The organism is Streptomyces albus subsp. albus (assembly GCF_000725885.1).
Lineage (GTDB): Bacteria > Actinomycetota > Actinomycetes > Streptomycetales > Streptomycetaceae > Streptomyces > Streptomyces albus.
On sequence record NZ_JODR01000009.1, the window covers coordinates 1 to 230,686 of the forward strand.

Genomic DNA, 230,686 nt, shown 5'->3' on the forward strand with positions numbered 1-230,686 from the left:
GAAGGGAGATCGTGCTCAGTAGAAGTTTCCGCCGGAACGGCGAGGTGGCCGCCGCGAAACCCCGAAGGGCTCGCTGGCAACCCGATGAACCTTACGGATGGGTGCCCGGCGTGTCAACCGAGGGTTCGGGGGCCTTCCGCAATGGTCAGCGCCCGCGCTCCTCCATGGGGAGCAGGGCCTTGTGGGTGAGGCGGCCGTCCGTGAAGCAGAGGCGGTACAGGGGCGAGTTGTCGAAGGTGGCCGTGCGGTAGAAGCGGCACCGGTCCACGCCGGGCGGGTCCGGGGGTGCGCCGTCGGGGCGGCCGTCGTCGAACTCGTACGCCGGGAGGCGGGGCAGCACATCCGTGGCGGGGGCGTCGGTGCGCAGTTGCTCGTAGGTGCGCTCGGGCAGGACGGAGCGGTGCGAGGTGTAGAGCTGGAAGCCGTACATCAGGACGGCGAGTACCGCGGTGGCGGCGGCCGGGATCCAGATGGCGTTGGCGATGCCGCGGCGTACCCGGCGTCGGGCGCGGGCCAGGTGTTCCCGGGAGCGGGAGGGGGCCGTGTCCGGTGGTGCGGGTGCCGCGGGGAGCGGGGCGGCGGCGAACGGCAGGTGGGCCGTGACTTCGAAGCCGTCGTCGGTCTTCCGGGCCCGGAAGGTGCCGCCGGCCAGGCGGACGCGTTCGTCGAGGCTGATGAGGCCGGTGCCGGAGCCCGGGCCCGGGGTGCGGTCCGCGGCGGGGTTCGGGCCGGTGTCGCGGACGGTCACGTCCATGGCGTCGCGGTGCCGGTTGAGTTCGACGGTGATGGCCGCGCCCGGGGCGTGCTTCGCGGCGTTGGTGACGGCTTCCTGGACGACGCGGTGGACCGCGTGGGCCACCAGGGGTGGCGGGGGTGCGGTGGGGGCGTCGTCCGCGTCGTGCTGGTGGAGGGTGATGCGGACGCCGGAGGCGGCGGTGCGGGCCACCAGGTCGGGGACGGTCTCGGCGGTGGTGGCGGTCGTCTCCTGGCGGAGCAGTCCGATGATCTGGCGGAGGCGTTCGGTGGCGTCGGCGGCGGCCTGGCGGAGCTCGGCGGCGGAGGCCCGGGCCGCGTCGTCCATGCCGGGGGCGACCTGGAGGGCGGCGGCGCGGACGGCGAGGAGGCTGAGGTCGTGGCCGAGGGAGTCGTGCATGTCGCCGGCGATGCGGGAGCGTTCGCGCAGCCGGGCGCGTTCGGCCACGAGCTGTTGTTCGCGTTCCATGCGGGCGGCCAGTTCCCAGCCGGCACCCTGGAGTTCGTACTGCTGGCGGCGGAAGCGGCCGAGCAGCCACGGGAGGACGGCGGCGAACAGCACGGTCGTGACGAGGGTGAACCAGTTCCACAGGTCGGCGCCCGGCAGGGTGAGGGCGAGGACGAGGCCGACCGCGCACAGCAGTCCGGCGGCGGCCAGGGAGCGCCGCACGTCCTGGGTGCGGCGGCCGAGGAGGAAGCTGAGGGCGGCCAGGGCGGGGGTGAAGGTGCTGGTGAACAGTTCGGGGGTGGCGGCCAGACCGAGCGCGGCGGGGATCGCCGTGGCCGCGAGGGGGGCGCGGCGGCTGAGCCAGGTGGCGAGGGCGAGCAGGGGTACGGCCACCGCGCGCAGCCAGAGCGGGACCTCGTGCAGGGTGGGCAGGGGGTAGCTCATGAACGCCCACAGGGCCAGGTCGGCCAGGGTCTCGCGGCGGCGCAGCCGGCGGCCGAGCCGGCCGAGGGGCCCGGGGCGGCCGAGGCCGGCGGGGAGGGGGTTCTGGGCGGTCACGGGCTCACGGTACGGCGGGCCGGCGGCGGGCACACCTGACGAAAGTGAGGGGTGGGCGATCCCGTTCGTGCACTGACCGGGGTGTGCGGTGCTCCGTACGGTCCCGGAGCATGAACGAGGCGATTGTGCATGCGGTGGAGGGGTTCGTGAGCACGCCGTGGGTGTATGCGGCGCTGTTCGGGATCGCGATGCTGGACGGGTTCTTCCCGGTGGTGCCCAGCGAGACGTTGGTGATCACGCTGGGGGTGTTCGCGGCGGCGGAGGGGGAGCCGTCGCTGGTGGCGGTGATCCTGGTGGCGGCGGCCGGGGCGTTCGCGGGGGATCACATCTCGTACGCGATCGGACGGCGCTCGGGGGTGCGGATCGCGGCCCGGCTGCGCAGGGGGAGCCGCGCCGAGCGGGTCTACGCGCGGGTGGGCCGGATGCTGGCCGAGCGGGGCGGGCTGGTGCTGGTGGCGGCGCGTTACATCCCGGGCGGGCGGACGGCCGCCACGCTCACCACCGGGGCGACGGGATTTCCACGCCGGTCGTTCACACGGTACGACGCCGTCGCGGTGGTGAGCTGGGCGGTCTATTCGGCCGGGCTGGGGTACGCGGGCGGGGCGGCGTTCGAGGAGAGCCCGCTGTACGGGGTGGGGCTCGGGCTGGCGCTGGCCTTCACGATCACGCTGGCGCACGAGGGGCTGCGGGCGTTGCGGGCCCGCTGAGCCGGGGGCGGGTGCGGTGCGGTGCCGCGTCCGGCCGGTGCCGCTGCGGGAGTCGTGAGGCCGGGAGTTGCCCAGGGGTCCGGTCGGCAGTCCGGCCACGGCCGGGAGTCCGACCGGGGGCCGGTCCCGGCACGTGCGGTGCGGTCAGCTGCCGAGTTCGCGGCTGCGGTCGCGGGCGGCCTCGATGGCGTCGATGAAGGCCGCACGCACCCGGTGGTTCTCCAGTTCGCGGATGGCGTTGATCGTCGTACCGCCGGGCGAGGTAACGTTCTCGCGGAGGGTGACGGGGTGTTCGCCGCTGTCGCGGAGCATGGTGGCGGCGCCGACGGCCGCCTGGACGATCAGCTCGTGCGCCTTGTCGCGGGGCAGGCCGAGCTGGATGCCGGCGTCGGTCATGGCCTCGACCAGGAAGAAGAAGTAGGCCGGCCCGGAGCCGGAGAGGGCGGTCGCGGCGTCCTGCTGGCCCTCGGGCAGGCGGAGGGTCTTGCCGACGCCGCCGAAGATCTCGTCGGCGAGGGCCAGATGGGCCTCCGTCGCGTGGGTGCCCGGCGAGATGACGGACATGGCCTCGTCGACGAGGGCGGGGGTGTTGGTCATGACGCGGATGACCGGGGTGCCCTCGGTGAGCTGCTGCTCCAGGTAGCGCGTGGTGATGCCGGCGGCGCCGCTGATGACGAGCCGGCCGGCGGGCACGTGCGGGGCGAGTTCGTCCAGCAGCGCCGCCATGTCCTGCGGCTTGGGGGTGAGGATGAGGGTGTCGGCGGTCTTGGCGGCCTCGGCGTTGGTGACGGACTCGACGCCGTAGCGCTCGCGCAGTTCGGCGGCGCGTTCGGGGCGCCGGGTGGTGACCAGCAGTCGGGAGGGCGACCAGCCGCCCCGGAGCATCCCGGAGAGCAGTGCTTCGCCGATCTTCCCGGTGCCGAGGACCGCGACTTTCTGGGTGGTCATGGGGCCTTTCACCTCGTGCCTCGTTGCGTTGCCGGACGTGACGGGCTGCCCATCCTCGCACCGGTCGCGACGGGGAGGGGCGGGGTGGGACGGGGACGACGGGGACGGGGGACACTGCCGGGGCAGCAGTGGTGCCGGACCGCTCGGTCGAGCCGAGCCGGTCCGGCACCGCCTGCCGGGTGACCGCACCTGTGTTGGTGTCCGCACCGTGTCCGCTCCGTCGGGGAGTGCCCGTACGGACGGAGGGCCGGGTCAGACCTTTTCCGGCTCACGCTCCTTCGCGGGCCGGACGTCCCCCGTCGTGGGCGCCTGCCCCAGCCGGCTGGGCCACCAGACGCGGGCGCCCACATCGAGGGCCAGCGACGGCACCAGCACGGTGCGGACGACGAAGGTGTCCAGCAGGACGCCGATGCCCACCAGCACTCCGAGCTGGGCCATGGAGACCAGCGGCATGGTGGCGATCACCGCGAAGGTGGCGGCCAGCACGATGCCCGCCGAGGTGATGACGCCGCCGGTGGAGGCGAGCCCGCTCAGCACACCCTTGGTGTGGCCGTGCAGTGCGGCCTCCTCGCGGACCCGGGTCATCAGGAAGATGTTGTAGTCGATGCCCAGGGCCACCAGGAAGACGAAGCCCATCAGCGGCAGGGAGTTGTCCATCGCCGGGAAGTCCAGCAACTGGGTGAAGATCAGGTGGGAGGCGCCCAGGGCGCCGAAGAAGGACAGCACCACCGTCGCCAGCAGCAGCAGCGGCGCCACCAGCGAGCGCAGCAGGGCGATCAGGACGAGCAGGACGACGGCGAGGACGACCGGGATGACGGTCCGCAGATCGCTCTGGGCGGCCCGGCGGGTGTCGAGCAGTTCCGCGGTGGTGCCTCCGACCAGTGCGTCCGCGTCCTCGACCTGGTGCACGGCATCGCGCAGCCGGTCGACGGCTTTCTTGGCCGCCTCACTGTCGGGTGCGTCGTCGAGGACGACGGACAGCGTCGTCAGGCGCCCGTCGGCGGTGCGGTCCTCGGGCCGGACGGATTCGACGCCGTCCACCGCGGACGCCGCCTGCCGCACCTCGTCGCGGGCCGCCGTCCTGACGACGACGGTGGCGGGGTCGGAGGAGCCGGAAGGGTAGTGCGCGGAGAGCTTCTCCTGGGCGACGACGGACTCGGGCTTGTCCTGGTACATCTCCTCGTTGGTCAGGCCCATGGTCAGCCCCGTCGCGCTCAGTGCCAGGACCGCCGTCACCCCCACCGTCATCAGCCACGACCAGCGCGGCCGGCGCTGCAGCAGGCCGCCGATCCGGGCCCAGACGGTGCGGGCGGCGCGCGGTTCGGTCCCGTACCGGGGAACGAACGGCCAGAACACCCAGCGGCCCGTGACGGCCAGCAGGGCGGGCAGCACGGTGATCATCGCCAGCAGTGCGCATACGACGCCGACCGCGCCGACCAGTCCGAGTGAGCGCGAGGAGTTGATGTCGGCGAGGGCCAGGCAGGCCAGGCCGATGGCGATGGTGCCGGCGGAGGCGATGACCGCCGGGCCGGAGCGGCGCAGTGCGAGCCGCATGGCCTCGTGCCGGTCCTCGTGGCGGTGCAGCTCCTCGCGGTAGCGGGCGATCAGCAGCAGTGCGTAGTCGGTACCGACGCCGAAGACCAGGACCATGAGGATGCCCGCGCTCTGCGGATCGACGGGCAGGGAGGCGTACTTGGCCAGCAGATAGGTGACCACCTGGGTGAGTACGGCGGCGAAGCCGACCGAGAGGGCCGGGAAGAGCCACAGCACCGGGCTGCGGTAGGTGATCAGCAGCAGTACGGTGACGACGGCGCCGGTGGCCAGCATCAGGGTGGTGTCGAGATCGCCGAAGACCTCGATGCTGTCGATCAGCGATCCGGCCGGGCCGCCGACCGCGACGTCCAGTCCGCTCGGCGCGTCGGCCGCCGCTACGTCGCGCACCTTCTCCAGGTCGGCGGTGAAGTCGTCGCTGCCGGTGGTGAGCGGGACGACGAGCATCAGTGCCTTGCCGTCGTCGGAGGGAAGGGGCCCGGCGATCTTCTGGCCCTCGGGGACGAGCGAGGCCAACGCGGTACGGTCGGCGCCCGCCTTGGCGGCGTCGGCCCGCGTGGTGCGGGCGTCGTCACGGGAGTAGACGGCGACCGCGGGGATGATCTCGTCCTGGCCGCGGAACTTCTCCAGTTCCGTGTTGACCTGTGCCGACTCGGCCTTGCCGGGGAGGAAGGCGTTGGCGCTGCTGTCCTCGACCTCGCCGAGCTTCCCGGCCAGCGGTCCGAGTGCCATGACGATGAGCAGCCAGGCGGCCAGGACCAGCCACTTGCCGCGCCGGCCGCCTGGGACCGTGGCCAGGCTGCGCAGTGCGCGGGGGTGTCGCCCGGCGGGAGGCCGGGGGCGGGCAGACATGGGTAACCTCCATGAGGTGGGTGTGGGACGCGAGGGGTTCGCGAGTGCTCACGCTCATGAGTACGGCCGGGAGTTGCCGCTCCCGGCCGTACGAGCGACGGTGACCTTCAGCAGTGACCTTGGGGTCGGGCGGTGCGGGGCGCGCCGGGCCCTTTCTGCGTGCGCCGGGCAACTTCGGTGTGCGCCAGGCGGTTTTCGCGTGCGCCGGGCGGTTTCCGACGCGCGCCGGCCCTTTCCGGTGTGCGCCGGCCCTTTCCGATGCGCATCGGCCCTTTCCGGTGTGCGGGGCCGCGACGTGAGGGGACAGCCGGTGCCTAGTCGATCTCGCGCATCATCTTCTCCATGGCGGCGATGGACTGCCGGGCCTGCGTCAGCTCCTCCACGCTGCGCCGGTGCAACTCCACGTTGTCCTCCAGGAGTTGCGCGTACTTGACGGCCAGCTCCCGGTACTGCTGGTCGCGGGCGGCCAGCATCCGGGCCCGCCAGGTGGCGGCGATCTGCCAGACGACGACGATGAGCAGGACGAAGGCCCCTCCGGTGCCCAGTGCCGCCGCCCAGACGCCGGCCGCGTCGACCCCCGCCGCCATGGTGAGGTGCTCGTTCACGTCACTTCCTCTTTCTCGTCCTGATCGGTGAGGGACCGTGCCGCCTCGGCGACCGCCTGCGGGGTCAGCGCGTAGGCGAACGGGGTCACCTCGAAGAACTTCATGGCCTTGCCGCTGTCCGACAGCTCCAGCGACCCGGCCACCAGACCGGCCGCCTCCAGCCGCTGAAGGTGCATGTACAGCAGCGGACGGCTCATGCCGATCTCGCGGGCGAGTCCGCTGACGTAGTTCCGGCCCTCGGCGAGCGCCGCGACGATCCGCATCCGGTGGGGATTGCCGAGGGCCGCCAGGATCTTCAGCAGCTCGTCTCCTGTCGGGGTCTCGATCGCGCTCACCGCGACCCCTCTCTCTTGGGTGTAAGGAAAATCTGACACGTGACGGAACGGGGTGTCGATGCAGGAGGACACTTGTCCGGGACGGTTCAGGGTTCCCCCTGAGACGACTGCGGGAGGGCCCTGAGGAGGGCCCTCCCGGAAAGAGAGTGAGAGATGTGACGCGCGGCGCCTCAGCGCCCGCGCTTCTTCTTGCGGACCGCCGGGTTGCCCGTACGGGAGCGGCGCTGCCGCTCGTGGCGGGCCACCGCCGCCTCGTACTCGGTACGGTGCAGCCGCTCCCCCGGCGCCTCCACGCAGGTGCGCAGCGCATAGGCCAGCAGGACGCCGATGAAACCGATGACGCGGATGCTGTGCATCGACGACTCGGCAGCCGCCTCCCGCTCGTCGGGGCGGCGGGTGTAGGAGGTGAGGGTGCGCGCGAACGCCAGCGCGCTGCACACCGCGAACGCGGCCACCAGCAGGATGCTCGCCCAGCTTCCGATGTCGGCCACCACCACGCCCTGGTAGGCGAAGCGCAGCACGAAAGCGCCGGCGACCGCCGCCAGCACCGCGCCTACCCCGAGGGCGACGCGGCGCACCGCGTAGCCGCCCGAGTGGTCGACCCAGGTGGTGCCGTAGAAGCGCAGCGGCTCCGGGGCCGGTGCGCCGGGGGTCTGCGGGCTCTCGTCGCTGGTGTTCTTCGCGCTGTCGGGCACGGTTCGATTATCGCGTGCCCCGGTACGGCGACGGGCCGGGCCCCTCCGAGGGCCCGGCCCGGCCGGTCGGTACCGTCCCGCCGCGGTGCGGCGGGGGTGTGCTCAGCGCTCCAGCAGGCTCACGTCGCGCACCGCGCCGCGGTCGGCGCTGGTGGCCATCGCGGCGTAGGCGCGCAGCGCGGTGGACACCTTGCGGTCGCGCGAGGCGGGGAGGTAACGCCCGCCCAGCGCCTCCCGGCGGGCCGCCAGCGTCTCGTCGGGCACGTCCAGCCGGATCTGCCGGTTGGGGATGTCGATGACGACGGTGTCGCCGTCCTCCACCAGCGCGATGGTGCCGCCGCCCGCCGCCTCCGGCGAGATGTGGCCGATCGACAGGCCGGAGGTGCCGCCGGAGAACCGCCCGTCGGTGATCAGCGCGCAGGCCTTGCCCAGCCCGCGGCCCTTGAGGAACGAGGTCGGGTACAGCATTTCCTGCATACCCGGGCCGCCCTTGGGTCCCTCGTAGCGGATGACGACGACGTCGCCCTCCTTGACCGTCTTGTCGAGGATCTTCTGGACGGCCTCCTCCTGGGACTCGCACACCACGGCCGGCCCGGTGAAGGTCAGGATGGACTCGTCGACGCCGGCGGTCTTCACCACGCAGCCGTTCTCGGCGAGGTTGCCGTAGAGGACGGCCAGCCCGCCCTCGGCGGAGTAGGCGTGCTCCACGTCACGGATGCAGCCGCCCGCCGCGTCGGTGTCCAGCGTCTCCCAGCGCTCGGACTGCGAGAACGCCTCCGCCGAGCGCACGCAGCCGGGCGCCGCGTGGAACATCTCGACCGCCTCCGGGGAGGGGGAGCCGCCGCGGATGTCCCAGGTCTTGAGCCACTCGGCCAGCGAGTCCGCGTGGACGGAGTGCACGTCCTCGTTGAGGAGGCCGCCGCGGTACAGCTCGCCCAGGATGGCGGGGATGCCGCCGGCCCGGTGCACGTCCTCCATGTAGTAGGTGCCGTTCGGCGTCACGTTCGGGGCGACCTTGGCCAGGCACGGCAGCCTGCGGGAGAGCCGGTCGATGTCGGCCATCGTGAAGTCCAGCTCCGCCTCCTGCGCGGCGGCCAGCAGGTGCAGGATCGTGTTGGTGGAGCCGCCCATCGCGATGTCGAGGGCCATGGCGTTCTCGAAGGCGGCGCGGGAGCCGATGCTGCGGGGCAGCACGGTGGCGTCGTCCTGGTCGTAGTACCGCTTGGCGGCCTCCACGACCGTGCGGCCCGCCGTCTCGTACAGCTCCTTGCGGGCGGTGTGGGTGGCCAGCACGGAGCCGTTGCCCGGCAGGGCCAGGCCGATGGCCTCGGTGAGGCAGTTCATCGAGTTCGCGGTGAACATGCCCGAACAGGAGCCGCAGGTGGGGCAGGCGTTCTGCTCGATGCGGAGGATGTCCTCGTCGGAGACGTTCTCGTTCGCCGCCTCCGACATCGCGTCGATCAGGTCGAGCTTGCGGACGGTGCCGTTCACCAGCGTCGCGCGGCCGGCCTCCATGGGACCGCCGGAGACGAAGACGGTGGGGATGTTCAGCCGCATCGCGGCCATCAGCATCCCCGGGGTGATCTTGTCGCAGTTGGAGATGCAGATCAGCGCGTCCGCGCAGTGCGCCTCCACCATGTACTCGACCGAGTCGGCGATCAGGTCGCGGGAGGGCAGCGAGTAGAGCATGCCGCCGTGCCCCATGGCGATGCCGTCGTCCACCGCGATCGAGTTGAACTCGCGCGGGATGCCGCCCGCCGCCTTGACCGCCTCGCTGACGATCCGGCCCACCGGCTGGAGGTGGGTGTGGCCGGGGACGAACTCGGTGAAGCTGTTGGCGACGGCCACGATCGGCTTGCCGAAGTCCTCGCGCGCTACGCCGGACGCCTGCATGAGGGCGCGCGCCCCCGCCATGTTGCGTCCGTGGGTGACCGTGCGGGACCTCAGCTCGGGCATGGCTGCCTCTCCCTTGAAAGTGCCTGGGGAAGAACCCTCGTGAAGATCCGAGGGTACGCCTCCCGCTCAAGATCCGGACAGTGGGTCCGGATCGTGGGCATATCCCGGTACGGGCACGGGCCGGGCCCTCCGTACGGGGGGCCTCCTGCGGGGCCCGCCGTGCGGGCGGCCGGCCGGCCCGGGGTGACGGCGGGGTGCCAGGTGACGGCGGCCCGGAATGACGGCGGTGCCGGGGTGACCGCGGTACCGGGGCCGTCGCTCAGCCGTTCCCGCAGCCCGCGGCGTCCCCGGTGGGCAGGTCCCTCGGAGCCGCGAGGTGCAGACGGGTGAAGGCCAGGGCCTCCGCCAGGTCCTCCTCACGCTCGGCCGCCGACATGGCACGCCGGGTGTTGACCTCCACCACCACATGACCGTCGAACCCGCGCGCCGCCAGCCGCTCCAGGATCTCGGCACACGGCTGCGAGCCGCGCCCCGGCACCAGGTGCTCGTCCTTGGCGGAACCGTTGCCGTCGGCGATGTGCACATGCCCCAGCCGGTCCCCCATGCGCTCCACCATGGCCGTCGCGTCGTTGCGGGCCGTGGCCGTGTGCGACAGGTCGAGGGTGAAGTGCCGGTAGTCGTTCTGGGTCGGGTCCCAGTCGGGTGCGTAGGCGAGCATCTCCCGGTCGCGGTAGCGCCACGGGTACATGTTCTCCACCGCGAACCGCACATCGGTCTCGTCGGCCATGCGCCAGACGCCGCGCTCGAACTCCCGGGCGTAGGCGCGCTGCCAGCGGAACGGCGGATGCACCACCACCGTCGAGGCGCCCAGCGTCTCCGCCGCCGTACGGGCCCGCACCAGCTTCTCCCACGGGTCCTTCGCCCAGACCCGCTGGGTGATCAGCAGGCACGGGGCGTGGACGGCGAGGATGGGGACGCCGTGGAAGTCGGACAGACGGCGCAGCGCCTCCACGTCCTGACTGACCGGATCGGTCCACACCATGACCTCGACCCCGTCGTAGCCGAGCCGTGCGGCGATCTCGAACGCCGCGGCCGTCGACTCCGGATACACCGAGGCCGTCGACAGCGCGACCTTCGCCTGGGGGACCCGTACGCTTTCGATGCCCACCCAGCCACCCTAAGCGCGCGGTCCGCCCCGCGAAGGGGCCGGACGGGAGAAGGGGACCGGGCTCACATCCGCCGCACCGGCGCACCCCCGCTCACTGGCGGGCGACCTGGCCGGCATCCGGTCCGGTGACCCGGGCGGCATCCGGTCCGGTGGCCCCGTCGGCATCCGACCCGGTGGGCCCGTCGGCATCCGACCCGGTCACGTGGCCGGCGTCCCTTCCGGATGACCGTTCAGCTTCCGGTCCGGCCGCCCGGCCGCGCATCCCTCCCGCCGTCCGTCCAGCCTCCAGCCCGATCGCCCGGCCGCGCTTTCCTTCCGGTCACCTAGTCGGCGTGCGGTCCAGTCGGCGTCCGGTCCGGCCGCCCGGCCGCGCGGCCCTTCCCGATGCCCGTTCGGCCTCCGGTCCCGTCACCCCGCCGGCGTCCGGTCCTCATCCCGTGGGCATCCGGTCCAGGCGGCGCAGCAGGACGCCCTCCCGGAGGGCCCAGGGGCAGATCTCGGCCTCCGCCACCCGGAAGAGGTCCATGACGCCTTCCGCCACCAGCGCCCCGGCCGCGAGCTGCCGCGCCCGGCCCTGCGAGACGCCCGGCAGCCCGGCACGCTCCGCCGCCGGCATCGCCACCAGTCCGGGCACCCGCTCCTGGAGCGCCGTACGGCTCAGCACCCGGCCCTCGCCGCCGCGGGCCGGTCCGCCGGCCACCCGTGCCAACTGCTTGAACGTCTTCGACGTGGCCACCACCCGGTCCGGCGGGCCGAGGCGGGTGAAGTCCCCCACAACACGGGCGATCTCCGCCCGCACATGCCGCCGCAGCGCCCCCACGTCCGCCGGGTCCGGCGGGTCGCCGGGCAGCCAGCTCGCGGTGAGCCGGCCGGCCCCCAGCGGCAGCGACACCGCGACGTCGGGCTCCTCGTCCACCCCGTACGCCATCTCCAGCGAGCCGCCGCCGATGTCCAGCACCAGCATCCGCCCGGCCGACCAGCCGAACCAGCGCCGCGCCGCGAGGAACGTCAGCCGTGCCTCGTCGGTGCCCGACAGCACCTCCAGCTTGACGCCCGCCTCCTGCGCGACCCGGCCCAGCACGCGCTCGGCGTTGGGGGCCTCACGCACCGCTGAGGTCGCGAACGGCAGCAGCGCCTCGACGCCCTTCTCCTCCGAGACGCGGAGCGCCTCCGCGACGGCCGCGCTCAGCCGCTCGGCGCCCTCCTCGCTGATCGCCCCGTCGTCCTCCAGTAGTTCGGCGAGCTTCAGCGTCGCCTTGTGCGAGTGCGCGGGCAGGGGGCGGGCGCCGGGGTGCGCGTCCACCACCAGCAGGTGCACCGTGTTCGAACCCACGTCGAGAACACCGAGTCGCATACCGAGCACGCTAGCCCCTCCCGGTGAACCGCCGCCGGGCGACGGCACCCCCGGGCCACGGCGACGGCCCCGTACGCTGGGCGTGTGGGTACGACGAAAGCGGCGAAGCAGCAGAACCGGGACGGCGTGCGCGGGGCGCACGGCACGGCGTCCGCACAGACGCGGCCCGGTGCGGCCCGCGACGAGGAGGTCGGCCTCGACTTCCCGCGCGCATGGGTGGAGTTCCCGGACCCCGCGGACGACGAACAGGTCTTCCGTTGCGACCTGACCTGGCTGACCTCCCGCTGGCAGTGCCTGTTCGGCAACGGCTGCCAGGGCATCACCGCGGGCCGCGCCGAGGACGGCTGCTGCACGCTCGGCGCCCACTTCTCCGACGAGGAGGACGAGCAGCGCGTCGCCGGGCACGTGGCGCGGCTCACCCCCGAGATGTGGCAGTTCCACGGCGTCGGCACCGGCCCTCACGGCTGGGCCGAGGTCAACGAGGAGGGCGAACGGCAGACCCGCCGCTTCCAGGGGGCCTGCATCTTCCACAACCGCGCCGGGTTCGAGGGCGGCGCCGGCTGCGCACTGCACCTGCTCGCGCTGCGCGAGGGCCGCGAACCGCTGGAGACGAAGCCCGACGTGTGCTGGCAGGTGCCGATCCGGCGCAGCTACGAATGGGTGGAGCTGCCCGACGGCGAGGAAGTCCTGTACGTGTCGATCGGCGAGTACGACCGGCGCGGCTGGGGCTCCGGCGGTCATGACCTGCACTGGTGGTGCACCGCCGCGCCGTCCGCACACGGTGCCGGGCAGCCCGTCTACGTCTCGTACCGCGCCGAGCTGATCGAATTGATGGGCAAGGCCGGTTACGACCGCCTCGCCGAGCTGTGCGAGCAGCGCCTGGCCGCCCAGCTCCCCCTGGTGGCCCCCCACCCGGCGGACCCGCCCGCCCCGTCGGCGAGCACGCCGGCGACGGACGCGGCGCAGGAGGACTGAGGCCTCTCCCGGGATCCCGCCGAGCCCGGGCCCAGGGGCGCCGCCCCGGGCCGCCGGAGCACGGCGTCGCGCGGTGGACGGGCTCGACCGGCGGACGGACCGGGACCGACGGACGCACCTCGACCAGCAGACGGACTCGGCCGGCTGACGCGCTCGACCGGTGTGCCGTCAGGACGGGGAGCCCGTCGGGGACGGGGACGAGGGGTGCGGCGTCGTCGATTCCGAGGACGAGGAGGGCGAGTCCGTCGGCGAGGGGTCCTGCTCCGGTGCGGCCGGGGCCTGCGGAACCGCCGGCCGCAGCGCGGGAGCCGCGAACAACGACGATGGACTCCGGACGGCCGACGGGGGCGCCTCGCCCTCCCCGGCGCCCTTTTGCGCACCGGGGCGAGCCCCCTTCCCGGTGCGCTCCCCGGCGCCGGCATGCTCCTCGGCGGCTCGTGAGCCGGACGGGCCGGTACCGCCGTGGGCCGCGGCACCCGGCCCGTCCGGGGCTTTCGGGGCGCCCGGTCCGGCTGCCCGCCACGGGAGCGGCGCGCCGTCCCCGGCGGTGGGGGGACCGTGTCCGGCACGGCCCCGGTCCGGTACGCCGCCGGGAGTGCCGCCGCCGGGCGCGGGGGCACCGCCGTGGGCGTGCGGCTCCTCGGGCGCGGCAGCGGAACGGTCCGCCTGCTCGCCCGCCACCGGCGCCCCGCGGGACGCGGTCCACAGCGCGAACACCGGAGCGGTCAGTACGGCGGCGACGACGGTCGAGGCGAGCGCCCGCCCGCGCAGCCGCTCCCGGCGGGCCGGCCGGTTCGGGTCGCAGACGGGGAATCCGTTCCGGTCGAAGCGGGGCGTGCGCTGGGCCCGCGCCCCCCGGGCCAGCTCGACGGCCGCGTCCACGGCCCGGCGGGGCGCCTCCACCAGCGCGAGGGTGGCGGTCGCCGGCGCGGTGCCCGGCCAGGAGACCCCCGCCATGGCGCGCTCGGCGGCACGGCGGCACTGGGGGCACTCGTCCACGTGCCGTACCAGTTCGCGGCGGAGTGCCGTGCCCAGCAGCAGCCGGTCGTCGCCGGCGAGGCGGGTGACCGCGGGGCAGCCGCCGCTCTCCACGACGCGCAGCGCGGCCCGGGTGCGCTCCACCTCGCAGGCCGCCTTCATCAGCAGGTCCTCGGTTTCGCCGGTGCTCATCGACAGCACCGCGCCGATCTGTGCGGGCGTCAGTCTGTGCCGGACGGACAGTTCCAGTGCCTCGCGCTGTTCGGCCGTGGTGCCGGCGGCCTCGGGCCACGCCAGCGTGGCCAGCTCGCGGCGTCGCCGGGCACGGGTCGCGTCGTCCAGCAGGGTGTGCCCCGCTGCGGGCGAGGCGGGCACGCCGGGTGTCTTTCCGGGGCCCGGGGCGCAGGGTGCGGGGCCGTCGGCCACGCGTCCGGTGCCGAAGGTGGTGCCGGCGCAGGCGGCGGCCCGGTGCGCGAGTCTGCGCAGGCACGCCCAGCGGGCCAGCGCGTACAGCCAGGGACGGGTCGCCGTCGCGTCCTGCGGCGCCCGGCCGCGGGCGTGCTGGCGGTCGGCGAGGATGAGCGTTTCGCCGAGTGCGGCGAGCGCGGCCTCGTGCTCGCACATCACGGACAGGCAGTAGGTGAACAGCCCGTCCAGATGGGGCTCGTAGGCGTGCGGCGTGCCGCTCTCCCGGGTGGCCGGCTCTCCGGGTCCTGTCCTCCCCTTCCGGTGCGCTGGCGGTGCGCCGGTGGGGTCCGTCGGGTGCTCGCGCCTGCTCGTCATCACCCCGGCGACGGTAGGCGGATGATGGCGCTTTGCTGGAGTCGCCGACGGCGGATTACTACCTTCGGGTGACACTCAGCGGCAAAAGAGAACATATGTCGGGGGTTTGGCGGCAACCGCAACAACACCGTCACAAAGGGCGCACGGGGGTCGCACACCCCGGGACCGGCCGACCGCGCGTGACCCGGTGCCGCGCACCCGGCCGTCGCGGAACGCACCGGAGCGCCCGGATGCCGGCGGGCGCCGAGCCCTCGCGGAGCACACCGGAGCGACCGGATACCGGCGAGCGCCGAGCCGTCACGGAACGCACCGGAGCCCGGCTGTCAGTGGGCGCCGATACGGTGACCGTCATGGCTGCCCGTAAGTCGTCCGCCAAGGACCGCCCCACCTACCGCTGCACCGAATGCGGCTGGCAGACCGCCAAATGGCTCGGGCGGTGCCCGGAGTGCCACGCCTGGGGCACCGTCGAGGAGGTGGGCGCCGCCCCGGCCGTCCGCACCACGGCGCCCGGCCGGGTGTCCGCGCCCGCGCTGCCGATCGGCCAGGTCGACGGCGCCCGCGCGACCGCCCGCGGCACGGGCGTGCCCGAACTGGACCGGGTGCTGGGCGGCGGACTGGTGCCCGGCGCCGTCGTGCTGCTGGCCGGCGAACCGGGCGTGGGCAAGTCCACCCTGCTGCTGGACGTGGCGGCCAAGGCCGCCGACGAGGAACACCGCACTCTGTACGTGACCGGCGAGGAGTCCGCGGGGCAGGTACGGCTGCGTGCCGACCGCATCGGCGCCCTGAGCGAGCATCTTTATCTGGCCGCAGAGACGGACCTGTCGGCCGTGCTGGGCCACCTGGACGAGGTCAAGCCCTCGCTGCTGGTGCTGGACTCGGTGCAGACGGTCGCCTCCCCCGAGATCGACGGCGCGCCCGGCGGCATGGCGCAGGTGCGGGAGGTGGCCGGGGCGCTGATCCGCGCCTCGAAGGAGCGCGGCATGTCCACGCTGCTGGTCGGCCACGTCACCAAGGACGGCGCCATCGCCGGGCCGCGCCTGCTGGAACACCTCGTCGACGTCGTCCTGCACTTCGAGGGCGACCGGCACGCGCGGCTGCGTCTGGTGCGCGGTGTCAAGAACCGCTACGGCGCCACGGACGAGGTCGGCTGCTTCGAGCTGCACGACGAGGGCATCACGGGCCTGGCCGACCCCTCCGGCCTCTTCCTGACCCGCCGCGACGAGCCCGTGCCGGGCACCTGTCTGACGGTGACGCTGGAGGGCCGCAGGCCGCTGGTCGCCGAGGTGCAGGCCCTCACCGTGGACAGCCAGATCCCGTCACCCCGCCGCACCACCTCCGGTCTGGAGAACTCCCGCGTCTCGATGATGCTGGCCGTGCTGGAGCAGCGGGGCCGGATCAACGCGCTGGGCAAGCGGGACATCTACAGCGCCACCGTCGGCGGGGTGAAGCTGTCGGAGCCCGCCGCCGACCTGGCCGTCGCCCTCGCCCTGGCCAGCGCGGCCGGTGACACGCCGTTGCCGAAGAATCTGGTGGCGATCGGCGAGGTCGGCCTGGCCGGGGAGGTGCGCCGGGTGACGGGCATCCAGCGGCGGCTGTCGGAGGCGGCCCGGCTGGGCTTCACCCACGCCCTGGTGCCGGGCGACCCGGGCCGCGTCCCCGACGGTATGCGTGTTCTGGAGGTCGCCGACATCGGCGAGGCCCTCCGGGTGCTGCCCGCGCGCCCCGCCCGCACCGGCTGAGCAGCAGCGCCGCGGTCCCTCGCGTGCTCTCTCCCCCGCGCCTGTGCGCGGCGGCCCGGCCCCGGCCGGCGCCCCGCCCACCGGGCGGGCCGGGGAGGCAGCACGCGAGGCGCATCCGGGTGCGCCGGTAGACTTTGCCCCGGTCTCGACCAACCACGAGCACCACGGGGGCTGAGTGCGGCACCGCGACAACGGGGGGACCGCACGGCGTCCGCCCCGGTGCGGTGGGCCGGCGATCGGTGGTCGAGGAAACGCCGACAGGCACCCGCACGACCGAAGGAGTGCAGTGGCAGCCAACGACCGGGCCGCGGCCCCCGGCAGGGCCGAGGGGGCGTCCGGCCTGATGCGCGCCTCACTGAGCGCGGTCGCGCCCGGCACCGCGCTGCGCGACGGCCTGGAGCGCGTCCTGCGCGGCAACACCGGCGGGCTCATCGTCCTCGGCATGGACAAGAGCGTCGAGCAGCTGTGCACCGGCGGCTTCGTACTGGACGTGGACTTCACCGCCACCCGGCTGCGCGAGCTGTGCAAGCTGGACGGGGCGCTCATCCTCGACAAGGACATCACCAAGATCGTGCGAGCGGGTGTGCAGCTCGTCCCCGACGCGTCCATCGAGACGGAGGAGACGGGCACCCGGCACCGCACCGCGCAGCGCGTCTCCATCCAGACCGGTTACCCCGTCATCTCCGTCAGCCAGTCCATGCGGCTGATCGCGCTCTACGTCGACGGCCAGCGCAGGGTGCTGGAGGACTCCGCCGCGATCCTCTCCCGCGCGAACCAGGCCCTCGCCACGCTGGAGCGCTACAAGCTGCGCCTGGACGAGGTCGCCGGCACGCTCTCCGCGCTGGAGATCGAGGATTTGGTGACCGTCCGCGATGTGACGGCCGTGGCCCAGCGGCTGGAGATGGTGCGGCGGATCGCCACGGAGATCGAGCAGTACGTCGTGGAGCTGGGCACCGACGGCCGGCTGCTCTCCCTCCAGCTCGACGAGCTGATCGCCGGCGTCGAACCGGAACGCGAGCTGGTGGTCCGCGACTACGCCCCGCAGACGTCCGGCGCCGGCCGGCGCGTCCGTGCCGTGCCCGACGCCCTCAACGACCTGGACCGGCTCACCCACACCGAACTGCTCGAACTGGCCACCGTGGCACGGGCGCTGGGCTACAGCGGCGCCCCCGAGACCCTCGACTCGGCCGTCTCGCCACGCGGTTTCCGCCTGCTGGCCAAGGTGCCGCGCCTGCCGGGCACCGTCATCGACCGGCTGGTGGACCACTTCGGCGGCCTCCAGAAGCTGCTCGCCGCCAGCGTGGACGATCTCCAGGCGGTGGACGGCGTCGGCGAGGCCCGCGCCCGCTCGGTCCGCGAGGGGCTCTCGCGCCTCGCCGAGTCCTCGATCCTCGAACGGTACGTCTGAGCCTCCGCGGGACGGTGCGCCGCGGGACGGTGCGCACCGGGGCTGGCGGCGTACGCCGGACCAGCGGCGCGGACGTACGCCGGTCACCTGCTGAACGCGCCCCCACGAGGCGCGGACCGCCGGTGCCGTGCGCGGGTGCCGCCTCCTCCTTGCAGGCGCCCGTACGGCGCCCCGCTCCTGGCCGCGCCCCACCCGCCGTCGGCCGCCCGCCTGCTGCGACTGCTCGGGGCCGTGCCGCCGAGCCCGGTTCGCCGTGCCGCCGTGGCCGCTTGGCCCCATGCCGCCGGGCCCGCTTGGTCCCGTTGCCGCCGTGGCCGCTTCACCCTTGCTGCGGCGGCTACTTCACCAGCTCGAACGTCGTGCGGACCGTCTTGAGGCCCTTCACCTTCACCTCGATCTCGTAGGTGCCCGGCTTGGGCGCCTCGAAGGTGGGGGTGCCGCAGTTGGCGGCGCTCGCCTTGCGGAACCAGGTGAGGGTGTGCGTCGACGTGCCGTTGCCCGGCACGAGACGCGGCAGCGGCTTCTTGGTCGGCGGGCAGTCGTCGGAAGCCCAGAACTTCGCCTCGTCCGGGTTGTTGATCGTCACGACGGTGGCGGTGCGACCCAGGTCGATCTTGCAGGGGCTGTTGCGTTCGTTGGTGACCTTCAGCTGGAAGCGGGGCTTCTCGCCCGGCCCGTACTCCTTGCGCAGGCTGCGCAGTTTCAGCTGCACCTCGCCCTGGCGGCAGTCCGCCAGACTCGGCGGGGCCGGTACGCCCGCCGCGCCGCCGCCCGGTCCGCCGGTGCCGGAGCCCGACCCGCCGGTCGAACTCCCGTTGCCCGCGCCCCAACCGGTGCCGCCGGCGGACGACTGGTCCGCGGCGTCGGAGTCCTCCGAGCCCCCGGAACCCCCCGAACCCGAAGCGGAACCGGAACCGGAACCGTCGGAGCCGCCGTCCTCCTCGTCCCGGCCGCCGGGGCGTTCACTGATCGCGGGCCCGGAGTCGGCGGGGCCCGGAGTGATCGTGCCGGCGGGCCCGTTGCCCTTGTCGCCGCTCTTGCCCTCGTTGCGGGAGCTGTCGCCGCCGAGCGAGGTCACTGCCCAGAAGACGACCAGGACCAGTAGCACCAGCACGACGAGGACAACTGCCCTCCGTCGCCAGTAGATGGAGGAGGGAAGCGGCCCGATCGGATTGCGCAGAGATCCCACGCGAAAACCTTACGAGACATCAGGCGCCACACAGGCCTGTACCCGCCGCTCGGACGACCAAATGTTGTGATCAGCTGCCCGACACCCACCCCTTATGGGCATTTCATCCCTCTATGTGGCTCTCGCTCCGGATGCGTCGTGTACGTGGCGTACGTGGCGGACAGGCTTTCGCACCGCGTGTGCGTTTTTCGGATGAGGAGCGCCGTGCCAGGATCGGTCGTGCCATGACTGCGACCACCGAGACCCCCCAAGCCGCTTCGGCCGGCGCCCCGCCAGCGCGCGCCGCGGACACCGAAGCCGTCGACCCTGCCCTGCGCGAGACGGCTCGCGCGCTCCACACCCCCGTCGTCGACTGGTTCGCCACCCACGCCCGCGACCTTCCCTGGCGCCGCCCGGAGGCAGGCGCCTGGGGCGTCATGGTGAGCGAGTTCATGCTCCAGCAGACCCCCGTCAGCCGTGTGCTGCCGGTGTACGAGGAGTGGATGAAGCGCTGGCCGCGCCCCGCCGACCTGGCCGCCGAAGCCCCCGGCGAAGCGGTCCGCGCCTGGGGCCGCCTCGGTTACCCGCGCCGGGCCCTGCGGCTGCACGGTGCGGCCAAGGCCATAGCGGAACGGCACGGCGGCGAGGTCCCCGTCGAGCACGCCCAGTTGCTGGCGCTGCCAGGCGTGGGCGAGTACACCGCAGCCGCCGTGGTCTCCTTCGCCTACGGCAAGCGCCACGCGGTGCTCGACACCAATGTGCGCCGGGTGTTCGCCCGCGCGGTCAACGGCAAGCAGTACCCGCCGAACGCGACCACCGCCGCCGAACGGAAGCTCGCCCGCGCGCTGTTGCCCGAGGACGACGAGACCGCCTCCCGCTGGGCAGCCGCCACCATGGAACTGGGCGCGCTCGTGTGCACCGCGCGCAACCCGCAGTGCGGACAGTGCCCGATCGCCGCCCGCTGCGCCTGGCAGCTCGCGGGGGCACCCGCCCACCAGGGGCCCGCGCGGCGCACCCAGGCGTACGCCGGGACGGACCGGCAGGTACGCGGCCGGCTGCTGGCCGTGCTGCGCGCCGCCAAGGAACCGGTGCCGCAGGCCGACCTGGACCGGGTGTGGCACGAGCCCGTCCAGCGCGCCCGGGCACTGGACGGACTGGTGGCCGACGGACTGGTCGAACCACTGGACGGCAAGCGGTACCGGCTGCCGCTGACCTAGTACGACGGCAGCCCGGCAGGGCGGCACGGCAACGCCACAACCGCCCACCCCGCTCGCCCCGGAGCCTTGCCCCCCCCGGGCCTCGGTACGGCACGGGCTCGGTACAGCGGCTCGCTGCGGGCCGGGCTCGGTACGGGCGGCCTGATCCGGGCCGGGCTCGGTACGGGCGGCCTGATCCGGGCCGGGCTCGGTACGGGTGGCCCTGATGCGGGCCGACCAGACTCGGTACGGGGCGGCCCGATGCGGGCCGGATTCAGCACCGGGCCGCATCAGGCCGCCCCGGTGCGGGCTGGGCCCCGGTGTGGGCGGGTCCAGTACCTGCCGGACTCGGTACGTGCCGGGTTCAGTGCGGGCGTCCAGTACGGGCCGGGCTCAGTACGGCCCGACCGGCACAGGCCGGGCTCGGCACCGTCCGACCCGGCACCGACCAGGCCCGGCACACAGCAGGCCCGGTACGGCCCGACCGGCGCGGGGCCGGGCTCGGCACAGACGGACCCGGCACCAGCCGGATTCACTACGGCCCGCCCCGCCGCGCCGGGCAGCACGCCTCAACGGCTCCAGCCGACAGGCGCCGAGGACCCGCGACGGGCCGGTGCCACCCAGGCGAGGGCCCGGTGCCGCCCCCGGCGACGGGCGCGACACCGCTGTCGCCGGGGGGCGGCGGAGTGCGCCGCAGTGGCGGACTACTCCGCCGGCTTCTGCGCGCCGGCGTCCTTCAGCGGCACCTCCTTGATGAACCAGGCCGCTATGAAGACGAGGACGGCCAGCCCGGCCGAGAGCAGGAAGACGGCGTGCGTGCCGTCGGCGACGGCGTGCTCGTACGCGCTGCGCACCGCTGCCGGCAGCTTGGCGAGGGAGGCCGCATCGAGCTGGGCACCGCCCTCGGTGAGCTTGGCGGCAGCCGCGCCGCCGCTCTCCGGTCCGGCCGCTGCGGCGTCGCGCATGGTGTCCTCGACCTGGCGGGTGAAGACCGTACCCATCAGGGCGACGCCGAAGGAGCCGCCGATGGTGCGGAAGAGGGTGGTCGTCGACGAGGCGACGCCCATGTCCTTGAGCTCCACGCTGTTCTGCGCGATCAGCATCGTCAGCTGCATCAGGAAGCCCATGCCCGCGCCGAGCACCACCATGTAGAGGCCGGAGGTGAGCCTGCTGGTGCCGACCTCCATCTGGGCGAGGAGGAAGAGGCCGATCGGTATCAGCACCCCGCCGATGATCGGGTAGATGCGGTACTTGCCGGTGCTGGTGGTGGCCCGGCCGGTGACGACCGAGACGACCATCATCGGCAGCAGCACGGGCAGCAGCAGAAGGCCGGAGTTGGTGGCCGAGGCGCCCTGGACACTCTGCTGGAAGAGCGGCAGGAACGTCATCGAGCCGAACATCACGAAGCCGAGCAGGAACCCGATGACGGTGACCAGGGAGAAGTTGCCGTTGCGGAAGACGTGGAGCGGCAGGAGCGGTTCGCCGACCTTGCGCTCCACGAAGGGGAAGGCCACCAGCGTGACCACCGCCAGGGCGCTCAGCCCGAGGATGGTGCCCGAGCCCCAGTCGTACTCGGTGCCGCCCCAGCTGGTGACGAGGACGGCCGCGGTGATGCCGATGGTCAGCAGGACGGCGCCCAGATAGTCGATACGTCCTTCGCTGCGCTTCTTCGGCAGGTGCAGCACCGTGCCGACCAGGGCCAGGGCGATGGCTCCCAGCGGCAGGTTGATGTAGAAGGCCCAGCGCCAGCCGAGGTGGTCGGTGAGGGTGCCGCCGACGAGCGGGCCGCCGATCATGGCCAGCGACATCACGCCGGCCATCATGCCCATGTACTTGCCGCGCTCACGGGGCGGCACCAGGTCGCCCATGATCGCCATGGCGCCGACCATCAGTCCGCCGGCGCCCAGCCCCTGGAGCGCCCGGAAGCCGATGAGCTGGCCCATCGTCTGCGCCGCGCCCGAGGTGACCGAGCCGGCGAGGAAGATGACGATCGAGGTGAGGAAGACGCCTTTGCGCCCGAACATGTCGCCGAGCTTGCCCCAGATCGGGGTGGAGGCGGCGGTGGTGAGGGTGTAGGCGGTGACGACCCAGGAGAGGTGTTCCAGGCCGCCGAGCTCACCGACGATGGTGGGCATGGCGGTGCCCACGATCATGTTGTCCAGCATCGCCAGCAGCACGGCGATCATCAGGGAGAAGACGACGAAGCTGACGCTGCGCGGCTTGGCCCCGGCCGATTTGGCCGACTGTGCCGCACCGCTCCCCGCCGCCCCGGCGGCGTCCGCCGCCGGTTCCGCTCCCTTGACTTCCCCTTGACCCTGGCTGGACCCGTTCTTTCCGTCGGCACCCCCCGTTCCCCGTTCCGCCCGTTTTGTCGCGCCACTGGCACTCATGCGCGGCCACTCCCCTTTACTTGCCACTTACTTGCCGCACGGCTAGTTCAGTACGATGGACCAAGCTAGGGGGTACCTAGCCGGGCGTCAAGTAAGTTTTGAAGGGGTCGGCATGAGCAGGGGAAACACCCGTCAGCGCATCCAGGACGTCGCCTTGGAGCTGTTCGCTGAACGCGGTTACGAGAAGACCTCGCTCAGAGAGATCGCGGAGCAGCTTGGCGTCACCAAGGCCGCTCTCTACTACCACTTCAAGACGAAGGAAGACCTGGTCACCAGCCTGTTCGAGGATCTGGTCCTGGGTCCGGCCGACGAGGTCATCGACTGGGCCCGCCAGCACCGGCCCACCACGCTGGAGACGAAGCTGGAGATCCTCAGCCGTTACAGCGCGTGCATCAGCCACGCCACGCCGATGGTGCGCTTCATGCACGAGAACCAGGCCGCGCTGCGCGAGCTGTCCATCGGGGACGAGATGAAGAGGCGCATCTTCACCCTGCTGGAACTCATCAAGGACGAGGACGCCGCCCTCGTCGACCAGGTGCGGTGCACCTCCGCGCTCTTCACCATGCACTCCGCGCTCTTCACCCTCGACTCCTCCGGCGCCGCGCCGGAGGAGAAGCGGAAGGCGGCCCTGGAGGTCGCCCAGGAGCTGGTCTCCGCGGCGCACCACGGCGAGTGAACGCGACAGGCCCCCGGCGCGTGGCGCCGGGGGCCTGTGGGTGAGCCGGGCGGGACGGGCGGGGCGTCCCGCACCCGGGGGCGTCAGAAGGTGACGCCGAAGGAGCGCATGGCGTCCACCGGGTTGACGGCCGTGCCGTAGTCCGGGCCCGTACGGATCTCGAAGTGGAGGTGCGGACCGGAGGAGTTACCGGTGTTGCCGGACTTGGCTATGGTCTGGCCGGTCTTGACCTGCTGGCCGGGCCTGACGTCGACCTCGGACAGGTGGGCGTACTGCGAGTACCTGCCGTTGTCGTGCCGGATCACGATGGCGTTCCCGTAGGCGGGACCGTCACCGGCGCCGTTCGGGCCGGCCTTGACGACGGTGCCCTGATGGACGGCCTGGACCGGGGTGCCGACGTTGACGGCGAAGTCCTGGCCGGAGTGGTTGTGGGCCCAGCGGCCACCAGCCTTGCCGTAGGACGCGCTCAGCTCGTACTTGCCGGAGATCGGCTTGATCCAGGAGATCTGGAGGCGCTTGGCGTCCCGGGCGGCCTTGGCCGCCGCGCGCTCCTTGGCCTTCTTCGCCGCCTCGACCGCCTTGCGCTGGGCGTCCGCCTGCGCGTGGGTCGATTCGGCGAGGTCGCCCGCGGCGCTGATCGCGAAGATGTCGTTACGGGTCGTGTCCGCCTCGGCCTTCGCAGCCGCCAGTGCGGTGCCGGCCCCCAGGGCCATCGACGCGCCGAGCCCGGCGACGAGAGCCGTCGACAGAGCCGAGGCGCGGTGGGTGGTCCTAGACATCGCCATGCGAGTGCTACCTCCGAAAGGGGGTTCGTGGTGTGCGCCCTGATGTGGACGCGCCCCCTTGGTAACCCGCCAGAAATCGGACATCAAGGACCGCTATTACTAAACACCACCGTAGTAGCACGAGAGACCCAGATCACTCGGTGCGCGCAGCCGAGGCCCCACCCCGCCCGGCGCGCCCGCCCGCACCCGCGGATCTCCTAAGCAGCCTCGTAGGCCCCGAAAACCCCGTGGCCCACCTCACGGGGCCGGCCCCGCGATCGTGACCCGGCCCATAGGGCGCCGGTCACACAAGGGGCCCGCAGCCCGTCGTCGACGCCCCGGGGAGGCCCCTCTACGATTGCTCGCCGTGCACGGCCCCGCACTGCGGGGAGCAGCGCCCTCCCCGCGGGGAGCGGCACTGCGGGAAGCAGCCCCGCACCACGGGGAGCGGCGGCTGCGGGGAGCGGGCCAGGCGAGGGGCGGGGAGGAACGGATGGACGCGGGGGTCGTCGGACTGCGGATCGCTTCCAGCGTGATGGTGCCGCTGGTCAAGCGGCTGTTCGTCACCGGGGGCGCGGGGGCGGGGCTGGTGGACGGACCCGTCCGCGTCTCGTCCCTCGTCTCCTTCACCGGGGAGAAGCGGACCCTGGGCGAACGCGAGCTGCGCCGGCTCGCTCAGGAGCTGGTGCGCCGCGCCGTACGCGCCATCGGCCCGCATGAGGCGCCCTCGGATGCGGAAGCCGGACGAACGGTCGAGCGGCTGGTGCGCACCCTGCACGCGCTGGGGGACATCGGGCTCAGCGACGTGGAGGCCGTCAGCCTCGGTCACACCGACTTCGCCCGCGCCCTGCACGCCCAGGCGGCGATGCACGACCCGCATCCGGACACGACCGAAGCCGAGGACGCGCTCTACCAGCGCGTCCTGGAGACCGCCTGTCTGCACATCCTGCACTTCTTCACGCAGCGTTCCGCCTTCGTCGCCCGCACACTCGTCGAGCAGAGCCGCACCCTGGCCGATCTGGTCACCCTCGTCGACGTCCTGATCGAACGCCTCCCCTCCCAGTCCGCACAGGACGCGGAGTTCGAGCAGCAGTACGCGCGCTACATCGCCAACCGGCACCGCACGCTCACCATCTACGGCCTCGATCTGCAACAGGCCAGCGAATGGCCGCTCGACACCGCATATCTGAGTCTCACGGCGACGGCCGACCGGGACAGCAGCCCCGTCCTCCACATGCCCGACGGCACCCAGGTGGCCACCACCCCCACCGCGGACCCCCTCCCCGTCGAACAAGCACTGGCCGGAAAACGGCGGGTGCTGCTGCGCGGGCTGGCCGGTTCGGGGAAGACAACCCTGGTGCAGTGGCTCGCCGTCACCACGGCGCGCCAGTCCGAGCTGACCGGGCGCCTCGCCCATCTGATCGGCCGGGTGCCGTTCGTCCTGCCGCTGCGCACCCTCACCCGGCAGGGCGCCGCCCTGCCGGTGCCCGCCCACTTCCTGGCGGCGGTAGGCTGCCCGCTGGCCGGCGCGCAGCCGCCCGGCTGGCCGGAACGCGTACTGGCGGCCGGACGCGGCGTCCTGCTGGTGGACGGCATCGACGAGGTGCCCGAGGAGGAACGCGCCCGCACCCGCGACTGGCTCCAGGACCTGACATCGGCGTTCCCCGACAACCTCGTCCTGGTCACCTCGCGTCCCTCCGCCGTACGCCGGGACTGGCTGGGCCGCCAGGACTTCACCGAACTCACCCTCTCCCCCATGCGCCCCGCCGACGTCGAGCTCTTCATCGACCGCTGGCACACCGCGGCAGAGGCGGGGCACGAACTGGCCGCATCACTCCGCACAGCCGTACGGGCGAAGGCGGATCTTGCGCGCCTCGCCACCAACCCGCTGATGTGCGGCCTCATCTGCGCCCTGCACCGGGAACGGCACGGCTTCCTCCCGCGCGGGCGCAAGGCCCTGTACGACGCGGCACTGTCGATGCTCCTGGAACGTCGCGACCGGGAGCGCGCCATGTACGCCCGTGAGGGCGCCATCGAACTGGACGAGGAGTCCCAGGTCGAGCTGTTGCAGAAGCTCGCCTACTGGCTCATCCGCAACGGTCGCTCCGAAATGGCGCAGGACGACGCGGTCGGAATGATAGAGCGGGTGCTCCCCTCGATGCCGTACGTCGCCGAACAGGGCTCGGCGGAAGAGATCTTCGACTTCCTGCTGGTGCGGTCCGGGCTGCTGCGCGAGCCCGGCCACGGTGCGGTCGACTTCGTCCACCGCACCTTCCAGGACTATTTGGGCGCCAAGGCCGCCGTGGAGGAGCGCGACTTCGGCGTCCTGGTGCAGCACGCCCACCTCGACCAGTGGGAGGACGTCGTCCGGATGGCCGTCGCCCACGCCCGCCCCGACGAGCGAGCACAGCTGCTGCGGGGGCTCGTGCGCAGGGGCGATGCGGAGCAGGAGTGCCGCAGCCGGCTGCACCTGCTGGCGACGGCCTGCCTGGAGCACGCCACGAAACTGGACCCCGCGGTGCGGACGGAGGTGGAGGAGCGGGCGAGAAAGCTGATTCCGCCGCGGAGCATCGATGAGGCCAAGGCGCTGGTGCCGCTGGGCGGGGTGGTGCTGGAGCTGCTGTCCGATGTGGACGACCTGGACGTGGACGAGGCTGTGGCCGTGGCCCACACGGCGGCCCAGATGGGGACGGACGCGGCGCTGGTGCTGTTGAAGCAGTTCCGGGACCACCCCTCGACAGGCGTCCTCCAGCAACTGGCCGGCCACTGGGACAGGTTCGACACCGACGCCTACGCGAGAGAGATCGTCGCTGTTCTTCCCGACCGGCAGAACGTCCAGGTGACGGCCAGTACACGGGAGCATCTCGCCTGGTTGCGCAGGCTGCCCGGGCGGTCGGCCCTGCGCGTGCGGGGCACGTTCTCCCCCGACGACATCGTCGCGGCCCACAGCTCGGGCGGGACGTTGCGGCTGCTGAATCTGGCACTCAACTCCGCGCTCGACCGGCTCGATTTCGTACGGCATTTCCCGCAGCTGGAGGAGCTCACCATCCGCGAATGCCCGGTCAGGGATCTGACTCCGCTGGGAGAGCTGCCTCTCACAAAGCTGTACCTGTGGAATGTGGACACGCTGCCGCATCTGGAGGGCATCGAAGCACTGAGCGGTCTTCAGTGGCTCGCCCTCCGCGAGGGCACGCGCTGGCCGGGAGTGGCGCGGACAACGGGCCTGAAAGAGCTGACGACGCTGCTTCTTCCCGAAGGCGCCGAAACCTTCAGGGGAATTTCCGCCCTCACCTCCCTCGAAACACTCAACGTTTTCGGCGTCGCGCACGAACTTCCCGCAGACGACTGGGCGGAGCTGGCCGACTCGCCCCGTCTGCGGGAGATCACGTGCGAGCCCCACCATCTCGCGAGCATGACGCTGGCCGGTGTGAGCTTTCCCCATGTGACCCAGCTCGCCGTGGGATTCGGCGGCACCGGGTTCGATGTGAGGCTGCCGCCTTCCTGCTTCCCCGCGCTGGAACACCTGCAGCTCAGCGAAATTCCCGCCTCGCTCCGCCTCGAAGCACTCGCGGATCTGCCACAGCTCCGGTCCCTGGTCCTGCCCCGCCCCCGTGGCCCCGTCGACACCACCCGACTCCCCCCTCACATCGAAGTGACCGTCATCCCCCGCCCCCGCGAGCCACGGGCAACCAACCCTGACGCAAACACAAGGTGACCTGGGCCACACGGAGGCATACGCTGGTGGGCGGCCCGTCGCCCACCGTCCGCCCCCGCCAGGGAGCCCGTATTCATGGACCTCGCCGTCCGGCTCGCCTCCTCCGTCGCCGATCCGCTCGTCAGCCAGCTGCTGCTCCCCGTGGAGGCCACGCCCGACAAGGCGCAGGCCGAAGGGGAGCTGCTCGCACGGCTGGTGTCGTTCCGCGGGGAGACACCGCCGCTGTCGTACGAGTCGTTGCTGTCGCTCGCCGGGGAGCTGGTGGCGCTGGCCGCACCGGCCTCCCGGCTGCCCTCGCGGGACGAGCGCCCGGTCGCGGCCGTGCTCTCCCGCACCCTGTGGATCGCCGGGGAGCTGGACGTCACCGATGTGCAGGCCGTACGGCTGGGCCCGCAGGACTTCGCCCGGCGGCTGCGCTCGGCCGTACCGGGCGCGGACCGCGAACTGAACGCGGACGCGGCCTGGTTCCACGACCGGCTGCTGGTCACCGTGTGTCTGCACCTGCTGCACCATCTGATACGCCGCTCCCCGGTGCTGGCCGAGCACATGCCTGAACGGGCGCACCGGATACGTCAGTTGATCGACCTGAACGACGCGGAGGCCGTCCGGGGCCGCCCGGAGCCGTCGGCGGCGGACGCGGAGTTCGAGGCGCGGTACGCGCGTACCGTCTGCGAGGAGTACGACCGCGTCACCATCTACGGCATCGACCTGCCGAACCCCAACATTCCGGACAGCTGGTCGCTGGACGCCACCTATCTCAGTCTCAGCGCCGAGTTCGACAGCCCTGAGCGGCGGGCCCGGCTCGGCGAGGACGACAGCGGTGAGCCGGTGCTGCCCGCGGACCGCGCGCTGGGCGGCCACGAACGGGTGCTGCTGCGCGGCGCGGCGGGCTCCGGGAAGACCACGCTGGTGCAGTGGCTGGCCGTCTCCACCGCGCGGGACGCGCTGCCGCCCGAGCTGGCCTCGCTGCGTGGCCGGATACCGCTGGTGCTGCCCGTCCGCCGCTTCGCCCGCGAGGGCTTCCCGCCCCCAGACGCGTTCTTGCACGCGATACGCCACCCGCTCGCCGACGAGGCACCGGACGGCTGGGTGGCCCGCGTACTGGCCGAGGAACGCGGGCTGCTGCTGGTGGACGGCATCGACGAGGCGCCCGAGTCCGAACGCGCCGCCCTGCGCGACCGGCTGCGCCGCCTCATGCGCATCTACGCCGGCAACGTCTGCCTGGTCACGGCCCGCCCCTCCGCCGTCGAGCCGGGCTGGCTGGCCGACGAGGGTTTCGACGAGCTGTCGCTGGCGCCGATGAGCCGCGACCAGGTCGCCGCGTTCATCACGGCCTGGCACGCGGCGGCAGCCGACGACGAGGGCAAGGACCACCACCGGCTGGAGGAGTACCGCGACCGGCTGCTGGCGTCCATCCCCCTCTACCGCGAACTGCGCGGGCTGGCCACCAACCCGCTGATGTGCGGGCTGATCTGCGCCCTCAACCGGGACCGGTCCGGTTCCCTGCCGCACGGCCGCAAGGAGCTGTACGAGGCGGCCATGGAGATGCTGCTCCAGCGCCGGGACCCGGAGCGGCGCGTTCTGTACGCGGACGCCGTCAAGCTGCGGCGCGGTGCCCGGGAGCGGCTGCTGCGGAAACTCGCCTTCCGCATGCTGCTGAGCAGGCGAGCCGAGCTGACCATGGAGCAGGCGCTGGCGGAGATCTCCCGTCATCTGCCCGCCATCCCCGCCGCGGCAGGGCAGGGCGGGCCCGAGGACATCTTCAACCATCTGCTGCTGCGCACCGGGCTGCTGCGGGAACAGGCGGACCGCTCCGTCGAGTTCGTCCACCGCACCGTGCAGGACTATCTCGCCGCCAAGGAAGCCGTCGAGCAGGGCGCCTTCGATCTGCTGCTGGCCCACGCCCACGAGGCCGAGTGGGAAGAGGTGATCCGCATGGCCGTGGCGCACGCGCGGCCCGCGGAGTGCGCCCGTCTCCTTTCCGGGCTGCTGGCGCCGGGCCGCAAGGGCATGCAGCGCAACCGCTGCCGGCTGCTGGCCGCCGCCTGCCTGGAGCACGTCACCGAGCTGGACCCCGAGACTCATGCGCGGATCCGCCGCGAGACCCGCAACATGGTGCGGCCCACGACGATCGAGGGCGCCCGGAGCCTGGGCTGGGTGGGGCCGATCGTGCTGGAGATGCTGCCCGATCCCACGCACGTCACGGACAAGGAGGCCCACCGGCTGGCGGTCACCGCCACCCGCGTCAACGATGACGCCGCCATCCACTATCTGGCGCAGCTGCGCAACCGCGCCTCCCTGGCCCTGCGCGCGGAGCTGGCTCGGGGGTGGCGCAACTTCGACACCGACCGGTACGCGGACGAGATCATCGGGCACCTCGATCCCGAGGGCCTCTACTTCCCGGTGTCCGACCGGGTCGAGCTGGCGGCGCTGCGGAAGCTGGGCGGCAGGGCGCGGGTCCAGATCGTCGGACCGTTCACCCCGGACGAGCTGCTGGAGGGGCTCGTACGGGAAGCGCTGACCCATCTGTGGCTCGCCTACGACCTCGGCGTGCCGATGGGGTGGCTGGCGGCGTTCCCCAATCTGACGACGCTGCGGGTCAATCCGCGGCTGCCGAGGGTGAGCGGCGTCCCGGACGGCATCCGCATCCTGGCGTAGAAAGCACCTCGCACACACGCGAGCGGGGCCGGCCCGGAAGGGCCGGCCCCGCTCATGCGGTGCGCTGTGCGACGGCCGTCAGGCCTCCTTGCTCAGGTTCGGTCCGCCGCCGGCGGCGGACTCGACCGGCGGGGCGTCCGGAAGCGCGGACTTCTCCTCACCGCGGAAGGTGAAGCCCTTGCTCTCGCCCTCACCCTCGGTGTCGACGACCACGATGTGACCGGGCCGCAGCTCGCCGAAGAGGATCTTCTCCGACAGCACGTCCTCGATCTCCCGCTGGATGGTCCGGCGCAGCGGCCGGGCACCCATCACCGGGTCGTAGCCCTTCTTCGCCAGCAGCTCCTTGGCGTCCTGGCTCAGCTCGATGCCCATGTCGCGGTCCTTCAGCCGCTCGTCGACCTGGGCGATCATCAGGTCGACGATCTGGATGATGTTCTCCTGCGTGAGCTGGTGGAACACCACGGTGTCGTCGACACGGTTGAGGAACTCGGGCCGGAAGTGCTGCTTGAGCTCGTCGTTGACCTTGGCCTTCATCCGCTCGTAGCCGGCCTTGGTGTCACCCTGTGCGGTGAAGCCGAGGTTGAAGCCCTTGGAGATGTCCCGGGTGCCGAGGTTGGTCGTCATGATGATGACCGTGTTCTTGAAGTCCACGACCCGGCCCTGGGAGTCGGTCAGCCGGCCGTCCTCCAGAATCTGCAACAGCGAGTTGAAGATGTCCGGGTGGGCCTTCTCGACCTCGTCGAACAGGACGACGGAGAACGGCTTGCGGCGCACCTTCTCGGTGAGCTGGCCGCCCTCCTCGTAGCCGACGTAACCGGGCGGGGAGCCGAACAGCCGGGAGACGGTGTGCTTCTCGCCGAACTCCGACATGTCGAGGGAGATCAGCGCTTCCTCGTCGCCGAAGAGGAACTCCGCCAGCGTCTTGGACAGCTCCGTCTTACCGACACCGGACGGGCCGGCGAAGATGAACGAGCCACCGGGGCGCTTGGGGTCCTTGAGGCCCGCACGGGTGCGCCGGATCGCCTGGGAGAGCGCCTTGATGGCGTCCTCCTGGCCGATGACGCGCTTGTGCAGCTCGTCCTCCATGCGCAGGAGCCGGCTGGACTCCTCCTCGGTGAGCTTGAAGACCGGGATGCCGGTGGCGGTGGCCAGGACCTCGGCGATGAGCTCCTCGTCCACCTCGGCGACGACGTCCATGTCGCCGGCCTTCCACTCCTTCTCCCGCTTGGCCTTCTCGGCCAGCAGCTGCTTCTCCGTGTCCCGCAGGGAGGCGGCCTTCTCGAAGTCCTGCGAGTCGATCGCGGACTCCTTGTCCCGGCGCACGTTCGCGATCTTCTCGTCGAACTCGCGCAGGTCCGGCGGAGCGGTCATCCGGCGGATGCGCATCCGGGAGCCGGCCTCGTCGATCAGGTCGATGGCCTTGTCGGGCAGGTAGCGGTCCGAGATGTAGCGGTCGGCGAGGGTGGCCGCACCGACCAGGGCGGCGTCCGTGATGGAGACGCGGTGGTGCGCCTCGTACCGGTCGCGCAGGCCCTTGAGGATCTCGATGGTGTGCGGCAGCGACGGCTCCGCGACCTGGATGGGCTGGAAGCGGCGCTCCAGGGCGGCGTCCTTCTCCAGGTACTTGCGGTACTCGTCCAGCGTCGTGGCACCGATGGTCTGCAGCTCACCGCGGGCCAGCATCGGCTTGAGGATGCTGGCGGCGTCGATGGCGCCCTCGGCGGCGCCCGCACCGACCAGGGTGTGCAGCTCGTCGATGAACAGGATGATGTCGCCGCGCGTACGGATCTCCTTGAGCACCTTCTTCAGGCGCTCCTCGAAGTCACCGCGGTAGCGGGAGCCGGCGACCAGCGCGCCCAGGTCCAGGGTGTAGAGGTGCTTGTCCTTGAGGGTCTCGGGCACCTCGCCCTTGACGATGGCCTGCGCCAGGCCCTCGACGACGGCGGTCTTGCCGACGCCGGGCTCGCCGATGAGCACCGGGTTGTTCTTCGTACGGCGGGACAGGACCTGCATGACCCGCTCGATCTCCTTCTCGCGCCCGATGACCGGGTCGAGCTTGGACTCGCGGGCGGCCTGCGTCAGGTTGCGGCCGAACTGGTCCAGGACGAGCGAGGTGGACGGCGTGCCCTCGGCGGGTCCGCCGGCCGTGGCGGCCTCCTTGCCCCCGGAGTAACCGGACAGGAGCTGGATGACCTGCTGGCGGACCCGGTTGAGGTCGGCGCCCAGCTTCACGAGGACCTGGGCGGCGACGCCCTCGCCCTCGCGGATCAGGCCCAGCAGGATGTGCTCCGTGCCGATGTAGTTGTGGCCGAGCTGAAGGGCCTCGCGGAGCGACAGCTCCAGCACCTTCTTGGCACGGGGGGTGAAGGGGATGTGGCCGGACGGGGCCTGCTGGCCCTGGCCGATGATCTCCTCCACCTGCTGGCGGACAGCCTCAAGCGAGATCCCGAGGCTCTCCAGTGCCTTAGCGGCGACACCCTCACCTTCGTGGATCAGGCCCAGAAGGATGTGCTCGGTGCCGATGTAGTTGTGGTTGAGCATCCGGGCTTCTTCCTGAGCCAGGACGACAACCCGCCGCGCGCGGTCGGTGAACCTCTCGAACATCGTTAATCGCTCCTCAGAGCGGTCAGGCAGTGAGGGGACGCTCCCCTCGCTGTCCTTCCGCAGCTTAGTCCCGCAACGGGGGACCGCTCATTCCAACTGCCGACGCCAGCCCAGTCGATCATGCGCCTCCTGCCCCGGACAGCCGACAACAGTTCCAACCCGATGGTGCGAGACGATGTTCCCGCAGGCCAGGCGTATTCACCTGGATCCACTACGCCCACGGCGAACGCCCCCGCACCGACGCGCTCGCTCACGGCGGCGCCCAGTGCTTCAGCACCCCCGCTCCGCCCTTCCCCACCTGGGGTTCCGGGCTGTTAGAGCCTTCTTACCCGTTCGATGTGACAATCCATGCGGCATCGACCGGTTACGGTCCACCGCATCCGCTGAGGGCGAACAAGCCGGAACGGTCCCGGGGAGTGCACCACGGCCGGGAACACGACAGTGAATACCGTACGTAATGCGTGATACCGCTGAGTGACCGACTGTGGCCGCGGGCGGAGGGTACCGACCGGGTCACATGGTCCCGCCGGGCCCGCCGCACGCCCCCTCGGGGCGCACCGGGCCGGTCACGGACGCGTCGGCCGCGCAGCGCAGGGCAGCACCCTCGGAAGCCACCGGGGAGCCTCCGAAAGCCGCTGGTGAGTCCCTGGGGAGGCCGCCGCGCGGGGGCCTCCCGAACCGGGGGACGGCCATCGGGTCACGGGCCGGCCGGCGGTCGCGTGGCGGCCGGACGGACAGCCGGTGGACCGGCGGGCCGGTCGGCCGGCCGGTGGGCCGTAATGATTCAGCCGTTGGCCTTCTCGTACGCCTCGCGAATGCTGGCGGGAACCCGACCGCGGTCGTTGACCTCGTAACCCTGCTCCTTGGCCCACGCACGGATCTTCGCCGTGTCCTGGCCGGACCCGGAACCCGAGCTGGAACGGCCGCCCTTTCCGCGCGCGGAACGGCCACCGGTGCGCCGGCCGTTCTTCAGATAGGGCTCCAGAGCGGAACGCAGCTTGTCCGCATTAGCGGCGGTGAGGTCGATCTCGTAGGACTTACCGTCCAGTGCGAACGTCACCGTCTCGTCCGCCTCGCCGCCGTCGAGGTCGTCGACAAGAAGAACCTGAACCTTCTGTGCCACCTGCTACTCCCATTCGTGCTGGATAACTGATTACAGATACCGACGTGGAAAGCAAACCGCTTTTCCGGGAGAAACACAAACCCTGTGCTGAGTTTGCCCGCCCGTCCACGGGGATTGGCGGGACCTTTCGGACATAGTGGTGAAGTGCCCCCGCGCGGTTCACAGATGCAGCAGCATGCGACTGTTGCCCAAGGTGTTGGGCTTCACCCGTTCGAGACCCAGGAACTCGGCCACGCCCTCGTCATAGGAACGCAGCAGCTCGCTGTACACATCGCCGTCCACCGGCGTCTCGCCGATCTCCCGGAAGCCGTGCTTGGCGAAGAAGTCCACTTCGAAGGTGAGGCAGAAAATACGCCGCACGCCCAGCCAGCGGGCCGTGCGCAGCAGCTTCTCCAGCAGCAGGTGACCCACCCCCGTGCCGCGCTGGGAAGGATCCACCGCGAGCGTCCTGACTTCGGCGAGGTCTTCCCACATGACGTGCAGCGCACCGCAGCCGACGACTTCCGCGTCACCATCCCGCTCCGCGACCCAGAACTCCTGGATGTCCTCGTAAAGGGTCACCGTCGCTTTGTCGAGCAGGATGCGGTCGCGCGAGTAGGTGTCGATCAGGCGGCGCACCGCCGGGACATCAGCCGTTCGTGCCCTGCGGATGGTGACCTGCGATAGCGGAGCGCGTTCTGTCATGAACGGACGCTATCGGTCCCCGGAGGGTGCCTCCCCATCGGGGGGATCCAGGTGGACACCGTTCAGATGTACGACCCGCAAGGCCGTCCGCAGGACTTCCACCTGCTCCGGCGACATCATGCCGAAGAAGTCCACCAGAGCGGCTGCCGGGTTGTCACTGGTCGTCCACGCTTCGTGCATGAGAGCGGCGGAGTAGGCGGCCCTGGTGGAGACGGCCGCATATCGATAGGCGCGGCCTTCCTGCTCCCGCCTCAGCCAGCCCTTCTGGCGCAGGTTGTCCATTACAGTCATCACCGTCGTGTAGGCGACGGTGCGTTCCTTCTGGAGATCTTCGAGGACTTCCCGCACGGTGACCGGGCGGTTCCAGCGCCATACCCGGGTCATCACGGCGTCTTCCAGCTCTCCCAGTGGCCTCGGCACAGAAGAATAATAGTGGAAAATGTCCGAATCGAGGGAATTACCCGGAAGACGCCGCGAGTATGCGGTGCGGGGCGGCGGAATCCGCCGCCGCGTCACTCCCCCGTCCGGGGCGGTTCAGCGCTCGCCGGACTGCTTCGTGGCCTCGGCGCGGGCGAGGGCGGCATCGACGATGCCGTCTTCCTTCGCCTTGTTCGCGCCGCCCTGGCTCTTGACGATGGTGACGATCAGGGCCGTGAATCCGATCGCCATCACGAGCGGCGGGGTGAGTGCGGCGACGTAGTCCATGGCAGAGCCTCCTCGACGAACCTGGCGACCAGCGTAACGCCGGGCGCCCGGCCCGCAGAAAGCGCCCCGCGCGCCACACCGCGCCACGCAGCGCCCGACCGTCCCGCCTGCGCCGGGCGCCTCCGAGGCCCTGTGGGCGTCCCATGCGGGCCCGGGGCGCCCCCGGGCAGGCCCGGGACGTCTCAGGCGGGCAGCGGCAGCGTGAAGGGGGCGCCGTCGGGCTCCTGGCCGCGGGCCTCCGTCTCGTCGGGCCCGTCGCGGTCGGGGGCCGGCTCGGGCGGACCCGACGGCTTGCGGCGGGGCGGGAAGACCTCCGCCGGCGTCGGCACCGGACGGGAGGGCCGCACCGGCTCCGGCGAGCCCGGCCGCTCGGCCGGTCCCGGCTTGGCCGGACCGGGGGACGGCTGCGCCTCCCGTTCCGGCTCGGCCCCGGACCCCGTCTCCTGCTCGCTGCGCGGCCCCGGCATCGCGGACCGCCCGGCGGCCGGCTCCGGTGCGTCGTCGGCCGGGCGGCGTACGGCGGGCAGGCACGGCCGGACGGCGGCTTCGACGCGGTGCAGGAGGGCCCGGCGGCGGGCCGTCTCCCTCTCACCGGCCGGGCGGGCGCACAGGGCGCGCACGGCCGCCACGTCCTCGGCCCCAGGGAGGTGACCGGCGGCGAGGGCGGCGGCCAGGAGGTCCAGGTAACCGGCGGCGGCACCCGGCAGGGCCGCGCGGTGGCGGGCCAGGTCCGCCCGGACGAACGCACGCAGCCTGCGGGCCTCACTGACGGCCTCGTCCACGGCCTGCGCGAGCCGCAGGATGGCGCGGGTCTCCTCGGGCGCGGGGTCGGACTGGAGGGCGATGGCGAGAGCACCGCCGAGCACGCGCAGCTCGTCGGCGCTGAACGCCATGCCGCCTCGGGAACCGTAGGGCGTGGGCATGAGGTGACGATAGGCGCCTCATGCCCTAAATGTGCTTATCGCCCGATTCCCGGCGTGGCGTCCGCCCTCCTTTCGGGTGACCCCGTCCCGGAGCGGATGACGGGACCGCCCCTGCCGGCAGGCGGGGAGCCGGTCAGAGGCGGTTGACGTTGCGCTCGTAGACGAGGCGGAGGCCGATCAGGGTCAGCCAGGGCTCGTGCTCGTCGATGACGGTGGACTCGCCGAGGACCATCGGGGCGAGTCCGCCCGTCGCGATGACGGTCACCTCGTCCAGGCTCTCCGGGCTGTCGGGGTCGTCGGCGAGTTCGGCCACCATGCGGTTGACGACGCCGTCCACCTGGCCGGCGAAGCCGTAGACGATGCCGGACTGCATGGCCTCGACCGTGTTCTTGCCGATGACGCTGCGCGGCCGGGCGATCTCGATCTTGCGGAGCTGTGCGCCGCGCACGCCGAGTGCGTCCACGGAGATCTCGATGCCGGGTGCGATCACCCCGCCGACGTATTCGCCGCGTGCGGAGACCGCGTCGAACGTGGTGGCCGTACCGAAGTCCACGACCACGCACGGGCCGCCGTACAGCTCGACCGCGGCGAGGGCGTTGATGATGCGGTCGGCGCCGACCTCCTTCGGGTTGTCCATGAGGATCGGCACGCCCGTCTTGACGCCCGGCTCGACCAGGACGGCCGGGATGTCGCCGTAGTAGCGCCGGGTCACCTCGCGCAGTTCGTGGAGCACGGAGGGGACGGTGGAGCAGATGGCGATGCCCTCGATGTTGTCGCCGAGGTCGTCACCGAGCAGCGGGTGCATGCCCATCAGCCCCTGGAGCAGCACGGCGAGTTCGTCGGCCGTGCGGCGGGCCTCGGTGGAGATCCGCCAGTGCTCGACGATCTCCTCCCCGTCGAAGAGGCCGAGCACGGTGTGGGTGTTGCCCACGTCGATGGTGAGCAGCATCAGGCGTGCTCCTCTCGCAGGTCGAGGCCGATGTCCATGATCGGCGAGGAGTGGGTCAGTGCCCCGACGGCGAGGTAGTCCACCCCGGTGGCGGCGTACTCGGCGGCGTTGGCCAGGGTCAGCCGCCCGGACGACTCCAGCCGGGCCCGGCCGGCGACCAGCGTGACCGCCTCGGCGGTCATCCCGGGGGTGAAGTTGTCCAGCAGGATCAGCTCGGCGCCCTGGTCCAGCACGGGCGGGATCTGGTCGAGGCTGTCCACCTCGACCTCGATGGGCACGTCGGGGAACTCCGCGCGCACCCGCGCGAACGCCTCCGCGACCCCGCCCGCCGCGACGACGTGGTTGTCCTTGATCAGTGCCGCGTCGGACAACGACATGCGGTGGTTGACGCCGCCGCCGCACCGCACGGCGTACTTCTCCAGGGCGCGCAGGCCGGGTGTCGTCTTGCGGGTGTCGCGCACCCGGGCGCCGGTGCCCTCAAGGGCGTCCGCCCACGCGCGGGTGGCCGTCGCGATGCCGGACAGCCGGCACAGCAGGTTCAGCGCGCTGCGTTCGGCCGTCAGCAGGTCCCGGGTGCGGGTGCGGACGGTCAGCAGTTTCTGTCCCGCCTCCACATGGTCGCCGTCCTCCACGTGTCGTTCGACTTCGAACTCGTCCGTGCAGACGACGGACAGCACCGCCTCGGCGACGCGCAGGCCGGCGACGGTACCCGCCTCCCGGGCCGTGAAGTCGCCGGTGGCCACCGCGTCCTCCGGAACGGTCGCCACGCTGGTGACGTCCACGCCGCGGTCCAGGTCCTCCTCGACCGCCAGGTGCGCGATGTCCTCGACCTGCACCGGGTCGAGCCCCGCGTCCATCAGGAGCTGCGCCAGGTCCGGGTCCAGACCGCACTCCAGCGGGTCGAGGCCCGTCTCGTACGCGGCGTCGGCCGAGCAGCCGCAGGCGTCGCCGCAGCCGCCTGCCTCCGCACCGCCCTGCGGCGCGGGGCCCCTGCCGATCTGGAGGAGGGGGAGGTCGTCGGTCACTGGTGCTCCTTGGGCGTGTCTGCTGTGGTGAGGACCGGGGGAAAGGCGGTCGAGGGCGTGGTGCGGACCGACAGCGGTGCGCCGGGCGCCGCACTGACGATCAGATGGCGGCGCCAGGCGGTGTCGTCCCGGTCGGGATGGTCCTCACGCCAGTGGCAGCCCCGCGTCTCCTCGCGGCGGAGGGCCGCTTCGACCAGGACCCGGGCGACCAGGTGGAGATTGGTGGTCTCCCAGGACTCGACGCCCGGCTCGGGGCGTTCGCCGCCCTCCGTGAGGGCGGCCAGTCCCGCGGCGGCCTCGGTGAGGGAGCGGCGGCTGCGCAGGACGCCGGCGCCGCGTGTCATCAGCTGCTGGATCCGGGGACGGGCCGTCGCCGGGAGCAGGGCCGTCGCCGCAGGGGCGGCACTCTCCGGCGTCCCCGGGCCGCCGTGGGGACTTCGCGGCGACGGCACCGCCTCGGGGCGCTCCGGGGCGCGCGCGATGTGCTCGGCGATGCGTTCGGCGAAGACGAGCCCCTCCAGCAGGCTGTTGGAGGCCAGCCGGTTGGCGCCGTGCACGCCGGTGCAGGCCGCCTCGCCGCAGGCGTAGAGGCCGGGGACAGTGGTGCGGCCGTCCAGGTCCGTACGGATGCCGCCGCTGGCGTAGTGCGCGGCGGGGGCGACCGGTACGGGCTCGGTCACCGGGTCGATGCCGTGTGCGCGGCAGGCGGCCAGGATGGTGGGGAAGCGGCGCTCCCACATGGCGGCGCCGAAGTGCCGGGCGTCCAGATACATGTGGTCGGTGCCCTGGGCGGCGGCGCGGCGCATGATGCCCTTGGCGACGATGTCGCGGGGGGCCAGCTCGGCCAGCGGGTGGGCGCCCCGCATGAAGCGCTCCCCGGCGGCGTCGACCAGGTGCGCGCCCTCGCCGCGTACGGCCTCCGAGATGAGCGGCTGCTGGCCCTGCGCATCCGGCCCCAGATAGAGCACCGTGGGGTGGAACTGGACGAACTCCAGGTCGGAGACCTCGGCGCCGGCGCGCAGGGCCAGGGCGACGCCGTCCCCGGTGGAGACGGCCGGGTTCGTGGTGGCGGCGTACACCTGGCCCATGCCGCCGGTGGCCAGCACGACGGCGGGTGCGTGGACGGCGCCGACCCCGTCGTGCCGGCCCTCCCCCATGACGTGCAGGGTGACGCCGGCGGTGCGGCCGTCGGCGTCGGTGAGGAGGTCGAGGACGAGGGCGTTCTCGACCGTGCGGATGCCCTGTGCGCGTACGGCCTCGGCCAGGGCGCGGGAGATCTCGGCTCCGGTGGCGTCGCCGCCCGCGTGGACGATGCGGTCACGGTGGTGGCCGCCCTCACGGGTGAGGGCGAGGCCGCCGGTCGCGGGCGAGGTGTCGAACCGGGCACCCGCCGCGATGAGCCGGCGGACGGCCGCGGGCCCCGTCGTGACGAGGGTGCGTACGGCCTCCTCGTCGCACAGTCCCGCGCCGGCCTCCAGGGTGTCGGCCAGATGCTCGGCGGGGCTGTCGCCGTCCCCGAGCGCCGCCGCCACGCCGCCCTGCGCCCAGCGGGTCGAGCCGGCCTCCAGGCGGGCCTTGGTGACGACGACGGTGCGGGCGCCCCGTGCGGCGCAGCGCAGGGCGACGGTCAGCCCGGCGACGCCGGAGCCGACGACGACCACGTCCGCGTCGAGGGCCCAGCCCGGCGGGGGTGCGGTCAGCGGCCCGGTGCCTATGCCGGGGGTGGGCGCGGGCGGCCTGCCAGGGGTCATCGTGCGTCTCCGAACCGCAGCGGGACGTTGTCGATCAGCCGGGTGGTGCCGGCGCGGGCGGCCACCGCGAGGACGGCCTCGCCCCGCCAGGTGTCGCCGGTGACCGGGGTGAAGCTCGCCGGGTCGACGAGCGCCACGTAGTCGACGTCGAGTCCGGTGGCCCGCTCCAGCACCTCGCGGGCCGCCCGTTCGGCCGCCGCGGGCCCCCGGGAGGCGGCCTCCTCGCCGGCGCGCAGGGCCCGGGAGAGGGCCAGGGCGTCGGCGCGTTCGCCGGTGTCCAGGTAGCGGTTGCGGCTGGAGAGGGCGAGGCCGTCGGGCTCGCGGACGGTGGGGACGGCGACGATCTCGACGGGGAAGTTGAGGTCCCGCGCCATGCGGCGGACGAGGGCGAGCTGCTGGGCGTCCTTCTGCCCGAAGAACGCCGCGTCGGGGGCCGTCAGGTGGAGGAGCTTGGCGACGACGGTGAGCATCCCGTCGAAGTGCCCGGGCCGGCTGGCGCCCTCCAGCACGGTGCCCATGGGCCCGGCGGTGATGCGCACCTGGGGTTCGCCGCCCGGGTAGACCTCCTCGACGGACGGCGCGAACACCACGTCGGCGCCCTCCTTGCCGGCGACCTCCACATCGGCGTCCAGGGTGCGCGGGTAGCGGTCCAGATCCTCGCCGGCGCCGAACTGGAGGGGGTTGACGAAGACGGTGACGACGACCTGCCCGTGCGGCCCCACACGGTCGCGGGCGGCGCGCACCAGTGCGGCGTGACCCTCGTGCAGGGCTCCCATGGTCATGACGACGGCGCGTTCGCCGTCCCGGGGCAGCGCACGCAGTTCGCCGGCCGTGGTGACGATGCGCGGCCTCATGCGCCCGCCTCCCCGTCGCCGTCCGCTTCCCCGCCGCCCGGGGGGCCCTGCGTCCCGTCCGGTCCCCGCCCGGCCGCGCCGTCACGCGGGGCGTCGTTGAGGACGTCGAGCAGGGGTTCGGCCAACTCGGGCTTGAGGAGGCCGTGGTCGAGGGCCCGGTCCGCGGTGGCCCTGGCCATCGCGAGGTAGCCGGGCACCGTCTGCGGCGCGTGGCGGCGCAGTTCCTCGACGTGCGCGGCGACGGTTCCGGCGTCCCCGCGGGCGACCGGGCCGGTCAGTGCGGCGTCGCCGGAGCGCAGCGCGTTGTCGAGGGCGGCGCCCAGCAGCGGGCCGAGCATCCGGTCGGGTGCCTGCACACCGGTGCTGCGCAGCAGTTCCATCGACTGGTTGACGAGGGTGACCAGGTGGTTCGCGCCGATGGCGAGGGCCGCGTGGTAGAGCGGGCGGGACTCCTCGGGGATCCACTCGGGTTCCCCGCCCATCTCGATGACCAGTGCCTGGGCCGCCAGTCGCAGCTCCTCGGGCGCGGTGACCCCGAACGAGCAGCCCGCGAGCCGCTGCACGTCCACGGCGGTCCCGGTGAAGGTCATCACCGGGTGCAGCGCCAGGGGGAGCGCCCCGGCGCGCAGGGCGGGCTCCAGCACGGAGAGGCCGAACCGGCCGGAGGTGTGCACGACCAGTTGCCCGGGGCGTACGGCCCCGGTGCGGGCCAGCCCGGCCACCAGGCCGGGCAGCGCGTCGTCGGGGACGGTCAGCAGGACGAGTTCGCTGCGGGCGAGAACCTCGTCGGGGTCCACCACGGGCACGCCGGGCAGCAGCTCGGCGGCGCGGCGGCGGGAGGCGTCCGAGACACCGGAGACGGCGACCGGGCGGTGCCCGGCCAGTTGCAGGGCCGCCGCCAGCGCGGGGCCGACCCGGCCCGCGCCGACGACACCGACGGACAGCCGCGCCGGGCGGTCCTGGGCCCGCGCGGCTGCCGGGCCCGGCCCTCCCGCGGGCTCTTCCCGGCCGTCCGCGCCCGGGGTTCGAGGGTGTTGTGGGTTCACGAAAGTGACCTTCCGTATGCGTTCCGGTCCGCTCAGTGGCCGGTACCGGACGAGACCCCGCCATGCTAAGCCCTCCGGGCGCGGCGTTTCAGGGGCCGGGGGGCGACGGCCGGGACCCCCGCGCCACGCCCCGCCGGCGCCTCGTCGCCCCATGCGCGCCGTGCCTCCCTGCGGGCCACCCACCACGCCCGCAGCAGCTTCGCCTCGTGGCTGCCGGGGGCGGGCGGCGGCGCCTGCCCGTCGGAGCTGAGCCGCCAACTGTCCAGTGCGTACTGCTCATACATGCTCATGCCGACGACACTGCGGCCCCGGCCGGGCCACCGGCACGCGGATTGACGGGGGCCGTCAATCAACAGGGCACCGATTGACGAGTCCCGTCAATCGGGGAAGGAACAGCGCCCGGAAGAGGGGGAGTGCAACGTGGCGCACCACACTTGACCAGGGCGGGAGGATGGAAGCATGAGCGTCACCATCCACATCGCCGGACTGCCGGACGAGCGCATCGTCTTCGCGCCGTCCCCGCTGGCCGAACTGGGCACCGCGCTGCACACCCTGGCGGAGCCCGGCCACCACCCCGGCGTACGCGGCTGGGCCACCGCGGTCAACGCCGGACTCCCCCAGGACCTGGCGGACCGGCTCAGCGAGGCGGACTTCCTGTGGCGCACCACCTTCTCGGACATCATGATGGGCTTCGCCGGTGTGCGGGACTCCTCCGGCCGGCCGGGGGCGACGCTCGCCGAGGACCTGGACCTGCTCGACAAGCTGGAGGACGAGGACTTCGTCTCGGCGGCGCTGGAGTTCACGTGCAGCGCGCTGTACGGCGCCGACGCGCTGACGTCACCGCTGACCGATCCGGTGCTGCGCGACCGCGCGGTCGAGCTGGCGTCCGCGCGCGGGCCGCAGCAACGGCAGTTCACCGAGTGGCTGCTGGCCGACCCGCCGGCCGTCCGCGCCTGGGTGAGGCGCCTGTTCGAGGACTGTGAGCAGGCGTTCTTCGCGGACACCTGGAACCGGGTACGGCAGCAACTGGCCGCCGACGCCCGGCAGAAGACCGAACTGCTGCGCCGGCGGGGACTGGCCGCGACCCTGGAGGCCGTCTCACCGGCCCTCTCGACCGACGAGCACCGCACCGTCATCGACGCCGACAAGCTCTCCAGCGCCCGCACCACCGCCGTGGACCCCGAGGTCGGCCCCGGCGTCACGTTCGTACCGTCCGTCCACCAGTGGCCGCACCTGCTGGTGCTGCACCGGCACGGCTGGCGGCCCGTCGTGCACTACCCGATCGCCGCGCCCGAGATGCAGGCGCCGCTCTCGGTCGAACAGTTCAAACTCCGCATGGAAGCCCTCGCCCACCCCATGCGGATGCAGCTGTGCCGCAACCTGGCGCGAGCCCCCTACACCACGGGCGAGCTGGCGGACCACTACTCGCTCTCCGCCCCGGAGGTCTCCCGGCACCTGGCCGTGCTCAAGCGCGCCGGACTGATCACCGCCCGGCGGCGCGGCCGGTACGTGCAGTACCAGCTGGACCTGAAGGTCGTGGGACGGCTGGGCAGCGACTTTTTGGAGACGGTGCTGCGGTGACCGGCGGGGCACGGCGCCCTGCCGTCAGCCCCGCGCCCGCACCAGGCCCGTCTCGTAGGCGAGGACGACCGCCTGCACGCGGTCCCGCAGCCCCAGCTTGGCCAGGATGCGGCCCACATGGGTCTTGACCGTGGCCTCGGACAGCACGAGACGCGCGGCGATCTCCCCGTTGGACAGCCCCTGGGCGATCAGGGTGAGCACCTCCCGCTCGCGCTCGGTGAGCCGCTCCAGCTCCTTGGCGACCGGCTCGGCGGTGGTCGCGGGCAGCACGGAGGAGAACCGGTCGATCAGCCGCCGCGTGGTGCTGGGCGCCACCACCGCGTCGCCGCTGTGCACCGCGCGGATGGCCTCCAGCAGATCGCCGGGCGGCACGTCCTTGAGCATGAAGCCGCTGGCGCCCGCCTTGAGCGCGGAGAAGGCGTACTCGTCCAGGTCGAAGGTGGTCAGGATCAGCACCTTGGGGTCACCGGGCCCGCCCTCGCCGTCCTCGCAGATGCGGCGGGTCGCCTCCACCCCGTCCACGTTCGGCATGCGCACATCCATCAGCACGACGTCCACCGGCGTGCGGCTCAGGATCTCCAGCGCCTCCGCGCCGTCACCCGCCTCCGCCGCGACCTCCATGTCCTGCTGGGCGGTGAGCACCATGCGGAAGCCGGTGCGCAGCAGCGCCTGGTCGTCGACGAGCATCACACGGATGGTCATTCTTCGGTCCTTCGGGTAGCGGGGCCGGTCGGGCCCTGGAGGTGGGATCGGGCGGGAGGGAGGGGTCCGGGAGGGCGGGGCGTCAGTCGGGTCTCGGGGCGGCGGGGTCGGTCGGGTCGGGGGCACGGGCGTGGCGGCGCGGGCTCCACAGGACGGGCCCGGTGTCAGTCGGCGCCCTTGAGGGGCAGAGCCGCACAGATCCGGAAGCCGCCGCCCGACCGGGGCCCGGCCTCCAGCGCGCCGCCGACCATACCGACCCGCTCCCGCATGCCGATCAGCCCGTGACCGAGACCGTCGGCGCCGCCCTCCTCGTACAGCTCCCGCTGTGCACCGCGGCCGTCGTCCTCGGCGACGACGGAGAGCGCGTCGTCGGTGTAGCGCAGCCGCACCGTCGCCCCGACGTCCGGCCCGCCGTGCTTGCGGGTGTTCGTCAGCGCCTCCTGGACGATCCGGTAGGCGGTCAGCTCCACACTGCTGGGCAGCGGATGCGGAGTGCCCTCCACGGCGAAATCGACCGTCAGCCCGGCACCGCGCACCTGCTCCACGAGTTCCGCGATCTGCTCCACACCGGGCTGCGGCACATATTCGCCCCCGTCCCGCTTGCCGCCGTCCTCGCTGCGCAGCACCCCCAGCAGGCGGCGCATCTCCGCGAGCGCCTGGCGGCCCGTGCCGGAGATGGTCTGCAGCGCCATGCGGGCCTGCTCGGGCGCACTGTCCAGCACGTAGGCGCCGCCGTCCGCCTGGACGACCATCACCGACACGTTGTGCGCCACCACGTCGTGCAGCTCCCGCGCGATACGGGCCCGCTCGGCCGCGACGGCCACCTTGGCCCGCGCCTCGCGCTCCTTCTCCAGCCTCCTGGCCCGCTCCTCCAGCTGGGAGTAGTAGGCGCGGCGGGTGCGCAGCGAATCGCCCAGCACCCACGCCATCACGAACACCAGCGTCAGGAAGAGGGTGCCGAAGATCTTGCCCGTCACATCGGCGTGCTCGTTCGGCCAGCGGAGCTGGCTGATGGTGGGCGACAGCAGCGCGCCCGCCAGGGCGAAACGGGACGCCCAGCGGGTGTGCCGGGAGGCGACGGTGAAGATGATGACCAGGAACGCGAAATCGCCCGGGAACGGGCTCAGATCCGTGACCACCTGCGCCAGGCCCGTACCGGTGGCCAGCAGCAGCATCTTCTCCGGGGCCCGGCGCCGCAACGCCACCACCACCGACAGCGCCAGCGACACCGGGACGATCGCGATCTTCTCCCAGCGCCCCTGCGCGAGCCCCTCCGACGCCTCTGGCGGCGCCGTCAGACTGGCCAGGATCCACACCGACGACAGCATCAGCAGGAACGCAGCCCAGAGGCTGTCCACCGAAGTGGGATGCCTGCGGATGAAATCGTAGAGGCGGTTCACGTAACCCAGCGTATGCAGGCCGAGCACGTCCCGGGGTCAGCCGGACGGCCGATCCGGTCCGCCCGGCCTACTCCCCAAGGTGGAGGATGTCCGTCCGCACATACGGTGAGGCCCATGCTCCCCGAGTTGTCCCGATGGCGCGCCGCCACGGAAGAAGCGCTCTACGGACCGCGCGGCTTCTACACCCGGCACGCCCCCCAAGCCCACTTCCGCACCTCCGTGCACGCCTCCCCCCTGTTCGCCGAGGCCGTCACCCGGCTCCTGCTGCGGTTGGACGAGGCCCTGGGCCGACCCCGGCGGCTCGACCTGGTGGACGTGGGCGCGGGCGGCGGCGAACTCCTCGCCGGGGTGCTGGCCGCGCTGGGCGACCGGGAGGCGGCGGGCGCCGACGTACGGGCCCGGCTGCGCCCCCTCGCCGTCGAACGCCGGGCACGGCCCGCCGGGCTCGACCCCGCCGTCGGCTGGCAGGACCGGCTCCCCGCACCGGGCACCGTCACCGGGCTGCTCTTCGCCAACGAGTGGCTCGACAACGTGCCCCTCGACATCGCCGAGAACGACGAGCACGGCACCCCCCGCATCCTGCTGGTCGCCCCGGACGGCACCGAGCACCCCGGCCCCGTCCCCACCGGGAGCGACGCCGCGTGGCTGGACCGCTGGTGGCCGCTGACCGGCGCCGGGCCGGGCGCCCGCGCCGAGATCGGCCACCCCCGCGACACCGCCTGGGCGCAAGCCGCCGCCGCACTGCACCGCGGAGTGGCCGTCGCCGTGGACTACGCCCACACCCGTGACACCCGCCCGCCCTTCGGCACCCTGGCCGGACACCGCGCGGGCCGCCCGTGCGCCCCCGTACCCGACGGCTCCTGCGACGTGACCGCACACGTCGCCCTCGACTCCGTCGCCGACGCGGCGCCCGGCACCACCAGACTGCTCACCCAGCGCGCCGCCCTCCAGGCGCTCGGCATCACCGGCCGCCGCCCCGCCCTCTCCCTGGCCGGCAGCGACCCCGCGGCCTACGTACGGGGCCTGAGCGCCGCCGGTGAGGCCGCCGAACTGCTGGACGCCGGCGGACTGGGCGGCTTCGGCTGGCTGGTGACCGAACGGGACTGCCCGGCGCCCTTCCCGGGCTGATCCCCGTCCGGTTCTCAGGTGCCCCGCGCCGGTGGGAGCACCGGCAGGCCCGCCGCGCGCCACGCCTGGAAGCCGCCGGCCAGGTCGGTCGCCCGGCGCAGGCCCAGCCGGTGCAGGGAACGCGCCGCGAACGAGGACGCGTACCCCTCGTCGCAGACGACGACCACGAACAGCGCGCTCCCGGTGGCCTGCGGCGCCCGGTGGGGGCAGGTCGGGTCGAGCCGCCACTCCAGTTCGTTGCGCTCCACCACCAGGGCGCCGGGGAGGGTACCGTCCCGGTCCCGCAGCGCCGCGTACCGGATGTCCACCAGCAGCGCCCCGTCGCGCTGCGCGGCAGCCGCCTGGTGGGGCGTCAGCCGGGCCAGTCCGCTGCGGGCCTCCGCCAGCAGGGCGTCCACCCGGCTCGCCGCGCCGGCACTCACTCCCACTCCCCGGGGCGCTCGACCTCTTCGAGACGCAGCACATCACCCGTACGGCTGTAACGGCGCATCAGGGGGAGGGGCGGGTAGTAGGCGTGCACGGAGACGGCGTGTTCGTCCGGCGTCCCGTTGAGCACTTCGTGCACATGGTGCGGTCCGAACGCCCGGCCACGGCCCTCGCCCAGCCGCCGGCTGCGGTCGATGCCGTCGGCCAGCTGGAGCGTCTTCCAGCCCTCGGTGGGCAGCCGGGCGGCCAGGGCGTGCTCGGTGAGGGTGCCGCGGGCGGTGGCGAAGGCGCCCCGGGAGCCGCCGTGGTCGTGCCATCCGGTGCCGGTGCCCGGCGGCCAGCCGATGAGCCACGCCTCACTGCCCTCGGGCCCGGCCAGCCGCAGCCAGGTGCGGCCTTCGGGGTCGAGCGGCAGCGAGGAGACGAGGGCGTCGTCGGCGGCGACACGGCGGACGAACGCGAGGAGCGCGGCCTCGGTGGGGCCGGCCGGTGCGGGGGCCGTCGCCGGCGCGGCGGGCACGGCAGGCCGGGAGACAGGGGTGAGGGACACGGGAACCGTCCTGGAGGTGATCGTGGAGGTGCGCGGCCACGGCACGGCGGCCCACGCGGAGGAAGCCCCGAAAGGGGCGCGGAATGCGATCAGCAGGACGGCAGACACACGCAGCCCGCGTAGCGGAGCAGGTCCAGGTGGACCCTCCGCCACAGGTGGCCGCGCGTTCCGATCATGCGGGCGAGTGCAGCACAGCGCCGCGGACGGTGTCAATGCTCACCGGGCGGAGCGGGGTTGCGCCCAGGGGGCTGGTTTCCGTCCGGGGCCGGTTCACGTCCGGGGGCGCGGTTTCACGTCCAGAGCCAGTTCGTACAGGGGCGCGGTTTCAGGTCCAGGGCGTGCTTCACGTCCAGGGCGTGCTTCACGTGCAGGGCATGCTTCACGTCCAGGGCGAGCGCGCCTCCGAGGCGAAATCAGCGTCTGGGGCGCCTCCGCGTCCAGGAGCGGACCTCGCGTACGGGAACGGACCTCGCGTCCGGGCGAAGGCTTCTCGTCCAGGAGCGGGCTCCGCACCCGGACGCGGGCTGCGCATCCGAAGTCGGGCTTCGCGTCCAGGGGCCGGTCCGCCTCACGGGCGTGCCTCCCGGGGCGAGGCGCGCCTCCGAGGCGGAATCCGCCTCCAGGCGCCAGCCCCCTCCGGGACTGAAATTCCCCTCCAGGTGCCAGCCCCCTCCGGGACTGAAGTCCCCCTCCAGGCGGCGGCCCTCCCTCCGGGACGAAACCCGCTCCAAGGGCACGGTTCTCAGGAGTCCTCGATGGACTCCAGTGCCACCTGCTCCCGGTCCAGATCGCGTGCGTCCGCGCCGACGGAGCGGCGCAGTGCCGCGTGCAGCCGGGCCGGGGTGAGGACGCCGACGAAGCGGTCGGCGCTGTCGAGGACCGCGATCCAGCCCGCGTCGTGCTGGAGCATCGTGCTGAACGCCTGCTTGAGGGAGGAGCCCAGCGGCAGCCATGCCTCCATGCGGCGGGCGTGGTCGCCCACCGTGCCGCTCTCCTGCCCGGCACCGGCCACCACCCCGGCCGACACCCAGCCGTGCAGTTCGTCGGCGTCGTCCAGCACCACGGCCCAGCGGGCGCCGCTGCTCGCCATCCGTTCGGCGGCCTTGTCGAGCCGGTCGCTGAGGTGGACGGTCGGCGGTTCCTCCAGGTCGCCGTGTTCGATCGGGGTGACCGAGAGCCGCTTGAGGCCGCGGTCGGCACCGACGAAGTCCGCCACGTACGGGGACGCCGGGGCGCCCAGTACGCTCGCCGGGCGGTCGAACTGTTCGATGCGGCCCTCCCCGTAGACGGCGATGCGGTCGCCGAGACGGACGGCCTCCTCGATGTCGTGCGTGACGAACAGCACCGTCTTGTGCAGCCGCGACTGCAGTCGCAGGAACTCGTTCTGCAGGTGCTCGCGCACCACGGGGTCGACGGCGCCGAAGGGCTCGTCCATCAGGAGCACCGGCGGGTCGGCCGCCAGCGCCCGTGCCACGCCCACCCGCTGCCGCTGACCGCCGCTGAGCTGGTCGGGGTAGCGGTCGCCGTAGACGGACGGGTCCAGGCCCACCAGGTCGAGCAGTTCGCGGGCGCGCTCGCGCCGCCGTGCCTTGGGCCAGCCCAGCAGGTGCGGGACGGTCGCCGTGTTGTCCAGCACGGTGCGGTGCGGGAAGAGCCCCGTCTGCTGGATGACGTAACCCATCCGGCGCCGCAGCTCGACGGGTTCGACACCGGCGATGTCCGCGCCGTCGACCAGGATGCGGCCTTCGGTGGGTTCGATGAGCCGGTTGACCATCTTCATCGTGGTGGTCTTCCCGCAGCCCGAGGGCCCGACGAGGGTGACCAGCTCTCCTTCGGCCACCTCGAAGGAGAGCCCCTCGACCGCGACGGTGCCGTCGGCGTACCGCTTGGTCACGTTCTCGAAGCGAATCATGTCCCCATCCTCGCCTTCCGTCGCTCCCCATGGGATGAACAGCGCGTTACACGGGTACGCCACTGCGGACCGATTGTCAGTCTGTCGCGTTAGGGTCGCCGACACTGACGAGGACCGCACGGCACGGGGAGGTGACGGACGTGAGCGGCATGGCAGCGGGCAGCCCCGGAGGCTGCCTGGCACGGAACGACTGGCTGTGCGGGGAGTACCTGCGCACCCGGCAGAGTGAACTGCTCGACGCCACCGTCGAACACGTCTGGATCACGGCGGCGGCCATCGTCATCGCCCTGCTGCTGGCACTGCCGGTGGCCGTCGCCGCCCGGCGCTGGCGGCAGGCGCGCGCGCCCGCGCTCGCCGTGACGACGGTGCTCTACACGATCCCGTCCCTGGCCATGTTCGCGCTGCTGCTGCCCGTCTTCGGCCTGTCGGCCGCCGTGGTGGTGACCGGCCTGGTGCTGTACTCGCTCACCGTGCTGGTGCGCAACATCCTGGCCGGTCTGGAGGCGGTGCCCGACGAGATCCGGGAAGCCGCACGCGGCATGGGCTACGGGCCCGGCAGGCTGCTGATCGAGGTGGAGCTCCCGCTGGCACTGCCCGCCCTGCTGGCGGGTGTGCGGATCGCCACCGTCACCGCGGTGTCGCTGACCACGATCGGCGCCATCGTCGGCTACGGCGGACTGGGCAACCTCGTCTACGACGGCATGGAGAGCTACTTCAAGGCGCAGGTGCTGACCGCCTCGCTGATCTGCGTCCTCCTCGCCGTCGCGGCGGATCTCCTGCTGCTGGGCCTCCAGCGCGCCCTCACCCCCTGGACCAGGACGGGCACCCGGCGGCGCGGCGGCCGGCCCGCACGACGGAAGGGCCCGGCGGCCCCCGCGACCGCCGGAGGGGCCACTCCGAAGAAGGACCTCGTGGGGAAGGCGGGCTGAGCGGCCATGGGCGTGATCACCGACGTGGTGGCGTGGCTGACCACCGCATCCCACTGGACCGGCAACGGCGGAGTGCTCCAACGGCTGGGCGAACACCTGTATCTGACGGGCGTGTGCCTGCTGCTCGCCTGCGCCCTCGCGCTGCCGCCCGCACTGTGGCTCGGCCATGTGGGACGCGGCGGCGCCCTGGCGGTGAACCTGTCCAACGCGGGCCGCGCCGTGCCCACCTTCGCCGTCCTGGTGCTCCTGTCGATAGGCCCGCTGGGCCGGTACGGGGACTGGGCGACGATCGTGGCACTGGTGCTGTTCGCACTGCCGCCGCTGCTCACCAACGCCTACACCGGCATCCGGCAGGCCGACCGCGAGGTCGTCGAAGCGGCACGCGGAATGGGCATGACGGGCCGGCAGCTGCTGTGCCAGGTCGAACTGCCGCTCGCCCTGCCGCTGATCATGACGGGCATCCAGACCGCCGCCGTCCAGCTGGTGGCCACCGCCACCCTCGCCGCGCTGCCGGGCGGCGGCGGCCTCGGGCGGCTGATCACCGCCGGTTTCGGCAACTACGACACGCCGCAGGTGGTCGCCGGGGCGCTCCTGGTGGCCGTCCTGGCCCTGCTGGTGGAGCGCCTGCTGACCCTGGCCGAACGACTGCTGGACCCGATGCGGCGGCGGCAGCGCGGCGCGGCTCCCGCACCGGACAGCAACCCCGAGGACGGCACCCGGCACGGCAGCGGCGGCGCCGGCCCCGACAAGACGGCGGCGGCCCCCGCCCGCTCCACGGCCTGACCTGGCGGGCCGGCCCCACACGACACCCGGACGAATGGACGCACCATGACCCTCACCCGCACCGCACCCCCTCGGCGACCGCAGCGGCCGGGCGCCCGCCGCGCCCTGGCAGCGGGCGGCACCCTCGCCGCACTGACGCTCGTGGTCACCGCCTGCTCCGGCAGCGACCTGGAGGAGAAGAGCGCGTCAGGCACCGGCAAGGGCGGCCTCGTCATCGGCTCGGCGGGCTTCACCGAGTCCGAGATCCTCGCCGAGCTGTACTCCGGCGTCCTGACGAAGGCCGGCTACAAGACCAGCGTCAAGAAGGTCAAGAACCGCGAGCTGTACGAGCCGGAGCTGGAGAAGGGCCGTATCGACGTCGTACCGGAGTACGCGGCGACCATGGCCGAGTTCCTCAACGCGAAGAAGAACGGCCCCAAGGCCGAGCCCGTCGCCTCGCCCGACACCGGCAAGACCGTCGCGGCGCTGCGCAAGCTGGCCGCCCCACGCGGTCTGAAGGTGCTCGACCCGGGCAAAGCGGTCGACCAGAACGCGTTCGCGGTGGCCGGAAAGTACGCCGAGAAGCACAAGCTCAAGACGCTCAGCGACCTGGGCGCCTCGAAGCAGAGCGTCACCATCGCGGCGGGCGACGAGTGCGAGACCCGCCCCTTCTGCCGGCCCGGGCTGGAGAAGACGTACGGCATCGAGGTGGAGGGCATCGACCCCAAGGGCGTCGGCACCAGCCAGTCCAAGCAGGCCGTCAAGGACGGCAAGGACCAGCTGGTGCTGACCACCACCACCGACGCCACCCTCGGCCAGTTCGGTCTGGTCCTGCTCAAGGACGACAAGAAGCTCCAGAACGCCGACAACGTACTGCCCGTCGTCAACGCGAAGGACGCCGGCGGCAAGAAGGTCGCCGACGCCCTCGGCAAGCTCACCCGGACCCTGACGACGAAGGACCTCACCGAGCTCAACCGCAAGGTTGACCAGGAACGCCTCAAGCCCGCCGACGTCGCCGACGCGTACCTCAAGGACAAGGGGCTGGCATGACGGCCCGCCTCATACCCTTCGTCCGGTGTCGTCCCCACAGGGGCACACGGTAAATTCCCAGCCATGCCACGTGGACGTCATCGCCATTCCCCGCCGCTGCACCGCCTCCTCCCCCCGGCGGCGGTAGCGGTGGCCGCGCTGGCCTGCGCCGGGGGTGCCTGGCTGATCGGTGAGCCGGGCGTCACAGATCTGGACACCGTTCTGCTGCGGGCGCTGACCGCCGCCGCGGCAGCCGCCGCCGTCACCGGAGGCGTGCTGCTGCGCCGCTGGGACCGGGCAGCCGGCAAGCAGGTCGGCGACCTCAAGGCGCGGATGGCCAGCACGGCGTGGCGGGCCGAGGAGAAGCAGGCCGAGCTGGAGGGCGAGGCGGAGGAGCTGCGCGAGATGCGCGCCAAGCTGAACGGCAAGCTCCGCGCGAAGCGCGCCGAACTGGCCAGGCTACGCTCCGAGCACGCCGATCTGCTGCGCCGCTACGCGCAGGCCCAGACGCAACGGGCCAGCGCCCTGGAGGGCCGGCGGCGGCTGGAACTGGGCGGCGGCGCCGGACCCACCGGTCTGGCACTGACCACCGGCGCCACCGACCACCGCGACAGCGCCGGCGCACCCACGCCGCTGACCTACCGGCAGGCCAACGAGGCGCTGAACGGTCTGGCCCGTAACGCCGCACGCCAGTCGGAGGCGCGGCGCTCGGCCCCGTCCGGCGGGTCCGAGCCGACGACGGATCCGGCCCCGGCGTCCGCGGCCTCGCTCCGCCCCGCCCAGGGCGTCCCCGCTCTGGGCCGTCCGGTCCCGCGCCCGGCCGCCCCCGCCTCGCCGGTGCCGCCGTCGGCCCGCAAGCACGCCGCGCCGGGCAAGGGTCCGGGCCCCGACGCCCCGGCCTCGTCGCCGAGCGCTTCGCAGGCACCGGCGACCGGGCCCGCGACGGCGGAAGGGGCCGCGGCCACAGGGCGGGCGCCCGCAGGACCGACGGCCGAGGGCACAGCACCCGAAGGGGCCGAGCCCGAAGGGGCGGCAACACTCTCGGAGCCGTCCGCGCAGGAGCCCCCGCAGGCTCCGGCCGGGCAGTGGTCCTCCACGCAGGCACCAGCCGCTCAGACACCGACGGAGCAGACGTCAGCCGCTCGGACACCGGCCGGGCAGACAACAGCCGAGCAGTCGACAACCGAGCAGGAGCAGACCCCGCTGGGGCAGCCCGCGCAGGGGCAGCCCACCCCGGCACCGACCGCTCAGCCGGCGGCAGCCGCACAGGAACGAGCCGCACGGGCACAGACCACCCAGCACGAGGCCGAACAGCAGCAGAGCCCGCAGGCACAGCCCCCGCAGGAGCGGGCCGGGCAGCAGTCGGCGGCCGAGGCACCCGGCACCCGTGAGTTCCCCGCACAACAGCCGACGGCCCGGCGGCCCGCACCACAGGCCCCCGCACAACCGGCCGGGCAGCCGACGGCGCAGCACCCCGCAGCGGGACAGCGCCCCGCAACCGGACAGCAGCCCACCTGGGCGCGCCCGACAGGAGCACACCCCGCGGAGACGCACCGGGCAGGGATGCCCCCCGCGGAGGCGCACCCCACCGCTTCGCCGGCCCCCGGGCCCCAGGCGCCCGGCCCCCGGCCCGAGGGAAGCCACCCCGGCGGAACACCGGCCCCGGGTACCCAGCCCGACGGCGCGCAGCCCCAGAGCACCCAGCCCGACGGCGCCGAGCGCCAGAGCACCCACCCCCAAGGAACCCAGCCCCAAGAAACCCGGCCCGAGGGCGCCCAGCCCGGCGAGTCGCAGTCCGGCGAGTCGCGGTCCGCGGAGGCCCGGCCGGGCGGCGGCCGTCCCGCCCCCGGCACCCGGCCCGGTGGTGCCTTCGCGGCGCTGCGGGGCCCCGCCGCAGGCCGTACCGCACCGGCGTCCCCCGTCGCACCGCCGCGCCCGGGTGCTCCCGCCTCGCCCGTCCCCCCGCAGCAGAAGCCGTCGGACGCGACCGCGTCCGGCGACCAGCGGGAGGGCGAGGCGGCCGATCCGGACGGCTCCGCGGGGGACACCGGCGCCTTCGACTTCTTCGGCCGCGGCAAGGGCTCGACCGGCTCCCGTTCCTGAGCCGGGGGGCGGGCCGGGCCCGGCACAGCCCACGGGCACCGGCGCCCGGGGGCGAGTCCCGGGGCCGCCCGCCGGCCTACTTGTCGATGTCGCCGACCACGAAGAAGAACGAGCCGAGGATCGCCACCATGTCGGCGACCAGGGTGCCCGGCAGCAGCTCGGTGAGGGCCTGGATGTTGTTGAACGAGGCCGAGCGCAGCTTCAGCCGGTAGGGGGTCTTCTCCCCCTTGGAGACCAGGTAGTAGCCGTTGAGCCCGAGCGGGTTCTCCGTCCAGGCGTAGGTGGCGCCCTCGGGGGCCTTGAGCACCTTGGGCAGCCGCTGGTTGACGGGCCCGGGCGGCAGCTCGGCCAGCCGGTCGAGGCAGGCGTCGGCGAGGTCGAGGGAGTTGTGCACCTGGTCGAGCAGCACCTCGAACCGGGCGAGGCAGTCGCCCTCGGTGCGGGTGACGACGCGCAGTACGTCGCCGAGTTCGCCGTAGGCCAGATACGGCTCGTCGCGCCGCAGGTCGAAGTCGACGCCGGAGGCGCGGGCGAGGGGGCCGCTGACCCCGTAGGCGTGCACGAGTTCGGGGCTGAGGACGCCCACGCCGCGGGTGCGACCGCGGAAGATCTCGTTGCCGAGCACGAGGTCGTCGAAGGTGTGCATCCGGCCGCGTACGGCGGCGACGGCCTGCCGGGCGCGGTCGCGCCAGCCCGCCGGCAGATCGTCCTTGAGGCCGCCGACCCGGTTGAACATGTAGTGCATCCGGCCGCCGGAGACCTCTTCCATGACGTTCTGGAGCTCCTCGCGCTCCCGGAACGCGTAGAAGACCGGGGTGATCCCGCCCAGTTCGAGCGGGTAGGAGCCGAGGAACATCAGATGGTTGAGCACCCGGTTCAGTTCGGCCAGCAGGGTGCGCGTCCACACGGCACGCTCCGGCACCTCCATGCCGAGCATCCGTTCGACGGCGAGGACCACGCCCAACTCGTTGGAGAACGCCGACAGCCAGTCGTGACGGTTGGCCAGCACGATGATCTGCCGGTAGTCGCGCGCCTCGAAGAGCTTCTCCGCGCCCCGGTGCATGTAGCCGACGACCGGCTCGGCCCGCTCGATGCGCTCCCCGTCCAGCACCAGCCGCAGCCGCAGTACACCGTGCGTGGACGGGTGCTGCGGACCGATGTTGAGCACCATGTCGGTGCTCTCGGCAGCCCCGCCGATACCAACGGTCGTCTCCGTCTGAGTCATGACGCTCATCCTGTCAGCTTCCTCCTTCAGACGGACACGGCCTCCCGCCGCCCGCTCCTACGCTGAACGTATGACCGACCCCACACTCCGACCGTCCGCCGAGGACGCGGCCACCGCAGCGCCCGTCGCGGGCGGGGGCGCCGACGACGGCACCGAGTGGCGCGGCGTCGAGCGGGCGCTGCTGCCGCTGCGCCGGTTCGTGCTGCTGGCCTGCCTGCTGCCGCTGGCCGTGGCCACCGCCGTCGCGACGGCCCTGCTGCTCGCCCCCGTGTGGGCGCTGTGCGCGCTGCTGCCGCTGGCAGCCGCCGCCTGGGGCTGGGGGGCGTTGGCCCGCAACTGGCGCTCGTGGCGGTACGCGGAACGCGCCGACGACCTGCTGGTCTCGCGGGGCGTGCTGTGGCGGGAGACGACGGTGGTCCCGTACGGGCGGATGCAGCTGGTCGAGGTGACCTCCGGCCCGCTGGAGCGGCGTTACGGTCTGGCCCGGCTCCAGCTCCACACGGCCGCGGCGACGACCGACGCCACCATCCCCGGACTGGCACCCGCGGAGGCCGAACGGCTGCGCGACCGGCTCACCGAGCTGGGCGAGGCCCGGTCGGCGGGCCTGTGAGCGCCCGGGACGACGCCCCCGCGCGGGGGCCGCGCTTCCTTCCCCGTCGCCCCGAGGGCAACCGGCTGCACCCGGTCACCCCCTGGCGGCGGGCCTGGGCACCACTGGCCGCGCTGTTGGCGTTCGTCGTCCACGACGCGGAGCAGGCCCGCGAGTGGTCCGGTCAGCTGACCGCCGGCTGGCTGGTGCTGGGGCTGCTGGCCCTGCTGGCGGCGGGCGCCGCGTACGGCTTCCTGACCTGGTGGTGCACCAGCTATCTGGTCACCGACACCGAGTTGCGCATCCACACCGGGCTGCTCTTCCGCCGCACCGCCCACATCAGGCTGGACCGTATCCAGGCCATCGACATCGCCCGGCCGCTGCTCGCCCGGGTGGCGGGCGTCGCCAAGCTGAAGCTCGACGCGGTGGGCACCGAGGCCAAGGACGAGCTGGCCTACCTGGGCGAGCGGGAGGCCGTCGCCCTCCGCGCCGAGCTGCTGGCCCGCGCCGCCGGGATCGCCCCCGACGCGGCCCCGCAGGCCGGTGAGGCGCCGGCCCGCGAGCTGCTGCGCGTCCCGCTGCGCACCCTCGTGCTGAGCGTGCTGCTGCGGGGCACCGCGTGGGGGATGCTGGCCGCGCTGCTGATCGTGCCGGCGGCGCTCTGGCTGGCCACGGACAGTGTGTGGCCCGCGCTGGCCTCGGCCCTCCCGCTGGCCGGCGGTTTCTGGACGGGCGGCGCCGGGCGGGTGCTGCGCGAGTTCGACTGGACCGTCGCCGAGTCCCCCGACGGCCTCCGCCTCGACTCGGGCCTGCTCGACCGGCAGCACGCGACGGTGCCGCCCGGCCGGGTCCAGGCCGTACGCATAGTGGAGCCGCTGCTGTGGCGGCGGCGCCGCTGGGTGCGGGTCGAGCTGGAGGTGGCCGGTGCCGGCGGCTCGGACGACGATGACGAGCGCGGCGGTGTGCTGATCCCCGTCGCCCCCTGGCAGGACGCGGCCGGGGTGCTCGCGCGGGTGCTGCCCGGCGTCGACCTGGACGCCGCCGTGGCGGCGACCCGCGCCGTGCCCCGGCGGGCCCGCTGGTGCGCCCCGCTGGTCCGGCGCGGCTACGGCCACGGCGTCACCCCGAGCGTCTTCGTCGCCCGGCACGGGCTGCTCACCCGCCGCACCGGGCTGGTCCCGCACGGCAAGGTGCAGAGTGTCCGGCTCGCCCAGGGGCCGTGGGAGCGGCGCCACCGGCTGGCGGACATCTGGGTGGACCACGGCGCGAACGGCCAGGTGTGCGCCCGCCTCCGCGACGAGGACGAGGCCCGCGCCCTGCTGGCCGCACAGGCGGAGCGTTCCCGCACCGGACGGCGCACGGCGCCCCCCGAGCGCTGGCTGACGGCACACGGCCGGCCTACGGCGCACAACCGGCCGACCGCCCCCGCCCCGGAGCCGAGCGGGACGAGCCCGGAGCAGGCCGGAACGGACCCGGAGGACAGCCGTACGGCCCCCGAGCCGAGCGGTACGGCCCCAAAGGGCAGCGGTACGGACCCCGAGCGCAGCGGCACGACCGGCGAACACAGCGTCACCGGGAAGCGGGTTCCGCTCCACAAGCCGGAGCCGGACCACCCGGACGGACCCGTCGGGCAGGACGGGCCCGCCGCGGTACGGGGCGGCCCCGCGGGGCGCGGCGGACCGGCCGGAGGCGACGGGTCCGCCGGCTAATGGGCGAGCGGGCGGGACGCGGTGGCGGTCCCGGGCTCCGGGGGGCGTGCGCCTACCCTGGGCACATGGGTGCGAGAGTGCGGGGCCGCGTGGACGGCCTCCCCGAGTGGGACCGCTGCGCTGTGATGGGTGTGGTCAATGTGACCCCCGACTCGTTCTCCGACGGGGGGCGCTGGTTCGACACCGAGACCGCGGTCAAACACGGCCTCGACCTGGTGGCCCAGGGCGCGGACCTGGTCGACGTGGGCGGCGAGTCCACCCGGCCCGGCGCCGCGCGGGTGAGCGAGGAGGAGGAGCTGCGCCGGGTGCTCCCGGTGGTGCGCGGACTGGCCGGTGAGGGCGTCGTCGTCAGCGTGGACACCATGCGCTCCTCGGTCGCGGCCCGCGCCGTGGAGGCGGGCGCGGTACTCGTCAACGACGTCAGCGGCGGCCTGGCCGACCCCGGCATGGTGCCGGTCGTCGCCGAGGCGCGGGTGCCCTTCGTGGTGATGCACTGGCGCGGCCAGAGCATCGACATGAACAACCGTGCCGTCTACACCGACGTGGTCGGGGAAGTGATCGGCGAACTGACCGACTCGGTGCGCCGCGCGGTGGACGGCGGCATCGCCCCCGAGCACATCGTGGTGGACCCCGGCCTGGGCTTCGCCAAACGCGCCGAGCACGACCTGGCACTGGTGGCGGCGCTCTCCCGGCTCCGCGCCGAGCTGGCCCGGCCGCTGCTGGTGGCGGCCTCGCGCAAACGGTTCCTCGGCCGGGTGCTGGCCGACGCGGCGGACGCAGCCCCGCCGCCCGCCCGGGAGCGGGACGCGGCCACGGCGGCCGTCTCCGCGCTCGCGGCCCGCGAGGGCGCCTGGGCGGTACGGGTCCACGAGGTGCGGGCCAGCGCCGACGCGGTACGGGTCGCCCGCGCCGTCGAGTCGGCCGCCGAGGCGCTGCCGGGCATCCGCCCGGTCGGGGAGGCACCCCGGTGAGCGACGCCCGTGCCGACATCGAGGCGGTGGAGGCCGCCAACACCGCCCTGTACGACGCGGTGGAGCGGGGGGACATCGAGGCCCTCTCCCGGATGTGGCTGGGCGGCGGCGCCGAGACGGCGACGGGTGAGGCGGAGACCGGGACGACGGTCACCTTCGGCGGCCTGACGGACGCCGAGGAGGAGGACGTGCCCGGGGTGCGGGTCGTCCACCCCGGCTGGCCGGTCCTCACCGGCCGCGGCGAGGTGCTGCGCTCGTACGCGCTGATCATGGCGAACACCGACTACGTCCAGTTCTTCCTCACGGACGTGGAGGTCTCCGTACTGGGTGACACCGCGGTGGTCAGCTGCACCGAGAACATCCTCAGCGGCGGGCCCGCGGAGGCCGACGGCTCGGCCGGGCCGCTGGTGGGCGGGCTGGTCGTGGCCACCAACGTCTTCCACCGCACCGAGAGCGGCGAGTGGAAACTGTGGGCCCACCACGGCTCGCCCGTCCTCGTCGAACAGGACGAGGACGACGACGGCGAGGACGAATCGGATCTGGGCCAGGGCGACATCGAGCTGTGAACGGCGACGCGCGCCGGTGGACGGCGACACCCACCGACAACCGGCGACACCCACCGGTGCCCGGCGACACGCGCCGCTGACCAGGCCGGGCACTTCCGAGCAGCAACACCCGCCGACGGACGGCAACACCCACCGGAGACCGGCAACACCCGCCCACCACCGGCGACACCCACCGGTGGACGGCAACACCCGCCCACCACCGGCGAACCCACCGGTGGACGGCGACGCCCGCCCGCGGCCCTCGGCGCCCGCCGGTGGACGGTGACGCGCGCCGGTGAGCAGGTCGTGCGCTTCCGTGCGGCGGCGCCGGCGGTGCGCACACAGCGGTGGCGCACGGCGCATCCACAGCGGCCGGGCACGGCGGTGCGACTCCCCCGCCCGTAACCCCCGCTCCCCCGCCACCCGTTCGACGTGCGGCACGAGACAGCCCGGGAATGTCCGCGTGGCCCCGGGCGCTGTGGGGTAGGCGGCGCCGCGAGCCGCCGAGCACGCAGGTAGATTCGACCACGTGCCGCGCCCGGCGGCATGTACTCGTACGACCGACGGGAGTGATGCGCGTGGATCGCGTCGCACTGCGCGGCCTCACGGCGCGTGGGCATCATGGCGTCTTCGCCAGGGAACGCGAGGAAGGACAGACCTTCGTCGTGGACCTCGACATGGGCCTCGACACGCGTCCCGCCGCCGCGGGCGACGACCTGTCCCGTACGGTCCACTACGGCGTCGTCGCCGAGGAGGTCGTCGCGGTCGTCGAAGGCGAGCCGGTCGACCTCATCGAGACGCTCGCCCAGCGGATCGCCGACACCTGTCTGCGGCACGAGGCCGTGCAGGAGGTCGAGGTGGTCGTCCACAAGCCGGACGCCCCGATCACCGTCCCCTTCGAAGACGTGACCATCACTATCAAGCGGAGCCGCGCATGACGCCGAACAGTGACCCGACCGTACAGCCGGTACCCGCCTCGGTGGTGCAGCAGGTGGACGCGGCGGACACCACGCTCCACGACCCGAAGACCGCCGTCCTCTCCCTGGGCAGCAACCTCGGCAACCGGCTGGAGAGCCTCCAGAGCGCTGTGGACGCTCTCGCCGACACCCCCGGGCTCAAGGTCAAAGCCGTCTCCCCGGTCTACGAGACCGAGCCGTGGGGCGTCGACCCGGACAGCCAGCCCAGCTATTTCAACGCGGTCATCGTCATCAGGACGACCCTGCCGCCGGCCTCCCTCCTGGAGCGCGGCCACGCCATCGAGGAGGCCCTGGAGCGCAAGCGCGAGGAGCGCTGGGGACCGCGCCCCATCGATGTGGACATCGTCGCCTACCAGGGCGTCGTCTCCGACGATCCCGAGCTGACCCTCCCCCATCCGCGGGCCCACGAGCGGGCCTTCGTCCTCGTGCCGTGGCACGACGTGGACCCCGCCGCCGAACTGCCCGGCCGCGGCAGCGTCGAGGAGCTGCTGGCCGCACTCGGCACCGAGGGCGTCACCGCCCGCGCCGATCTGGAACTCGTCCTGCCCGCCTGAGCGCCGCAGCCCGTGCATCCGCCCGTCGCAGCAGCAGCCAAGGACCGCACCCGCGAGGTGGAAACGCCATGAACCAACTCCGTGTCCGCACCCTGGCGGCGCTCTTCGTCGTCGCCGGGGTGCTCTCGTGGGGCGGCGCACGGCTCTGGGACTCGCTGGGCACCCTGCCGGGCGTCCCCGTCGCGGCGCCCATCGTGCTCGGCGCCATCGCCGCCGTCCTGCTGGCGACCGCGCTGTCACTGCGCTCCCGGCTCAAGGCCCAGCGCGAGAGGGTGCCCGACGCCAAGGGTGTCGATCCGATGATGGCGGCCCGCGCGGTGCTCTTCGGACAGGCCAGCGCCCTGGTGGCCGCGCTCGTCGCGGGTATGTACGGCGGCGTCGGCGTGTTTCTGGGCCTGGAGCGCGCCGACGTCCCGGCCCGCGCCGGCCAGGCGCTCTACGCGGGTCTCGCCGCCGTCGCCGGTATCGCCGTGATAGCAGCCGCTCTCTTCCTGGAGCGTGTCTGCCGCCTTCCCGACGACGAGGACGACGGCCGTCCCCCGCGCGCCGGGGCCTGAGCCTTCCACGGCCCCGGCGCGGGGAGGACCCGCGTCGGGCCAGGATCAGGATCGGGTCAGCGCAGGATGAGGCTCATCGCCTCGGAGCGCGTCGCCGCGTCCCGCAGCTGTCCGCGCACCGCCGAGGTGACGGTCTTGGCACCGGGCTTCCGGATGCCGCGCATCGACATGCACATGTGCTCGCACTCGACGACGACGATGACCCCGCGCGGCTCCAGTATCCGCATCAGCGAGTCCGCGATCTGGGTGGTCAGCCGCTCCTGCACCTGGGGACGCCGGGCGTAGACGTCCACCAGCCGGGCCAGCTTCGACAGCCCCGTGATCTTGCCGGAGGCGGCGGGGATGTAGCCGACGTGCGCCACCCCCTGGAACGGGACCAGGTGGTGCTCACAGGTCGAGTAGACCTCGATGTCCTTGACCAGCACCATCTCGTCGTGGCCGATGTCGAAGGTGGTGGTCAGCACGTCCTCGGGCTTCTGGCGCAGCCCGGCGAAGATCTCCTTGTACGCCCTCGCCACCCGGGCCGGGGTCTCCAGGAGCCCCTCGCGGTCCGGGTCCTCGCCGACAGCGATGAGCAGTTCACGCACCGCGTTCTCGGCGCGCTTCTCGTCGAAGTCGCCTATCGGCCTCTCCCCGTCCAGGGTCACCGGGTCGGTCATCTGGTCCCTCGTTCCTCGACTCGCGCAGCGGGCCGCCCTGCGTGCCGGCACTGCCCGGTTGCGTACACAGCGGAAAGCCGCGCCCCTCGACACTAACGCGAGGGGCGCGGCCTGCATTCCAGCGGGCGGGGTCACCCCCGCCGACCTGGGATCATCCGTTGTCGGGATCGGCGGGCTCGACGATGGCGTCGGAGTCCCGGGGGCCGATCTCCTTGCCGGTGTGGTTCGAGTTGCCGTTGGCCAGGGCGGACGGCGGCACCGAGACCGGCGGCCGGGTGGAGGGGGTGCGCCGCGAGGAACCGGTCCAGGCGGGGCGGGCGGGACGCTTGACGACCGGGCGGAAGATCTCGGCGATCTCCTCCTTGTTCAGCGTCTCCTTCTCCAGCAGGGCCAGCACGAGGTTGTCGAGGACGTCGCGGTTCTCCACCAGGATTTCCCAGGCTTCGTTGTGCGCCGTCTCGATCAGCTTCTTGACCTCCTCGTCCACCAGCCCGGCGACCTCCTCGGAGTAGTCGCGCTGGTGGGCCATCTCCTTGCCCAGGAAGGGCTCGGACTGGTCGGAGCCGAACTTGATGGCACCGAGCCGCTCGGTCATGCCGTACTGGGTGACCATCGCCCGGGCCGTGGCCGTGGCCTTCTCGATGTCGTTGGCCGCGCCCGTGGTCGGGTCGTGGAAGACGAGCTCCTCGGCCGCCCGGCCGCCCATCATGTAGGCGAGCTGGTCGAGCATCTCGTTCCGCGTCGTGGAGTACTTGTCCTCGTCGGGGAGCACCATCGTGTAGCCGAGGGCACGGCCCCGCGACAGGATGGTGATCTTGTGGACGGGGTCGGAGTTGGGAGAGGCCGCCGCGACCAGGGCGTGTCCGCCCTCGTGGTACGCGGTGATCTTCTTCTCCTTGTCGCTCATGATCCGGGTCCGCTTCTGCGGGCCGGCCACGACGCGGTCGATCGCCTCGTCCAGGAACTTGTTGTCGATCAGCTTCTGGTCACTGCGGGCGGTGAGCAGGGCGGCCTCGTTGAGGACGTTGCTCAGGTCGGCGCCGGTGAAACCGGGGGTACGGCGGGCGACCGCGCTCAGGTCCACGTCGGGCGCCATGGGCTTGCCCTTCTGGTGGACCTGGAGGATCTCCAGCCGGCCCTGCATGTCGGGGCGGTCGACGGCGATCTGCCGGTCGAAGCGGCCGGGACGCAGCAGGGCGGGGTCCAGGATGTCGGGCCGGTTGGTGGCGGCGATCAGGATGACGCCGCCCTTGACGTCGAAGCCGTCCATCTCGACCAGCAGCTGGTTGAGCGTCTGCTCGCGCTCGTCGTGACCGCCGCCCATGCCGGCGCCGCGGTGACGGCCGACGGCGTCGATCTCGTCGACGAAGACGATGGCCGGCGCGTTGGCCTTGGCCTGCTCGAACAGGTCGCGGACGCGGGAGGCGCCCACACCGACGAACATCTCGACGAAGTCGGAGCCGGAGATCGAGTAGAACGGCACCCCGGCCTCGCCGGCGACCGCGCGGGCCAGCAGCGTCTTACCGGTGCCGGGCGGGCCGTAGAGCAGCACACCCTTGGGGATCTTGGCGCCGACGGCCTGGAACTTTGCGGGCTCCTGGAGGAACTCCTTGATCTCCTGGAGTTCCTCGACGGCCTCGTCGGAGCCGGCCACGTCGGAGAACGTCGTCTTCGGGGTGTCCTTGGTGATGAGCTTGGCCTTCGACTTGCCGAAGTTCATCACCCGGGAGCCGCCACCCTGCATCTGATTCATCAGGAACAGGAAGATGACGATGATCAGCACGAACGGCAGCAGGGAGATCAGCATCCCGACGAACGGGTTCTGCTTCTGCGGCGCGACCGTGTACCCCTTCGGGATCTCCTTCTGGTCGTACTTTTGCTGGAGCTCCTTGGCGATGTCGACGCCCTGGTCGTCGATGTAGCTCGCCTTGATCTTGTCGCTGTCCTCGACCTTGGCGCCGTCCTTGAGCTCCAGCTTGACGATCTGCTCGTCGCCGGTGGTGAGCTCGGCGGATTTCACCTTGTCCTGTCGGATCGCCTGTACGACCTGGCCGGTGTCCACCGTCTTGAAGCCGCCGGACGAGCCGACGACCTGCATCAACACGACCACGGCAAGGACGGCCAGCACGATCCACATGACCGGCCCGCGGAAGTATCGCTTCACGTCCATCCATACGGAGCGCGCGCGCCCCGTCCCTCCTGCCACAGTGAGTTGAAAAGCCTGACCTTCGGACGGTACCCCAGCATTGTCACCCGGCGCCGCCGAGGACGGTCAACCACACCGTCCTCCGAAGCTCCAACGAGGGGAACCGTCCCTGTGTTCCCGTTCCGAACGCAGGGCACCCCGGAACCCCGTCAGCCGCCGTAGACGTGCGGGGCGAGGGTGCCGACGAAGGGGAGATTGCGGTACTTCTCCGCATAGTCGAGCCCGTAGCCGACGACGAACTCGTTGGGGATGTCGAAACCCACCCACTTCACGTCGATCGCCACCTTGGCCGCGTCGGGCTTGCGCAGCAGCGTGCACACGTTCAAGGACGCGGGCTCGCGGGAGCCCAGGTTCGACAGCAGCCAGGAGAGTGTCAGGCCGGAGTCGATGATGTCCTCGACGATCAGGACGTGCTTGCCCTTGATGTCGGTGTCCAGGTCCTTGAGGATGCGGACCACGCCGGAGGACTGGGTCCCGGCCCCGTAGGAGGACACCGCCATCCAGTCCATCGTCGCCGGGGTGGACAGTGCGCGCGCCAGGTCGGCCATGACCATGACGGCGCCCTTGAGCACCCCGACGAGCAGCAGATCCTTGCCCGCGTACTCCGCGTCGATCTTCGCGGCCAGCTCGGCCAGCTTCGCGTCGATCTCTTCCTTGCTGACCAGCACCGACTCCAGATCGGCGCCCATGTCTTTCTCGTCCACCCGTGCTGCTCTCGCTCGTCGAGTCCGCCACAGTCCTGACCCGCCGGGAGACCGGGTGGCCGACCCGGGTCGGTGCCGGGCCGCGCCGGTCAGCTCGGTGAGCCGTGCCGGACGACCAGTCTGCCACCCTGCCTGGCGACCTCGACACGCCCGGGCAGGTTCAGGGCCCGCTGACCCCGCCAGGCGGTCAGCAGCCGGTCCATCTCCTCGATGTGCCGCGCGAAGAGGGAACCGGCCGGTGAGCCCGCGTCGACGGCGGCCCGCCGCAGCACCCGGCGGCGCACGGCGGGGGGCAGCGCGTACAGCCGGGCGACGTCCAGCTCGATGCGGATGTCCATCCCGGTGGCCTGCTCGCCCGGCCGTCCGGCGGCGGAGTCGCCCGGGCCGTGCACCACGGTGCGCTGGGCCTCGTCGGTCCAGGCGTCCAGCGCGTCGGCGTCGTCGCGGGAGAGCTGCGCCGTCCGGGCGAGCGCCTCGATCACGCCCTTGCCGAGGGCCTTCTCCAGCGCGGGCAGCGCCTCGTGGCGGACCCGGGAGCGGGTGAAGGCGGGGTCGGTGTTGTGGGGGTCGTCCCAGACGGGCAGCGACTGGACCATGCACGCCTTGCGGGTCGTCTGGCGGTCCACGGCCAGGAACGGGCGGCGGTACCGTCCGCCGGGGCCGGAGACGGCCGCCATGCCGGACAGGGAGCGGGTGCCGGAGCCGCGGGCGAGGCCCAGCAGCACCGTCTCGGCCTGGTCGTCACGGGTGTGGCCGAGCAGGACGGCGGCGGCCCGGTGCCGCTCGGCGACCTCGTCCAGGGCGGCGTAGCGGGCCTCACGGGCGGCGGCCTCGGGTCCGGTGTGGGTGCGGCCCACATGGACGGCGACCGACTCGACGGGGGCCAGGCCGAGGGCGGTGAGGCGGTCGGCGACGTCCTGGGCCCGCTCGGCGGAGCCGGGCTGGAGGCCGTGGTCGATGGTGACGCCTCCGGCGCGCAGGCCGAGGCGGGGGGCTTCGAAGGCGAGTGCCGAGGCCAGCGCCATGGAATCGGCGCCGCCGGAGCAGGCCACCAGGACGAGCGGCCCTTCCTCGGCGGGGTGGGGGGCGGTGGGGGGCGGTGGGGCCGGCGCCCCGGAGCTCACGGGGGCTGCCGCCGGCTGCGCGCTGAGCGCACCGAGCACGTCGTGGAGCGTGCGGCGGACCGCCAGGCGTATCGCGGCGACCGCGGGGTGGGGACCCATGTCCGATTCACTTCCTCGTCAAGGATCTGCGCCGATACCGCGGGAGGGGGTTCCGCGGGGTCTGCGGGGCGCTTGGGGAGGTTGAGGCCGACTCTTATCACGCTGAGTATGTAGATGGTGACAGAGAAGGACCGCGTTACCCGAGCATCGCACGCGTACCCTGCCCGCACGGTCCCTCGGAAGAGTGATTGGGAGGGTGTACGGAACTGCCGTCCGCCTCAGTCGGCCTTACGGTGCACCCGCGCGATCCACTCGGCGGGCGCGGCGATCTCCGCCTTCGTCGGAAGGGTGTTCGGGGACGTCCACACACGGTTGAAACCCTCCATGCCGACCTCGTCCACGACGGCCCGCACGAACCGCTCCCCGTCCCGGTACTGGCGCAGCTTCGCGTCCAGCCCCAGCAGCTTGCGCAGCGCCAGATCGAGGCGCCCGGCACCACTGGCGCGGCGCTTTTGGAACTTCTCCCTGATCTCCGTGACCGTCGGGACGACCTGCGGGCCCACCCCGTCCATCACGTAGTCGGCGTGCCCCTCCAGCAGCGACATCACGGCCGTCAGCCGCCCCAGGACCTCCCGCTGGGCGGGCGTCTGCACCAGCTCCACCAGGCTGGGCCGCTCCTCCTCGGCGGCGGCCTCCCCCTCCCCCGGCTTGCCGCCGGCCAGCGCCTGGGCGGCCTCCCGCAGCCGCTCCAGCAGCGTGGACGGGTCGATGTCGGTCTGCTCCAGGAAGGACTGGATCTCCATCCGCAGGTGGTCGCGGAGCCAGGGCACGGCCGTGAACTGGGTGCGGTGCGTCTCCTCGTGCAGGCACACCCACAGCCGGAAGTCGTGCGGGTCCACCTGGAGCTCCCGCTCCACATGGACGATGTTCGGCGCCACCAGCAGCAGCCGGCCGCCGCCGTCGGCACCGCCCGGCAGATCCCGGCTGGCCGGCGCGAACGTCTCGTACTGCCCCAGCACCCGCGAGGAGAGGAACGACAGCAGCATCCCGACCTCGACGCCGGTCACCTTGCCGCCGACCGCGCCGAGCACCGCCCCGCCGGGCAGGTTCGCGCGCCGCTCCCGCATCTTGTCCAGCAGCGGCGTAAGCAGTTCGCGGAAGCCCGCCACGTTGGCCTTCACCCAGCCGGGCCGGTCCACCACGAGCACCGGCGTGTCCGCCTGCTCCCGGTCGGCGGGGGCCAGCCGCGTGAAGCCGCGCACGTGCTCCTCGGACGCCTTGGCGTGCCGCCGCAGCTCGGCGACGATGCCGCGTGCCTCCTCCCGGCCCACCTCCGGCCCCGGCCGCCCGAGCCGGGTCGCGGTCGAGACCGCGAGATTCCAGTCGACCATCTCCACACCACCGAGGCTCGTCATTCCTTCACCGTACGTGGAGCACGCCCCGTGCGGCAGCCGACCGCGGGACCGCACGTCCCGCGCGGGCGGTACGGGAGATCACCGTCCGGTTCCGGCCGAGCCCGTCAGCCGGTGGAGGGCGAGTCGCGGCAGCCGCAGTTCGCCAAGGCCGAGGCGAGCCTGTCCAGCGAGGTCTGCGCCGGGTCCCGGCCCGGGGCGCCCGTCGTCATGAAGGCGAAGGCCAGCATCCGCCCGTCCGCGTCCACCACCGTGCCCGCCAGCGTGTTCACCCCCGTCAGGGTGCCCGTCTTGGCCCGTACCAGACCCGCGCCCGGCTCGCCGCGCTCCCCGCCGTACCGGTCGCCGAGGGTGCCGCTGAACCCGGCGACGGGCAGCCCCGTCAGGACGGACCGCAGCCCGGGCCGGTCCGGGTCGGCCGCCAGAGTGAGCAGCCGGGTCAGCAGGGCCGGCGAGAGCCGGTCGGTGCGGTCCAGACCGCTGCCGTCGTGGAACCTGGCGCCCCGCACCGGCACGTGCAGCCGCCGCAGCACCCGCTCGACCGCGCGGCCGGCGCCCCGGAAACCGGCCGGCTCGCCCTCGGCCAGTGCGGTCTGCCGGGCCAGCGCCTCCGCGATGTCGTTGTCGCTGTGGGTGAGCATCCGCTCGACCAGTGCGCCCAGTGTCGCCGACCGGTGGACGGCGAGCTTCCGCGCACCCTTGGGCGCCTTCGCCTCGCGGGGGCCGCCCCGCACCTCGATGCCGGCCTCGCGCAGCCGGCCGGCGAACCGCCGCGCCGCGTCCCCGGCCGGATCGGCGCTGCGCGGCGCCGGTCCGTGGTCGCTCTTGTCGGTCCTGCCCTCGTTGATCATCAGCGGGGTGACCGGGGCGATGTTCTCGTTGGGGCTGATGGGGTGCAGCTCGGGCCCGGCGTAGCGCGAGGTGTCGTACGTCAGCCGCACCGTGCGCACGTGCCGCCGTCCCAGGGCGCGCGCCGTGTCGTCCGCCAGCGCGTCCACGTCCTTCGCCGTCAGCGTGGGATCGCCCCCGCCCACCAGCGTGACGCCGTCGCCCTTGCCCACCGCGCGGGTGGCGATGCGGTACGTCTCGCCGCGCACCGTCAAAGCGGCGACGGCCGTGGCCAGCTTGATCGTGGAAGCCGGGGCCGACACCTCGCCGGCGCCCTCGGAGAACAGCTGCCGCCCGGTGACGGCGTCCACCACCGAGGCGTGGCGCACGCGCCCGAGGGACCCGTCCTCCAGCAGCGGCTCCAAGGCGTCCGCCAGCGCCGACGCGGTGGGCGGCGGCACCTGCGGGGACCGGCCGGGCGGACCGCCGGCCGTCCCGCCGCGCCGCGAGACGGGCCCCGCCGCCGCGAGCACCTGCGGGGCCGTCGGCGCCGTGGGATCCACGCCCGGCGTGTGGCCCCCGCCACTTCCCGTGACCTGCCGGGCCGCCCACGCCCGCTCCGCCGTACGCTGACCCGAGTCCCACGGTCCCGCGGCGGCCACCGTCACACCGGCGACGAGAACTCCCAGTGCGGTGGACGCGGCGGTCAGCCGTACGGTCTGCCGCTGCTGCGGTGCGGCGGCCCGCCAGCGACGCCGGGCCCTGCGTGCCGCGAGACGGGCTGCGCGGTATGCCCGGTTCGTGGTGGCACGCACCTTCGAAGCGGCGTCATGCACCTCGACCAGCCCCTTTCGCGAGCACACATGTGCGTGGGGGACACTTAATCACCAGACTGGAGTTCTTCTGGGGGACGGCCCCCAGGGCACACGAGTGCTGATCTCATCATGATCTATACGGAGGAGCCTCCCTTGGAGTTCGACGTCACCATCGAGATCCCGAAGGGCTCGCGGAACAAGTACGAGGTGGACCACGAGACGGGCCGCATCCGCCTCGACCGTCACCTGTTCACCTCCACCGTGTACCCGGCGGACTACGGCTTCGTCGACGGCACCCTGGGCGAGGACGGCGACCCGCTCGACGCCCTGGTGCTGCTGGAGGAGCCCACCTTCCCCGGGTGCATCATCAAGTGCCGCGCCATCGGCATGTTCCGGATGACCGACGAGGCCGGCGGCGACGACAAGCTGCTGTGCGTCCCGGCGTCCGACCCTCGGATGGAGCACCTGCGGGACATCCACCACGTCAGCGAGTTCGACCGCCTGGAGATCCAGCACTTCTTCGAGGTCTACAAGGACCTGGAGCCCGGCAAGTCCGTCGAGGGCGCGAACTGGGTCGGCCGCGCCGAGGCGGAGTCCGAGGTGGAAGCCTCCATCAAGCGCCTCGCCGCAGAGGGCCACTGACCGGACAGCCCCTGGCACCCCCTCCAAGTGCTGGGGGCTCCACCCCTCACCAACCCTGGTACCTACCGCTTGGTACCCCAAGGCCCACCGAAGCGGACAGCAACGGAGTCACAACCCCTCCAAGGGCTCCCGCCGCAAGGCGGGTCTCATTCACGGCCACGGGCTCAGGCTCTTTCGGCCGGGGGTCCTAGGGGGCGAAGCCCCCTAGCGGGGGGCAGTTGGGGGGCGGAGCCGCCCCAACGCCCGTCCGGCGAGGACCGGGGGTTTGGGGGCGGAGCCCCCAACAAATGGGGCAGCCAGGGGCCGGAGGCCCCAGCCACCGGGATAAGGGCCCAGCCCACAGAGGGCGCCAGAGGGCTGCCCCCTCACCCACAGAGCCGCCCCCAGCCAAGGGGCACCAGGGGCGAGGCCCCAGGGGGTACCAGGGGCGAAGGCCCCAAGGGGCACCAGGGGAGAAACCCCGGGGGTACCAGGGGCGAAGGCCTCAGGGGTCAGAAGCCGCGAGTGCGCTTGGCGGCTCGCCGGCCCGGCAAGGGCGTCTCCCTCCCCGGCGCCTTGATGAACAACCGCGCCAGCTCCCCCCCAAGGTTCACCCCGATGGCGATCGCCAACGCCAGCGCCCCCGCGGTGGCCAAATGCTCGAACCCCTTGTTCACATCCTCCTGCGCGATGTTCAGCAGCCCGAAGTAGGTGTTGCTACCCGGCAGCAGCGGCCCGATCGCCGCGGTGATGTACGGCAGCGACGACGCGAACTGGTACCGGGACAGCAGCTGTCCGAACAGTCCGACGAGCCCGGCCGCGATCACGGTCGCGGGCACCGGCTTGACGTCGGCGGTGGTCAGCGCCCCGAAGATCAGCCAGGCGACTCCGCCGTTGAGGGTGGCGGGGAGGATGGTGTGGCGTTCCTGCTGGAGCAGGATGCAGAAGGCGAGCGCCAGCAGCATGGAGGCGAACAGCTGGATGACGGGCCGGCCGCCCCCGTGGTGGACGATGTCGGGGGTGAGCCTGGCGTGCAGCCGGTCGCCGACGTACAGCACGAGCAGGACGCCGCAGACGATGCCGACGATGAGGTAGACGACCTCCAGCAGGCGGGCCGCGGCGGTGATGTAGAAGCCGGTGAGTCCGTCCTGGACGGCGGCGACGAGGGCGCGTCCGGGGATGAGCGCGAAGAGGCCACCGGTGATCACGGCGGACGCCTGGATGTGGGTGTCGGTGTGCTGGGAGAGCAGCGCGACGCTGACCCCTATCGCCGCGGGCGGCATCGCGGCGGCGGCGAACTGGTAGAACTCGGGCAGCCCGCGTGCGGCGCACAGCCAGGCGAGGCGGTCGCCGAGGACGGCGCCGAGCGCGGCGAGGAAGAAGACGAGCGCGTCACCGCCCACGAGGAGGGACGCGGCGCCGGACAGTGCGCCGCTGGCCGCGCTGAGGGCCCATTTGGAGTAGGGGTGCCGGTTGCGGCGCATCTCGGCGAGGCGCCCGTAGGCCTCTTCGAGGGTGACGTCGCCCTGGGTGATGTCGGCGACGAGGGAGAAGACGGCGGAGAGCCGGGTGTAGTCGGTGCCGCGTCGCCGTACGGTCCGGCTGAGGGTGACGGGGTCGTCGACGAGGGACGGCTGGTGGGTGATGGACAGCAGGGTGAAGGTGACTTCGGGCTCGGTGCGGTCGAGCCCGTAGGCGTGGGCGACGCCGAACATGGCGGCTTCGACGTCCTCGGCGCCTTCGCCGCCGGCGAGCAGCAGTTCGCCGATACGGAGGGTGAGGTCGAGGACGCGGGGTACGGGTGGTCCGCTTTCGGTTTCCTCGGAGCGGGCGGGCCGCTCGGGCACGGGCCGCTCGGCGAGCGGCATCCGCACCAGGGAGCGCATGCGGTCCTGCCAGGGGGAGCCCGGTTTGGCCAGCGGGCCGATGACGGGGATGCCCTCGGGCGGGGTGAAGGCGCTGCCGGGCTCGTACTGCTGGGGCGTCTTGAGCCCTTCGGGGAGGGTGAACTCGGAGGTCGGGTGTTCCTCTTCCGGGACGGGGGGAAGCGGCACGCCGAGGGGGGCGGTGAACGCGCTCCGCGATTCGTCGGAGGACGGTCTGGTGTCCTCCGGTTCACCACCGTTCCCTGCGGCGTCGCCGTTTCCCTGGGGCTGCCCCACCACGTTCTGTCCGCTCCTTACCCTCATGCGCCGTTTGCGCGGTATGCCGCGTGTCTCCAGCAGTGCCACACCACGGACGCGGTGTCCAACAGTGCCGGTTCCACGTATTGGAAGCGTGATACCTCACAGTGGAGCATGTTGCGTGAGCCACTCCCCAAAGGTCCCCCTGTACAGCGGGATTAAAAGGGAGTCAGCCCTTCGACCGGGTGTGATCTACGGAACCCGGCCGTCGAATGCAGCCGTGCGGCGCAACGGCGGGCAGGGGGAGCGGACCGGTTCAGGACCCGTCGTCCTGCCCGGTGCGGGCGGCGGAGCCGTCGGCACCGCCGGCGTCGGCAGCGGCAGCATTGGCAGCGATGGCGTCCCGCAGATAGCGGGCGAGCCCGGGCCTGATCGCCTCGTAGGTGGCGGTGAACCGTTCGTCGGCCACGTACATCTCGCCGAGCCTGGTGTGCATGGTGTGGTCGCACGGGTAGCTGGTGCGGGAGATGAACCTGCGGTGCTCCTCGACCAGGTCCCGTACCGCGGGCGCGTCGGCCGGGTCGCCGGCGGCCATCCGCTCGGCCACCGCGCGGTGGATCCGGTCCATCTCGCGGGTGAGCCGTTTCCAGTCGTCCTTGGTGTACGACGCGGCGCGGCGCTGCGACTCCCGCCACGCGGCGGTACCGCCCCAGCGGCGTTCGGCCTCCTCATGGTGGACGTCGGGGTCGAAGTCGCCGAAGACCTCGAACTTCTCTTCCGGTGTGAGATTGACACCCATCTTGCGTGCCTCCATGGCGCGTTCCACGGCGGCGGCCATCTCCTTGAGCCGGGCGATCCGCGCGGTCAGCAGTCCGTGCTGACGGCGCAGGTGACCGACCGGGTCGGCGTCGGGATCGTCCAGCAGCACGGCGACCTCGTCCAGCGGGAAGCCCAGTTCCCGGTAGAAGAGGATCTGCTGGAGCCGGTCCAGGTCGGCGTCGGTGTACCGCCGGTGCCCGGCCGCCGTGCGCCCGCTGGGGACCAGCAGTCCGATCTCGTCGTAGTGGTGCAGCGTGCGCACCGTGACGCCGGCGAACCCGGCGACCTGCCCGACGGAGTGGCCCATTTCCGCCTCCTCGTTCGCTTACGGACGACCACGGTGCCCCCTCACGTCGCGTGAGGTGCAAGTCCCGGCTTCCGTCGGATGCCGCGAGGCGGGCCGACATCCGGGCCCCGTGACGGCGTACCGGTGCGCAGCGGCCCGGAAGGCCGCGGCAGGCCCCGCAGGGGGCGGCTCCCGGCAGTGGGGGCCCGCTGTCCGGAACGAGGCTCGCGGGCGGTCACCCGGGCCGGCCGTCGCTGAGGACGGACAGGTCGCGTTCCCCTTCGCCGGCCATGACGAAGGCCCCGGCTTCGAGGCGGGCGATCAGTTCGCGGGCCCACGCGGCGTCGCTGTCGGCGGTGTGGACCCACAGCTTCATGATCTCGCCGATGTGCCCCCACTCCTGCGGTACGGAGTTGTCCGGCGCCCAGTTCCGGGTGACCTCCTGGCGCCAGCCCTCCAGGGCGGCGACCCGCTGCCGGAGCAGTTCGACGGCCTCGTCACGGGGCAGGTCGACGAGGAACCCGATGGCCGCGGTCAGCAGTTCCTGCTTCTCCTGGGTGGCGGTCAGCGCGTGCCGCAGCAGCCGGAAGAACTCGGCCCCGCCCGCCTCGGTGATCTCGTACTCGGTCCGGGGCGGGCCGCCGGCGGTGCTGGGGGCGGTGTCGTGCGCGAGCAGCAGCCCTTGCTTGGCCAGTTGTTTGAGCGCGTGGTAGATCGAGCCGGGCTTGGCCGTGGACCATTCGTGCGCGCCCCAGAACTCCAGGTCGTTGCGGACCTGGTAGCCGTGCGCCCGCCCGCGCAGGCGCACGTCCCCCAGCACCAGCAGCCGGATGGCCGACATCGCTTCCCCTGCTCCATCGAGGTCTCCGCCCGCCCCGTGGTCAAGTTTGACCAGTGGGCGGGGTACGGAGACTACTCCCGGCCCTCCTGCCCCGACCAGTCGGGCTCGGGCATCGCGCCCGTCTCGAACACCAGGTCGAAGGCACCCTTGCCGTCGATGGTCTCCCGGATGATGTCCGCGTGCCCGGCGTGCCGGGCGTACTCCTCGATCAGCTGCAGCAGCCCCCAGCGCCAGGAGAAGTCGCCGCCCTTGTCCCAGGGGGCCGGGGGTACGACGAACGTCGTGTCCAGGGACTCGACGGCGTGCACGGCCGCCTCCGTCCCGGCGGCCACCTGCGCGGAGAGGGCCAGCACCGTCTCGACGGTCTCGGCCGGGCCGGGGGTGAAGCTGCCCTCCCATTCGGCCTGCCGCTCCGCGTCCGAGACCTCGATGCCCCGGAAGGTGTTCAGCCAGCCGCGTTCGGCGAGGGTTACGTGCTTGAGCAGCCCCAGCAGGGACAGCTCGCTGGCCGCCGGGGTGCTGCGGGCCTGCTCCTCGGTGAGCCCGTGCAGGGCGCGGCGGATGCCGCCGCGCTGCGCCTCCAGATAGGCCAGGAGGGCGCCTCGCTCGTCACCGCGGGTCTCGGCCTGGACGACTACCGGCATGCTGCTGCCGCCTCTCGCATCGGGTGGGTGTCCGGGGAGGTCCCCCGTTGACGATGCTCACGCTAGGCAGCCTTGCGGTCAGGTTCTGTCCGCGAGCACGCGCGGCCTCCGCGGCGGGCGGGACCGGCCGGAACCACCGGGAGCCCGGACAGCGCGAGGGCCCCGCACTGGCGGACAGTGCGGGGCCCGGGGCGGGTTCTCAGAAGGGGAACTCGCTGCGTTCGCGCTGGATGGACAGCCAGCGGGAGGTGGTGAACGCCTCCACCGCCTGGGGGCCGTTGAGGCGGCCCAGGCCGGAGTGTTTTTCACCCCCATAGGGGACGGTCGGCTCGTCCGCGACGGTCGAGTCGTTGACGTGGACCATGCCGGCGTCGATGCGGCGGGCCACCCGGATGCCGCGTTCGATGTCGGCGGTGTGCACCGCGCCGGCCAGCCCGTAGGGGGTGTCGTTGGCGACGTGGACGGCTTCCTCCTCGCCGTCGACCGGGATGACCAGCGCGACGGGCCCGAAGATCTCCTCGTGCAGCAGAGGCGACCCCTTCGGCAGGTCCGTCAGCACGCTGGGCGAGACGAGGTTGCCGTCGGCGGAGCCGTGCAGCAGGGCGGTGGCACCCTCGGCGAGTGCCTGCTCGACGATCGCCGTCACCCGTTCCGCCTGGCGGGAGTTGATCAGCGGCCCGATGTGCGTGGCCGGGTCCTCGGGGTCGCCGACGACGAGCCTGCGGACCCGGTCCACGAACTTGGGCGTGAACTCGGGCACCAGGCGCCGGTCGACGATGATCCGGTTGGCGGCCATGCACAGCTGCCCCTGGTTGACGAAGCGGCTGTAGACGGCGGCGTCCACCGCGTAGTCCACGTCCGCGTCGTCCAGCACCACCAGCCCGCTGTTGGAGCCGAGCTGGAGGATCACCCGCTTGAAGTTGCGGCCCGCGACGGTGGCCACGTGACGGCCGACGCGGTCGGAACCCGTGAAGGAGATGACCTTGGGCACCGGGTGCTCGATGAGGGTGTCGCCGATCTCCGCGCTGTCGGTGATGACGACGTTCACCAGGCCGGGCGGCAGCCCGGCGTCCTCCAGCACCTTGGCCACCAGCGTGCCCCCGCAGATGGGGGTGGACTGGTGCGGTTTGAGGACGACCGCGTTGCCCAGCGCCAGCGCGGGTGCCGCCGTCTTCACGGCCAGCAGGAAGGGGTAGTTGAACGGGGAGATGATCCCCACGACCCCCACCGGGTCCCGGTGGACGCGGTTCTCCTTGCCCTGCACGGAGGACGGCAGGATCTCGGCCCGCGGGGTGAGCGTCAGCTGGACCGCCTCGCGGAAGAACTCCTTGACCATGTGGATCTCGAAGGCCGCCTTGAGCCGGGTGCCGCCCAGCTCGGCGATGATGGCCTCGGTGATCGCGGTCTCGCTCTCCTCTATGACCCGGATGGCACGCTCGAAGACCCGTCGGCGCGTGTAGGAGTTGGTGGCCGCCCACTCACGCTGTGCGCTTTCCGCGGCGCGGTACGCCTCGTCCACCTCATCGCGCGTCGCGACGGTGATGGAGGCCAGCTTCTCCCCGTTGTACGGGTTGAAGTCGATGATGTCCCAGGAGCCTTTGCCGGGACGCCACTGACCGTTTATGCACTGAAGTGCAAGATCCGTGAAGTAGGACATGCCATTCCTTCGGGGGGTTGAAGGAGATGCTGCTGGCTGGTCATCGTACCGGCCAGTCACTGGAGTTGGCGGATTCTGTGCAGGTGGTCCCGGGCGTGTTCCGGTGACAGGCTGATCTCCACCAAGCGCCGCATCACGTGGTCGTAGACCGCCACTTCATCACGCTTGTCGAGGTACAGCGCACTGGTGAGCTGTTCGAGATACACGATGTCGTTCAGGTCGGACTCGGGAAAGCGCAGCAGGGTGAAGGCGCCGCTCTCGGCGGCGTGCCCGCCCAGTTCGAACGGGACCACGTAGAGGTTGACGTTGGGGTGCTCGGACACCTCGATGAGGTGCTCGAACTGGGCGTCCATGACGGCCCTGCCGCCGAAGGGGCGGCGCAGCGCGGCCTCGTCGAGCACGCACACCAACTGGGTTGCGTTTTCCCCCAAAAGGAGTTTCTGCCGTTCCAGTCGGAGCGCCACCCGCCGCTCGACCTCCTCCTCCGGGAGGGGGCCGCGGTGCCCGGCGGTGACGACGGCGTGCGCGTACGCCTCGGTCTGGAGGAGGCCGTGCACGAACTGCACCTCGTAGCTGCCGATCTGGGAGGCGGCACCCTCCAGACCGACGTACGTCTGGAACCAGGCGGGCAGCACGTCGCTGTAGTTGTGCCACCAGCCGGCGACGCTGGAGTCGCGGGCGAGGGAGAGCAGGGGTTCGCGCTCGGCGTCCTCGGTGACGCCGTACAGGGTGAGGAGGTCTTCCACATCGCGGGCCTTGAAGCTGACGCGGCCCAGTTCCATGCGGCTGATCTTGGATTCGGAGGCCCGGATCGAGTATCCGGCCGCCTCCCGGGTGATGCCGCGGGCCTCCCGCAGTCTTCTCAGCTGCGAGCCCAGCAGGATGCGGCGGACCATGGACCCACTGGAGCCACCTGCTCCCTTTGCTCCCGCGGTGATGTTGTGTGCCGGTTCAGTTGCCATTCCGATCAGCCCTCCACCCCTGCTTGAGGGGAAGTGTGCCATCTCCGCGCGCCGTTACGTGTCCACCCGATTACACACGATCGAAAGTCGCGCGTGCACGTGCATCTGCCCTTGCATCTGCTGTGGGCATTGGGAACCATGGGGGAGGCACAAGTGGACCTGCGGGCATGCGAGTTGGCCTGGCGGGTGCACGGTGACGCCCGCACCAGCGGGGAAGCACGGCCGACCGGATCCGCCAGGATCATCACCGCCGCTGACGCCAGGAGTGGGCCTTGTTGGGGACCGAGGGACCGAGGGTGCTGGAGCCCTTATGGGAGGGGCTCCCCACGCCGGAACGCGCCTCCGTCTCGGGTTCCGCTTCGTGCGCGCTTCCGCCGCGCGACCGATCCGTCTCCGGTGCCCGCGACTTCGTACGAAGGACGCTGGGGCACTGGGATCTGACCGAGCAGTACGACGACGTGGCGCTGGTTGTCACCGAATTGGTGACGAACGCCATGCGGCACGGCCTCACCCCCGGCGCCGATCACGGGGCGGCGTCGGGGGACGAGGGCGATCCACCGGTGAGGCTGCATCTGATGCGCTGGTCCTCCCGGCTGGTGTGTGCCGTACGCGATCCCAGCGTGCAGCCGCCCGATGTGTCGGCCCTGCACCGGGCCGCCACGTGGGGGCCGGCACAGCGGGGCCACGACGGCCCGCGAGGACTCCCCGGACACGGGGACAACGGGGGACACGGGGGACACGGGGGCGTCGTGGATGCCGTGGACGCGTGGGACGCGTCGTGCGCCTCGGGCTCCTGGGAGCCCGAGGCGCCCGGCTTCACGGCGGAGTCCGGCCGCGGTCTGCGCCTGGTCGACTCCTTCAGCGACAGCTGGGGCTGGCACCTGCTGTCGGGGCCGCTGGCCGGGAAGATCGTGTGGGCCCTCTTCCGGTTGGGCCACGCGAGCGCAGGGAACGGGCGGTGCGGTGGGGGGAACGGCGGGGCGCGGGGCGGACGTTCACAGGTCAGTGGGGCATCAGGTCGTCGAACTCACCGGCCTTGACGCCGAGGATCATCGCCTCGATCTCGTCGGGGGTGTAGACGAGCGCGGGGCCGTCCGGGAAGCGGGAGTTGCGCATCGCGATATGGCCACCGGGCAGCTTGGCGAACTCCACGCAGGCGCCTTGCGAGTTGCTGTACCGGCTCTTTCGCCAGACGACCCCCTGGAGGTCCCTGGCGGCCATGCCGTTGTACACGTGAGGCACTTGGAGCTCCTGGACTTGTCCGGCGAGGCGGGTGGGGGTCAGCCTGAGCAGCGGGGCACTGCCGACTTGCCGGGGATCATAACGGCGTTCACCTGCTGATGCATGTGCCGATGCACGTGCACGACCGCGCGTCGCGCGCTCATCACAGCGGGTCAGTCCATTGACTTCAACTTCACTTGAAGTTCTAACTTCCCCTCATGAGCATGGAGATGACCGCGTGGAACGCGCTCTACAACTCGCGCCACGCGCCCCAGGACACTCACCCCTTCTCCGCGGCGACCGTCCGCCGTATCGTCCGCTTCGCCCACCGTCACCACCGCAAACTTGTCGCGTTCCTGCTGCTCAGCAGCGTGCTCGCGGCCCTGACGGTGGCCACTCCGCTGCTCGCCGGGCGGGTGATGAACGCCATCGACGGCCGCGAGTCCGCCACAACCGTGCTCACCCTCGCCGTACTGATCGCAGCCATCGCACTGGCGGAAGCCGGTGTCGGCATTCTGGCCCGCTGGCTGTCCGCGCGTATCGGTGAAGGACTCATCCTCGATCTGCGTACCGCCGTCTACGACCACGTGCAGCGGATGCCGGTGGCCTTCTTCACCCGCACTCGCACCGGAGCCCTGGTCAGCAGGCTCAACAACGATGTCATCGGCGCCCAGCGCGCATTTTCCTCCACTCTTTCGGAGGTATTCGGCAACCTGGTGACTCTCCTGCTCACTCTTGTGGTGATGCTCAACCTCTCCTGGCGGATCACTCTCCTCGCTCTGCTGCTGCTCCCGCTCTTCGTCGTACCGGCCCGGCGGATGGGCTCGCGGCTGGCCCGGCTGGAGCGCGAACGGGCCGACCACAACGCGGCGATGAGCACGCAGATGACCGAGCGCTTCTCCGCGCCGGGTGCCACCCTCGTCAAACTGTTCGGGCGGCCCGAGGAGGAGTCGGCCGAGTTCGCGCGACGCGCGGGACGGGTCCGCGACATCGGTGTCCGCACCGCGATGGTGCAGGAGGTCTTCTTCACGGCGCTGACCCTGGTGGCCGCGCTCGCCCTCGCCCTCGTCTACGGGCTCGGCGGCTACCACGCGCTGCGCGGCAGCCTCGACGCCGGCGCCGTCGTCTCCCTCGCGCTGCTGCTCACCCGCCTGTACGCGCCGCTGACCGCGCTGGCCAGCGCCCGGGTGGAGGTGATGAGTGCCCTGGTCAGCTTCCAGCGGGTGTTCGAGGTGCTGGACCTCAAGCCGCTGATCGAGGAGAAGCCGGACGCCGAGGACCTGCCCGACGGGCCCGTCTCGGTCGAGTACGAGGACGTCCACTTCGGCTACCCCCCGGCCGACAAGGTCTCCCTGGCCTCCCTCGAAGAGGTCGCCACCCTCGACACCCGCGGCGGCGAAGAGGTGCTGCACGGCATCTCGTTCCGCGCCGAACCGGGACAGATGGTGGCGCTCGTCGGCTCCTCGGGCGCCGGCAAGTCCACCCTCGCCTCCCTCGCCGCCCGCCTCTACGACGTGGACGGCGGCGCGGTACGGCTCGCCGGCAAGGATGTCCGCGACCTGAGCGCCGCCTCCCTGCGCGCCACGCTGGGCATGGTCACCCAGGACGGGCACCTCTTCCACGACACCATCCGCGCCAACCTGCTGCTGGCCCGCCCGCAGGCCGGCGACGACGAGCTGTGGTCGGCCCTGCGCCGGGCCCGCCTCGACGACCTCGTCTCCGCGCTGCCGGACGGCCTCGACACCCTCGTCGGCGAGCGCGGGTACCGGCTCTCCGGCGGCGAGCGGCAGCGGCTGACCATCGCCCGGCTGCTGCTGGCCCGGCCCCGCGTCGTGGTGCTCGACGAGGCGACCGCACATCTGGACTCCACCTCGGAGGCGGCCGTGCAGGAAGCGCTCGGCGAGGCGCTGGCGGGCCGCACCTCGCTGGTCATCGCCCACCGGCTGTCCACCGTCCGGGCGGCCGACCAGATCCTGGTGCTGGAGGCGGGCCGGATCGTCGAGCGGGGCACCCACGCCGAACTGCTCGCCGCCGACGGACGGTACGCGCAGCTGTACCGCACACAGTTCGCCGCCGAGGAGACTCCCGCCGAGCCCGCCGGCCGCCCGCAGGCCGTCGTGTGAGGGGCGCCGCCCGGCTCACCCGCGCGGACGCGCTCGGCGCGCGGCGGACGGTGGCCCGGCACAGGGTGAGGGAGGGACCGTCCGTGGCGCGACGGTCCCTCCGGCGCACGCCGGCCCACCGCCGCCCGATCCCCGGAAGGACACGAGCGCATGAGCTGTCCCAACCTGGAGGCCCTGACCCGCTGCTCCGTCGCCGTCGACCTGGGCGCCGCCAGGACTCGCGTCTACGCCAAGGGATCCGGCCTCGTCGTCGACCAGCCCTCGGTCGTCGCCGTGAACACCTGCTCCGGCGCGCTGATCGCGGTCGGTGACGCGGCGGAGCGGATGGACGGCCGCACCCCGCAGCACATCCGGGTGGTCAGGCCGGTGTCCGGCGGCACCGTGCGGGACATCGACATGGCGCGGCGCATGGTGCGCGCCCTGATCGGGGAGCGGCTGCGCCGCTTCAAGCGCCGCCGGGTGATGACGCACGCCCTGGTGACCGTGCCGCACGACGCCGACCCGCTGTCCTGCCGGGCCGCCGTGGAGACCCTCACCGGGGTGGGGGCCCGCCGCGTCGATCTGGTGGAGGCCCCGATCGCGGCGGCGATCGGCGCGGGGCTGCCGGTGGCACACCCGGAGGCGGCGATGGTGCTGGTGTGCGGGACGACCACCACACAGGTGGCGGTCGTCTCGCTGGGGGCGGTGGTGGCGGGCGGCACGGTCGCCCTGGGCGGCGACACCATCCACCACTCCGTGGTGCAGTACCTGCGCAACCGGCACGAACTGCTGCTGCCCAGCCACGAGGTGTGGCCCCTGCATCTGGCGCTGCTCGGCAGCGGCGGGGTGGGGAACGGCGTCTACACCGGGCTGACCGAGGTCCAGGGGCGCGACGTGGTGACGGGGCTGGCCCGCACCGTGACCATCGACCCCGAAGAGGTGCGCAGCGCCATCCAGACCCCCCTCACGGGCCTGCTGGACACCATCCGCGTCGTCCTGCACCGCTGCCCGCCGGATCTGGTGGCCGACCTCGCCGACCGGGGCATGGTGCTGGCGGGCGGCAGTGCGCAGCTTCCGGGCCTGGCCGACCAGCTGAGGGAGCACACGGGCATGGCCGTCCACGTGGCGGACGAGCCGGGCCTGTGCGCGGTGAACGGGCTGGCCGCGATGATGGCGGGCCGGATCTCGCCGTACATGGCGGACACAGCGGACTCGGAGGACGCGGGGTTCCGCACCCCGCAGGCCGAGGCCGCACACACCCCCCGGGGCCGGGACGAACCCGTGGCCGCGGGCCGGCGCGGGGGCGTCGCCGCTCCCGAGACGGCCGCCGCGGAGGCGGTGCCCGTACCCGGTCAGGACATCGGCTGACGCCCGGCCGGCCGGGCGCACGCGGCACACCGCGCGCAGTCCCCGCGCGGGCCGCGCGGGGATCAGGGGCGCGGGCGGTGGATCAGATGGCTCCGGCGGCGCGGTCCTGCGGCGCGTACGGGGCGAAGAGGTCCACCAGGCGGGACCGGGAACGCTGGAGACGATCGCCCATCACCGCGGCGATGGAGCGGGTCATGGCCAGACCGAGTTCCTTGTCCTCCTCGCAGAGGACCCGCACCGACTGCGCGTCGAATTCGAGGGCGCGGACCGGACTGTCGGCCTGGGCACCCAGGCTCCACACGTACGGGGGAAACATCCAGGACCAGCCCAGCAGCTCCCCGTGACGCACGTGGTCGATGGCCACGTCCCGGTGTCCCGGTATGTGCATCGCCAAGGTCGCCGAACCGGTGTGCAGAATCCAGAAGCGGTCCGCCCGGGTACCTTCTTCGAAAATGCGTTCCCCGGCGTCGAAGTGCACTTCACGTCCCAGGGCACGCACCCGTTCACGCTGGTCGGGGGTCAGCTCACTGAGCGTTCCCGTGGTGGTCTGCATGGTCCGCCCTCCCTTCCGGGAACGGAGCGACGTATTCCACGGTGTGTTCGAGCGTACCTCGCATCACTCGAACAGGCGAGTAAAAGGCAGGCGGCACGTACCGTCGGCAGTATGTGCAGGAACATCAAGACCTTGCGTCCGCCCTACGCCGAGACCGTCACCGAGGACGACATGCGGGCCGCCGCGCTCCAGTACGTCCGCAAGGTGTCGGGATTCCGTGCGCCCGCCGCGCACAACCAGGCGGCCTTCGACGAGGCCGTCGAGCGTGTCACCGCGGCCACCTGCGAGCTGCTGGATGCCTTGGTGGTCAAGGGGGCGCACGGCAACTGACCGCGGGTCACCGTCCCCGGCGTGCCCCCTCCCGGCTCCCGCGCTCCCGCTCCTCCAGCAGCCGCAGCAGCTCCCCGAGCACCCGGGCGAGCTGGTCGCGCTCCTCCTCGCCCAGCCCCGCCAGCAGGGAGCGCTCGTAGGCGGTCTGCTCGGGCATGATCCGGTCCACCAGCTCCCGGCCGCTCACGGTCAGCGACAGATGCACGACCCTGCGGTCCCTGTCGTCCGGGCGCCGGGCGAGGAGTCCCTTCTCCTCCAGCGTCCGCACGCGTTTGGCCACCGACGTGGCCGACGCGTAGATCTCCCGCGCCAGCTGGCCGGGCGTCAGCTCGCGGTCCTCCCTGCGCAGCGCGCTGAGGATGTCGAACTCCGGACGACTGAACCCCTCGCGGGCCAGCGGCGCGTCCGACGCCTGCCGCAGCAGGGCGGCGCACCGGGTGAGACGGCCGACGACCGCGACCGGGCCGGTGTCCAGGTCCGGCAGCACCCGCCGCCACTGGCCGAGCACCTTGGCCACGACGTCGCCGCCGTCCCCGGTGCTTCCGGGGACATCTGTGCCACCTGTGCCACCCGCGCCTCCGGTGCCTCTTTCGTCTCCGGGGCCTCTGCCGTCTCCGATGGCTCCAGTGGCTCTGCCGTCTCCGATGGCTCCAGTGGCTCTGCCGTCTCCGATGGCTCCGGTATCTCTGCCGTCTCCGATGGCTCCGGTATCTCTGCCGCCTCCGATAGCTCCGGTGTCTCTGCCGTCTCCGGTGTCGTCGGCTTCCCCGGTGGCTCCGGCTGTGCCCGTGGTGCTCGTCTCCCTGGAGCCGCTGGTGCCTCCGGCTTCCCTGGTGTCCCCGGCGGCCCCCGCGCCCGCCGTGGCTCCTGCGTCTGTGTGACCTCCCGTTTCACTGCCGTGCTGTTCGCCGGGTGCGGCGTCCTCCGGCACGCGCTGCCCCTCTCGCCCGAGCTGTCGTCTCCCGTTCACCGTTCAATTCTGCCGCCGAGGGGCACGGCGGGGCGGGAGCGGGGGCCCGCCGGGAGCCCGCACCGCGTCGGCGGCTGCTCCCGGCGGGGACGGCGGCGGGCCGGGTACGCGCCCGGGTCGGGTCCGGCACCCCCGTGGCCGGACCGGACCCGATCAGCACGGGCCGATCACCACGGCCCGCTCAGCGCGGCCCGATCACCACGGCCCGATCAGCGCGACCCGTCCACCACGGCCTGTTCGACCGGTCCGTTCACCACGGCAGGCTGCCGGCCGGCTGGCGGGTGGGCACGTTGAACCGGTTGAACAGATTGGTGATGCCGGTCATCAGCAGCAGTCCGGCCAGCTGCTTCTCGTCGTAGTGCCGGGCCGCTTCGTCCCAGACCGCGTCCGGCACCGGGTCCGGGCGGTCCGCGAGCCGGGTGACCGCCTCGGCCAGCGCGAGGGCGGCGCGCTCGGCGTCGTCGAAGTACGGGGTGTCACGCCAGGCGGCCACCGCGTGCAGCCGCTCGTCCGTCTCCCCCGCCTCGCGGGCGGTGCGCACGCCGTAGTCCACGCAGAAGCCGCAGCCGTTGATCTGGCTGGCCCGCAGGTGCACCAGCTCCAGCGTGGCCTTGGGCACCCCGCAGCCGTGGGCGGTCTTCAGCAGCTCCTGGATCGGCTGGAGGCCCTCCGACAGCAGGGCGGCGGGGTTCTGTATCCGTGCGGTCATGGTCCGCTCCTCTTCCCTCGTGGGGTGTTATCCGTTCTTCACCCGTACGACGGAACGACGAGCGGAGAATGTGACACATGGACGCACCCGAGATTCCGGGCGACCGGTTCGAGGAGCACCGCACTCAGCTGCGGGCCGTCGCCTACCGGATGCTCGGCTCCCTCAGCGAGGCCGACGACGCCGTGCAGGAGTGCTGGCTGCGGTACAGCAGGAGCGACACGTCGCAGGTCCGCAACCTGGCCGGCTGGCTGACGACGGTGGTCGGCCGGATCTGCCTGGACATGCTGCGGTCGCGGACCGGCCGCGCAGAAGTCCCCCTGGAGGGAGTGCACGTGCCCGACCCCGTGGTCGCGCCGCTCACCGGGGAGGAAGCGGCCGTGCGCACCGAGGAGGTGGGGCTTGCCCTCCTCGTCGTCCTGGACACCCTCTCCCCCGCCGAGCGGGTCGCCTTCGTCCTGCACGACACGTTCGGGGTGCCGTTCGACGAGATCGCCCCGCTGCTCGACCGCACACCGGCCGCCACCCGGCAGCTGGCCAGCAGGGCGCGGCGGCGGGTGCGGGACGCCGGGCAGGGCGGGGAGCGCCCGGACGCGCGTCGGCAGCGCGAGGTGGTGGCGGCCTTCCTCGCGGCGGCGCGAGGCGGCGACTTCGACGCGCTCGTCGGGCTGCTCGACCCGCAGGTGACGCTGCGGGCCGACACCGGTGGGGCCGGCTCCCGGCTGGTGCGCGGCGCCGCCGAGGTCGCCTCCCAGGCGACGGCGTTCCGGAGCGCCGCCATGCACGCGGTACCCGTCCTGGTGGGCGGCGAGCCGGGGCTGGCGGCCGTCGTCGGCGGCCGGGCGGTGTCGGTGATGTCCTTCGCCCTCGTCCCGGACGGCCACGGGCCGGCCGGCGCCGTCCGGGAGCTGAACATCCTCGCGGACCCGCGGCGGCTGGCGCGGCTCGGCGTCGCGGAGGTGCTGGGCGCCGCGCCTGCGGAACGGGGGCACTGACCGGCGCCGCACGCACGGTGCGCGTGGCCCGGACGAGCGGGCCACGCGCACCGTGGGGGCGAGTCACACCCGGCCCGGACAGGAGCAGGGCCCGGGCCGGGCGTGACGCATCGCGGGAGGCGACGACGGAGTCGACGGAGCCGACCGGGAGCGGAGGGCGAACGGGGATGCCCCGTCCGCCGCCGTCCCGGTCAGTCCGTCGGGTGGTGGGTCACACCCGGCTCCACAGGGAGGGGGCGTCCTCCGGGTTCCAGCCCGGCTGGGCGGTGTGGGCCTGGACGCAGCGGTAGGTCGCACCGTTGTAGGTGACCTGGTCGCCCACGGCGTACTGGGTGCCGACCGCCCAGGTGCCCTGCTCCGGCGGGTCGGTGGGCGGGTCCGTGGGACCGCCGCCGCCGTTGGTCACCAGGGTGAGGCCGTACGCCTGGAGCGCCGGGTTGACGGGGTAGAAGAACGTCGTACCGCCGCTGGAGCAGTTGCCGGAGCCGCCGGAGGTCATCCCCTGCGCCTGGTCGCCGGAGATGAAGGAGCCGCCCGAGTCACCCGGCTCCGCGCACACGGTGGTGCGGGTCACACCGGAGACGGTGCCCTGCGGGTAGGTCACGCTCGTGTTGTGCTGCTCGACGACGCCGCAGTGCCAGCCGGTCGTCGAACCGGAACGGCACACCGAGGCGCCGACCGGGGCCTGCGTCGAGCCGGCCACCGTCACATCGCCCCGGCCGTAGCCGTTGACGGTGGGACGCGGCGTCCAGTTGCTGTTGGTGGCGACCCAGGCGTAGTCCCGGCCGGGGAACGTCGAGCCCTGGAAGGTGCCCTGCGCCTGCTGGTTGTAGCCGCTGGTCGAGGTGCCGACGGTGCCGCAGTGGCCGGCCGTCACGAAACCGCCCTGGGTGCCCCGCTTCACGGAGAAACCGATGGAACAGCGTCCGCTGCCGTTCATGTAGTAGGCGTCACCGCCCCGCAGGTCGGCGAAGGTACGCGGCTACGCGTCGGTGTGGCGGAGCGTCACCTCGTCGCCGCCGACACCCGCCCGGCCGAGCAGCTTGTGGGCCGCGGCGTTCGTGGCGGTCTCCACCACGACGGCGTTCCGTTCGACGTCCGCGTACCAGACCCGTACGCCCTCGGGTGCCGACTTGGCGGCTGCCCGGTCGAGCGCCTTCAGCACCCGGTCCAGGTCGCCCAGGTCCCGGCCCACGACGCGGGCCGTGGCACCCGCCTCGGTGATGCGGGCCCGCTCCCGCTCGTCGGTCGTGGCGACGGTCAGCCGGGCGGACGTCTTCCCGCTGAGGTGCGCCCCGGCGTAGCTGTCCCCGAGGGCACGGCGCAGCGCGTCGACGGTGTCCGCGGCGTCCGCCTCGTTGGCCAGCCGCGTCTTCGCCTGCTCCGTCGTCAGCCCCAGATCGCGGCTCATGGCCTTCAGCAGGCCCGGGGCGGCGGCGGACGGGCGGGCCGTCTCCCCCTCGGCCTGGGCGGATCCGGAGAGCCCGGCGAGGACGAGCCCGGCGGTGGCGACGGTGGCGGCTGCCGCGGCGACGGTGCGCCGCCGGACGGAGGCGGATCTGGGCGGGGTCGGGAGGGGACCGGAACTCGCGGGAACTGCCATGGAGTTCTCCTTGAGGTGGGGGTGCCCCCGGCGGGGAACGAGGGCGTGAGTTGGCGTCACCGTAGACCGGTGGCCTGCCGCCGCGGACCTCCCATCTGCCCCCCTCCCCCGGCGTTATGGCACCCCTCGGCTCCCCCGGCGTGCCCGCCCGGCCGGCGCCCCCCTCATCACGGCACCCCCGCCGCGTGGTGGATGCGGCGCCAGGCCGCGTAGCTCGGGCTGGCCCCCGCGGCGCTCTCGTGCACCGCGCGGGCGTGCGCCAGGGTGTCGGCCGCGGTGCCGGCGGCGGGCGACTCGGGGTGCCAGCCCAGCAGATGCCGCCACAGCAGGGGTGACCCGGCCAGCGGGCGGGTCACCAAGCCGGGCGTCGGCGGGAACGTGGCCCGGCACAGGCCCACCGCGCGCCCCACCTGCACCAGATGGACACAGGAGGCGGTGTCCGTCTCGTACACGGCCTGCGGGGTGAACCCGGCCCGGGCGCACGCGGCGGCGAAACAGTCGGCGAAGCAGCCGTCGCCGGGCACATTCGTCCAGCGGGCATCGGCCAGCTCGCCCAGCGGCACCTCCGGCAGCTGAGCGAGCGGATGCCCCTCCCGCAGCATCACGAACACCGGGTCCACGGCCACCTCCCGCCACACCAGCCGCTCCCCCGTGCCCGCGGCGGGCGGCGGGCTCTGACCGCACACGCCGGTGAGGACGTAGTCGATCCGCCCCTCCGCCAGCAGGCACCCCAACTCGATGGCCGACCAGGACGTGTGCGTCGTCACCGTCGCCTCCGGATGGGCGGACGCCAGCCGGTCCACGAGCCCGCCCAGCAGGGGGCCGTGCGTGCCGCCCAGCCGGAACCGGGCGGGCCGGCCCCGCGGAGCCCCGCCCGCCCTGCTGAACCGCAGGGCCTCCTGTTGCAGCTCGGCGACCGCCGGCACCAGCACCCTCGCCCGCTCCAGCACCAGCTCCCCCAGCTCGGTGGGGCGCACCCCCTGCGGGCCCCGCACGAACAGGGCGCCGCCCAGCGCCCGCTCCATCCGTTTGAGCTGCGCGCTCAACGCGGGCTGCGCGAGCCCCAAGCCCGTCGCCGCCCGGGTCAGACTCCCCGCCTCGGCGATGGCCGAGACGACCTTGAGGTGTCGGAGTTCCAGATCCATGCCCATACGGTGAGGCGGCTCGCGAAGGCCGACAAGAGGTGTGACGCGGGCACCTTCCACTCGCGCGGGGGACGACGAGTACGGTTGTCGTGCTGCAAGTATTGCGGTTCAGGAACCGAGTACCGCGCGGGGGAGGAAGAAGGTCCACCATGGTCACTACCGCGGACCGGCCGGGCGCCGCCCGGACCGAGGTCGTGCGCCTTCCGGGCGGTGGCAGCCTGTGGGTGGTACGCGCGGAGGGCGGCGTACGGGACGCCGAGCACCCCGCGCTGCGGGCCGTCGCCCGCAGCGGCCCCGAACACGACGCCGCGGTCCTCGACCTCGCCCTCGTCCCCCTGGTCACCGCCCCGGGCGTGCGCGCCCTGGTCCACCACGCCCACGACCTCACCGAACGCGGCAGCAGTCTGCTCGTCGCCACCGACGACCCCCGCACCAGGGACCGGCTGACGGCCGACACCACGCTCACCGTCGTCCCCACCGTCGCCGCGGCAGCCGCAGCCTGCGGCGCCCCCGACACCACCCCACCCGCCCCCGGGCTCGACCTGGGCTCCGACTCCGGGAACTCCCCCTCCCGGGGCCGCACCGACGGAGCCGACCCCGAACTGGCCCGGCTCCGCCAGGAAGTGCGGCACCTGCGGGCCCGCGCCCGCACCCACCCCCTCGTCTCCCGCGCCCAGGGCATCCTCGAAGAGCGCTACCGGCTGCCCGACGAGCGCGCCGCGTTCGCCCTCCTGGAAGCCAGCTCCCAGCGGTTCAACGTGCGGCTGCGCACCCTCGCCTCCGCCGTCGTGACGGTGCCCCGGCCCCGCTCCCCCGACCACGAATGGTTCCCCCGCCGCGAACGCCAGGCCCCGCCCGCCCTCGCCTTCCAGCCCGGGCTGCGCGCCGCCACCGCCAACACCTCGGAGGTGCTATCCGCCGTGCTGCGGCGCAGCATGGAGATCACCGACGCCACCATGGGCAACGTCCAGCTCGTCGACCCCGTCACCGGCGATCTGCGGCTGGAGAAACACCACGGCCTGGACGACGACTTCGTCGACTTCTTCGACCGCGTCAGCCACGAGGGCACCGCCTGCGCCCTCGCCGCCGAACACCTCGCCCGCGTCACCGTCACCGACGTGGCCACCGACGCCGCGTTCACCGAGTCCGCGCGCAAAGCCATCCTCGCCACCGGCAGCAGGGGCTGCCACAGCACCCCGCTGCTGGCCCCCCGGGGCCGCGTCGAAGGCATGGTCTCCACCCACCACGAACGCCCCGTCCACGCCCTGTCCGCCGCCCAGGCCCGCGCCCTCGACGAGATCGGCGACCAGGCCGGCCGATGGCTGGAGTGGTACCAGCGCACCGTCGTCCTCGACGCCCTGGAACACCTGCACTTCACGGGAAGCACGTGGGGCTGACGCCCGCCCGAGAAACCGGACGTGCCGCATGGCACCTCCACCAACTGCCCTCTCGGGCCCTTCCACCGCCTCTCACTTGAGCGCGCCCGAAAAGCCCCCGATGACGAAGAAGGCGCCGATAACGACGAAGCCGGCTCCCACCACGCGGAGATTCCCGGGGCGCGCGGAGCGTGAGGTCGGGAGATTGCCGGACAGAACCCGGAACACCGATTCAGTGAAGCCTCTGTAGTCCGAAGCCAGGAGAAGGCCGAAGACCAGGAACGGAATTCCCCAGAACCCAAGCACCATGACCGCATCTAAACATCGTCAATGAACGTCCGCCCCGGCGAACCGGTCGTGCTCTGCACCCAGGCCGCGAACAGCCGTGCGGTGCGCCTCGCGGGGAAGCTGGGGTTCATCGAGGTAGAACGGTTCGTGGAGTACGGCGCCGAGCAGTGGTTCGGTCTGTGGTCCCCGGCTGCGCCGCCTGCCTGAGTTCCCTCGTCCTGATTCCCTCCCCCCGTCACAGTGCCCGGCTGCCGGCGTCCTCCGCGGGGTGTGCGGGGCTCGCGGGCCGGGGCGGGCGGGGGCGCCAGGGGAGGAGGGCGGGGGTCGCCAGGGCGAGGAGGGCCGCGAGGGCTATCGCGGTGCGGGTGCCCACGAGGTCGGCCAGCAGGCCCCACAGGCCGGTCAGCAGCGCGACGGTGATCTTGCTGGTGACCGACCACGCGGACAGCACCCGGGCGGTACGGTCGGCCGGGACCTGCTCCAGGCGGTAGGTGGCGAAGACCGGGTTGAAGACTCCCATGCAGGTGATCAGCGCCAGCTCGACGGCCACCACCAGCACCAGGCCGCCCGGCCCCGGACCGACGAGGGCCAGCCCCGGCAGCCAGACGGCCCGCAGTGTGCCCGCGACGAGCAGCACCCGGCGCTGTCCGGCCCGCTCCACCAGGCGGCCGGCCAGCCGGGACCCGATCAGACCGCCCACGCAGGGCAGCGCGAAGGCCAGTCCGTACTGCCAGGGCGCGAAGCCGAGCCGGCCGAGCATGAGGACGGCCAGCAGCGGGGACACCGCCATGATCAGCCCGCTGACGAGGGCGGTGTTGACGAACAGGACGCGCAGCGCCGGGTGCGCCAGCACGTACTGCCAGCCGGCCAGCAGTTCGCGGGCCGACAGCCGCCCCGCGGGGCCGTCCCCCGCCGGCTTGGCGGCCCGTCGCGGCGGTGTCTCGTCGCTGCCGATCGCGCGGATGCCGAGGGCCGACAGCAGATAGCTGACCGCGTCGGCCACCACCGTCACGACCGGGCCGAACATGCCGACCAGCGCCCCGCCCAGCGGCGGCCCCAGCATGGTGGTCGTCCATGACGTCGCCTCGAACCTGCCGTTGGCCACCAGCAGCTGCTCGGGAGCCACGAGGTCCTTCAGACAGGCGCCGGCCGCCGCCCGGAAGGCGAGGTCGGCGGCGCCGGTGACCACCGCGACCACCAGCAGCTGGCCGAAGGTGAGCAGGCCCAGCGCGTACGCGGCGGGCACGGTGAGCAGCGCCGCGCAGCGCAGCAGGTCCGTCGCGACCATCACCGGCCGTTTGCGGCGGAACTCGATCCACGGCCCCAGCGGCACCGCCAGGAGCGCGCCGACCAGTCCACCGGCGGCGGCCAGCAGGGACACCTGTGCCGGTCCCGCGTCGAGCGCGAGGATCGCCACGAGGGGGAACGCGTCGAAGGCCAGCCGGGTGCCGAAGGCGCTGACCGCGAATGCCGCCCACAGCAGCGCGAAGGGCCGCCCCAGCGAGCGTTTCCGGGACCGTTTCGGAGACTTTCCGCCAGCCATGCCCGTACTCCACTTCTCCCACGCCACCATCGCCGAGTTCCGCGGGGCCGAGCCCCCTGCCCCGAGCCCTGCCCGGACCGGGACCTCCCCGGTCACGTCGCTGACCGGGCCACGCCGTCGCTCGGGGCCACGCCGGTCCTCCGGGCCACACCGTCCTCCGGATCGCGCCGTGCTCCGGATCGCGCCGCCGAGCCGAGCCGTGTTCCGGGCCGTACACGCCGAGCCGTACTCCGAGCCGTTCTTCTGGTCCGTCCCCCGGGCCGCGTCCCTCGGGCCACCGGCGCCCAGGACCCGTCCGCCGTCCCTCGCCCCGCGAACGGTGCCCGCAGACGGCCGGGCGTCGGCCGAGCGGCAGCAAGGGGCACAGGCCGGGAGGGTGCGGGACTCAACAGGGCGCCGCGCCGACCGCGAGAGCCTACCGCGCGATCCGCATCGTCACAGGACCGTCCCGATGCCGCGACGGCTCTGCTGCGTCCCCCGGCAGTGTCGGACGCGTGTGCGAACATCTGCTTCGGATGTTCGTCCGGTGGACAGACACAGGTGGAACGGGGGGACGGATGTCGTTGCGTGAGCTGGTGCGCGACGAGGAGTACGCGCGCCTGTCGCGGCCCCAGCTGCTGGAGCGGCTGCGTGGCGCGAGGCTGTACTTCCAGCAGCCGGAGGAGCCCGGCTTCCTGGTGTCCCAGACCCAGGACGGGCCGCTCGTCCCGGTCTTCACCTCCTGGGAGCGGCTCGCCCTGTTCGCCGGGGTGTGCGCGTGGGCGTCCACCACCGCCGAGGATCTGGTGGAGCTGCTGCCCGAGGGGGTGCGGGCACTGGTCGATCCCCTGGGGCCGCGGCCCTTCCTCCTGGACGCGACGGTGTTCGAGGGCCCGGACGTCCACGCCGGGGACGGCGCCGGTGGCGGCCCGGGCCGGGTGGCCGAAGGGGTCCGGGCACGGTGAGCGAGCACGACAAGGGCAAGCCGGCCGGCGGGGACGGGCCGGCGCCCGGCGCGGGGTACGCCGTGGAGATCGCGTCCGTCCGCAGGGTTCTCTCGCCGCTGGAGGAGTCCGTCGTCGCGGCCCGCAAGATCAAGGACGACTGGAAGACGATGGCCGAGGGCATCACGAACGCGGCGGCCTTCGACGTGGAGAAGCCGGCCAAGGACGTGCTGTCGGAGTGGGGCTTCGGCATGGGCCGGGTCGCCGAGAACACCACGGTGATCGTGGAGACGCTGCGGCAGGTCATCGCCGCCTACATGCTGGCCGATCTGCTGCGCATCAAGGATTTCGCGCCGACCGAGGACAACATGGCCAAGCTGCCGTTCGGGGAGCGGGGGCTGCAGGCCTGGAAGGACGGCGCACGGCCCGATTTCGACCCGCCGCCGGGGATCTACCAGGAGCCGTGGTTCGACGACGACGGGGACGGCGGGGGCGGCGGCACGCACGTCACGGGTGATCTGCCCACCAATCCCCGTTACCAGGTCGCCGGAGAGGGCGGCGAGGGCTGGGTGGTCGACGGCGGCGGAAAGGCACCCCTCGCATGACGAGCAAGGACGCCACCGAGGGCGGCACGACCGAGCGCATACCGCCGCACGCCGAGCCGAAGGACGTCATCCCCGGCGACCCCGACAAGATCGACGACCTCGTCGTCAAACTCCGCGCCTACGCGGGCGCGTTCAAGGACGGACTCGACAAACTGGACGTCCTGTCCACCATGGACTGGACGGGCGCCGCCTCCAAGGCGTTCACGGAGGCCAGCAGGGCGCTGCCCAGGGAACTGGAGTCCGCGCACACCTACTTCACCTCCGCGGCGAGCGCGCTGGACGCCTACGCGGACAAGCTGCGTTCCGTCCACACCCGGCTCAAGCCGGTCATCGCGGACGCGGACGCGGCGCGCGCCGCCTCGAAGGCGTACTGGAAGGACTTCACCGCCTACAACGAGGCCGTCGACCGGGGCGACGAGAAACTGCCCGAACGCCCGCCCGAGAACGACCCGGGCATCGCCGCGCTCAACTCCTGCTACAGCCGTCTCGACAAGCTGGAGAAGGAGCTGGAAGGGGTCGTCACCAGCTCCAAGCGCGCGCTGGAGAAGGCCGCCGAGAAGGCGCCGGACCCGCCCAAGGGCTGGAACCGCTTCAAGAAGGGCGTCGGCGACTTCTTCGGCGGCATGGGCGACAGCGCCTGGGGGATGTGGAAGCAGTTCGAGTACCTGGTGGAGGACGGCCCGGACGGGGCGAGCCTCCAGCTGGCCGGGGTGGCGGACGGCGCGGCGTACGCGGCCCAGCATCCCAAGGAATTCGCCAAGGCCGTCGTCAACTGGGAGGAGTGGCAGCGCAACCCGGCCCGTGCCGCCGGGCAGCTCACCCCGGATCTGCTGCTGGCCCTGGCCTCCGGCGGCGCCGGCGCCCTGCGCAAGGGCGGTTCGGCGGCGAAGAGCGCGGCCCAGCGGCTGGCGAGCCGCGAGCGGGCGCTGGCCCGGGACGGCAGCGCCCGACGGCGTGCCGACTCGGACGGGGCGAACGTCTGCCGGGAGAACAAGTGCGAGGCCGGTGAGCCGATCGACGTCGCCACCGGCGAAATGATCATCTCGACGGTCGATGTCGAGCTGCCCGGTGCCCTCCCGCTGGTGCTGGAGCGGCACTACGTGTCCGGGCATCCGTGCGGCGGCTGGTTCGGCCGCACCTGGGCCGGCACGCTCGACCAGCGGCTCGAACTCGACGACAAGGGTGTCGTGTTCGTGTCCGACGACGGAATGGTGCTGCGCTATCCGGTGCCGGAGCCGCAGACGCCCACCCTGCCCGTCTCCGGCCCGCGCTGGCCGCTGTGCTGGGACGGCAAACCGGACGGTGCCTTCACGCTGACCGTGCCCGAGGAGAACCGCGCCCTGCATTTCGCGCGGCTGCCGGTGGGCGGGCCCGAACTGGCGCTGCACGCCGTCACGGACCGCACCGGTGACGGCGACCGCATCTCCTTCCACTACGACGAGACCGGCGCCCCCGTCGAGATCCGCCACTCGGGCGGCTACCGCATCGCGGTGGACACCGACCGCTCGCGCCACCGTGTCACCGGGCTGCGGCTCCTGCACGGCGACGGCCGTGGACGGGGAAACGGGCAAGGAGAGGAGCGCAGCACCCGGCTGGTCGCCTTCGGCTACGACGACGCCGGGGACCTGGTCCAGGTCGTCAACTCCACCGGCGAACCGATGCGGTACCGCTACGACGACGCGCACCGCATCACCTCCTGGCAGGACCGCAACGGCACGGCGTTCGGCTACGTGTATGACCATCGGGGCCGCGTCCTGCGCACCGTCGGGCCGGACGGCATCCTCTCGGGCCGTTTCCACTACGACACGGCCGCCCGCACCACCCGCTACACCGACTCCCTGGGGCACACCACCACATACGTCCTGAACGAGGCCGGCAAGGTCGTCGCCGAGACCGATCCCCTCGGCAACACCGTGCGCACCGAGTGGGACGCGGACAATCTGCGCCCGCTCACCGTGACGGACCCGCTGGGGCACACGACGCGGTACACGTACGACGGGGACGGCAACGTCACCGCCGTCGACCTGCCCGACGGCACCCGGTCGGAGGCCCGCTACGACGCGGAGGGACAGCTGGTGGAGTACCGGGCCCCGGACGGCGGCGTGTGGCGCCACACCCACGACCGGCGCGGCAACCGCACCTCCACGACCGACCCGAGCGGCGCGACGACCCGCTGGGGGTACGACGAGGCGGGCCATCTGGTCTCGGTGACGGACCCGCTGGGCCACACCCTCACCGTGACGCCGAACGCGGCGGGGCTGCCGGTGGCCGTCACCGACGCGCTCGGCAACACCACGCACGTGCGGCGGGGCCCCCACGGGCTGATCACCGCGCTCACCGACGCGCTGGGCAACACCACCCGGCAGGGTTGGACCATCGAGGGCAGGCCGGCCTGGCGCAGCTACCCGGACGGCAGCCGCGAGGAGTGGAAGTGGGACTGCGAGGGAAACCTGGCCTCCCACACCGACCAGGCCGGGCACACCACCCGGCACACCCACACCCACTTCGACGTGCCCGCCACCCGCACCGACCCGGACGGCGCCCAGTACGCGTTCGCCTACGACACCGAGCTGCGCCTGGTGCGGGTGACCGGGCCGCAGGGCGCCACCTGGGAGTACGAGTACGACGCGGCGGGCCGGCTCGTCGCGGAGACGGACTTCAACGGGGCGCGGCGCACCTACGAACTGGACGCGGCCGGACGCCTGGTCGCGCAGACCAACGCCGTGGGCCAGACGCTGCGCCACACGCACGATGAGCTGGGCCGCGTCGTGTCCCAGCACGACGAGACGACCGGCCGCGGGACGACGTACACGTACGACGCGCGGGGCGCGCTCGTGGCCGCCGCCGGACCGGACGCGGAACTGGTCCTGGAACGGGACGCCTGCGGCCGGGTCGTCGCCGAGCACGTCGACGGGCGCGTGACCCGCTACACCTACGACGCCGCCGGCAACCGCACGAGCCGCACCACCCCCTCCGGACTCACCTCCACCTGGACGTACGACGCGGCGGGCCGGCCGGTCACCCTCCGTACGGCCGGAGCCGTCTTCGGCTTCACCCACGACGCGGCGGGCCGCGAGATCCGGCGCGCCGTCGGCGGTGTGACGCTCACCCAGAGCTGGGACGCGGTGGACCGGGTGACGGCACAGAGCGTCACCGGCCCCGCCGACGAGCTGCTCCAGCACCGGGCCTTCACCCACCGCCCGGACGGGTACCTCACCGAGATCCGCGAACTGACCGCCGGCACCCGGCGCTTCACACTGGACGCCTCGGGCCGGGTGACGGGGGTGCAGGCCCACGGGTGGACGGAGACGTACGCCTACGACGGGGCCGGCAACCAGACCCACGCGGCGGCGCCCGCCCACGACGCCTACGGGAAACGGGAGGTGACGGGCACCCTGGTGCGCCGGGCCGGCCGCACCACCTACGAGCACGACGCGGCGGGCCGGCTCGTGCGCAGGACCCGCAAGCTCCTCGACGGCCGGCGCCGCACCTGGACCTACACCTGGGACGCGGAGGACCGGCTGATCACGGCCGTCACCCCCGAGGGCGAGACCTGGCGGTACACCTACGACCCGCTGGGCCGCCGCATCGGCAAGACCGCCGCATCCGGTGCCGCTCTGACCTTCAGCTGGGACGCGATGCGGCCGGCGGAACGGAGCACCCCCGACGGCGCCACCACCACCTGGGAGTACGCGCCCGACTCGTACCGTCCCGTCGCACAGACCGACCGGGAGGCGGGCACCACCCGGCTGCACGCCGTGATCACCGACCCGGCGGGCACCCCCACCGAACTGGTCGCCCCCGACGGCGAGGTGGCCTGGCAGCACCGCACCACGGTGTGGGGCACCGTGCTGCCCGCACCGCCCGGGACGGGCACGGACTGTCCGCTGCGTTTCCCCGGCCAGTACGCGGACCCGGAAACCGGGCTGCACTACAACCTGCACCGCTACTACGACCCGGAGACCGCCCGCTACCTCACCCCCGACCCGCTCGGACTGGCGCCCTCGCCCCACCACCACGCCTACGTGGCCAACCCGTACACCGAGACGGACCCGCTGGGCCTGGCCAAGGACAAGGACAAGTGCAAGGGCACGCCCAAGCTGAGCGACCAGAACCCGATCCCGAACAAGCGGCTGCGGCAGGAGTACGAGGAGGTTCTGGCCGGACGCGGCACCCGCAGGCCCGGTGACGCCCCCGACGGCCTCGACTACTACAGCGCGGACGAACTTCCCCGCACGCAGCGGCCCAAGTGGCGGAACTCGGAGATCTACGACGTTCCCGGCACCCCGCACCGCATCCTGAAGCGCCCCGACGGGCTGATCGGGTTCGTGTGGAACCACGACTACTCCCGGCCGCGGCTGTTCCCCGCCCCCTGGTACAAAGACGGCGGAGACATCCCGAAACTGCCGAAGGAGCAGCGCTGATGGCACAGGCGCCCGGATACGTCCTGCACTCCGAGGACCTGGAGGCGGACCTGTACGCGCTGCCTGCGCCGGAGGGCTTCTTCGAGGCGGAGGAGGAGTACGCGACGTTCCGCGCACCGGGGGCCGTCCGCCTGCCCGGCTCCGCCCCGGACGCCGGACCGGACGGCGGTCCCGGCTCCGGCCCCGATTCCGGCTCCCGCTCCGGCCGGGAGCACGAGTCGTTGCAGCTGCGGGTGCTGGACGCCGACGGCGGACCCGTCGCCGCCTACACCATCGGCGAGGCCCGCATCGAGGAGGAGGACCGGCCCGACGGCCTCGTGGACCTCCGCGTCACCGGCTGGCTGTGGGACCTGCCCCGGCCCGGGACCGACCGGATCTGGGCACTGTGGCGGCAAGCGGGCGGCACCCTCCCGCCGGGCGCGTGGGCGCCGCTGGACACGGAGGACCGCCGGGCCTGGCTGGATGCGGCCCGGCTGCACGCGGTCTGGCGTCACCCGCTGCCGGCCCCGGCCGCGCCGGCGGGCGGGTACGTCCTCGACGGCTCCGCCGTCACCGACCGGCCGGGCCTCTACTGCGCCCTGGGCGAGGCGATGGGCGGGCCCGGCGGCTACTACGGCGCCTCCCTCGACGCACTCAAGGACTGTCTGCACGGCGGATTCGGGCCCATCGCGCCCTTCACCCTCACCTGGCAGGACCTGGCCACCGCCCGCACCCGTGTGCCGGAGGACCTGGAGAAGGCGCTGGGCGCACTGCGGGCGGCCGGCGTGACGGTGCGGCCGGCCTGAGCACCCCGCGACAGCAGCACGCCGGGGGCTCACTCGTCGGGGCCGTTCCACCGGTAGAGGTGGACGGGGCGGCCCGTCCCGCCGTGGCGGAGACGGCGGCGCACCAGTCCGGCGTGTTCGAGGAGTTTGAGGTAGCGCTGGGCGGTCTGGCGCGACAGGCCCGTGCGGACGGCGACCTGCTGCGCGGACAGGGACGTGCCGGCGGTGTGGACGACCTCGCGCACCAGGTCGGCGGTGAGCACCGAGTGCCCCTTGGGGAGGGATTCCGGCTGGGTGGCGGGCGCGGTGGCGGCACCGAAGATGCGGTCCACGGTCTCCTGGGTGGCCCCGGCCTCGGGTGCGGCGGCCAGGGTGCGGCGGAGGGCGGCGTACCCGTCGAGTTTGCTGCGCAGGTGGGCGAAGGTGAACGGCTTCACCACGTACTGAAGGGCGCCGTGCCGCTGGGCGGCGCGCACGGTGGCGGTGTCGCGGGCGGCGGTGACCATGATGACCTCCGCGTCGACGCCGAGCGTGTGCAGCCGCTTCAGGAGGGCGAGGCCCGGCAGGTCCGGCAGATAGTGGTCCAGCAGCACCAGGTCGACGGCGTGGTCCCGGAGGAAGGCCAGCGCGTCGGCGCCGCTGTGCACCGTGCCGGCGACCCGGAAGCCGGGCACCTTGGTGACGTAGGCGGCGTTGATGCGGGCCACCGCCGGGTCGTCGTCCACGACGAGCACCTCCACCGGCTCCATCCCGGCGGTCATCGGACCGCCTCCGGAGCGGTCAGCGGACCGGTCACCGGCTCGGCCAGCGGACCGGTCACCGGATCGGTCAGCGGATCGGTCAGCACCTCGGGCAGGACGACGCGGAACTCGGCCCCGCCGCCGGCAGCCGCGGCGACGCGTACGGTGCCGCCCGCGCGTTCCGCGTAGCGCTTGACCAGGGCGAGGCCGAGCCCCTGGTGTGCCCCGGCGGGGACGGCGGAGGTGCCGTCGGACGCGGCAGCCGTCTTGGTGGACCAGCCCTCCTGGAAGACGAGTTCGCGGTGGTCGGGCGGCACCCCGGGGCCGCTGTCCCGCACGGCGAGCAGCACCGCGCGGTCCTCGGCACACAATTCGACCTCCACGGTGGCGCCGGGGCTGCCGGCCGCCGCGTCGAGGGCGTTGTCGACGAGGTTGCCCAGGACGGTGACCAGCCCGCCGGGATCGGCCAGCCGGTCGGGGAGGTGGGTGCCGGGGGCGACGCTCAGCGTGACACCGCGTTCGGCGGCCACGGCGGCCTTGCCGACCAGCAGCGCGGCCGGCAGCGGGTCGTGGATCCGCTCGGTGACCTGTTCGGCGGTGGCACGGTGCACGCCGAGCGCGTTGGTGACGAAGCGCGCCGCCTCCTCGTACAGCTCCAGCTCCAGCAGGCCCAGCAGCGTGTGGAGGCGGTTGGCGTGCTCGTGGTCCTGGGCGCGGAGTGCGTCGAGGAGGCCGCGGGTGCCTTCCAGTTCGCGGCCCAGCCGGGTCAGTTCGGTGCGGTCGCGGAGGGTGGCGACGGCGCCGCCGTCGGCGGTCGGCATCCGGTTGACCACCAGGACGCGGCTGCCGCTGACGGCCACCAGGTCCCGGCCGGTCTCGGCGCCGGCCAGCACGTCGGCGGTGCGGCCCGGGCCGACGACCTCGGTGACCGGGCGGCCCAGCACCTCGGGGCCGAGGCCGAGAAGGCGCTGCGCCTCGTCGTTGACGAGACGGACACGGCCGGTGGTGTCCAGGGCGACGACGCCCTCCGCCAGCCCGTGCAGCATCGCCTCCCGTTCGGCCAGCAGCGCGGAGATGTCGGAGAAGGCGAGGGCGTGGGTGCGGCGGCGCAGCCTGCGGGCGAGCAGGAAGGCCGCCAGCGCGCCGGCCGCCAGTGCGCCGCCCGCGTAGATGAGCAGCCCGGGGACGGCGGCCACCAGGCCCTCGCGCACGTTGTCGTAGTCGATGCCGACGGAGACAGCACCGACCACGCGGCCCCGGCTGTCGCGCAACGGTGCTTTGCCGCGTGCGGAGCGGCCCAAGGTGCCGTTGTCGATCGCGGTCACGTCGTGGCCGGCCAGGACCCGGCCGGGGTCGGTGGACACGCGCCGGCCGACGGCCGCGGGTGAGGGGTGGGACCAGCGGACACCGCGGCGGTCGAGCACCACGACGTACGAGGCGCCGGTGGCGTGCCGGACGCGTTCCGCCTCGGCCTGGAGGGGACCGCGGGGGGACGGGACGCGTCCGGCGCGGCGGGCGGCGGCGAGGTCGGCGGCCAGGCCGGGGCGGGCCGCGGTGGTCTGGGCGACGGCGAGGGCGCGGCGCATGGCCTGCCGGTCGAGCTGGTCGCCGAGCGGGGCCAGGAACAAGCCGCTGACCAGCGCGGTGACTCCGGCGACGAGGGCTAGCTGGGCGGTCAGTACGTGGGAGAAGACGTGGCGGGGCGAGCGGATGCGCATGGCCCGTCTCCTTTCGTTCCGTCCGCGCGGCGGAGCCTTCCGTTCCGGTTGGTACTTGCCGAAGGGTAAGGGGCCGGCGCACACGGCCCCTACAGGATGCCGAACAGCAGTCCGGCCCCCAGCACGGCCACCGAGGTGAGGACCGCCCATTTCAGGGTGAACCGCGTGTGCTCCCCGAACTCGACCTTCGCCATGCCCACCAGCACGTACACGGCGGGGACGAGCGGGCTCGACATGTGCAGCGGCTGGCCCACGAGCGAGGCGCGGGCGATCTCCAGCGGACCGACACCGTGCGCGGCACCGGCCTCCGAGAGGATCGGCACGATGCCGAAGTAGAAACCGTCGTTCGACATCAGATAGGTGAACGGAATGCTCAGCACGCCGGTGACCAGTGCCATGTGCGGCCCGAGCGCGTCGGGCACGGCTCCCACCACGGTGCGGGCCATCTCCTCCACCATGCCGGTGCCGGTCAGGACACCGGTGAAGACGGCGGCGGCGAAGACCATGCCGGACACGTTCAGCACGTTCTCGGCGTGTGCGGCGATCCGGGCCTTCTGGTCGGCCATGTCACGGAAGTTGACGGTCAGCGCGACCGCCGCACCCAGCAGGAACAGCACCGGGATGGGCATCAGCTGGGCGATGAGCAGGGCGAGCAGGACGACGGTGAGCGCCGCGTTGAACCAGTAGAGTCGCGGTCGCAGGGTGGCCCGGTGCGGGTCCAGCACGTCGGTGCCGGCCGTCCCGGCGGCACCGTCCTCCCCGGCCGGGGTGCCGCCCGCGGTGTCCGTCGCGCGCGTGACACCCGCCGCGGCAGAGGACGCAGCCCCGGCAGCCGGGCCCGTGCCGGGCCCGCCGTTGCCGACGGCCCGGTCACGGCTCCTTCCTGTGCGGCCGGTGCCGCTGCCGCCGGCTGCTCCGGCCGGTACGGTCTCGCGTTCCCGCTCCTCCCGGGCGGCTGCCTGGCCGGCGACGGCGAGCGTGCCCAGCCGGCGTCGTTCGCGCAGGCCGAGGGCGTAGGCGAGGGCCAGGACGCAGAGCAGGCCGACGGCCAGGGCCGGGATCATGGGGACGAAGATGTCGCCCGCGTCCAGTTTGAGCGCGGTCGCCGCCCGTGCGGTGGGCCCGCCCCACGGCAGGGTGTTCATCACGCCGTTGGCGGTGGCGGCCACCCCGGTCAGCACCACCACGCTCATCCCCAGCCGGCGGTAGAGGGGCAGCATCGCCGAGACCGTGATCATGAACGTGGTGGAGCCGTCGCCGTCGAGCGAGACGACCGCCGCGAGCACGGCGGTGCCGACGACGATCCGCATGGGGTCCGCCTTGCAGAAACGCAGGATGCCCCGGACGACCGGGTCGAAGAGGCCGACATCGATCATCACCCCGAAGTAGATGATCGCGAACATCAGCATCGCGGCCGTGGGTGCCAGGTCCCCGATCCCGTCGAGCACGTACTTCCCCAGATCTGCGCCCTGGCCGACCAGGACGCAGAACAGCGCGGGGATGAGCACGAGCGCGGCCAGCGGTGAGACCTTCTTGGTCATGATCAGCACCAGGAAGGTGGCGATCATGACGAAGCCCAGGATCGTCAGCATGGAAACCTCATCTCTCGCCCGCCGCGAGGCGGCGGGGCCCGCCCGGGCGCCTCACGACGGCGGGCCCGGTGCCCGGCGACACGGCACGCGGCGGCCCCGGACCGGGCGCCGCTGCCCTGCGGTCGCCCGACGGTAAGCAGCGCCATCTGCCCGTCACAAGGGCGTCATCGTCGAGCAATATGAGCGAAACCCCAGCTCACACCGTGTGTGCAAGGCGGTACGGCGGCAGCCGTCACGCTCCTGGTTGGACGGCCCCGCGCGGGGGCACCCGGGGGACGGCGGGATTGGCAGTGGCCCCGTGCACGGAAGCGAGCAGGCATGGCTGCGGAAACCACACAGACCGTGCGGATCCCGGTGGACGGCCCGGGCGGCACCGCGTTCCTCACCGGCGACCTGGTGACGCCGGAGGGGATGAGCGCGACGGTGCTGTTCGCCCACGGCAGCGGCAGCTCGCGGTTCAGCCCCCGCAACCGCGCGGTCGCCGCCGCCCTCCGCGAGGAAGGGCTGGCCACCCTGCTGCTGGATCTGCTGACCGACGACGAGGAGCGGGTGGACGCCGCCACCGGCGAGCGCCGCTTCGACATCCCGCTGCTGGCGCAGCGGCTGGTGGCGGCGGTCGACGAACTGGGACGGCACGAGCGGACGGCGGGAGCGCCGGTGGGCCTGTTCGGGGCGAGCACGGGCGCGGCGGCGGCGCTGACGGCGGCGGCCGACCGGCCGGGCACGGTGTACGCGGTGGTCTCCCGCGGCGGCCGTCCGGACCTGGCGGGCGACGCGCTGGCGCAGGTGGTGGCCCCGGTGCTGCTGGTCATCGGCAGCGAGGACCGGGAGGTGCTGCGGCTCAACGAGGCGGCGGCGGCCCGGCTGCGGGCCCCGCACCGGATCCACCTCGTCCGGGGCGCCACACATCTGTTCGAGGAGCCGGGGGCGTTGGAGGAGGTGGCACGGGAGGCGGCCGGCTGGTTCGCCCTCCCGCCCACCACGGACGGCCAGTGACCGGCGCTCCGCCGGCAGCCGGACGCGAGGAAGTCTTGGGAGGAACCCGTGATGCGTTTCCCCGACCGCACCCAGGCGGGCCGCGAACTGGCGGGTCCGCTGGAGGAGATGCGGCGCCGCCAGGAACTGCCCGACCCGCTCGTCCTGGCCCTGCCCCGCGGCGGGCTGCCCGTAGCGGTGGAGGTGGCCCGCGCGCTGCACGCACCGCTCGACGTACTGGTCGCCCGCAAGATCGGGCTGCCCGGGCGGCCGGAGTACGGGGTCGGCGCCATCGCCGGGGAGGACCCGCCGGTCTTCGACCCGACGGCGCTGGAGATGCTGGGGCTGACCGAGGACCGGCTCGCCCCCACGGTGGCGCACGAGCGGACCGAACTGCACCGCCGCGAGGACCTCTACCGGGGCGGCAGGCCGGCGCCGCGCACGGCGGGCCGCACGGTCGTCGTCGTGGACGACGGTCTGGCCACCGGTGTCACGGCCCGCGCCGCGCTGCGCCACATCCGCCGGCAGGAGCCCGCCCAGCTCGTCCTGGCCGTACCGGTCGGTGCCCCGCAGGCCGTCTCGGCGCTCGCCAGTGAGGCCGACACGGTGGTCTGCCCCCACCAGCCGGCCGTCTTCGAGGCCGTGGGCCTGTGGTACGAGAACTTCCCCCAGATCACGGACGAGGAGGTCGTCGCGGCCCTGCGGACGACGGCCGCGGGCTGAACCGGAGGCCGGATCCCCGGCACCACCGCACGGGCCGGGCGGCTGCGACGTATACCACAAGAAGCACATTGTGGCCGAGAGCTCGTACGGGGAAGGCGTAAGGTCGGCGTCTGGCCGCCCGCGTCACGACGCGGGTGGCCGGTTCTGTGTCCACAGCCTGAGAGGAGAAACGCCGCATGCCGGCCGAGAACGGTACCGCTTCGCCGATCTACAACAGCCTGATCGAGGAGCACGGCGACGTGCCCGCCGACGTACGCCAAGCCGCGCAGCAGCTGCAACGGGAGGCGGAGCAGGCGCTCGACTTCTCTCCTGTGCGCAACCGCCACCCGCACACGGGAAGAACCCCGCAACCCGAGTCCGAGCCTCCCCGGCAACAGCCCCAGCAGCAGGGGCAGCACCAGGAGTCGGGGCAGTACCAGCAGCACCAGGCGTCCCGGACGGGTCAGCACCCGTTGCCGGGGCAGCAGGTCCCGCAGGCGCTCCAGCAGACCGGGCACGGCCAGCAGCAGCCGGGGCCGTCGGCACAGCAGGCACCGCAGCAGGGCGGACAGCCCGGCCCGCACGGGCAGCGGCACCACCAGGCGCAGCCCGGCCAGCAGGGTCAGCAGGGACAGCAGCCCCACCAGGCGGGCGGGCAGCACGACCAGCAGGCACCCCCGACCGGAGCGTCCCAGCCCGGACAGCCGCAGCACCAGCAGCACCAGCAGCGCCGCCCGTTGGCGGAGCCGCGCCCCCAGCAGACGGAGGGCGGCGGACAGCAGCAGCCGCATCAGCAGGCCGGGCACGGCCAGCCGCAGGCGCCGCAGCAGAACGGAGCGTCGGGCCAGTAGGCGCCGCAGGGCGGCAGCCGGGGCAGCCCGGTCGGTGACCGGAGGCGTGCGGCACCGGGCCGGCCGTTCACGACCCGGCGTCGGACGGCGGAGCCGGACGGCAGCGGGCGACGGCAGGGGGTCGCACGGCAGGGGGCGGGGCGGAGGGCAAGGGCGAACCACCCGGCCTCGGACGGCAGGACGACCCGAAGCCGCGCGGGAGCGGGGGTGCCGCGCGGGAGCGGGGGTGCCGCGCGGGAGCGGGGGTGCCGCGCGGGAGCGGGGGTGCCGCCCGGGGCCGCCGGGAGGGCAGGGTGCCGGGGTGCCGGCCCGTCTGCCGGCCCCTCGTTGCTCGGTGGACGCCGTCGGCGGCTCCTCTCAGCGGGCCGCGAGCGGACAGCCCCGGCGGACTCCCTCAGCGGACCCCGCGAACGGACAGCCCCGGCGGACGCGTCCCGCGGACCCCGCGAGCGGACAGCCCCGTCGGACGCGTTCCGCGAACCCCGCGATGGGGCAGCCCCGCCGGCCCCGTTCCGCGAACCCCGCGAGCGGACAGCCCCGCCGGCCCCGTTCCGCAGAACCCGCCGCGGCGCCCGCTGCGGCGGCTGTCAGCGGCGGGCGGTGCGGACGCGGTGGAGGGCCGATGCGAGGGCCTTGCGGATCGGTTTGGGGACGGGGGTGCCCTCGGCCCCGGCGACGAGCGCCGCGGCGACGTGGCGCAGCTTGATGTTCGAGTGCTGGGAGACCTGCACCAGGACCTGCCAGGCCACCTCGGCGTCGCAGGGGCCCAGGGCCATCACCATGCCCCGGGCCTGGTCGATGACCGGGCGCGAGTCGAGCGCCTGGCGCAGTTGGCTCACTTCGGCGCGCAGCTGTTCGATCTGTTCCTCGAGCAGCTGTCGTTCGGCGGTGTCCAGGTTCTCGGGGGCGAGCCGGGAGCCGGGGGTGTCCGCGCGCTCGTGGCGCGGCGCCGGCACGGCGGCGGACGACGGTACGGCTCTGCGCCGGGCACGCCCCGCGGCCACGGATGTGTTCACAGAGCCGGATGCGGCACTCATCGGTCCCCCACGTGCGGACGGTCCTCGCTGCGAGGCTTCCTGCCTCCGAAGTCCCCCGGTCCTCCGGACACTTCTTCGAGAGTGGACCCGTCGGCCCCGAACCAGCAACCCCGTACCATTCGCGCGATACCGCCCAAACCTCCGCCGAGACACAGCGGCACCGGGGGCTGTTCGCCCAACCCTCCGGTGCCTACGCGGGAAGAGCTCACTCCCACGCATGGGAGCAGGTATCCGCTCAGCGGCCCCGGCAAACGGGTGCCGCCCCATCGGCTGACCTGCCACGGAGCGGCACTTCGGTCAGAATCCCCCGCCTCCGCCGAAATCCCCTCCGCCCCCGCCGAAGCCGCCGCCGTCCCCGAAGCCGCCGCCGAAGTCCCGCGAGTCGAAGTCACCGCCGGAGAAGTCACCGCCGGAGAAATCGCCGCCGTCGAAGTCCCCGCCCGGGTCGCCGTAGCCGAACGGCGCGAACAGGCTGCTGCCCAGGACGGTGCCCATGAGCATGCCCGGCAGCAGTCCGCCGCCGAAGTAGCCCGCGGCCCAGGGCGCGAGGACGGGGCCGGCGTCCCAGTAGGGGCGGGGGCCGGTCGCCGTGCCGACCTGTCGGGTGAGCGGTTCCTCCCCGTCGGCCAGCCGGGTGGCGTCGGCGGCGCAGACCGGCACGGACCGTTCGGTGCCCCCGTCGGGCGGTGTCCAGCGCACGTCCTTCGCGGAGGGGCCGTGCCGCGGGTCGAAGAAGCACGGCGGGCGCCGCTCGGGCAGCGGTTCGCCCTTGAGGCGCGCGTCCAGGGTGGCCAGGTCGAAGCGTCCGCGCTCCAGCGCCTCGCTCACCCGGCGCACCTCGCCCGGGTGGCGGGCGGCGGACATGGTGCTCTTGGCCTCCTCGTAGGCGTCGAGGGCCCGGGTGTAGTCCTCGCGTGCCGGTTCGGTGGCGTCCGGTCCGCGCGGGTCGAAGCCGATCCGGCTCAGTTCCTCGCCGAACGCGGTGATGTCCTCGTCCACGACGGGGCGGAGCCTCTCCAGTGCGGCCCGCTCCTGCTGCTCCCGCCGTCTGCGGCCCCGCCGGCTCACCAGGAAAGCGGAGGCCGCGGCCAGCAGCACCAGGGCGCCGAGGGTGACGACGGCGACCACGCCGCCGCCGGTGCCGCGCGAGGCGCCCTCCCAGGAGTCGGGCGCGCTGCCGCGGGCCTGGTCGAGTGCCTGGTCCGTGAAGTCGGTCAGGGCGGCGCGGGGGTCGCCGGGGTGGGCCCGTCCGACGGCGCCGGACAGGTTCCGTACGGCGCGCGGTGACATGACCCGGCTGTCCGCCCTGGCGTCGAAACGGTCGCCCAGGGCGACGGCGTAGACCCCGGTGATGCCGGTCTCGGCCCGCAGGTCCTGGATCACGGTGGCCCGGTCGAATTCGCCGGTGGCGGGCAGGACGACGACGAAGACGGGTTTGCCGGCGCGTTCGATCTTGTCGGAGAGGGCTTCGGCGGAGGACCGCGGCAGCACGTCGCGGGCGCGCGGGTCGACGTAGACGGGGCCGTCACGCAGAGTGCGGGCGGCGTCGTCGATGCCGTGCACGGCGCGCGGGCCGCCGCCTGCGGCAGCGGTCAGCAGCAGGGTGGCGGCCACCGCGCCCAGCAGCACGAACAGGCGCGGCAGCCGGACGTGCGGGACGGGGCGGGGCGCGCACCGTGCGGTTCTCATACCGCCAACGGTAGAACAAAAAGGGCAATCCGGGCTTGTCGTGCAGTGCTTCCGGGCCCACCCCGGCCGCGCGTCCGGGCCACCCGCGGGCGCCCCCGTGAGCTCCCCGTGGGCGCCGCACCCGGACACCGGGCGCCGCCCCGCCCGCCCCGCCCCGCCGCACGTCAGGTCGCCACGGTCGCGACGGCGTCCATGCCGTAGGTGCGGGCGTAGCCGTTCTCGGTGCCGACGAGGAGATCGACCACCTCGAAGTAGCGGTCCCAGAACGGGGTTTCCCGCAGCGCGTCGATCAGGAGCTGGTAGGCGTGGTGGTCGTCGGCTTCCCAGACCCAGACGTCGGTGACGCGGGTGGAGTAGAACTCCGTGTCGTAGAAGCGCGACCTGACGCCCTTCGTCCTGGCCTTGATCGCCGGTACGACCTCGGTGGCGAAAGCGTTCACCCGCTCCTCGGGGGTCATGGCGAGCCACTCCGGCTGGGTCTTGATCAGCATGAACGCGGTGACCGGCGGAGCGGTTTCCTCGGTGGACACGACGGTTCTCCTCCACTGTCGGCGGACGGGCACGGCCACCGGGACCGTGCGGGCCGTACCGGGTCGGTACGCGTCCCATCCTCGGGAGGCGCCCGGCGTTGCCACAATGGGAACTTCAGCAACGCATCATTGCCCGAAACGGAAAAGCCCTGGTGAGAAGCCTGAACTCCGTCATCGACGCCAATCTCGCGGTCGCCTTGGACGCCCTGCTGGCCGAGCAGAGCGTCACCCGCGCCGCCGCCCGCCTCCACACCTCGCCGGCCGCGATGAGCCGCACCCTCGCCCGCCTCCGCCGCATCCTCCAGGACCCGCTGCTGGTCCGCGCCGGGCAGACCATGGTCCCCACGCCCCGGGCCCGCGCCCTGCGCGACGAGGCCGCCGAGGTGGTGCGCCGCCTGGGCGAACTGCTCGCCCCCGGCACCGGCGTCGATCCCGCCGCCCTGCGCACCACCTTCACCCTCCAGGCCGCCGACGTGGTCGGTGCGGCACTCGCCCCCGGACTGCTGGCGCTGGCCCGGCGGGAGGCGCCGGGGGTCTCGCTGCGGTTCCGGGCCGAGGAGCTGGAGGCCGGTCCTGCCCTGCGCGACGGCCAGGTGGACATGGAGGTCGGCGTCATCGAGCACGTCGATCCGGAGACCCACGTCGAAGAGCTGGTCACCCTGCGGATGGTGGCGGCCGTACGGTCCGGACACCCCCTCACCGAAGGCCCCTTGACCCCGGCCCGGCTCGCCGCCGCCGAACACGTCACGGTCAGCCGCCGCGGCCGGTTCACCGGCCCCCTCGACACCGCCCTGGCCGAGCACGGCCTCCGGCGGCGGGTCGCCGCCGTACTGCCCAGTCACCTGGCCGCGATGAGCCTCGCCGCGCACAGCGACATCGTCTGCCTCGTCCCCGCGGGACCCGGCGGTGCCGCCGCCCCGCCCCTCACCGACCCCGCGACCGGAGCCGGCCTGCGCCTCCTGGAGATCCCGCTCCCCCTGCCGTCCGTCACCATCGGCATGGCCTGGCACCCCCGCCACGCCGCCGACGGCGCCCACCACTGGCTCCGCGGCGCCGTCCGCCGCACCCTCCGCGGCCCCGGAGGCGCGGAGGACTGACACCCGCTGTCGGTGGCGCCGTCTAGGGTGCTGTCCACCGAGGTCCCGGGCACGGCGGGGCTCGGTGAGAACGGGGAAGAACGGGGAGGAACGGGGCATGACGGCGGACGTCGAACGGGACGGGTACACGGCCGAGTTGACCGAGGACGATCTGGAGATCGTCTACCGCGGGCCCAGGGGCCGGCAGCTCAAGAAGTGCCCCGCCCAACTGGCCGGCGCCCCCGGCATGGCCGAGCTGTCGGCGGTGCGCCGCACGCTCACCGCACACCGCGCGGCCTGCGAGGAACAGGCCCTCGTCTGGGCGAAGGAGGGAGCGCACGCCCCGCGGGCCCTTGCCGAGGCCGACCCGGAGTGGGAGCGCGCGCTGACGGCGGCGGGCGTACCACTGACCGGGGAGCCCGGCGAGGACGGCCTGTTCGCCCGCACCTACGCGGGCCCGCACGGCCGCACCCTCACCCAGCTGCTCGCCGAGGACGTGGTCCCCTACCGCGACATGCTGATGCGCGAGGACGCCTGGGAGCCGGCGGGGCTGTTCGCCACCGGCCTGCCGGACCCGGCACCGGACGCGGACGGCCGCCTGCCCTTCCCCGAACGGGTCCTGGCCGCCCACCCGCACCAGCAGGGCCTCGCCCTGGAGAAGATCCGCGCGCTGGAGCGGGAGAGCGCGGGCTGGAGGTACGTCTTCAAGAAGGACATGGACGACGTCCTGGCCGGGCTGGAGTCCACCGCGCCGGCACTGGCCGTGTCACTGCTGGACGAGATGGCCGACTTCGCCCTCGGCACGGGCGACCTGGCGGAGGCGGCGGCCTGGTTCGGCCGTGCCCGCAAGGCCGAACGCAACGCCGGCCGCACCCCCGACCACACCTGGCTTTACACCCGCTGTCTGCGCTACGCCCGGGGCGGGGGCGCTGTCCGCGACGGTGCTGCGGGCCTGGGCGAGCGAACTCGCCACGTGGGACGGAGTGGCGGCACGCGACCTCGACCGGTTCCACACGGTGGTGCTCGCCCGCAGCCAGGGCCCGGAGGACGGCCACGGCGACGTGCACAGCGGCATCCACCCGCAGCTCGCCACGGACATCCGCAAACTCGCCAAGGCGGCCGGCCTCGATGCGGACGAGGAACTGGCCACCATGATGGAGGGGCTGCTGGCACAGGGCGGCATCTCGCTGAGCGACACCCGGTTCTGGGCCCAGTGCTGCAAGGGCCGCGCCCTCGACCTGCTGGTCGAGCGGTGCCCCGGGACGGTCCGCACCGCCGTGCTGGCCCTGCGTCCGCGTGGCTACGACTCCGGCGGCGAGGCGGAGTTGTGGCAGACGCTGCTGACGCGCACCGGGACTCTCGCGCAACTGCGCGGCGAACTCCCCGGGCTGCCGCACGGTGCGGCGGCGGCCTGGCTCACCGACTGCGTCAACGCCCCGCCGCCACGCAACCAGGGGCCGTGGCCCGTCCTTTACGAACTGGCCGGACAGATCGCCCCCCACCTCGCCGCCGAGGGCGTCCCGGTCGAGTTCCGGCAATGGGAGGACCGCCACTGGAAAAGCAAGCAGCGCGTCCCGCTCGACCTGATCGACGTGCTCCTGGAGCACGGCGTCGAGGTCGACGACCCGCCCGAGCGCCTCGCCGACACCGCACCGTACGACCTGCTCGTCTCCCGCCGCCCCGAGCTGCGCCATCTGCTGGCCCACGAGGGCTTCCGGCGGGAGGTCCGCGCCTGGATGCGGGCCGACCTGGACATGACGGTCGGCGACGGCACGGCGGCCGACGGCATGTCGTCCAACAGGTGGTACAACCCGCACGAGACCAAGGGCTGGTCCGGTGTGCACCACCTGTACGCCACCTGGGTCGGTCACGAGGAGCTGCGCGCGTGGTGCGCGCGCGAACGGGAACGGCTGCGCTCGGGCCTCGACTTCGACGGGCTCGTCCTGCTCCTGGGCCGGTTCGTGCACGTCGGTGGCGCGGTCGACGCGCTGCTCAAGGACGCGGAGGCGGCCCGCGAGGTCGCGGCCGTGGACGTCGTCGGCCTGCTGATGCCCGAACTGCCCGTGCGGCTGGACCGGGAGCGGGTGGAGCAGACCATCGCCAAGGTGGAGCCCTCCTACGTCAGCCGGCGCGACGGTGTCACGGGCAAGAACTACACCCTCCTCCGTGCGGAACTGCCCGAATTCGCCCACGGCACCACCTGGCCGGAGGCGGGCGAGACCTTCCACCGGCTCGCCTATCTGCTGGTGATGGCGGCCAACTGTCTCGACGGTCAGGCCCGTCTGGTGCACCGCTTCACACCCGCCACCCCGGGCGCTCACGCTCAGGAGCCCCCCGCTTCCTGGCGGACCCTCGCCGCGCGGCTGACCGAGCTGGCGACCGGTGACACCCCGCCCTGGGACGGCGATCCGGAACAGGGCGGCGGGGAACCGGACGACGCCTGGCGGGGGCTGCGCATCGTGCACTTCCACGGACACGCCGAGGCCGAGGCGCTCCGCATCGCGGGCGGTCTGCTGGGCAACCCCGCCAAGGGTGCGGCGGAGCTGGCGGAGTACGCCGCCTGCCCGTACGCCACCCCGGCGGGCGAGTGGCGGATCGTCGAGTACGACGCCTCGTCCACCACCCCGCGCAGCCGGTGGGCCAGGTGGTACACCCGGCCGATCCGCACCGCCACCTCGGCCGCGCTGCTCCTCTCGGAGCGCGCGTCGGGCGCCGCGTACCGGCAGGACGTCCCGCTGCGCGTGCTGGAGTACGCGCCCGGGGGCGCCTTCCCGGACGAGGGCCCCCTGGCCGCCGCCGGCCTGCGCCCCGCCCGGACCCAGGTGCTGGCAGCCGCCCGCCCCGGAAGCTGGTACACGCGCTTCGCCGCGCTGATCGACCGGCACGGCCCCGTCCCGGCCCGCCCCGAACGGGCCGCCGGTCTCGCCGCACGGACCGGGCTGTCGGTCGCCGAGGCCACCCTCGTGCTGCGCGGCTGTCTGCCCTGCGCGCCCCACCAGGACCTCGGCCGCGACCTCCCCGGCCACGCGGGCCGCTACGGCAGGGACAAGTGGAAGGTGCGCGACAAGGAGATCGAACGGGCCGGGGACGGCCTGCATTTCCTCACCCCCGCGCACCTGCGCACCCTGTACGGCAAGCTCCTGCCCGACGACCCCGAGCGGCTGTGGACCGAGGGCCAGGACGTGGACCGCGCGGTCGAGTGGTGGCGTGCCGAGTTCGGCGAGCCCCTGCCCGTGCCGCACGAGCTGACGCCGCTCGCGGCCAGGGAGATCGCCGCACCGGAGGGTGAGCACGCGCGGCGCAAGGAGCACACCGGCGAGGAGAACTCCTTCCGGTGGCCGCGCCAGGAGAAGCGCTCCTCCTGGTGGCCGGCCCTGCGCCGCCCCGCCCTTCTCGGCCGGCTCGCCCTGGGCGACGGCTGCCTGGGCCCCGACACCCCGCAGGCCCCCCACCCCGGGCTGCTCGGTCTGCCCCGCATCGCCGCGTGGGCGGCCTACCGCTCCCCGGCCGGCGCCCCTCTGCGCGCGGCAGCCGGCGCGGCGGTGGCCCGGCTCCGCGCCGAGCTGGCCGCCGGTCCCGGACCGCTGCGGGTCTTCTCCCTCCAGAGCAACTACCTGATGGGCGCCCCGCCCTCGACCGCGCCCCTCACCGCGCACCCGGCCGTCACCGTCGCGGACGACGAGACGTATGCGATGCGGCACGTCCGCGTGGACCCGGCACAGCTGGCGGGCCCCGACGACCCGGTGCTCCGGGCGCTCGACGACTATCTGGAGGGCCTCTACCCCTCCCAGTGGCTGCCCGCTCCCTCCGGCCTGCCCGCCCTCGCGGACCTGCGGCTGCTGCTGAGCGAGGACTTCGCGGCCCTGGGCGCCCATCTGGAGGCCGACCGGGACCTGCCAGCAGGCTGGGAGCAGCACCCTGCCCGTTCGGTCCCGCATCTGGTGGAGCGGTGTGCGCGGCACCACGGTCTGGGCGAGGACGCGGCGGCGCTCTACTTGATGCTGCTGGCCCTCCCCGACCCGACCGACCGGCGGGTGAAGGAGTGGACGGGCTGGAAGCCGGCCCGTTTCAAGGCGGCGACCGCCGAGTTGGCCGCCACCCCCTTGGTCGTCCGCGCCTCCCGGGCCCGGGCGGGCCGCGCCCTGTTCGTCCCCGGCCCCTGGCAGGAGCGCCCGGCGCCGAACCTCCCGCTGGAGGCCGCGAAGCTCGCCCTGCTGCCCCCGCTCGGCAGCCGCCGCGCGGCCGGCCATCTGGCAGCGGTGCCCGCGGTGCCGGTACCGCTGCTCTTCGAACGGGCCTGGGAGAGGGCGGTGCCCCCGGCCGCCCGCTGAGGGCCTCCCCGCGGGCGGGAGGGGCGGCGGGGCCGTGCGGCGGGGAACGGCGGCGGGGCCGTGCGGCGGGGGACGGCGGCAGGAATGCGGCGGGCGGGCCGGGCACGTGGTCGCGGCGCGGCCCCGCAGCCCGGCCGGCGGTCCCTAGGCGACCCGGGTCAGCATGGGGCGCCGCAGTTCGGGCCGGATGGCCACCGGCTGCTCGGCCGGCTGCCGCCGTTCGGCGAGGTACCGCAGGACGGCGAGCACTCTGCGGTTGTCGCTCGGGCTGCCGGGGATGTCCAGCTTGTCGAAGACGGCGGCGACCCGCTTCTCCACCGTTCCCTGCGAGACGACGAGCCGTTCGGCGATCGCGCTGTTGGTGCGGCCCTGCGCCATGAGGGAGAGCACGTCCATCTCGCGCGGGCTCAGGGCGGCCAGCCCGTGCGGCGGGTCCTGGCCGCTCCGCCCCGCGGTGCTGCCCGCGGCCAGCGCGCCGACCAGGCGCGGATCGACGACGGTGCCGCCCACCGCGACGCGGGTCAGGGACTCCAGCAGTTCGTCGGCGTCGGTGATCCGGTCCTGGACGAGATAGCCGAGGCCGGAGCCGTCGTCGGTGAAGAGCCGGGCGACGTGCCGCGGGGCGGGGGACGCGGAGAAGAGGAGCACGCCCGTGCCGGGGTGCCGGCGGCGTGCGTGGAGGGCGGCGGTCACGCCCTCGTCGGTCCAGGTCGGCGCGAGCCGGACGTTGGTGACGAGGACGTCGGGTCGGTGGGTGGCGATCAGCGCGGGCAGCACCCTGGCGTCGTGCACGGCCGCGGCCAGTTCGTGGCCCCGGGCGTCGAGCACGTGCGCCAGACCCGCCCGCAGGATGGCGGAGCCTTCGGCGATGACGAGACGCATCGTGGATCACTTCCTTGACCGGGGCCGGGAGGGGGCGGCGGGGCTCGCTCGGCCCCCTCCGCACGAGGGGGCGACGCGCAAGGTCGTCGGCATCTCAGCCCCCCGCCCCCGGGCCGGCCGCCGCCGCGGCGGGGGCCGCAGCGGCGGGAACGGGGCCGGTCGCGTTCCGGGACTCCAGCAGTCCCGCCTGCTCGGCGAGGACCGGCGTCCGTGCGAACTCGTCGACGCTCAGCCGGTGCCCGAGCGCGAGCACGAGCCGTACGGCGGCCCGCGAGGTGCCGCCGATCTCGAAGAAGTTGTCGGTGCGTCCGATCCGCCCGGCCGGTACGCCGAGCACCCCCGCCCACAGTGCGGCGAGCCGCTGCTCGCCGGGGGTGAGCGGGCCGCCGCGCTCCTCGGTGTCCCGCTCGGCCCCGGCCCGGCCGTAGCGGCCGGACTCCACGTCGCCGGTCATGCGCGTCGCCTCCCTTGGTTCGTTCCGTGCAACAAGGTGCTCGCCGAACTCGACAAGCTGGAGTTCGGCAGCGAGAGGTTCACCCGCCTGCTGGCGGAGTTCGAACAGTCCGTCGGCGAGCACGCCGACCACGAGGAGCGGGAGGAGTTCCCCGCCCTGCGCAGCCGGCTCAGCCAGGAGGAGCGCACCACGATGGGCCGCCGGCTGCTGGCCGTGGAGAAGGCGGCACCCACCCGGCCCCACCCGACCGCGGCCGGTTCCCCCGCCCTCCAGTGGACGGCGGGCCCCCTCGCCTCCGTCCTCGACCGCGCCCGGGACGCGGTGACCTCGACGGGGAAGTGACCCCCGCCCCGCCCTTCCGCCCCGGGCCCCCGGCACCGTGACAGGGCCCCGGCCGCTGGGTACCCGGGGCGGCATGATGAAGCGCGCACTGTGCCAGGGGCTCGCGGCCGGCGCCTCAGACCCCCAGCGCGGCGTCGGCCGTCATCGGCGCGTCCTCCTGCGGCCCGCTCTCCGCGAGGTAGCTGCGCCACGAGCCGAGGTCCAGCACCACGCCGACGGCGAGAGCAAGGGCGCCCAGCACATCGGCCGGCCGCACCCCGGGCCGCCGCCCGCCACGGGAGTTCCGGTGCTTCTCGTCGACGTCGCCGTCACCGTGCTCACCCTGCGGCGTCCGCTCCACGCCCTCGTAACCCGGCTGACCCACTGCTCTCACCTGCCTCGTCCTTGCTCCTCGCCCACGGCCACCGCACCCACGTCCTACGGGCCCCGCGCCGCACCGGCCGGTCCCCAGGTGTGATGCGTCCCCGGGCGCCAAAGTTCACGGCGCCGGCCGGTGCGCACGCCGGGGGCGAACGGACGGGAACGAACGGGGATGGACTGGGTTGGACTGGGGCGGACCCGGCACCTGCCGCCCGGCCAGAACCGCTCCGCGCTCTCCGCGATACGGGCTCGCGGCGAATCCCCCGCACCTTTTCGGTCCAGGTCCACAGCGGGAAGTCCGGTCCGGGGCAGCGCCAGTTCCGCTGGCGGCATCGCACCCGCTGACCGCGACACGGAAGCGCGCGTCGGGCACCACCTGGACACGGCATGCGCGGCCGGCCGCCCAGGGGCCACCGGCTCTCAACGGGGAGACCACCGGTTCTCAGGGGGAAACCCGAGAGGGACGAGCGGCGACGCTCGAACGCCCGCGCGGCAGGCGGTCAGCGCCGGGCGGCGCCCTCGGCGTCCTGCCCCCGGCTGTACCTGCGGATGCGGTAGCGCAGCCCCGACGTGGAGGACCGCCAGCCGCTGTCCTCCGCGAGCTGCCACGTCCCGTCCGGCGACGGCGCGTACGTGTCGCCGGCCACCGCCGCATCGACCTCGGTCACCATGAGCGTCGTGGCGAACTCCAGGGCCGCCCGGTAGACCTCTCCGCCGCCGATCACCCACACCTCGTCGGCGGCGCCGCCCTCGCGGGACGGTCCGGCCGCGCGTTCCAGTGCCTCCTCGACGGACGCCGCCGACTCCGCGCCCTCGGCCGCCCAACGGGGGTTGCGGGTCACCACGATGTTGCGCCTGCCGGACAGGGGCCGGAAACGCGGCGGCAGCGAGTCCCACGTCCGGCGGCCCATCACCACCGGATGACCGAGCGTGGTGGCCTTGAAGTGGGCCATGTCCTCCGGGAGCCTCCACGGGATCCCGTTGTCGGCACCGATGACACCGTCCGGGGTCTGTGCCCAGATCAGCCCGACGTCCACCCGGTCCGGCCCCACGCTCACAGCCCCCACGTCCACACGTCCACACGTTCCTCCCGGTCCGCCCGCGCGCCGCTCCGCCCGGTGTTCACACCGCGACCGGGGCCTTGATGGCCGGATGGTGCCGGTAGTCGAGCATCTCCACGTCCGAGTACGCGTAGTCGAAAAGCGACTCCGCCCGGCGCAGCCGCAGCCGGGGGAACGGGAACACGCTGCGCGACAGCTGCTCCGTGACCTGCTCGACGTGGTTGTCGTAGATGTGGCAGTCCCCGCCGGTCCACACGAAGTCCCCCGGCGTCAGACCGACTTGCTGCGCCACCATGTGGGTGAGCAGCGCATAGCTGGCGATGTTGAACGGGACGCCGAGGAACAGGTCCGCACTGCGCTGGTACAGCTGGCAGGAGAGCTTCCCGTCGGCGACGTAGAACTGGAACAAGGCGTGGCACGGCGCGAGCGCCATCTCGGGCAGCTCCGCCACGTTCCACGCGGAGACGAGCATCCGGCGGGAGTCCGGGTCGCGGCGCAGCGTGTCGAGGACTTCGCTGATCTGGTCGATGTGCCGGCCGTCGGGGGCGGGCCACGACCTCCACTGCGCGCCGTAGACCGGGCCGAGGTCGCCGTTCGCATCGGCCCACTCGTCCCAGATCGTGACGCCGTGCTCGCGCAGCCAGCCGACGTTCGAGTCGCCCCGCAGGAACCACAGCAGCTCGTACACGACGGACTTCAGGTGCACCTTCTTCGTGGTGACCAGCGGGAACCCCTGCGTCAGGTCGTACCGCAACTGGTGTCCGAAGACACTCCGGGTGCCGGTCCCCGTCCGGTCGGCCTTGGCCGTCCCGGAGTCGAGCACCAACCGCAACAGGTCTTCGTACTGGGTGTCCACCACGTCCGCCGAGTCTAGTGGCAGCCCCTCGGCCGGCCGACGCCCGCCTGGGGGCGTGACCCGGGTGGCCGGAGAAGTCCGGGCCCCGCCCGGGGCCGGCGCGGCGGCGGGCTCCGGCCGGCGAGGTCCGGGCTGGTCAGTGGGTCCGCCGTGGAGCTCAAGGCACTCACGGAGTGGCCGGTGGAGCAGCACCACGAAGACGTCCTCGCCGCCCGCGAGGAAGCCGCACGCGACGCATACGACAACCGCGCCGGGGAGCATCAGCGCGGCAACGGCCGGACGGACGGGCCGGGCACGCGGGGCCGCCCCGCAGGCCCGGCGCCGCCCGCGGGGTCACCCCTGGCGGCCCGGCAGCATGGCCAGGGCGCGGGAGCGCTGTGCGACGAGTTCGTCGTACGTGCCGTCCCGCTCGGCCCAGCGGTGCATGCGCACGCCTTCCACGAGGATCTCCCGCGGGGTGGGCTCCTGGGCGAGCAGCTCCATGGCCTCGGTGGCGAAGTCGTCGAGCGGCAGTGCGTGCGGATTCACCTTCTCCTGCCCCGCGGTGGCGACGGCCGGGGGCACCAGTTCCACGACGCCGACGCCCGTGCCGTCGAGCTGCGCACGCAACGCCTCCGAGTAGGCGTGCACCGCGCTCTTCGAGGCCGCGTAGCCGGGCATGGGCGGGAACGGCAGGAAGGCGATGCCGGAGGTCACGGTGACGAACGTGCCGGCACCCCGTCGCACCAGGTGCGGGGTGAAGGCGTCGAGGACCCGGATCGTGCCGAGCAGGTTGGTGTCGATCGTCGTCTCCGTCACCTCGAAGTGCGCGGGGTCGAGCAGGTCCTCCATCGACATGACGCCCGACATCGTGATCACGGTGTCCAGCTCGGGGTACCGGTCGAGCACCGCGTCACGGGCGGCGGCGACCGAGGCACGGTCGGTGACGTCGACACCGACCGTGCCGAACCCCTCCCCGGCGAGTTCCGCGAGCGCCTCCTGGTTGCGCCCGCCCACGGCGACGGTGCTGCCCGCCGCGGCGAACCTGCGGGCCAGCTCCCGCCCGATGCCGGAGGTCCCGCCGACGACGAGAACGGTGCGGTTGGAAACATCCACGGCGTTTTCCCTTCGGACCGGCCCCGACGCCGCCGGCCTGCCGGCCGCGTATCGGGGCAGTGTGTTCCGCCTCTTGCCGAGAGGCACCACCGCAGCCTGGGCGAGGCCCGCCCGGCCAGGGAGGGCCCCCGTTCTCCCTGGTCCTGACAGGGCCCCCGCAGCACCGCGCCCACCGCGTTACGGTGACGGCATGAGCGGTGCGGAAACCGGCAACCGGCTGGGCGACTACCTCCGTGCGCGGCGCGGACTGGTCACCCCGGCACAGGCCGGGCTCCCGTCCGGGGGCAACCGCCGCGTACCCGGTCTGCGCCGCGAGGAAGTCGCCCTGCTCGCCGGGATCAGCCCCGACTACTACCTGCGCCTGGAGCGGGGCCGGGACAAGAACCCCTCGCCCCAGGTCCTCGACTCCCTCGCCCGCGTCCTGCGACTCGACGACGTCGAACGCACCTATCTGCTCGGTCTCGCCGCGGCCCGCCCCAGGGCCCCGCGCCGCAAGCGGCCCGAGCACGTACCGGCACGCGTGCACGAACTGCTCGCCCACCTCCAGCTCCCCGCCTTCGTCGAAGGACGCGCGTTCGACGTCCTGGCCGCGAACCGGATGGCCGTCGCGCTCTCCCCCCGGCTGCGGCCCGGCCACAACCGGCTGCGGTCCCTCCTCCTCGACCCCGAGGAGCAGTCCTTCCACCAGGACTGGCCGAAAGCCACCGCCGACTTCGTCGCCGCCCTCCGCACCACCATCGGCGACGACACGGACAACCCCCGCTTCGTCGAACTCGTCGGCGAACTCGCCCTGGCCAGCCAGCGGTTCCGCACCCTGTGGGCCCGCCACGACATCCGCCCCCTCGACGGTGGCACGACCACGGTCCACCATCCCGTCGTCGGAGAGCTGCGCCTCCACCGGGACAAGCTCCCCGTCGAGGACGTCATCCTCGTCGTCTACTACCCGGACAAGGACAGCGAGAGCGACGAGAAACTACGGCTCCTCGCCGCACTCCCCCACCCCGAACCCACCGGTACGACACCCGACACCCCGGCGGACGCCCCACCCCCGGCGAACCCCTGACACACCCCCGGCCCGCGCGGGGCCACCCCACAGGCCGACGGCCCCTCCCCGGCAACCAGGGCGGACGGGCACCACGGCTACTCACCGACGGGCGGGGACCACGGCTGGTCCCAGCAAGCAGGCCCCACGACTACTCCCGACGAGCAGGGGCAGGCCGGGGCTCCCCCTCGGCGACAGGTGGCTCGCCCGCAGCGGCGGGTGGCTCCCTGTCGGCAGCAGAAGGCTGTCCCTCGGCAACGGGCGGCTCGCCGCCGTCCCGGGCGAGATCGAGCAGGTCCCGGGCCCGCAGCAGCGGCTCCGAGGGCGCGCCCAGCTTCAGCGGGAGCACCAGGGTGACGACGGTCAGCGGAGCCACCGCCTCGCCGGGGACGCCCAGCGCGGAAAGCAGCCAGGCGAGGGCGGAGGCGAGCACGACACCGAGCACGGCCAGAAACCCCGCCCGCTTCCGGGACTCCCGCCGAGCCGCACGCGGCGAAGGCGAGGGCAGCGCACTCTCAGGAAGCAGATTCTGCGGGGTGCCGGCGCACAGCCCGTCCAGAACCGTGGCCAGTTTCCCGGCCAGCGCCTCGACGGCGTCCGGCTCCCCACTCCGTACCCGTTGGGCGTCCCCGCGCAGCGCGTCCCGGACCCGCTCGGCGTGCTCGACGGTCGCGGACCGCTCCTGCCGCAGGTGGTACTTCTGCGCGCGGTGCACCAGTACGGCGGCCACCCCGCCGACGGCACCGTCCAGCCGGGCGGGGCTCGCCTCTCCGCGCCGCACACGGTGGGCGGTGATCAGCGCGTTGCACACCATCCTGGTGACGGGAAGCCCCAGCCGGGGCCCGTAGACGCGGGCGGCACCCCCGACGGCGGTCAACATGAAGAGCAGCACGGCGGCGACGACGGTGGTGAGCGCACCGAACCCGCCGGCCTCCCCGTCCGCGGAGTGCGCGTCCAGCACGGTGCGGTCGAAGAGGAACAGCGCGGGACACCCGATGAGGACGACCGTCACGGTGGCCAGCACCTGGGCCTTCCACAACCGCCGGCGCAGCGCCTCACGACAGGCGAAGGGCAACCCGAACTCCGCCATGGCCGCCTCCACCCGGGGCAGGAGCCGCCACCGGCCCCGCACCGCACGCGGCGCACCCCGCCGCCCCAGCGCCCACACGCAGACCGCATACACCCACCGCACCAAGGTCGGCGCGACGATCACGCCGTAGAGGGCGCCCATGGCCATCCACGCGAGATCCCCCGCAAGCCGCTCCTCAACCCCTCCCACCTGACTCATCGGTCCCCCTCACTCCTGCAACGGCTCGTCCAAGCGGTCGGCCCGGACCGTCAGATCCTCCGCGAAACGATCCCAGCCGGGTCCGACAGAGAGAATGAGGTCCCGAATATCCACTTCGCTCACGACCACGGATCCAATCCAGAGCCATACATCCGCCGCGAAGAGGGGCGATCAGTCTTCGATGACCGGGCTGACCGGCGAGAGGAAAGGATCAAGACGGACATACAGTTCCCCCCTCGCCATCACGTGCACCCGAAACCCTCCCTGGCCTGGCGGGTCCTCCATGTCGCTGGAGCGCTCGTAGAGAAGGCCCCACGAGCCGGGGAAGCGCGTGGCGACATACCGCAGCAGGGCGTGGAGTTCCTCGGCCTCGTCCCGCCGCCGGTTGACCAGGCCATTGGCAACCAGGAAGTACTCCCCGTTGTGGACTTGCAAAGAGAGCTCCCCGGTGGCCCAATCGGTCTTCGCCACCTTCGCTCTCAAGTCACCGATTCCTGACTCCAGACTCCCGGCATCCGATTCCTCAGGGGACTCGGCGATCCCGAACCAGCCGTGAAACTCGTACATTGAGCCCTTACCCCTGTAGAGGCGTTGTGCCGATCACAGGTGCTTCACCGTAACGTTCACCGTATTCCTTCAAGTTTATGTTCACTCCGGGTCCCGGCTCACCGCCGGAATGAGGCAACGACGCCCAGAATCACCCCTGCTTCGACGGGCCATAGTTCGCAGTCAGGGTTGCGGCATACTCGTGCGGAACCTCCCGCTTGGCAAAGGTCAACGGTAGATAGGATTCCAGCGCCCCGGCAGCATCCAAAAAGGGGCCGAACCGTGAACGCCAATCATCTCGCGTCGCCGCATTGGGAAACCCCTGGAAAACCGCCACTTCAGGATCCCTCTCACCCCAGCACCCCCATTTCCCGGAGGGGCCGGTCAGCGCGATGACATTCGCCGAGATCGCCAGTGATCCCATGATGTCACCGTCAGGTTCATGACCGACAGCGTCCCAGTACTCGTCTTCCCCCGCCTCGACCGGCAGCGAAACCGCCGGATACATCCCGTAATCCGCAAGATAGAACGTCTCGCAGTCGGGCTCAAGAACCAGCAACTCGACCCGTGAATCACCGTGCCACCGAGCCATGGCACTGATCGCCGGCCAGAACTCCGGGGCAAGGACTACGTCGAACTCACAGAACAAAGAGTCTTCATTTCCCCCCCTGAAGACCTTCCCAGGCAATCGGGCGTCGAGATCGAAAGTGGCTGAGGCGTGGTAGCAAACTTCGCGATACCCTTCACCATCCGCGACGATCCAGTCACCCGATACCATCAGTCTTCCCCTAGTCTGATTTTTATGTCAGCCTTCTTTGACCCTGGATTATAGTAGTCCGCAGTCCACCCCTGGTGGCTATTCGCCTTCCCTCGAAGGAAATATCTTGCCCCATCCTTCTCGTACATGTGATTGGGACCTTTTTGGGTGTGCGTCCACCCGTTAGCTTCTAGATTCTTGCCGAATTCGACAGGACCCACATCCGTTGACTTGTTCAACATGCGAGCCCCGGGATCTGTGATGTCCTTGTATTCGGACGAGGGGGCGTCCCCACATCCGGCAAGACCAAGCGCGTCGGTCCAGTTGTGCGGATTGGTGACGTAGGCGGTGGGGTTCGGGGCAGGTACGAGCCCCAGCGGGTCCGGGGTGAGGAAACTGGCCGTCTCCGGGTCGTAGTACCGGAAGTAGTTGTAGTGAAGCCCCGATTCGGTGTCGGCGTACTGGCCGGGGAAGCGGAGGGGGCAGTCCGTCTCGGGGAGGGGGGTGCCCCAGAGGGTGGTGCGGGGCCGGCAGGTGACGTGGCCGTCGGGGGAGACGAGTTCCGTGGGCGTGCCCACGGTGTCCGTCACGATCGCGTGGAAGCGCGGTTCCCCCGCCAGGGGGTCGCGGTCCGTCTGGGCGAGGGGGCGGTGGGTGCCGGGGGCGTAATCCCAGGTCGTCGTGGAGCCGTCGGTGGCGGTCTGTTCGGTGACGCGTGTGCCGTCCCAGGTGAAGGTCACGGCGTGGTCTTCGGGGCCGGTTTTGGTGACGCGGCGGCCCAGCGGGTCGTAGGTGTAGTGCCACTCCTCGCCTTGGGGGTTGGTCAGCGAGACGAGACGGTTCTCGGCGTTCCAGGTGTAGGTCCAAGTGCGGGTCTGGCCGTTGAGGAGGCGGCGCGTCTTGCGGATCAGGCGGCCGGCCGCGTCGTGTTCGTAGTGGGTGCGGCCGGCCCGGTGGATCAGGGTGCCGGAGTGTTCGCGGGGGCCGGGCGTCGCGTGCCCGGGCGCCTGGGCGCTGGTCTGGTTGCCGGCGTGGTCGTAGGCGTAGCGCTCCGTCCAGCCGTGGGCCTGGACGCCGGTGACGCGTCCCACCGCGTCCAGGGCGAAGTGGCGGGTGCCGGTGGTGAGTTCCCGGATCTCGGTGACGTAGCCGTCGGGCCGGTAGGCGTAGGTGCGGTGCTGGAGTATCTCCTCGCCTGGTCCTTGGACGTGCTGCCGGGTGAGGCGGCCGTTCGCGTCCCAGCTCTGGCTCAGGCTGACGTCCTCCGTCAGTTCGCGGTGTGTCTCGCGGCCGGCCGCGTCGTGGGTGAAGGAGAGGGCGCCGCCGTCGGTGGTGAGGGAGAGCGGGCGGTCGGCCGCGTCGTATTCCCAGGTGGAGGTGTGTCCGGACGGTGTGGTGCGGCTGGTGCGGCGGCCGGCCGCGTCGTAGGTGCAGGACACCGTCCGGCCGTTGACCGTCTCGGCGAGGATCCGGCCCAGCGCGTCGCGTTCGAGTGTGATCTCCGCCGCCGTGTTGGCCGTACGGACCAGATCGCCTGCCGCGTCGTAGGTGTAGGTCGTCACCTCGCCGCTGGTCTCGTCGCGCTGTTCGACGGGGCGGCCGAGCGGGTCGAGGGTGTGGACCAGCCTCTCGCCCAGTGCGTTGGCGCGTGCGACGAGGTCGCCTGCCGCGTTCAGTTCGTAGGTGTGACGTGCCCCGTTGAAGTCGGTCTCGGCGATCAGCCGGCCCGCCGGGTCGTACTCGTAGCTCCACGCCTTGCCCTGCGGGTTGGTGACCCGTACCAGCCGCAGTTCGGTGTCGTAGGTGAAGGCGTACTCCGCGCCGTCGGGGTCGGTGCGGGTGGCGGGGAGGTCGAAGTGGGTGTGGGTGTAGGAGGTGGTGTGGCCCGCGGCGTCGGTGTGGCGGACGAGGTTGCCCTCGCCGTCCCACTCCCAGGTCTCGCGGGTGCCGTCGGGGTTCTCGCGCCAGGCGGGTTTGCCCTCGATGGTCCAGCCGTGCCGGGTGGTGTGGCCGAGGGGATCGGTGAGGGCGGTGGGCCGCCCGTGGGGGCCGCGCTGGATGTGGGTGGTGTGGCCCAGGGGGTCGGTGAGGGCGATCGGGAGGCCGGCCGCGTTCGGGGTGACGGTCGTCGTACGGCCCAGCGGGTCGGTGATCCCGGTCAGATGCCCCGCGTCGTCGTACGCGTAGCGGGTGACCGCGCCGGCGGGGTCCGTGGTGGAGGTGCGGTTGCCCCGGTCGTCGTAGGTGTGGCGCCATACGCCCCCGTCGGGGTCGCGGATCTCCAGGGGGAGACAGTCGTCGTCGTGGACGGCGGTGAGCACGCTGCCGTCGGCCCGTTCGACCCGGACGGGGTTGCCGAGGTCGTCGTAGCTGTAGCGGGTGGTACGGCCCAGGGGGTCGGTGACGGCCACGGGGCGGCGGTTGGTCCCGTCCCACTCGGTGCGGGTCGTGTGGCCCAGGTTGTCCGTCTCCGAGACGACCTTGTACGCCTCGTTGTAGACGTACACCGACTCGTGCCCCAGGGAGTCGGTGTAGCGGGTGGTGCGCGCGGCCTCGTCGTAACGGAAGCGCCCGGAGAAGGTTCCGTCGGGGCCGACGGTGCGCAGCACCCGGCCGCGGTGGTCGTAGACGTAGCCGAACGCGGTGCCGTTGCGGTCGTGCCAGGAGGTGATGCGGTGCTGGTCGTCGTAGCGGAAGCGGAGCGGATCGCCCGTGGAGTTGATGATCTGGGCGAGATCGCCCGCCGCGTCGTAGGCGTACGAGACGAGAGTGGTGCTGCGCTGTCCGTCCTCCCCGTGCAGCAGACGCAGCCGGGTGATGCGCAGCAGTTCGGGATCGGTGTCCACGGCGATGCGGTAGCCGCCCGAGTGGGTGATCTCCTGCGGGGCGCCGTCCGCGTCGTACAGGAAGTCGATGCGGTTGCCCGCCCGGTCGGTGATCGCCGAGAGGGCCAGTTCCGGTCCGCCGGCGGGCAGCGGCGCGAAGTGCAGCGTGCGGTTGCGCTCCGGGGCGCTGATGGTCATGGTGCTGTCCGGCTTGCCGTCCCAGCACAGCGGCCAGCGGGGGCCGCTGGCCGGCAGCGTGGGCACGTCCGGCTCGGGGACGGGATAGGTCAGCACCATCCCGTCGTCGGCGATGTAGACGACGCCCTTGTCGTCCAGTTCCAGCCGCTGGTCCAGCGTTGCGGCCCAGGTGGGGCCGAACCAGCCGCCGCACGGGTGCCCCGAGACGTAGTGCCGCTCCAGTACGAGCGGGAGAGCGCCGGGCAGCCGGACATCCGTCGCCGAGGTGAACATCTCCCCGGTGGCGACGTCCACCGGCTCGTTGACACCGCACTTCTCGCCCGTGCACTTGTCGTGCTTGTGCGGCTCCCCGTCCGCGCGCCGGCGCCCGCTGCCGTCCCTGCGCAGCTTCTGCTCGCGGGCGGCCAGCCGCCGGGCGGCGTCCTTGGCGGTGGAGGCGCCCCTGCGCAGGGCGGACCCGCCGCCGGTGGCCAGGGCGAGCAGCAGGTCGGGCGTGAGCTGGCCGGCCGCGCGGGCGGGATTGCGCTGCCATTCGTCCCAGTTGAGGGCGGCCTTGGCGAACTCCTTCGGATGCTCCTGCGCGTAGACGATGCCGTCGGCCATCCCGGCGAGCTGCATGGACCAGCCGCCGAAGCCGTCCTCCAGCAGGTACTCGCCCTGCTTGTACAAGCCGCGCGCGGTGTCCCCGAAGCCGTAGAGGAAGTTCTCCCCCTCCTCGTGGACGCGCGCCCACCCCTTGGGCGCGTCAGGAGCCTCCTCCGCCGCCGTCTGAAGCTTCTTCTTCGAGGTGTCGACCACGCCTTGGAGCTCCTCCTCCAAGGCGTCCAGGCGTCGGTAGCAGTCCGCCAGCGCGGCGACGCCCGGGTCCTCGTCCGGCGGCTTGTCCGGCAGGTCGTCGTCCTTGCGGTCCACGGCCGCGTTGTACTTCTCCACCTGCTTGGCGTACTTCGCGGACGCGGCACGGGCGGCGTCCGCGTCCGCGATGACCGGTTTGACGCGCTCGTGGACGGATCTCAGTTTGTCGGCGTAGGCGTCGAGCGCGTCGGCTGCCGAGTTGAAGTATTTGCGTGCCGCCGACAGCTCCCTCGGCAGCGCTTCGACGGCTTCCTCGAACGTCCGGGCGGCTGCGCCCGTCCACGGCATGCGGACGAGAACGCCCAGCTTGTCCTTGCCGTCGCCGAACGCCCCCGCGTAGGCCCGCAGCTTGACGACCAAGTCGTCGATCTTGCCGGGGCTGCCGAAGATGACGTCGCCGGGCTTGGCGTGCGGGGGTATGCGCTCGCTGTTGCCGGGCCCGACACCGTCTGTCGCGTCCTTCGAGGTCATGCGATGCTGCCCCCGTCGTCCCTGGGCTCCCAGTCGATGACCTGGTCATCGCCCAGGCGGCGGATGCGGGGCGCCTCCTTCGGCTTCGGCTCCTCGTCCCACTGCTCCTGGAGACTCTTCGGCGCCGGGTCGAACTTCCCCCGGTGGCCTTCCCTCCAGACTTCGAGCCCGTGGTCACCGGCGGGTAGCTTGGCCATGTTGTCCTCGGTCGGGGAGAAGTCCTTGATCCGCAACAGATCGGCCATGACGTAGGCGGACAGCACCTGCCGCAACGTCACGAGGATGTCGTCGGTGTGCTGGGCGATGCGGCCCATGCCGAAGCCCCACTTGGAGAGGACGTCCTTGGCGGGCTTCTCGATGTCGACCGTGGCCGCGAAATCGATCTCGCCGGCCATCTTCTTCCAGTCGTCCTTGATCTTGTGAGCCGCGACGACGGACTCCTCCAGCGGCGTCATCACCTTGCGGACCTCGGCGATCTCCACCGCGTATCCCTCGCCCGGCGCCGGCCCCTTCCCGCCGGCCGCACCCTTGCCGTCCCCGCCGTCCCCTGCCACGTCTGCTCCCCCCGGGATTCGACCGCCTCACGCGCCGCCGCGCGACGCCCCCGCGTCCTCCGGTCCCACGCTGTCCGCCGGTCCCACGCCGTCCGCCGGCTCGGCGCCACCCACCGGCTCCGCATCCTCGGCCGGCTCCTTGTCCTCGGCCGGCTTCACTCCGCCCGCCGGTTCCACGTCCTCCCCCGACACGTCGGCCATCGCCGCATCCAGCAGGAACGGGCGCGGTCCCAGCGGATCGACCAGTGCCCTGACCCCCTCCGGCAGCAACTCCATCAGGTCCTCGGCGGTGGTGGACGCCCACGCACACGCCCCGGCGAACAGAGCAAGCCGCTCCCAGGACGTGAAGACCGGCACCACGGGTCCTTCCACCGTCTCCGAGACGAGGAAACCAGGCTGTTCGGGCCGCTGGAAATAGAGGCGCAGGGCGCGCAGTTGGTCCAGGCGCTGGCCCCTGGTCATACGGGCGACGGCTTCCTGGCGCACCAGATCGTGCAGCGACATGCCGTGCCCCCTCCCCTCACGCCCCCGCCAGGCGGTGACAACAGCCATGCTGGCACAGCTGTACGCCTTTCCGCCCGGCACCTCTGAGACACCGCTGGCCGACGAGGCCGGACGAGCCGGCGGCTCCCGAGCCCTCACCCTGTCGCGCTGAAGGGTTCATCGGAGCCGCATGGTCGCCGAAAGGTCCTCCAGCAGGGCCACGAATTCGTCGACGGGCATGCGCACGTCCTGGAACTGGTCGTACAGGTCGCAGATCTCCACCGTGTCGACGGAAATCCTCTGCACAACGGCCCCTGGAGTGGAAACGGAGTAACCGATGCCGTGCTCCCGCTCCGACCTGCGCCACACTTTGAGGAAATTATCGACCGCTTGCCAATGCTGTCCGAAAGGAATAATCAGCGTCTCAACAGCAAGTCGAAGGTTCTCGTCAGCCGGGGGAGTCCGCGAGGTCAGCCACTCTCTGTCCCTCCACGAGAAACTCCACTGAGCACGCATGTCGCTCACCTCTCGTCCCGGAAAGAGCGCACACGGTACCCCCTCCCCGCTGTACCGCTGTTACCGCCGACCGCCGCCGCGGGCACGGAAGAAACAGCGCATCGAACGGCGCGGGCGGCCCAGTTGCTCTCAACGACTGACAAGAGCCGCCGAGGGCCCACCAGAGGCTGCGCTCCGGTGGGCCCTCCCGCTCCGCGACGCGGTCAACGACCGCCCTGGTTGGCCTGGTCCAGGTAGGCCGCAACCCGGTTCTTGGTCCCCGGGTTGTCCAGGCCGCCGCCGTGGCCGACCTTGTCGGTGCGCACCGTGGTGGCCTTCTGTCCCAGCTGGCGGGCCACACCGTCGGCCCAGGCGTGGGGGGTGGCCGGGTCGAACGTGTTGCTCATCACCAGGGTGGGCCGGTCGCTGCGGGACGTCACGGGCTTGCCGGAGCCCTTGGCGGGCTGGGGGCCGCCCAGGCAGATCGACGTGTAGTTGCTGCTGTTGGTGGAGTAGCCCAGGACCGGTGCCGCCTCGCGGGTGGCCGCCATGTCGCGTCGGGCCTGTTCGGCGTTCCTGACGGACAGGTCGTAGTCGGAGCAGACGATCGGGTCCGCGTAGGGCATGCTCTTCGGCATCCGGCCGCCCTGGCCCGCCTCCTCGTTGCCGGGCATCGGGTTCTTGCCCTGCGCCAGTTCGGCGAGGCCGTCCGCGGTGTCCTTGAAGCTCCTGGGTGCCATCAGCTCGAAGTAGCGGGTGACCGCGACGGACGACCAGGGCGTCGTGAGCAGCGAGCCGGGAACGCGCCCGGCGTCGGCGGTCTTCTGGGCCTTGCGGAACACGGCTGTCACGTCCTTGCCGTGGAGCGCGCAGGCCTCATCCTCCGCGCACCACTTCCGGAACCGGTTGAAGATCGACTCCATGCCGCGGGCCGCGGTGGTGACGAACTGCCGCCGCGACTGTGCGGGGTTCATCACGCCTTCGAGGACGGAGCCGTTGACGTGCTCCCCGTACAGGCCGAGGTAGCGCTCGGCGGTCAGGGTGCCGTACGAGAAGCCGTACACGTTGATCCGGTCGAGGTGCATGGCCTTGCGGAGGGCCTCGGCGTCCTTGGCGTTGCTGTAGGCGTCGAGGTGGTTCTTCAGGCCCGCCGGGTTCGTGGTGCACGACGGCCAGAACGCGCGCTGGTTCTTCTGGAGCGCGGCGAACTTCCGGCCGTCCGTCGGGGGGACGTAAGGGATGTCGAGGATCCTCTCGGTGGCGCAGCTCAGCCGGCCGCTCTGGCCGACGCCCCGGGGGTCGAGCGCGATCAGGTCGTACTCGGGCAGGTGTTGGCGCAGCGAGGCGAAGGCGAGGTCGCCCGTCTCCCCGGGCCCGGACGGGAAGTTGAGGATCGTGCCCTTCTTCTTCGCCGGGTCGGCCGCCTTGAAGCGGTAGGCCCGCAGATCCACCGTCCCGGATTGCGGCTGGTCCCAGTCGACGGGCACTCGGAGGGTGCCGCACTGGACTCCGTCCTGGACCGGCATGTCGGGCCGGTCGCACGCGCCCCAGTCGAGGGAGGTCCGAGCCTTCTTCGCCGCTGTCGTCATCGCCTGGGCGGCCACCACCTGATCGGTCTTCGCCTGCTCCGTCTCCGGCTGGTCCGTTCCCGGGAGGGCGGACACGACTTCCGGCAGGCCGGCGGCACAGACAGCAGCCGCGAGGGCGGTCAGGACGACGGTCTTGGCGGGCACGCCCCGCATGCGGCGGCTCATCGGGCCGCTCCCACGGTGACGAGGGCCGCGAGGGCGAGGCACAGGCCGGCGAGCGTCGCCGCGGCGAGTTCGAGAACGGTGAGAATCTCCATGCCCCAAACGATCCACCCACGGCCCTGCGCCTGTCCTCGGCCGCCGGGCCGGTCCTCGGCCCGGGGCATCGGCCTGTGGGCCGATCCACGCGTCGGCCGCACGTCCGTACCCTGTCCGGCGTGGAATCCAATACTCCCCTTGCTCCGAAGGTCCGGCGGCTGATCACGATCCTGCTCTGCGGGGGCCTGACCCTGCTGTGGCTGCTCGATCTGGCGGCCTTCTACGACCCGCGCGGGCGATGGGAGAACTGGCTGCCCCTTGTCACCGGCCCGCTCGCCGCCGCCGCACTGCTCTTCCCCGCCCGCCGGCCGGGCCAGGCGTGGCGGGTCGGCGTCGTCGCGACGGGCTCCCTGGTCCTGACCGTGCTGCTGTGGCTGTACGCCCCGCTCGACGGCGGTACGTGGAGCGCCCTGGAGACGGTCACTCTCCTCGTGCTGCTCACCCGGGCCGCGCGGCGGCTGGAGCGTCCGGCGACCGCGGTGACGCTGTCGGCGGCACTGGGCCTCGCGGTGATCCTCCTGCCACTGCGCGTACGGCTGGGCTCGGGCTACGACACGCTCATGTACTCCAACCTGCTGACCTTCGCCGTCGGCGGCGCCGTGGGCCTGGGCTGCTATCTGCGGCTGCTGGACGGACGGCGGGCCCGGGCCATGGCCACCGTGCGGCAGAACGAGCGGATGGAGCTCGCCCGCGACCTGCACGACTTCGTCGCCCACCACGTCACGGGCATCATCGTGCACGCCAACGCCGGGCTGATGATCCAGGAGAGCTCGCCGGAGCAGATCAAGCCGCTGCTGGAGGGCATCTCGCGGGCCGGTTCGGAGACGCTGGACTCCATGCGCCGCCTGGTGCGGGTGCTGCGCGAGGACGAGCACGAGGCGACCCGCCCGGGCGAGCTGCTGACGGAACTGGAGCGCCTGGTCGGCGCGTTCGCCGGGAACGGCACCGGCGCGACGCTGGAGGTCGGCCCCGAGGTGCGCGGGGCCCGGCTGGCGCCCGAGGTGGAGACCTCCGTGCACCGCGTGGTGCAGGAAGCCCTGACGAACGTACGCCGCCACGCCCACGGCGCGGATGTCGTCGTCCGCCTCGGCCTCGACGGCGACCGGCTGGGCGTGGAGGTGCGCAACACGGCGCCGGGGGCGCGTACGACCGTGCCAACGGGCGGCCGGGGCGGCTTCGGCCTGGTGGGCCTGCGCGAACGCGTGGAGGCCGTGGAGGGCTCCTTGGACGGCGGCCGTACCGAGGACGGCGGCTGGTGCGTGACCGCCTCCTTCCCACTGCTGAAGGCTATGGCAGGATCGCCGGCATGATTGGTGCCGGCGCCGCGAACGGTGCGAGCGACTCCACCCGCGTGCTGGTCGCGGACGACCAGGAGATGGTCCGCACCGGCTTCCGGCTGATCCTGAGCACCCAGCCCGATCTGGAGGTCGTCGGCGAGGCGGCCGACGGCGCCGAATGCGTCGAGCTGGCCCGCCGGCTGCGTCCGGACGTCTGCCTGGTCGACATCCGCATGCCGAAACTGGACGGCCTGGAGGTCACCCGCGCGCTGGCCGGCCCGGGCGTCGCCGACCCGCTGCGCATCGTCGTCGTGACGACCTTCGACCAGGACGACTACGCCTACACCGCCCTGCGCAACGGCGCTTGCGGCTTTCTCCTCAAGGACGCCGCCTCCAATCTGCTGATCGAGGCCGTACGGTCCGCCGCGCGGGGTGACGCCCTGGTCTCCCCCGCGGTGACCGTCCGCCTGCTCAAGCACCTCGCCGACCCGAACCCGGCCGCACCCGCACCGCAGCACCCCCTCTCCGAACGGGAACTCGACGTCGTACGCCTGCTGGCGGTCGGCCGCACCAACCAGGAGATCTGCGCCGAACTCCACCTGTCCCTGGGCACCGTCAAGACCCACCTGGGCAACATCAAGGATAAACTGAACGTCCGCAACCGCGTCGAGATCGCCGCCTGGGCCTGGGACACGGGAATGATCCGCGACCGCCAGCCCCCACCGACCTGACCCACCCCGGCACGCCGACGCCCCGAGCCACGTCCGAGACCAGAACTGAGGCCGGACGAAGCTGGCCTGCGCACGCACGGCACCGCCGCCGCGTCCGTTCCCTCGGCCTACGCGTTACGCGGTGACGCCCCTCCCAGCAGCACCGGCCCGGCGTCCGGCATGGAGCATGACGCACTCCTGCGTCGCCTACTGGGCTGTCTCACGACCGGGGAAAGCGGAGACGTGCTCGCAATTCAGTCATCCGCACCGAACCAGAAAACGCCGACCTCGTCCTCCGAGGCCACCACCAGGCCGAAGTCCCGGGCGAGATCAGTGAGGCCGTACCACTCGTTGACGTAGAAGTCGTCCGGAGTGCAATCCCCTTCGAAATCCTCCACGCACGTCCAATAAGTGGCGTCGTCACCGAACCGTGCCAGCAGAGTTCCGGTCGCCCCGTGGAGCACCTGCCTATGGGCGCTGCCTTTGGCGATATCACCGACGTTTCCGAACTGCGCGGCCAGCGACAGGAGGATCAGACGTCCCGTGGCCCGGTCGGTGGGCTCCAGACAGCCACGCAGCACGTCGTCCTCGCAGGGGTGGAAGGGGGAACGGTCTCCCGGCCCCCGGGGGGTGCTCTCGCTGCCGATCCGGTCCACGGTGGGCCAGCCCCGCGGATCGCCGACCGACCGGTTCAGGACCGCGTTGACGTCGTGCGCCCAGTCCTCGCTCGTGCGCGGTCCGGCCGACACGAGCACCCGGCTGCGGCCGTACAGGGAAGCGAGGGCGCCGGCCCAGTCGTCCCGGCTCGGCGTCAATGCGGTCACCGCTTTCGTTCTTCTCACTTGGCCGGTTACGAGGCCGGCACAGCGAAAGGCGGATCCGCGCCTTTCTCCCGCCTGACCACGACTTCCACTTCCTCGCAGCCACTCGCCCGGGCTCTGCCCCCGTATCCGTTGCCCTCGTCACGCGAGATGGTCTCACCGGTGGGGCCGTCGAAGCGGAGCGAGATGCCCTTGGCCGCAGCTTCCGGATTCTCGGGCGACCCGGCGCGCTCGCCGGCATCAGGCGACCACGGTGCCGTGCGGACAAGATCACGGCATGGCGCTGTCCCTGTTCCGTGGTCGCCCGAGGCTGCGAGCGACGCATGTAAAACGAACGTTGTACGCTGGTGTGCATGGCCACCACGCGAGCAGAGATCGTCTCCTCCGCCGAGCAGGTCTTCGACCGCCACGGGTTCGCCGGGACGGGTATGGACCGGCTGTGCGAGGCGGCGAGCGTGTCGACCCGGACGCTGTACAAGCACGTCGGCAGCAAGACCGGACTGATGGCGGCGGTGCTGGAGTCGCGGATGTCGAGGTTCTTCGAGCGGTTCGACGTCCACGGCGTCGAGGAGCTGTTCGACGCCCTGGAGACCTGGATCGCCGCCGAGGGAGCGAGAGGCTGCCTGTTCCTGCGCGCTCAGGGCGAGACCGGCGGGCTGACCCCCGAAGTCTCGGCGGTGGTCACCGAGTACCACCGGCGCCTGCTGGAGCTGGCGCACCGCGTGATCGTGGAGGAGACCGGACGTCCCGACGAGGGACTCGCCGAGCAGCTGCTGGTGCTGTTCGAGGGCGCCACTTCGGCGGCCCCCTACCTCGGCACCGGAGCGGTCTCTTCCGCCCGGAACGCAGCCGTCGCCCTGACGCGGCAGGCGCGATGACCGTGGACGAATCCCGGTTCCGGCCACGTGCGTCGGCCGACACGAACCGGACCCATCACCCGAGGGAGCCACAACGAATGCACTTGCTCACCGTCTTCTCCCACCCGTTCACCGACAAGTACCCGGCCGCCGTCATGGAAGCCTTCCACGATCCGTTTCGCCGGGCTGGGCACTCCATCGACGTACTCGACCTGCACCGGGAAGGTTTCGATCCTCGTTTCACCGAGGCCGACCACGCGCACTTCTGGGGTGGCCCGCTCCCTCCGGGAATCGGTGAGATGCATCGCCGGGTCGAGGCGGCGGACCGGCTGGCCTTCGTCTTTCCCGTCTACTGGTGGGGCATGCCGGCGATGATGAAGGGCTGGATCGAGCGGGTTTTCACCGGCGGCTGGGCCTACCAGTACGGCACCGGTGTCGACGACCGCGGGAAGCAGCCCCTCAACGCCCTGCTCCCCGGCATCCCGACGGTGCTGATCGGCATCGGCGGATCCAAGAAGCGCACCTACGCCAAGTACGGGTATGACGACGCCATGCGCACCCAGCTCGATGTCGGGTCTTCGCCTACTGCGGCATCAACGACGTCGAGAGCCACCTGATCTTCGACGTCGAGGGTGACCACAACGCCCCGAACCGCACGGCTGGATTGCGGCAGGCCCGCGAGATCGGCGCAGCGTTCCTGTCTCCCGACCGCTCGCCCCGGAACGCGAAGGAGGAACACCTGCGCAGGCTGGCCGGATAGCCGCACCGCCCACCTGGGGGAGACGGATCCAGAGCCGCGTCGATCGTCTTCCTGGCTGCTGGAAGAGGCGGGGATCGGCGACCACCGGCTCCACGACGGGAGCCGCCACACGGCCGTCACGGTTCTCAGCGAGCCGGGCCGAGCACGCCGGCGCCGCAGCAGCAGCCCCAGGAACCACAGAACCCCAGGTCAGAAGCCTCTGACCTGGGGTTCCAGTGGAGCCGCCTAAGGGAATCGAACCCTTGACCTACGCATTACGAGTGCGTCGCTCTGGCCGACTGAGCTAAGGCGGCGGGTGCGTGCGACCAGTGTGGTGGCCGCTGCGGCGACAAGTCTACAGGGTTCTGTCGAGTGCTCCGGACGAGGGGGCCGGAGGCCGCAGAGCGGCGGGGATCAGTCGCAGGTGGTGCCGTCCTTCGGGGGCTTGCCCCGGACGAGGTAGGTGCTGACGGCCCCGTCGATGCAGTCGCTGCCCCGCATGTACGCGGTGTGGCCGTCGCCGTCGTAGGTGAGCAGGCGGGCGGTGGACAGCTGGCCGGCCAGGCCCTGGGCCCAGCGGTAGGGGGTGGCCGGGTCACGGGTCGTGCCGACGACCACGATCGGGTCGGCGCCCTCCGCGGCGATGCGGTGCGGCTCTCCCGTGGGCTTGTGCGGCCACTCCGCGCAGTTCAGCGCCGCCCAGGCGAAGCCGCGGCCGAAGACGGGGCTGGCCTTCTCGAAGGAGGGGACGGCCTTGCGGGCGGCGTCCGCGTCCGCGAACGCGGGAGGGGCGTCGAGGCAGTTCACGGCCGGGTTGGCGTACATGATGTTGCTGTAGGCGCCGTCCGCGCCGCGTTCGTAGTAGTCGTCCGAGAGGGCCAGCAGGGGCGCGCCGTCGCCCTTCTTCGCGGCCTTCAGCGCCTGCCGCAGGGCGGGCCAGGACCCCTCGTCGTACATGGCGCGGATCACACCCGTGGTGGCGAGGGACTCGGTGAGGGAGCGGGAGGAGCGGGTGTCGAGCGGCTTGCGGTCGATCTTCTCGAACAGGGCGCTCAGATTTTTGCCGGCCTGCCTCACGCCGCCGGTCCCCAGGGGGCAGCCGGAGTCGCTGACGCAATCGCGGGCGAACGCCTTGAACGCCGTCTCGAAACCGGCGGTCTGCTCCCGGTTGACGCGGCGTGCGGACAGCGACGGGTCCATCGCGCCGTCCAGCACCATACGGCCGGAGCGGTGCGGGAACAGGCCCGCGTAGGTGGCGCCGAGGTAGGTGCCGTACGAGGCGCCGACGTAGTTGAGCTTCTTGTCGCCGAGGACGGCGCGCAGCACGTCCATGTCGCGGGCGACCTCGGTCGTGGAGACGTGCCCGAGCAGTTTCCCGGAGCGCTTCTCGCAGCCCTTGGCGAACTTCTCGTAGGCGGCGGTGAGCGCGTCGGTCTCCCGCTGGTCGTCCGGCGTCTGGTCGACGCGGGTGTAGGCGTCCATCTCCTTGTCGGACAGGCACTCCACGGATTCGCTGTGGCCGACGCCGCGCGGGTCCATGCCGACGAGGGAGTAGTGCTCGCGTACCTGCGGCGGGTAGGCGAGGGCCGCCGACTGCTGGACGTAGTCGACCGCCGAGCCGCCCGGGCCGCCCGGGTTGACGTGCAGGGAGCCGCCTTCCGGCCGGCCCTCGCCGCCCTGTGCCTTCGTCCGGGTGACCGCCAGGCGCACGGTGTGCTCGGTGTCCTTCGGGCCGGTCCCGGGTTTGTCGTAGTCGAGCGGCACCCGCAGCGAGGCGCATTCGAAGCCCTCCAGGCCGCAGGAGCGCCAGGCGAGTTTCTGCTCGTAGTACGGGCGCAGTTCGTCGGGGACGCGCTCGGGCAGCGGCTTGAGCGGGGGTGCGTCCGCGCCGGCGTGGGTGCCGCGCGCGGAGGGGTCGGAGCGCGGCGTTCCGTCGCTCCCGCCGGCCGAACAGCCGGAGAGCACGAGGACGGTGGCAGCCAGGGCTGCCGCCGCCGCGTGACGGACACGGAGACCGTGTGACTGATCCATCGGGCATCCCTTGGCTCGCGGCACGTCCTGGGAGCGTACCCAGAACGGCCCAAGCACGTCGCCCACGGGCACGCCCTGGCGCGTCAACTCCGCCGGGCCACAGGGCGGGCGCGGGTCTCAGCCGGCGCGCAGCGCCATCGTCATGGCTTCGACGGCCAGCAGGGGGGCGACGTTGCGGTCCAGGGCGCGGCGGCACTCCAGTACGGCCTCGATACGGCGCAGCGTCTGCTCGGGGCGGGAGGTGGCGGCGAGTTGGCCGATCTGCGTGGCCGACTCGTCGTGCGAGAGGGCGACGGAGGAGCCGAGCTGGCGGGCCAGTACGTCGCGGTAGAACGCCGTCAGGTCGGACAGCGCCAGGTCGAGGGAGTCGCGCTGGGTACGGGTGGAGCGGCGCTTCTGCTTGTCCTCCAGCTCCTTCATGGCGCCGGCCGTGCCGCGGGGCAGCCGTTTGCCCTCCGCGGCTCCGAGGGCGGCCCGCAGTTCCTCCGTCTCCTTGGCGTCGAGTTCCTCCGCGACCTGTTTGGCGTCCTCGGCCGCCGCGTCGATCAGTTCCTGCGCCGCGCGCAGGGCACCGCCCACGTCGTCCACCCGGCCGGGCAGCTTCAGCACCGCCTGCCGGCGGGCACGGGCGCGCTCGTCGGTGGCCAGCCGCAGCGCCCGTTCGATGTGGCCCTGGGTGGCGCGGGCGGCGAAGGCCGCCGTCTCGGGGTCGATGCCGTCCCGCCGCATCAGCAGGTCCGCGACGGCTTCGACCGGCGGCGTCCGCAGCGACAGGTGACGGCAGCGGGAGCGGATCGTCGGCAGCACGTCTTCGGTGGAGGGGGCGCACAGCAGCCACACCGTGCGCGGTGCGGGCTCCTCGACGGCTTTGAGCAGGACGTTGCCGGCGCCCTCGGTGAGACGGTCGGCGTCCTCCAGGACGATGACCTGCCAGCGCCCGCCCGCCGGTGACATCTGCGCCTCCCGCACCAGCGCACGGGTCTCCTTGACGCCAATGGACAGCAGATCCGTACGCACGACCGTCACGTCCGCGTGCGTGCCGACCATCGTGGTGTGGCAGCCCTCGCAGAAGCCGCAGCCCGGGCTGCCGCCCAGCGCCCGGTCGGGGCTCACGCACTGGAGGGCGGCGGCGAAGGCGCGGGCCGCCTGCTCGCGGCCGGCGCCGGGCGGGCCCGTGAACAGCCAGGCGTGGGTCATCGCGGAGCCGGAGAGGACGGCCGAGCCGCCCTCCTCGGCCTCCGCCGTCACGTACGCGTCCGCGTCGCGGGCCGCAGCGGTGAGCTGCCGTACCGCCCGCTCCTGGCCCACCAGGTCGTCCCACACCGCCATGGGAACCATTGTCGCGGATGGCGGTGACAGCCCGGACCGGGGCGGCGCGGGCCGGGACGCGGCTGGAGGGGGCGGCCGGGATGCCGCCCCCTCCAGTGGTGCCGCGAGACCGACGCGGGGTCTCGGGCGGAGCCGCCTAGCGGCGACGGCGGCGGTCGTCGCCGGCCGCCTCGTCCTCCGCGTCGTCCTCGTGGGGGCCCAGGAGCCTGTCCGCCAGCGTCGGCGCCTCGTCCTCGGCCTCGGCTGTCTCGTCGACAGGCGCGTCCTCCGCCCACGAGGGGCGGGGACGGGCGGTGGCCGGGTCGATCTGCGGCAGCTCGCGGGTGCGGTCCTCGTCGGAGTCGGCCGGCTCCTGGAACTGCGGTAGGACAGCGGTCTCGCGGGTGTCCTCGTCGTCCGGGATACGCGGCAGCACCGTCGTCTCCTCCTCGGGCGAGGTGACCGCGGGGCGCGGCAGCCGGGTGGTGTCCTCGGCGTCGGGTGTCTGGTTGTTCTCCGGGTGCACCTGCGGGATCTGCGCGGTGTCCGCCTCGGAGCCGTCCGGATCGATCTCACGCGGCTCACCGGCATCCGGTGTCTCACCCTCGGGTGTCCGCCCCGCGCTCCCGGACTCCGCCCGGGCCGCCGCGTCCCCGGCCCCGGCCTTGCCGCCGGTGCCGGACGTGCCGGTGGAGCCGGCCTTGCCGCCGGTGCCGGACGTGCCGGTGGCGCCGCCCTTCCTGTCGCTGCCGGACGTGCCGGTGGAGCCGGGCTTCGTCCCCGCATCCGGCGCGGTGTCCGCGTGCGTCGCGGTGCCGGCCGCCGGCGCGGTGTCCGCCTCCGGGCCCGCCTCCCCCGCAGCCCTGGTGCGGGCCTCGGCCCGCGCCCTGGCACGGGCGTCCGCCTCCGCCTTCGCGCGGGCCTCCGCGTCCGCCTCGGCGCGCGCATCGGCCTCCGCCTCGGCCGCGGCCTCCGCTTCCGCCGCCGCCTTCGCCGCGGCTTCGGCCTCGGCCGCCTTGCGGGCCTCCTCCGCGCGGCGCAGCGCCTCCTCGGCCTTGCGCTGCCGCTCGCGGCGGCGCTCCTCGGCCTCGGCACGGAGCCGCTTCTCCTCCTCGGCGCGCTTGCGGAGCCGCTCCTGCTCCTCCTCCCAGGCGCGCTGTTCGGCCTCGCGGCGCTTGCGCTCCTCCTCGGCGATGCGGCGGGCCTCCTCGGCCTGCTTGCGCTCCTCCTCGGCGCGCCTGGCCTCCTCGCGGCGCCGCTCCAGTTCGGCCTCGCGGCGCTTGCGCTCCTCCTCCTCGCGGCGGAGCTTGGCCAGCTGCTCCTGGCGCTCGCGCTCCTTGCGCTCCTCCTCGGCCTTGCGGCGTGCCTCTTCCTCCGCCTTGCGGCGGGCTTCCTCCTCGGCCCGCTTGCGGGCCTCCTCCTGGGCCTTCTTCTCGGCCTCGGAGAGGGGCAGCACCTGGTCGAGGCGGTGCCGGATGACGGTGGTGACGGCCTCCGGCTCCTGTCCGCCGTCGACGACCAGATAGCGGGCCGGGTCGGCGGCGGCGAGGGTCAGGAAGCCGGACCGCACGCGCTGGTGGAACTCCAGCGGCTCGGACTCCAGACGGTCGGGTGCCTCGGTGAACCGTTCGCGGGCCGTCTCGGGCGCGACGTCCAGCAGCACCGTCAGGTGGGGGACGAGTCCGTCGGTCGCCCAGCGGGAGATGCGGGCGATCTCGGTCGGGGACAGGTCGCGGCCTGCGCCCTGGTAGGCGACGGAGGAGTCCACGTACCGGTCGGAGATGACGATGGCGCCGCGTTCCAGCGCGGGCCGCACGACCGTGTCGACGTGTTCGGCCCGGTCGGCGGCGTACAGCAGGGCCTCGGCACGGTGCGAGAGGCCGGACGAGGAGACGTCCAGCAGGATGGAGCGCAGCCGCTTGCCGACGGGGGTCGAGCCGGGCTCCTTGGTGACGACCACCTCGTGCCCCTTGGCCCTGATCCAGTCGGCGAGCGCTTCGACCTGGGTGGACTTTCCGGCGCCGTCGCCGCCTTCCAGGACGAGGAAGAAGCCGTTGCCGGCGGGCGCGTGGCGCGGCCGGCCGCCGCCGAACGCCTCCAGCAGGTCGCGGCGGAGCGGGACGCCCTGCCGGTCGTCCGTGCGGCCCAGCAGTACGGCGCCGACCGGCAGCAGCAGCGCGCCGACGAGCATCAGCGTGAACGAGGCCCCGCCGTGGTCGAACACGAAGGCGCCGTCCTCCACCCGGTGCGGCCCGATGAGGGCGGCCACCACGGGGGCGAGCAGCGCGGCCACCGCCAGCGAGAGCCGTACGACGGCCTGGAGGTGTTCGGTGGTACGGGGCCGGCGGGCGGCCTCGGTCTCCTGGTCGAGCAGTGCGTGCAGGGTGTTGGCCGCGATGCCCGCGCCGACGCCGGCCAGCAGGGCCAGACCGATGACGGTGGCAGTGTCGCCCACCAGTCCGGCCGCGAGCAGCGCCACCCCGGTGAGGGCGATGACGAGCGCGAGGAGCCGGCGCCGGGACAGCGACGGGAGGGTGTGCGGCGCCAGCCGGATACCGGCGACGGTGCCGCCGGTCAGCATCAGGGTGAGCAGCCCGAAGGCGACGGGGCCGCCGCCGAGGTCGGCCGCGTGCAGCGGTGCGAGGGCGACGGCTGCCGCGATGGCCCCGCTGATCGCGGCGCCCGCGAGCACCAGCAGCGGGACGGCGCCGGTGCGGCCCTTGTCGGGGCCGGTGCCGGTCTGCGGCCTGCGCAGCCCCTCCAGCGGCGAGCGGGGGCGCGGGGTGTGGGTGTCCGGCAGTTCGAGGAAGTAGCCGACGGCCGCCGCTGCGGCGAACAGTCCGGCCGCCACGTAGGAGGCGAGCGCGGACTGGTGGGAGGCGAACCAGTCGATGCCCGCGCCGAACAGGTTGTTGACCAGGCTGATGAGCACCAGTCCGGCGGTGGCCAGCGGCAGGGCGACGAAGCCGGTGCGCAGCCACAGGCGGCGCAGCGCGTCGTGGTGGTCGGGCAGCGGGCGTACGGCCGCGCCCCACGGGGGTGCCGCGGGGAGCAGGGCGGGGGCCGCGCTGTCCCGGGTGACGGTGGAGAGCCGCTCGGCGGTGCCGGTGACGAAGACGGTGACCAGGAGGATGACGAAGGCGCTGCCGGGGGTCCAGTCGATCCACAGCGGTGCGACGACCAGTGCGACGGCGCGCAGCACGTCGGTGCCGAAGAGGGTCCAGCGGCGGTCGAGAACGGGCTTGCGCCGGTTGTTCGCGGCGCCCGCCGCCGGCTTGGCGGCGTCCGTGTCGGACTTGGCGGCGCCCGCGTCCGGTTGCGCGCCGGGTTTCGCGCCGAGTTTCGCGCTGAGCTTCGTCAGGACGACGGTCGGTGTGGCCGTCCCGTCCCCGGCGGCCTGCCCCGTCCCGGCCGGCCGGCCGGTGCCCCGGGGGTCCGTGCCGCCGGTCTTCGTCCCGTCGTCGGCTCCGCTCACCAGGGAGGAGACGGGGCCGAGCAGGACGGCGCCGAACAGAAGGGTGGCGAGCAGCCGCAGGCCGAAGACGACGGCGACGACGAGCGCCATACCGCGGTACCCGCCGCCGAAGACCGGGTGCCCGGACACTCCGCTGACGGCTGCCGCCTGCATCGCCAACAACAGCAGCACCAGAAGGCCCAGCATGTCGCCGATCCCACTGGTGAACTGCGCCGTCCACAGCCGCTTCAACGGCGGGAAACGCAACAGCGCGGACACGGCGCCCTCACGGGATTCCGCGGCGAGGGAGTCGTCCGGAGCGGTTGGGGGCGAAGACTTCATTCCGCCAGCGTATAGGGAGGGAGGGGCCAACCGGATGCACACCCGAACATCTGTCTGATGCGGCTCTTCCCTCCCCCGCGTCCGCCCGCCCCGCTGCTACTCGTCCGAGGACTTCTTCGCGGCGGAGCCCTTCTTGGCGGCGGTCTTCTTGGCCGTCGTCTTCTTGGCAGCGGTCTTCTTCGAAGCGGCCGTCTTCTTGGTGGCCGTCTTCTTCGCCGGGGCCTTCTTCGCCGCCGCCTTCTTCTTCGCGGGCCCCTTCGCCCGCTTCTCGGCGAGCAGTTCGAAACCGCGCTCGGGCGTGATCGTCTCGACGTCGTCGTCCCGCCGCAGCGTCGCGTTCGTCTCGCCGTCCGTCACGTACGGGCCGAAGCGGCCGTCCTTGACGACGACGGGACGCTCCGTGACCGGGTCGTTCCCCAGCTCCTTGAGCGGCGGTTTGGCCGCGGCCCGCCCCCGCTGCTTGGGCTTGGAGTAGATCTCCAGCGCCTCGTCGAGGGTGATGGTGAAGATCTGCTCCTCGCTCTCCAGGGAGCGCGAGTCGGTGCCCTTCTTCAGATAGGGACCGTAGCGGCCGTTCTGCGCGGTGATCTCGTTGCCGGACTCGGGGTCCACACCGACGACGCGGGGCAGCGACAGCAGCTTGAGCGCGTCGTCCAGCGTCACGGTGTCCAGCGACATCGAGCGGAAGAGCGACGCGGTGCGCGGCTTGACGGCGTTCTTGCCCGTCTTCGGAGTGCCCTCGGGCAGCACCTCGGTGACGTACGGGCCGTACCTGCCGTCGCGGGCGACGATCGGGCGGCCGGTCTCCGGGTCGGTCCCCAGTTCGAAGTCACCGCTGGGCTTGGCCAGCAGTTCCTTGGCGTACTCGACGGTCAGCTCGTCCGGCGGCAGATCGTCGGGGACATCGGCCCGCTGCCCGGGCTCGCCCTCCTTCGGGCTGGGGCCCTCCACGTACGGGCCGTAGCGGCCCACCCGCAGCGTGATGCCCTCGCCGACCGGGAAGGACGAGACGCCCTTGGCGTCGATCGCCCCCAGGTCGGAGACGAGTTCCTTGAGGCCGCCCAGGTGGTCGCCGTCGCCGTTGCCGGCCGCCGCGGCCTCGCCCGCGGCACCGCCGTCCGTCTCCTCGCCGAAGTAGAAACGGCGCAGCCACGGCACCGCCTCGGCGTTGCCCGCGGCGATGCGGTCGAGGTCGTCCTCCATCTTGGCGGTGAAGTCGTAGTCCACCAGCCGGCCGAAGTGCTTCTCCAGCAGCCCGACCACGGCGAAGCTCAGGAAGGACGGCACCAGGGCGGTGCCCTTCTTGAAGACGTACCGCCGGTCCAGGATGGTGCCGATGATCGAGGCGTAGGTGGACGGGCGTCCGATCTCGCGCTCTTCCAGCTCCTTGACCAGCGTCGCCTCGGTGTAGCGGGCCGGCGGCTTGGTGGCGTGACCGTCCACGGACATCTCCGCGGCGCGCAGCGGGTCGCCCTCGGCTACCTGCGGCAGCCGGCGCTCGCGGTCGTCCAGTTCCGCGTTCGGGTCGTCGGCGCCCTCGACGTACGCCTTGAGGAAGCCGTGGAAGGTGATGACCTTGCCGGTGGCGCTGAACTCGGCGTCGCGGCCGTCCGCCGACCGGCCGCCGACCTTCACGGTGACGGACTGGCCTACGGCGTCCTTCATCTGCGAGGCGACCGTCCGCTTCCAGATCAGCTCGTACAGCTTGAACTGGTCGCCCGTCAGCCCCGTCTCGGCGGGCGTGCGGAAGCGGTCCCCGGAGGGACGGATCGCCTCGTGCGCCTCCTGCGCGTTCTTGACCTTGCCGGCGTAGGTACGCGGCTTGTCCGGCAGGTAGTCGGCGCCGTACAGCTGGGTGACCTGCGCACGGGCGGCGGTCACGGCCGTGTCCGAGAGCGTCGTGGAGTCCGTACGCATGTAGGTGATGAAGCCGTTCTCGTACAGCTTCTGCGCCACCTGCATGGTGGCCTTCGCGCCGAAGCCCAGCTTCCGGCTGGCCTCCTGCTGGAGCGTCGTCGTACGGAAGGGCGCGTACGGGGAGCGGCGGTAGGGCTTGGACTCGACGGAGCGGACCGAGAAGTCGGTGTCCTCCAACGCCGCGGCCAGTGTGCGCGCCGCCTCCTCGTCCAGGTGCAGGACGGCGGCCGGGTCCTTGAGGCGGCCCTCGGAGGTGAAGTCACGACCCTGGGCGATACGGCGTCCGTCGACCGTGGTCAGCCGGGCGCCGAAGGTCGCCGGGTCGCCCGTGGCGCCCGCCCCCGCCGAGGCATCCCCCGCCTGCCCCGTCGCGAACGTGCCCGTCAGGTCCCAGTACTCGGCGGAGCGGAACGCCATGCGCTCCCGCTCCCGCTCGACCACCAGCCGGGTGGCCACGGACTGCACCCGGCCGGCCGACAGCCGGGGCATGACCTTCTTCCACAGCACCGGGGAGACCTCGTACCCGTACAGCCGGTCGAGGATCCGGCGGGTCTCCTGCGCGTCGACCAGCCGCTGGTTGAGACTGCGCGGATTGCGCACGGCGTTCTGGATGGCGTCCTTGGTGATCTCGTGGAAGACCATCCGCTTGACCGGGACCTTCGGCTTGAGCACCTCCTGCAGGTGCCAGGCGATGGCCTCGCCCTCGCGGTCCTCGTCAGTGGCCAGATAGAGCTCGTCGGAGTCGGCCAGCAGCTCCTTGAGCTTCTTGACCTGGTCCTTCTTGTCGCTGTTGACCACGTACAACGGCTCGAAGTCGTGGTCGACGTTCACACCGAGCCGGGCCCAGGGCTCACCCTTGTACTTCGCGGGAACCTCGGCCGCACCGTTGGGAAGGTCGCGGATGTGCCCGACGCTGGCCTCGACGACGTAGCCAGGGCCGAGATAGCCCTTGATCGTCTTGGCCTTGGCAGGCGACTCGACGATCACGAGTCGGCGCCCGCCGTTTGCTGTCTCGTGGGTCGGGGACAACTTCTGCTCTTCTCTTCTCTCCGGTCGGCTGTCTGTCTCGCATCGGTATCGCTGCGGAGTGTGACGGTACCTCCCGCCCCCATGTCAAACGGGAAAAGTCGGCAACGCCACTCGAACGGTAACCCGACAACCAGCCGTGGCGCCGCCCGACGGCTCTGGCAACATGTCGGGGGCACATCAGCCAGGTACCGCTCGACCTCGGAGGTCTTGTGTCCAACCCGAACCAGCCCGGTTACGGCTACCCGCAGCAACCGGGCCAGAACCCGTACAACCAGGCGCCCCCGCCGCCGGGCCAGCCCGGCCCCGGCCCGCAGCCCGGTTACGGCTACCCCGGCCAGCAGCCGATGGCGCCCATGCCCGGCCAGTACACCGGCGACCCGAACGCGCCCTACGGCTACGACCCGTACGGCCGGCCGCTCTCCCACAAGTCCAAGATCGTCGCAGGGGTGCTCCAGCTGTTGATCGGCGGCCTGGGCATCGGCCGCTTCTACACCGGCCACGTCGGCATGGGCATAGCCCAGCTGTTCACCTGCGGCGGCTTCGGCGTCTGGGCCCTGATCGACGGCATCCTCTTCCTGACCAGCGACGACCGCACCGACAGCGACGGCCGCGTCCTGCGTGGCTGAGGCCGGCACCAGCCCAGGGGGAGGGCTGCGCACCACAGGGGGAGGCGCAGGCCGCATGGCGAACAAAAACGTCCCTGAAGCCGTGGGCCGACTTCGCGCCGCCCTCTCCCACCCGGCCGTACCGCCGCTGGCCACAGCGGCGGCCGGTCTGCTCGGCGCCTGCTATCTGTGGGGCACCGACCCCCACCGTCCCGGTGGCTGGCTGCCGCGCTGCCCCTTCAACTGGGCGACCGGCCTGCTGTGCCCCGCCTGCGGCGGCACCCGCATGGCCTACGACCTGATGCACGGCGACCTGGTCGCGGCGTTCCACGACAACGCCGCCCTGCTCACCGTCGGACTCCCCGTCGCCGGCTACCTGTCCGCCCGCTGGCTGTGGGAGGGACTGCGCGGACGCCGCTACGCGCCACGCCTGAGCACCCGCGGCACGGTGGCCGTACTGGCCACCGCCGTCGCCTGGACGGTGGCCAGAAACGTGCTGTAGCCCCCTGGCCTTGGCCGGCACGGTACGGCTCGGCCCGATGCGTCCCTGCCCGGACCGAGCGGGTGCCGTGCGGCTCAGTCCGTCACCGGGACCAGGAAACCCTGCTCCACCAGCAGCCGGATCGACTCCGGCGTCCGCCGGCGCAGCTCGGCGATGTCCTCGCCCAGCAGCTGCCCGATCGCCTCCAGGATGCGGGAGGCGCTCAGCGTCCCGTCGCACACGCCCGCGAAGCCCGCGCCGACCGTGTCCACCGTCACCGCACGCCGCATCCCGCGGTTCTGCCGCAGCACCACGTGCTCGGGGTCCTCCGCGCCCGGCGCGCCGACCTGCTCCTGGACGACCTCGTCCGCGAGCACGAAACGGTGCTCCAGCAGCGCCTCGTCGTGCGTACGCCGCAGGAAGTCCTGCCGCTCGAAATGCGCCCGGATCACCTCGCCCAGCGGCTGCTCCACCGGGTGCGGCCACTCCTCGGCCAGCACGGACGGCTGCTCCGCGTCCGAACGCCGCAGCGTGATCCAGCCGAAACCGACCGCCCTGGTGCCGCGTGCCGCGAACTCCTCCAGCCAGGCGTCGTAGCGCTCCGCGTACGCCGCCGGGTCCCCCCGGTGGTCGCCCGCGTCCCTCAGCCACAGCTCCGCGTACTGCGTGACATCCTGCTCCTCACGCTGGACGATCCACGCGTCGCACCCGGGCGGCACCCACGCACCGACCCGCTCCCGCCAGTCCTCGCCCTCCCGGTGCTCCCAGTTGGCCAGCAACTGACAGTAACCGCCGGGGGCCAGACGACGGGCCGCCTGCTGGACGAGGGTGCGGCACAGGTCGTCCCCCGCCATTCCACCGTCCCGGTAGGTGAGACGGGCACCCGGCGAGATCACGAACGGCGGGTTGGAGACGATCAGGTCGTACGGCTCCTCGTCCGCCACCGGCTCGAACAGCGAGCCGTGCCGCAGGTCCGCCGGGGTGGCACCCGACAGCGCGAGGGTGAGCGCGGCGAAACGCAGCGCACGCGGATTGAGGTCGGTCGCGGTGACGTGCGAGGCGAACCTGCTCGCGTGCAGCGCCTGGACGCCGGAGCCGGTCCCCAGGTCGAGCGCGCGGCCCACCGGCGTGGTGATCATGATGCCGGCCAGCGTGGTGGACGCGCCCCCGACGCCGAGCACCACATCCTGCCGTGCGGCGGACTCCGTCTCCCCCGCACCGTCCCGCCCGGCGTCCAGCGGACCGCCCACCCCCTGGGCGCCGCCCACCGCGCGGCCCAGATCGCTGACGATCCACCAGTCCTGGCCCTCCGGGCCGCTGTAGGGGCGCACGTCCACGGTGGCGCGGACCGCCCCGTCCGAGCCGTCGGCCGGCTCCAGCCACCGTCCGGCCAGCGCCTCCTCCACCGGCAACGCCGCCCGCGCCTGCTCGGCGGGCACCGGCTGCTGGAGCAGGAAGAGCCGCACCAGCGTCTCCAGCGGGCTGTGGCCACGGGTGGCGCGCAGAGCGGGAACGGTCTCGCCGCGCGCGAGGGCCGCGTAGGCGGGGGCGCCGAGCAGTTCGAGCAACCCGTCAGCGGTGAAACCGGCCCCCAGCAGGGCCTCCCGCAGCCGACGGACCTCTTCCGACGCGGGCTCAGGCAGTGCGTTGGTACTCACCCGCGCCATTCTCCTTCGTCCCCGCCACGCCACCGCGAACGGGGCCACCCCCGGCGCGGTGCCCGGTGGCCGGTCACGGAGTACGTACGCCTCCACGGACGGCCTGGCGGTGCCTCCGTCGCGAACGGCTGCGGCGGGGTCCGCCGTCCCGAACGACTGCGCCGGGGTCCGCCGTCTGGGGGCGCCGACGCGGAACGGCCGGTGTGGGGCCGGGCGGCCGGTGCGGGGCCGCCGGTGCGGGGCGGCCGGCACGGGGCGGCCGGCGCGGGCGGCTGGCGCAGAGCCGCCGGTACAGGGCAGCTGGTGTGAGGCCGCCGGTGTGGGCGCCGACGTGGGGCCGCTGGTGCGGGGCCGGGCCGCCGGTGCGGGGCGGCCGGCACGGGGCAGCCGACGCGGAGCCACCGGTATGGGCGCCAGCGTGGGGCCGCTGGTGCGGGCGCCGGTGCGGGGCGGCCGGCGTAGGGCGGCCAACGTAAGGCCGCCAATGCGGGCGCCGACGTGGGGCCGTCGGTGTGGGGGGCGGTGTGAAGCCGCTGCAGTGGGCCGCCGACGAGGGACCCCGCGCGCGGAGCCACCGTCGTGCAGCCGCCGGCATCGGACGCCGACGCAGGTGCTCCACCGTGGGGCAGTCAGTGCGGGGACGCCGGCGCGGGGCGGCTCGCATGGAGCCACCGCCGTAGGGCCCTCGCACGGAGCCACTGCCGTGAAGCCACCAGCTCGGGCAGCCGACGGAAGTGCTCCGCCATGGGCCGGTCGGTGTGGGGCGCCGGGCCGACAGGCTGTGGTTCCGAACCCACGAGCCGCGGGCCCCCACGTGGCCCCGACCCGTGAGACGCAGATCCCTCACGTGGGCCCGGCGCGCGAGCCACGGGCCCCTCACGTAGGCCAGTCCCGCGAGCCGCGGGCCCCTCGCGGGCCGCCCGGCCGAGGGCGCCCCTCGGCCGGGCGCCCTCACCGGGCCCGGCGGCCGGGAGTGCCCCTCCCGGATCACTTCTGCGTGACGCGGGACTTCTTGCAGCTCTCCTGCTTGGCCATCGCCTGCCCGACCTCGCCCTTCTGGAGTTCGCGCAGCGCCTTGTCGCCGTTCTGGCCGAGCGTCTTGAGCTTGGCGGCGACGCTGTCGAGGCCCTCGTCGAACTTGTCGCCGGTGGGCAGCTTCTCGGCCGCTGTCTTGAGGTCGTTGTACTGACCGGCGATGCCGTTGAGCTCCTTGACGGCGTCCTTCTGGAGCTTGTCGCCGTTGTCGACCGGCGGGGCACCCGCCTTCTGGACGGCCTTGGCCATGGCCCGGTAGGCGTTGGAGACCTTCTGGAAGGCGGCCGAGTCGGCCTTCTTGACCTCATCGGGGGACTTGTTGGCCCGCGATGCCTCGGCGATGGACGCGTTGGCTTCGTCGATCTTCTTGAGCTGGGGCTGGAGGTCGTCGCAGACGTTCTTGGCCCACTCGTCCTTCTTGCCACTGTCGTCGCTGCAACCGGTCAGCGCGAGTACGAGTGCCGCACCACTGCACAGCGCCGCCGCGAGCTTCTTGTTCACCGGATCGGTCCCTTCATGGCTGTTCGGCCCGGAACATACACGCCAGGGAGGGAGTGGCGGCGAGCCGGAAGACCCTTATACCTACTATTGCAGCCATTTGCACCAATGGCTGAGCGCGACATCACGGACATCCTGTCCGGCTCACGACGCACTGAGAGAAAGCCCACACAGGACGGCGGGCGGGACGCCAACGCGTCCCGCCCGCCGGTCGGTTGACCCGCTGTGCGCGGTCAGTGCCGAGTCATTCGCACCGTCAGTTCCGGATCACTCGCACCGTCGGTGCAGAATCACGGCGCGGCCACCGGACCGACGGGCCCGGACGGCGTGACCTTCGGCTCGTCGGCCTCCTCGCCGACCGCGATGCCACGGCGCTTGGAGACGTAGACGGCACCGACGATGACCAGCACGGCGATCGCCGCCACCAGCACCCGTGCGCCCACGCTCTGGCTGTCGCCGTAGCTGAACTTCACCACGGCGGGCGCGATCAGCAGTGCGACCAGGTTCATCACCTTCAGCAGCGGGTTGATCGCCGGACCCGCGGTGTCCTTGAACGGGTCGCCCACGGTGTCGCCGATCACGGTCGCCGCGTGGGCCTCGCTGCCCTTGCCGCCGTGGTGACCGTCCTCGACGAGCTTCTTGGCGTTGTCCCAGGCGCCGCCGGAGTTCGCCAGGAAGACGGCCATCAGCGTGCCGGCGCCGATGGCACCGGCCAGGAACGCCGCGAGGGCGCCGACTCCGAAGGTGAAGCCGACCAGGATCGGCGCCATGACGGCCAGCAACCCGGGCGTGGTCAGCTCGCGCAGCGCGTCCTTGGTGCAGATGTCCACGACGCGGCCGTACTCCGGCTTCTGCGAGTAGTCCATGATCCCGGGCTTCTCGCGGAACTGCCGCCGCACCTCGAAGACCACGGAGCCGGCGGAGCGGGAGACGGCGTTGATGGCCAGCCCGGAGAAGAGGAAGACCACCGCGGCGCCGAACATCAGCCCGACGAGGGTGCTGGGCTGGGCGATGTCGACCAGTTCCAGCATCTTGCCCGCGCTCTGGTCGGCCTCGGCCAGCGCCTTGCCCAGCTCGGTGCGGTACGAACCGAAGAGCGCGGCGGCGGCCAGCACGGCCGTGGCGATGGCGATGCCCTTGGTGATCGCCTTGGTGGTGTTGCCGACCGCGTCGAGATCGGTGAGGACCTGCGCGCCGGCGCCCTCGACGTCGCCGGACATCTCGGCGATGCCCTGCGCGTTGTCGGAAACCGGGCCGAAGGTGTCCATCGCGACGATCACCCCGACCGTGGTCAGCAGCCCGGTCCCGGCCAGCGCCACCGCGAACAGCGCCAGCATCACCGTGCCGCCGCCCAGCAGGAAGGCGCCGTAGACACTGAGACCGATCAGCAGGGCGGTGTAGACGGCCGACTCCAGGCCGATGGAGATGCCGGAGAGCACGACGGTCGCCGGGCCGGTCAGCGAGGTCTTGCCGATGTCGCGCACCGGCTTGCGGGTGGTCTCGGTGAAGTAGCCGGTCAGCTGCTGGATGACGGCGGCCAGCACGATGCCGATCGCCACCGCGACGATGGCCAGGACGCGGGGGTCGCCGCTGTGGCCGAGGATGTCAGCGGCCTCGTCGCCCGAGACGCCCTTGAGGTCCGCGTAGCTGGAGGGCAGGTACGCGAAGGCGGCGATGGCGACCAGCACCAGCGAGATCACGGCCGAGATGAAGAAGCCACGGTTGATGGCCGTCATCCCGCTGCGGTCGGCGCGGCGCGGCGCCACCGCGAAGACGCCGATCATGGCGGTGATCACTCCGATGGCGGGCACCAGCAGCGGGAAGATCAGCCCCTCGTTCCCGAAGACGGCGGTGCCCAGGATCAGCGCGGCCACCAGCGTCACGGCGTACGACTCGAACAGGTCGGCCGCCATGCCGGCGCAGTCGCCGACGTTGTCGCCGACGTTGTCCGCGATGGTGGCCGCGTTCCTCGGGTCGTCCTCGGGAATGCCCTGCTCGACCTTGCCGACGAGGTCGGCCCCGACGTCCGCGGCCTTGGTGAAAATCCCGCCGCCAACACGCATGAACATCGCGATCAGCGCGGCGCCGAGACCGAAGCCCTCCAGCACCTTGGGCGCGTCGGCCGCGTAGACGAGCACCACACAGGCCGCGCCCAGCAGACCGAGGCCGACGGTGAACATGCCGACGACGCCACCGGTACGGAAAGCGATCTTCATGGCCTTGTGGGAAACGGCGGTGAGGTCGGCGGAAATCTCACCCGCCTCACTCTTCTCCGGTCCGGCCTGGGCCGGCACCGGAGTCGCCGCACGCGCCGCAGCAGCCACACGCACATTGCTGCGCACCGCGAGCCACATACCGATATAGCCGGTGGCCGCCGAGAAAGCCGCACCGACCAGGAAGAACAACGAGCGGCCGATCCGCTGTTTCATATCATCGGCCGGCAACAGCATGAGCAGGAAGAAGACCACCACGGCGAATACACCGAGGGTGCGCAGCTGCCGCGCGAGGTAGGCGTTGGCGCCTTCCTGGACGGCCGCTGCGATCTTCTTCATGTTGTCGGTGCCCTCGCCCGCGGCGAGCACTTGTCGTACCAGCACCAGCGCGACGCCGAGCGCTGCGAGCGCGACAACCGCGATCACGATCGCGAGTCCCCGGTTGCCACTGGTCAGTTCCGCGGCGTCCGCGAGGTGCTGGGGGGTGTGAAGTGGGCTGAGTTGCCCCGCCATTCGTCCTCCTTGACGTTTGGCACATGGGCGCGCGCAAGCACGCTCAGGCGTCCTGCTGCAAAGATGTGGACGGATTGTAGGGAGCGCCACTGGATCAAAACAGAGCGCAGCAGCGGGAATTCGCCGGGAACGGCGAAGATCAGCCGGACACGAGCCCGGTAATTCGCTCGCACGAGGGAAGGAGCAAATTCAACTGACAGCGGGAAAACGATCTATCGAGTGACCCGGAAATCCGGCCGGGCGCCGTTTAGAGCCAGGTCAGCGGGGCCGGAAAATACCGCGCGGGATCTTGTGATGATCGCCGGAAAAGATCGACAAAAGGGCCCCGGAAACGGAAAAACCCGCCGCAGGTGCGGCGGGCATATGACCGGGGTGAGGCGGGTGGGACGGTGGAGATTCAGGGGAGGACGGGCTCCGTGGTCGGCCAGCTCATCCGGATCAGCCCGCCGTTCTCGTCCGTGGTGACCTCCACGTCGTCCACCAGACCGCTGATCACGGCGAGACCCATCTCGCCGTCGCCCTCGTCCTCCTCGGGCACCGGTTCGGGGATCTCACCCCGCGCTCCGGGCAGCAGCGCTCCCTCGGCCTCCACCAGGCCGCTGCCGACGGCGCCGCCGCCGTTCCGCCCGCCGTTGGCCTCCGCCGTGGCGGGCCCGGAGGCCCCGAGGGTGCCGCCGGGCAGCGAGAAGCGCCGGTGCGGCGCGTCGTCGCCCACCTCGATGGAGAACTTCTTCTCGTCCTCGATCAGCGAGACCCGCACCGGTGTGTGCAGACCGTGGCTCATGTGCAGACCCACGGCCCGCGTGCAGGCCTCACCGACGGCAAGCCGCACCTCGTCGAGCACCGCCTCGTCGACCCCGGCCCGCCGCGCCACGGCGGCGGCCACCAGCCGCGCCGTACGGACGTGCTCCGGTAGCGCACTGAAGAGCAGCTCAACGGTGGCCATGCCATCCCCCTCGGTGTACCTGAGTGTCTGCGGGGCCCGTCCGGGACTCGGCCTGCCGGACGCCGGCGACCGCGCTTCCGGTCAAGCTGTGGGCCGCCGGCCCGCACGAGGCGGGGCCGACGGCCCGGGCGCGTCAGTCAGTGGCCGCCACGGCCTCGTCGACCGAGGAGTGGATCGGGAACACCTTGGTCAGCCCGGTGATCCGGAAGATCTTGAGAATGCGCTCCTGGTTGCAGACCAGGCGCAGCGAGCCCTCGTGCGCACGCACCCGCTTGAGCCCGCCGACGAGCACGCCGAGTCCGGTGGAGTCGAGGAAGTCGACACCCTCCATGTCCACGACGAGGTGGTAGCTGCCGTCGTTCACGAGCTCGACCAGCTGCTCGCGCAGCTTGGGCGCGGTGTATACATCAATCTCGCCACCGACCTCGACGATCGTGCGATCGCCGACGGTACGGGTCGACAGGGACAGGTCCACGGATCCTCCAGCACCTTGCTATCGAGCGGTCAGCCCCCTCGGTTCTCCCTCCCCCTGCCCTGACGGAGGGAGGTACCCCCAAAGGCAGGGGACGGATCGGCAGCCGCAGAGGCATTCAATCACTTACCAGCCAGCGAGGACGACGCCTTGCGGCCATTGTCCGCCTCGCCAGTGACACACTCGGTACCGATGGCCAACGAACAGCACACCCGGTCCGCGAGCGTACGCCCGCGAGCCGAGCACGACCGCTCGGCTCCCCACGGCGACCCTCGCGATGTGCTCGCTCGTCTCACCGGGGGGACGGACCGCGCCGGGCGTGTCACCCATACCGAGCACTTGCCCCCGCGAAACGGTCGCCATGCGCATTGGCCCGACCGGATCCGGCCGGAAGTGATCGAGGCCGTACGCCGAACGGGCATCGAGCGCCCCTGGGAGCACCAGGCCCGCGCCGCCGCACACGCCCTCGCCGGCGACTCCGTGATCATCGCAACGGGCACCGCCTCCGGCAAATCCCTCTCCTACCTCGTCCCCGTCCTCAGCACCCTCCTGGACGGTTCCGAGGCCCCCAACGGCCGCGGCGCCACCGCGCTCTACCTGGCCCCCACCAAGGCCCTCGCCGCCGACCAGCGGCGAGCCGTGGCCGGCCTGGCCGCCCCGCTCGGCACCGCCGTACGCCCCGCCGTCTTCGACGGGGACACCCCCGTCGAAGAACGCGAATGGGTGCGGCTGTACGCCAACTACGTCCTCACCAACCCCGACATGCTCCACCGCAGCCTGCTGCCCGGCCACGCCCGGTGGTCCTCCTTCCTGCGCGCGCTGCGCTACGTCGTCATCGACGAGTGCCACACCTACCGCGGCGTCTTCGGCTCCCACGTCGCCCAGGTGCTGCGACGGCTGCGGCGGGTGTGCGCCCGCTACGGCGCCGAACCCGTCTTCCTGCTCGCCTCCGCCACCGCCGCCACGCCGGGCGAGGGCGCGGCCCGCCTCACCGGCATACGGCCCGTCGAGATCACCGAGGACACCTCCCCGCGCGGCGAGACCGTCTTCGCCCTGTGGGAGCCGCCGCTGACCGAGTACGAGGGCGAACGCGGCGCACCCGTACGCCGCACGGCCACCGCCGAGGCCGCCGAACTCCTCACGGATCTCGCCCTCGACGGGGTACGCACCGTCGCCTTCGTCCGCTCCCGCCGGGGCGCCGAGTTGATCTCCCTCATCGCCCAGGACCGCCTCGCCGGCATCCCCGCCCCCCGCATCCCGGGAGCGCACCCGGACACGGCCCCGCACCCCGGCCCGCCCCCGGCGCCGGACCCGTGGGCGGCGCACGAGACGGATGTGATCCCACCCACGGGAGCAGCACCGGACGCGGGTGAGGAGCCGAGGGCGGTTGCCGGCCCCGGCCCGGGTATTGCGCCGGGCGCGGTTACGGGCCCCGGCACGGGCGTGAGGCCGGACACGGGTGCGGAGCCGGGCAAGGGCGTGAGGCCGGACGCGGGTGTCGAGCCGGACACGGGCGTGGAGCCGGGCAAGGGCGTCGGGCCGGACCCGGGCGTGCCGGCCGACACGGGCGTGCTGACGGACATCGGCGTGACGACGAACATCGGCGTGATGACGGACACGCACGTCGGGTCGGGCAGCCACGCGGAGCCAGGCACCGGCGTGGGGTCCGAGGGGGCTCCCCCCACCGGGGCGACGGGCCCCAACCTGGCGGGGCGTGGGGCGCCGGAAGGTGCCGTGCCCGGGGCCGGCCGGCGCGGCGGGCTCTCGTCGCGGATCGCCGCCTACCGTGGCGGCTATCTGCCCGAGGAGCGCCGCGCCCTGGAGCGCGCCCTGCACAGCGGGGAGCTGCTCGGGCTCGCGGCCACCAACGCGCTGGAACTCGGCATCGACATCTCGGGCCTGGACGCGGTCCTCATCACCGGATACCCGGGCACCCGCGCCTCCCTCTGGCAGCAGGCGGGCCGCGCCGGGCGGGCCGGGCAGGGCGCCCTCGTCGTACTGATCGCCCGCGACGAGCCGCTGGACACCTATCTCGTCCACCACCCCGAATCCATCTTCGCCACCCCCGTCGAGTCGACCGTCCTGGACCCGCACAACCCCTACGTGCTTGCTCCTCATCTGTGTGCAGCCGCAGCCGAGATCCCGCTCACCGAGGCCGACTTCGACCTCTTCGGCCCGGAGACCGGCTCTCTCCTGCGCAAGCTGGAAGAGCGCAAGCTGCTGCGCCGCCGCAGTACCGGCTGGCACTGGACCCGCAAGGAGCGTGCCGCCGACCTCACCGACATCCGCGGCAGCGGCGGCCGGCCGGTACAGGTCGTCGAGGCGGACACGGGCCGGCTCCTCGGCACGGTGGACGCCGCCGCGGCGCACACGACCGTCCACGAGGGCGCCGTCCACCTGCACCAGGGCCGCACCTATGTGGTGCGCCAGCTCGACCTGGAGGACTCCGCCGCGCTCGTGGAGGAGGCCAGCCCGCCGTGGACGACCATGGCGCGCGACACCACCTCCCTCGCCGTTCTGGACACCGAGGCGGAGGTCGCCTGGGGACAGGCGCGGCTGTGCTTCGGCTCCGTCGAGGTGACCAACCAGGTCGTCTCCTATCTGCGCCGTCGGTTGATCACCGGCGAGGTCCTCGGGGAGTCCAAACTGGACCTGCCGCCGCGCACGCTGCGGACCCGCGCCGTGTGGTGGACCGTCACCGAGGACCAGCTCGACGCCGCCCGCATCACGCCCGAGATCCTGGCGGGCTCCCTGCACGCCGCCGAGCACGCCGCCATCGGCATCCTGCCGCTGTTCGCCACGTGCGACCGCTGGGACATCGGCGGGGTCTCCATCGCCCTGCATCCCGACACCCTCCTTCCCACCGTCTTCGTCTACGACGGCCAGCCCGGCGGCGCGGGCTTCGCCGAGCGCGCCTTCCACACCGCCCGCGCCTGGCTGACCGCCACGCGGGATGCCATCGCCGCCTGCGAGTGCGAGGCGGGCTGCCCTTCCTGCATCCAGTCGCCCAAGTGCGGCAACGCCAACGACCCGCTCCACAAGCGCGGCGCCGTCCGCCTGCTGACGGAGCTGCTGCGCTCCGCCGAGTGACACGGCGGGCCCGCGAGCCCTGGGGGCGTTCCCGCAACGCCGTGTGGCCCTCTCACCGCAGCGCCGGGCGGCTGCCCCACCGGGAGACGCCCGCCTCCCGCGCCGTGCGCGCGGGCGGCCCTGTTCCCTGGCCGGCCGGCGCCTCGCCCAGCGGCCCCGCGCGAGCCCGGACCCGCGATGTGTACGGCCCCCAGCGCGCCTGCGCGTCCAGATCCGCGATCTCCTGCCGCACGGCGCACCGGACGATGCGGGCGCCCTGGGCCCGCGCCACCTGGCGGGCCGCGGCACAGGCCCGGGTCCGGCCCTCCAGCGCTCTGTCGGCCGCCGCGAGTGCCGCCAGGTCCGCCGCCGCTCCCGCACGGTGGCGGACGTGCACTGCCTGGCCGTAACCCAGGACCGCGCCGAACACCCCGCACAGCACCACCGCGGCCAGGGCCGCCCACACCGACGCCGATCCCCGGTCGTCGCACAGCCCCCTTCTCATCCGCCTTCCTCCTTCCCCCGTTCCTCGGGGAGGGGCGCCGCCTCGGCCATCGCCACCGCCTCGGAGCGCAGCTCCAGCGTCAGCGGCCCGGGACCGGCCGTGCGGGCGCGCACCGCGACCCGCACCAGCTCCCCCTCCCTCGTCACTTCCAGCCGGGCACCGGACGGGGCGGCCGACCGCACGGCACCCGACACACCGTCCGGCGTCTCGCCGCGTGCCGCCGCCCGGGCCCCGGCCCGGGCCGCGTCCACGCACTGGATGCGGGTCACCGCGGCCATCAGCCCCCACAGCAGGCCGGCCACCAGCAGCACCAGTGCCGGGATCACCACGGCGCTCTCCGCGGTCACATAGCCCGCGCTCCAGTCCCTGTGCCGCCACGACCGTGCCCCGCACGGCATCCGGTGCCGCACCCCGCGCGACCGCTCGTCCGGCCGTGCCCCGCGAGGGGCCGCCCGGTGCCGGGAGCGGTCGCGCTCAGAACGAGCCACGGAGTGCCCGTTCGATGAGCTGCTGCATCTGCGCTCCCACAGGACCGCTGTTGACGACCTTGTAGAGCACCGCCGCCAGCGCGACCGCCGCCAGCGTGCCGATCGCGTACTCGGCTGTGCTCATACCCCGGTCCCCGCGCGGCTTCCGCGCCGCCAGCGCCCTCTTCCACAGCCTGCGCACCTTCTCCGACATCCTTCGTCCCTCCCTGTTCCGGACCGCCGTGCCTCGTACGTGCGTCGTCGTGCGGTCGTTTTCATGCGGTCGTTGTCGTGCAGTCGTCGTGTGGTGCGTGCCGTCCCCGGCGGGCCCCGCTGCGCAGCCCCGCGCGGCTCACCACAAGGAGCGGGCCAGCCCCAGCAGCACGGGGGCCACTCCCAGGGCCAGGAAGGCCGGCAGGAAACAGAGCCCCAGCGGGCCGGTGACCAGGACGGCCGCCCGTCTCGCCCGGGTGTTCGCCGCCCGTGCCCGCCTGCGGCGCAGTTCCGCCGCCAGTCGTGTCACGGCCTCCACCGCCGGCACCCCGGCCACGCCCGCCCGCTCCATGCACCGGGCGAACTCCACTCCCCAGGGGCGCTGCGCGAACCCGCCCCACACCGAGGCCGCTTCGGCACCGAGCCGCAGTTCCGTGGCGGCCAGTACGAGCCGCTCCCCCAGCGGACCGCCCACCGAGCCGCCCACGGCCTCCGCCGCCCGCTCCGGTCCGGCACCGGCCGCCAGGCAGGCCGCCATCAGCTCCGCCGCCAGCGGCAGTTGGGCCTCGGCGGTCCGCTCCTCCGCGTCGGCCGCGCCCTCCCCGGCCTCCTGCTCCCTCCTGTGCCGCAGCCAGCGCCGCGTCCCGAAGGCAGCCGCGCCGCCCACGAGCCACCCCGCGGAGCCCCCGATGAGCGTGACGGCCACGATCCCTGCGCCCGCCGCACCGATCCCCTCGCGTACCCGTGCGGTGCCCATGGCCTCCCGCAGGCGGGTGCCGGGAAAGTGGCGGCCCTCCCCTGCCGAGCCCGGTTTCCTTCCGCGCCCCCTCTCTCCGTGCTCCTCCGCACCGCACACCAGGCGCGCCCGCTGCCGCGCTTCCCTCTCCCGCCGCGCCATCACCACCGTCGCGGCGACGCAGCCTGCCGCTCCCAGTACCGCCAGGGTCACCGGAAGCCATGTCCACAGCCTGGGGACAACGCCCGCCCACAGCTCGTTCACCGCTGTCCGCTCCTCACGGGCGTGCGGGGCCGGTGCCACGGCTCGGGCATCCGGCCCGCCGGCTTCGCCAGACCGGGGCCTTCGGCCGCGCCGACGATCCGGGCGACCCAGACGAGCCCCGCCCACTCCAGGACGAGCCCGGTCACCAGGCAGGCGAGCCCGGCCGGGGTGTGCAGCAGGATGTGCAGAGGGTCGGCCTCCATCGCGCCGCCCAGCACCAGCCCGACAGCCGGGAGCAGGGCGAGCGCCAGTGCGGTGGAGCGTGGGCCGGCCAGTTGGGCGTCCAGCTCTTCCCGCTGTTCCCGGTGGGAGCGCAGGGAGGCGGCGACGCGCTCCAGTCCTTCGGCGAGCCCGGCTCCTCCGTCGACCGCCACCCGCCAGCAGGCGGCGGCTCCGGCGAGCCCTTCGGCGCCCGGCAGTGCGGCGGTCTGCCGCAGCGCATCGGGTACGTCGCCCCCGAACCGTGCCGCCGCGAGCACCGCCGCTCCCGCCTGGCCGAAGGACCGCGTCACCGCACGGTCGAGGGCGAGTAGTGCTCCGTCTGGCTGTCTGCCGGCCCGCAACTCGCCCGCGACAGCCGTGCACAGCTCCACTGCGGCGGCTTCCCGCCGGCGTGCCGCACGCAGCGCCTCCCGGCGCCGCAGCTTGCGGCGTACGACGGGCACGGCCACAAACCCGGCGGCCAGGGGGATCCAGGACCGGCCCAGCAGGGCGAGCGACAGGGCGGCGGGCAGGCACCACCAGGCCCGTCCGAACCGCTCGGTGACCCGGGCTCGCACGGCTGCCGAGAACTGCCGCCACCAGCGTGGTGGCTCGAAGCCCCGCCGTCCGGTGACCGCACCGCCCCCGGCGAGCAGCAGCCTGGCCCGTCGTGCGCCGTCCCTCCGTCCTGGCGGCAGCCAGGCCGCTGCCAAGGCGCACATCAGCACGGCGCAGGCCGCCCACACGGGGAAGGGCGGGGCGCTGTCGGGCGTGAACATCGGCGTCATCCCCCGCTCCCCACCGCACCACCGGCCTGGCGCTGTTCCGGCTGTGCTCGGCAGGGGCTCCCTGTCCCGGCGGCCGGCCCGCCGGGGCTGCCGCCTGTGCCGTCCCCGTGCCCCGGTGAGCGGCTCAGGCACAAGCGGCGCAGCCGCTCCCAGCCGCGTTCACGGACGAAGCCGACCGTCGCCGCGCCGTGCTCCCGTGCGGCCCCCGGGCCGTCCCACACGGCGGCGGGCACGGTCGTCACCAGTCCGGCCGCGTCCCGCTCCAGGACGTGGATCTGGGCGATCCGCCGCCTCCCGTCGCGCCCGCGCACCAGGTGCACGATCACATCGAGTGCCGCCGCGAGCTGGCTGTGCAGCGCCGCGCGGTCGAGTCCGGCGGTGGTACCCAGGGCCTCCAGCCGGGCCGGGACGTCGGCGGCGGCGTTGGCGTGCACCGTGCCGCACCCGCCTTCGTGGCCGGTGTTGAGCGCGGCGAGCAGATCGGTGACTTCCGCACCTCTGACCTCGCCGACGACGAGCCTGTCCGGTCGCATGCGCAGCGCCTGCCGCACCAGGTCGCGCAGCGCGACTCGGCCCACGCCCTCCTGGTTGGCGGGGCGTGCCTCCAGCCGTACGACGTGCGGGTGGTCGGGGCGCAGCTCGGCGGAGTCCTCGGCCAGGACGATGCGCTCGTCGTGGCCGACCAGACCGAGCAGGGTGGACAGCAAAGTGGTCTTGCCGGAGCCGGTGCCGCCACTGACGAGGAAGGAGAGACGGGCCTCCACTACGGCTCGCAGCAGCCGCTCGCCGCCGGGCGGAACCGTCCCGGCAGCCACCAGTTCGGCGAGGGAGAAGGCCCGCGGGCGTACCACGCGCAGGGACAGGCAGGTGGAACCCACCGCCACCGGGGGCAGCACGGCGTGCAGCCGGGTGCCGTCCGGGAGCCGGGCGTCGACCCAGGGGCGGGCGTCGTCGAGGCGGCGGCCGGCCGAGGTCGCCAGGCGTTGCGCGAGCCGGCGCACGGCAGCCGCGTCGCGGAAGCTGACGGCGGTGCGTTGCAGCCCGTGTCCCCGGTCGATCCACACCTGGTCCGGTGCGGTCACCAGGACGTCGGTGACCTCCGGGTCGGCGAGCAGGGGCTCCAGCGGTCCGGCGCCGACGAGCTCGGACCGCAGGGCTTCCACGACGCCGAGCACCGCACTGTCCCCCAGCAGCCGCCCTTGCGAGCGCAGCACGGCGGCGACGCGCGCCGGGGTGGGTTCGGCTCCTGTCTCGGCGAGGCTGCGGCGCACGGCGTCCAGCAGTGCCTCACCCGCGTCCGGCCCGTCGGGTGACGGGGCGGCCGGCCGCGCAAGGCGGCCCTTCCGTGTTCCGCCCGGCAGCACCGGCGCGGTCTGCTCCGGGCTCATGCGGACACTCCTCCACCGCTGAGCACGTGCTCCCAGAAGCGCCCGCAGAACCGGGCCAGTGCGCCGTCCTTGGCGGAGCCGGGCGGCAGGCCCCGGTCGATGCCCTCCAGGAGGCCGCGTTCCCACGGCAGCTCACCGGCGAGCGGCAGCCCGAGCAGCCGGGCGACGTCCGCATCGTCCAGTCCGGGTTCGTACCCGCGCTCCTGCCGGGCGCCGCCGGGTGTCCGCACCACCGCGCGCAGGTCGCGGACGGCCAGTTGCAGCCGGCCAGCGACCCGGTGGGCGGCGGCGACGGCACGCAGTTCGGCGGGGACGACGGCCAGCCCCAGATCGAGCTGGACGAGTGCTTCGGCGACGGTCTCGTCCAACTGGCGTGGCAGGTCGACGACGACCACGCCGCCGCGCCGCCGGGCAGCGCCCAGCACGGCGCGCATGGCGTCCGCCGGCACCAGGGAGAAGTCGCCCCTGTCCCAGCTGAGCAGGCTCAGGTCGTGGGGGTGGGGCAGGGATTCGGCGAGGGCGTCACCGCCGACGCGGCCCCGGGACTCGGCGAAGTCCGGCCAGCGCAGCCCCTGGGTCCGCTCGGCGCCCAGCAGCACGTCCAGTCCGCCGCCGAGGGGGTCGGCGTCGATGAGCATGGTCTGCTCCCCGGCCCGGGCGGCGGTGACGGCGAGGGCGCAGGCCAGTGTGGAGGCTCCGGCGCCGCCGCGCCCGCCGATCACGCCGACGGTGAGCGCCCTGCGGCCGACGCCTTCGACGGCGTCGGCGATCCGGCCGGTCAGCCAGCTCTCCGCGTCGGGCAGCAGGACCACGCTCTCCGCCCCGACGCGGGCGCCGCGCTCCCATACGCCCGGGTCGTCCCAGTCCCGCCCCACGAGGAGCACTCCTGGGCGGCGTGGCACCACCGGGTCCGTCTGGGGGACGCCCGGCGCGGGTGCGGCGCCGAAGCCGGTCGCGGTGGCGCAGTCGTCGCCGACCAGGACGAGGGGTGCGCGCTCCCATGCGGCGGCGCCGCTCCATGCCGCCCAGCCCGCCGCCCGCGCGGGGCCGCCGTGCGCGACCTGGGGTTCGGCGGCCCCGGCGGCTGCGCACAGTCGCAGTAGGTCATCGAGGAGGGCGTCGTCCTCGGTGACAATCAGAATGTTTTCGGCCATGCTCCGGGCCTCCCCGTCCGTTGGGCACTCGCGTCCGCAAACGGTGCGGACGCCGACGGGATTCACGGTGCAGCGAACCGGAAAAACTTGTGGATCATGGTCGAAAACTGTGGACAACCATGACGCTGTGAATAACTCGCTCACCCAAACCGGTGACTGCCGGAGAGCAGCGTAACGATTACACTCGGTTACAGCTCGGAGGAATCAGGGAGTCCGGTATCTGAAGATCGAATAGCCGGGCCGGGGATGGCGACGTCACCCGGAAATACCCCCGGACATGCGACGACCCCCGCCGGGGGGGAGAGCGGGGGTCGTCTCCACGGCCGACTCGGGGGGGGGAGGAGTCGGGCCGGGTTAGCACGGTCGCGAACGATCCGTGACTTCCATGGTGTACCCGAGAGCCTTCTCAGGCAAACCCACGCGCCACAGCTTACGCCGAATGGTGGGCGCCTATGCTCAGTGGCGTGGAAAATCTCGCGATGCCCCGCACAGCCGCCTTCTTCGATCTGGACAAGACGGTCATTGCGAAGTCGAGCACGCTGACCTTCGGCAAGTCCTTCTATCAAGGTGGCCTGATCAATCGCCGCGCAGTGCTGCGGACCGCCTACGCGCAGTTCGTATATCTCCTCGGCGGCGCCGATCACGACCAGATGGAGCGCATGCGGGAGTACCTCTCGGGGCTCGCCCGCGGCTGGGACGTCGAACAGGTCAGGGAGATCGTCGCCGAGACCATCCACGACCTCATCGACCCCATCATCTACGACGAGGCGGCGTCCCTCATCGAGAAGCACCACCTGGCCGGCCGGGACGTGGTCATCGTCTCGACCTCGGGCGCCGAGGTCGTCGAACCGATCGGCAGGATGATCGGCGCCGACCGGGTGGTGGCCACCCGGATGGTGGTCGAGGACGGCCGTTTCACCGGTGAGATCGAGTACTACGCCTACGGCCCGACCAAGGCGGAGGCCATCCGTCAGCTGGCGGAGTCCGAGGGGTACGACCTGGCGCGCTGCTACGCCTACAGCGACTCGGCCACCGACCTGCCCATGCTGGAGGCGGTCGGTCACCCGCACGCGGTCAACCCGGACCGCGCACTGCGCAAGGAAGCCCTCGCGCGGGACTGGCCCGTACTGACGTTCTCCCGTCCCGTCCGCCTCAAGCAGCGCATCCCCTCGCTGTCCATGCCGTCACGGCCCGCCCTGGCGCTGACGGCGGTCGCGGTGGGGGCGGCAGCGGCGACGGCGGGCCTCGTCTGGTTCAACAACCGCCGCCGTTCGGCCGTGCAGCCGCCCCGCTACCGCTTCTTCTGAACCTGCCGGGCGATCCGGGCCCGGACATCCCCGACGGGCCCCGACTCCCTTTCCTCGTGCGCCCGTTTCATCCCATACGCGCCTAATTGACGATAAAAGTAAAACTTGCCCCGGTAAGGGTTCCATCGGGCGGCCCGCAGGGGTACAAAGGAGTCGACGGCCCGCGAGACCGGCGGCATCCGAGAGGATCCCGTTCACGCAAGGCCCCACGGACCGGATGCATGAAAATCGGGCACCCACGCGACGCCGAGCCCGCGATGCGGCAGGTCCCACCAGGGAAGGGCACAACGACCCCCCTGATGTCCGGACACACGAAGGACGCGCGCACTGGTAACCCGGTGGACATGCCAGCGGTGGCCCCGCCCGTAGCGGCGGGGCCACCGCATTGCCGTCGGCAGGACCCGTCAGGCGGCGCCGCGCTGCAGGGCCTCACAGACGGCCGTGCTCTCCCGGGCCCCGAGCTCCACCGCGCGTCCGCAATGCGCGATCCAGCGGCTCATCCCCTCCGGCGTGCCGGAGGCGTAGTCCGCCAGGGCGGTCGTATAGCTCTCGCGGCCCAGCTCGGCGTAGCCGACCTCGGCCGGGCAGATGGCCTTCGGGTCGAGACCGCTGCCGACCAGGACGATGCGCTCGGCGGCCCGTGCGACCGGACCGTTGTACGAGCCGAAGGGACGCAGCACCTGGAGCTCGCCGTGCACCACCGCGGCCGTGACCAGCGCGGGTGCGGCACTGTCGGCGGTGAGGAGCTGGGCCAGACCGTCGAGCCGGGCGGCGACCTCGTCGGCGCCCGGCAGCTCCACGCCCAGTTCGGGCCCGGCGACGGGTTCCCCGGGGCGGCGGGGGCGGCCGACGGTCTCGTCGGGGGCCGACCCGGAGGCGGCCACCAGGTGCAGCCGGGCGAGCACACGCAGCGGTGACTGCTTCCAGATGTCGAGCAGCTGCCCGGACTCCGCCGTCACCCGCAGGGCCGCGCCGACCGTACGGGCCTCGGTCTCGCTGCCGAAGTCGCTGCGGCGGCGGACCTCCTCCAGGGCCCAGTCGGCGCCGTCCACCGCGGCGGAGGCGCGGGCCCCCCGCAAGGCGGCCTCGGCGCTCACCTCGCTGCTGCGGCGGCGCATGATCCGGTGCCCGTAGACGCGGTCCACCGAGGTGCGCACGGACTCCACGGCTTCCGGGACGCCCGGCAGCGCGGCGAGAGGGGCGAGCGGGTCGGCTGTCGGGGCCCCGGGCGCCGCGGCGCGGCCGTTGGAGCCTGCGGTGCTACTCATGCGTAAGACCCTACGCACCCGGCCGGGCGGCCCAACCCCACGATCGAGTGGTCTTCTTCACTCACATCGGCCGTTCCGGCCCGGACCGCGGCTTACGCTGTTGAACATGAAGATCGCTTTCGTAGGGAAGGGCGGCAGCGGCAAGACGACGCTGTCCTCCTTGTTCATCCGCCACCTCGCCGACCGCCGGCTCCCCGTGGTGGCCGTCGACGCCGACATCAACCAGCACCTGGGTGCCGCGCTGGGACTGGACGACGAGGAGGCCGCCGCGCTGCCCGCGATGGGGGCCCACCTGCCGCTCATCAAGGAGTACCTGCGCGGCAGCAATCCGCGGATCGCCTCCGTCGACACGATGATCAAGACGACGCCGCCCGGCGAAGGCTCCCGGCTGCTGCGGCTCCAGGAGGACAACCCGGTATACGACGCCTGTGCGCGCACGGTCACCCTCGACGGCAACGCCATCCGTCTGCTGGCCACCGGGCCGTTCACCGAGTCGGACCTGGGCGTGGCGTGCTACCACTCCAAGACCGGCGCCGTTGAACTGTGCCTGAACCATCTGGTGGACGGGCGCGAGGAGTTCATGGTCGTCGACATGACGGCCGGCAGCGACTCCTTCGCCTCCGGGATGTTCACCCGGTTCGACATGACGTTCCTGGTGGCCGAACCGACCCGCAAGGGTGTCTCCGTCTACCGGCAGTACAAGGAGTACGCCCGGGACTTCGGGGTGTCCCTCAAAGTGGTGGGAAACAAGGTGCAGAGCGAGGACGATCTCGACTTCCTGCGCGACGAGGTGGGCGACGATCTGCTGGTGACCGTGGGCCACTCCGACTGGGTGCGCGCCATGGAGAAGGGCAGGGCGCGCCCCTTCGCGGAACTGGAGGAGCCCAACTCCCGCGCGCTGCGCACACTCCACGAGGCCGCCGACGCCGCGTACGAGCAGCGGGACTGGGAGCGCTACACCCGCCAGATGGTGCACTTCCACCTGCGGAACGCCGAGAGCTGGGCGAACGCCAGGACCGGGGCGGACCTCGCCGCCCAGGTGGACCCCTCCTTCGTGCTGAGCGAGGACCTTCAGGCGGGCGTGCCGCAGCCGGCCCGGCCGACGCCTCAGCCCGCCTGAGCAGCCGCACGGCCGCACATCTGGACGCCCCGCCGGGAGGGCCCGGCGGGGCGTCCGCTCACAGGTGCGGGCCCGGCAGGGGGCGACCTTCCGTCTTCCGCCCCTCCGTCAGCCGGCCCGGACCTGCCGGCCGGTCGGTGCGAGGAAGGACTTCCAGCCGCCCGTGGGCTTCTCCCCCACCTCCAGGGTGCGCAATTTGGCCAGCACCTGCGGGTCCTGGGCGTCCAGCCAGTCGACCAGCTGCCGGAACGAGACGCAGCGGACGCCCTTTTTGCGGCAGACCGTCTTCATGACCTCCTCGACGGCGTCCATGTAGATACCGCCGTTCCAGTCCTCGAAGTGGTTACCGATGATCATCGGTGCGCGGTTGCCGTGGTAGGCCCGCTCGAAGCCCTGGAGGAGGCCGTCGCGCATCTGGCGCTGCCACTCCGGCCGCCGGTACGCGGGGCCGTCCGTGGTGCCGGACTGGTTCACCATGAAGTTGTAGTCCATCGAGAGGGTCTCGAACTGCCGCCCGGGCACCGGAACCTGCTGGAGGGGAAGGTCCCACAGCCCGTGGCGCTTGCCCGGCCACACCTGGGTGCCGTTGCCGCTGGAGTCGTAGCGGAACCCCATGCGGCTCGCCGCCTTCAGCAGATTCTCCTGGCCCTCCAGACAGGGGGTACGGCCGCCGATGAGTTCCCGTTTGTAGTCGAAGGGCAGCGCCTTGACGCCGTCCCAGCCGGTGGTCGTCTTCCAGTGCTCGACGAACCAGCGCGCCTGTCGGATCTCGCTCTTCCACTGGTCGACGGACCAGGAGTCCACACCGTTCGGCCCGCAGAAGTGACCGTTGAAGTGGGTGCCGATCTCGCTGCCGTCCAGCCATGCCCGGCGGACCTGCCGGAGGGTGGCCCTGACGTTGTCCTTGCCGAGGTAGCCGATGTCGGAGGCGCCGACGGCGTGCCCGGGCGGGGCGTATCGTTTCGCCTCCTTCTCCGGGAGCAGATAGATGCCGGAGAGGAAGTACGTCTGCGCGGCGCCGTACTTCTTGCCCGCCTTCCGGAAACGGGAGAAGAGCTTGTTGCCGTCCTCTCCTGCGCCGTCCCAGGAGAAGACGACGAACTGCGGCGGTTTCCGGCCGGGTTTCAGTTTGCGCGCGGTGGGCTGGGCGGGCTGGCGGCCGGTCAGCGAGGTCGAACCGTCGCCCAGGACTTGCGGTTTGGCCTCCGGCGCGCCCCCCTGTGCCCGTTCCGTACTCCGCGGCTGCTCGGTCGAGGAACATCCGGCGGCCAGGGACAGCGCCACTGTCGCCAGAACCGCGGTGGTGAGAGCGGGTCGTCTTCGCGTGGCTGCCATCGGCTCACCTCGTCCTCTCGCCTTGTCTCATCCGTCTCGTCCGTCTCGTCCGCCACCTCGTCCGTCGCCGGCGGTACCGGCCGGGGCGACGCCGTACGGATAAAAGTGACACGAGACGTTAATAAGACAAATAAGACAAGCGGCTTTTCAGAGCCCTTCACTCGATAGGCGGAACACCGCCCCGGGCACGGCGGACGAGAAACGAGAAGGCACTCCGGGGACCCCAGGGACGTACCAGCCCCGGGGACGGCAAGACACCGGCGGCACGAAGCACCGGGCGGCGACGAGGAGTCGACGAGGAATCAATGACCCCGGGGCGCCGGTGCCGGCGGGGTACGGGCGGGGCCGGGGCGGCGGCGCGCACGTGCCCTTTCCGTGCGGCGCGCGCGTGCCCTTTCCGTGCGGCGTGCGCGCGGCCTTTCCGTGCGGCGGGGCGGGCCCGTCACGGTCGGGCGCGACAGGTCTACACCAGTTTGCCCGACGACCCTTGTCATGGGGGTGCGGCGGCTGATGAGCTAGGGCCGGGACAGCGCACACCCCGGGAAAGGGAGATGCCGTGAGCAACGAAAGCCTGGCCAACCTGCTTCGTGAGGAGCGGAGGTTCGCCCCGCCCGCCGACCTGGCCGCGAACGCCAACGTCACGGCCGCGGCCTACGAGCAGGCGAAGGCCGACCGGCTGGGTTTCTGGGCCGAGCAGGCACGCCGTCTGAGCTGGGGCACCGAGCCGACCGAGACGTTGGACTGGTCCAACCCGCCCTTCGCCAAGTGGTTCAAGGACGGCAAGCTCAACGTCGCCTACAACTGCGTGGACCGCCACGTCGAGGCCGGCAACGGCGACCGGGTCGCCATCCACTTCGAGGGCGAGCCCGGTGACACCCGGGCGCTCACCTACGCCGACCTCAAGCGGGAGGTCTCGCAGGCGGCGAACGCGCTGACCGAGCTGGGCGTCCAGGCCGGCGACCGGGTCGCGATCTACATGCCGATGATCCCGGAGACGGTCGTCGCGATGCTGGCCTGCGCCCGTATCGGCGCCCCGCACTCGGTGGTCTTCGGCGGCTTCTCGGCGGACGCGCTCGCCACCCGTATCCAGGACGCCGACGCGCGGGTGGTCATCACCTCCGACGGCGGCTACCGCAAGGGTGCCGCATCGGCGCTCAAGCCGGCCGTGGACGAGGCGCTGACCCGCCCGGGCACCGAGAAGGTGCGCAACGTCCTGGTCGTCAGGCGCACCGGCCAGGAGGACATCTCCTGGACCGAGGGCCGCGACGTGTGGTGGCACGAACTGGTCGGCCGGCAGTCCGAGGAGCACACTCCGCAGGACTTCGACGCCGAGCACCCGCTGTTCATCCTCTACACCTCGGGCACCACCGGCAAGCCGAAGGGCATCCTGCACACCACCGGCGGCTACCTCACCCAGGCCGCGTACACCCACCACGCGGTCTTCGACCTCAAGCCGGAGAGCGACGTCTTCTGGTGCACCGCCGACGTCGGCTGGGTGACGGGGCACTCGTACATCGTCTACGGCCCGCTGGCCAACGGTGCCACCGAGGTGCTGTACGAGGGGACGCCGGACTCGCCGCACAAGGGCCGCTGGTGGGAGATCGTGCAGAAGTACGGCGTGACGATCCTCTACACCGCGCCGACCGCGATCCGCGCCTGCATGAAGTGGGGCGACGACATCCCGGCGAAGTTCGACCTGTCGTCGCTGCGCATCCTCGGTTCGGTGGGTGAGCCGATCAACCCGGAGGCGTGGATGTGGTACAGGCACCACATCGGTGCCGACCGCACTCCGGTGGTGGACACCTGGTGGCAGACCGAGACCGGCTCCATCATGATCAGCCCGCTGCCGGGGGTGACCGAGGCCAAGCCTGGCTCCGCACAGGTGCCGCTGCCCGGCATCTCGGCGACGGTGGTGGACGACGAGGCCAACGAGGTGCCCAACGGCGCCGGCGGCTATCTGGTGCTGACGGAGCCGTGGCCGTCGATGCTGCGCACCATCTGGGGTGACGACCAGCGGTTCCTGGACACGTACTGGTCGCGCTTCGAGGGCCGGTACTTCGCGGGCGACGGTGCCAAGAAGGACGACGACGGTGATGTGTGGCTGCTGGGCCGGGTGGACGATGTGATGCTCGTCTCCGGGCACAACATCTCCACCACCGAGGTGGAGTCCGCCCTGGTCTCGCACCCGAAGGTCGCGGAAGCGGCGGTCGTGGGCGCCACGGACCCGCAGACGACGCAGGCCATCTGCGCGTTCGTCATCCTGCGCGGCGGCGCCGCCGAGGACGAGCAGCTGGTGGAGGAGCTGCGCGCCCATGTGGCCAAGCAGCTGGGCCCGATCGCCAAGCCGAAGCGCATCCTGCCGGTCGCCGAGCTGCCCAAGACCCGCTCCGGGAAGATCATGCGCCGGCTGCTGCGGGACGTCGCGGAGAACCGGACGCTGGGCGACACCCAGACCCTGACCGACTCCTCGGTGATGGAGCTGATCCAGGCGAAGCTGCCGAGCGCGCCGAGCGAGGACTGAGCCACTGAGCCGGAAAGAGGGGGCGCCCGGGCCGGGCGCCCCCTCGCCCGTGTTGGTTACCCTGGCAACGGCGCGTAAAGAATGTGCCAAGACCTGGGGCGAGCCGGGAAGTCTGGTCGGCACACACCACAGGTGTGTCCACGCACACACCCGCAGTGTGTCCGCCACCTTCCCGGAGGCCGTCATGACGCCGCAGCACAGCCCCCCGCCGCACGAGCCGAACCCGTCCCCGGCCCCGCGCAACGCGCCCCCGGCCGGGCACCAGGCCGAAGAGCAGGCCGAGAGCCGGACACCGCCCGGGCACGGGGCGCCCACTTCCGAGCGCACGCCGCGCCGCTCCGTCTTCCTGGGCCGGCTGCCACTGGGCGAGCGGACGTTCCTCGCCGACGCGCTGCGCACCGAGACGGTCGGCGGCACCCTCCTGCTGGCCGCCGCGGTCCTCGCGCTGCTGCTGGCCAACACCGGCGCGAGTGGCTTCTACGAGAGCCTCCGGGACTTCCACCTCGGCCCCGAGGCGCTGCACCTGCGGCTGTCGGTCGCGGACTGGGCCAAGGACGGGCTGCTGACCGTCTTCTTCTTCGTCGCCGGGATCGAACTCAAACGCGAGCTGGTCGCGGGCGAACTGCGCGACCCGCGGGCCGCCGCGCTGCCGATCGTCTCGGCGGCGTGCGGTATGGCCGTCCCGGCGGCGATCTACGCCGTCGCCGCCGCGGCCGGCGGCGGTGACCTGCGCGGCTGGGCGATACCCATGGCGACGGACATAGCCTTCGCGCTCGGTGTGCTGGCCGTGCTCGGCACCGGGCTGCCCTCCTCGCTGCGGGCATTCCTGCTCACCCTCGCCGTGGTGGACGACCTGGGCGCCATCGTGATCATCGCCGTCTTCTACTCGGCGGGCATCAGCCTCGGCGCGCTGGCCGGTGCCGTCGCGGGGCTGGCGGTGTTCTGGTTCCTGCACCACAAGGGGGTGCGCGGCTGGTACGTGTACGTCCCGCTGGCCGTCGTCGTATGGGCGCTGATGCACGCCAGCGGGGTGCACGCGACGGTGGCGGGGGTCGCGATGGGACTGATGCTGCGCTGCACCGTACGGCCCGGGGAGCACACCTCACCGGCCGCGCACATCGAACACCTGGTCAGGCCGCTGTCCGCCGGGCTGGCGGTCCCGGTGTTCGCGCTGTTCGCGGCGGGGGTCGCGGTCTCTGGCGACGCGCTGACCGGGGTGTTCACCAAGCCGGAGACGCTGGGTGTGGTGCTCGGGCTGCTGGCGGGCAAGACGCTCGGCGTCTTCGGCGGGGCCTGGGCGGCGGCACGTTTCACCAAGGCCGAACTGAACCGGGAGCTGGCCTGGGCGGACGTGCTGGCCGTCGCCACCCTGTCCGGGATCGGATTCACCGTTTCGCTGCTGATCAGCGAGCTGGCGTTCGGCAGCGGGACGGCCCTCGCCGACGAGGCGAAGGCAGCCGTGCTGACGGGCTCGCTGCTGGCCGCCGTCCTCGCCGGGGTGCTGCTGAAGCTGCGTGCCCGCAAGCACCGTTCGCTCGTGGAGGCCGAGGACCGCGACGAGGACGGCGACGGCGTCCCGGACGTCTACGAGGAGCACGACCCCGCGTTCCACCTGCGCATGGCGGCGCTGTACGAAGCGAAGGCCGCGGAGCACCGCAGGCTCGCCGAGGTGGCCCAAGGCCACGACGTGACGGACGATGGTCCGGCATGATCTGAGCCTGCCGGCATGTTGACCGGCCGGTAATCCGGGCACCAGAGCCCGGAAGCCCAGCCCGCACCGCCGCGGGCCCGAACGATGGCAAGGGAGTAACAGCGATGAGCGCAGCCGACGACGGCCGCAGCCTCGGCCAGTTGGTCGCGGCGGCCACTGCCGAGATGTCCGCGCTGGTGCACGACGAGATCGCGTTGGCCAAGGCCGAACTGCGGCAGGACGTCAAGCGCGGGGTGATGGGCAGCGGCGCCGCCCTGATCGCCGGCGTCTTCCTGCTCTTCGCGCTGCCGGTGCTCAGTTTCGCCGCCGCCTACGGCATCCACAACCTGGGGCTCGGGCTCGCATGGTCGTTCCTGATCGTGGGCGGCGCCTTCATCGTGCTCGCGCTGATCCTGCTGCTGGCGGCGCTGGCGAAGTTCAAGAAGGTCGCCAAGAGCAAGAGCGCGCAGAAGTCGATGGCCTCCGCCAAGCAGAGCGCGTCCGTCCTCTCGCACGCCAGGCCCCACCCCCGTGCGGCGGAGAACGGAGGGAAAGGGCAACCGCAGCCGGAGGGTGTGACACGCTCGTCCGTATGACGCTCGCAGACAGTCCCGCGGCCGTGATCCGGCCCGAGGGCCCCTGGACACACCGGGACGTGGCCGCCAACGGGGCGCGGTTCCACATCGCCGAGATGGGCGAGGGACCGCTGGTGCTGCTCGTGCACGGTTTCCCGCAGTACTGGTGGGCGTGGCGGCACCAGTTGCCGGCGCTGGCGGACGCCGGTTACCGCGCCGTCGCCATGGATCTGCGCGGGGTGGGCGGCAGCGACCGTACGCCGCGCGGCTACGACCCGGCCAACCTCGCGCTCGATGTGACCGGTGTCATCCGCTCCCTGGGGGAGCCCGACGCGGCGCTGGTCGGACATGATCTGGGCGGCTACCTGGCGTGGACGGCGGCGGTGATGCGGCCCAAGCTGATCCGCCGGCTGGCGGTCGTCTCGATGCCGCACCCGCGCCGCTGGCGGGCGGCCATGCTCGCCGACGTACGGCAGACGGCGGCCAGCTCCCACATCTGGGGCTTCCAGCGGCCGTGGATACCGGAACGTCAGCTCGTGGCCGACGAGGGCGCCTTGGTGGGGCGGCTCATCCGGGAGTGGGCCGGGCCCAAGCTGGCCGGGCCGCAGGAGGACGCCGCTGTCGAGAACTACCGGCGTGCGATGTGCGTGCCCTCCACGGCGCACTGCTCGGTGGAGCCGTACCGGTGGCTGGTGCGGTCGCTGGCACGGCCGGACGGCCTCCAGTTCTACCGCAGGATGAAGCGCCCGGTGCGGGTGCCGACGCTGCATCTGCACGGCTCGCTCGATCCGGTGGCGCGGACCCGCAGCGCGGCCGGCTCCGGGGAGTACGTCGAGGCCCCGTACCGCTGGCGGCTCTTCGACGGGCTGGGGCACTGGCCGCACGAGGAGGATCCGGCGGCCTTCACCAGCGAGCTGGTGCACTGGCTCGGCGATCCGGAACCGGACCGCTGAGCACCGCTCCCCCGCCGCGCCCTCGACCCGCTGTTCACCCGAGCCGTTCGTCCGAACATGTGCCCACCGCATAGGCCGAACGAGGGGCCCGTGGGCGATTACTGACCATGAGGCAGGGGCAGGGACCCCGGTATGGGCTTGACGCACGACTTCCGTGACGTGGCACGTGACCGCGGTCGTTCGAGGGACCCGCGCGGACAGGCGTCCCCGCGCGCCGCCCGGCCGCACCCCGCCGACGCGGACGCCGAACTGGACATCCCGCGCATCCTCCGCCGCCGCGCGCGCTGGGTCGGCGCGAGACTCCGGCACGCCCGCTTCTGACACGGCGAGGCCCAGCTCCGGTACGGGGAACGCCGTCTCCTGTATGGCGAGGGCGCCCGTGCCGGCACAGCGGGGACCCGCTTCCCCGTCGGTGCGTTCCGCGATCCGCCCGCCGGGCCCGGGGCGTTCCCGACGGCGCCACCGATGGTGCGCCGGGGGCCGCTTGAGAGGGCGCGGCTTCAGAGGGCGCAGCCCTGGCTGTCCACCTGGCGCTGAGCGGTGCGGCCCTTGGTGATGTCGTCGCTGATCTCGTCGAGCGTGAGCGCGTACCCGGTGCGGTCGTCGTCGAGCGACTTGGCGAACACCACGCCGGCCACCCGGCCGTCCGGCGTGAGCAGCGGCCCGCCCGAGTTGCCCTCGCGGATGAGGGCGTAGAGGGAGTAGACGTCGCGGTTGACGGTGCCCCGGTGGTAGATGTCGGGCCCGTCGTTGATGCCGATGCGGCCACGCACCCGGGCGGCGCGCACGTCGTAGCCGCCGTTTTGCGGGAAGCCCGCCACGATCGCCCCGTCGCCGCTGCCGGCTTCCCGCTCGGCGAACCGCAGCGCGGGCGCGGGCAGGCCGGGGACGTCGAGGACGGCGATGTCGCGCTTCCAGTCGTAGAGCACGACACGTGCGTCGTAGCGCTGTCCCTCACCGCCGATCTGCACCGTCGGCTCCCGCACACCGCCGACGACGTGCGCGTTCGTCATCACCTTGCCCGGTGAGAAGACGAAGCCGGTGCCCTCCAGCTCCTTGCCGCAGCTGGGCGCCGTGCCGACGACCTTGACGATGCTGTGCCTGGCCCGCTCGGCGACCGCGCTGCCCGCCAGCCGGGGGTCGGGCGGCGGCACGTCGCGGATCGGCTCGTCGGAGAACGGCGAGAAGACCTGCGGGTAGCCGTTCTTGGCCAGCACGGCGGAGAAGTCCGCGAACCAGCCGTTGGCCTGGCGCGGCATGACCCGCGAGACGCCCAGAAGAATCTTGGAGCCGCGTACTTCCCTGCCCAGCGTCGGCAAGGTGGTGACGGCCAGGGCGGAGCCGATCAGCCAGGCGACGACCAGCATCGCCAGGACGTTCACGAGCGCGCCGCCCGTCGCGTCCAGGGCCCGCGCGGGCGACCAGGTGATGTACTGCCGCAGTTTGTTGCCCAGGTGGGTGGTGAGCGCCTGGCCGACCGATGCGCACAGGATCACCACGATGACGACCCCGACCGCCATACCGGTCCCCGGCCGTTCACCCCCGGTGAGCTGGTCCCACAGCAGCGGCAGCACCAGCAGCGCGATCAGTCCGCCCCCGAGGAAGCCGACGACGGAGAGGATGCCGACGACGAAGCCCTGGCGGTAGCCGACGATCGCGAACCACACGGCTGCCACGATCAGCAGTACGTCCAGCACGTTCACCGAATCAGCCTCGCCTCGGGTTCCCTACGACAGTCCCGTCCCGCTCCACCCGGCCGCGCGGGGCGGAGCGGAAGGCGGGGAGGGACACCGTCTCATGCCCGGCGTCCTGTGCCGTCACCCGTCTCAGCCGCCCGTACGACCGGTCCGGAGACGTCCCGGTCCGGGTGGATCCGTCTCCGGCGCACCCGGCCGGACTCTCACGCGCGCCGGTCGCACGGGCCGCACGCGTGCCGGCCCAGCGGACCTCTCACGCGTGCCAGTCGAGCGGGACCCGCCGGTCGCGGTCCCAGGGGCGCTCCCACCCCGCGTAGTGCAGCAGCCGGTCGATCACACCCGCCGTGAAGCCCCACACCAGCGCCGGGCCGACGAGGAAGGCCGGACCGACGTGCCCGGCCGGGTGGACGGCCATGGCGCGGTTGGCGGGATCGGACAGTTCGGTGATCGGGACGGTGAAGACACGCGCCGTCTCGGCCGGATCGACGGGCGCCACCGGGCTGGGCGTGTGCCACCAGCCCAGCACCGGGGTGACGACGAAACCGCTGACGGGGATGTAAAGGCTGGGCAGCACGCCGAAGACCTGCACCCCGGCCGGGTCGAGGCCCGTCTCCTCCTCCGCCTCGCGCAGCGCGGCCCGCAGCCGGCCGTCGCCCTGCGGATCGCCGTCCTCCGGGTCGACGGAGCCGCCGGGGAAGGAGGGCTGCCCGGCGTGCGAGCGCAGGCTGGAGGCCCGCTGGATCAGCAGCAGCTCCGGTCCGTCGGCGCCCTCGCCGAAGAGCACCAGCACGGCCGAGGGGCGGCCCCCTCCGTCAGGCGGCGGCAGGAACCGGCTGAGCTGGCTCGCCTCCACCGTCCCGGCCGCCTCGTGCACGGGCCTCAGCCACTCCGGCAACCCCCGGCTGCTGACCTCGACGGGCACGGCGGAGGCGGCGGACTTCCCCGCGGCGTCCCCGTACCCGGGCGTCCCGTACGGGGAGTTCCCGTTCGCCTCGTCCCCGTACGCCTGGCCCCCGTACGCCTGGCCCCCGTACGCGGGCTGTCCGGCGGCGTCCCTTCCGGACGCGGTGTGGTTGCGGTCCGTCACCGGGCGGCTCCGGCTGCCTGGTCCCGGCCGGGCAGCGGCGGGGCGGGGCGCCCCGGGTAGTCGGCCGGCGGCTTGAGACGCTGCCCGGGCTGGCCGCCCATCTCGTACTTGAGCAGCTTCTTCGCCTTCTCCGGGTCCGTCTCGCCCTCACCGTACGAAGGGCACAGCTCGGCGATCGGGCAGGCGCCGCAGGCGGGCTTGCGGGAGTGGCAGATGCGGCGGCCGTGGAAGATCGTCCGGTGCGAGAACATCGTCCACTCGCTCTCCGGCAGCAGATCGTCGATCTCCTGCTCGACCTTCACGGCGTCCGTCTGCTCAGTGAGCTTCCAGCGCCGCACCAGCCGCCCGAAGTGGGTGTCCACGGTCAGCCCCGGGACGCCGAAGGCGTTGCCGAGCACGACGAACGCCGTCTTGCGGCCGACGCCCGGCAGCTTCACCAGCTCCTCGACGGTGCCCGGTACGGTGCCGCCGAAGTCGTCCCGCAGCGCGGCGGAGAGCCCCAGCAGGGATTTCGCCTTCGAACGGAAGAAACCGGTGGGCCGGATCAGCTCCTCCAGCTCCTCCGGGTCGGCCGCCGCCATGTCCTCGGGGGTCGGGTACTTGGCGAACAGGGCGGGCGTCGTCTGGTTGACGCGCAGGTCGGTGGTCTGGGCGGAGAGGACGGTCGCCACCAGCAATTCGAACGGATTCTCGAAGTCGAGTTCCGGGTGTGCGTAGTAGTAGACCTCGGCCAGCGCGTCGTTGATCCGCGCCGCCCGCTCGGCCTTCGACTCCTGCGACTCCGGCTTCGTCCCCGCCGCCTGCTTCGCGGCCGTCGCCTTCTTCGCCCCGGCCGCCCCCTTCGCCGCCGTCTTCTTGGCGGCGGTCTTGGTGGCGGCGGTCTTGGTGCCAGCGGCCTTCTTGGCGGCCGTCTTCTTGGCCGTGGTCTTCTTCGCGGTGGTCTTGGCGGCCGTCTTCTTCGTCGCCGGGGACTTCTCGGCGGCAGCCTTGGCGGCCGGGGTCTTCTCGGCGGTCTTCTCGGCCGTCGCCTTCTTCGCGGTCGCGGCCTTCTTCGTCGCGGCCGACTTGGTGAAGGCCGTCTGCGTGGCGGCGCGCTTCGCGGCGGCCTTCTCCGGCGTGGCCTTCTTCGACGCGGCGGCCTTCTTCGAGCCGGCGGTTCTCGCCGCGGTCGCTCCCGGCGCCGGCTCCTTCGCCGTCCGGCCCGTCGTCGTCGACCTGGCCGCCTGGTGTTCGCTCACAGCGGAATCCTCCGTCGCCGTCACCCGTCCAGCCCCTCTCCGTCCGTGCACTTGCCGGGGCGGTGGACACTCGGCCAGCGTAAGGGCGTTCGCCGGGATTCGTGGCCCACGCAGCCGATCCGCGGGGCCTAGCGCGCCCCGCCTTGGGTCTCACGGCACGCGTGCGTCAAACTTGTGACTGATTGCTGTGACTGATCGCATGGTTTCACCGTCCGGCATCATGGGATCCACAGACCCCATGGGCAGGTCGACAAGGAGTGAACTCGTGGACGACGTTCTACGGCGCGCCCCGCTCTTCGCGGCGCTCGATGAGGAGCAGGCCGCTGAGCTGCGTGCCTCCATGACGGAGACGACGCTTGCTCGCGGTGAGGCCCTCTTCCACGAGGGTGACCCGGGCGACCGCCTCTATGTGGTGACCGAAGGCAAGGTGAAGCTCCACCGCACCTCGCCGGACGGCCGCGAGAACATGCTCGCGGTGCTGGGTCCGGGCGAGCTGATCGGTGAGCTGTCCCTGTTCGACCCGGGCCCCCGCACGGCCACGGCCTCCGCGCTGACGGAGGTCAAGCTGCTGGGCCTGGGCCACGGTGACCTCCAGCCCTGGCTCAACGCCCGCCCCGAGGTCGCCTCGGCACTGCTGCGGGCCATCGCCCGGCGGCTGCGCCGCACCAACGACTCCATGTCCGACCTGGTCTTCTCCGACGTGCCCGGCCGTGTCGCCAAGCAGCTGCTGGACCTGTCCCGCCGGTTCGGCGTGCAGTCCGAGGAGGGCATCCACGTCGTGCACGACCTCACGCAGGAGGAGCTGGCCCAGCTGGTGGGCGCCTCCCGCGAGACGGTCAACAAGGCGCTGGCGGACTTCGCGGGCCGCGGCTGGCTGCGGCTGGAGGCCCGAGCGGTCATCCTGCTCGACATCGAGCGGCTGGCGAAGCGCTCGCGCTGACGCCTCCCGACGCCGGTGTAAGGGGCGCCCGTCCATGGAGGGCGCCCCTTACCCATGCCCGCCGGGCCTGTACGCCCGTACCGGGGAACCCCGGCCCGTACCCGCGTGCGGCACCGGCCGGCCGCGCGCAGGTCACCCTGCGGGTCATGCCGCCCCGCGCTGCGCCAGGTAGTCCAGCTGGGCCCGCACCGACAGCTCGGCGGCCGGCCACAGCGTCCGGTCCACATCCGCGTACACATGGGCCACGACCTCGGGCGCCGTCCGGTGCCCCGCCCGTACGGCCGCCTCGACCTGCGCGAGCCGCTGCGCACGGTGTGCCAGGTAGTGGTCGATGGCGCCCTGCGCGTCGGCGAGCACGGGCCCGTGGCCCGGCAGTACGTGGCTGACGCCGTCGTCCACCGTCAGGGACCGCAGGGCGCGCAGCGAGTCGAGGTAGTCGCCCAGCCGCCCGTCCGGGTGGGCGACGACCGTGGTGCCGCGGCCCAGCACGGTGTCCCCGGTCAGCACGGCGGCGTCCGCCGGCAGGTGGAAGGAGAGCGAGTCCGCGGTGTGCCCGGGAGTGGGTACGACCCGCAGCTCCAGCCCGCCCGTGGTGATCACGTCTCCGGCCCCGAGCCCCTCCTCGCCCAGCCGCAGCGCCGGGTCGAGCGCGCGGACGGGAGAGCCCGTCAGCTCGGCGAACCGGGCTGCGCCCTCCGCGTGATCCGGGTGGCCGTGGGTGAGCAGCGTGAGGGCGACCCGTTTGCCGAGCCGTTCGGCCGTGGCGACGACATTGCGCAGGTGGGCGTCGTCCAGCGGGCCGGGGTCGATGACGACGGCCACCGCGGCGTCGGGCTCGGCGACGATCCAGGTGTTGGTGCCGTCCAGCGTCATGGGCGATGGGTTGGGGGCCAGCACACAGAGGGCGCGCGCGGTGGCCGGGCCACCGATGGGGCCGCCTCGTGGCTGTCCGGGCAGTGCTGCGGCGTCGGTCATGCGGGGTCGATCCTCTTGGTGAACTCGTCGTGTCCCGGCCAGCTGAGTTCGATCCGGCCGTCGTCGTCCAGCCGGGCGCGGGCGATCACCGGCGTCAGGTCCCGCCCGGCGGCAGCCGCCAGGGTGTCCACCACCGTGGCGTACGGCGCCAGCCCGCGCAGCGTGGCAATGGTGGGCGGCATCATCAGCAGCTCACCCCGGTCGTAGCCGGCGGCGGCTTCGGCGGGGCGTACCCAGACCGTGCGGTCGGCCTCGGTGGAGGCGTTGCGGGTGCGCTGTCCCACGGGGAGCGCCGCCACGAAGAAGTACGTGTCGTAGCGCCTGGTCTCGAACTCGGGCGTGATCCAGCGTGCCCACGCCCCCAGCAGATCACCGCGGAGCACCAGGCCCCTGCGGTCGAGGAAGTCGGCGAAGGACAGCTCACGGGCGACCAGCGCGGCACGGTCGGCCTCCCAGTCGTCCCCCGTGGTGTCGGCCACCACGGACTCCGGGTCGGGCCCGGCCAGCAGCACCCCCGACTCCTCGAAGGTCTCCCGGACGGCGGCGCTCACGATCGACCGCGCGCTCGCCTCGTCGGTGCCCAGCCGCTGGGCCCACTCCCCGGACGTCGGCCCCGCGCCGTCCGTACCGCGGGCGTCCCGCGGATCGACGGAGCCGCCGGGGTAGGCGTACGCGCCGCCCGCGAACGCCATCGAAGTGCGCCGCCGCAGCATGTGGACCGCGGGGCCCCGAGGGGTGTCCCGCAGCAGCATGACGGTGGCGGCGGTGCGCGGCGTCACGGGGGTCAGCTCCCCGGCGGCCAGCGCCCGGATGCGCTCGGGCCACTCGGGCGGGAACCACTGGCCGTCCGAGACGGAGGACGAGTTGGGGGACGGTGCGTTCTGGGACGCCGGGGACGGCGGGGGTGAGGAGGGTGGGGGCGGGGACGAGGGGGAGGACGGCATGGCCGGATGCTACGACCCGCCGCCCCGATGTTCGAGAGGCCGCAGTGCGAATGCCGCCACACCGGCGGCCCCGGCACCCGCCCACAACCGCCGGTCCTGGCCCGACACCGGCCACCGGTCTGGCCGGACACTGACCGCCGGTCCTGGCCGGACGGCAACCACCGGTTCCACCCGGACAACAACTGCCGGCCCCACTCGGACAACAGCCGCCGGTCCCTGCCCGACCACAACGACAGACCCCCTGCCGGGACACCGGCAGACCCCGCCCGGGCAATGACAGGCGCCGCCCTGACACCGAGCAGTCCCGGCCTGGGGCACCAGGCGGGCCCGGCCGGGTACCAAGCAGGCCAGGCCCCGGCACCAAGTGGACCCGGCCCGACGCCGACGGGCCGCCCCGCCCCGTCCGCACCCGCACCGGCCGCACCCGTACCGGCCGGGCGCCGCCGACGGGGCCCGGCCCGGGGCGGAGGTGGTTCAGTCGGCCAGCTCGACCTGGAGCTCGACCTCGACGGGCGCGTCCAGCGGCAGCACGGCCACGCCGACCGCGCTGCGGGCGTGCACGCCCTTGTCACCCAGCACCTCGCCGAGCAGCTCGCTGGCGCCGTTGATGACGCCCGGCTGGCCGGTGAAGTCCGGGGCCGACGCGACGAAACCGGTGACCTTCACGACGCGTGCGACGCGGTCGAGGTCACCGGCGACGGACTTAACGGCCGCCAGCGCGTTGAGCGCCGCCGTACGCGCCAGGTCCTTCGCCTCCTCGGGCGTCACCTCCGCGCCGACCTTCCCCGTCGTCGGCAGCGTGCCCGACACCAGCGGCAGCTGGCCCGCGGTGTAGACGTACGGTCCGGTGCGCAGCGCGGGGACGTACGCGCCCGCCGGGGTGGCGGTCTCGGGGAGGGTCAGCCCCAGCTCGGCGAGCTTCTCCTCGACGGCGCTCACGCCTGCTTCTCCCGCTTGAGGTAGGCCACGAGCTGCTCGGGGTTGTTGGGGCCCGGCACGACCTGGACGAGCTCCCACCCGTCCTCGCCCCAGGTGTCCAGGATCTGCTTGGTCGCGTGCACGAGGAGCGGCACGGTTGCGTATTCCCACTTCGTCATGGGAGAGACCCTAACGAACCGCGCGCCACCCGCAGACGGCCCCGCAGGACGGCTGCCGCCAAGGAGGGACACGCGCTCCCCAGGAGGGTCACGCGCACCGGCGACCTGCCGGGACCGTCCCGCGCCCGGCCACCGTCCCCCACCGGCCGACCCGGCCGTCCCCACCGGCTGTCCCCGGCCGGGTCTCGCCGGTCCCGGACGGAAGAATTAGGCTCCCAGCCGTGAGCAGGCTTCACGTAGTGACCGGCAAGGGCGGCACCGGCAAGACGACGGTCGCCGCCGCGCTCGCGCTGGCGCTCGCGTCGGGCGGGCGGCGCACGCTGCTCGTAGAGGTGGAGGGCCGCCAGGGCATCGCACAGCTCTTCGAGACGGAGCCGCTGCCCTACGAGGAGCGCAAGATCGCCGTCGCGCACGGCGGCGGCGAGGTGTACGCGCTGGCCATCGACGCCGAGCGGGCCCTGCTCGACTACCTCCAGATGTTCTACAAGCTGGGCAGCGCGGGGCGCGCCCTCAAACGGCTGGGGGCCATCGACTTCGCGACCACCATCGCCCCCGGCCTGCGGGACGTCCTGCTGACCGGCAAGGCGTGCGAGGCGGTACGCCGCCGGGACAAGCGGCAGCGTCCCGTCTACGACGCCGTGGTGATGGACGCCCCGCCCACGGGCCGCATCACCCGGTTCCTCGGCGTCAACGAGGAGGTGGCCGGGCTGGCGAAGGTCGGTCCCGTCCACAATCAGGCGCAGGCGGTGATGCGCGTCCTCAAGTCCCCGGAGACGGCGGTGCACCTGGTGACGCTGCTGGAGGAGATGCCGGTCCAGGAGACGGTGGACGGCATCGCCGAGCTGCGGGCCGCCGGGCTCCCGGCGACGTCCGTGGTGGTGAACATGGTCCACCCCGGGCTGCCCGGGGAGGAGCAGCTGCTGACTGCGGACCGGCGCACGGAAGAGATCGCGCGCGCCTTCTCCCGTGCCGGGCTCGGGGGCGCACGGCGCGGAGGGGGCGCGCAACAGCTCGTCGCGCCCCTGCTGGCGCAGGGCAGGGAGCACGCCGGTCGCGTCGAGCTGGAACGCGGACTGCGCGCCGAGCTGCGCGCCCAGGGCCTCCCCGTACGGGAACTCGGCCTGCTCAGCGAGGGCGTCGAACTGGCCGGCCTGTACGGGCTGGCCACGGCGCTGCGCCGCCAATGGCATCCCGGCCCCGACGCGGACGGGGGCACCGGCGGAGCCGACGGACCTGCCGGGTCTGACGGGACTGACGGGTCTGACGGCACGGACGGGAAGCACGCGTGACAGCGGGAGAAGGAGAGACCTCCATGGGCACGCCCCGGGACGCCCACCCGGCAGCTGACACCGCACACCCGCACGGCACCGACAGCACGGCCGACGGCACACCGGACGACCACCCCCCGGCATCGAACACCCCGGCACCGGACGTGCCGGCCTCGCGCGGGACGGCCCCGGGCGCTCCGCTCCCGGACGCCCTGGCTTCCGACACCCTGGCTTCCGACGCCCTGGCCCCGGACGTCCTGGAGGTCGACCCGCTGCTGGACGACCCGGCGACGCGGATCGTCGTCTGCTGCGGCTCGGGCGGCGTCGGGAAGACGACCACCGCCGCCGCCCTCGGTCTGCGCGCCGCCGAGCGCGGACGGCGGACCGTCGTCCTGACCATCGACCCCGCACGCCGGCTCGCCCAGTCGATGGGCCTGTCCGAACTGGACAACACCCCGCGCCGGGTGCCGGGCATCGACACCTCGGCGGGCGGCGAACTGCACGCCATGATGCTCGACATGAAGCGGACGTTCGACGAGATCGTCGAGGCGCACGCCGACCCCGCGCGGGCCCGCGCGATCCTGGAGAACCCCTTCTACCAGTCGCTGTCCGCCGGGTTCGCCGGTACGCAGGAGTACATGGCGATGGAGAAGCTCGGCCAGCTGCGGGCCGGCGGCGAGTGGGACCTGATCGTCGTGGACACCCCGCCCTCCCGCTCCGCGCTGGACTTCCTGGACGCGCCCAAGCGGCTCGGTTCCTTCCTGGACGGCAGGTTCATCAAACTGCTGACCGCTCCCGCGAAGGTCGGCGGCCGGGCGGGGATGAAAGTCGTGAACCTCGGCATGGCCGGCCTGTCCATGTTCACCGGCGCCCTCGACAAACTGCTGGGCGCGGGCCTGCTGCGGGACGTGCAGACGTTCGTGGCCGCCATGGACACCATGTTCGGCGGCTTCCGCACCCGCGCGGATGCCACCTACCGGCTGCTCCAGGCTCCCGGCACGGCCTTCCTCGTCGTCGCCGCACCGGAACGTGACGCGCTGCGGGAGGCCGCGTACTTCGTGAAGCGCCTGGCCGACGACCGGATGCCGCTCGCCGGACTGGTCCTCAACCGGATGCACACCAGCGCGGCGGCCGGGCTGAGCGCCGAGCGGGCACTGGCCGCCGCGGAAAATCTTGCGGACGGCGGCATTGTGGATCGTCCGCAGGGGAAGAGTGACAAGCGGAGCGCTCCAGCGGCCGGCTCCGTGGCTCCCGAGGACGGCTCCCCCTTCCCGGACCCCACGACGCACACCGGCTCAGCGAGGACCATCACCACCATCGGGGGGAACAGGACACAACAGCGAACGATCCCTGACGCGCGGTCGGGCGCGGAGGCACGCCCGGCCGCGGAGGCGGACGCGCCCGCAAGCGCGTCCGCCGAAACCCGCGCCACCGACGCCCCAAACGTCCCGGACGCCACCGCCACGGCTGACGCGGCCGATGCGACCGGCGCATCCGACGCGGACCGTGTGCCTGACCGCCGGCCTGTCGATGACAGTGACGGTGACATCGACGAACTGGCGGCCGGGCTGCTGCGGCTGCACGCCGAGCGCATGCGCCTGCTGGCGCGCGAACGCCGTACGCGGGACCGCTTCACGGCGCTGCACCCGGACGTCCCGGTCGCGGAGGTGGCGGCCCTGGCCGACGACGTGCACGACCTGGAGGGTCTGCGCACCATCGGCGAACGCCTCGCCGACCAGCGTGCGTCCGCACCGCGGGCCCCGCGCCGGTCCGGCGAGTGACCGGCGCAACCGACCTCCCCCAGGACCGAGGTCGCGAGCGACCGGGGTGACCGGGGCGGCACGCTGACCGGCTGCTGACCATGCCGGGACGACCGGCCGACCGGGGCCGTCCGACACATCCGCCGGCTCCCACCACCCCGCCGGGCATCACCGCCTGGCGCCGAGGCCTGCGGCGCTCGGCCAGCCGCCAGCATGCCGACGACCGGCGACGGTCGCACCGCACCTGACGGCGCCGCCGCGCGCCCGACCGCCTGCGGCCCGCCACCTCCCGGGCGCAACCCGAGAGGCCCTTCGTCCGTCGGAGCCCGGCTGCAGGACCGTTCCGGCACTCAGCAGGACCGTTCCGGCGGACAGCGGACCCGACCCGGCGGACAGCGCAACCGTCCCGGCGTGCCCGTATCCAGAGGGCTGGTCCCGCAGGACCGTTTCCGCAAGCGCGCGTCACGCCGTCAGGCGACGGCATCAGGTCGCGAACGAAGCGGTGGACGCCCGCCGACAGCAGGGCGCGTCGCGTTCCGGCGCGGACCGGGCGTCGAGACCCACCGCCGGTACCGTGGAACCCGGACCGCAGGACCGGACCGTGGGACCGGCCGGGGCCGGACCGTGGGGCCCGCTACCCGACTGCCGCGTACCGCTGTTCGCGTTCCTCCGCGCCCAGTTCCACATCCACCGGCAGCACCATTCCGCTGCTGCGCTCGTACTCCGACCGCGCGGTCTCCAGGAGGCGTCGCCAGGAGGTGACCGTCGGGCGGCGGCGGAGCAGTGCTCTGCGCTCGCGCTCGGTCATACCTCCCCAGACTCCGAATTCCACGCGGTTGTCCAGTGCGTCCGCGAGACATTCCGTGCGGACCGGGCAGCCCGTGCAGACGGCCTTCGCGCGGTTCTGCGCGGCCCCCTGCACGAACAGTTCGTCCGGATCCGTAGAGCGGCATGCCGCCTGCGCACTCCAGTCTGTAACCCAGCTCATTGCCGGTGCCGTCCTCTCCCGAATCGAGGCTCCCCCACGGCGGCGAACGGCATATTCACCGTTGCCAGTTGAGGACGTTACGGAAGAGCGGTCCGGGCGCAACACCCCCTTCGGGCCCAATCTTGCATGGTCCGATCGGACTATGCGTACCCGGCACATCACCCAACGGAGTGACCCCAGGACAGTGCGGGTGCCAGTGGCGCGGAAGGGAACCGGCTGCCGTCGGGCGTGTCCCGCCCGGGGCCCGGCCCGGGTTGCCGGGTCGTGGCCGTCGACCGGAAACTGTCCGATTCCTGTTCTTCCAGGACCGGCCGGAACTCGTCCGATCGCTGCCCGGGACCGCTGTCCGGCATTTGCCACGCTTCCCGGCGACTTGCTCGGGGGTCGCTCGGCGTAGGCTCTTACCCATGGCTAAGAAGCGGGCGGGCCGCGGCGTCAGCAGGCCCCAGCAGATCGCCAAGTTCGTCGGCGTCAGCGTGCTGGCGGGAACGGTGATGGCCGGGCTCGCGCTGCCCGCCGTCGGCACCCTGGGCCTGGCCGCCAAGGGCACGGTGGAGGGCTTCGACGAGCTGCCGGTCAACCTCAAGCGGCCCCCGCTCAGCCAGCGGACGACGATCCTGGACAACGAGGGCGGCGAGATCGCCAAGGTGTACTCGCGGGACCGCACCGTCGTGGACCTCAAGGACATCTCCCCTTACATGCGCAAGGCGATCGTCGCCATCGAGGACGCCCGCTTCTACAAGCACGGCGCCGTGGACCTCAAGGGCGTACTGCGCGCGCTCAACCGCAATGCCCAGTCGGGACAGGTCTCCCAGGGCGCCTCCACTCTCACGCAGCAGTACGTCAAGAACGTCTTCGTGGAGGAGGCGGGCAACGACCCGGACAAGGTCGCCCAGGCCACCCAGCAGACGATCGGCCGCAAGATCCGCGAACTGAAGTACGCGATCCAGGTCGAGGAGGAGCTGGGCAAGAAGCAGATCCTGGAGAACTACCTCAACATCACCTTCTTCGGGCAGCAGGCGTACGGCGTGGAGGCCGCCTCCCAGCGGTACTTCTCCAAGTCGGCCAAGGACCTGGAACTGGACCAGGCGGCACTGCTCGCGGGCATCGTCCAGTCGCCGTCCCGGTACGACCCGGTGCTGAACGAGGACGAGGCCCTCAAACGGCGCAACGTCGTCCTCGACCGGATGGCCGTCCACCACGACATCACCCGCGCGCAGGCCGCGAAGGCCAAGCGCAAGCCGCTCGGCCTGGACGTCAGCCGGCCCGAGAACGGCTGCATCACCGCCACCATGGGCGCCGGCTTCTTCTGCGACTACGTACGCCAGGTCTTCCTGACCGATCCGGCGTTCGGCAAGACCCGCAAGGCGCGGGCCAAACGCTGGGACCGGGGCGGTCTGACCATCAGGACGACCCTCGACCCCAAGGCCCAGAAGTCGGTCCAGAACTCGATCCGGTCCCATGTGAACGAGTCGGACTCGGTCGCCACCGCCGCGGCGATCGTCGAGCCGGGCACCGGCAAGATCCTGGGCATGGGCCAGTCCCGCCCCTACGGCTTCGACGTCAAGAAGAACGAGACCCAGATAAACCTCTCGGTGGACGAGGACATGGGCGGCGGCGCCGGCTACCAGCCCGGCTCCACCTTCAAGCCGGTGATCGCCGCCGCCGCGCTCGACAAGGGCGTCAGCCCCTACCGCTCGTACCCCTCCCCGTACCGCATGCAGTACCCGTCGCCCGTCGACACCTGCAACGGCAAGTGGAAGGGCAAGGCACCGGTCGAGAACGAGAACTCCACCGAGGTCGGCCCCTACCGGATGAAGGAGGCGACCGCGAAGTCGGTCAACACCTACTTCGTCTCGCTGATAGGGGACACCGGCATCTGCCCGGTGACGACCATGGCGAAGAAGATGGGCATCGAGCGCGCCGACGGGAAGAAGATCGACCAGGTGCCGTCGATCTCCCTCGGCACCCAGGAGATGTCGCCGCTGACGATGGCCGAGGGGTACGCCACCTTCGCCAACCGCGGCGTGCACTGCACCTCCGTCGCCATCGAGTCGATCACCGACGCGCAGGGCAAGAAACTGGACGTGCCCAAGACCTCGTGCAAGCGGGCGATGCGGACCAAGACCGCCGACACGGTCAACTCCCTGCTGCGCGGCGTCGTCGAGGACGGCACCGGCAAGAAGGCGGGCCTGAGCGGACGCGACAGCGCGGGCAAGACGGGTACGACCGACCAGCGGTACGCCGCCTGGTTCGTCGGCTACACCCCGAACATGTCCGGCGCCGTCTGGGTCGGTGACCCCGCGCACCGCACCCGGATGGTCGACATCTCCATCGGTGGCCGCACCTACGACAAGGTCTTCGGCGGTGAGGTCCCCGGCCCCATCTGGCGGGACGCGATGGCAGGCGCGCTGGAGGGCGAGCCGGCACCGGACTTCCACCACGTCAACATCCGGGACGGCGGCAAGAAGTCCCGCACCCCGGCCCACCGCCCGCCCCAGCAGGGCGGCGCCAACGGCGCGACCAACGCCGGGGTCGAACGCCCCGACAACCCCTGGCCCGACGTGACGGTCCCGCCGGACCTGATCGGCGGCGGCGACGGCGGGGGCGGCCACGGCGGACGCCCCGGCGGCATCGGCGGCCTGCCGGGCGGCGGCGGCCTGCCCGGCGGGAACGGCAACGACCACGGAGGCGGCGGCTGGGACGACGCGGGCGGAGCGTGGCCGTGACGGCGGCTGTGACTGTCACGTAGTGGCACGGCCGGGTAGTGGCGGCAGCTGTCCGGTGGCGACGGCCACAGCGTCCGGCAGCGCGACGCAGTAAGGGGCACCCTCCTGGGAGGGTGCCCCTTACATGTCGTAGGCGCGCATCGGCGCACAGGCCGACCGCCGAAAGGGCCGCACACGTGGTGCGGGCTACGGGCTACGGCCGGGTGGTGCGACGGCCAACCAGCGCGCCGGGCCGACCCGGGGGACAGGCCCACCCGGGGATGGCCCCGGCCGAAGGCCGACCAGCCGCAGAGGCGCCCGACCCAGCGGGTGGCCAACGGGTGGTCAGCCGGCGGCGAGGCGCTTCTTCACAGCGGCGGCGACCCGGCCGCCCTCGGCACGGCCGGCGACCTTCGGGGTGACGATCTTCATGACGGCGCCCATGGCCTTCGGCCCCTCGGCACCGCCCGCGCGGGCCTCCGCCACGGCCTCGGCGACCAGCGTCTCCAGCTCCTCGTCGGTCAGCTGCTTGGGCAGGTAGACCGCGAGCACCTCGCCCTCGGCCCGTTCCCGCTCGGCCTGCTCCGGACGTCCCCCGCTCGCGAAGGCCTCCGCCGCCTCGCGCCGCTTCTTCGCCTCGCCGGCGATGACCTTCTGCACCTCGTCGTCGGAGAGCTCGCGCGCGCTGGAGCCGGAGACCTCCTCCTTGGTGATGGCGGCCAGGGTCATCCGGAGGGTGGCGGAACGGAGCTCGTCGCGCTCCTTGATCGCTGCGGTGAGGTCGTCCTGCAGCCGGGACTTGAGCGTGGTCATGAGGTCAGTGTGCCAGGCGCCGGGCGGTGACCGCCCCGGATATCCGCCCCAGGAGGGGCCCGGGCGATGCCGCTCGCCCGACTCCGCTCAAGATCAACGATCCGGCTTCAAGATCGTCCACAGGGACTCCGGGACGTTCCGGGGTCTGCCACCATGGGGCCATGCGCGCGCGTTACCGGATCCCCCTGAAGACAGCCGTCGGCATCACCGCGTTCGGTGCGGCCTGCATCGGATACGCGGCGGGTGTCGAAGCCCGCTCGTTCCGCCTGCGACGGGTGTCCGTACCTGTACTGCCGCCGGGAATGCACCCGCTGCGCGTCCTCCAGATCTCCGACATCCACATGGTGTCCGGCCAGCGCAAGAAGCAGCGGTGGCTGCGCGAGCTGGCGGCCCTGCGGCCCGACTTCGTGATCAACACCGGCGACAACCTGTCGGACCCCGAGGCCGTTCCCGAAGTCCTCGACGCGCTCGGCCCGTTGATGGAGTACCCGGGTGCCTACGTCTTCGGCTCGAACGACTACTACGGGCCCCGGCTGCGCAACCCCGCCAAGTACCTGGCGGAGAAGATCAGCGGCAAGCACGGACTCAACGGCAACCCGCCGGTGGTCGGCGCCGTCCACAACCCGTGGGAGGGCATGCGGGACGCGTTCGACGCCGCCGGCTGGGTCGGCCTCTCAAACACGCGGGGCCGCATCAAGCTGGACGGCGGCCAGGAGATCGCCCTGACCGGCCTGGACGACCCGCACATCAAGCGGGACCGCTACGGCGAGGTCGCCGGCGGCCCGGAGGAGGACGCCGACTTCTCCCTCGCCGTCGTACACGCTCCGTATCTGCGCGTACTCGACGCGTTCACCGCCGACCGCTACCCGCTGATCCTGGCCGGCCACACCCACGGCGGCCAGCTCTGCATCCCCTTCTACGGCGCCCTCGTCACCAACTGCGACCTCGACACCGACCGCGTGAAGGGGCTCTCCACCCACCGCGCGGGCGGCCACGAGTCATATCTGCACGTCAGCGCAGGTTGCGGCACCAACCGCTACACCCCCGTCCGCTTCGCCTGCCCCCCGGAGTCCACCCTCCTCACCCTCCTCCCCCGCCCCTCCTGACCCCCACCCCGGAACCCGATTTCACCTCAGCGCTCCCCTGGGCTAAAGTAGTCCTCGTTGCTTCGGGGTGTAGCGCAGCTTGGCAGCGCGCTTCGTTCGGGACGAAGAGGTCGTGGGTTCAAATCCCGCCACCCCGACTGAAGAAACACCAGGTCAGGGCCTGTCTTCCGGTGAGGAAGGCAGGCCCTGACGTGTATCGGTCGACTGTGGTTGCCGACGGGTCCCCGGCCATCCGCCGGGCCGCCGTCCGGTTGGAAACCGTGTACGCGGTACCGGGGTTGGCCTGCAAGTGCTGCACCAGGGGAGTGCGTGCCGGTGCTCCGAGAATCTCGGGTACCCGGGGCCGGGGGAAGGGGTCGCTGCCCCCTCACTTCCCGTAAGCCTGTTTCCAGCGGGCTCGGTGGTGGAGGTTGCCCTGGCCGGCGCCGTTCACTTCGGTGAGGGACTGCAGGGAGGCTCCGCTGTTCCACAGGCCCAGGTGGTCGCGGTGGACGGCGAGGATTCCGTGTTGGACCGCGAACTTCTCCGAGGGGCGGCTGAAGCGGGTGGTCGTCACGAAGACGGCCAGGTCCGCCCCGAAGTGCACTCTGGCCCCCAGCAGGTCGCGCATCTCGCGGCTCGCGATCGTGCTGGACGGTGTGTAGCGCTTGCACTGGATGACCATGCTGCGGCCGTCCGGGAGGCGGCCGACGACGTCGGCTCCGTTGTCGTGGGAGCCGCCCACCCGGCGTACCTCGGTGCAGCCGTCCCGTCGGCACAGTTGCGCGACCAGTTCCTCGAACTCGGTGCCGGTCATCGCGTCGACCTCGGCCAGGGTCCGGCGCCCGGCGCTGATCCTGTCGGCCTGGCGCCAGCGGCGGTCCTGTTCGCGGGTCAGCCGGTCCTTGCGCCACAGCCACCAGCCGCCCGCGCCCGCGGCGGCCAGCAGTGCCGCGGCCAGGAGGTAGGGCCGGACCTCCGGCCGGAGTGCGGTCAGGAGGACAGCCGTCGCAACGATGGCCGCCGCGGCCGAGCGGCGGCGTGCCGCCTTCCGTCTGCGTGCTGCCGCGCCCCGTCCGCGCCGAGCCGCCATCCGTGTCCCCTCCCCCTCGCCGCCGGTCGAGTACGGCAGTCTCGCCGATGGGGGGCGTCGTGCGTAGGGGGTAAGTCGGCCACTGGCCGGATTCCGGGCGCGGCCCGTTCGTGTCGCCGCCGTCCGGTGGGTGGTGGGTGAGGGCGTGGTCGGGGTGCGTGAACGTACGGGGTGATACGGGCAATATGGGCGTTTGTCTGTGGGTGGTGTTCCGGGTGACGTTCCAGGAGGAATCGTGCGGATCTCTTGTGTCGGTGGTGGGCCCGCGGGGCTGTTCCTCGCGGTGCTGATGAAGCTGCGGGACCCGGCGCACGAGGTCACCGTGTACGAGCGGCGACCGGAGGGCTCGACATACGGGTGGGGTGTCACCTACTGGGCGGGGCTGCTGGAATCGTTGGAGCGGGGCGACCCGGTGTGCGCGGGGGCGATCCGCGAACAGTCGGTGCGGTGGAGTGACGGGACCGCCTTCATCCACGGGGGGACGACCACGCACCGGGGGGACGAGGGGTTCGGGATCGGACGACGGGAGCTGCTGGGCATCCTCACGGAGCGGGCGCGGGGGCTGGGGGTGCGGGTGGAGTTCTCGCACGAGGTCGCGCCGGGGGCGGCCGAGCTGGCGGGGGCGGATCTCGTCGTGGCGAGCGACGGCGTCAACAGCCGGCTGCGGAGTGCGTGGGCGGAGGACTTCGGGCCGCGCCTCACCCGGGGGCGCCATATGTACGCCTGGCTGGGCACCAGCAAAGTGTTCGACTCCTTCACGTTCGCGTTCGAGGAGACGGAGCACGGATGGGTCTGGTGCTACGGCTACAAATACAGCGACGAGCGCAGCACGTTCGTGGTGGAGTGCGGGCCGGACACCTGGCGGGGGCTTGGCCTGGACCGGGCCGGGGAGGCCGAGTCGCTGGAGCTGCTCCAGCGGTTGTTCGTCAAGCCACTGGACGGGCACGCCCTCCTGGCCCGGCCGCCGGCACCGGACGCGGCGGGGCAGCAGGCCGGGGTGCCGTGGCAGAACTTCCGCACCCTCAGCAACCGGACGTGGCACCGGGGCAACGTCGTCCTGCTCGGGGACGCCGCGCACACCACGCACTTCTCGATCGGGGCCGGCACCACGCTGGCGCTGGAGGACGCGCTCGCCCTGGCCGACGCGCTCGACCGGGCGCCGGGGCTGTCCGAGGCGCTGCGCCACTACGAGCGGTCGCGTCGGCCGGCCGTACTGGCCGCGCAGAGCGCCGCCCGCTACAGCGCCCGCTGGTTCGGGAACCTGCCGCGCTACACCCGGCTGCCACCCGAGCAGATGTTCGCCCTGCTGGGGCAGCGGCACTCGCCGCTGCTGCCGTACGTGCCGCCCGCGCTGTACTACCGGGTGGACAGCGCGGTGAACCGGTCCGAGGCGCTGCTGCGGTTCAAGCGCTGGCTGGGCCCGCGTCTCGGCCGCGCCCTGCACCGGGACGGTGACGGTGACGGTGACGGTGATGAGGGTCGCCGGTCGTGAACGGGCACGCCCTGGCGGACCGGGCGGGCGGGTGTGCCCGGTCGGGTAGGGCCCACCACGTCCGGCCGGACGGGATCCACCGGACGAGCCGGATGGAGCCCGCGGTAGCTGACTGCATGGAGCCCGCAGCGGCTGGCCGGAGGGACCCACGGCGTCCGGCCGAACGAACCCCGCGGCCCGCTTGGCCGGACGGGACCGTTCGCGCCTGACCGGACGGGACCGTTCGCGCCTGGCCGAGCGCGTACCGCAGCCGACCGGATGGGACCCGCGGCGACCGGACAGACAGTGCCTGCCGCCGGGCTGGGCGGGCCCCGTAAGCAGCCAGCCGGGATGCCGTGCCGCAGCCGACCGGACGAGACCCGCCGCGAACGGACAGACAGTGCCTGCCGCCGGGCTGGACGGAACCCGTAAGCAGCCAGCCAGGATGCCGTGCCGCAGCCGACCGGACGAGACCCGCCGCGAACGGACAGACAGTGCCTGCCGCCGGGCTGGACGGAACCCGTAAGCGGGTTCCCGGACGGGGCCGGATCGGGCTTACTCGTCCTGTTCCAGTTCGCCTTCCGTCTCCAGGTAGATGCGGCGGAGGGCGTCGAGGGCTTCCGGGTCCGGCTTGGACCACATGCCGCGGGACTCGGCCTCCAGCAGCCGTTCGGCGATGCCGTGCAGCGCCCAGGGGTTGTTCTCCTGGAGGAAGGTGCGCGTGGTGTCGTCCAGGACGTACGCCTCGGTGAGTTTGTCGTACATCCAGTCGGCGACCACGCCGGTGGTGGCGTCGTAGCCGAAGAGGTAGTCGACGGTCGCCGCCAGCTCGAACGCGCCCTTGTAGCCGTGGCGGCGCATCGCCTCGATCCATTTGGGGTTGACGACGCGGGCGCGGAAGACGCGGGACGTCTCCTCCATGAGGGTGCGGGTGCGGACGGTCTCGGGGCGGGTGGAGTCGCCGATGTACGCCTCCGGCGCGGAGCCGCGCAGGGCGCGCACCGTGGCGACCATGCCGCCGTGGTACTGGAAGTAGTCGTCGGAGTCGGCGATGTCGTGCTCGCGGGTGTCGGTGTTCTTGGCGGCCACCGCGATCCGCTTGTACGCCGTCTCCATCTCCTCGCGGGCCGGGCGGCCGTCCAGGTCGCGGCCGTAGGCGTAGCCGCCCCACACCGTGTAGACCTCGGCGAGGTCGGCGTCGGTGCGCCAGTCGCGGGAGTCGATCAGCTGGAGCAGGCCCGCGCCGTAGGTGCCGGGGCGGGAGCCGAAGATCCGGGTGGTGGCCCGGCGTTCGTCGCCGTGCTCGGCCAGGTCCTGCTGGGCGTGGGCGCGTACGTGGTTGACGTCGGCGGGCTCGTCGAGGGACGCGGCCAGCCGGACGGCGTCGTCCAGCAGCGCCACCGCGTGCGGGAACGCGTCCCGGAAGAAGCCCGAGATCCGCAGCGTGACGTCGATACGGGGACGGCCCAGCTCCTCGTACGGGACGGGTTCCAGTCCCGTGACGCGGCGGGACGCCTCGTCCCACACCGGGCGGATGCCCAGCAGCGCCAGCGCCTCGGCGATGTCGTCGCCCGCGGTGCGCATGGCGCTGGTGCCCCACAGGGACAGGCCGACGGAGGTGGGCCAGGTGCCGTTGTCGTCGCGGTACCGCTCCAGGAGGGAGTCGGCGAGGGCCTGGCCCGTCTCCCAGGCGAGACGGGAGGGGACGGCCTTGGGGTCGACGGAGTAGAAGTTGCGGCCCGTCGGCAGCACGTTGACCAGGCCGCGCAGCGGGGAGCCGGAGGGGCCCGCCGGGACGAAACCGCCGGCCAGCGCGTGCACCGTGTGGTCCAGCTCGGCGGTGGTGGCCGCCAGCCGCGGCACCACCTCGCGGGCGGCGAAGTCGAGGATCTGCGCCACCTGCTCCGGGTGGCCGGCGGCGACGCGGGGCACCGCCTCCGGGTCCCAGTCGGCCTCCTCCATCGCCTCGGCCAGCTCCCGCGCCGTCGCCTCGGCCGCGTCGGAGGCCGTACGGGTCGCCGCCGACTCGTCCAGTCCGAGGGCCTCCCGCAGACCCGGCAGGGTACGCGTGCCGCCCCAGATCTGGCGGGCGCGCAGGATCGCCAGGACGAGGTTGACCCGGTCCGCGCCGGTGGGCGCCGCGCCCAGCACGTGCAGCCCGTCGCGGATCTGCGCGTCCTTCACCTCGCACAGCCAGCCGTCCACGTGCAGCAGGAAGTCGTCGAAGCCCTCGTCGTCCGGGCGCTCCTCCAGACCCAGGTCGTGGTCCAGCTTCGCCGCCTGGATGAGGGTCCAGATCTGTGCGCGGATCGCCGGCAGCTTCGCCGGGTCCATGGAGCTGATCTGCGCGTACTCGTCCAGCAGCTGTTCCAGCCGGGCGATGTCCCCGTAGGAGTCGGCCCGCGCCATCGGCGGCACCAGATGGTCCACCAGCGTGGCGTGCACCCGGCGCTTGGCCTGGGTGCCCTCGCCCGGGTCGTTGACCAGGAACGGGTAGACCAGCGGCAGGTCGCCCAGCGCGGCGTCGGGCGCGCACGCCGCCGACAGGCCCGCGTTCTTGCCGGGCAGCCACTCCAGGTTGCCGTGCTTGCCCAGGTGGATCATCGCGTCGGCGCCGAAACCGCCGTCCTCGCGGGGCGTGGCGATCCAGCGGTAGGCGGCCAGATAGTGGTGCGAGGGCGGCAGGTCCGGGTCGTGGTAGATGGCGATCGGGTTCTCGCCGAAGCCGCGCGGCGGCTGGATGAGGATCAGCAGGTTGCCGCGGCGCAGTGCCGCCAGGACGATGTCGCCCTCCGGGTTGCGGCTGCGGTCGACGAACATCTCGCCGGGCGGCGGCCCCCAGTGCTCCTCCACCGCGTCGCGCAGCTCCTGCGGCAGCGTGGCGTACCAGCGGCGGTAGTCGGCTGCCGGGATGCGGACCGGGTTCTTGGCGAGCTGTTCCTCGGTGAGCCACTCCTGGTCGTGGCCGCCGGCCTCGATCAGGGCCCGGATGAGGGCGTCGCCGTCGTGCTCGCCGACGGCGGCGGTCTCGGAGCCGTCGTTCTCGTCGGCGGCCCCGGAGCCGTCGTTGCCGGCGGTCTGCCCGCCGTCGTCAGCGGTCCGCCCAGCGTTGCCGGCGGGGCCCGTGAGGCCCGGGATGTCCTCGGGCGGGCCGAAGTCGTAGCCCTCCGCCCGCAGCCGGCGCAGCAGGGCCATGGCGCTTGCGGGGGTGTCGAGACCGACGGCGTTGCCGATGCGGGAGTGCTTGGTCGGGTAGGCGGACAGCACGAGCGCCAGCCGCTTCTCGGCGGCCGGGATGTGCCGCAGCCGCGCGTGCCGGACGGCGATGCCCGCGACCCGCGCCGTCCGCTCCGGGTCGGCGACGTACGACGGCAGACCGTCGGCGTCGATCTCCTTGAAGGAGAACGGAACGGTGATCAGACGGCCGTCGAACTCCGGCACCGCGATCTGGCTGGCCGCGTCCAGCGGGGAGACGCCCTCGTCGTTGCGCTCCCAGTCGGCGCGGGGCGCGGTCAGGCACAGCGCCTGGATGATCGGTACGTCGAGTCGGGTGAGGGCGCCCGCGTCCCACGCCTCGTCGTCGCCGCCGGCCCCGGCCTGGGCCGGTGCCGTCCCGCCGGCGCCGCCCGCCGCCAGCACGGTGGTGACGATCGTGTCGGCAGCGCGCAGCGCCTCGACGAGTTCGGGCTCCGGGGTGCGCAGCGAGGCCACGTACAGCGGCAGCGGCCGGCCGCCGGCCTCCTCGATCGCGTCGCACAACGCCGCCGCGAACGCGGTGTTGCCGCTCATGTGGTGCGCCCGGTAGTAGAGCACCGCAACGGTGGGCGCATCGTCCGGGAGGGATTCCGCCTGCTGGCCCGGGCGCCGCTCCAGCGGGCCCCAGGACGGTGCCGGGGCCGGGGGCTCGAAGCCGTGGCCCGTCAGCAGGACGGTGTCGGACAGGAACCGGGCCAGCTGGGTGAGGTTCGCCGGGCCGCCGTGCGCCAGGTAGGCGTGGGCCTCCGCCGCCACCCCGATCGGCACCGTGGACGCCGCCATCAACTGGGCGTCCGGGGCCTGTTCGCCGGTCAGCACCACGAGGGGGCGGTGTGCGTCGGCGCGCAGCAGGTCGATGCCCTGCTGCCAGGCCCGGATGCCGCCGAGGAGGCGGACGACCACCAGATCGACGCCCTCCAGCAGCGCGTCGAGCTGCTCGGCGAGGGCGTCCTCGGGGATGCGGCTCGGGTTGGCGTACCGGTAGGTGATGGGGGCGGGGGCCGTGTCGGTGCCGGCGGCGCTGTGTGTGGTCTCGGCGCCGTCGGTGCTCGCGGGGTTCGCTGCGGTCTCGGTGCCGTCGGCGACTGTGCCGTCGGCGGCTTCTGTGGCGTTCGACGCATGGGCGGCATGAGCCGCATGGGCCGCGTTCGCCGCGCGGGCGCTGAGCAGGTCCGTGTCGGAGGTCGAGAGGAGGAGGATCACCCGGGGGGTGTCGTCACCCTGGGCGGCGGCGTCGCGTGACGAAAGCGGCATGCTGCGGTCGGCCCTTCCTCGGGGTGTCCACGCCCCGGGCGGTCTCGGACGGCGGGAGTTCCTGGCTCACCCGGCCGGTAGCCGGGCTCACAGTGGCGGGACCGCGCCGGATTCGCACCGGGCTTCCTCCCCTGTCGCCGTCGCTGGCGATGAGGGCGGACCGGATGGTCCGCCCAGAGCATCGTAAGGGTGTCCGACGAGCAGCGGGAGAGCGCCCGGTGGGGGCCCGGGCGGGGAGGGCTCCGGTGGGAGTGCGGGAGGGCCCCGCCGAGAGTGCGGGAGGGCTCCGCCGTGGTGGCCGGTCCCGCGTGGAGGCGGCCCCGCCGGGAGCGGGAGGCTCGTACAGCGGGAGGGGCCGCGCAGCGGGAGCGGGAGGGCCCGCGCAGGGGGTGGGTATGCTCGCCGCCATGCCCGTCTCCCCCGCCCGTCCGCCCTCCCAGGACGCCGCCACCGTTGCTCCTGCAACGAGTTGTGCGGCCCCCAGGGTGCGCGACGACGCCTGCCCCGGCGCGCTCCGGCTGCACCAGGCGGACGACGGTGCGCTCGCCCGGATACGGGTGCCCGGCGGCATCCTGGACGCCGGGCAGGCCGCAGCACTCGCCGAGGCGGCGGACCGACTGGGCGACGGCGAGCTGCACCTGACGTCACGCGGCAACATCCAACTCCGCGGGCTCGCCGCCGAGTCCGGGCGGGAGCTGGCCGCGCTGCTGACGGACGCCGGACTGCTGCCCTCCCGCGCGCATGAGCGGGTACGCAACATCGTCGCCTCGCCGCTGTCCGGACTGGACGGCGCCGGACACCGGGACATCCGGCCCTGGCTCACCCGTCTCGACAAGCTGCTGTGCGAAAGCGAAGAGGCCCAGGGGCTCTCGGGGCGGTTCCTGTTCGCGCTGGACGACGGCCGCGGGGACGTGGCCGCACTCGGCGCGGATGTGACATTGCTCGCGGTCCGCGACGGCGGCGCGCTGCTCCTCCTGGACGGTGCGACGCAGGCTCTCCGTATCGACGGCACGGACGAAGATCGCGCCCCGGCTGCGGCCCTCACCGCCGCTTTGACGTTCCTCCGCGTGGCGCGTGAGGACGGCGTACGGGCGTGGCGCGTCCGCGAACTCCCCGACGGCGCCGACGCGCTGCTGCACCGGCTCGTCGCCCGGCACCTCGACGGTGACGCCACCACTGTCGCTGTACCCGGCGCCGCCGGCGCGGTTCCGCCCGCCGCCGTTGATGCGGTACCGCCAGCCGCCGCTGACGCGGTACCGCCGACCGCCGCTGCGGCCCCCGCGTCGAGCGGCCCGCCGCCCGGGCTCGTCCGCCCAGGTACCCCGGACGGCAGTGCCGACCTCGCGGATGCCGGAGCCGACACCACGGACGCCGGAGCCGACACCACGGACGCAGACACCGTCGCGCTGTCCGTGCTCGCTCCGCTGGGCCGGCTCACCGTCGCGCAGTGGCGGCTGCTGGCCCGCACCGCCGGTGAGCAGGGGGCCGGTGAGCTGCGGGTCACGCCGTGGCGCGGCGTCGTCCTGCCCGGCCTCGTACCGTCCCGGGCCGCGGCGCTGCGGGCCACGCTGGATGCGGCCGGGCTGGTGACGGACCCCGGCTCCGCCTGGCGCGGAGTGGGCGCGTGCGCCGGACGGCCCGGCTGCGGCAGGGCGTTGGCGGACGTACGGGCGGACGCGGCGGCGTGCCTCAAGGACGACGGCCCCGCAAACGGTGGCGGCTCCGCGACTCGCGGCGACCCCGCAAGCGGCGGCGGCCCCGCGACTGGTCGCGCCCCCGCCGCAGGTCCCGCAACCGGTCGCGCCTCCACCACCGGTGAAGGCTCCGCAACCGGCGGCGCCCCCGCCACCAATGAGCCGTTGCCCGTGTACTGGTCCGGCTGCACCCGCCGGTGCGGCCAGCCACGGGGCGCCCGCGTCGAAGTGGTCGCCGCACCGGACGGCTACCACGTGGCGACGGTGGCCCCGGGCGCCGAACCCGGACCGGGCGCACCCGCCACCGGCAGGCTCGTACCGTTCGGCGCTCCGCGGCAGCTGGCCCCCGCCGTCGCCGCGGCCCGCTTCCGGGCCGACCCGCAGCAGGCGGGCACCACCCCCTCCCTCCCCGCGCCGACACCCGACCTGCCGACGACAACAACCGACCGACCGACGGACGACGACGAGAGCTGAGCGCACAGTGTTCGAGTACGAGAAGGACGGCGCTGCCATCTACCGGCAGTCCTTCGCCACCATCCGCGCCGAGGCGGATCTGGCGGGGCTGCCCGCCGACGTCAGTCAGGTCGCGGTGCGGATGATCCACGCCTGCGGCATGGTCGATCTGGTGCGGGACCTCGCCTACACCCCCGGTGTGGTCGCCCGTGCCCGCGAGGCGCTGCGCGCGGGGGCGCCGATCCTGTGCGACGTGGCGATGATCGCCAGCGGGGTGACCCGCAGGCGGCTGCCCGCCGACAACGAGGTGCTCTGCACGCTGGCCGATCCGCGGGTGCCCGACCTGGCCGCCGAGTTGGGGACGACGAGGACCGCCGCGGCTCTCGAACTGTGGCGAGACCGGCTGGAGGGCTCCGTGGTCGCCGTCGGCAACGCGCCCACAGCGCTGTTCCGGCTGCTGGAGATGGTGGCGGAGGGGGCTCCGCGCCCGGCGGCGGTCATCGGGGTGCCGGTCGGTTTCGTGGGTGCGGTGGAGTCCAAGCAGGCGCTGGCCGCGAACGAGGCAGGGCTCGATCACCTGGTCGTCCACGGCCGACGGGGCGGCAGCGCCCTGGCCGTGGCCGCGCTCAACGCCATCGCCAGCGAGGAGGAGTAGAGCCGGTGACGAGAGCGAACGCGCACGCGGCGGACGGGAACGGCGCGGGCGGAGCCAACGCAGGTGGCGCCGGCACCGGCGGCACCGGGCGGCTGCTCGGTGTCGGACTGGGGCCGGGCGACCCGTCGTTGATGACGGTACGGGCGGTCGAGGCCATCGCGGAGGCGGACGTGGTCGCGTACCACAGCGCCCGGCACGGCCGCTCCATCGCCCGCTCCATCGCGGCCCGGCATCTGCGGCGCGACCACATCGAGGAAGCGCTGGTCTACCCCGTCACGACGGAGGGCACGGACCATCCCGGCGGCTACCGCGGCGCGTTGGAGGAGTTCTACGCCGAGGCGGCGGCGCGGCTGGCCGCCCACCTCGACGCGGGCCGCACGGTGGCGGTCCTGGCCGAGGGCGATCCGCTCTTCTACGGCTCCTACCAGCACATGCATAAGCGGCTTGCCCACCGCTATCCGACCGAGGTCATCCCGGGGGTGACGTCCGTCAGCGCGTCGGCGGCCCGTCTCGGCACGCCGCTGTCGGAGGCGGAGGAGGCCCTCACGATCCTGCCGGGCACGCTGTCCGAGGAGGAGCTGACGGCGCGGCTCGCCTCCAGCGACGCGGTGGCGGTGATGAAGCTGGGGCGCACGTTCCCGAAGGTACGACGCGCTCTGGAACGCTCCGGCCGGCTCGCCGAAGCGCACTACGTCGAGCGCGCGACGATGGCCGGCGAACGCACGGGCCTGGTCGCGGACGTGGACCCGGACTCGGTGCCGTACTTCTCCGTCGCCGTCCTGCCGAGCAGGGTGGGCGCCCCGGCAGGCGCCGTACGGGAACGGGACGGGCAGCCCGCGGCCACCACGGCCCGGGGCGAGGTGGTCGTCGTCGGCACCGGCCCCGCCGGCCCGCTGTGGCTGACGCCGCAGACGCGGGGCGCGCTGGCCGCCGCCGACGATCTGGTCGGCTACACCACCTACCTGGACCGGGTACCGCACCGGGACGGCCAGCGCCGCCACGGCTCGGACAACCGGGTCGAGGCCGAACGCGCCGAGTTCGCGCTGGAACTGGCCCGGCGCGGCCGGCGGGTGGCCGTCGTATCGGGCGGGGACCCGGGGGTGTTCGCCATGGCCACCGCCGTACTGGAAGCCGCAGCGCAGGAGCCGTACGCCGACGTGCCGGTACGGGTGCTGCCCGGGGTCACCGCCGCCAACGCCGCGGCGGCCCGCGCCGGTGCCCCGCTCGGCCACGACTACGCGGTGATCTCCCTCTCCGACCGGCTCAAGCCGTGGGACGTCATCGCCGACCGGCTGCGCGCCGCCGCCCGCGCCGATCTGGCCCTCGCCCTCTACAACCCCGGCTCGCGGAGCCGCACCTGGCAGGTCGGCAAGGCCCGCGAGGTCCTGCTGGAGCACCGTGCGCCGGACACCCCGGTCGTGGTGGCCCGCGACGTGGGCGGCGACGGCGAACGCGTCCACGTCGTCCCGCTGGCCCGCCTCGACCCGGCGGACGTCGACATGCGCACCCTCCTGATCGTCGGCTCCTCCCAGACCCGCACAACGACCCGCCCGGACGGCACCACCACGGTCTGGACCCCCCGCCGCTACCCGGAGAGCGGGGAGAGGCGGCACGCGGAGGGGTGAGCGCCGCAGCGCGGGCCTCCCCGTCATGTGCCGTACCGACGGTCCCGTGACGCCGCGTGGGCGAGGAGAACGGCGGCTCGCATCTGTACGACGGGGTCGGCCGTCCGGTCCGGCGCGATCATGAACGGACCGCTGCCCTGACCGTCGTGTTCGCGGGCGTCGCGGCGCAGGCGGGTGGCGAGTGTGAGGGCGGCCCCGGCTTCGCTGCGCGGGAGGGGCCGGTCCCTCGCGTCCCACGCCAGCCGAGCGAGCGCGTGGGCCCGGTCCTCCGCGCTGCTGGTGCGCCAGGTGCCGGCCAGGAAGGTGGAGTGGGCGGCGTCGTGGTGGCCGACGATGTGCAGCTTCCACCTGATGTGGCGGACGAGGGTGAAGCTGCGGGCTGTGCGCTCAGCCATCGGTCGGCTCCTTGGTCGGGTATGCCCGGGGTGGGCAGGCACAGCGGCGGGTGACGCTGATGATCGGCGGATAGTCCCCGGTCACCGGGGTGGTGGTCACATCCAGGCGCGGCATCTGCCCGCAGTCCGAACACAGCGTCAGGTCCCGTTCCAGCGCGGCCCGTACGGATGCGAGGGCGGAGTCGGGCACGCTGCCCTTCGTGCAGCGTGGGCACGCACACGGCGGGCACGGCACCCACTCCGGAGGCGGCCCCTCGCCCTTCACGGTCCGCTCGCGGGTCCAGGTGCGGCCGGAGTCACGCGAGACACGGATCGTCATACGGCTCACGACGCGGCCCTCACCACATGTTCCCGTCGCAGACACTTCAGCCGGCGATCCGGCCTGCATCCAGTCGCTGTAGTCGGGTTCGAGTACCTGACCGTCATCCGGGCGGCTCCCCTCGCTGAGTTCACAATCAGCCAACTGCGGGACGCCCGTCTCGGCCGGACGCAAGACCGGACTTTTGAGCGGACTTTCCGCCGTGACCGGTCATTCCTCGTTCCCCAGCCGCTACCGTCGGTGAACAAGCGGATCACCGGAAGTACCGTTGACCCCCTTTGAACAGGCGTGCCTCGAGCACGGCTGGCGCCGGCCGTCGGACTTCCTTCGAGCGTTCGATGCGACCGCCGCCGTGCTGGGTGAGGTCGTCACGCTGACAGACCGGCAACTCCGCAGATGGCGTCAGCCCTCGCCCCCTGAGCCCCGGGCCCGTGCGTGGCGCGTGCTCCATGCCATGTTCGGGGTCAGTCCGCGTGAACTGGGGTTCCCCGGGCCCCCGCCCGGTGCGACCGTGGGGACGGAACCGCTCCTCGTGGAGAAAGGCACCAGCAGCGTGGACCGACGCGCCTTCCTCAATGATTCCCTCGGTGTCGCGGCCGGCGCCGGACTTCCACCGGGCCTGTCGCCCGCTGGACGTTCCGGAGCCGTGGGCACGACCCATCTGCGGGAACTGCGAGAAGGGCTCCGCTCGCTGTACCAACTCGACGACGCCTACGGCGGCGGTGACGTACGTTCCCTCGCGGCCCGGCACTTGCGCCGCGTGCGCCGCGTCATCAACACCAGCCGCTACCCCGAGACCATCGGCCGGCAACTCCAGTTGCTCGCCGGAGAGACGGCGGAGCATTGCGCGTGGCTGGCGTACGACGCGGACGACCAGGACACCGCACGCCGCTACTGGGGAGAAGCTCTCGCGTCAGCGACGATGCTCCGCGACAGCAGCCTCGAAATCCTGGTGCTCTCCTCGTTGTCGATGCAGGCGTCGTACGAGGGGCGCCCCCGTGACGGTCTCGATCTTGCCCGGGCCGCACGCGAACGGGCCACGCGTTTCGGCTCGCCGGTCCTGCAGTCCCTCATCGCCTCCCGTGAGGCGCGGGCCCTGTCCCTGATGGACGACGGCAAGACAGCGGGCAAACGCCTCGCCGATGCCATGCGCCTGGTCGAACGCCATGGGCCTCGATCGCGCCCCTCCCCGGGCTGGGCGGCGTTCCACGGCCGTGCCGAACTCGACTACGCGCAGGGCCTGCTGTACACGGAGACCGGCCACCACCGCGCGGCCACGCAGTACATCCGAGCCGCGCTCGCCCACCAGGACCGCACCTACGGACGCAACCGGGCGCTGTACCGGCTCACCCTTTCCCGCAGTCTCCTCAAGGCCGGAGACGTGGACGAGGGCGCCGCCCACGCCGTGGACAGTCTGGAACATCTGGAGGAGGTCGAATCCGCCCGCGTCCTCAGACGTCTGCACGAAGTGACCGGCCTCCTCGACAGCCACGACTCCGCGAGCACCAGGGACGCGGCCGAGCAGTTGACGCAGTATGCCCGCCTGAGAGGAGCCGCGTGATGTCCGGCATCGTCTACCGGCTGTATGAGGGGCGAACGGTGGCGGGGCAGCTCGACGCGTTTCTCCCGGTGTACGAAGAGGTGTACGCCGAGCCTCCGTACAGCGAGGGCCCCGAGGACATCGCGGAGTTCGTCGAGCATTTCCGCGTCCATGCCCGGCGGGCAGGCATCCGGCTGGTGCTCGCCCGTGAGGCGGGGGAGGTCGTCGGTTTCGCCTACGGATATCTGCTGGCTCCCGACACGCGGTGGTGGGCGAACGTCCAGGAGCCGCTTCCCGGTGACTTCACGTGGGAGGACGGCACCCGCACGTGGGTCGTCATCGAGCTGGGCGTGCGGAAGCCCTGGCGCCGCCGGGGCATAGCCGGGGGCCTTCACGATCGCCTTCTCGAAGGGCTGGTGGTCGAGCGCGTCACCCTCACCGTGCGGCCCGAACCGGAAGCCGCACCGGCCCGGGCCGCGTACCGCTCCTGGGGGTACCGGCGCGTCGGCCGGTCCCACCCCTGGGACGGCGCCCCGTGCTACGACGCGATGGTCCGCGAAATCGGGCCACCGTGTGCCGAGGCTCCCTAAGAGCATGCTCCCCCGTTGCTCTCCCGGACGGGGTCGCCGCACACTCCGACCAAAATTGACTGAGTCAAAAGAACCCGGTTACCGTCTGGGTGGTGCGTGGCAGGTCCGCGCGCCGCCTGTTCGAGCTGTCCACCCGTCGAATCCGCACGGAGCCCCCATGAAGTGCTACGACTGCGACCTGTCCGGAGGGAGCGGGACGCCCATCGGCGTCTGCTCCCGTTGCGGTCTGGTCATCTGCCGTGAGCACGGCCGCGTCACCGAGGCGGTCGTCCATCTGTCGCGCGGTCCCGGCAGGTCCACCAGCGACCGGCCCGCCCGTCGCGCGGTCTGCCACACCTGCTACGGCGCCGAGCACCCGGCCTGACCGGGCTCGTCACGGGCCGGGCCCCGCACCAGGCGGCGCCGTGACCACACCGGGCCCACCCGCCCCACGCGTTCTTGACCCGGTCAAATCAGCCCTCCTACAGTGCAAGTCCGGCGAGCGGGCAGCCGCGCGGGTGGGCGGCACCCGCGGAACGATCCGAGGGATGTGACGGGACATGGATGAGGCGGCCGAGCTGCTGAAGGCCAGGGGACTGCGCAACACCACGCAGCGCCGCGCCGTGCTGTCCGCCCTGCGCGGGCACGCGCACTCCACGGCCGCCGAACTGGAGCGCCGCCTCGAAGCGGCGCAGCCCCCCGCCGGGCTCTCCCGCCAGGGCCTCTACAACGTGCTGGAGGACCTGAGCCGCGCCGAGCTGATCCGCTGCATCGAGCCCGCCGGGTCACCGGCCCGCTACGAACTCCGCGTCGGCGACAACCACCACCACCTGGTGTGCCGCAAATGCGGCCGGATCGAGGACGTGGACTGCACGGTGGGCCGGGCGCCCTGTCTGGACCCGTCGGACAGCAAGGGCTTCACCATCGACGAGGCGGAAATCACCTGGTGGGGTCTGTGTGACCGCTGCCGCTCCTGAGTGACGGGTCCCGCAGCACAGCCTCCGCGGCGTCCTCGGGACTCGCCACCACGCGGACCCCGTCCGGCACCGGGGGGCGGCGGACGATGACGACGGGCACGCCCGCCTCCCGCGCGGCCGTCAGCTTCGGTGCGGTGGCCGCCCCGCCGCTGTCCTTCGTCACCAGCACGTCGATACAGTGCCGGCGCAGCAGCTCCCGTTCCCCGTCGAGGGTGAAGGGGCCCCGCTCCAGCAGCAGCCGCATCCGCGCCGGTACGGGCACGTCGGGCCCTGGCGGGTCCACGGACCGTACGAGGAACCACAGGTCCGCTCCCGCGGGCCCCGCGAACGCGCCCAGGCCCAGGCGTCCCGTCGTCAGGAAGACGCGCTCGCCCAGCCGGGGCAGCAGCGCGGCGGCCTCGTCGAGGGAGTCCACCGGGTGCCAGTCGTCGCCCGGCGCCGGGACCCAGCCGGGGCGGCGCACGGCCAGCAGGGGAACATGGGCGGTGGCCGCGGCCTCGGCGGCGTGGAAACTGATCGTTCCGGCGAAGGGATGGGTGGCGTCGATGAGCACGTCGACACGGTGGGCGCGCAGCCAGTCCACCAGCCCCGCGATGCCGCCGAAACCGCCGACCCGCACCTCGCCGGGCGGCATCCGCGGTCCGGCCACCCGCCCGGCCAGCGAACTGGTGACGCGCACCGACGGCGTACCGTCCAGCAGCCCGGCCAGGCGGCGGCCCTCCGTGGTGCCGCCGAGGATCAGTACGTGCACGAGGGGCGGGTCCTTCCATGACTGAGACGAGCGAGCCGACGGAGACGGGCCGGCCCACAGGCACGAGCGGGCCGACGGAGACGGGCGGCGGGCCGGCGGACACCAGCGCGCCCACAGAGCCCACGCAGATGACGGAGCCCACAGCCCTCGCAGCCGCCGACGTGCCTGCGGACACGGGCCGGCCCGCAGGCACAGGCGAGCCGACGGAGACAGGCGGGGCAACAGACACCAGCGCCCCGGCCGGTGGGCGGGGCGCCCAGCTCAAGCACACGGGCCTGCGGCCGGGCTGGACGACGGGGGCCTGCGCGACGGCGGCGACGACCGCCGCCTACACCGCGCTGCTGACCGGCGAGTTCCCCGACCCGGTGACGATCACCCTGCCCCGCGGCCAGACCCCCGCCTTCGCGCTGGCCCGCGAGGAGCTGGGCGCGGAGCGGGCCATGGCCGCCGTCGTCAAGGACGCGGGCGACGACCCGGACGTCACCCACGGTGCCGTCATCCACGCGACGGTGCGCCCCCTCCCCGCGGGCGCGGGCGTCGTCTTCCGTGCCGGGCCGGGGGTCGGCACCGTCACCCGGCCCGGACTGCCGCTGGAGGTGGGCGAGCCCGCCGTGAACCCGGTGCCGCGCCGGATGATGCGCGAGCACGTCGCGCGGGTCGCCGCCGAGCACGGCGGCAGCGGCGACGTGGAGATCACCCTGTCCGTCGAGGGCGGCGAGGAGCTGGCCCGCTCCACCTGGAACCCGCGCCTGGGCATCCTCGGCGGACTGTCCATCCTCGGCACGACCGGCATCGTGGTGCCGTACTCGTGCTCGGCGTGGATCGACTCGATCCGCCGCGGGGTGGACGTCGCGCGTGCGGCAGGCCGCACCCATGTGGCGGGGTGCACGGGCTCCACCTCGGAGCGGACCGTCGTCACCGAGTACGGGCTGCCCGAGGACGCGCTGCTGGACATGGGCGACTTCGCCGGCGCCGTCCTCAAGTACGTGCGCCGGCACCCCGTGGACCGGCTGACGGTCTGCGGGGGCTTCGCCAAGCTGTCCAAACTGGCCGCCGGCCATCTGGATCTGCACTCCAAGCGCTCCCAGGTGGACAAGGGCTTCCTGGCGCGGCTGGCCCGGCGCGGCGGGGCCGACGAGGCGCTGGCCGACCGGGTGAGCGAGGCCAACACCGGGCTGGCCGCCCTCCAGATGTGCGCCGCCGCCGGGGTGCCGCTGGGCGACCTGGTGGCCGAGGCCGCCCGCGACGAGGCCCTGCGCGTACTGCGCGGCGCCCCGGTCCGGGTGGACGTGCTGTGCATCGACCGGGCGGGCACGGTGGTGGGGCGCAGCACGGTGCGCTGACCCGTCGCCGCCCCGCCCTGCGGGACGAGGACCGTCCGCCGCCGCACCCCGCGCCGGTACACGCACCGCTCGGGCCGATGCCCCCGCCGTCCCCCTCAGCACACGTGCCGTTCCCGTTCCGGTGAGTACAGGTGGCTGTCGGCGAACTGCCGGGCGGCCAGGGTGCGGCCCACCAGGATGACGGCGGTCCGCGTGATGCCCGCCGCCTTCACCTGGCCGGCGATGTCCGCGAGGGTGCCGCGCAGCACGGTCTCCTCCGGGCGACCCGCGTAGGCGACGACGGCGGCGGGGCAGTCGGCGCCGTAGTGCGGCAGCAGTTCGGCGACCACTTCGTCCGCGTACCGCGCCGCCAGGTGCAGCACCAGCAGGGCGCCACTGCGGCCGAGAGTGGCCAGGTCCTCGCCCTCGGGCATGGGGGTGGCCTGCCGGGCCACGCGGGTGAGGATCACGGTCTGGCCGACGGTGGGCACCGTCAGCTCCCGTTTGAGGGCGGCGGCGGCAGCCGCGAACGCGGGGACGCCCGGCACCACTTCGTACGGCACGCCCGCCGCGTCCAGCCGTCGCATCTGCTCGGCGACGGCGCTGAAGACGGAGGGGTCGCCCGAGTGCAGCCGGGCCACGTCGTGCCCCTCGGCGTGGGCGCGCACCATCTCCTCGGTGATGGCGTCCAGGTCGAGCTGCGCGGTGTCCACGAGACGGGCGCCGGGCGGGCACTCGGCGAGCAGGTCCCGCGGTACGAGGCTGCCCGCGTACAGGCACACCTGGCAGGCGGCGAGCGTCCGGGCGCCGCGCACCGTGATCAGGTCGGCGGCGCCGGGCCCGGCGCCGATGAAGTACACGGTCATTGCTCGTCTCCCACAGCGTTTCCGGAGTTCCTGGCCGTTCCGGAGTTCCTGGCCGTTCCGGGGTTCTCGTCCGCTCCGGGGTTCCCGGCCGCCCCCGTACCCGTGACCGTTACGGGGCTCCCGGCCGCCCCCGCATCCGTGACCGGTACGGGGCTCCCGGCCGTCCCCGGGCCCCCGGCGTCAGCGGCGTTGCCCGCGTCACCGGCACCACCGGCGTCCCGCCCGGCTGCTTCCCCGTCACGTGAGGCGGCACCACCGGAGGCGGCGGCCAGGGGCGCTCCCGGCTTGCACACCGCCCACTGCGTCACCGGCATCGCCTGCCGCCATCCGGTGAAGTGGCCGACGGGCGTGCCGTGGGCGACGGCCAGCCGCACCAGTTCGCCGCCGTGCCGCCGGTACCAGTCCGCCAGCAGTGCCTCGGACTCCAGCGTGACCGTGTTGGCCACCAGCCGGCCGCCCGGTGGCAGCGCCTCCCAGCAGGCGTCCAGCATGCCGGGGGCCGTCAGTCCGCCGCCGATGAACACCGCGTCGGGCGTCGGCAGGTCCGCGAGGGCGCCGGGCGCGGTGCCGGTGACGACGCGCAGTTGCGGCACCCCCAGCCGCTCGGCGTTGCGGGCGATGCGGGAGGCCCGTTCCGCGTCCCGTTCGACGGTGACCGCACGGCACGCGGGATGGGTGCGCAGCCATTCGACGGCGACCGAGCCGGCGCCGCCGCCCACGTCCCACAGCAGTTCGCCGGGTGCGGGGGCCAGCGCGGCGAGCGTCGCGGCGCGCACGTACCGCTTGGTGAGCTGCCCGTCGTGCTCGTACGCGGCGTCGGGCAGCCCGGGGACGGCACCCAGCCGCAGCCCGTCCGGGTCGCGCAGGCAGGCGACGGCGACGATGCTGAGCGGGTCGCCCGGCGGCTGGGACCAGCTGAGGGCCGTGCCCTCACGGATGTGTTCGCGCTCGCCGCCCAGTTGTTCCAGCACCCACATGCGGCTGGCACCGAACCCGCGGTCGCGCAGCAGCCCGGCGACCTCGGCGGGGGTGTCCGCGCCCGCGCCGAGCACCAGCAGCCGCCGCCCGTGGTGCAGGGCCGCGGCGATCCGGGCCACCGGCCGCCCGACGACGCTGACGACCTCGCACTCCTCCAGCGCCCAGCCCAGCCGGGCGCACGCGTACGACACCGACGAGGGGTGCGGCAGCACCCGGGGCGGGGCGGGCAGCAGTTCGGTCAGGGTGCGGGCGATGCCGTAGTGGAAGGGGTCGCCGCTGGCCAGGACCACGATGCGGCGCCCCGCGTGGGCGGCGAGCAGCCCGGGGATCGCGGGCCGCAACGGGGACGGCCACGTCACCCGCTCGCCGGCGCACTCAGCGGGAAGCAGGGCGAGCTGCCGTGCCCCGCCGAGGAGGACATCGGCCTCGCGCAGCACCCGGCGGGAGGGCCCGGTCAGGCCGGACCAGCCGTCGGCACCGATCCCGACGACCGTCACATCGGGCTGGGCGGTCGGGGACGGCGTCAAACCAGGCACCTCGGGGCTCTGCGCGCTGTGCGGGCTCTCGAACAGGGACGCTCGAACTGTACTGTTCGGGCCCCGGCCCGCCGACCCCCGGTCCCGGTCCACAATGGGGCGCATGGACCGCAACGCACAGCCCGACCAGCCCGGCCAGGCCGCATCCGGCCGGCCGAACCCCGACCAGGCCGCCTCGGGCCAGGCCATGCCCGACTGGGAGAAACGGTTCCGGGCGCCGCGCGTCTCGCTGCCCGACTGGGCCGAGGAAGCGCCGGCCCGCTCGCTGTTCGTCTCGAACGCGACGGGCACCTTCGAGCTGTACGCCTGGGACCGCGACACCGGCGAACAGCGGCAGGTCACCGACCGGCCCAACGGCACGACCGACGGCACCCTGACGCCCGACGGCGAGTGGATCTGGTGGTTCTCCGACACCGACGGCGACGAGTTCGGCGTCTGGATGCGCCAGCCCTTCGGCGGCGGCCCCGACACCCCCGCCGTCGAAGGGCTCGACCCCTCCTACCCGGCCGGGCTGGCCCTGGGCCGGGACGGCACCGTGGTCGTCGGCCGCTCCACCGACGAGGACGGCTCCACCATCCATCTGCTCCGCCCCGGCTCCCCCGCCCCCGTCGAGATCTACCGGCACAGCGAGTCCGCCGGAGTGGGTGACCTCTCGCACGACAGCACGCTGCTGGTGATCGAGCACACCGAGCACGGGGACGCCATGCACTCCGCGCTGCGCGTGGTGCGGCCCGACGGCTCCACCGTCGCCGAGCTGGACGACAGCGAGGGCGGCACCAAGGAGCTGGGCCTTTCGGTCCTCGGGTTCGCCCCCGTGGACGGCGACGCCCGGCTGCTGATCGGCCACCAGCGGCGCGGCCGGTGGGAGCCGATGATCTGGGACCCGCTGGCCGGCACCACGCAGGAGCTGAGCCTGGACCTGCCCGGCGACCTCCACGCCGAGTGGTACCCGGACGCCTCCGCGCTGCTGGTCGCGCACAGCCACCAGGCCCGCGACGAACTCTTCCGCTACGACCTGGCCACCGGCGAGCTGTCCCGCATCGACACCCCCGCCGGCTCCGTCATGGGTGCCACCGCCCGGCCCGACGGCACCGTCGAGTTCCTGTGGTCGTCCGCCGCCGAGCCGCCGCAGGTGCGCTCCACCACCGGCGGCGTCGTACTGGACCCGCCCGGGATGAAGGCGCCCGCCTCGGTGCCCGTGGAGGACGCCTGGGTCGAGGGCCCCGGCGGCATGATCCACGCGCTGGTGCAGAAGCCCGCCGGGGAAGGCCCGTTCCCGACCGTCTTCGAGGTGCACGGCGGACCCACCCACCACGACACCGACTCCTTCGCGAGCCAGCCCGCCGCCTGGGTCGACCACGGTTTCGCCGTGATCCGCGTCAACTACCGCGGCTCCACCGGGTACGGCCGCGCCTGGACGGACGCGCTCAAGCACCGGGTCGGCCTGATCGAGCTGGAGGACATCGACGCGGTGCGCGCCTGGGCCGTCGACTCCGGGCTCGCCGACCCGGAACGGCTCGTCCTGGCCGGCGGCTCCTGGGGCGGCTACCTCACCCTGCTCGGCCTCGGCACCCAGCCGGAGGTGTGGGCGCTCGGCCTGGCCGCCGTGCCGGTCGCCGACTACGTGACCGCCTACCACGACGAGATGGAGGCGCTGAAGGCCATGGACCGCACCCTCCTGGGCGGCACGCCCGAGGAGGTGCCCGAGCGGTTCGAGGCGTCCTCGCCGCTCACCTACGTCGACAAGGTCCGCGCCCCGGTCTACATCTCGGCGGGCGTCAACGACCCCCGCTGCCCCATCCGGCAGGTCGAGAACTACGTCGAGAAGCTCGCCGAGCGCGGCCACCCGCACGAGGTCTACCGCTACGACGCCGGGCACGGCTCGCTCGTCGTCGAGGAACGGATCAAGCAGGTCCGACTGGAGATCGACTTCGCGTTGCGGCACCTTCCGCAGCCTCCGCGGGCGTGACCTCGTCCGCCGGGTCCCCGGCCCCTCCGGGGGCCTCCCGGGACCCGGCGGGCCCCTGGGCCGCCTGGTCTTCCTGGGCCTCCTGGGCCTGCGTGGAGGAGTCCGCAGGGGCGTCCGTGGTGGTGTTCTCCTCCGGGAGCAGCCCCAGAGCGGCGTCCTTCGCCATCTCCGCCTCCCGCCGGAAGAAGCGGAACCACATGAAGACGACGAACCCGGCGAAGACGAACCACTGCGCCGTGTACCCCAGGTTCTGGAACGCCTTCAGGTCCAGCCCGGTGCCCTCGGGCGCCACCGGCGGCACCGGCTTGAGCGGCGGCTCGGTGTGCTGCTCGGTCAGCCACGCGTTGGTCACCTCGTACGGCACGACGTTCACCAGCGCCGCCGCACTCACGAAGCCCAGCTGGCCCTCGGGCAGCGCCCCGGACGCCTCGGGCCCCGCGTCGTTGTGCGACTCGGACGCCTGGAGCACCCCGCGCACCGTGACCTCGCCCTTCGGCGGCGCCGGCACCCGCGCCGGGTCCGGGTCGCCGGGCAGCCAGCCCCGCACCACGGGGACCGCCTGGTGGCCCTTCGTCTCGTCGGTCCGCAGCAGCGACAGCACGTAGAAGCCCTGCTTGTCCTTCACGGTGCGGTCCGGGATCAGCAGCGGGTGCGCGGTGTCGAAGCGCCCGGTGACCTTCGCGGTGCGCCCGGCCGTCTCCTCGGTGATCGGCAGCAGCGACGCGAGCGGCTCCGCCTTGGCGTGCGCGGCGGACTGCGACTGCTCCTGCTGCTGGTGGTGCCGGTCGACCCGGTCGTCGAACCGGCTCAGCTGCCAGCTGCCCATCAGCAGACACACCGGAATCGCCAGTACGGCGAAGATGTTGATTCCCCACCACCGCGGGGTCAGCAGGAACCGGTACACCCCACCAACGGTACGCCCCCGCGCCGGGCCCCAGACGGGAGGGCACCGCTCAACCGCCTTCGCACACCGCCACGGACCACTGGCGACTACTGCGGGATGACGCCCGTCCGGTAGATCGTGCCGCCGGCGCAGGTGTCGGGCAGCCGGGTGTTCGCTATCGGAGCGCCGCCCTCCGGGGTGTGCGAGACGACCACGTCGGCGCCGCCGCCCCCGCTGCCGGGGGAACTGCCACCGCCGTCCCCCGCACCGGGCGTGCCCGTACCGCCTCCGCCGGTGCCGTCCCCGCCGCCGGAGCCGCCGTCGCCCGAGCCGCCGTCCGCGCCACCGGAGGCGTCACCGTCGTACCGGCCGCCCTGCGGCGTGGGCGAACTGCCACCGCAGCTCCCGTCGGGCACGAAGGCGAACTTCACCACGTACGCCTGGCCGGGCTGGAGCACCACCTCGTCGCGGGCGACGGACGGGTCGCCCAGTCCGGGTGCCGCGTCCCCCGCGGTGTGGTCCACGACCGCCACCTGGCCGCGCGCCCCACCGCCCTGCACGGAGGCGCCGACGAAGCCCTCGCCGTCCACCGTGCAGGCGTCGCCGGAGACGTTGGCCACCCGGAAGCTGCCGTAGATCGTGCCCGCGCTGTCCGGCGCCCCCGACTGGGCCGAGCCCTGACCCAGCTGGTCGCTGCCGCACGTCGGGGCGCTGGCGCTGAGGGTCTCGTTCGGCCCGGCGCTGCCGCTGCCCGGCCCCCCGGACGGTGACGGGTCCGTGTCCCGGTCCCCCTCGTCGCCCTTGCCCTTCTTCTTGTCCTTGTCGCGGCCGTGCTCGCCGTCGCCCCTGCCGCCGTCCGCGCCGGTCCCCGCCTCGGGGCCGCGCGTCTGGCCGTGCGTACTGGCGGCGGTCAGCGGATGGTCGTCGTCGCCGCCCCCCGGCATGACGCCGCCGTACAGCAGCGCCGGCACGGCCACCGCGGCGACCAGCACCGCCGCCACCGCGCCCACGGCCGCCTGCCGACGGTGCGCGCGCCGCGCAGGCACCGCCCGGCGCAGATGGTCCAGCGTCCGGTCCATGCTCTCCGCGGACGGTTCGATCTCCCGCACCCGGTCCTGCAGCAGCCGCCGGAGAGCGTCCTCCCCGAACCCGGCTCCCGGACCGGCGACGGACCCGGCGGCTTGTGCGGCGTCTGCGGCGTCGGTGGCCGGGGCCGTCCCGTCGTCGGAGGGCTCCGCCGGGGGCGCGCCCGGCGTCCGTCCCTGAGACGTTTCTTCGCGGGCCGTGCCGTCCTCACCGGTGCGCTGCTTCTTCCCGCCGGGGGGCGCCGCCGCCTCGGACAGAGGCTCCGTCCCGGACTCGGACGCCGCAGCCCGGGGCCCGCCCGCGCTCTTGCCGGAGTCCGCGGCGGCCTCGGGCACGTCCGGGGTGCCCTCGCCTGCGTCCTCCGCGTCCGCAGCGCTGGCCGCCTCCGTGGCGGGGACCGCCTCCGCGGCGGTGGCCGCCTCCATGGCGGGCCGTAGCTCTTGCGGGGGACCCGCTCCCTTCGCCGCCGACGGCGTCCGCGGCGGCTCCGCAGTGTCCCCGGGCTCTTCCCGCGCGGACTCGGAACCGGCGGACTCCGCACCGGCGGTCTCCGTCCCGGCGGACTCCGAACCCGCCGTCCCCGCACCGGCGGTCTCCGCACCGCCCGGGGTGCCCTCCCCGCCGGCGGCTCTTTCTCCGCGCGGGGCCTTTTCGTCGCCCGCGGGGCCCGCGCCGCGGGGGGCCCTCTCCTCGCGCCCGCCGGCGTTCTCACCGGGCGGGTCCGTGCGCTCGCGCTCACTCATGACGCGGTCTCCATGGCGGTGCGCAGGGCGGCGATGCCGCGCGAACCGTACGCCTTCACGGAGCCGAGGGAGAGTCCGAGCACCTCGGCCACCTGAGCCTCGGTCATGTCGGCGAAATACCGCAGTACCAGCACCTCGCGCTGGCGCCGCTGCAAACCACGCATCGCCTTTATCAACTGATCCCGTTCGAGCTGTTCGTAGGCCCCCTCCTCGGCGCTCGCCATGTCGGGCATCGGCTTGGAGAGCAGCTTCAGCCCGAGGATGCGGCGGCGCAGCGCGGAGCGGGAGAGGTTCACGACCGTCTGCCTGAGATAGGCGAGGGTCTTCTCGGGGTCGCGGACGCGTTTGCGCGCCGAGTGGACGCGGATGAACGCCTCCTGGACGACGTCCTCGCAGGAAGCCGTGTCGTCGAGCAGGAGCGCCGCGAGTCCGAGCAGGGACTTGTAATGGGCGCGGTAGGTCTCGGTCAGATGATCGACTGTGGTGCCCGGTGCCATCGCCTCGTCAGTGTCCCCACCCTGTGCGAGACCCGGTGAGAGCGGGCGCGTGGGGCGCGCGGCGGCAGACCAGGGCGCGATCACCGGCATGCCTCCGCCCACAGGCAGCGCTCCGGCGCGTGCGACGGGTCGGGGGCGGCCAGGGGCCGTTGCGATTCCGAGTACCTCTGCCACGCCTGTTTGACACGTTTCCCCCCGTCAGGGTTGTACGCGACAGGCACTGTGCGGAAAAACACACCACATGCCGTCATACACACATCTCTCAGTCTTCAAGAAAGCCCCGTTGATGCAGTGTCCGCTCCGGCGCCCGGGCACGCTCCCCCCTGGCTTCCCGGGCCTGGCCGCCCGGGACCGGGTGGGTCCGGAGGAAACAATGACGCTCCCCGGCCGCCTGCCGGTTGCAGGCGGGCGGGGAGCGTCATTCTCCGTCAGCGGGTACCGCCGTGGCCAGTGGCCCCGGGGTACCGGTACGTGCGCGCGCTGCGGCTAGCGGCCGGTGCCGCCGTAGACGACGGCCTCGTCCGAGTCGCTGTCGAGCCCGAAGGCGGAGTGGACGGCGCGTACCGCGTCCCCCACCGCCTCCTCGCGGGTGACGACGGAGATGCGGATCTCCGAGGTGGAGATCAGCTCGATGTTGACCCCGGCGTTGGACAGCGCCTCGAAGAAGGTCGCCGTCACGCCCGGGTTGGTCTTCATGCCGGCGCCGACGAGGGAGATCTTCGCGATCTGGTCGTCGTAGCGCAGCGAGTCGAAGCCCACCGTGCCCTGCGCCTTCTCCAGCGCGGCGATCGCCTTCTTGCCCTCCGCCTTGGGCAGGGTGAAGGAGATGTCCGTCAGCCCGGTGGAGGCGGCGGAGACGTTCTGCACCACCATGTCGAGGTTGATCTCGGCCTCCGCGATGGCGCGGAAGAGCGTCGCGGCCTCGCCCGGCTTGTCCGGCACCCCGACGACCGTGACCTTCGCCTCGGACGTGTCGTGCGCCACACCCGAGATGATCGCCTGCTCCATCGACTCTTCCCCTTGCCCGTCCGGCTGCTCGTTCGTGACCCACGTGCCCTTCAGGCCGGAGAAGGACGACCGCACGTGGATCGGGATGTTGTAGCGACGCGCGTACTCCACACAACGGTGCAGCAGCACCTTGGAGCCGGAGGACGCCAGCTCCAGCATGTCCTCGAAGGAGATCCGGTCGATCTTCCGCGCCTTCTTCACGACGCGCGGGTCGGCGGTGAACACCCCGTCGACGTCCGTGTAGATCTCGCAGACCTCGGCGCCCAGCGCCGCGGCCAGCGCCACGGCGGTGGTGTCCGAGCCGCCGCGGCCCAGCGTGGTGATGTCCTTGCTGTCCTGGGAGACGCCCTGGAAGCCGGCGACGATGGCGATGTTGCCCTCGTCGACCGAGCTTTGGATCCTGCCCGGGGTGACGTCGATGATCCGCGCCTTGTTGTGCGCGGAGTCGGTGATCAGACCGGCCTGGCTGCCCGTGAACGACTGCGCCTCGTGGCCGAGGGATTTGATCGCCATCGCCAGCAGCGCCATGGAGATCCGCTCTCCGGCGGTCAGCAGCATGTCGAACTCGCGACCGGAGGCGACCGGAGACACCTCTGAGGCAAGGTCGATCAGCTCGTCCGTCGTGTCACCCATCGCCGAGACCACGACGACAACCTGGTTGCCGTTCTTCTTGGCTTCGACGACCCGCTTGGCAACGCGCTTGATGCCCTCGGCATCGGCAACGGAGGAGCCGCCGTACTTCTGCACGACAAGGCCCACGTGTGCTCGCTCCTCGAATCATTTCCCGGGACCCCGGCGCTCCGCGCGACACTGCCCGGAATGATGGGATCCACTGATCGGCTCAGTGTAACGACCGGGCGGAATCCGCACCCGCCCGGCAGACCCCTGCCCGCCCGACCGCGGATGACACGAAAACGTGACCGTGCTCACGCGCATACCGGACACCGCGCACCGCACCCGCGTGCGCGCTCCGGGAGCCACGACGGGCTAACGCAACCCCGCCCGGTGCCGCCCGAACGAGGCGGCCGGCACACAGCGAGACGGCCCTCAGCCGCGTTTGAGGCCCAGTGGGGCGGCGATCTCCTCCGCCATCACCGCGCCGGCCTCCGCCTCCAGGGAGCCGTCGCCGTCCTCGTCGGCGGCGTTGCTGTCGGTGTCCAGACCGTCCAGCTCCTCCAGCGGCTTGTCCAGCCGGACGTGCGCCACCAGGGACTGGAGGGCGCGCAGGGCGGCCGAGGCGGTGGGGCCCCAGTTCGACAGGTAGGAGAACTGCCACCACCACAGGGCCTCGCTCACCCGGCCCGCGCGGTAGTGGGCCATGCCGTGCCGCAGATCGGTGACCACGTCGGCCAGGTCGTCCGAGATCCGGCAGGGGACGGGCGTGGCCCGCGGCACGTACGGGTCGAAGACCTCCGAGTAGACGTCCACCGGGTCCAGCAGCGCGGCGAGCCGCTCACGCAGCTCGTCCACGTCCGGCTCGGGGCCCACGTCCGGCTCGTACCGCTCGTCCGGGACGATGTCCTCGTGCGCGCCCAGCCGGCCGCCCGCCAGCAGGAGCTGCGAGACCTCCAGCAGGAGGTACGGGACGGCACTGTCGGGCTCGTCGCCCTTGGCGACCTCGGTGACCGAGACGATGAAACTCTCGATCTGGTCGCTGATCTGGACGGCGAAGTCGTCCGGGTTGTCGGTGATGGTGTTCAGCGTCGCATCGGACATCGGGCAACCTCTCCCCTGTGGAGTCCCCTGGAGCCATCCCCCGGCGGGATCACCCCTCGTCGGCTCGTCCCCTCGGCTCACACGTCAAGGAGCCGCCTTCCCTCGAAGGCCCGCCCCAGGGTGACCTCGTCCGCGTACTCCAGGTCCCCCCCGACGGGAAGCCCGCTGGCCAGCCTCGTCACCTTCAGGCCCATCGCGGAGACCATCCGGGCCAGGTACGTGGCCGTCGCCTCGCCCTCCAGGTTCGGGTCCGTGGCGAGGATCAGCTCGGTGACCGACCCGTCGGCGAGCCGTGCCAGCAGCTCCCGTATCCGCAGATCGTCGGGGCCGACCCCCTCGATGGGACTGATCGCCCCGCCCAGCACGTGGTACCGGCCGCGGAACTCGCGGGTCCGCTCGATCGCGACGACGTCCTTGGGCTCCTCGACCACACAGATGACCGACGGGTCACGGCGCGGATCGAGACAGACCCGGCACTGCTCCTCCTGCGCGACGTTCCCGCACACCGCGCAGAACCTGACCTTCTCCTTGACCTCGGTCAGCGCACTCGCCAGCCGCCGCACATCGGTGGGCTCGGCCTGCAGGATGTGGAAGGCGATCCGCTGCGCGCTCTTGGGACCGACGCCGGGCAGCCTGCCCAGCTCGTCGATGAGGTCCTGGACCACGCCTTCGTACACGGACGGCTCCTGCCTGCGCTCACTCGCTGGTCCCCGGCGCCCGCGGGACGCCGAGCACGACTCGTTTCCTCGGTACTTCAGTACTTCGTCAGTACTCCGCCAGTACTTCCTCAGTACGGTAATGGCCCCCGCGGGCCACCACTAGCCGCTCAGCCCCACCGCCCGGCCCGGCCCCCGCCCGCCTTCGGGCCCGGGGCCGGGGGCTGGACCTGGGCCCGGGAGACGCAGCGGCCCGCGAACGGCGGGGCCGCCGGCGACAGGGGCAGATCCGTCTGCGACAGGGGCAGGGCCGTCGGCCTCAGAACGGCAGGCCCGGCATTCCGCCCATGCCCTGCGCGAGCGGTCCCAGCTTCTGCTGCTGCAACTCGCTCGCCGCGCTGTTCGCGTCACGGACCGCCGCCAGCACCAGGTCGGCGAGGGTCTCGGTGTCGTCCGGGTCCACGGCCTTCGGGTCGATGACGAGCCTCATCAGCTCGCCGGAACCGCTGACGGTCGCCTTCACCAGGCCACCACCGGCCGTGCCCTCGACGGACGCCTCGGCCAGCTCCTGCTGCGCCGTGGTCAGATCCTGCTGCATCTTCTGCGCCTGCTGCAGCAACTGCTGCATGTCAGGCTGTCCACCACCGGGAATCACGATCGCTCCTGGCTCACTAGACGCCGTACTGAACGCTCCCGAGCCTACGTGCTCCCGCCCTCGTGGGGCGGCCCCTCCCCGGAACCCGGTGACGGGCTCCGGAGCGGGCCCCCGATCGCGGGCTCTGGCGGCTGCTCACTCGTGCTGGAACTCCTCGATGACCGTCGCACCGAGTTCGCGGACGATCAGGTCGTGGCCCGAGAGCGCCGAGTCGTCCAGATCGGGGTCGTCCTCCGCGGGCATGTCGTCCTCCAGCCCCACCCCGCCGGAGACGGGCGACGCCGCAGGAGCCGGTGCCGCCGGGCGCTGCGCCTCCGGTGCCGGCGCCGGAGCGGGCACCGGGGCCGGTGCCGCGGCCGTGGGCGCGGGCCCCGCCTGGGACGACGGGCCCGGAGCCGGCTGGGGCGCCGACCACTGCTGGGGCGGCCCCGCCGCGGCCGGCGCGGCCACCGCGCTGCGGGCGCCGGCTCCGCCCCCCGTCGCGCCGGGCCCCGCACCGAAACCGGGGCCCGGCCCGCTAGGGCCCCCGGGACCACCGCCGCTGCCGCCACCGGACGGGTCGACCAGCGCCTCCACCTGCCACTGCACGCCAAGCGCGTCGTTGAGCGCCTGCCGCAGCACCTCGTCGCTGCCACCGTTGCAGAAGCTGTCGCGGGCCCCCGCGTTCGGGAAGCCGACCTGGAGCGTCTTGCCGTCGAAGCCGACGACCTGCGCGTTCTGGCTGAGCAGGATCCAGGTGAAGCGCCGCCGGTTCTTGACGGCCTCCAGGATCTGCGGCCACATCTGCCGGATCTGCGCCGGATCCCCGCCGCCTGCGGGTGCGGACGAGACGGGGGCGGGCGGCGCGGCCGGCGGCTGCGCGGCGGGGGGCGGGCCCGCCGGGGCCTCGCCCGCAGGCGGACCGGCGGGGGCACCGCTGCCCGGTGCGGTCGCGCCGGGCCAGGCACCGGGACGGCGCCCGGCCCCGCCGGCACCGCCCGTACCGGCACCGCCACCGGGCCCCGTACCGCCCGGCCAGGCGCCGGGCCGGCGGCCCGGCTCGGCGGCACCGCCTCCGGCGGCCGGAGCCGGGGCCGACGGGGCCGCCGCGGCCGGGGCAGAAGCGGGCTGCGAGGGGGCGGGTGCCGGGGCGGCGTACCCCGCGTCCGCCGCCGGCGCCCCGGCGTCCGGGCCCGCTCCAGCGCCGGGCGGCACGGGCGCACCACCAGCGGGCACCGAGGCGGGCGCAGGGGCACCAGCAGGGGCGGGCGCACCGGCCGCGGGGCCGCCCGCGCCGGGTGCACCGCCGCCCACCGCTCCCAGGGCGACGCCGCGCTCCAGCCGGTCCAGCCGGGCCTGCACGGAGCGCTCGTCCCCGTACGTGGCGGGCAGCAGGACCCGGGCGCAGATCAGTTCCAGTTGCAGCCGGGGCGCGGTGGCACCGCGCATCTCCGTGAGCCCCGTGTTGACGATGTCGGCGGCGCGGCTCAGCTCGGCGGCGCCGAAGACCTCCGCCTGGGCCCGCATCCGCTCGATGACGTCGCCCGGGGCGTCGATCAGCGTCTTCTCGACCGCGTCGGGCACCGCTGCGAGGATCACCAGGTCCCGCAGCCGCTCCAGCAGATCGGTGACGAACCGGCGGGGGTCGTGGCCGCCCTCGATGACGCGGTCGATCACCTCGAAGACCCGCGCCCCGTCACCGGCGGCGAAGGCGTCCACGATGTCGTCGAGCAGGGCGCTGTCGGTGTACCCGAGGAGCGCGGTGGCCATGGCGTACGTCACACCGTCCTCGCCAGCGCCGGCGAGGAGTTGGTCCATGACGGACATCGAGTCACGCACGGAGCCGGCTCCGGCCCGCACGGCGAGCGGCAGCACCGACTCCTCGACGGGGATGTTCTCGCGCTCGCAGACCTCGGCCAGGTAGTCCCGCAGGGTCCCCGGCGGGACGAGCCGGAACGGGTAGTGGTGCGTACGCGACCGGATGGTCCCGATGACCTTCTCCGGCTCCGTCGTCGCGAAGATGAACTTCAGATGCTCGGGCGGCTCCTCGACGACCTTCAGCAGCGCGTTGAACCCCGCGGGGGTCACCATGTGCGCCTCGTCGACGATGTAGATCTTGTACCGGCTCGACGCCGGGCCGAAGAACGCCTTCTCCCGCAGCTCGCGGGCGTCGTCCACACCACCGTGCGAGGCGGCGTCGATCTCGATGACGTCGATCGAGCCGGGCCCGTTCCGCGCCAGGTCACGGCACGACTGGCACTCCCCGCAGGGCGTGGGCGTCGGCCCCTGCTCGCAGTTGAGGCAGCGGGCCAGGATCCGCGCGCTGGTCGTCTTCCCGCAGCCGCGCGGACCACTGAACAGATACGCGTGGTTGACGCGGTTGTTGCGCAGCGCCTGCTGCAACGGGTCGGTCACATGCTGTTGCCCGATGACCTCCGCGAAGGTCTCGGGGCGGTAGCGGCGGTACAGGGCGAGGGACGACACGCCCCCGACGATATAGGCGCCCACCGACAACCGCCGCCACGTGGCGTACCCCACACCCCCGACCCGCCGCCCCGGCCGGCCCCGTCAGCCCCCATCGGCCGCATCCTGCCCCGCCGGGCCCGTCAGTCCCCATCGGCCCCATCAACCCCAGAGGGACCGCCGGCCCCGCCAGCTTCCTCGGCCCCATCAGTGCCGCCGATCCCGCCGGCCCCCGCGGCCCCGTATCGCCCCCGGACATGCGAACGCCCCCCACGCACCCGCCAGAGCCGACCTACCCTTGCTGCCTTCCGGCCCTGGGGGAGTTCAGTCAGTTAGCGCCACGTGAGGGGCTGCCGCCAGCCTACCCGATCCCCCGCGCCCCCGACGACCTCCCTCCCCCGCCCACCCCACCTCGGGGTACGCGTTCGCGAGCACCCCTGAACGTCTTGTATTGTTCTCGGCGGAGGATTCGCCTAGTGGCCTAGGGCGCACGCTTGGAAAGCGTGTTGGGGGCAACCCCTCACGAGTTCGAATCTCGTATCCTCCGCCCAGCCTTCACCGGGCTGAACGTAGGGCCCCACCGCCTCGGCGGTGGGGCCCTACGTCGTTCGGAGCCTCTGCCTCACTTTCCCCACCGACTCGGGGAGACCAGGCAGGGAAGCACGTCACAGACGCGCTGCGGCCCTACCACCGCCCCGGCCCGCCGGGCTCGCTCCGGCGAACACGGTCAACCCGCCGAGCCACGAGGCCGACTCCGGGGCGTGTGCCACTGGCAACACTCGTCGCCCGAGCCATGCGGTGAGTTCCGGCTCCCCCACCTGACCCAGATACGTGGGCTCCGCTCGTGATGACTCCGGGCTGTTCGACGGCTGTTACGTCTTCCCACGGCGTGACAACGGCACAGCACGGAGTTGCAGCCCCTCGGATTGGACGACTGAGCGAGGACGGCGGCGCTGGGGAAACTCCGCGTCCGATGCGATCGCAGCCGGGTTCCGGCGCAACACCAACCGCAGCCGGCCGTTGACAGGCACGAGCTGAGGCTCGACATGCCCCTTGATGATCAGACTGTCGACGGCCTGGGGATGTAGCAGTTGCATCACCCGTAGGGCCTTCTCACCCGACGACCCGTTGCAGATGCCCGACAAGGCGTCGACCATCGCGTGATGCGCCTTGTGGAGAGTCTGCTTCTTGCAGCCGCAGGCTTCAGCGGCCTTCTGCCACGTGCCTCCGCGCGCGAGGAGCTCGGCGATCAGCAACGCACGCTGAGCCTTGATCTCCTTTTCCAAGGCTGAGAGTCGGCTGAGCGCGCCCAGCAGCTCCTCCAGCGCGCTCACACTTGAGGGGCTGACGCGTTCACGCATGCGCTGGATCGCCTCACGCAGCGCTCGCGCCCCGAGCGGGAGTTCGAGTCCGTCTCCGTACGACGCCGGATTCCCGTCGAAGTGCGAGGGCCCAGTCCACCCCCGGTCACCCATCCGTCAAAAATAACTGACAGCCTCCGGCCACAGCCCAATGAAATCCAGCCGTTACCCCACCGCATCGGTGGCTGATCACGCGCTGCCAAAACTGCACTTCAACCGCCAGGTTGGCGACTCACAGGGCTGATCCGACCAGTAGTGATCCAGACAGTCGCGACGGCGAGTGTTGTCAAGCGAGCTATGCCGTGCTCCTCGGCCATGAACTCCTGTGTCGCGGCTGACAGTTAGCCTCAACATCACGTGGAGGCTGGCCGACGGCACAAACGCCGACGGCCCCCGATGGCGCGGGAGCCGTCTCCACCTTCTCCTGCACTGGGAAGGTTCACTTGACTTTGACAGTAGGGCACTTGGGGCCCCTCCGACAAGACGTAATCGTGCACTCTCTCGCCCGGGGAGGGCGCCTGTGACGATCCCTTCGAGCGCGTGGGCTGCGATCGCTCTGGTAGTTCCCCTGACGCTCCTGACCGTGGTGATCGGCCTGATATGGCTCATCGGAGCCGTCGTTCCGCCAGTGCGTCAGTACGCCCTCGATGTGGGTAGGCAGACGACAGGGATGCTCCGAGCGCTGTCCTTCCGTTCCTCTCGTTGACCCTGTGGGCTCGGCCCTGACACAAGTCGGAGCCGAGCCCACGAAGCCCTCCGGCCGCACCCGTGAAACGTTTTGTACATCCGCGTTCAAGGACGCCGACCGGCTGAGCGTTGAGTCAGGTCGCCGGTCAGCCGGGCACCGCCCGACTCGGCTCCGAACCGGTTGACAGATGCAGGATCTTTTCCCATGCGGCCACTACCCCTGCAGCGGCAGCAGTGGTCAGAGCGACACCCACCGCTGACGAGGCCAAGGCGAAGATGATGCCTGCAAGGCAGAGAGTGAACGCAGCCCCTCGCAGCACCTGCTGCCGCCAGGCCTTACGCTCCCGGTGGCTGCGCAACAAGTCGTCTGCGGAAGCCTCGCCGGGTGCAAGGTTCTGCATCTGGCCGCTCGCGAGCACGCTGAGAATACGTTCCACTTCGCGTAGAGCTCGCTTCGCACCGTCGATACGATCGAGTTCTACCTCGTCTCGAAGCTGGCGCACGAGGCTGGCGGCGGCCGAGTACCGGGCCACGACCTGAGGCATGGGGTTGCGACCATCAGGAAGTGCTCGCTGCACGGCGTATCTCTCCAGCGCGGTGGCAAAGTCTTCCAACGATCGCACTGCCCCGACATGTGGGGAGTTGAACGGGGATGCTGTCGGAGGTTCTTTACCACTTGCTTCCAAAGGCATGAGGAGCGCCTCATATGCCCCGCGTACAGTGGCTGTCACAGTCTCGGTGGTCCACCGTTGCAAGCCTTGGTTTGTGACCAGTGAAGCGATCAGGGCAGTCATCGAAATAGGAGCCATCAGAGCCCCTACTGCGAGGGCGTCACGCCAGACGTGCCAGGTTGTTTGTTCGATGATTGCTGCAAGGGCGAAACCCGCTGAGACGGAGAGCGCAACGGGAACGGCCATCTTGATGAAGAGTGCATTGCTGGACACCCGGTAAAGGACGTCCTCTCGCTGCAAATAATCCAGCGTTGTACGAGCTGGAAGTGTCGCCAAGGGGCTGTCACGGATCTGACGCACCAGGTGAGCGCGGCGCCGTCTTGCGCGTCCACGCGCGTGCGCCCAACATACTCGTTCCAGTAACGTTCTGTTGCCTCGACGCTGCGACGTCCCTGTCATGGTCATAGTCCATATCGACATTGTCCAAGCAGCAAAAATAAGCGCCAAAAGATCGGCTTTCGACACGTCCTCCCCTTCCTGGATACTGTGCTTACACAGTCCGTCACAAGCAGCGACTTCATATCATTGGGCGCTGACGCCGAACAGGTGAAATGAAATCTGAACGGCTCATGCGGTATCACGCCCTTCATCGGCTGCAACGCTCGCGCTCGCCCGCAGGTCACACAGTGGTCCCGCTCAGTCCGGTTCGTGCACCCCGCCCCGGTGACCGGGACCTCGCCGGGCGCAGATTCCCCAGCAGTTGGGTGCTGGCCTGCCTGATCCCAGCTCTCGTCTGGCTTCGCTCACCCGTCCGGCGCTGTCCGTCACGAACCGCAGCAGCCGCCCGACGGTGTTTCCGCGACGGTGGCCGGCGGCGGGGTCGGGGCGGCGTGGTGGGCCGTCTCGGGTGGCGGGGCGCAGCAGCCGCCCGCGGCGGTCGGATCGGTTTCCGGGGCGTCGAAGAGGCCGGCGCCGCCGCACACTCCGGTCTCCGGCAGGGTCAGTTGCACGCGGTCGGCCGACTCGATGTCCCCGGCGAGGGCGGCGGCCACCGAGCGGACCTGTTCGTAGCCGGTCATCGCCAGGAACGTCGGCGCGCGGCCGTAGGACTTCATGCCGACCAGGTAGACGCCTTGTTCGGGGTGGGACAACTCACGGTGGCCGTGCGGGTAGACGGTGCCGCAGGAGTGCACGTTGGGGTCGATCAGCGGCGCCAAGGCCACCGGCGCCTGGAGGCGTTCGTCCAGGCCGAGGCGGAGTTCGGAGAGGAACGACAGGTCGGGGCGGAAGCCGGTGAGCACGATCACCTCGTCCACCGGGTCGAGGCGGCTGCCGTCCTCGGAGACCAGCACCAGTCGGCCGTCGGCCTCCCGGTCGATCACGTCGGTGCGGAACCCGGTGACGGCTTCGGCATGTCCGTCGTCCACGGCGGCCTTCGCCGCGAGGCCGAGGGCGCCGCGGGCGGGCAGTTGGTCGGCCTCGCCGCCGCCGAAAGTGGAGTCGGAGATGACCCGGCGCAGGACCCACACCGCCCTGGTGCCGGCACCCTCTTCCGTCCCGGCGAGGCGGGCCAGGCCGGCGAGGGCGGTGAAGGCGGAGGCGCCCGAGCCGATGACCGCGGTGCGCCTGCCCGCGTAGCGCGCCCGTACGGCGGGGTCGTCGAGGTCCGGTACGCGGTACGTGATGCGTTCGGCCGCCGCGCTCTCGCCGAGGGCGGGCAGGCCGCTGCCGCCTGCGGGGCCGGGGGTGCGCCAGGTGCCGGAGGCGTCGATCACCGCGCGGGCGGTGACGCGCGCCTCGTTCCCGTCGGCGTACCGGAGGTGGACGACGTAGGGCTGTGCCTCGCGGCCGGCGTCCACGACGCGGTCGCGTCCGACGCGGGAGACGCCGGTGACCGTGGCACCGAAGCGGACCCGCTCCCCGAGGGCCTCGGCGAGCGGCTGGAGGTACTGCTCCGCCCAGTCACCGCCGGAGGGGTACGCGGTCGCGTCGGGCCTGACCCACCCGGTGGGCGCCAGCAGCTTCTCGGCCGCGGGGTCGGTCACCTCGCCCCAGGGGGAGAACAGCCTGACGTGGGACCACTCCCGTACGGCTGCTCCGGCGACCGGGCCGGCCTCCAGGACGAGGGGCTCGACGCCCTGCCCGATCAGATGCGCGGCGGCGGCCAGGCCGACCGGCCCGGCTCCGATCACCACGACGGGGAGCTGCTGGACGCTCATGACTGGGTTTCCTCCAGGGTTCGGTGCGTGGGCCGGCACGGGCCGCGGCGGGACAGGGCCGCCGGCCTGCGGTACGGGCAGCCACCGCGTACTCCGGCGCCGGCCCGGGAACGGCAGGCCGTTGCAGCGGCGGCGGTGTGCACAGGGCGGCCGTGCTGCCGAGCACCTCTGTTTCGATGCCTGTCTATCCTCTTGCCCTGTCAGCATCACACTTGATTCGACGGACGTCAACATAGACAGCTATCGAAGCAGTGCGCCGAGCGATCACGCTCCCCGTCGACCCTGGCTCGCTGTTTCGACCCGTGTCAAAATAGAGCTATGCCGAAGACGAGCCGGCCGTCGGCCGAGGTGCTGCCCTGCTGCCCACCGGTGACCGAGCGCCCCATGACCGTCGAGGAGTCCGAGACCGCCGCGCGGATGTTCAAGGCGCTCGGCGACCCGGTGCGGCTGCGACTGTTCTCAGCAGTCGCCTCCCACCCAGGCGGCGAGGCGTGCGTGTGCGACATCTCCGACGTCGGCGTCTCCCAGCCCACGGTCTCCCACCACTTGAAGAAGCTGAAAGAAGCCGGGCTGCTCCTCTCCGAACGCCGCGGCACCTGGGTCTACTACCGCGTGGCTCCCTCCGTACTCGCCGCGATGGGCCAGATCCTGGCGACCACACCGTCAGCCGCCTGACGCCCGACACCCGACACCCGACGTCGAACCCCGGGCCCCAGGACCGACCCGTCGAGCACGCGGCCCCCGCCCGCTTCCCACCGGTCCGCCGCCCTTGCGCGGGTACCACCGGCCGAGCCGATTCACGAAGGACGAACCGATGCCCTCCACACCCGCCGCGTCCGTCCTGTTCGTCTGCGTGCACAACGCCGGACGCTCGCAGATGGCCGCCGGGTTCCTCACCCACCTCGCGGGCGACCGCGTCGAGGTCCGCTCGGCCGGCTCGGTCCCCGCGGACCGGGTCAACCCCGCCGCGGTCGAGGCGATGCGGGAGGTCGGCATCGACATCTCCGGTCACCGGCCGAAGGTCCTGACCACCGAGGCCGTCCAGACTTCCGACTACGTCATCACCATGGGCTGCGGCGACGCCTGCCCGGTCTTCCCCGGCAGGACGTACCTCGACTGGGAACTGGAAGACCCCGCGGGCAGGGGCGTGGAAGCCGTGCGCCCCATCCGTGACGCGATCAGGACCCGCGTCGAGGCACTGGTCGCCGAGATCGACGCGGCGGGACCCGCACCCACGGCGTGAGCGGGTACGACGCCGAGCCGACCGGCGGCGCCTGCAAGGGGCCGGGCGCCGCCCACCGTACGGCCCTCCCCCGGACTCCGCGGTCTCTCAGCCCACGCAGTGACGGCACCGCACCCGGGCGATGCGGTCGGTCCTGCCGTGCGTGGCCCGCAGTGGACGCTGTTCGCTGATCAGGCCCCAGACACCTTCGCCGGGCCACATGACCCAGCCCCACCCTGCTTCGGCGTGCCCGATGTCCGGATGGTGGTTGCACTTGTCCGGCAAGTGCGCCATACCGTTGGGCGAGATCAGGATTCTCTCCGCCACCGGCCCGCGAGTGGCTGCCCCACGGCTCCGTTCCGGCGGCCCCTCGGCGCGTTCTTCCCTACCCATGAGGCGGATCCTGCCAGGAGCACGCCCGCGGTGACGGCGGTTACCGGCGGCATCCTCACAACGTGGGTGTGCGCGGCACCTTCACCTCCACGTCGCCGCATCCCGCGTGCCGGGCCTCGGACTTGACGTACGAGGGGAGTACGGCCAGGCCCGGTGAGCGGGGGTCGGGGGGCGTGTCGTCCCCCTCCTCGGGTTCCTTGTCCCATGCCACGAACGCGGCGCGGCCCCGCTGGCAGTCCGCCGTGTAGACGCTGAGTCCGCCCGCGTGGGCGCCCTCGCCGTCACCGCCGAGGCGGTCGGCCCGCCGGCCGAGCACCCGGGAGACGACGGCCGCCAGTTGCGGGTCCGTGACGGTCGTCAGCCGGAGCGTGTCCAGGCCGAAGGGCCGCCCCACGTCGCACGAGCGGACGCCGCCCCGGACGGGCCCGTCCGGCTTCGTGCCCGGTGTGGTGCGTACGGCGGACACGTCCTTGCCGCGCGCCCACCCGGGCAGTTCGACGCCCTCGAGGCCGCACAGCCGGTCGTCGTCCAACGCCTTGACGCTCTTCCCCTCCGGCGGCCCCGGCAGTTTCGGAGGGTCGGGGTAGCCGCCCTCGCAGCCGTACCGTTCCATGATTCCGTTGGCCAGCCGAACCACCGCGCGGGACATCGCGTCGAGGCCCCGGCGCGCGTCCACCTCGTTCACGTAGTCGGGGTCGGACGCCCCCGAGGCGAGCGTGACCACCCGCAACGGCGGGTCCTCGCCCGGCTCGTACGACCGTTCGTGACAGCTGGTGGGGAGCGCCACCCAGGCGCGCTGGGAGGACGCCATGCCGGTGATGTCGCCGCCCAGCGGGGTCATACGGGAGGAGAGGTACTGCCTCGTCCAGTCCCACGCCTGGGCGCCCTTCAGCTCCCCCAGCGTCCGTACCGAAGCGGTGACCTCCGACTCCAGCTCATCGGCGCCGAAGCCCTGCATGCTGCACTCCGTGTGCATCGGGTCCTCCGTCGCCCGGCGCAGCGGCAGCTCCTCGCTGCGGACATCCGTGTCGGAGAACAGCGCCCCCGCGACCTGGGGAGACAGGGAGCCCCAGCACATGTCCCGTTGCAGGAAGGGCAGTTCGTCGGCGCGCCAGGCCATGACGCCGGTGCCGAGCAGTGCGCCGACGAGCGCGCCGATGACGGCCGTGCCGCCCCGGCTGCGGGCCAGTCGGCGCAGGCGCCCGGGGGATTCGGGGGTGGAGGGCCGCTGCTCGCCGGGGGCCGGGGCTTTGTTACCCGGTGCCTCGGCCCTCGGCGGTTCGGCTGCCGGCGGTTCGGCTGCCGGCGGTTCGGCTGCCGGCGGTTCGGCTGCCGCCGCCTCGGGGCCCGGACGGCCCGGGGAATGCGCCTCCCCCTCGTCCGGCCGGGAGGCTCCGGGCTCCTCCGGGATGTCCCTCCCCCCGGGCTCGCTTCCGGCCCCGGTGTCCTCCGGCTTGTCGTTCATGTCGCTCTTTCCCTAGGAGTCGGCCCCGGTCATCCGCGCGGCCCCACGGGCGGGCAGCCGAGGCGTTCGGTCACGGAGTCGGCGGCCCGCGCGAACACGGCCCGGGTGTCCGGGGTCGCCGCCCTGGCCAGCGGGCCGTCCAGGTGCAGGTGGAAGACGGTGGGGCGGCCCCGGCACTCGGCGGTCACCAGCCCGTCGCCGCCCTCGATCCGGCCGTTGCCCCGCCATCCCGCGCCCGGCGACTTACCGCCCGCCATCCCCGCGAAGAGCGGTACCAGCCGGGGGTGCGACGTCAACACGAAGTGGCCCCGCGCGGTGACGTCCCCGTCCTTGTCGGTCAGTTCGAGGGAACAGGACTGGAGGCGGTCCCCGATCGCGCCGGCGTATCCCCTGACGTCGCCGCGCCGCGGTGCGAGCCGGAGCCCGGGAACGCGGCACGCCGGGCGTCCCTCGTCGTAGCTCTCCTCGCCCGGTGCCGTCCGTACGGGGGTCGTGAACCGCATGGGCGGCCCTTCGGCGCAGCCCGCCTTCTCCCGGGCCGTCTTCGCCAGGGACAGCAGCAACTGGGCGACGTCCTGCTCCGGGCCGAGCTCGATCGCGCCGCCGTCCGCCCGCACGGTGACCACCAGGGGCACGTGCCCGGTGTCGCACTCCTCGGGCAGCACGAGCGTGCCGTGGTCGCGGCCCGCGACGCCGGGGAGCCCGTCGGGCAGCGGCGCGGCGCTCCCGGGCAGCGCCTCGGCCAGCCACGCCCGGCGCGGGCCGCCCGTCGCGCGGGGCGGCGGACCGACGCGGGCCACCAGCCGCTGGCCCCTGGTGCCCTCCCGCGCCCCTGGTGCCGCACCGTGCAGGCCGGTGTCGGGGGTCCGCATCTCCTCGGTGCCGGGCGCGCCGAACGCCACGACGCAGGTGGCCGCCTCGCCACGTCCCGGCGTGCCGTACGTCTCGGCGGCCCGCGCGTAATCGTCACCGAGCACCCCGGGTCCGCCGTCCTCGGACCAGGCGCCCCAGCAGTAACCGTCCTTCGCGAAGGGGCCGGTTCGCGTCGCGTACGCCGCCAGCGTCGCGCCGCCCAGCAGGACGAGCACCGACACGAGCACGAGCACCACGCGGTGCCGGGGCGTCCGCGCGCTCGGGGCCACGCCGCTCCCCTCCCTCCCGTCCCGGGTCCGTTCCCCGCCGCCGACGGCGACAGACCGAGGAGCCTACCCACCCTTGAACTCGCGTTCGAAGAGCAGGGCGCCGGCCCGGTCACGCGCCGACGTACTCCGCCAGGTGGTGGCCCGTGAGGGTGGGGCGGGTGGTGACGAGGTCGGCGGGGGTGCCCTCGAAGACGATGCGGCCACCGTCGTGGCCGGCGCCCGGGCCGAGGTCGATGATCCAGTCGGCGTGTGCCATGACCGCCTGGTGGTGCTCGATGACGATGACGGACTTGCCGCCTTCTACGAGGCGGTCGAGGAGGGCGAGGAGCTGCTCGACGTCGGCGAGGTGGAGGCCGGCGGTCGGCTCGTCCAGGACGTAGACGCCGCCCTTGGCGGACATGTGGGTGGCCAGCTTGAGCCGCTGCCGTTCGCCGCCCGACAGGGTCGTCAGCGGCTGGCCGAGGGTGAGGTAGCCGAGTCCGACGTCGGCGAGGCCGCGCAGGATGCGGTGGGCGGCCGGGGTACGGGCCTCGCCGGCGGCGAAGAACTCCTCGGCCTCGGCCACCGGCATGGCCAGCACCTCGCTGATGTCCCGGCCGCCGAGACGGTGTTCCAGCACCGCGGCCTGGTACCGCCTGCCCTCGCAGTCCTCGCAGGTGGTGGCCACGCCGGCCATCATCGCCAGGTCGGTGTAGACGACGCCGACGCCGCCGCAGGTGGGGCAGGCGCCCTCGGAGTTGGCGCTGAAGAGGGCCGGCTTGACCCCGTTGGCCTTCGCGAACGCCTTGCGGATCGGGTCGAGCAGCCCGGTGTAGGTGGCCGGGTTGCTCCGCCGGGAGCCGCGGATCGGGCTCTGGTCGATCGAGATGACGGCCTCGCCGGCGGACTGCGGCTGCTGCTTCAGCGCCGCGTGCAGGAGCGAACTCTTGCCGGAACCGGCGACCCCGGTGACGGCGACCAGCACCCCGAGGGGGATGTCCAGGTCCACGCCGCGCACGTTGTGGGCCGTCGCCCCGCGGACCTTGAGTGCCCCGGTGGGTGTCCGTACCGACTTCTTGAGCGCGGCACGGTCGTCGAGGTGACGGCCGGTGAGGGTGCCGCTGTCGCGCAGCCCCTC

190 protein-coding genes, 3 tRNA genes, 1 other RNA gene, 3 pseudogenes and 1 riboswitch (1 of these 198 cut by a window edge) are annotated in these 230,686 nt (G+C 72.8%); of the genes and pseudogenes, 73 read left to right on the forward strand and 124 right to left on the reverse strand.

The genetic code is table 11. The annotated features are described in order from the left end of the window. Window positions 1-145: 145 nt before the first annotated feature. Window positions 146-1,759 (reverse strand): sensor histidine kinase, encoded by a 1,614-nt coding sequence (locus tag IO40_RS0111135; RefSeq protein ID WP_234335606.1) that lies wholly within the window; start codon window positions 1,757-1,759, stop codon window positions 146-148. A 110-nt stretch (window positions 1,760-1,869) separates the two neighbouring features. Here IO40_RS0111135 and IO40_RS0111140 point away from each other — a divergent pair, with 110 nt between their 5' ends. Further along, complete coding sequence (locus tag IO40_RS0111140; protein ID WP_030409390.1) at window positions 1,870-2,466, forward strand: DedA family protein; 597 nt, start codon at window positions 1,870-1,872, stop codon at window positions 2,464-2,466. Between the two features lie 144 nt (window positions 2,467-2,610). On the opposite strand, the gene proC is transcribed toward IO40_RS0111140, so the two are convergent. From proC to IO40_RS0111185, 8 genes are all read right to left on the reverse strand, one after another. After that, a complete protein-coding gene (proC, locus tag IO40_RS0111145) occupies window positions 2,611-3,414 on the reverse strand; it encodes a pyrroline-5-carboxylate reductase (RefSeq protein WP_016472874.1) in 804 nt (267 codons plus the stop codon). A 252-nt stretch (window positions 3,415-3,666) separates the two neighbouring features. After that, a complete protein-coding gene (locus tag IO40_RS0111150) occupies window positions 3,667-5,817 on the reverse strand; it encodes an MMPL family transporter (RefSeq protein ID WP_031175344.1) in 2,151 nt (716 codons plus the stop codon). Between the two features lie 314 nt (window positions 5,818-6,131). Continuing rightward, window positions 6,132-6,422 carry a hypothetical protein gene (locus IO40_RS0111155; protein WP_016472876.1) on the reverse strand — a complete coding sequence of 97 codons (291 nt, stop codon included), beginning with the start codon at window positions 6,420-6,422 and terminating at the stop codon, window positions 6,132-6,134. Next, window positions 6,419-6,757, reverse strand: a complete 339-nt coding sequence (locus IO40_RS0111160) for an ArsR/SmtB family transcription factor (protein ID WP_016472877.1) — start codon at window positions 6,755-6,757, stop codon at window positions 6,419-6,421. Before IO40_RS0111160 ends, IO40_RS0111155 begins: the two co-directional genes overlap by 4 nt. 170 nt (window positions 6,758-6,927) lie before the next feature. Further along, a complete protein-coding gene (locus tag IO40_RS0111165) occupies window positions 6,928-7,452 on the reverse strand; it encodes a hypothetical protein (RefSeq protein WP_031175345.1) in 525 nt (174 codons plus the stop codon). Between the two features lie 102 nt (window positions 7,453-7,554). Beyond that, on the reverse strand, window positions 7,555-9,408 hold the full coding sequence (gene ilvD / locus IO40_RS0111170; RefSeq protein WP_016472879.1) for a dihydroxy-acid dehydratase: 1,854 nt from the start codon (window positions 9,406-9,408) through the stop codon (window positions 7,555-7,557). A gap of 259 nt (window positions 9,409-9,667) precedes the next feature. Beyond that, the gene (locus IO40_RS0111175; RefSeq protein ID WP_016472880.1) at window positions 9,668-10,516 is read right to left on the reverse strand and encodes a sugar phosphate isomerase/epimerase family protein; all 849 of its coding nucleotides are present in this window, start codon (window positions 10,514-10,516) and stop codon (window positions 9,668-9,670) included. Between the two features lie 430 nt (window positions 10,517-10,946). Next, a complete protein-coding gene (locus tag IO40_RS0111185) occupies window positions 10,947-11,870 on the reverse strand; it encodes a Ppx/GppA family phosphatase (protein ID WP_031175346.1) in 924 nt (307 codons plus the stop codon). A gap of 126 nt (window positions 11,871-11,996) precedes the next feature. Between IO40_RS0111185 and IO40_RS0111190 the strand changes: the two genes are divergently transcribed. Then, entirely contained in the window at window positions 11,997-12,845 is an 849-nt protein-coding gene (locus tag IO40_RS0111190) for a DUF3109 family protein (protein ID WP_041968598.1), read from the forward strand. Between the two features lie 168 nt (window positions 12,846-13,013). Here the strand turns inward: IO40_RS0111190 and IO40_RS0111195 are convergent, their stop codons facing one another. Then, window positions 13,014-14,606: a TrbL/VirB6 family protein gene (locus IO40_RS0111195; protein WP_031175347.1), complete on the reverse strand. Its 1,593-nt coding sequence runs from the start codon at window positions 14,604-14,606 to the stop codon at window positions 13,014-13,016. A 350-nt stretch (window positions 14,607-14,956) separates the two neighbouring features. On the opposite strand from IO40_RS0111195, the gene radA reads away from it, so the two are divergent. Together radA and disA are read left to right on the forward strand one after the other, a co-directional pair. Then, window positions 14,957-16,345, forward strand: a complete 1,389-nt coding sequence (gene radA / locus IO40_RS0111200) for a DNA repair protein RadA (RefSeq protein WP_030409383.1) — start codon at window positions 14,957-14,959, stop codon at window positions 16,343-16,345. A 286-nt stretch (window positions 16,346-16,631) separates the two neighbouring features. Next, entirely contained in the window at window positions 16,632-17,753 is a 1,122-nt protein-coding gene (gene disA, locus IO40_RS0111205) for a DNA integrity scanning diadenylate cyclase DisA (protein WP_016472885.1), read from the forward strand. Window positions 17,754-18,090: 337 nt separating this feature from the next. Here disA and IO40_RS37580 read toward each other — a convergent pair whose 3' ends face one another. After that, window positions 18,091-18,942 carry a hypothetical protein gene (locus tag IO40_RS37580; RefSeq protein WP_030409382.1) on the reverse strand — a complete coding sequence of 284 codons (852 nt, stop codon included), beginning with the start codon at window positions 18,940-18,942 and terminating at the stop codon, window positions 18,091-18,093. 224 nt (window positions 18,943-19,166) lie between these two features. Here IO40_RS37580 and IO40_RS0111215 point away from each other — a divergent pair, with 224 nt between their 5' ends. Beyond that, entirely contained in the window at window positions 19,167-20,138 is a 972-nt protein-coding gene (locus IO40_RS0111215; protein ID WP_016472887.1) for an HhH-GPD family protein, read from the forward strand. A gap of 683 nt (window positions 20,139-20,821) precedes the next feature. On the opposite strand, the gene IO40_RS0111220 is transcribed toward IO40_RS0111215, so the two are convergent. Then, window positions 20,822-22,507, reverse strand: a complete 1,686-nt coding sequence (locus IO40_RS0111220) for an MDR family MFS transporter (protein ID WP_031032039.1) — start codon at window positions 22,505-22,507, stop codon at window positions 20,822-20,824. 112 nt (window positions 22,508-22,619) lie between these two features. On the opposite strand from IO40_RS0111220, the gene IO40_RS0111225 reads away from it, so the two are divergent. After that, the gene (locus IO40_RS0111225; RefSeq protein WP_016472889.1) at window positions 22,620-23,183 is read left to right on the forward strand and encodes a TetR/AcrR family transcriptional regulator; all 564 of its coding nucleotides are present in this window, start codon (window positions 22,620-22,622) and stop codon (window positions 23,181-23,183) included. Between the two features lie 83 nt (window positions 23,184-23,266). Here the strand turns inward: IO40_RS0111225 and IO40_RS0111230 are convergent, their stop codons facing one another. Then, window positions 23,267-23,968 (reverse strand): M23 family metallopeptidase, encoded by a 702-nt coding sequence (locus tag IO40_RS0111230; RefSeq protein ID WP_016472890.1) that lies wholly within the window; start codon window positions 23,966-23,968, stop codon window positions 23,267-23,269. A 346-nt stretch (window positions 23,969-24,314) separates the two neighbouring features. On the opposite strand from IO40_RS0111230, the gene IO40_RS0111235 reads away from it, so the two are divergent. Both IO40_RS0111235 and IO40_RS0111240 read left to right on the forward strand, forming a co-directional pair. Then, a complete protein-coding gene (locus tag IO40_RS0111235) occupies window positions 24,315-27,662 on the forward strand; it encodes an NACHT domain-containing protein (protein ID WP_234336600.1) in 3,348 nt (1,115 codons plus the stop codon). Between the two features lie 75 nt (window positions 27,663-27,737). Continuing rightward, window positions 27,738-30,320, forward strand: coding sequence for an NACHT domain-containing protein (locus tag IO40_RS0111240; RefSeq protein ID WP_016472892.1), 2,583 nt, complete (start codon window positions 27,738-27,740; stop codon window positions 30,318-30,320). A 78-nt stretch (window positions 30,321-30,398) separates the two neighbouring features. Here the strand turns inward: IO40_RS0111240 and IO40_RS0111245 are convergent, their stop codons facing one another. From IO40_RS0111245 to IO40_RS35745, 12 genes are all read right to left on the reverse strand, one after another. Next, window positions 30,399-32,924, reverse strand: coding sequence for an ATP-dependent Clp protease ATP-binding subunit (locus tag IO40_RS0111245; protein ID WP_016472893.1), 2,526 nt, complete (start codon window positions 32,922-32,924; stop codon window positions 30,399-30,401). Between the two features lie 784 nt (window positions 32,925-33,708). Further along, window positions 33,709-34,047 (reverse strand): histone-like nucleoid-structuring protein Lsr2, encoded by a 339-nt coding sequence (locus IO40_RS0111250; RefSeq protein WP_016472894.1) that lies wholly within the window; start codon window positions 34,045-34,047, stop codon window positions 33,709-33,711. A gap of 159 nt (window positions 34,048-34,206) precedes the next feature. Beyond that, window positions 34,207-34,731, reverse strand: a complete 525-nt coding sequence (locus IO40_RS0111255) for an amino-acid N-acetyltransferase (RefSeq protein ID WP_016472895.1) — start codon at window positions 34,729-34,731, stop codon at window positions 34,207-34,209. A gap of 9 nt (window positions 34,732-34,740) precedes the next feature. Next, window positions 34,741-35,151: a BlaI/MecI/CopY family transcriptional regulator gene (locus IO40_RS0111260; RefSeq protein WP_030409376.1), complete on the reverse strand. Its 411-nt coding sequence runs from the start codon at window positions 35,149-35,151 to the stop codon at window positions 34,741-34,743. A 114-nt stretch (window positions 35,152-35,265) separates the two neighbouring features. Further along, a complete protein-coding gene (locus tag IO40_RS37965) occupies window positions 35,266-35,436 on the reverse strand; it encodes a hypothetical protein (RefSeq protein WP_016472897.1) in 171 nt (56 codons plus the stop codon). Window positions 35,437-35,618: 182 nt separating this feature from the next. Then, the gene (locus tag IO40_RS0111270) at window positions 35,619-36,359 is read right to left on the reverse strand and encodes a hypothetical protein (RefSeq protein ID WP_234336599.1); all 741 of its coding nucleotides are present in this window, start codon (window positions 36,357-36,359) and stop codon (window positions 35,619-35,621) included. A 133-nt stretch (window positions 36,360-36,492) separates the two neighbouring features. Next, entirely contained in the window at window positions 36,493-37,308 is an 816-nt protein-coding gene (locus tag IO40_RS0111275; RefSeq protein ID WP_016472899.1) for a type III pantothenate kinase, read from the reverse strand. Further along, window positions 37,308-38,333, reverse strand: a complete 1,026-nt coding sequence (gene nadC, locus IO40_RS0111280) for a carboxylating nicotinate-nucleotide diphosphorylase (RefSeq protein ID WP_031175350.1) — start codon at window positions 38,331-38,333, stop codon at window positions 37,308-37,310. The genes IO40_RS0111275 and nadC overlap by 1 nt, the downstream gene beginning before the upstream one ends. Continuing rightward, window positions 38,330-40,084, reverse strand: a complete 1,755-nt coding sequence (locus IO40_RS0111285; protein WP_016472901.1) for an L-aspartate oxidase — start codon at window positions 40,082-40,084, stop codon at window positions 38,330-38,332. Before IO40_RS0111285 ends, nadC begins: the two co-directional genes overlap by 4 nt. Beyond that, entirely contained in the window at window positions 40,081-40,938 is an 858-nt protein-coding gene (gene panC, locus IO40_RS0111290; RefSeq protein WP_016472902.1) for a pantoate--beta-alanine ligase, read from the reverse strand. Before panC ends, IO40_RS0111285 begins: the two co-directional genes overlap by 4 nt. Further along, window positions 40,935-41,984, reverse strand: a complete 1,050-nt coding sequence (locus IO40_RS0111295) for a Rossmann-like and DUF2520 domain-containing protein (protein WP_031175351.1) — start codon at window positions 41,982-41,984, stop codon at window positions 40,935-40,937. Before IO40_RS0111295 ends, panC begins: the two co-directional genes overlap by 4 nt. A 65-nt stretch (window positions 41,985-42,049) precedes the next feature. Then, window positions 42,050-42,274, reverse strand: coding sequence for a hypothetical protein (locus IO40_RS35745; protein WP_016472904.1), 225 nt, complete (start codon window positions 42,272-42,274; stop codon window positions 42,050-42,052). A 169-nt stretch (window positions 42,275-42,443) separates the two neighbouring features. Here IO40_RS35745 and IO40_RS0111300 point away from each other — a divergent pair, with 169 nt between their 5' ends. After that, window positions 42,444-43,565, forward strand: coding sequence for a DUF5937 family protein (locus IO40_RS0111300; protein WP_016472905.1), 1,122 nt, complete (start codon window positions 42,444-42,446; stop codon window positions 43,563-43,565). A 24-nt stretch (window positions 43,566-43,589) separates the two neighbouring features. On the opposite strand, the gene IO40_RS0111305 is transcribed toward IO40_RS0111300, so the two are convergent. Together IO40_RS0111305 and IO40_RS0111310 are read right to left on the reverse strand one after the other, a co-directional pair. After that, entirely contained in the window at window positions 43,590-44,267 is a 678-nt protein-coding gene (locus IO40_RS0111305; protein WP_016472906.1) for a response regulator, read from the reverse strand. Between the two features lie 164 nt (window positions 44,268-44,431). After that, window positions 44,432-45,667 carry a sensor histidine kinase gene (locus IO40_RS0111310; RefSeq protein ID WP_030409624.1) on the reverse strand — a complete coding sequence of 412 codons (1,236 nt, stop codon included), beginning with the start codon at window positions 45,665-45,667 and terminating at the stop codon, window positions 44,432-44,434. Between the two features lie 114 nt (window positions 45,668-45,781). On the opposite strand from IO40_RS0111310, the gene IO40_RS0111315 reads away from it, so the two are divergent. After that, window positions 45,782-46,795, forward strand: a complete 1,014-nt coding sequence (locus tag IO40_RS0111315) for an SAM-dependent methyltransferase (protein ID WP_033229954.1) — start codon at window positions 45,782-45,784, stop codon at window positions 46,793-46,795. Between the two features lie 14 nt (window positions 46,796-46,809). Here IO40_RS0111315 and IO40_RS0111320 read toward each other — a convergent pair whose 3' ends face one another. The 4 genes from IO40_RS0111320 to IO40_RS0111335 form a co-directional block, all read right to left on the reverse strand. Continuing rightward, window positions 46,810-47,217: a rhodanese-like domain-containing protein gene (locus IO40_RS0111320; RefSeq protein ID WP_016472909.1), complete on the reverse strand. Its 408-nt coding sequence runs from the start codon at window positions 47,215-47,217 to the stop codon at window positions 46,810-46,812. Beyond that, the gene (locus IO40_RS0111325) at window positions 47,214-47,741 is read right to left on the reverse strand and encodes a cupin domain-containing protein (protein ID WP_041968604.1); all 528 of its coding nucleotides are present in this window, start codon (window positions 47,739-47,741) and stop codon (window positions 47,214-47,216) included. The genes IO40_RS0111320 and IO40_RS0111325 overlap by 4 nt, the downstream gene beginning before the upstream one ends. Before the next feature lie 119 nt (window positions 47,742-47,860). Continuing rightward, window positions 47,861-47,947, reverse strand: coding sequence for a putative leader peptide (locus IO40_RS39795; protein ID WP_359506255.1), 87 nt, complete (start codon window positions 47,945-47,947; stop codon window positions 47,861-47,863). Window positions 47,948-48,513: 566 nt separating this feature from the next. Next, the gene (locus tag IO40_RS0111335) at window positions 48,514-49,683 is read right to left on the reverse strand and encodes an ABC transporter ATP-binding protein (RefSeq protein ID WP_030409628.1); all 1,170 of its coding nucleotides are present in this window, start codon (window positions 49,681-49,683) and stop codon (window positions 48,514-48,516) included. Window positions 49,684-49,832: 149 nt separating this feature from the next. Between IO40_RS0111335 and IO40_RS0111340 the strand changes: the two genes are divergently transcribed. The 4 genes from IO40_RS0111340 to IO40_RS36875 all read left to right on the forward strand — a co-directional run bounded on the left by IO40_RS0111340 (window position 49,833) and on the right by IO40_RS36875 (window position 54,506). Beyond that, window positions 49,833-50,612, forward strand: a complete 780-nt coding sequence (locus IO40_RS0111340; RefSeq protein ID WP_030409629.1) for an ABC transporter permease — start codon at window positions 49,833-49,835, stop codon at window positions 50,610-50,612. Window positions 50,613-50,618: 6 nt separating this feature from the next. Beyond that, window positions 50,619-51,395: an ABC transporter permease gene (locus IO40_RS0111345; protein ID WP_031175352.1), complete on the forward strand. Its 777-nt coding sequence runs from the start codon at window positions 50,619-50,621 to the stop codon at window positions 51,393-51,395. A gap of 45 nt (window positions 51,396-51,440) precedes the next feature. Then, the gene (locus tag IO40_RS0111350; protein WP_033229952.1) at window positions 51,441-52,424 is read left to right on the forward strand and encodes an ABC transporter substrate-binding protein; all 984 of its coding nucleotides are present in this window, start codon (window positions 51,441-51,443) and stop codon (window positions 52,422-52,424) included. A 63-nt stretch (window positions 52,425-52,487) separates the two neighbouring features. Further along, window positions 52,488-54,506, forward strand: coding sequence for a hypothetical protein (locus tag IO40_RS36875; protein ID WP_135567171.1), 2,019 nt, complete (start codon window positions 52,488-52,490; stop codon window positions 54,504-54,506). 76 nt (window positions 54,507-54,582) lie between these two features. On the opposite strand, the gene IO40_RS0111360 is transcribed toward IO40_RS36875, so the two are convergent. Further along, a complete protein-coding gene (locus IO40_RS0111360) occupies window positions 54,583-55,731 on the reverse strand; it encodes an NADH-quinone oxidoreductase subunit D (protein ID WP_030409632.1) in 1,149 nt (382 codons plus the stop codon). Between the two features lie 70 nt (window positions 55,732-55,801). On the opposite strand from IO40_RS0111360, the gene IO40_RS33430 reads away from it, so the two are divergent. The 7 genes from IO40_RS33430 to IO40_RS0111395 all read left to right on the forward strand — a co-directional run bounded on the left by IO40_RS33430 (window position 55,802) and on the right by IO40_RS0111395 (window position 61,633). After that, window positions 55,802-56,341, forward strand: coding sequence for a PH domain-containing protein (locus IO40_RS33430; protein ID WP_016472917.1), 540 nt, complete (start codon window positions 55,802-55,804; stop codon window positions 56,339-56,341). Further along, window positions 56,338-58,029 carry a PH domain-containing protein gene (locus tag IO40_RS0111370; RefSeq protein WP_033229950.1) on the forward strand — a complete coding sequence of 564 codons (1,692 nt, stop codon included), beginning with the start codon at window positions 56,338-56,340 and terminating at the stop codon, window positions 58,027-58,029. The genes IO40_RS33430 and IO40_RS0111370 overlap by 4 nt, the downstream gene beginning before the upstream one ends. Window positions 58,030-58,118: 89 nt before the next feature. Further along, window positions 58,119-59,000, forward strand: a complete 882-nt coding sequence (gene folP, locus IO40_RS0111375; protein ID WP_041968592.1) for a dihydropteroate synthase — start codon at window positions 58,119-58,121, stop codon at window positions 58,998-59,000. After that, entirely contained in the window at window positions 58,997-59,566 is a 570-nt protein-coding gene (locus IO40_RS0111380; RefSeq protein WP_016472920.1) for a nuclear transport factor 2 family protein, read from the forward strand. Before folP ends, IO40_RS0111380 begins: the two co-directional genes overlap by 4 nt. Window positions 59,567-60,123: 557 nt before the next feature. Further along, window positions 60,124-60,483 (forward strand): dihydroneopterin aldolase, encoded by a 360-nt coding sequence (folB, locus tag IO40_RS0111385; RefSeq protein ID WP_016472921.1) that lies wholly within the window; start codon window positions 60,124-60,126, stop codon window positions 60,481-60,483. Continuing rightward, window positions 60,480-61,076 (forward strand): 2-amino-4-hydroxy-6-hydroxymethyldihydropteridine diphosphokinase, encoded by a 597-nt coding sequence (folK, locus tag IO40_RS0111390; RefSeq protein ID WP_016472922.1) that lies wholly within the window; start codon window positions 60,480-60,482, stop codon window positions 61,074-61,076. The genes folB and folK overlap by 4 nt, the downstream gene beginning before the upstream one ends. Window positions 61,077-61,144: 68 nt before the next feature. Then, window positions 61,145-61,633: a DUF3180 domain-containing protein gene (locus IO40_RS0111395; protein ID WP_016472923.1), complete on the forward strand. Its 489-nt coding sequence runs from the start codon at window positions 61,145-61,147 to the stop codon at window positions 61,631-61,633. Between the two features lie 56 nt (window positions 61,634-61,689). Here IO40_RS0111395 and folE read toward each other — a convergent pair whose 3' ends face one another. The 6 genes from folE to dacB all read right to left on the reverse strand — a co-directional run bounded on the left by folE (window position 61,690) and on the right by dacB (window position 69,441). Further along, window positions 61,690-62,292: a GTP cyclohydrolase I FolE gene (gene folE, locus IO40_RS0111400; protein WP_016472924.1), complete on the reverse strand. Its 603-nt coding sequence runs from the start codon at window positions 62,290-62,292 to the stop codon at window positions 61,690-61,692. 151 nt (window positions 62,293-62,443) lie between these two features. After that, on the reverse strand, window positions 62,444-64,462 hold the full coding sequence (gene ftsH, locus IO40_RS0111405; protein ID WP_016472925.1) for an ATP-dependent zinc metalloprotease FtsH: 2,019 nt from the start codon (window positions 64,460-64,462) through the stop codon (window positions 62,444-62,446). Between the two features lie 185 nt (window positions 64,463-64,647). Further along, on the reverse strand, window positions 64,648-65,187 hold the full coding sequence (hpt, locus tag IO40_RS0111410) for a hypoxanthine phosphoribosyltransferase (RefSeq protein ID WP_016472926.1): 540 nt from the start codon (window positions 65,185-65,187) through the stop codon (window positions 64,648-64,650). 104 nt (window positions 65,188-65,291) lie between these two features. After that, window positions 65,292-66,425, reverse strand: coding sequence for a tRNA lysidine(34) synthetase TilS (tilS, locus tag IO40_RS0111415; protein ID WP_031175356.1), 1,134 nt, complete (start codon window positions 66,423-66,425; stop codon window positions 65,292-65,294). Between the two features lie 218 nt (window positions 66,426-66,643). Beyond that, window positions 66,644-67,780, reverse strand: a complete 1,137-nt coding sequence (locus tag IO40_RS0111420; protein WP_030409841.1) for a zinc-dependent metalloprotease — start codon at window positions 67,778-67,780, stop codon at window positions 66,644-66,646. A gap of 104 nt (window positions 67,781-67,884) precedes the next feature. Further along, on the reverse strand, window positions 67,885-69,441 hold the full coding sequence (dacB, locus tag IO40_RS0111425; RefSeq protein ID WP_033229636.1) for a D-alanyl-D-alanine carboxypeptidase/D-alanyl-D-alanine endopeptidase: 1,557 nt from the start codon (window positions 69,439-69,441) through the stop codon (window positions 67,885-67,887). Between the two features lie 132 nt (window positions 69,442-69,573). Between dacB and IO40_RS0111430 the strand changes: the two genes are divergently transcribed. Further along, the gene (locus IO40_RS0111430; RefSeq protein ID WP_030409839.1) at window positions 69,574-70,062 is read left to right on the forward strand and encodes an inorganic diphosphatase; all 489 of its coding nucleotides are present in this window, start codon (window positions 69,574-69,576) and stop codon (window positions 70,060-70,062) included. 491 nt (window positions 70,063-70,553) lie between these two features. On the opposite strand, the gene IO40_RS0111435 is transcribed toward IO40_RS0111430, so the two are convergent. The 6 genes from IO40_RS0111435 to IO40_RS0111460 all read right to left on the reverse strand — a co-directional run bounded on the left by IO40_RS0111435 (window position 70,554) and on the right by IO40_RS0111460 (window position 77,307). Next, on the reverse strand, window positions 70,554-72,230 hold the full coding sequence (locus tag IO40_RS0111435; protein ID WP_041968605.1) for a threonine/serine exporter family protein: 1,677 nt from the start codon (window positions 72,228-72,230) through the stop codon (window positions 70,554-70,556). 250 nt (window positions 72,231-72,480) lie between these two features. Continuing rightward, window positions 72,481-73,290, reverse strand: a complete 810-nt coding sequence (locus IO40_RS0111440; RefSeq protein ID WP_030409123.1) for a MerR family transcriptional regulator — start codon at window positions 73,288-73,290, stop codon at window positions 72,481-72,483. A 214-nt stretch (window positions 73,291-73,504) separates the two neighbouring features. Next, window positions 73,505-74,110, reverse strand: coding sequence for a PadR family transcriptional regulator (locus IO40_RS0111445; protein WP_016472933.1), 606 nt, complete (start codon window positions 74,108-74,110; stop codon window positions 73,505-73,507). Between the two features lie 71 nt (window positions 74,111-74,181). Continuing rightward, the gene (locus tag IO40_RS0111450; protein WP_031175357.1) at window positions 74,182-74,754 is read right to left on the reverse strand and encodes a DinB family protein; all 573 of its coding nucleotides are present in this window, start codon (window positions 74,752-74,754) and stop codon (window positions 74,182-74,184) included. Window positions 74,755-74,953: 199 nt separating this feature from the next. Then, window positions 74,954-76,411 carry an aldehyde dehydrogenase family protein gene (locus IO40_RS0111455; RefSeq protein ID WP_016472935.1) on the reverse strand — a complete coding sequence of 486 codons (1,458 nt, stop codon included), beginning with the start codon at window positions 76,409-76,411 and terminating at the stop codon, window positions 74,954-74,956. A 56-nt stretch (window positions 76,412-76,467) separates the two neighbouring features. Beyond that, on the reverse strand, window positions 76,468-77,307 hold the full coding sequence (locus IO40_RS0111460) for a helix-turn-helix domain-containing protein (RefSeq protein WP_030409124.1): 840 nt from the start codon (window positions 77,305-77,307) through the stop codon (window positions 76,468-76,470). Window positions 77,308-77,648: 341 nt separating this feature from the next. Between IO40_RS0111460 and IO40_RS0111465 the strand changes: the two genes are divergently transcribed. Beyond that, window positions 77,649-78,413 (forward strand): ATP-binding protein, encoded by a 765-nt coding sequence (locus IO40_RS0111465; protein ID WP_418952590.1) that lies wholly within the window; start codon window positions 77,649-77,651, stop codon window positions 78,411-78,413. Here the strand turns inward: IO40_RS0111465 and IO40_RS0111470 are convergent. Further along, window positions 78,376-78,615 (reverse strand): DUF397 domain-containing protein, encoded by a 240-nt coding sequence (locus IO40_RS0111470; RefSeq protein WP_016472938.1) that lies wholly within the window; start codon window positions 78,613-78,615, stop codon window positions 78,376-78,378. The two genes, IO40_RS0111465 and IO40_RS0111470, sit on opposite strands and share 38 nt — an antisense overlap. 197 nt (window positions 78,616-78,812) lie before the next feature. Here IO40_RS0111470 and IO40_RS0111480 point away from each other — a divergent pair, with 197 nt between their 5' ends. Together IO40_RS0111480 and IO40_RS0111485 are read left to right on the forward strand one after the other, a co-directional pair. Continuing rightward, entirely contained in the window at window positions 78,813-80,717 is a 1,905-nt protein-coding gene (locus IO40_RS0111480) for an ABC transporter ATP-binding protein (protein ID WP_031175359.1), read from the forward strand. A gap of 150 nt (window positions 80,718-80,867) precedes the next feature. Beyond that, on the forward strand, window positions 80,868-82,064 hold the full coding sequence (locus IO40_RS0111485) for a rod shape-determining protein (protein WP_016472940.1): 1,197 nt from the start codon (window positions 80,868-80,870) through the stop codon (window positions 82,062-82,064). An 82-nt stretch (window positions 82,065-82,146) separates the two neighbouring features. On the opposite strand, the gene IO40_RS0111490 is transcribed toward IO40_RS0111485, so the two are convergent. After that, a complete protein-coding gene (locus IO40_RS0111490; RefSeq protein ID WP_016472941.1) occupies window positions 82,147-82,617 on the reverse strand; it encodes a Crp/Fnr family transcriptional regulator in 471 nt (156 codons plus the stop codon). 111 nt (window positions 82,618-82,728) lie between these two features. Here IO40_RS0111490 and IO40_RS0111495 point away from each other — a divergent pair, with 111 nt between their 5' ends. Beyond that, window positions 82,729-82,947: a DUF2277 domain-containing protein gene (locus tag IO40_RS0111495; protein WP_016472942.1), complete on the forward strand. Its 219-nt coding sequence runs from the start codon at window positions 82,729-82,731 to the stop codon at window positions 82,945-82,947. 7 nt (window positions 82,948-82,954) lie between these two features. On the opposite strand, the gene IO40_RS0111500 is transcribed toward IO40_RS0111495, so the two are convergent. Both IO40_RS0111500 and IO40_RS0111510 read right to left on the reverse strand, forming a co-directional pair. Next, window positions 82,955-83,464 (reverse strand): MarR family winged helix-turn-helix transcriptional regulator, encoded by a 510-nt coding sequence (locus IO40_RS0111500; RefSeq protein WP_016472943.1) that lies wholly within the window; start codon window positions 83,462-83,464, stop codon window positions 82,955-82,957. A 703-nt stretch (window positions 83,465-84,167) separates the two neighbouring features. Then, on the reverse strand, window positions 84,168-84,626 hold the full coding sequence (locus IO40_RS0111510; protein ID WP_016472944.1) for a carboxymuconolactone decarboxylase family protein: 459 nt from the start codon (window positions 84,624-84,626) through the stop codon (window positions 84,168-84,170). 77 nt (window positions 84,627-84,703) lie between these two features. On the opposite strand from IO40_RS0111510, the gene IO40_RS0111515 reads away from it, so the two are divergent. Beyond that, window positions 84,704-85,618 carry a sigma-70 family RNA polymerase sigma factor gene (locus tag IO40_RS0111515; RefSeq protein ID WP_031175360.1) on the forward strand — a complete coding sequence of 305 codons (915 nt, stop codon included), beginning with the start codon at window positions 84,704-84,706 and terminating at the stop codon, window positions 85,616-85,618. Between the two features lie 211 nt (window positions 85,619-85,829). Here IO40_RS0111515 and IO40_RS33440 read toward each other — a convergent pair. Further along, window positions 85,830-87,221, reverse strand: a pseudogene (locus tag IO40_RS33440) (carbohydrate-binding protein). A gap of 167 nt (window positions 87,222-87,388) precedes the next feature. Next, entirely contained in the window at window positions 87,389-88,366 is a 978-nt protein-coding gene (locus tag IO40_RS0111525) for a LysR family transcriptional regulator (RefSeq protein WP_031175361.1), read from the reverse strand. Window positions 88,367-88,515: 149 nt separating this feature from the next. Between IO40_RS0111525 and IO40_RS39400 the strand changes: the two genes are divergently transcribed. Continuing rightward, entirely contained in the window at window positions 88,516-89,763 is a 1,248-nt protein-coding gene (locus IO40_RS39400) for a GAF and ANTAR domain-containing protein (protein ID WP_030409132.1), read from the forward strand. A 72-nt stretch (window positions 89,764-89,835) separates the two neighbouring features. Here the strand turns inward: IO40_RS39400 and IO40_RS0111535 are convergent, their stop codons facing one another. Then, window positions 89,836-90,051 (reverse strand): hypothetical protein, encoded by a 216-nt coding sequence (locus IO40_RS0111535; RefSeq protein ID WP_016472949.1) that lies wholly within the window; start codon window positions 90,049-90,051, stop codon window positions 89,836-89,838. A 33-nt stretch (window positions 90,052-90,084) separates the two neighbouring features. Between IO40_RS0111535 and IO40_RS37585 the strand changes: the two are divergent. Further along, window positions 90,085-90,237: pseudogene (locus IO40_RS37585) on the forward strand (GNAT family N-acetyltransferase); the annotation flags it as partial. Window positions 90,238-90,265: 28 nt separating this feature from the next. Here IO40_RS37585 and IO40_RS0111545 read toward each other — a convergent pair. Beyond that, window positions 90,266-91,573, reverse strand: coding sequence for an MFS transporter (locus IO40_RS0111545; protein ID WP_031175362.1), 1,308 nt, complete (start codon window positions 91,571-91,573; stop codon window positions 90,266-90,268). Window positions 91,574-92,130: 557 nt separating this feature from the next. On the opposite strand from IO40_RS0111545, the gene IO40_RS33445 reads away from it, so the two are divergent. From IO40_RS33445 to IO40_RS0111565, 4 genes are read left to right on the forward strand one after another with little or no spacing between them, the layout of a single operon-like run. After that, window positions 92,131-92,517, forward strand: a complete 387-nt coding sequence (locus IO40_RS33445; RefSeq protein ID WP_016472952.1) for an SseB family protein — start codon at window positions 92,131-92,133, stop codon at window positions 92,515-92,517. Beyond that, window positions 92,514-93,101 carry a hypothetical protein gene (locus IO40_RS0111555; protein WP_016472953.1) on the forward strand — a complete coding sequence of 196 codons (588 nt, stop codon included), beginning with the start codon at window positions 92,514-92,516 and terminating at the stop codon, window positions 93,099-93,101. Before IO40_RS33445 ends, IO40_RS0111555 begins: the two co-directional genes overlap by 4 nt. Next, entirely contained in the window at window positions 93,098-97,525 is a 4,428-nt protein-coding gene (locus IO40_RS0111560) for a DUF6531 domain-containing protein (RefSeq protein ID WP_016472954.1), read from the forward strand. The genes IO40_RS0111555 and IO40_RS0111560 overlap by 4 nt, the downstream gene beginning before the upstream one ends. Beyond that, entirely contained in the window at window positions 97,525-98,310 is a 786-nt protein-coding gene (locus IO40_RS0111565) for a barstar family protein (RefSeq protein WP_031175363.1), read from the forward strand. Before IO40_RS0111560 ends, IO40_RS0111565 begins: the two co-directional genes overlap by 1 nt. A gap of 29 nt (window positions 98,311-98,339) precedes the next feature. On the opposite strand, the gene IO40_RS0111570 is transcribed toward IO40_RS0111565, so the two are convergent. The 3 genes from IO40_RS0111570 to IO40_RS0111580 form a co-directional block, all read right to left on the reverse strand. Beyond that, entirely contained in the window at window positions 98,340-99,050 is a 711-nt protein-coding gene (locus IO40_RS0111570) for a response regulator (protein ID WP_031175364.1), read from the reverse strand. Further along, window positions 99,047-100,747 carry a sensor histidine kinase gene (locus IO40_RS0111575; protein ID WP_031175365.1) on the reverse strand — a complete coding sequence of 567 codons (1,701 nt, stop codon included), beginning with the start codon at window positions 100,745-100,747 and terminating at the stop codon, window positions 99,047-99,049. The genes IO40_RS0111570 and IO40_RS0111575 overlap by 4 nt, the downstream gene beginning before the upstream one ends. Before the next feature lie 89 nt (window positions 100,748-100,836). Then, window positions 100,837-102,339, reverse strand: coding sequence for a CitMHS family transporter (locus tag IO40_RS0111580; protein ID WP_031175366.1), 1,503 nt, complete (start codon window positions 102,337-102,339; stop codon window positions 100,837-100,839). 318 nt (window positions 102,340-102,657) lie between these two features. Here IO40_RS0111580 and IO40_RS0111585 point away from each other — a divergent pair, with 318 nt between their 5' ends. The 3 genes from IO40_RS0111585 to IO40_RS0111595 all read left to right on the forward strand — a co-directional run bounded on the left by IO40_RS0111585 (window position 102,658) and on the right by IO40_RS0111595 (window position 104,867). After that, the gene (locus IO40_RS0111585) at window positions 102,658-103,335 is read left to right on the forward strand and encodes a dienelactone hydrolase family protein (protein ID WP_016472959.1); all 678 of its coding nucleotides are present in this window, start codon (window positions 102,658-102,660) and stop codon (window positions 103,333-103,335) included. A 51-nt stretch (window positions 103,336-103,386) separates the two neighbouring features. Further along, a complete protein-coding gene (locus IO40_RS0111590) occupies window positions 103,387-104,037 on the forward strand; it encodes a phosphoribosyltransferase (RefSeq protein WP_016472960.1) in 651 nt (216 codons plus the stop codon). A gap of 176 nt (window positions 104,038-104,213) precedes the next feature. After that, the gene (locus IO40_RS0111595) at window positions 104,214-104,867 is read left to right on the forward strand and encodes a hypothetical protein (protein WP_031175367.1); all 654 of its coding nucleotides are present in this window, start codon (window positions 104,214-104,216) and stop codon (window positions 104,865-104,867) included. 587 nt (window positions 104,868-105,454) lie between these two features. On the opposite strand, the gene IO40_RS0111600 is transcribed toward IO40_RS0111595, so the two are convergent. The 3 genes from IO40_RS0111600 to IO40_RS0111610 all read right to left on the reverse strand — a co-directional run bounded on the left by IO40_RS0111600 (window position 105,455) and on the right by IO40_RS0111610 (window position 108,123). Then, window positions 105,455-105,823 (reverse strand): ANTAR domain-containing protein, encoded by a 369-nt coding sequence (locus tag IO40_RS0111600; RefSeq protein WP_234029932.1) that lies wholly within the window; start codon window positions 105,821-105,823, stop codon window positions 105,455-105,457. Window positions 105,824-106,201: 378 nt separating this feature from the next. Beyond that, window positions 106,202-107,593: a hypothetical protein gene (locus IO40_RS0111605; RefSeq protein WP_016472963.1), complete on the reverse strand. Its 1,392-nt coding sequence runs from the start codon at window positions 107,591-107,593 to the stop codon at window positions 106,202-106,204. Window positions 107,594-107,757: 164 nt separating this feature from the next. Continuing rightward, window positions 107,758-108,123, reverse strand: coding sequence for a darcynin family protein (locus tag IO40_RS0111610; RefSeq protein ID WP_016472964.1), 366 nt, complete (start codon window positions 108,121-108,123; stop codon window positions 107,758-107,760). 152 nt (window positions 108,124-108,275) lie between these two features. Here IO40_RS0111610 and IO40_RS0111615 point away from each other — a divergent pair, with 152 nt between their 5' ends. Then, complete coding sequence (locus tag IO40_RS0111615; RefSeq protein ID WP_016472965.1) at window positions 108,276-109,220, forward strand: LysR family transcriptional regulator; 945 nt, start codon at window positions 108,276-108,278, stop codon at window positions 109,218-109,220. 962 nt (window positions 109,221-110,182) lie between these two features. Further along, window positions 110,183-113,530 (forward strand): hypothetical protein, encoded by a 3,348-nt coding sequence (locus tag IO40_RS0111625; protein ID WP_031175370.1) that lies wholly within the window; start codon window positions 110,183-110,185, stop codon window positions 113,528-113,530. A 144-nt stretch (window positions 113,531-113,674) separates the two neighbouring features. Here the strand turns inward: IO40_RS0111625 and IO40_RS0111630 are convergent, their stop codons facing one another. Both IO40_RS0111630 and IO40_RS38730 read right to left on the reverse strand, forming a co-directional pair. Further along, the gene (locus tag IO40_RS0111630; protein WP_031175371.1) at window positions 113,675-114,412 is read right to left on the reverse strand and encodes a response regulator transcription factor; all 738 of its coding nucleotides are present in this window, start codon (window positions 114,410-114,412) and stop codon (window positions 113,675-113,677) included. A gap of 94 nt (window positions 114,413-114,506) precedes the next feature. Next, the gene (locus IO40_RS38730) at window positions 114,507-114,866 is read right to left on the reverse strand and encodes a phosphopantetheine-binding protein (protein WP_016472968.1); all 360 of its coding nucleotides are present in this window, start codon (window positions 114,864-114,866) and stop codon (window positions 114,507-114,509) included. A 36-nt stretch (window positions 114,867-114,902) separates the two neighbouring features. Between IO40_RS38730 and IO40_RS38735 the strand changes: the two genes are divergently transcribed. Beyond that, window positions 114,903-115,208, forward strand: a complete 306-nt coding sequence (locus tag IO40_RS38735) for a hypothetical protein (RefSeq protein WP_016472969.1) — start codon at window positions 114,903-114,905, stop codon at window positions 115,206-115,208. 115 nt (window positions 115,209-115,323) lie between these two features. Here IO40_RS38735 and IO40_RS0111640 read toward each other — a convergent pair whose 3' ends face one another. The 4 genes from IO40_RS0111640 to IO40_RS0111655 form a co-directional block, all read right to left on the reverse strand. Next, entirely contained in the window at window positions 115,324-115,581 is a 258-nt protein-coding gene (locus tag IO40_RS0111640; protein ID WP_016472970.1) for a hypothetical protein, read from the reverse strand. A gap of 487 nt (window positions 115,582-116,068) precedes the next feature. Further along, window positions 116,069-116,605: a dihydrofolate reductase gene (locus IO40_RS0111645; RefSeq protein ID WP_030409143.1), complete on the reverse strand. Its 537-nt coding sequence runs from the start codon at window positions 116,603-116,605 to the stop codon at window positions 116,069-116,071. 85 nt (window positions 116,606-116,690) lie between these two features. Beyond that, window positions 116,691-117,488, reverse strand: a complete 798-nt coding sequence (locus IO40_RS0111650) for a thymidylate synthase (RefSeq protein ID WP_031031470.1) — start codon at window positions 117,486-117,488, stop codon at window positions 116,691-116,693. A 330-nt stretch (window positions 117,489-117,818) separates the two neighbouring features. After that, window positions 117,819-118,580, reverse strand: coding sequence for an SDR family oxidoreductase (locus tag IO40_RS0111655; RefSeq protein WP_016472973.1), 762 nt, complete (start codon window positions 118,578-118,580; stop codon window positions 117,819-117,821). A gap of 190 nt (window positions 118,581-118,770) precedes the next feature. Between IO40_RS0111655 and IO40_RS0111660 the strand changes: the two genes are divergently transcribed. Beyond that, on the forward strand, window positions 118,771-119,643 hold the full coding sequence (locus IO40_RS0111660) for a helix-turn-helix transcriptional regulator (RefSeq protein WP_016472974.1): 873 nt from the start codon (window positions 118,771-118,773) through the stop codon (window positions 119,641-119,643). Between the two features lie 130 nt (window positions 119,644-119,773). Here IO40_RS0111660 and IO40_RS0111665 read toward each other — a convergent pair whose 3' ends face one another. From IO40_RS0111665 to IO40_RS0111705, 8 genes are all read right to left on the reverse strand, one after another. Further along, entirely contained in the window at window positions 119,774-120,910 is a 1,137-nt protein-coding gene (locus IO40_RS0111665) for a hypothetical protein (protein ID WP_137017282.1), read from the reverse strand. Window positions 120,911-121,081: 171 nt separating this feature from the next. Further along, window positions 121,082-121,477, reverse strand: a complete 396-nt coding sequence (locus IO40_RS0111675; RefSeq protein WP_030409147.1) for an Imm7 family immunity protein — start codon at window positions 121,475-121,477, stop codon at window positions 121,082-121,084. A gap of 130 nt (window positions 121,478-121,607) precedes the next feature. Next, window positions 121,608-122,234, reverse strand: a complete 627-nt coding sequence (locus tag IO40_RS0111680) for a hypothetical protein (protein WP_016472977.1) — start codon at window positions 122,232-122,234, stop codon at window positions 121,608-121,610. Further along, complete coding sequence (locus IO40_RS39405) at window positions 122,234-126,562, reverse strand: DUF6531 domain-containing protein (protein WP_234336579.1); 4,329 nt, start codon at window positions 126,560-126,562, stop codon at window positions 122,234-122,236. Before IO40_RS39405 ends, IO40_RS0111680 begins: the two co-directional genes overlap by 1 nt. Continuing rightward, on the reverse strand, window positions 126,559-127,116 hold the full coding sequence (locus tag IO40_RS0111690) for a hypothetical protein (protein ID WP_031175374.1): 558 nt from the start codon (window positions 127,114-127,116) through the stop codon (window positions 126,559-126,561). Before IO40_RS0111690 ends, IO40_RS39405 begins: the two co-directional genes overlap by 4 nt. A 27-nt stretch (window positions 127,117-127,143) precedes the next feature. Then, the gene (locus IO40_RS39410; protein WP_262070654.1) at window positions 127,144-127,668 is read right to left on the reverse strand and encodes an SseB family protein; all 525 of its coding nucleotides are present in this window, start codon (window positions 127,666-127,668) and stop codon (window positions 127,144-127,146) included. 108 nt (window positions 127,669-127,776) lie between these two features. After that, window positions 127,777-127,905 (reverse strand): hypothetical protein, encoded by a 129-nt coding sequence (locus tag IO40_RS39415; RefSeq protein WP_262070655.1) that lies wholly within the window; start codon window positions 127,903-127,905, stop codon window positions 127,777-127,779. Between the two features lie 413 nt (window positions 127,906-128,318). Then, window positions 128,319-129,848 (reverse strand): alpha/beta fold hydrolase, encoded by a 1,530-nt coding sequence (locus tag IO40_RS0111705; protein ID WP_031175376.1) that lies wholly within the window; start codon window positions 129,846-129,848, stop codon window positions 128,319-128,321. Window positions 129,849-130,060: 212 nt separating this feature from the next. On the opposite strand from IO40_RS0111705, the gene IO40_RS0111715 reads away from it, so the two are divergent. Together IO40_RS0111715 and IO40_RS0111720 are read left to right on the forward strand one after the other, a co-directional pair. Then, window positions 130,061-131,251, forward strand: a complete 1,191-nt coding sequence (locus tag IO40_RS0111715) for a sensor histidine kinase (RefSeq protein WP_031175377.1) — start codon at window positions 130,061-130,063, stop codon at window positions 131,249-131,251. Beyond that, the gene (locus IO40_RS0111720) at window positions 131,248-131,949 is read left to right on the forward strand and encodes a response regulator (RefSeq protein WP_031175378.1); all 702 of its coding nucleotides are present in this window, start codon (window positions 131,248-131,250) and stop codon (window positions 131,947-131,949) included. Before IO40_RS0111715 ends, IO40_RS0111720 begins: the two co-directional genes overlap by 4 nt. Window positions 131,950-132,182: 233 nt before the next feature. On the opposite strand, the gene IO40_RS0111725 is transcribed toward IO40_RS0111720, so the two are convergent. Then, window positions 132,183-132,752 (reverse strand): hypothetical protein, encoded by a 570-nt coding sequence (locus IO40_RS0111725; RefSeq protein WP_016472986.1) that lies wholly within the window; start codon window positions 132,750-132,752, stop codon window positions 132,183-132,185. Between the two features lie 350 nt (window positions 132,753-133,102). Here IO40_RS0111725 and IO40_RS0111730 point away from each other — a divergent pair, with 350 nt between their 5' ends. Together IO40_RS0111730 and IO40_RS33450 are read left to right on the forward strand one after the other, a co-directional pair. Continuing rightward, window positions 133,103-133,627, forward strand: coding sequence for a TetR/AcrR family transcriptional regulator (locus tag IO40_RS0111730; protein ID WP_016472987.1), 525 nt, complete (start codon window positions 133,103-133,105; stop codon window positions 133,625-133,627). 77 nt (window positions 133,628-133,704) lie between these two features. Then, on the forward strand, window positions 133,705-134,223 hold the full coding sequence (locus IO40_RS33450; RefSeq protein WP_199813005.1) for an NAD(P)H-dependent oxidoreductase: 519 nt from the start codon (window positions 133,705-133,707) through the stop codon (window positions 134,221-134,223). A gap of 359 nt (window positions 134,224-134,582) precedes the next feature. Here IO40_RS33450 and IO40_RS0111740 read toward each other — a convergent pair. From IO40_RS0111740 to topA, 5 genes are all read right to left on the reverse strand, one after another. Continuing rightward, window positions 134,583-134,659, reverse strand: a tRNA-Thr gene (locus IO40_RS0111740). Window positions 134,660-134,759: 100 nt separating this feature from the next. After that, entirely contained in the window at window positions 134,760-136,376 is a 1,617-nt protein-coding gene (locus tag IO40_RS0111745; RefSeq protein WP_016472989.1) for an alpha/beta hydrolase, read from the reverse strand. A gap of 117 nt (window positions 136,377-136,493) precedes the next feature. Next, the gene (locus tag IO40_RS0111750; protein WP_016472990.1) at window positions 136,494-137,705 is read right to left on the reverse strand and encodes a DNA polymerase III subunit delta'; all 1,212 of its coding nucleotides are present in this window, start codon (window positions 137,703-137,705) and stop codon (window positions 136,494-136,496) included. A gap of 136 nt (window positions 137,706-137,841) precedes the next feature. Next, window positions 137,842-141,417: a dTMP kinase gene (tmk, locus tag IO40_RS0111755; protein WP_031175379.1), complete on the reverse strand. Its 3,576-nt coding sequence runs from the start codon at window positions 141,415-141,417 to the stop codon at window positions 137,842-137,844. 159 nt (window positions 141,418-141,576) lie between these two features. Beyond that, the gene (gene topA / locus IO40_RS0111760; protein WP_031032136.1) at window positions 141,577-144,426 is read right to left on the reverse strand and encodes a type I DNA topoisomerase; all 2,850 of its coding nucleotides are present in this window, start codon (window positions 144,424-144,426) and stop codon (window positions 141,577-141,579) included. A gap of 209 nt (window positions 144,427-144,635) precedes the next feature. Here topA and IO40_RS0111765 point away from each other — a divergent pair, with 209 nt between their 5' ends. Both IO40_RS0111765 and IO40_RS0111770 read left to right on the forward strand, forming a co-directional pair. Next, entirely contained in the window at window positions 144,636-145,052 is a 417-nt protein-coding gene (locus IO40_RS0111765; protein ID WP_016472993.1) for a TM2 domain-containing protein, read from the forward strand. Window positions 145,053-145,107: 55 nt separating this feature from the next. Then, a complete protein-coding gene (locus tag IO40_RS0111770; RefSeq protein WP_016472994.1) occupies window positions 145,108-145,533 on the forward strand; it encodes a DUF2752 domain-containing protein in 426 nt (141 codons plus the stop codon). A gap of 74 nt (window positions 145,534-145,607) precedes the next feature. On the opposite strand, the gene IO40_RS0111775 is transcribed toward IO40_RS0111770, so the two are convergent. The 5 genes from IO40_RS0111775 to bldG form a co-directional block, all read right to left on the reverse strand. After that, on the reverse strand, window positions 145,608-147,179 hold the full coding sequence (locus IO40_RS0111775; RefSeq protein WP_033229632.1) for a DUF7059 domain-containing protein: 1,572 nt from the start codon (window positions 147,177-147,179) through the stop codon (window positions 145,608-145,610). 978 nt (window positions 147,180-148,157) lie between these two features. Further along, window positions 148,158-148,706 carry a hypothetical protein gene (locus tag IO40_RS0111780; protein WP_016472997.1) on the reverse strand — a complete coding sequence of 183 codons (549 nt, stop codon included), beginning with the start codon at window positions 148,704-148,706 and terminating at the stop codon, window positions 148,158-148,160. Between the two features lie 287 nt (window positions 148,707-148,993). After that, entirely contained in the window at window positions 148,994-151,429 is a 2,436-nt protein-coding gene (locus IO40_RS0111785; RefSeq protein ID WP_031032141.1) for a sodium-translocating pyrophosphatase, read from the reverse strand. Between the two features lie 397 nt (window positions 151,430-151,826). Then, entirely contained in the window at window positions 151,827-152,375 is a 549-nt protein-coding gene (locus IO40_RS0111790) for an ATP-binding protein (protein WP_016472999.1), read from the reverse strand. Between the two features lie 133 nt (window positions 152,376-152,508). After that, a complete protein-coding gene (gene bldG, locus IO40_RS0111795; RefSeq protein ID WP_016473000.1) occupies window positions 152,509-152,850 on the reverse strand; it encodes an anti-sigma factor antagonist BldG in 342 nt (113 codons plus the stop codon). 189 nt (window positions 152,851-153,039) lie between these two features. Between bldG and IO40_RS0111800 the strand changes: the two genes are divergently transcribed. Further along, on the forward strand, window positions 153,040-155,937 hold the full coding sequence (locus tag IO40_RS0111800) for a DEAD/DEAH box helicase (protein WP_425264239.1): 2,898 nt from the start codon (window positions 153,040-153,042) through the stop codon (window positions 155,935-155,937). A 52-nt stretch (window positions 155,938-155,989) separates the two neighbouring features. Here the strand turns inward: IO40_RS0111800 and IO40_RS0111805 are convergent, their stop codons facing one another. The 7 genes from IO40_RS0111805 to ssd form a co-directional block, all read right to left on the reverse strand. Beyond that, window positions 155,990-156,421 carry an Rv3654c family TadE-like protein gene (locus IO40_RS0111805; RefSeq protein WP_031032147.1) on the reverse strand — a complete coding sequence of 144 codons (432 nt, stop codon included), beginning with the start codon at window positions 156,419-156,421 and terminating at the stop codon, window positions 155,990-155,992. Beyond that, entirely contained in the window at window positions 156,418-156,768 is a 351-nt protein-coding gene (locus IO40_RS33455; RefSeq protein WP_016473003.1) for a TadE family type IV pilus minor pilin, read from the reverse strand. The genes IO40_RS0111805 and IO40_RS33455 overlap by 4 nt, the downstream gene beginning before the upstream one ends. Window positions 156,769-156,895: 127 nt before the next feature. Beyond that, a complete protein-coding gene (locus IO40_RS0111815) occupies window positions 156,896-157,102 on the reverse strand; it encodes a DUF4244 domain-containing protein (protein WP_030407669.1) in 207 nt (68 codons plus the stop codon). A 138-nt stretch (window positions 157,103-157,240) separates the two neighbouring features. Further along, window positions 157,241-158,101 (reverse strand): type II secretion system F family protein, encoded by an 861-nt coding sequence (locus tag IO40_RS0111820; RefSeq protein WP_016473023.1) that lies wholly within the window; start codon window positions 158,099-158,101, stop codon window positions 157,241-157,243. Beyond that, entirely contained in the window at window positions 158,098-159,090 is a 993-nt protein-coding gene (locus IO40_RS0111825) for a type II secretion system F family protein (protein WP_016473024.1), read from the reverse strand. Before IO40_RS0111825 ends, IO40_RS0111820 begins: the two co-directional genes overlap by 4 nt. Continuing rightward, entirely contained in the window at window positions 159,087-160,478 is a 1,392-nt protein-coding gene (locus IO40_RS33460) for a TadA family conjugal transfer-associated ATPase (RefSeq protein ID WP_016473025.1), read from the reverse strand. Before IO40_RS33460 ends, IO40_RS0111825 begins: the two co-directional genes overlap by 4 nt. Beyond that, complete coding sequence (gene ssd, locus IO40_RS0111835; protein WP_016473026.1) at window positions 160,475-161,632, reverse strand: septum site-determining protein Ssd; 1,158 nt, start codon at window positions 161,630-161,632, stop codon at window positions 160,475-160,477. Before ssd ends, IO40_RS33460 begins: the two co-directional genes overlap by 4 nt. A gap of 452 nt (window positions 161,633-162,084) precedes the next feature. On the opposite strand from ssd, the gene IO40_RS0111840 reads away from it, so the two are divergent. After that, a complete protein-coding gene (locus IO40_RS0111840) occupies window positions 162,085-162,939 on the forward strand; it encodes an HAD family hydrolase (protein ID WP_016473027.1) in 855 nt (284 codons plus the stop codon). A 404-nt stretch (window positions 162,940-163,343) separates the two neighbouring features. Here the strand turns inward: IO40_RS0111840 and IO40_RS0111845 are convergent, their stop codons facing one another. Then, window positions 163,344-164,207: a Fic family protein gene (locus IO40_RS0111845; RefSeq protein WP_016473029.1), complete on the reverse strand. Its 864-nt coding sequence runs from the start codon at window positions 164,205-164,207 to the stop codon at window positions 163,344-163,346. A 106-nt stretch (window positions 164,208-164,313) separates the two neighbouring features. On the opposite strand from IO40_RS0111845, the gene IO40_RS0111850 reads away from it, so the two are divergent. Next, window positions 164,314-165,327, forward strand: a complete 1,014-nt coding sequence (locus IO40_RS0111850) for an ATP-binding protein (RefSeq protein ID WP_016473030.1) — start codon at window positions 164,314-164,316, stop codon at window positions 165,325-165,327. Between the two features lie 108 nt (window positions 165,328-165,435). On the opposite strand, the gene IO40_RS0111855 is transcribed toward IO40_RS0111850, so the two are convergent. Then, complete coding sequence (locus IO40_RS0111855) at window positions 165,436-166,662, reverse strand: polysaccharide deacetylase family protein (RefSeq protein WP_016473031.1); 1,227 nt, start codon at window positions 166,660-166,662, stop codon at window positions 165,436-165,438. Between the two features lie 556 nt (window positions 166,663-167,218). On the opposite strand from IO40_RS0111855, the gene acs reads away from it, so the two are divergent. From acs to IO40_RS0111880, 5 genes are all read left to right on the forward strand, one after another. After that, window positions 167,219-169,183 (forward strand): acetate--CoA ligase, encoded by a 1,965-nt coding sequence (gene acs, locus IO40_RS0111860; protein WP_016473032.1) that lies wholly within the window; start codon window positions 167,219-167,221, stop codon window positions 169,181-169,183. Window positions 169,184-169,367: 184 nt separating this feature from the next. Continuing rightward, on the forward strand, window positions 169,368-170,894 hold the full coding sequence (nhaA, locus tag IO40_RS0111865; RefSeq protein ID WP_031175382.1) for a Na+/H+ antiporter NhaA: 1,527 nt from the start codon (window positions 169,368-169,370) through the stop codon (window positions 170,892-170,894). A 104-nt stretch (window positions 170,895-170,998) separates the two neighbouring features. Further along, complete coding sequence (locus IO40_RS0111870) at window positions 170,999-171,469, forward strand: phage holin family protein (RefSeq protein ID WP_016473034.1); 471 nt, start codon at window positions 170,999-171,001, stop codon at window positions 171,467-171,469. After that, complete coding sequence (locus IO40_RS0111875; RefSeq protein WP_016473035.1) at window positions 171,466-172,401, forward strand: alpha/beta fold hydrolase; 936 nt, start codon at window positions 171,466-171,468, stop codon at window positions 172,399-172,401. The genes IO40_RS0111870 and IO40_RS0111875 overlap by 4 nt, the downstream gene beginning before the upstream one ends. A gap of 132 nt (window positions 172,402-172,533) precedes the next feature. Then, window positions 172,534-172,722, forward strand: coding sequence for a hypothetical protein (locus IO40_RS0111880; RefSeq protein WP_016473036.1), 189 nt, complete (start codon window positions 172,534-172,536; stop codon window positions 172,720-172,722). Between the two features lie 179 nt (window positions 172,723-172,901). Here the strand turns inward: IO40_RS0111880 and IO40_RS0111885 are convergent, their stop codons facing one another. The 3 genes from IO40_RS0111885 to nth all read right to left on the reverse strand — a co-directional run bounded on the left by IO40_RS0111885 (window position 172,902) and on the right by nth (window position 176,423). Next, the gene (locus IO40_RS0111885) at window positions 172,902-174,104 is read right to left on the reverse strand and encodes a MarP family serine protease (RefSeq protein WP_016473037.1); all 1,203 of its coding nucleotides are present in this window, start codon (window positions 174,102-174,104) and stop codon (window positions 172,902-172,904) included. 247 nt (window positions 174,105-174,351) lie between these two features. Next, window positions 174,352-175,020, reverse strand: a complete 669-nt coding sequence (locus IO40_RS0111890; protein WP_031175383.1) for an NUDIX hydrolase — start codon at window positions 175,018-175,020, stop codon at window positions 174,352-174,354. 161 nt (window positions 175,021-175,181) lie between these two features. After that, window positions 175,182-176,423, reverse strand: a complete 1,242-nt coding sequence (gene nth / locus IO40_RS34815) for an endonuclease III (RefSeq protein ID WP_016473039.1) — start codon at window positions 176,421-176,423, stop codon at window positions 175,182-175,184. A gap of 265 nt (window positions 176,424-176,688) precedes the next feature. Here nth and IO40_RS0111900 point away from each other — a divergent pair, with 265 nt between their 5' ends. Beyond that, the gene (locus tag IO40_RS0111900) at window positions 176,689-177,363 is read left to right on the forward strand and encodes a Crp/Fnr family transcriptional regulator (RefSeq protein WP_016473040.1); all 675 of its coding nucleotides are present in this window, start codon (window positions 176,689-176,691) and stop codon (window positions 177,361-177,363) included. Window positions 177,364-177,507: 144 nt separating this feature from the next. On the opposite strand, the gene IO40_RS0111905 is transcribed toward IO40_RS0111900, so the two are convergent. The 4 genes from IO40_RS0111905 to sp36 all read right to left on the reverse strand — a co-directional run bounded on the left by IO40_RS0111905 (window position 177,508) and on the right by sp36 (window position 180,379). Beyond that, entirely contained in the window at window positions 177,508-178,338 is an 831-nt protein-coding gene (locus IO40_RS0111905) for an MBL fold metallo-hydrolase (protein WP_016473041.1), read from the reverse strand. Next, window positions 178,335-179,282 carry an NUDIX hydrolase gene (locus IO40_RS0111910; protein ID WP_016473042.1) on the reverse strand — a complete coding sequence of 316 codons (948 nt, stop codon included), beginning with the start codon at window positions 179,280-179,282 and terminating at the stop codon, window positions 178,335-178,337. Before IO40_RS0111910 ends, IO40_RS0111905 begins: the two co-directional genes overlap by 4 nt. A gap of 474 nt (window positions 179,283-179,756) precedes the next feature. Continuing rightward, window positions 179,757-180,221, reverse strand: a complete 465-nt coding sequence (locus tag IO40_RS0111915) for a RidA family protein (protein WP_016473043.1) — start codon at window positions 180,219-180,221, stop codon at window positions 179,757-179,759. Further along, complete coding sequence (sp36, locus tag IO40_RS36885) at window positions 180,218-180,379, reverse strand: Sp36 family protein (protein WP_003975360.1); 162 nt, start codon at window positions 180,377-180,379, stop codon at window positions 180,218-180,220. The genes IO40_RS0111915 and sp36 overlap by 4 nt, the downstream gene beginning before the upstream one ends. Before the next feature lie 221 nt (window positions 180,380-180,600). Here sp36 and bagA point away from each other — a divergent pair, with 221 nt between their 5' ends. Both bagA and bagB read left to right on the forward strand, forming a co-directional pair. After that, entirely contained in the window at window positions 180,601-181,668 is a 1,068-nt protein-coding gene (bagA, locus tag IO40_RS0111925) for an ATPase BagA (RefSeq protein WP_033229631.1), read from the forward strand. Between the two features lie 23 nt (window positions 181,669-181,691). Next, the gene (gene bagB / locus IO40_RS0111930; protein ID WP_234335600.1) at window positions 181,692-183,428 is read left to right on the forward strand and encodes an ATPase BagB; all 1,737 of its coding nucleotides are present in this window, start codon (window positions 181,692-181,694) and stop codon (window positions 183,426-183,428) included. A 613-nt stretch (window positions 183,429-184,041) separates the two neighbouring features. Here bagB and IO40_RS0111935 read toward each other — a convergent pair. Then, window positions 184,042-184,395, reverse strand: coding sequence for a WhiB family transcriptional regulator (locus tag IO40_RS0111935; RefSeq protein WP_030407678.1), 354 nt, complete (start codon window positions 184,393-184,395; stop codon window positions 184,042-184,044). Window positions 184,396-184,802: 407 nt separating this feature from the next. On the opposite strand from IO40_RS0111935, the gene IO40_RS0111940 reads away from it, so the two are divergent. After that, window positions 184,803-187,124 (forward strand): transglycosylase domain-containing protein, encoded by a 2,322-nt coding sequence (locus IO40_RS0111940; protein ID WP_016473047.1) that lies wholly within the window; start codon window positions 184,803-184,805, stop codon window positions 187,122-187,124. A 324-nt stretch (window positions 187,125-187,448) separates the two neighbouring features. On the opposite strand, the gene IO40_RS0111945 is transcribed toward IO40_RS0111940, so the two are convergent. Continuing rightward, window positions 187,449-187,916, reverse strand: a complete 468-nt coding sequence (locus tag IO40_RS0111945) for a GatB/YqeY domain-containing protein (RefSeq protein WP_016473048.1) — start codon at window positions 187,914-187,916, stop codon at window positions 187,449-187,451. A 161-nt stretch (window positions 187,917-188,077) separates the two neighbouring features. Between IO40_RS0111945 and IO40_RS0111950 the strand changes: the two genes are divergently transcribed. Both IO40_RS0111950 and IO40_RS0111955 read left to right on the forward strand, forming a co-directional pair. After that, a complete protein-coding gene (locus tag IO40_RS0111950) occupies window positions 188,078-189,022 on the forward strand; it encodes a metallophosphoesterase (RefSeq protein WP_016473049.1) in 945 nt (314 codons plus the stop codon). 63 nt (window positions 189,023-189,085) lie between these two features. Continuing rightward, window positions 189,086-189,159: transfer RNA gene (locus IO40_RS0111955), tRNA-Pro, on the forward strand. 230 nt (window positions 189,160-189,389) lie between these two features. On the opposite strand, the gene IO40_RS0111960 is transcribed toward IO40_RS0111955, so the two are convergent. Next, entirely contained in the window at window positions 189,390-190,094 is a 705-nt protein-coding gene (locus IO40_RS0111960; protein WP_078659789.1) for a restriction endonuclease, read from the reverse strand. A 235-nt stretch (window positions 190,095-190,329) separates the two neighbouring features. Here IO40_RS0111960 and IO40_RS0111965 point away from each other — a divergent pair, with 235 nt between their 5' ends. Then, window positions 190,330-191,586: an FAD-dependent monooxygenase gene (locus tag IO40_RS0111965; RefSeq protein WP_033229838.1), complete on the forward strand. Its 1,257-nt coding sequence runs from the start codon at window positions 190,330-190,332 to the stop codon at window positions 191,584-191,586. Window positions 191,587-192,120: 534 nt separating this feature from the next. On the opposite strand, the gene cobN is transcribed toward IO40_RS0111965, so the two are convergent. Then, entirely contained in the window at window positions 192,121-196,074 is a 3,954-nt protein-coding gene (gene cobN / locus IO40_RS0111970) for a cobaltochelatase subunit CobN (RefSeq protein WP_031175388.1), read from the reverse strand. 55 nt (window positions 196,075-196,129) lie between these two features. Continuing rightward, window positions 196,130-196,203: riboswitch (cobalamin riboswitch) on the reverse strand. Window positions 196,204-196,469: 266 nt separating this feature from the next. On the opposite strand from cobN, the gene cobG reads away from it, so the two are divergent. The 3 genes from cobG (at window position 196,470) to cobJ (ending at window position 200,501) form a co-directional block, all read left to right on the forward strand. Continuing rightward, the gene (gene cobG, locus IO40_RS0111975) at window positions 196,470-198,242 is read left to right on the forward strand and encodes a precorrin-3B synthase (protein WP_033229839.1); all 1,773 of its coding nucleotides are present in this window, start codon (window positions 196,470-196,472) and stop codon (window positions 198,240-198,242) included. Window positions 198,243-198,249: 7 nt separating this feature from the next. Then, a complete protein-coding gene (locus IO40_RS0111980) occupies window positions 198,250-198,876 on the forward strand; it encodes a precorrin-8X methylmutase (protein ID WP_016473063.1) in 627 nt (208 codons plus the stop codon). Window positions 198,877-198,968: 92 nt separating this feature from the next. Then, on the forward strand, window positions 198,969-200,501 hold the full coding sequence (gene cobJ / locus IO40_RS0111985; protein ID WP_031175390.1) for a precorrin-3B C(17)-methyltransferase: 1,533 nt from the start codon (window positions 198,969-198,971) through the stop codon (window positions 200,499-200,501). 23 nt (window positions 200,502-200,524) lie between these two features. On the opposite strand, the gene IO40_RS0111990 is transcribed toward cobJ, so the two are convergent. Next, window positions 200,525-200,896 carry a hypothetical protein gene (locus tag IO40_RS0111990; RefSeq protein ID WP_016473065.1) on the reverse strand — a complete coding sequence of 124 codons (372 nt, stop codon included), beginning with the start codon at window positions 200,894-200,896 and terminating at the stop codon, window positions 200,525-200,527. Further along, on the reverse strand, window positions 200,889-201,086 hold the full coding sequence (locus tag IO40_RS35270) for a hypothetical protein (RefSeq protein WP_106963950.1): 198 nt from the start codon (window positions 201,084-201,086) through the stop codon (window positions 200,889-200,891). Before IO40_RS35270 ends, IO40_RS0111990 begins: the two co-directional genes overlap by 8 nt. A 397-nt stretch (window positions 201,087-201,483) precedes the next feature. Here IO40_RS35270 and IO40_RS0112000 point away from each other — a divergent pair, with 397 nt between their 5' ends. The 4 genes from IO40_RS0112000 (at window position 201,484) to IO40_RS0112015 (ending at window position 204,301) form a co-directional block, all read left to right on the forward strand. Next, window positions 201,484-202,776 carry an NsdA family TPR-like regulatory protein gene (locus IO40_RS0112000; RefSeq protein WP_016473067.1) on the forward strand — a complete coding sequence of 431 codons (1,293 nt, stop codon included), beginning with the start codon at window positions 201,484-201,486 and terminating at the stop codon, window positions 202,774-202,776. Next, window positions 202,776-203,345, forward strand: coding sequence for a GNAT family N-acetyltransferase (locus IO40_RS0112005; protein ID WP_016473068.1), 570 nt, complete (start codon window positions 202,776-202,778; stop codon window positions 203,343-203,345). Before IO40_RS0112000 ends, IO40_RS0112005 begins: the two co-directional genes overlap by 1 nt. A gap of 157 nt (window positions 203,346-203,502) precedes the next feature. Next, a complete protein-coding gene (locus IO40_RS0112010) occupies window positions 203,503-203,709 on the forward strand; it encodes a DUF2180 family protein (RefSeq protein WP_016473069.1) in 207 nt (68 codons plus the stop codon). 175 nt (window positions 203,710-203,884) lie between these two features. Continuing rightward, window positions 203,885-204,301 carry a Fur family transcriptional regulator gene (locus tag IO40_RS0112015; RefSeq protein WP_016473070.1) on the forward strand — a complete coding sequence of 139 codons (417 nt, stop codon included), beginning with the start codon at window positions 203,885-203,887 and terminating at the stop codon, window positions 204,299-204,301. On the opposite strand, the gene IO40_RS0112020 is transcribed toward IO40_RS0112015, so the two are convergent. Then, window positions 204,264-205,052 carry a cobalt-precorrin-6A reductase gene (locus IO40_RS0112020; protein ID WP_016473071.1) on the reverse strand — a complete coding sequence of 263 codons (789 nt, stop codon included), beginning with the start codon at window positions 205,050-205,052 and terminating at the stop codon, window positions 204,264-204,266. The genes IO40_RS0112015 and IO40_RS0112020 overlap by 38 nt on opposite strands. Before the next feature lie 17 nt (window positions 205,053-205,069). On the opposite strand from IO40_RS0112020, the gene IO40_RS0112025 reads away from it, so the two are divergent. Next, window positions 205,070-206,395, forward strand: a complete 1,326-nt coding sequence (locus IO40_RS0112025; protein ID WP_016473072.1) for a cobalt-precorrin-5B (C(1))-methyltransferase — start codon at window positions 205,070-205,072, stop codon at window positions 206,393-206,395. A 95-nt stretch (window positions 206,396-206,490) separates the two neighbouring features. Here IO40_RS0112025 and cobM read toward each other — a convergent pair whose 3' ends face one another. Beyond that, window positions 206,491-207,240 (reverse strand): precorrin-4 C(11)-methyltransferase, encoded by a 750-nt coding sequence (gene cobM / locus IO40_RS0112030; protein ID WP_016473073.1) that lies wholly within the window; start codon window positions 207,238-207,240, stop codon window positions 206,491-206,493. A gap of 281 nt (window positions 207,241-207,521) precedes the next feature. Beyond that, window positions 207,522-208,715: pseudogene (cbiE, locus tag IO40_RS33475) on the reverse strand (precorrin-6y C5,15-methyltransferase (decarboxylating) subunit CbiE); the annotation flags it as partial. A 226-nt stretch (window positions 208,716-208,941) separates the two neighbouring features. On the opposite strand from cbiE, the gene IO40_RS0112040 reads away from it, so the two are divergent. Beyond that, the gene (locus tag IO40_RS0112040) at window positions 208,942-210,723 is read left to right on the forward strand and encodes a S9 family peptidase (protein ID WP_031175392.1); all 1,782 of its coding nucleotides are present in this window, start codon (window positions 208,942-208,944) and stop codon (window positions 210,721-210,723) included. Here IO40_RS0112040 and IO40_RS0112045 read toward each other — a convergent pair. The 9 genes from IO40_RS0112045 to ffs form a co-directional block, all read right to left on the reverse strand. Then, window positions 210,659-211,627, reverse strand: coding sequence for an SURF1 family protein (locus IO40_RS0112045; RefSeq protein WP_016473076.1), 969 nt, complete (start codon window positions 211,625-211,627; stop codon window positions 210,659-210,661). The genes IO40_RS0112040 and IO40_RS0112045 overlap by 65 nt on opposite strands. An 86-nt stretch (window positions 211,628-211,713) precedes the next feature. Next, complete coding sequence (locus tag IO40_RS0112050) at window positions 211,714-213,435, reverse strand: hypothetical protein (RefSeq protein ID WP_031175393.1); 1,722 nt, start codon at window positions 213,433-213,435, stop codon at window positions 211,714-211,716. Then, window positions 213,432-214,106 carry a SigE family RNA polymerase sigma factor gene (locus IO40_RS0112055; protein WP_374117470.1) on the reverse strand — a complete coding sequence of 225 codons (675 nt, stop codon included), beginning with the start codon at window positions 214,104-214,106 and terminating at the stop codon, window positions 213,432-213,434. The genes IO40_RS0112050 and IO40_RS0112055 overlap by 4 nt, the downstream gene beginning before the upstream one ends. 312 nt (window positions 214,107-214,418) lie before the next feature. Beyond that, window positions 214,419-215,699: an aspartate kinase gene (locus IO40_RS0112060; RefSeq protein ID WP_016473080.1), complete on the reverse strand. Its 1,281-nt coding sequence runs from the start codon at window positions 215,697-215,699 to the stop codon at window positions 214,419-214,421. A gap of 288 nt (window positions 215,700-215,987) precedes the next feature. Continuing rightward, complete coding sequence (locus IO40_RS0112065) at window positions 215,988-216,656, reverse strand: DUF5063 domain-containing protein (RefSeq protein ID WP_031175394.1); 669 nt, start codon at window positions 216,654-216,656, stop codon at window positions 215,988-215,990. 77 nt (window positions 216,657-216,733) lie between these two features. Continuing rightward, on the reverse strand, window positions 216,734-217,333 hold the full coding sequence (gene recR / locus IO40_RS0112070; protein ID WP_016473082.1) for a recombination mediator RecR: 600 nt from the start codon (window positions 217,331-217,333) through the stop codon (window positions 216,734-216,736). A 298-nt stretch (window positions 217,334-217,631) separates the two neighbouring features. Continuing rightward, the gene (locus tag IO40_RS0112075) at window positions 217,632-217,967 is read right to left on the reverse strand and encodes a YbaB/EbfC family nucleoid-associated protein (protein ID WP_016473083.1); all 336 of its coding nucleotides are present in this window, start codon (window positions 217,965-217,967) and stop codon (window positions 217,632-217,634) included. Window positions 217,968-218,102: 135 nt separating this feature from the next. After that, entirely contained in the window at window positions 218,103-220,430 is a 2,328-nt protein-coding gene (locus IO40_RS0112080; protein ID WP_031175395.1) for a DNA polymerase III subunit gamma and tau, read from the reverse strand. A gap of 237 nt (window positions 220,431-220,667) precedes the next feature. Then, window positions 220,668-220,764, reverse strand: an RNA gene (gene ffs / locus IO40_RS35275) — signal recognition particle sRNA small type. A gap of 107 nt (window positions 220,765-220,871) precedes the next feature. Between ffs and IO40_RS0112085 the strand changes: the two genes are divergently transcribed. Further along, window positions 220,872-220,956: transfer RNA gene (locus tag IO40_RS0112085), tRNA-Ser, on the forward strand. Window positions 220,957-221,281: 325 nt separating this feature from the next. Here the strand turns inward: IO40_RS0112085 and IO40_RS0112090 are convergent. The 3 genes from IO40_RS0112090 to IO40_RS0112100 all read right to left on the reverse strand — a co-directional run bounded on the left by IO40_RS0112090 (window position 221,282) and on the right by IO40_RS0112100 (window position 225,347). Next, window positions 221,282-221,743 (reverse strand): hypothetical protein, encoded by a 462-nt coding sequence (locus IO40_RS0112090; RefSeq protein ID WP_137016937.1) that lies wholly within the window; start codon window positions 221,741-221,743, stop codon window positions 221,282-221,284. Between the two features lie 860 nt (window positions 221,744-222,603). Beyond that, window positions 222,604-223,488, reverse strand: a complete 885-nt coding sequence (locus tag IO40_RS0112095) for a hypothetical protein (protein WP_234336591.1) — start codon at window positions 223,486-223,488, stop codon at window positions 222,604-222,606. A gap of 464 nt (window positions 223,489-223,952) precedes the next feature. Next, window positions 223,953-225,347: an NAD(P)-binding domain-containing protein gene (locus IO40_RS0112100; protein WP_031175398.1), complete on the reverse strand. Its 1,395-nt coding sequence runs from the start codon at window positions 225,345-225,347 to the stop codon at window positions 223,953-223,955. A 318-nt stretch (window positions 225,348-225,665) separates the two neighbouring features. On the opposite strand from IO40_RS0112100, the gene IO40_RS0112105 reads away from it, so the two are divergent. Beyond that, the gene (locus tag IO40_RS0112105; protein ID WP_031175399.1) at window positions 225,666-226,022 is read left to right on the forward strand and encodes an ArsR/SmtB family transcription factor; all 357 of its coding nucleotides are present in this window, start codon (window positions 225,666-225,668) and stop codon (window positions 226,020-226,022) included. A gap of 139 nt (window positions 226,023-226,161) precedes the next feature. Continuing rightward, on the forward strand, window positions 226,162-226,590 hold the full coding sequence (locus IO40_RS0112110) for an arsenate reductase ArsC (protein ID WP_031175400.1): 429 nt from the start codon (window positions 226,162-226,164) through the stop codon (window positions 226,588-226,590). An 87-nt stretch (window positions 226,591-226,677) separates the two neighbouring features. Here the strand turns inward: IO40_RS0112110 and IO40_RS0112115 are convergent, their stop codons facing one another. The 4 genes from IO40_RS0112115 to IO40_RS0112130 all read right to left on the reverse strand — a co-directional run. Further along, window positions 226,678-226,896, reverse strand: coding sequence for a hypothetical protein (locus tag IO40_RS0112115; RefSeq protein WP_051719315.1), 219 nt, complete (start codon window positions 226,894-226,896; stop codon window positions 226,678-226,680). A 121-nt stretch (window positions 226,897-227,017) separates the two neighbouring features. Beyond that, entirely contained in the window at window positions 227,018-228,427 is a 1,410-nt protein-coding gene (locus IO40_RS0112120) for a hypothetical protein (protein WP_031175402.1), read from the reverse strand. A 29-nt stretch (window positions 228,428-228,456) separates the two neighbouring features. Beyond that, the gene (locus IO40_RS0112125; RefSeq protein ID WP_016471795.1) at window positions 228,457-229,569 is read right to left on the reverse strand and encodes a hypothetical protein; all 1,113 of its coding nucleotides are present in this window, start codon (window positions 229,567-229,569) and stop codon (window positions 228,457-228,459) included. 109 nt (window positions 229,570-229,678) lie between these two features. Beyond that, a protein-coding gene (locus IO40_RS0112130; RefSeq protein ID WP_033229843.1) for an ATP-binding cassette domain-containing protein crosses the window boundary here: on the reverse strand, window positions 229,679-230,686 show its final stretch. Its footprint extends 1,524 nt past the window's final position; 1,008 of the gene's 2,532 nt are visible here — the last part of the coding sequence; its start codon lies off the right edge, out of view — the gene reads right to left on this strand; it ends in the stop codon at window positions 229,679-229,681.

Excerpts from the sequence above, each read along its gene's own strand:
- IO40_RS0111270 (WP_234336599.1), bottom strand. The coding sequence starts at position 36,359 with ATGCCCACGCCCTACGGTTCCCGAGGCGGCATGGCGTTCAGCGCCGAC.
- IO40_RS0111850 (WP_016473030.1), top strand. The coding sequence starts at position 164,314 with ATGAAGATCGCTTTCGTAGGGAAGGGCGGCAGCGGCAAGACGACGCTG.
- IO40_RS0111745 (WP_016472989.1), bottom strand. The coding sequence starts at position 136,376 with ATGGATCAGTCACACGGTCTCCGTGTCCGTCACGCGGCGGCGGCAGCC.
- IO40_RS0111730 (WP_016472987.1), top strand. The coding sequence starts at position 133,103 with ATGGCCACCACGCGAGCAGAGATCGTCTCCTCCGCCGAGCAGGTCTTC.
- IO40_RS0112065 (WP_031175394.1), bottom strand. The coding sequence starts at position 216,656 with ATGTCCGATGCGACGCTGAACACCATCACCGACAACCCGGACGACTTC.
- IO40_RS0111485 (WP_016472940.1), top strand. The coding sequence starts at position 80,868 with ATGAGCTGTCCCAACCTGGAGGCCCTGACCCGCTGCTCCGTCGCCGTC.
- IO40_RS33445 (WP_016472952.1), top strand. The coding sequence starts at position 92,131 with ATGTCGTTGCGTGAGCTGGTGCGCGACGAGGAGTACGCGCGCCTGTCG.
- IO40_RS0111490 (WP_016472941.1), bottom strand. The coding sequence starts at position 82,617 with ATGCAGACCACCACGGGAACGCTCAGTGAGCTGACCCCCGACCAGCGT.
- IO40_RS0111570 (WP_031175364.1), bottom strand. The coding sequence starts at position 99,050 with ATGACCGCCGGGATGGAGCCGGTGGAGGTGCTCGTCGTGGACGACGAC.
- IO40_RS0111395 (WP_016472923.1), top strand. The coding sequence starts at position 61,145 with ATGAACCAACTCCGTGTCCGCACCCTGGCGGCGCTCTTCGTCGTCGCC.
- IO40_RS0111940 (WP_016473047.1), top strand. The coding sequence starts at position 184,803 with ATGGCTAAGAAGCGGGCGGGCCGCGGCGTCAGCAGGCCCCAGCAGATC.
- IO40_RS36875 (WP_135567171.1), top strand. The coding sequence starts at position 52,488 with ATGCCACGTGGACGTCATCGCCATTCCCCGCCGCTGCACCGCCTCCTC.
- IO40_RS0111345 (WP_031175352.1), top strand. The coding sequence starts at position 50,619 with ATGGGCGTGATCACCGACGTGGTGGCGTGGCTGACCACCGCATCCCAC.
- IO40_RS0111580 (WP_031175366.1), bottom strand. The coding sequence starts at position 102,339 with ATGCTGACGATCCTGGGCTTCGTCATGATCGCCACCTTCCTGGTGCTG.
- IO40_RS39795 (WP_359506255.1), bottom strand. The coding sequence starts at position 47,947 with ATGATCGGAACGCGCGGCCACCTGTGGCGGAGGGTCCACCTGGACCTG.
- IO40_RS39400 (WP_030409132.1), top strand. The coding sequence starts at position 88,516 with ATGGTCACTACCGCGGACCGGCCGGGCGCCGCCCGGACCGAGGTCGTG.
- IO40_RS0111255 (WP_016472895.1), bottom strand. The coding sequence starts at position 34,731 with ATGACAGAACGCGCTCCGCTATCGCAGGTCACCATCCGCAGGGCACGA.
- IO40_RS0111420 (WP_030409841.1), bottom strand. The coding sequence starts at position 67,780 with ATGACGAGCCTCGGTGGTGTGGAGATGGTCGACTGGAATCTCGCGGTC.
- IO40_RS35745 (WP_016472904.1), bottom strand. The coding sequence starts at position 42,274 with ATGAGCATGTATGAGCAGTACGCACTGGACAGTTGGCGGCTCAGCTCC.
- ftsH (WP_016472925.1), bottom strand. The coding sequence starts at position 64,462 with ATGGACGTGAAGCGATACTTCCGCGGGCCGGTCATGTGGATCGTGCTG.
- IO40_RS0111815 (WP_030407669.1), bottom strand. The coding sequence starts at position 157,102 with ATGTCGGAGAAGGTGCGCAGGCTGTGGAAGAGGGCGCTGGCGGCGCGG.
- IO40_RS0111150 (WP_031175344.1), bottom strand. The coding sequence starts at position 5,817 with ATGTCTGCCCGCCCCCGGCCTCCCGCCGGGCGACACCCCCGCGCACTG.
- IO40_RS0111220 (WP_031032039.1), bottom strand. The coding sequence starts at position 22,507 with ATGAGTGCCAGTGGCGCGACAAAACGGGCGGAACGGGGAACGGGGGGT.
- IO40_RS0111770 (WP_016472994.1), top strand. The coding sequence starts at position 145,108 with ATGGCGAACAAAAACGTCCCTGAAGCCGTGGGCCGACTTCGCGCCGCC.
- IO40_RS0111285 (WP_016472901.1), bottom strand. The coding sequence starts at position 40,084 with ATGACCCCTGGCAGGCCGCCCGCGCCCACCCCCGGCATAGGCACCGGG.
- IO40_RS33430 (WP_016472917.1), top strand. The coding sequence starts at position 55,802 with ATGACCGACCCCACACTCCGACCGTCCGCCGAGGACGCGGCCACCGCA.
- IO40_RS0111545 (WP_031175362.1), bottom strand. The coding sequence starts at position 91,573 with ATGGCTGGCGGAAAGTCTCCGAAACGGTCCCGGAAACGCTCGCTGGGG.
- IO40_RS0111720 (WP_031175378.1), top strand. The coding sequence starts at position 131,248 with ATGATTGGTGCCGGCGCCGCGAACGGTGCGAGCGACTCCACCCGCGTG.
- IO40_RS0111945 (WP_016473048.1), bottom strand. The coding sequence starts at position 187,916 with ATGACCACGCTCAAGTCCCGGCTGCAGGACGACCTCACCGCAGCGATC.
- IO40_RS0111275 (WP_016472899.1), bottom strand. The coding sequence starts at position 37,308 with ATGCTGCTCACCATCGACGTGGGCAACACCCACACCGTGCTCGGCCTC.
- IO40_RS0111460 (WP_030409124.1), bottom strand. The coding sequence starts at position 77,307 with ATGGTCCGCCGCATCCTGCTGGGCTCGCAGCTGAGAAGACTGCGGGAG.
- IO40_RS0112105 (WP_031175399.1), top strand. The coding sequence starts at position 225,666 with ATGCCGAAGACGAGCCGGCCGTCGGCCGAGGTGCTGCCCTGCTGCCCA.
- IO40_RS0111840 (WP_016473027.1), top strand. The coding sequence starts at position 162,085 with ATGCTCAGTGGCGTGGAAAATCTCGCGATGCCCCGCACAGCCGCCTTC.
- bagB (WP_234335600.1), top strand. The coding sequence starts at position 181,692 with ATGGGCACGCCCCGGGACGCCCACCCGGCAGCTGACACCGCACACCCG.
- hpt (WP_016472926.1), bottom strand. The coding sequence starts at position 65,187 with ATGGGCGCCGATCTGGAGTCGGTGCTGGTCAGCAAGGAAGAGATCGAC.
- IO40_RS0111565 (WP_031175363.1), top strand. The coding sequence starts at position 97,525 with ATGGCACAGGCGCCCGGATACGTCCTGCACTCCGAGGACCTGGAGGCG.
- IO40_RS0111305 (WP_016472906.1), bottom strand. The coding sequence starts at position 44,267 with ATGACCATCCGTGTGATGCTCGTCGACGACCAGGCGCTGCTGCGCACC.
- IO40_RS0111455 (WP_016472935.1), bottom strand. The coding sequence starts at position 76,411 with ATGTCCTACTTCACGGATCTTGCACTTCAGTGCATAAACGGTCAGTGG.
- IO40_RS0111225 (WP_016472889.1), top strand. The coding sequence starts at position 22,620 with ATGAGCAGGGGAAACACCCGTCAGCGCATCCAGGACGTCGCCTTGGAG.
- IO40_RS0111845 (WP_016473029.1), bottom strand. The coding sequence starts at position 164,207 with ATGAGTAGCACCGCAGGCTCCAACGGCCGCGCCGCGGCGCCCGGGGCC.
- nhaA (WP_031175382.1), top strand. The coding sequence starts at position 169,368 with ATGACGCCGCAGCACAGCCCCCCGCCGCACGAGCCGAACCCGTCCCCG.
- IO40_RS0111590 (WP_016472960.1), top strand. The coding sequence starts at position 103,387 with ATGCGTTTCCCCGACCGCACCCAGGCGGGCCGCGAACTGGCGGGTCCG.
- IO40_RS33460 (WP_016473025.1), bottom strand. The coding sequence starts at position 160,478 with ATGAGCCCGGAGCAGACCGCGCCGGTGCTGCCGGGCGGAACACGGAAG.
- IO40_RS0111790 (WP_016472999.1), bottom strand. The coding sequence starts at position 152,375 with ATGGCCACCGTTGAGCTGCTCTTCAGTGCGCTACCGGAGCACGTCCGT.
- cobM (WP_016473073.1), bottom strand. The coding sequence starts at position 207,240 with ATGACCGTGTACTTCATCGGCGCCGGGCCCGGCGCCGCCGACCTGATC.
- IO40_RS0111870 (WP_016473034.1), top strand. The coding sequence starts at position 170,999 with ATGAGCGCAGCCGACGACGGCCGCAGCCTCGGCCAGTTGGTCGCGGCG.
- ilvD (WP_016472879.1), bottom strand. The coding sequence starts at position 9,408 with ATGCCCGAGCTGAGGTCCCGCACGGTCACCCACGGACGCAACATGGCG.
- IO40_RS0112110 (WP_031175400.1), top strand. The coding sequence starts at position 226,162 with ATGCCCTCCACACCCGCCGCGTCCGTCCTGTTCGTCTGCGTGCACAAC.
- IO40_RS33450 (WP_199813005.1), top strand. The coding sequence starts at position 133,705 with ATGCACTTGCTCACCGTCTTCTCCCACCCGTTCACCGACAAGTACCCG.
- IO40_RS0111660 (WP_016472974.1), top strand. The coding sequence starts at position 118,771 with ATGAGCGGTGCGGAAACCGGCAACCGGCTGGGCGACTACCTCCGTGCG.
- IO40_RS0111910 (WP_016473042.1), bottom strand. The coding sequence starts at position 179,282 with ATGCCGTCCTCCCCCTCGTCCCCGCCCCCACCCTCCTCACCCCCGCCG.
- IO40_RS0111680 (WP_016472977.1), bottom strand. The coding sequence starts at position 122,234 with ATGGTATCGGGTGACTGGATCGTCGCGGATGGTGAAGGGTATCGCGAA.
- IO40_RS0111800 (WP_425264239.1), top strand. The coding sequence starts at position 153,040 with ATGGCCAACGAACAGCACACCCGGTCCGCGAGCGTACGCCCGCGAGCC.
- IO40_RS39410 (WP_262070654.1), bottom strand. The coding sequence starts at position 127,668 with ATGGCTGTTGTCACCGCCTGGCGGGGGCGTGAGGGGAGGGGGCACGGC.
- IO40_RS0112010 (WP_016473069.1), top strand. The coding sequence starts at position 203,503 with ATGAAGTGCTACGACTGCGACCTGTCCGGAGGGAGCGGGACGCCCATC.
- IO40_RS0111195 (WP_031175347.1), bottom strand. The coding sequence starts at position 14,606 with ATGACGAGCAGGCGCGAGCACCCGACGGACCCCACCGGCGCACCGCCA.
- IO40_RS0111450 (WP_031175357.1), bottom strand. The coding sequence starts at position 74,754 with ATGCCGGTAGTCGTCCAGGCCGAGACCCGCGGTGACGAGCGAGGCGCC.
- IO40_RS0111495 (WP_016472942.1), top strand. The coding sequence starts at position 82,729 with ATGTGCAGGAACATCAAGACCTTGCGTCCGCCCTACGCCGAGACCGTC.
- IO40_RS0111525 (WP_031175361.1), bottom strand. The coding sequence starts at position 88,366 with ATGGATCTGGAACTCCGACACCTCAAGGTCGTCTCGGCCATCGCCGAG.
- IO40_RS0111960 (WP_078659789.1), bottom strand. The coding sequence starts at position 190,094 with ATGGCGGCTCGGCGCGGACGGGGCGCGGCAGCACGCAGACGGAAGGCG.
- IO40_RS0111990 (WP_016473065.1), bottom strand. The coding sequence starts at position 200,896 with ATGGCTGAGCGCACAGCCCGCAGCTTCACCCTCGTCCGCCACATCAGG.
- cobN (WP_031175388.1), bottom strand. The coding sequence starts at position 196,074 with ATGCCGCTTTCGTCACGCGACGCCGCCGCCCAGGGTGACGACACCCCC.
- proC (WP_016472874.1), bottom strand. The coding sequence starts at position 3,414 with ATGACCACCCAGAAAGTCGCGGTCCTCGGCACCGGGAAGATCGGCGAA.
- IO40_RS0111240 (WP_016472892.1), top strand. The coding sequence starts at position 27,738 with ATGGACCTCGCCGTCCGGCTCGCCTCCTCCGTCGCCGATCCGCTCGTC.
- IO40_RS0111935 (WP_030407678.1), bottom strand. The coding sequence starts at position 184,395 with ATGAGCTGGGTTACAGACTGGAGTGCGCAGGCGGCATGCCGCTCTACG.
- IO40_RS0111440 (WP_030409123.1), bottom strand. The coding sequence starts at position 73,290 with ATGGGCCACTCCGTCGGGCAGGTCGCCGGGTTCGCCGGCGTCACGGTG.
- folK (WP_016472922.1), top strand. The coding sequence starts at position 60,480 with ATGACGCCGAACAGTGACCCGACCGTACAGCCGGTACCCGCCTCGGTG.
- IO40_RS0111340 (WP_030409629.1), top strand. The coding sequence starts at position 49,833 with ATGGCAGCGGGCAGCCCCGGAGGCTGCCTGGCACGGAACGACTGGCTG.
- IO40_RS0111905 (WP_016473041.1), bottom strand. The coding sequence starts at position 178,338 with ATGACCGACGCCGCAGCACTGCCCGGACAGCCACGAGGCGGCCCCATC.
- IO40_RS0111825 (WP_016473024.1), bottom strand. The coding sequence starts at position 159,090 with ATGACGCCGATGTTCACGCCCGACAGCGCCCCGCCCTTCCCCGTGTGG.
- IO40_RS0111585 (WP_016472959.1), top strand. The coding sequence starts at position 102,658 with ATGGCTGCGGAAACCACACAGACCGTGCGGATCCCGGTGGACGGCCCG.
- ssd (WP_016473026.1), bottom strand. The coding sequence starts at position 161,632 with ATGGCCGAAAACATTCTGATTGTCACCGAGGACGACGCCCTCCTCGAT.
- IO40_RS0111140 (WP_030409390.1), top strand. The coding sequence starts at position 1,870 with ATGAACGAGGCGATTGTGCATGCGGTGGAGGGGTTCGTGAGCACGCCG.
- IO40_RS0111950 (WP_016473049.1), top strand. The coding sequence starts at position 188,078 with ATGCGCGCGCGTTACCGGATCCCCCTGAAGACAGCCGTCGGCATCACC.
- IO40_RS0112040 (WP_031175392.1), top strand. The coding sequence starts at position 208,942 with ATGCCCGACTGGGAGAAACGGTTCCGGGCGCCGCGCGTCTCGCTGCCC.
- IO40_RS0111605 (WP_016472963.1), bottom strand. The coding sequence starts at position 107,593 with ATGAGAACCGCACGGTGCGCGCCCCGCCCCGTCCCGCACGTCCGGCTG.
- IO40_RS0111560 (WP_016472954.1), top strand. The coding sequence starts at position 93,098 with ATGACGAGCAAGGACGCCACCGAGGGCGGCACGACCGAGCGCATACCG.
- IO40_RS0111335 (WP_030409628.1), bottom strand. The coding sequence starts at position 49,683 with ATGATTCGCTTCGAGAACGTGACCAAGCGGTACGCCGACGGCACCGTC.
- tilS (WP_031175356.1), bottom strand. The coding sequence starts at position 66,425 with ATGGGTCCCCACCCCGCGGTCGCCGCGATACGCCTGGCGGTCCGCCGC.
- IO40_RS0112005 (WP_016473068.1), top strand. The coding sequence starts at position 202,776 with ATGTCCGGCATCGTCTACCGGCTGTATGAGGGGCGAACGGTGGCGGGG.
- IO40_RS0111775 (WP_033229632.1), bottom strand. The coding sequence starts at position 147,179 with ATGGCGCGGGTGAGTACCAACGCACTGCCTGAGCCCGCGTCGGAAGAG.
- IO40_RS39405 (WP_234336579.1), bottom strand. The coding sequence starts at position 126,562 with ATGACCTCGAAGGACGCGACAGACGGTGTCGGGCCCGGCAACAGCGAG.
- IO40_RS0111630 (WP_031175371.1), bottom strand. The coding sequence starts at position 114,412 with ATGCGTCTCGTCATCGCCGAAGGCTCCGCCATCCTGCGGGCGGGTCTG.
- folE (WP_016472924.1), bottom strand. The coding sequence starts at position 62,292 with ATGACCGACCCGGTGACCCTGGACGGGGAGAGGCCGATAGGCGACTTC.
- IO40_RS0111875 (WP_016473035.1), top strand. The coding sequence starts at position 171,466 with ATGACGCTCGCAGACAGTCCCGCGGCCGTGATCCGGCCCGAGGGCCCC.
- IO40_RS0111785 (WP_031032141.1), bottom strand. The coding sequence starts at position 151,429 with ATGGCGGGGCAACTCAGCCCACTTCACACCCCCCAGCACCTCGCGGAC.
- IO40_RS0112025 (WP_016473072.1), top strand. The coding sequence starts at position 205,070 with ATGACTGAGACGAGCGAGCCGACGGAGACGGGCCGGCCCACAGGCACG.
- IO40_RS0111515 (WP_031175360.1), top strand. The coding sequence starts at position 84,704 with ATGGACGCACCCGAGATTCCGGGCGACCGGTTCGAGGAGCACCGCACT.
- IO40_RS0111230 (WP_016472890.1), bottom strand. The coding sequence starts at position 23,968 with ATGGCGATGTCTAGGACCACCCACCGCGCCTCGGCTCTGTCGACGGCT.
- cobG (WP_033229839.1), top strand. The coding sequence starts at position 196,470 with ATGCTCGCCGCCATGCCCGTCTCCCCCGCCCGTCCGCCCTCCCAGGAC.
- IO40_RS0111855 (WP_016473031.1), bottom strand. The coding sequence starts at position 166,662 with ATGGCAGCCACGCGAAGACGACCCGCTCTCACCACCGCGGTTCTGGCG.
- IO40_RS0111880 (WP_016473036.1), top strand. The coding sequence starts at position 172,534 with ATGGGCTTGACGCACGACTTCCGTGACGTGGCACGTGACCGCGGTCGT.
- IO40_RS0111350 (WP_033229952.1), top strand. The coding sequence starts at position 51,441 with ATGACCCTCACCCGCACCGCACCCCCTCGGCGACCGCAGCGGCCGGGC.
- radA (WP_030409383.1), top strand. The coding sequence starts at position 14,957 with ATGGCTGCCCGTAAGTCGTCCGCCAAGGACCGCCCCACCTACCGCTGC.
- sp36 (WP_003975360.1), bottom strand. The coding sequence starts at position 180,379 with ATGACGAAGTGGGAATACGCAACCGTGCCGCTCCTCGTGCACGCGACC.
- IO40_RS0111665 (WP_137017282.1), bottom strand. The coding sequence starts at position 120,910 with ATGAGTCAGGTGGGAGGGGTTGAGGAGCGGCTTGCGGGGGATCTCGCG.
- IO40_RS0112120 (WP_031175402.1), bottom strand. The coding sequence starts at position 228,427 with ATGAACGACAAGCCGGAGGACACCGGGGCCGGAAGCGAGCCCGGGGGG.
- IO40_RS0111535 (WP_016472949.1), bottom strand. The coding sequence starts at position 90,051 with ATGGTGCTTGGGTTCTGGGGAATTCCGTTCCTGGTCTTCGGCCTTCTC.
- IO40_RS0111575 (WP_031175365.1), bottom strand. The coding sequence starts at position 100,747 with ATGCGCATCCGCTCGCCCCGCCACGTCTTCTCCCACGTACTGACCGCC.
- IO40_RS0111675 (WP_030409147.1), bottom strand. The coding sequence starts at position 121,477 with ATGTACGAGTTTCACGGCTGGTTCGGGATCGCCGAGTCCCCTGAGGAA.
- IO40_RS37965 (WP_016472897.1), bottom strand. The coding sequence starts at position 35,436 with ATGGACTACGTCGCCGCACTCACCCCGCCGCTCGTGATGGCGATCGGA.
- IO40_RS0111315 (WP_033229954.1), top strand. The coding sequence starts at position 45,782 with ATGCTCCCCGAGTTGTCCCGATGGCGCGCCGCCACGGAAGAAGCGCTC.
- IO40_RS0111595 (WP_031175367.1), top strand. The coding sequence starts at position 104,214 with ATGCCGGCCGAGAACGGTACCGCTTCGCCGATCTACAACAGCCTGATC.
- IO40_RS0112050 (WP_031175393.1), bottom strand. The coding sequence starts at position 213,435 with ATGAGTGAGCGCGAGCGCACGGACCCGCCCGGTGAGAACGCCGGCGGG.
- IO40_RS0111705 (WP_031175376.1), bottom strand. The coding sequence starts at position 129,848 with ATGAGCCGCCGCATGCGGGGCGTGCCCGCCAAGACCGTCGTCCTGACC.
- IO40_RS0111445 (WP_016472933.1), bottom strand. The coding sequence starts at position 74,110 with ATGTCGGCCATCCGGCTGCTGGTGCTGGGGGACGTGCGCCTGCGCGGG.
- IO40_RS0111435 (WP_041968605.1), bottom strand. The coding sequence starts at position 72,230 with ATGAGGGTAAGGAGCGGACAGAACGTGGTGGGGCAGCCCCAGGGAAAC.
- IO40_RS0111245 (WP_016472893.1), bottom strand. The coding sequence starts at position 32,924 with ATGTTCGAGAGGTTCACCGACCGCGCGCGGCGGGTTGTCGTCCTGGCT.
- IO40_RS0111805 (WP_031032147.1), bottom strand. The coding sequence starts at position 156,421 with ATGAGAAGGGGGCTGTGCGACGACCGGGGATCGGCGTCGGTGTGGGCG.
- IO40_RS0111750 (WP_016472990.1), bottom strand. The coding sequence starts at position 137,705 with ATGGCGGTGTGGGACGACCTGGTGGGCCAGGAGCGGGCGGTACGGCAG.
- IO40_RS0111300 (WP_016472905.1), top strand. The coding sequence starts at position 42,444 with ATGAGCGTCACCATCCACATCGCCGGACTGCCGGACGAGCGCATCGTC.
- IO40_RS0112015 (WP_016473070.1), top strand. The coding sequence starts at position 203,885 with ATGGATGAGGCGGCCGAGCTGCTGAAGGCCAGGGGACTGCGCAACACC.
- IO40_RS0111510 (WP_016472944.1), bottom strand. The coding sequence starts at position 84,626 with ATGACCGCACGGATACAGAACCCCGCCGCCCTGCTGTCGGAGGGCCTC.
- IO40_RS0111360 (WP_030409632.1), bottom strand. The coding sequence starts at position 55,731 with ATGACTCAGACGGAGACGACCGTTGGTATCGGCGGGGCTGCCGAGAGC.
- IO40_RS0112100 (WP_031175398.1), bottom strand. The coding sequence starts at position 225,347 with ATGAGCGTCCAGCAGCTCCCCGTCGTGGTGATCGGAGCCGGGCCGGTC.
- IO40_RS38730 (WP_016472968.1), bottom strand. The coding sequence starts at position 114,866 with ATGACCGGCGACGTGGAGTCCGGCCGCTACGGCCGGGCCGGGGCCGAG.
- IO40_RS0111215 (WP_016472887.1), top strand. The coding sequence starts at position 19,167 with ATGACTGCGACCACCGAGACCCCCCAAGCCGCTTCGGCCGGCGCCCCG.
- IO40_RS0111480 (WP_031175359.1), top strand. The coding sequence starts at position 78,813 with ATGAGCATGGAGATGACCGCGTGGAACGCGCTCTACAACTCGCGCCAC.
- panC (WP_016472902.1), bottom strand. The coding sequence starts at position 40,938 with ATGAGGCCGCGCATCGTCACCACGGCCGGCGAACTGCGTGCGCTGCCC.
- IO40_RS0111185 (WP_031175346.1), bottom strand. The coding sequence starts at position 11,870 with ATGCGACTCGGTGTTCTCGACGTGGGTTCGAACACGGTGCACCTGCTG.